Source organism: Pantoea sp. X-Soil-MYKO-1785, from assembly GCF_059730675.1.
Window position 1 is genome coordinate 3,145,307 of record NZ_AP036000.1, and the last position, 230,686, is coordinate 3,375,992.

Annotated in this window: 193 protein-coding genes, 10 tRNA genes, 3 rRNA genes, 1 other RNA gene, 5 pseudogenes and 1 other annotated feature (2 of these 213 cut by a window edge); of the genes and pseudogenes, 80 read left to right on the top strand and 132 right to left on the bottom strand. The window is 55.4% G+C overall.

The window, feature by feature from the left end; translation table 11 throughout:
- Positions 1 to 432, top strand: partial view of a stationary phase inducible protein CsiE gene (gene csiE / locus AC6I8D_RS14900; protein ID WP_312055117.1) — the final stretch only. The gene continues 837 nt to the left of window position 1, outside the view; the window shows 432 of its 1,269 coding nt (coding positions 838-1,269); the start codon falls outside the window, past its left edge; it ends in the stop codon at positions 430 to 432.
- Here csiE and AC6I8D_RS14905 read toward each other — a convergent pair.
- Together AC6I8D_RS14905 and glyA are read right to left on the bottom strand one after the other, a co-directional pair.
- The gene (locus AC6I8D_RS14905) at positions 414 to 1,562 is read right to left on the bottom strand and encodes a 3-phenylpropionate MFS transporter (RefSeq protein WP_312055119.1); all 1,149 of its coding nucleotides are present in this window, start codon (positions 1,560 to 1,562) and stop codon (positions 414 to 416) included. The genes csiE and AC6I8D_RS14905 overlap by 19 nt on opposite strands.
- Before the next feature lie 128 nt (positions 1,563 to 1,690).
- Positions 1,691 to 2,944, bottom strand: a complete 1,254-nt coding sequence (glyA, locus tag AC6I8D_RS14910) for a serine hydroxymethyltransferase (protein ID WP_031376264.1) — start codon at positions 2,942 to 2,944, stop codon at positions 1,691 to 1,693.
- Between the two features lie 329 nt (positions 2,945 to 3,273).
- Between glyA and hmpA the strand changes: the two genes are divergently transcribed.
- Positions 3,274 to 4,458, top strand: coding sequence for an NO-inducible flavohemoprotein (gene hmpA / locus AC6I8D_RS14915; RefSeq protein ID WP_497820408.1), 1,185 nt, complete (start codon positions 3,274 to 3,276; stop codon positions 4,456 to 4,458).
- Between the two features lie 52 nt (positions 4,459 to 4,510).
- Here the strand turns inward: hmpA and glnB are convergent, their stop codons facing one another.
- From glnB to purL, 5 genes are all read right to left on the bottom strand, one after another.
- On the bottom strand, positions 4,511 to 4,849 hold the full coding sequence (gene glnB, locus AC6I8D_RS14920; RefSeq protein WP_003848647.1) for a nitrogen regulatory protein P-II: 339 nt from the start codon (positions 4,847 to 4,849) through the stop codon (positions 4,511 to 4,513).
- 126 nt (positions 4,850 to 4,975) lie between these two features.
- Positions 4,976 to 6,310 (bottom strand): two-component system response regulator GlrR, encoded by a 1,335-nt coding sequence (glrR, locus tag AC6I8D_RS14925; protein ID WP_409519781.1) that lies wholly within the window; start codon positions 6,308 to 6,310, stop codon positions 4,976 to 4,978.
- Positions 6,310 to 6,978 (bottom strand): two-component system QseEF-associated lipoprotein QseG, encoded by a 669-nt coding sequence (qseG, locus tag AC6I8D_RS14930; RefSeq protein ID WP_312055123.1) that lies wholly within the window; start codon positions 6,976 to 6,978, stop codon positions 6,310 to 6,312. Before qseG ends, glrR begins: the two co-directional genes overlap by 1 nt.
- A 3-nt stretch (positions 6,979 to 6,981) precedes the next feature.
- The gene (locus tag AC6I8D_RS14935) at positions 6,982 to 8,409 is read right to left on the bottom strand and encodes a sensor histidine kinase (protein ID WP_312055125.1); all 1,428 of its coding nucleotides are present in this window, start codon (positions 8,407 to 8,409) and stop codon (positions 6,982 to 6,984) included.
- A 570-nt stretch (positions 8,410 to 8,979) separates the two neighbouring features.
- Positions 8,980 to 12,870, bottom strand: a complete 3,891-nt coding sequence (purL, locus tag AC6I8D_RS14940) for a phosphoribosylformylglycinamidine synthase (RefSeq protein WP_312759034.1) — start codon at positions 12,868 to 12,870, stop codon at positions 8,980 to 8,982.
- Positions 12,871 to 13,138: 268 nt separating this feature from the next.
- Between purL and mltF the strand changes: the two genes are divergently transcribed.
- Positions 13,139 to 14,596: a membrane-bound lytic murein transglycosylase MltF gene (mltF, locus tag AC6I8D_RS14945; RefSeq protein WP_312055130.1), complete on the top strand. Its 1,458-nt coding sequence runs from the start codon at positions 13,139 to 13,141 to the stop codon at positions 14,594 to 14,596.
- 2 nt (positions 14,597 to 14,598) lie between these two features.
- Here mltF and tadA read toward each other — a convergent pair whose 3' ends face one another.
- The gene (gene tadA, locus AC6I8D_RS14950; protein ID WP_312055132.1) at positions 14,599 to 15,093 is read right to left on the bottom strand and encodes a tRNA adenosine(34) deaminase TadA; all 495 of its coding nucleotides are present in this window, start codon (positions 15,091 to 15,093) and stop codon (positions 14,599 to 14,601) included.
- Positions 15,094 to 15,156: 63 nt separating this feature from the next.
- A complete protein-coding gene (yfhb, locus tag AC6I8D_RS14955) occupies positions 15,157 to 15,795 on the bottom strand; it encodes a phosphatidylglycerophosphatase C (protein WP_312055134.1) in 639 nt (212 codons plus the stop codon).
- A gap of 154 nt (positions 15,796 to 15,949) precedes the next feature.
- Between yfhb and AC6I8D_RS14960 the strand changes: the two genes are divergently transcribed.
- Together AC6I8D_RS14960 and AC6I8D_RS14965 are read left to right on the top strand one after the other, a co-directional pair.
- Positions 15,950 to 16,789: a MurR/RpiR family transcriptional regulator gene (locus tag AC6I8D_RS14960; RefSeq protein WP_031376273.1), complete on the top strand. Its 840-nt coding sequence runs from the start codon at positions 15,950 to 15,952 to the stop codon at positions 16,787 to 16,789.
- 55 nt (positions 16,790 to 16,844) lie between these two features.
- Positions 16,845 to 17,093 (top strand): YfhL family 4Fe-4S dicluster ferredoxin, encoded by a 249-nt coding sequence (locus tag AC6I8D_RS14965; protein WP_031376274.1) that lies wholly within the window; start codon positions 16,845 to 16,847, stop codon positions 17,091 to 17,093.
- Here the strand turns inward: AC6I8D_RS14965 and acpS are convergent.
- From acpS to rpoE, 11 genes are all read right to left on the bottom strand, one after another.
- Complete coding sequence (gene acpS / locus AC6I8D_RS14970; RefSeq protein ID WP_031376275.1) at positions 17,090 to 17,470, bottom strand: holo-ACP synthase; 381 nt, start codon at positions 17,468 to 17,470, stop codon at positions 17,090 to 17,092. The genes AC6I8D_RS14965 and acpS overlap by 4 nt on opposite strands.
- On the bottom strand, positions 17,470 to 18,201 hold the full coding sequence (gene pdxJ / locus AC6I8D_RS14975; RefSeq protein WP_312055137.1) for a pyridoxine 5'-phosphate synthase: 732 nt from the start codon (positions 18,199 to 18,201) through the stop codon (positions 17,470 to 17,472). The genes acpS and pdxJ overlap by 1 nt, the downstream gene beginning before the upstream one ends.
- 72 nt (positions 18,202 to 18,273) lie before the next feature.
- Positions 18,274 to 19,002: a DNA repair protein RecO gene (recO, locus tag AC6I8D_RS14980; protein ID WP_312055139.1), complete on the bottom strand. Its 729-nt coding sequence runs from the start codon at positions 19,000 to 19,002 to the stop codon at positions 18,274 to 18,276.
- A 4-nt stretch (positions 19,003 to 19,006) separates the two neighbouring features.
- The gene (era, locus tag AC6I8D_RS14985) at positions 19,007 to 19,912 is read right to left on the bottom strand and encodes a GTPase Era (protein WP_497820409.1); all 906 of its coding nucleotides are present in this window, start codon (positions 19,910 to 19,912) and stop codon (positions 19,007 to 19,009) included.
- Positions 19,913 to 20,062: 150 nt separating this feature from the next.
- Positions 20,063 to 20,743 carry a ribonuclease III gene (rnc, locus tag AC6I8D_RS14990; protein WP_069728695.1) on the bottom strand — a complete coding sequence of 227 codons (681 nt, stop codon included), beginning with the start codon at positions 20,741 to 20,743 and terminating at the stop codon, positions 20,063 to 20,065.
- A gap of 133 nt (positions 20,744 to 20,876) precedes the next feature.
- Positions 20,877 to 21,851, bottom strand: coding sequence for a signal peptidase I (gene lepB, locus AC6I8D_RS14995; RefSeq protein WP_312055142.1), 975 nt, complete (start codon positions 21,849 to 21,851; stop codon positions 20,877 to 20,879).
- A 9-nt stretch (positions 21,852 to 21,860) separates the two neighbouring features.
- Positions 21,861 to 23,660 carry a translation elongation factor 4 gene (lepA, locus tag AC6I8D_RS15000; protein WP_312055144.1) on the bottom strand — a complete coding sequence of 600 codons (1,800 nt, stop codon included), beginning with the start codon at positions 23,658 to 23,660 and terminating at the stop codon, positions 21,861 to 21,863.
- A 219-nt stretch (positions 23,661 to 23,879) separates the two neighbouring features.
- Positions 23,880 to 24,344 (bottom strand): SoxR-reducing system protein RseC, encoded by a 465-nt coding sequence (gene rseC, locus AC6I8D_RS15005; protein ID WP_312055146.1) that lies wholly within the window; start codon positions 24,342 to 24,344, stop codon positions 23,880 to 23,882.
- Positions 24,341 to 25,297 (bottom strand): sigma-E factor regulatory protein RseB, encoded by a 957-nt coding sequence (gene rseB, locus AC6I8D_RS15010; RefSeq protein WP_312759043.1) that lies wholly within the window; start codon positions 25,295 to 25,297, stop codon positions 24,341 to 24,343. Before rseB ends, rseC begins: the two co-directional genes overlap by 4 nt.
- Positions 25,297 to 25,950 carry an anti-sigma-E factor RseA gene (gene rseA / locus AC6I8D_RS15015; protein ID WP_031376284.1) on the bottom strand — a complete coding sequence of 218 codons (654 nt, stop codon included), beginning with the start codon at positions 25,948 to 25,950 and terminating at the stop codon, positions 25,297 to 25,299. The genes rseB and rseA overlap by 1 nt, the downstream gene beginning before the upstream one ends.
- A 27-nt stretch (positions 25,951 to 25,977) precedes the next feature.
- Positions 25,978 to 26,556: an RNA polymerase sigma factor RpoE gene (rpoE, locus tag AC6I8D_RS15020; RefSeq protein ID WP_497820410.1), complete on the bottom strand. Its 579-nt coding sequence runs from the start codon at positions 26,554 to 26,556 to the stop codon at positions 25,978 to 25,980.
- Positions 26,557 to 26,968: 412 nt separating this feature from the next.
- Here rpoE and nadB point away from each other — a divergent pair, with 412 nt between their 5' ends.
- Positions 26,969 to 28,591 carry an L-aspartate oxidase gene (gene nadB, locus AC6I8D_RS15025; protein ID WP_069728760.1) on the top strand — a complete coding sequence of 541 codons (1,623 nt, stop codon included), beginning with the start codon at positions 26,969 to 26,971 and terminating at the stop codon, positions 28,589 to 28,591.
- On the opposite strand, the gene trmN is transcribed toward nadB, so the two are convergent.
- Complete coding sequence (trmN, locus tag AC6I8D_RS15030; RefSeq protein WP_312055151.1) at positions 28,576 to 29,325, bottom strand: tRNA(1)(Val) (adenine(37)-N(6))-methyltransferase TrmN; 750 nt, start codon at positions 29,323 to 29,325, stop codon at positions 28,576 to 28,578. The two genes, nadB and trmN, sit on opposite strands and share 16 nt — an antisense overlap.
- 156 nt (positions 29,326 to 29,481) lie before the next feature.
- Between trmN and srmB the strand changes: the two genes are divergently transcribed.
- A complete protein-coding gene (gene srmB, locus AC6I8D_RS15035) occupies positions 29,482 to 30,810 on the top strand; it encodes an ATP-dependent RNA helicase SrmB (RefSeq protein WP_312055153.1) in 1,329 nt (442 codons plus the stop codon).
- Between the two features lie 216 nt (positions 30,811 to 31,026).
- Here the strand turns inward: srmB and grcA are convergent, their stop codons facing one another.
- Complete coding sequence (gene grcA / locus AC6I8D_RS15040) at positions 31,027 to 31,410, bottom strand: autonomous glycyl radical cofactor GrcA (protein ID WP_312055155.1); 384 nt, start codon at positions 31,408 to 31,410, stop codon at positions 31,027 to 31,029.
- 243 nt (positions 31,411 to 31,653) lie between these two features.
- Here grcA and ung point away from each other — a divergent pair, with 243 nt between their 5' ends.
- On the top strand, positions 31,654 to 32,334 hold the full coding sequence (ung, locus tag AC6I8D_RS15045) for a uracil-DNA glycosylase (protein ID WP_312759046.1): 681 nt from the start codon (positions 31,654 to 31,656) through the stop codon (positions 32,332 to 32,334).
- Positions 32,335 to 32,391: 57 nt separating this feature from the next.
- On the opposite strand, the gene grpE is transcribed toward ung, so the two are convergent.
- The gene (gene grpE, locus AC6I8D_RS15050; protein WP_031376291.1) at positions 32,392 to 32,973 is read right to left on the bottom strand and encodes a nucleotide exchange factor GrpE; all 582 of its coding nucleotides are present in this window, start codon (positions 32,971 to 32,973) and stop codon (positions 32,392 to 32,394) included.
- Between the two features lie 122 nt (positions 32,974 to 33,095).
- Here grpE and nadK point away from each other — a divergent pair, with 122 nt between their 5' ends.
- The 3 genes from nadK to bamE all read left to right on the top strand — a co-directional run bounded on the left by nadK (position 33,096) and on the right by bamE (position 36,254).
- The gene (gene nadK / locus AC6I8D_RS15055; protein ID WP_031376292.1) at positions 33,096 to 33,974 is read left to right on the top strand and encodes an NAD(+) kinase; all 879 of its coding nucleotides are present in this window, start codon (positions 33,096 to 33,098) and stop codon (positions 33,972 to 33,974) included.
- An 84-nt stretch (positions 33,975 to 34,058) separates the two neighbouring features.
- On the top strand, positions 34,059 to 35,720 hold the full coding sequence (gene recN, locus AC6I8D_RS15060) for a DNA repair protein RecN (protein ID WP_497820411.1): 1,662 nt from the start codon (positions 34,059 to 34,061) through the stop codon (positions 35,718 to 35,720).
- A gap of 186 nt (positions 35,721 to 35,906) precedes the next feature.
- Positions 35,907 to 36,254 (top strand): outer membrane protein assembly factor BamE, encoded by a 348-nt coding sequence (bamE, locus tag AC6I8D_RS15065; RefSeq protein ID WP_031376294.1) that lies wholly within the window; start codon positions 35,907 to 35,909, stop codon positions 36,252 to 36,254.
- Positions 36,255 to 36,332: 78 nt separating this feature from the next.
- Here bamE and AC6I8D_RS15070 read toward each other — a convergent pair whose 3' ends face one another.
- Both AC6I8D_RS15070 and AC6I8D_RS15075 read right to left on the bottom strand, forming a co-directional pair.
- A complete protein-coding gene (locus tag AC6I8D_RS15070; protein ID WP_312055162.1) occupies positions 36,333 to 36,626 on the bottom strand; it encodes an RnfH family protein in 294 nt (97 codons plus the stop codon).
- Complete coding sequence (locus AC6I8D_RS15075; protein ID WP_031376296.1) at positions 36,619 to 37,053, bottom strand: type II toxin-antitoxin system RatA family toxin; 435 nt, start codon at positions 37,051 to 37,053, stop codon at positions 36,619 to 36,621. Before AC6I8D_RS15075 ends, AC6I8D_RS15070 begins: the two co-directional genes overlap by 8 nt.
- A gap of 158 nt (positions 37,054 to 37,211) precedes the next feature.
- Here AC6I8D_RS15075 and smpB point away from each other — a divergent pair, with 158 nt between their 5' ends.
- The 4 genes from smpB to AC6I8D_RS15095 all read left to right on the top strand — a co-directional run bounded on the left by smpB (position 37,212) and on the right by AC6I8D_RS15095 (position 43,312).
- On the top strand, positions 37,212 to 37,694 hold the full coding sequence (gene smpB, locus AC6I8D_RS15080; RefSeq protein ID WP_046288168.1) for an SsrA-binding protein SmpB: 483 nt from the start codon (positions 37,212 to 37,214) through the stop codon (positions 37,692 to 37,694).
- Positions 37,695 to 37,737: 43 nt separating this feature from the next.
- Positions 37,738 to 38,099, top strand: a transfer-messenger RNA (tmRNA) gene (ssrA, locus tag AC6I8D_RS15085).
- 203 nt (positions 38,100 to 38,302) lie between these two features.
- A complete protein-coding gene (locus tag AC6I8D_RS15090; RefSeq protein ID WP_497820412.1) occupies positions 38,303 to 39,535 on the top strand; it encodes an integrase in 1,233 nt (410 codons plus the stop codon).
- Between the two features lie 147 nt (positions 39,536 to 39,682).
- Positions 39,683 to 43,312 carry a DEAD/DEAH box helicase gene (locus AC6I8D_RS15095; RefSeq protein ID WP_497820413.1) on the top strand — a complete coding sequence of 1,210 codons (3,630 nt, stop codon included), beginning with the start codon at positions 39,683 to 39,685 and terminating at the stop codon, positions 43,310 to 43,312.
- A gap of 417 nt (positions 43,313 to 43,729) precedes the next feature.
- Here AC6I8D_RS15095 and AC6I8D_RS15100 read toward each other — a convergent pair.
- Positions 43,730 to 44,890: pseudogene (locus AC6I8D_RS15100) on the bottom strand (IS30-like element ISCfr4 family transposase).
- Between the two features lie 182 nt (positions 44,891 to 45,072).
- Between AC6I8D_RS15100 and AC6I8D_RS15105 the strand changes: the two are divergent.
- On the top strand, positions 45,073 to 45,747 hold the full coding sequence (locus tag AC6I8D_RS15105; RefSeq protein ID WP_497820414.1) for a hypothetical protein: 675 nt from the start codon (positions 45,073 to 45,075) through the stop codon (positions 45,745 to 45,747).
- 140 nt (positions 45,748 to 45,887) lie between these two features.
- Here the strand turns inward: AC6I8D_RS15105 and AC6I8D_RS15110 are convergent, their stop codons facing one another.
- The 7 genes and pseudogenes from AC6I8D_RS15110 to AC6I8D_RS15140 form a co-directional block, all read right to left on the bottom strand.
- On the bottom strand, positions 45,888 to 46,478 hold the full coding sequence (locus tag AC6I8D_RS15110; RefSeq protein ID WP_000323020.1) for a hypothetical protein: 591 nt from the start codon (positions 46,476 to 46,478) through the stop codon (positions 45,888 to 45,890).
- Between the two features lie 562 nt (positions 46,479 to 47,040).
- Positions 47,041 to 47,523 carry a GIY-YIG nuclease family protein gene (locus AC6I8D_RS15115; protein WP_497820415.1) on the bottom strand — a complete coding sequence of 161 codons (483 nt, stop codon included), beginning with the start codon at positions 47,521 to 47,523 and terminating at the stop codon, positions 47,041 to 47,043.
- A gap of 251 nt (positions 47,524 to 47,774) precedes the next feature.
- A complete protein-coding gene (locus AC6I8D_RS15120; protein WP_014226449.1) occupies positions 47,775 to 47,972 on the bottom strand; it encodes a hypothetical protein in 198 nt (65 codons plus the stop codon).
- 295 nt (positions 47,973 to 48,267) lie between these two features.
- On the bottom strand, positions 48,268 to 50,466 hold the full coding sequence (locus AC6I8D_RS15125) for a DEAD/DEAH box helicase (protein ID WP_497820416.1): 2,199 nt from the start codon (positions 50,464 to 50,466) through the stop codon (positions 48,268 to 48,270).
- Entirely contained in the window at positions 50,463 to 51,779 is a 1,317-nt protein-coding gene (locus AC6I8D_RS15130; RefSeq protein WP_497820417.1) for an ATP-binding protein, read from the bottom strand. Before AC6I8D_RS15130 ends, AC6I8D_RS15125 begins: the two co-directional genes overlap by 4 nt.
- Before the next feature lie 3 nt (positions 51,780 to 51,782).
- Positions 51,783 to 54,092 (bottom strand): TerB N-terminal domain-containing protein, encoded by a 2,310-nt coding sequence (locus AC6I8D_RS15135; protein WP_497820418.1) that lies wholly within the window; start codon positions 54,090 to 54,092, stop codon positions 51,783 to 51,785.
- 404 nt (positions 54,093 to 54,496) lie between these two features.
- Positions 54,497 to 55,610, bottom strand: a pseudogene (locus AC6I8D_RS15140) (IS3 family transposase).
- Between the two features lie 214 nt (positions 55,611 to 55,824).
- Here AC6I8D_RS15140 and AC6I8D_RS15145 point away from each other — a divergent pair.
- The 15 genes and pseudogenes from AC6I8D_RS15145 (at position 55,825) to AC6I8D_RS15215 (ending at position 68,849) form a co-directional block, all read left to right on the top strand.
- Positions 55,825 to 56,307: pseudogene (locus AC6I8D_RS15145) on the top strand (Hcp family type VI secretion system effector).
- Positions 56,308 to 56,318: 11 nt separating this feature from the next.
- Entirely contained in the window at positions 56,319 to 56,768 is a 450-nt protein-coding gene (locus tag AC6I8D_RS15150; RefSeq protein ID WP_312055176.1) for an STM2901 family protein, read from the top strand.
- Positions 56,753 to 57,100: a DUF1493 family protein gene (locus tag AC6I8D_RS15155; RefSeq protein WP_497820419.1), complete on the top strand. Its 348-nt coding sequence runs from the start codon at positions 56,753 to 56,755 to the stop codon at positions 57,098 to 57,100. Before AC6I8D_RS15150 ends, AC6I8D_RS15155 begins: the two co-directional genes overlap by 16 nt.
- Before the next feature lie 613 nt (positions 57,101 to 57,713).
- A pseudogene (locus AC6I8D_RS15160) lies at positions 57,714 to 58,117 on the top strand (phage integrase central domain-containing protein); the annotation flags it as partial.
- A gap of 317 nt (positions 58,118 to 58,434) precedes the next feature.
- Positions 58,435 to 59,271 (top strand): DeoR/GlpR family DNA-binding transcription regulator, encoded by an 837-nt coding sequence (locus AC6I8D_RS15165; protein ID WP_497820420.1) that lies wholly within the window; start codon positions 58,435 to 58,437, stop codon positions 59,269 to 59,271.
- A 12-nt stretch (positions 59,272 to 59,283) separates the two neighbouring features.
- Positions 59,284 to 60,267, top strand: coding sequence for a substrate-binding domain-containing protein (locus tag AC6I8D_RS15170; RefSeq protein ID WP_031376610.1), 984 nt, complete (start codon positions 59,284 to 59,286; stop codon positions 60,265 to 60,267).
- A 1-nt stretch (position 60,268) separates the two neighbouring features.
- Positions 60,269 to 61,774: a sugar ABC transporter ATP-binding protein gene (locus AC6I8D_RS15175; protein WP_316554653.1), complete on the top strand. Its 1,506-nt coding sequence runs from the start codon at positions 60,269 to 60,271 to the stop codon at positions 61,772 to 61,774.
- Positions 61,767 to 62,756 (top strand): ABC transporter permease, encoded by a 990-nt coding sequence (locus AC6I8D_RS15180; RefSeq protein WP_094106392.1) that lies wholly within the window; start codon positions 61,767 to 61,769, stop codon positions 62,754 to 62,756. The genes AC6I8D_RS15175 and AC6I8D_RS15180 overlap by 8 nt, the downstream gene beginning before the upstream one ends.
- A gap of 15 nt (positions 62,757 to 62,771) precedes the next feature.
- On the top strand, positions 62,772 to 63,821 hold the full coding sequence (locus AC6I8D_RS15185) for an ABC transporter permease (protein WP_031376607.1): 1,050 nt from the start codon (positions 62,772 to 62,774) through the stop codon (positions 63,819 to 63,821).
- Entirely contained in the window at positions 63,821 to 64,513 is a 693-nt protein-coding gene (gene alsE / locus AC6I8D_RS15190) for a D-allulose 6-phosphate 3-epimerase (RefSeq protein ID WP_031376606.1), read from the top strand. The genes AC6I8D_RS15185 and alsE overlap by 1 nt, the downstream gene beginning before the upstream one ends.
- Complete coding sequence (gene alsK, locus AC6I8D_RS15195) at positions 64,510 to 65,403, top strand: allose kinase (RefSeq protein ID WP_497820421.1); 894 nt, start codon at positions 64,510 to 64,512, stop codon at positions 65,401 to 65,403. The genes alsE and alsK overlap by 4 nt, the downstream gene beginning before the upstream one ends.
- Positions 65,403 to 66,365 carry a ribokinase gene (locus AC6I8D_RS15200; protein ID WP_312055205.1) on the top strand — a complete coding sequence of 321 codons (963 nt, stop codon included), beginning with the start codon at positions 65,403 to 65,405 and terminating at the stop codon, positions 66,363 to 66,365. The genes alsK and AC6I8D_RS15200 overlap by 1 nt, the downstream gene beginning before the upstream one ends.
- 226 nt (positions 66,366 to 66,591) lie before the next feature.
- Positions 66,592 to 66,837, top strand: coding sequence for a YmjA family protein (locus AC6I8D_RS15205; RefSeq protein ID WP_497820422.1), 246 nt, complete (start codon positions 66,592 to 66,594; stop codon positions 66,835 to 66,837).
- Between the two features lie 318 nt (positions 66,838 to 67,155).
- The gene (locus AC6I8D_RS15210) at positions 67,156 to 67,644 is read left to right on the top strand and encodes a cold-shock protein (protein ID WP_031378050.1); all 489 of its coding nucleotides are present in this window, start codon (positions 67,156 to 67,158) and stop codon (positions 67,642 to 67,644) included.
- Between the two features lie 350 nt (positions 67,645 to 67,994).
- A complete protein-coding gene (locus AC6I8D_RS15215) occupies positions 67,995 to 68,849 on the top strand; it encodes a PA4780 family RIO1-like protein kinase (RefSeq protein WP_312055181.1) in 855 nt (284 codons plus the stop codon).
- A gap of 91 nt (positions 68,850 to 68,940) precedes the next feature.
- On the opposite strand, the gene mgtU is transcribed toward AC6I8D_RS15215, so the two are convergent.
- Both mgtU and mgtA read right to left on the bottom strand, forming a co-directional pair.
- Complete coding sequence (gene mgtU, locus AC6I8D_RS15220) at positions 68,941 to 69,030, bottom strand: magnesium transporter protection protein MgtU (protein WP_312055182.1); 90 nt, start codon at positions 69,028 to 69,030, stop codon at positions 68,941 to 68,943.
- A 7-nt stretch (positions 69,031 to 69,037) separates the two neighbouring features.
- A pseudogene (mgtA, locus tag AC6I8D_RS15225) lies at positions 69,038 to 71,740 on the bottom strand (magnesium-translocating P-type ATPase).
- A 659-nt stretch (positions 71,741 to 72,399) separates the two neighbouring features.
- Here mgtA and AC6I8D_RS15230 point away from each other — a divergent pair.
- From AC6I8D_RS15230 to AC6I8D_RS15250, 5 genes are read left to right on the top strand one after another with little or no spacing between them, the layout of a single operon-like run.
- Positions 72,400 to 73,968, top strand: coding sequence for an ABC transporter substrate-binding protein (locus tag AC6I8D_RS15230; protein ID WP_497820423.1), 1,569 nt, complete (start codon positions 72,400 to 72,402; stop codon positions 73,966 to 73,968).
- Positions 73,968 to 75,020: an ABC transporter permease gene (locus AC6I8D_RS15235; RefSeq protein WP_312055185.1), complete on the top strand. Its 1,053-nt coding sequence runs from the start codon at positions 73,968 to 73,970 to the stop codon at positions 75,018 to 75,020. Before AC6I8D_RS15230 ends, AC6I8D_RS15235 begins: the two co-directional genes overlap by 1 nt.
- Positions 75,017 to 75,874 (top strand): ABC transporter permease, encoded by an 858-nt coding sequence (locus tag AC6I8D_RS15240; protein WP_094119797.1) that lies wholly within the window; start codon positions 75,017 to 75,019, stop codon positions 75,872 to 75,874. Before AC6I8D_RS15235 ends, AC6I8D_RS15240 begins: the two co-directional genes overlap by 4 nt.
- Entirely contained in the window at positions 75,864 to 76,694 is an 831-nt protein-coding gene (locus AC6I8D_RS15245; RefSeq protein ID WP_312759101.1) for an ABC transporter ATP-binding protein, read from the top strand. Before AC6I8D_RS15240 ends, AC6I8D_RS15245 begins: the two co-directional genes overlap by 11 nt.
- Positions 76,687 to 77,364, top strand: coding sequence for an ABC transporter ATP-binding protein (locus tag AC6I8D_RS15250; RefSeq protein ID WP_312055187.1), 678 nt, complete (start codon positions 76,687 to 76,689; stop codon positions 77,362 to 77,364). Before AC6I8D_RS15245 ends, AC6I8D_RS15250 begins: the two co-directional genes overlap by 8 nt.
- A 35-nt stretch (positions 77,365 to 77,399) precedes the next feature.
- Here the strand turns inward: AC6I8D_RS15250 and AC6I8D_RS15255 are convergent, their stop codons facing one another.
- Genes AC6I8D_RS15255 through AC6I8D_RS15265 form a run of 3 tightly spaced genes read right to left on the bottom strand, consistent with a single transcriptional unit; the run spans position 77,400 to position 79,946 of the window.
- Entirely contained in the window at positions 77,400 to 78,185 is a 786-nt protein-coding gene (locus tag AC6I8D_RS15255; protein WP_497820424.1) for an ABC transporter ATP-binding protein, read from the bottom strand.
- Positions 78,182 to 79,036: an ABC transporter permease gene (locus AC6I8D_RS15260; protein ID WP_497820425.1), complete on the bottom strand. Its 855-nt coding sequence runs from the start codon at positions 79,034 to 79,036 to the stop codon at positions 78,182 to 78,184. The genes AC6I8D_RS15255 and AC6I8D_RS15260 overlap by 4 nt, the downstream gene beginning before the upstream one ends.
- A gap of 13 nt (positions 79,037 to 79,049) precedes the next feature.
- Entirely contained in the window at positions 79,050 to 79,946 is an 897-nt protein-coding gene (locus tag AC6I8D_RS15265) for an ABC transporter substrate-binding protein (protein ID WP_497820691.1), read from the bottom strand.
- Positions 79,947 to 80,224: 278 nt separating this feature from the next.
- On the opposite strand from AC6I8D_RS15265, the gene speG reads away from it, so the two are divergent.
- The gene (gene speG, locus AC6I8D_RS15270; RefSeq protein WP_497820426.1) at positions 80,225 to 80,770 is read left to right on the top strand and encodes a spermidine N1-acetyltransferase; all 546 of its coding nucleotides are present in this window, start codon (positions 80,225 to 80,227) and stop codon (positions 80,768 to 80,770) included.
- Here speG and AC6I8D_RS15275 read toward each other — a convergent pair whose 3' ends face one another.
- From AC6I8D_RS15275 to AC6I8D_RS15290, 4 genes are all read right to left on the bottom strand, one after another.
- Positions 80,771 to 81,190, bottom strand: coding sequence for a hypothetical protein (locus tag AC6I8D_RS15275; RefSeq protein WP_031376463.1), 420 nt, complete (start codon positions 81,188 to 81,190; stop codon positions 80,771 to 80,773).
- 97 nt (positions 81,191 to 81,287) lie between these two features.
- Positions 81,288 to 82,223, bottom strand: coding sequence for a homocysteine S-methyltransferase (gene mmuM, locus AC6I8D_RS15280; RefSeq protein ID WP_497820692.1), 936 nt, complete (start codon positions 82,221 to 82,223; stop codon positions 81,288 to 81,290).
- Positions 82,213 to 83,622 carry an S-methylmethionine permease gene (mmuP, locus tag AC6I8D_RS15285; protein WP_312759107.1) on the bottom strand — a complete coding sequence of 470 codons (1,410 nt, stop codon included), beginning with the start codon at positions 83,620 to 83,622 and terminating at the stop codon, positions 82,213 to 82,215. Before mmuP ends, mmuM begins: the two co-directional genes overlap by 11 nt.
- 136 nt (positions 83,623 to 83,758) lie before the next feature.
- The gene (locus tag AC6I8D_RS15290; RefSeq protein WP_031376461.1) at positions 83,759 to 84,094 is read right to left on the bottom strand and encodes a DUF2002 family protein; all 336 of its coding nucleotides are present in this window, start codon (positions 84,092 to 84,094) and stop codon (positions 83,759 to 83,761) included.
- Between the two features lie 153 nt (positions 84,095 to 84,247).
- Between AC6I8D_RS15290 and AC6I8D_RS15295 the strand changes: the two genes are divergently transcribed.
- From AC6I8D_RS15295 to emrB, 12 genes are all read left to right on the top strand, one after another.
- Positions 84,248 to 84,565, top strand: coding sequence for a DUF883 family protein (locus AC6I8D_RS15295; protein ID WP_031376460.1), 318 nt, complete (start codon positions 84,248 to 84,250; stop codon positions 84,563 to 84,565).
- 302 nt (positions 84,566 to 84,867) lie between these two features.
- On the top strand, positions 84,868 to 85,110 hold the full coding sequence (locus tag AC6I8D_RS15300) for a redoxin NrdH (protein WP_069729696.1): 243 nt from the start codon (positions 84,868 to 84,870) through the stop codon (positions 85,108 to 85,110).
- 4 nt (positions 85,111 to 85,114) lie between these two features.
- Entirely contained in the window at positions 85,115 to 85,528 is a 414-nt protein-coding gene (gene nrdI / locus AC6I8D_RS15305) for a class Ib ribonucleoside-diphosphate reductase assembly flavoprotein NrdI (protein WP_497820427.1), read from the top strand.
- Positions 85,498 to 87,636: a class 1b ribonucleoside-diphosphate reductase subunit alpha gene (gene nrdE, locus AC6I8D_RS15310; protein ID WP_497820428.1), complete on the top strand. Its 2,139-nt coding sequence runs from the start codon at positions 85,498 to 85,500 to the stop codon at positions 87,634 to 87,636. Before nrdI ends, nrdE begins: the two co-directional genes overlap by 31 nt.
- 8 nt (positions 87,637 to 87,644) lie before the next feature.
- Positions 87,645 to 88,604 (top strand): class 1b ribonucleoside-diphosphate reductase subunit beta, encoded by a 960-nt coding sequence (gene nrdF / locus AC6I8D_RS15315; RefSeq protein WP_046288156.1) that lies wholly within the window; start codon positions 87,645 to 87,647, stop codon positions 88,602 to 88,604.
- 496 nt (positions 88,605 to 89,100) lie between these two features.
- Complete coding sequence (gene proV / locus AC6I8D_RS15320) at positions 89,101 to 90,297, top strand: glycine betaine/L-proline ABC transporter ATP-binding protein ProV (protein WP_312055191.1); 1,197 nt, start codon at positions 89,101 to 89,103, stop codon at positions 90,295 to 90,297.
- Positions 90,294 to 91,388: a glycine betaine/L-proline ABC transporter permease ProW gene (gene proW / locus AC6I8D_RS15325; protein WP_312055192.1), complete on the top strand. Its 1,095-nt coding sequence runs from the start codon at positions 90,294 to 90,296 to the stop codon at positions 91,386 to 91,388. Before proV ends, proW begins: the two co-directional genes overlap by 4 nt.
- 61 nt (positions 91,389 to 91,449) lie before the next feature.
- On the top strand, positions 91,450 to 92,448 hold the full coding sequence (proX, locus tag AC6I8D_RS15330; RefSeq protein WP_312055193.1) for a glycine betaine/L-proline ABC transporter substrate-binding protein ProX: 999 nt from the start codon (positions 91,450 to 91,452) through the stop codon (positions 92,446 to 92,448).
- A gap of 146 nt (positions 92,449 to 92,594) precedes the next feature.
- Complete coding sequence (locus AC6I8D_RS15335; RefSeq protein ID WP_312759116.1) at positions 92,595 to 93,782, top strand: MFS transporter; 1,188 nt, start codon at positions 92,595 to 92,597, stop codon at positions 93,780 to 93,782.
- A 306-nt stretch (positions 93,783 to 94,088) separates the two neighbouring features.
- Positions 94,089 to 94,619 carry a transcriptional repressor MprA gene (gene mprA, locus AC6I8D_RS15340; protein ID WP_031376453.1) on the top strand — a complete coding sequence of 177 codons (531 nt, stop codon included), beginning with the start codon at positions 94,089 to 94,091 and terminating at the stop codon, positions 94,617 to 94,619.
- 150 nt (positions 94,620 to 94,769) lie between these two features.
- Positions 94,770 to 95,942 carry a multidrug efflux MFS transporter periplasmic adaptor subunit EmrA gene (gene emrA, locus AC6I8D_RS15345; protein ID WP_312055195.1) on the top strand — a complete coding sequence of 391 codons (1,173 nt, stop codon included), beginning with the start codon at positions 94,770 to 94,772 and terminating at the stop codon, positions 95,940 to 95,942.
- Positions 95,943 to 95,958: 16 nt separating this feature from the next.
- Positions 95,959 to 97,494, top strand: a complete 1,536-nt coding sequence (emrB, locus tag AC6I8D_RS15350; protein WP_312057558.1) for a multidrug efflux MFS transporter permease subunit EmrB — start codon at positions 95,959 to 95,961, stop codon at positions 97,492 to 97,494.
- A 36-nt stretch (positions 97,495 to 97,530) separates the two neighbouring features.
- Here the strand turns inward: emrB and AC6I8D_RS15355 are convergent, their stop codons facing one another.
- Positions 97,531 to 98,712 carry a tRNA/rRNA methyltransferase gene (locus AC6I8D_RS15355; protein WP_312759120.1) on the bottom strand — a complete coding sequence of 394 codons (1,182 nt, stop codon included), beginning with the start codon at positions 98,710 to 98,712 and terminating at the stop codon, positions 97,531 to 97,533.
- 158 nt (positions 98,713 to 98,870) lie between these two features.
- On the opposite strand from AC6I8D_RS15355, the gene trxC reads away from it, so the two are divergent.
- From trxC to AC6I8D_RS15380, 5 genes are all read left to right on the top strand, one after another.
- A complete protein-coding gene (gene trxC, locus AC6I8D_RS15360; protein WP_497820429.1) occupies positions 98,871 to 99,290 on the top strand; it encodes a thioredoxin TrxC in 420 nt (139 codons plus the stop codon).
- 81 nt (positions 99,291 to 99,371) lie between these two features.
- Positions 99,372 to 100,049, top strand: coding sequence for a tRNA-uridine aminocarboxypropyltransferase (locus AC6I8D_RS15365; protein WP_497820430.1), 678 nt, complete (start codon positions 99,372 to 99,374; stop codon positions 100,047 to 100,049).
- A gap of 137 nt (positions 100,050 to 100,186) precedes the next feature.
- Positions 100,187 to 102,844, top strand: coding sequence for a bifunctional acetate--CoA ligase family protein/GNAT family N-acetyltransferase (locus AC6I8D_RS15370; protein ID WP_497820431.1), 2,658 nt, complete (start codon positions 100,187 to 100,189; stop codon positions 102,842 to 102,844).
- A gap of 117 nt (positions 102,845 to 102,961) precedes the next feature.
- On the top strand, positions 102,962 to 104,317 hold the full coding sequence (gene pssA, locus AC6I8D_RS15375; protein ID WP_312759143.1) for a CDP-diacylglycerol--serine O-phosphatidyltransferase: 1,356 nt from the start codon (positions 102,962 to 102,964) through the stop codon (positions 104,315 to 104,317).
- A gap of 26 nt (positions 104,318 to 104,343) precedes the next feature.
- Positions 104,344 to 104,661, top strand: coding sequence for a YfiM family lipoprotein (locus tag AC6I8D_RS15380; RefSeq protein ID WP_312057548.1), 318 nt, complete (start codon positions 104,344 to 104,346; stop codon positions 104,659 to 104,661).
- A gap of 22 nt (positions 104,662 to 104,683) precedes the next feature.
- Here AC6I8D_RS15380 and AC6I8D_RS15385 read toward each other — a convergent pair whose 3' ends face one another.
- From AC6I8D_RS15385 to rluD, 9 genes are all read right to left on the bottom strand, one after another.
- Positions 104,684 to 105,973, bottom strand: a complete 1,290-nt coding sequence (locus tag AC6I8D_RS15385; protein WP_312759126.1) for an MFS family transporter — start codon at positions 105,971 to 105,973, stop codon at positions 104,684 to 104,686.
- 267 nt (positions 105,974 to 106,240) lie between these two features.
- Positions 106,241 to 106,356 (bottom strand): 5S ribosomal RNA (gene rrf, locus AC6I8D_RS15390).
- Positions 106,357 to 106,487: 131 nt separating this feature from the next.
- A 23S ribosomal RNA gene (locus AC6I8D_RS15395) occupies positions 106,488 to 109,393 on the bottom strand.
- A 211-nt stretch (positions 109,394 to 109,604) separates the two neighbouring features.
- Positions 109,605 to 109,680: transfer RNA gene (locus AC6I8D_RS15400), tRNA-Ala, on the bottom strand.
- Between the two features lie 146 nt (positions 109,681 to 109,826).
- Positions 109,827 to 109,903, bottom strand: a tRNA-Ile gene (locus AC6I8D_RS15405).
- A 73-nt stretch (positions 109,904 to 109,976) separates the two neighbouring features.
- Positions 109,977 to 111,518, bottom strand: a 16S ribosomal RNA gene (locus AC6I8D_RS15410).
- The 16S, 23S and 5S rRNA genes sit together here with 2 tRNA genes alongside, the layout of an rRNA operon.
- Before the next feature lie 473 nt (positions 111,519 to 111,991).
- Positions 111,992 to 114,577 (bottom strand): ATP-dependent chaperone ClpB, encoded by a 2,586-nt coding sequence (gene clpB / locus AC6I8D_RS15415; RefSeq protein WP_176035899.1) that lies wholly within the window; start codon positions 114,575 to 114,577, stop codon positions 111,992 to 111,994.
- 113 nt (positions 114,578 to 114,690) lie between these two features.
- Positions 114,691 to 115,419, bottom strand: a complete 729-nt coding sequence (yfiH, locus tag AC6I8D_RS15420; RefSeq protein WP_497820432.1) for a purine nucleoside phosphorylase YfiH — start codon at positions 115,417 to 115,419, stop codon at positions 114,691 to 114,693.
- Complete coding sequence (gene rluD / locus AC6I8D_RS15425; protein ID WP_312057270.1) at positions 115,419 to 116,396, bottom strand: 23S rRNA pseudouridine(1911/1915/1917) synthase RluD; 978 nt, start codon at positions 116,394 to 116,396, stop codon at positions 115,419 to 115,421. The genes yfiH and rluD overlap by 1 nt, the downstream gene beginning before the upstream one ends.
- Positions 116,397 to 116,526: 130 nt before the next feature.
- Between rluD and bamD the strand changes: the two genes are divergently transcribed.
- The 4 genes from bamD (at position 116,527) to pheA (ending at position 119,277) form a co-directional block, all read left to right on the top strand.
- Positions 116,527 to 117,258: an outer membrane protein assembly factor BamD gene (bamD, locus tag AC6I8D_RS15430; protein ID WP_312057272.1), complete on the top strand. Its 732-nt coding sequence runs from the start codon at positions 116,527 to 116,529 to the stop codon at positions 117,256 to 117,258.
- Between the two features lie 279 nt (positions 117,259 to 117,537).
- Entirely contained in the window at positions 117,538 to 117,873 is a 336-nt protein-coding gene (gene raiA, locus AC6I8D_RS15435; RefSeq protein ID WP_312057274.1) for a ribosome-associated translation inhibitor RaiA, read from the top strand.
- 93 nt (positions 117,874 to 117,966) lie between these two features.
- Positions 117,967 to 118,091 (top strand) — a sequence feature (Phe leader region).
- Entirely contained in the window at positions 117,968 to 118,015 is a 48-nt protein-coding gene (pheL, locus tag AC6I8D_RS15440) for a pheA operon leader peptide PheL (protein WP_193387678.1), read from the top strand. It overlaps the preceding feature by 48 nt.
- A gap of 22 nt (positions 118,092 to 118,113) precedes the next feature.
- Positions 118,114 to 119,277: a bifunctional chorismate mutase/prephenate dehydratase gene (gene pheA / locus AC6I8D_RS15445; RefSeq protein WP_312760597.1), complete on the top strand. Its 1,164-nt coding sequence runs from the start codon at positions 118,114 to 118,116 to the stop codon at positions 119,275 to 119,277.
- A gap of 33 nt (positions 119,278 to 119,310) precedes the next feature.
- Here pheA and tyrA read toward each other — a convergent pair whose 3' ends face one another.
- Together tyrA and AC6I8D_RS15455 are read right to left on the bottom strand one after the other, a co-directional pair.
- The gene (gene tyrA / locus AC6I8D_RS15450) at positions 119,311 to 120,432 is read right to left on the bottom strand and encodes a bifunctional chorismate mutase/prephenate dehydrogenase (RefSeq protein WP_312057277.1); all 1,122 of its coding nucleotides are present in this window, start codon (positions 120,430 to 120,432) and stop codon (positions 119,311 to 119,313) included.
- Between the two features lie 5 nt (positions 120,433 to 120,437).
- The gene (locus tag AC6I8D_RS15455) at positions 120,438 to 121,517 is read right to left on the bottom strand and encodes a 3-deoxy-7-phosphoheptulonate synthase (protein WP_031374780.1); all 1,080 of its coding nucleotides are present in this window, start codon (positions 121,515 to 121,517) and stop codon (positions 120,438 to 120,440) included.
- Between the two features lie 289 nt (positions 121,518 to 121,806).
- On the opposite strand from AC6I8D_RS15455, the gene AC6I8D_RS15460 reads away from it, so the two are divergent.
- Positions 121,807 to 122,367 (top strand): GNAT family N-acetyltransferase, encoded by a 561-nt coding sequence (locus AC6I8D_RS15460; protein ID WP_497820433.1) that lies wholly within the window; start codon positions 121,807 to 121,809, stop codon positions 122,365 to 122,367.
- A 73-nt stretch (positions 122,368 to 122,440) separates the two neighbouring features.
- Here AC6I8D_RS15460 and rplS read toward each other — a convergent pair whose 3' ends face one another.
- The 5 genes from rplS to ffh form a co-directional block, all read right to left on the bottom strand.
- Entirely contained in the window at positions 122,441 to 122,788 is a 348-nt protein-coding gene (rplS, locus tag AC6I8D_RS15465) for a 50S ribosomal protein L19 (protein ID WP_031374778.1), read from the bottom strand.
- 42 nt (positions 122,789 to 122,830) lie between these two features.
- Positions 122,831 to 123,595 carry a tRNA (guanosine(37)-N1)-methyltransferase TrmD gene (gene trmD, locus AC6I8D_RS15470; protein WP_031374777.1) on the bottom strand — a complete coding sequence of 255 codons (765 nt, stop codon included), beginning with the start codon at positions 123,593 to 123,595 and terminating at the stop codon, positions 122,831 to 122,833.
- A 35-nt stretch (positions 123,596 to 123,630) separates the two neighbouring features.
- A complete protein-coding gene (gene rimM, locus AC6I8D_RS15475) occupies positions 123,631 to 124,179 on the bottom strand; it encodes a ribosome maturation factor RimM (protein WP_046289605.1) in 549 nt (182 codons plus the stop codon).
- 18 nt (positions 124,180 to 124,197) lie between these two features.
- Positions 124,198 to 124,446, bottom strand: coding sequence for a 30S ribosomal protein S16 (gene rpsP, locus AC6I8D_RS15480; RefSeq protein WP_003849041.1), 249 nt, complete (start codon positions 124,444 to 124,446; stop codon positions 124,198 to 124,200).
- 141 nt (positions 124,447 to 124,587) lie between these two features.
- Positions 124,588 to 125,949 carry a signal recognition particle protein gene (ffh, locus tag AC6I8D_RS15485; protein ID WP_312057280.1) on the bottom strand — a complete coding sequence of 454 codons (1,362 nt, stop codon included), beginning with the start codon at positions 125,947 to 125,949 and terminating at the stop codon, positions 124,588 to 124,590.
- 165 nt (positions 125,950 to 126,114) lie between these two features.
- Here ffh and AC6I8D_RS15490 point away from each other — a divergent pair, with 165 nt between their 5' ends.
- Together AC6I8D_RS15490 and AC6I8D_RS15495 are read left to right on the top strand one after the other, a co-directional pair.
- On the top strand, positions 126,115 to 126,915 hold the full coding sequence (locus AC6I8D_RS15490) for a cytochrome C assembly family protein (protein ID WP_312057281.1): 801 nt from the start codon (positions 126,115 to 126,117) through the stop codon (positions 126,913 to 126,915).
- Between the two features lie 15 nt (positions 126,916 to 126,930).
- Complete coding sequence (locus AC6I8D_RS15495; RefSeq protein ID WP_312057283.1) at positions 126,931 to 128,217, top strand: HlyC/CorC family transporter; 1,287 nt, start codon at positions 126,931 to 126,933, stop codon at positions 128,215 to 128,217.
- 54 nt (positions 128,218 to 128,271) lie between these two features.
- Here the strand turns inward: AC6I8D_RS15495 and luxS are convergent, their stop codons facing one another.
- The 15 genes from luxS to tam all read right to left on the bottom strand — a co-directional run bounded on the left by luxS (position 128,272) and on the right by tam (position 139,570).
- A complete protein-coding gene (luxS, locus tag AC6I8D_RS15500) occupies positions 128,272 to 128,787 on the bottom strand; it encodes an S-ribosylhomocysteine lyase (RefSeq protein ID WP_312057284.1) in 516 nt (171 codons plus the stop codon).
- Between the two features lie 150 nt (positions 128,788 to 128,937).
- Positions 128,938 to 130,545 carry a glutamate--cysteine ligase gene (gene gshA, locus AC6I8D_RS15505; protein WP_312057286.1) on the bottom strand — a complete coding sequence of 536 codons (1,608 nt, stop codon included), beginning with the start codon at positions 130,543 to 130,545 and terminating at the stop codon, positions 128,938 to 128,940.
- A 31-nt stretch (positions 130,546 to 130,576) separates the two neighbouring features.
- Positions 130,577 to 131,005: a YqaA family protein gene (locus AC6I8D_RS15510; RefSeq protein WP_312057288.1), complete on the bottom strand. Its 429-nt coding sequence runs from the start codon at positions 131,003 to 131,005 to the stop codon at positions 130,577 to 130,579.
- Positions 131,002 to 131,568 carry a fructose-1-phosphate/6-phosphogluconate phosphatase gene (yqaB, locus tag AC6I8D_RS15515; RefSeq protein ID WP_312760589.1) on the bottom strand — a complete coding sequence of 189 codons (567 nt, stop codon included), beginning with the start codon at positions 131,566 to 131,568 and terminating at the stop codon, positions 131,002 to 131,004. The genes AC6I8D_RS15510 and yqaB overlap by 4 nt, the downstream gene beginning before the upstream one ends.
- A gap of 461 nt (positions 131,569 to 132,029) precedes the next feature.
- Positions 132,030 to 132,106 (bottom strand) — tRNA-Arg (locus AC6I8D_RS15520).
- A gap of 192 nt (positions 132,107 to 132,298) precedes the next feature.
- A tRNA-Arg gene (locus tag AC6I8D_RS15525) sits at positions 132,299 to 132,375 on the bottom strand.
- Positions 132,376 to 132,565: 190 nt separating this feature from the next.
- Positions 132,566 to 132,642 (bottom strand) — tRNA-Arg (locus AC6I8D_RS15530).
- An 81-nt stretch (positions 132,643 to 132,723) separates the two neighbouring features.
- Positions 132,724 to 132,800: transfer RNA gene (locus AC6I8D_RS15535), tRNA-Arg, on the bottom strand.
- A gap of 8 nt (positions 132,801 to 132,808) precedes the next feature.
- Positions 132,809 to 132,901, bottom strand: a tRNA-Ser gene (locus AC6I8D_RS15540).
- Between the two features lie 285 nt (positions 132,902 to 133,186).
- On the bottom strand, positions 133,187 to 133,372 hold the full coding sequence (gene csrA, locus AC6I8D_RS15545) for a carbon storage regulator CsrA (protein WP_008927091.1): 186 nt from the start codon (positions 133,370 to 133,372) through the stop codon (positions 133,187 to 133,189).
- Positions 133,373 to 133,622: 250 nt separating this feature from the next.
- Positions 133,623 to 136,250, bottom strand: coding sequence for an alanine--tRNA ligase (gene alaS, locus AC6I8D_RS15550; protein ID WP_312760587.1), 2,628 nt, complete (start codon positions 136,248 to 136,250; stop codon positions 133,623 to 133,625).
- 133 nt (positions 136,251 to 136,383) lie between these two features.
- A complete protein-coding gene (locus tag AC6I8D_RS15555) occupies positions 136,384 to 136,902 on the bottom strand; it encodes a regulatory protein RecX (protein ID WP_312760585.1) in 519 nt (172 codons plus the stop codon).
- Positions 136,903 to 137,027: 125 nt separating this feature from the next.
- A complete protein-coding gene (recA, locus tag AC6I8D_RS15560; protein ID WP_031374767.1) occupies positions 137,028 to 138,098 on the bottom strand; it encodes a recombinase RecA in 1,071 nt (356 codons plus the stop codon).
- A 96-nt stretch (positions 138,099 to 138,194) separates the two neighbouring features.
- On the bottom strand, positions 138,195 to 138,689 hold the full coding sequence (gene pncC, locus AC6I8D_RS15565; RefSeq protein ID WP_497820434.1) for a nicotinamide-nucleotide amidase: 495 nt from the start codon (positions 138,687 to 138,689) through the stop codon (positions 138,195 to 138,197).
- A gap of 104 nt (positions 138,690 to 138,793) precedes the next feature.
- Positions 138,794 to 139,570, bottom strand: a complete 777-nt coding sequence (tam, locus tag AC6I8D_RS15570) for a trans-aconitate 2-methyltransferase (RefSeq protein WP_497820435.1) — start codon at positions 139,568 to 139,570, stop codon at positions 138,794 to 138,796.
- Positions 139,571 to 139,737: 167 nt separating this feature from the next.
- Between tam and AC6I8D_RS15575 the strand changes: the two genes are divergently transcribed.
- Positions 139,738 to 140,625, top strand: a complete 888-nt coding sequence (locus tag AC6I8D_RS15575) for a dihydrodipicolinate synthase family protein (RefSeq protein WP_497820436.1) — start codon at positions 139,738 to 139,740, stop codon at positions 140,623 to 140,625.
- Between the two features lie 35 nt (positions 140,626 to 140,660).
- Here AC6I8D_RS15575 and AC6I8D_RS15580 read toward each other — a convergent pair whose 3' ends face one another.
- The 7 genes from AC6I8D_RS15580 to AC6I8D_RS15610 all read right to left on the bottom strand — a co-directional run bounded on the left by AC6I8D_RS15580 (position 140,661) and on the right by AC6I8D_RS15610 (position 150,503).
- Entirely contained in the window at positions 140,661 to 140,996 is a 336-nt protein-coding gene (locus AC6I8D_RS15580; RefSeq protein WP_031374764.1) for a zinc ribbon domain-containing protein YjdM, read from the bottom strand.
- An 80-nt stretch (positions 140,997 to 141,076) separates the two neighbouring features.
- Positions 141,077 to 142,159 (bottom strand): lytic murein transglycosylase B, encoded by a 1,083-nt coding sequence (mltB, locus tag AC6I8D_RS15585; protein ID WP_497820437.1) that lies wholly within the window; start codon positions 142,157 to 142,159, stop codon positions 141,077 to 141,079.
- 149 nt (positions 142,160 to 142,308) lie between these two features.
- Positions 142,309 to 142,986: a respiratory nitrate reductase subunit gamma gene (narI, locus tag AC6I8D_RS15590; RefSeq protein WP_312056253.1), complete on the bottom strand. Its 678-nt coding sequence runs from the start codon at positions 142,984 to 142,986 to the stop codon at positions 142,309 to 142,311.
- Positions 142,983 to 143,711: a nitrate reductase molybdenum cofactor assembly chaperone gene (gene narJ / locus AC6I8D_RS15595; RefSeq protein ID WP_312056254.1), complete on the bottom strand. Its 729-nt coding sequence runs from the start codon at positions 143,709 to 143,711 to the stop codon at positions 142,983 to 142,985. Before narJ ends, narI begins: the two co-directional genes overlap by 4 nt.
- Complete coding sequence (narH, locus tag AC6I8D_RS15600) at positions 143,708 to 145,252, bottom strand: nitrate reductase subunit beta (RefSeq protein WP_312056255.1); 1,545 nt, start codon at positions 145,250 to 145,252, stop codon at positions 143,708 to 143,710. The genes narJ and narH overlap by 4 nt, the downstream gene beginning before the upstream one ends.
- Positions 145,249 to 149,010, bottom strand: coding sequence for a nitrate reductase subunit alpha (locus AC6I8D_RS15605; protein ID WP_312056257.1), 3,762 nt, complete (start codon positions 149,008 to 149,010; stop codon positions 145,249 to 145,251). Before AC6I8D_RS15605 ends, narH begins: the two co-directional genes overlap by 4 nt.
- A 101-nt stretch (positions 149,011 to 149,111) precedes the next feature.
- Entirely contained in the window at positions 149,112 to 150,503 is a 1,392-nt protein-coding gene (locus tag AC6I8D_RS15610; RefSeq protein WP_312056258.1) for a NarK family nitrate/nitrite MFS transporter, read from the bottom strand.
- Between the two features lie 319 nt (positions 150,504 to 150,822).
- Between AC6I8D_RS15610 and narL the strand changes: the two genes are divergently transcribed.
- Positions 150,823 to 151,470: a two-component system response regulator NarL gene (gene narL, locus AC6I8D_RS15615; protein ID WP_312056259.1), complete on the top strand. Its 648-nt coding sequence runs from the start codon at positions 150,823 to 150,825 to the stop codon at positions 151,468 to 151,470.
- A gap of 301 nt (positions 151,471 to 151,771) precedes the next feature.
- Positions 151,772 to 154,333 carry a DNA mismatch repair protein MutS gene (mutS, locus tag AC6I8D_RS15620; protein ID WP_312056260.1) on the top strand — a complete coding sequence of 854 codons (2,562 nt, stop codon included), beginning with the start codon at positions 151,772 to 151,774 and terminating at the stop codon, positions 154,331 to 154,333.
- 449 nt (positions 154,334 to 154,782) lie between these two features.
- On the opposite strand, the gene rpoS is transcribed toward mutS, so the two are convergent.
- The 13 genes from rpoS to cysG form a co-directional block, all read right to left on the bottom strand.
- On the bottom strand, positions 154,783 to 155,775 hold the full coding sequence (gene rpoS / locus AC6I8D_RS15625; protein WP_031374757.1) for an RNA polymerase sigma factor RpoS: 993 nt from the start codon (positions 155,773 to 155,775) through the stop codon (positions 154,783 to 154,785).
- Between the two features lie 56 nt (positions 155,776 to 155,831).
- Positions 155,832 to 156,932 (bottom strand): murein hydrolase activator NlpD, encoded by a 1,101-nt coding sequence (nlpD, locus tag AC6I8D_RS15630; protein ID WP_497820438.1) that lies wholly within the window; start codon positions 156,930 to 156,932, stop codon positions 155,832 to 155,834.
- Between the two features lie 162 nt (positions 156,933 to 157,094).
- Positions 157,095 to 157,721, bottom strand: a complete 627-nt coding sequence (locus AC6I8D_RS15635; RefSeq protein ID WP_031374755.1) for a protein-L-isoaspartate(D-aspartate) O-methyltransferase — start codon at positions 157,719 to 157,721, stop codon at positions 157,095 to 157,097.
- Positions 157,715 to 158,476, bottom strand: coding sequence for a 5'/3'-nucleotidase SurE (surE, locus tag AC6I8D_RS15640; protein WP_312760569.1), 762 nt, complete (start codon positions 158,474 to 158,476; stop codon positions 157,715 to 157,717). The genes AC6I8D_RS15635 and surE overlap by 7 nt, the downstream gene beginning before the upstream one ends.
- Positions 158,477 to 158,667: 191 nt before the next feature.
- Complete coding sequence (truD, locus tag AC6I8D_RS15645) at positions 158,668 to 159,708, bottom strand: tRNA pseudouridine(13) synthase TruD (RefSeq protein ID WP_312056265.1); 1,041 nt, start codon at positions 159,706 to 159,708, stop codon at positions 158,668 to 158,670.
- On the bottom strand, positions 159,705 to 160,187 hold the full coding sequence (ispF, locus tag AC6I8D_RS15650) for a 2-C-methyl-D-erythritol 2,4-cyclodiphosphate synthase (protein WP_031374752.1): 483 nt from the start codon (positions 160,185 to 160,187) through the stop codon (positions 159,705 to 159,707). The genes truD and ispF overlap by 4 nt, the downstream gene beginning before the upstream one ends.
- Positions 160,187 to 160,903: a 2-C-methyl-D-erythritol 4-phosphate cytidylyltransferase gene (gene ispD, locus AC6I8D_RS15655; RefSeq protein ID WP_069728897.1), complete on the bottom strand. Its 717-nt coding sequence runs from the start codon at positions 160,901 to 160,903 to the stop codon at positions 160,187 to 160,189. The genes ispF and ispD overlap by 1 nt, the downstream gene beginning before the upstream one ends.
- 3 nt (positions 160,904 to 160,906) lie before the next feature.
- Positions 160,907 to 161,224, bottom strand: coding sequence for a cell division protein FtsB (ftsB, locus tag AC6I8D_RS15660; RefSeq protein WP_031374750.1), 318 nt, complete (start codon positions 161,222 to 161,224; stop codon positions 160,907 to 160,909).
- 178 nt (positions 161,225 to 161,402) lie between these two features.
- The gene (locus AC6I8D_RS15665; RefSeq protein ID WP_031374749.1) at positions 161,403 to 161,723 is read right to left on the bottom strand and encodes a DUF3561 family protein; all 321 of its coding nucleotides are present in this window, start codon (positions 161,721 to 161,723) and stop codon (positions 161,403 to 161,405) included.
- 54 nt (positions 161,724 to 161,777) lie between these two features.
- Positions 161,778 to 162,383 (bottom strand): adenylyl-sulfate kinase, encoded by a 606-nt coding sequence (gene cysC, locus AC6I8D_RS15670; RefSeq protein ID WP_031374748.1) that lies wholly within the window; start codon positions 162,381 to 162,383, stop codon positions 161,778 to 161,780.
- On the bottom strand, positions 162,383 to 163,810 hold the full coding sequence (gene cysN, locus AC6I8D_RS15675) for a sulfate adenylyltransferase subunit CysN (protein WP_312056272.1): 1,428 nt from the start codon (positions 163,808 to 163,810) through the stop codon (positions 162,383 to 162,385). The genes cysC and cysN overlap by 1 nt, the downstream gene beginning before the upstream one ends.
- An 11-nt stretch (positions 163,811 to 163,821) precedes the next feature.
- On the bottom strand, positions 163,822 to 164,730 hold the full coding sequence (gene cysD / locus AC6I8D_RS15680) for a sulfate adenylyltransferase subunit CysD (RefSeq protein ID WP_031374746.1): 909 nt from the start codon (positions 164,728 to 164,730) through the stop codon (positions 163,822 to 163,824).
- Positions 164,731 to 164,739: 9 nt separating this feature from the next.
- The gene (gene cysG, locus AC6I8D_RS15685) at positions 164,740 to 166,155 is read right to left on the bottom strand and encodes a siroheme synthase CysG (protein ID WP_497820439.1); all 1,416 of its coding nucleotides are present in this window, start codon (positions 166,153 to 166,155) and stop codon (positions 164,740 to 164,742) included.
- A gap of 375 nt (positions 166,156 to 166,530) precedes the next feature.
- Here cysG and AC6I8D_RS15690 point away from each other — a divergent pair, with 375 nt between their 5' ends.
- The gene (locus AC6I8D_RS15690; RefSeq protein ID WP_312056276.1) at positions 166,531 to 167,544 is read left to right on the top strand and encodes an aminopeptidase; all 1,014 of its coding nucleotides are present in this window, start codon (positions 166,531 to 166,533) and stop codon (positions 167,542 to 167,544) included.
- Between the two features lie 9 nt (positions 167,545 to 167,553).
- Positions 167,554 to 167,838, top strand: coding sequence for a YciI family protein (locus tag AC6I8D_RS15695; protein WP_312056278.1), 285 nt, complete (start codon positions 167,554 to 167,556; stop codon positions 167,836 to 167,838).
- Between the two features lie 51 nt (positions 167,839 to 167,889).
- On the opposite strand, the gene AC6I8D_RS15700 is transcribed toward AC6I8D_RS15695, so the two are convergent.
- Genes AC6I8D_RS15700 through cysJ form a run of 3 tightly spaced genes read right to left on the bottom strand, consistent with a single transcriptional unit; the run spans position 167,890 to position 172,150 of the window.
- The gene (locus AC6I8D_RS15700) at positions 167,890 to 168,624 is read right to left on the bottom strand and encodes a phosphoadenylyl-sulfate reductase (protein WP_046289598.1); all 735 of its coding nucleotides are present in this window, start codon (positions 168,622 to 168,624) and stop codon (positions 167,890 to 167,892) included.
- Entirely contained in the window at positions 168,621 to 170,342 is a 1,722-nt protein-coding gene (gene cysI / locus AC6I8D_RS15705) for an assimilatory sulfite reductase (NADPH) hemoprotein subunit (RefSeq protein WP_031374741.1), read from the bottom strand. Before cysI ends, AC6I8D_RS15700 begins: the two co-directional genes overlap by 4 nt.
- Complete coding sequence (gene cysJ, locus AC6I8D_RS15710) at positions 170,342 to 172,150, bottom strand: NADPH-dependent assimilatory sulfite reductase flavoprotein subunit (RefSeq protein ID WP_312760560.1); 1,809 nt, start codon at positions 172,148 to 172,150, stop codon at positions 170,342 to 170,344. Before cysJ ends, cysI begins: the two co-directional genes overlap by 1 nt.
- A 299-nt stretch (positions 172,151 to 172,449) precedes the next feature.
- On the opposite strand from cysJ, the gene queD reads away from it, so the two are divergent.
- Positions 172,450 to 172,809, top strand: a complete 360-nt coding sequence (gene queD, locus AC6I8D_RS15715) for a 6-carboxytetrahydropterin synthase QueD (RefSeq protein WP_312056283.1) — start codon at positions 172,450 to 172,452, stop codon at positions 172,807 to 172,809.
- 132 nt (positions 172,810 to 172,941) lie between these two features.
- Here the strand turns inward: queD and queE are convergent, their stop codons facing one another.
- The 6 genes from queE to rlmD all read right to left on the bottom strand — a co-directional run bounded on the left by queE (position 172,942) and on the right by rlmD (position 181,755).
- Positions 172,942 to 173,613, bottom strand: a complete 672-nt coding sequence (gene queE / locus AC6I8D_RS15720; RefSeq protein ID WP_497820440.1) for a 7-carboxy-7-deazaguanine synthase QueE — start codon at positions 173,611 to 173,613, stop codon at positions 172,942 to 172,944.
- A gap of 418 nt (positions 173,614 to 174,031) precedes the next feature.
- Positions 174,032 to 175,327, bottom strand: a complete 1,296-nt coding sequence (eno, locus tag AC6I8D_RS15725) for a phosphopyruvate hydratase (protein ID WP_069728892.1) — start codon at positions 175,325 to 175,327, stop codon at positions 174,032 to 174,034.
- A 76-nt stretch (positions 175,328 to 175,403) separates the two neighbouring features.
- Positions 175,404 to 177,041 carry a glutamine hydrolyzing CTP synthase gene (pyrG, locus tag AC6I8D_RS15730; RefSeq protein WP_312760557.1) on the bottom strand — a complete coding sequence of 546 codons (1,638 nt, stop codon included), beginning with the start codon at positions 177,039 to 177,041 and terminating at the stop codon, positions 175,404 to 175,406.
- A 229-nt stretch (positions 177,042 to 177,270) separates the two neighbouring features.
- Entirely contained in the window at positions 177,271 to 178,059 is a 789-nt protein-coding gene (mazG, locus tag AC6I8D_RS15735) for a nucleoside triphosphate pyrophosphohydrolase (RefSeq protein WP_497820441.1), read from the bottom strand.
- Between the two features lie 115 nt (positions 178,060 to 178,174).
- Positions 178,175 to 180,406 carry a GTP diphosphokinase gene (relA, locus tag AC6I8D_RS15740; protein WP_497820442.1) on the bottom strand — a complete coding sequence of 744 codons (2,232 nt, stop codon included), beginning with the start codon at positions 180,404 to 180,406 and terminating at the stop codon, positions 178,175 to 178,177.
- Between the two features lie 20 nt (positions 180,407 to 180,426).
- The gene (gene rlmD / locus AC6I8D_RS15745) at positions 180,427 to 181,755 is read right to left on the bottom strand and encodes a 23S rRNA (uracil(1939)-C(5))-methyltransferase RlmD (protein ID WP_497820443.1); all 1,329 of its coding nucleotides are present in this window, start codon (positions 181,753 to 181,755) and stop codon (positions 180,427 to 180,429) included.
- 92 nt (positions 181,756 to 181,847) lie between these two features.
- Here rlmD and barA point away from each other — a divergent pair, with 92 nt between their 5' ends.
- Entirely contained in the window at positions 181,848 to 184,577 is a 2,730-nt protein-coding gene (barA, locus tag AC6I8D_RS15750; protein ID WP_497820444.1) for a two-component sensor histidine kinase BarA, read from the top strand.
- Positions 184,578 to 184,687: 110 nt separating this feature from the next.
- On the opposite strand, the gene AC6I8D_RS15755 is transcribed toward barA, so the two are convergent.
- The 6 genes from AC6I8D_RS15755 to AC6I8D_RS15780 all read right to left on the bottom strand — a co-directional run bounded on the left by AC6I8D_RS15755 (position 184,688) and on the right by AC6I8D_RS15780 (position 191,668).
- Positions 184,688 to 185,827: a glycerate kinase gene (locus tag AC6I8D_RS15755; RefSeq protein ID WP_312056290.1), complete on the bottom strand. Its 1,140-nt coding sequence runs from the start codon at positions 185,825 to 185,827 to the stop codon at positions 184,688 to 184,690.
- Positions 185,828 to 185,902: 75 nt separating this feature from the next.
- Positions 185,903 to 186,787, bottom strand: a complete 885-nt coding sequence (gene garR, locus AC6I8D_RS15760; protein WP_497820445.1) for a 2-hydroxy-3-oxopropionate reductase — start codon at positions 186,785 to 186,787, stop codon at positions 185,903 to 185,905.
- A 19-nt stretch (positions 186,788 to 186,806) separates the two neighbouring features.
- A complete protein-coding gene (garL, locus tag AC6I8D_RS15765) occupies positions 186,807 to 187,577 on the bottom strand; it encodes a 2-dehydro-3-deoxyglucarate aldolase (protein WP_031374730.1) in 771 nt (256 codons plus the stop codon).
- Positions 187,578 to 187,621: 44 nt separating this feature from the next.
- Positions 187,622 to 188,953, bottom strand: a complete 1,332-nt coding sequence (gene gudD / locus AC6I8D_RS15770; protein ID WP_497820446.1) for a glucarate dehydratase — start codon at positions 188,951 to 188,953, stop codon at positions 187,622 to 187,624.
- Positions 188,954 to 188,963: 10 nt separating this feature from the next.
- Complete coding sequence (locus AC6I8D_RS15775; RefSeq protein ID WP_497820447.1) at positions 188,964 to 190,310, bottom strand: enolase C-terminal domain-like protein; 1,347 nt, start codon at positions 190,308 to 190,310, stop codon at positions 188,964 to 188,966.
- An 11-nt stretch (positions 190,311 to 190,321) separates the two neighbouring features.
- Positions 190,322 to 191,668 carry an MFS transporter gene (locus AC6I8D_RS15780; protein ID WP_497820448.1) on the bottom strand — a complete coding sequence of 449 codons (1,347 nt, stop codon included), beginning with the start codon at positions 191,666 to 191,668 and terminating at the stop codon, positions 190,322 to 190,324.
- Between the two features lie 605 nt (positions 191,669 to 192,273).
- Between AC6I8D_RS15780 and garD the strand changes: the two genes are divergently transcribed.
- The gene (gene garD / locus AC6I8D_RS15785; RefSeq protein ID WP_497820449.1) at positions 192,274 to 193,833 is read left to right on the top strand and encodes a galactarate dehydratase; all 1,560 of its coding nucleotides are present in this window, start codon (positions 192,274 to 192,276) and stop codon (positions 193,831 to 193,833) included.
- 106 nt (positions 193,834 to 193,939) lie between these two features.
- Here garD and AC6I8D_RS15790 read toward each other — a convergent pair whose 3' ends face one another.
- The 4 genes from AC6I8D_RS15790 to syd all read right to left on the bottom strand — a co-directional run bounded on the left by AC6I8D_RS15790 (position 193,940) and on the right by syd (position 196,645).
- A complete protein-coding gene (locus AC6I8D_RS15790; protein ID WP_312056297.1) occupies positions 193,940 to 194,386 on the bottom strand; it encodes a flavodoxin in 447 nt (148 codons plus the stop codon).
- A gap of 12 nt (positions 194,387 to 194,398) precedes the next feature.
- Positions 194,399 to 195,178: a tRNA pseudouridine(65) synthase TruC gene (truC, locus tag AC6I8D_RS15795; protein WP_312056298.1), complete on the bottom strand. Its 780-nt coding sequence runs from the start codon at positions 195,176 to 195,178 to the stop codon at positions 194,399 to 194,401.
- On the bottom strand, positions 195,178 to 195,507 hold the full coding sequence (locus tag AC6I8D_RS15800; RefSeq protein ID WP_312056299.1) for a YqcC family protein: 330 nt from the start codon (positions 195,505 to 195,507) through the stop codon (positions 195,178 to 195,180). Before AC6I8D_RS15800 ends, truC begins: the two co-directional genes overlap by 1 nt.
- Positions 195,508 to 196,096: 589 nt before the next feature.
- Positions 196,097 to 196,645: a SecY-interacting protein gene (gene syd / locus AC6I8D_RS15805; protein WP_312056300.1), complete on the bottom strand. Its 549-nt coding sequence runs from the start codon at positions 196,643 to 196,645 to the stop codon at positions 196,097 to 196,099.
- A 62-nt stretch (positions 196,646 to 196,707) separates the two neighbouring features.
- Between syd and queF the strand changes: the two genes are divergently transcribed.
- From queF to xni, 3 genes are all read left to right on the top strand, one after another.
- Complete coding sequence (gene queF, locus AC6I8D_RS15810) at positions 196,708 to 197,553, top strand: NADPH-dependent 7-cyano-7-deazaguanine reductase QueF (protein ID WP_497820450.1); 846 nt, start codon at positions 196,708 to 196,710, stop codon at positions 197,551 to 197,553.
- A 169-nt stretch (positions 197,554 to 197,722) separates the two neighbouring features.
- Positions 197,723 to 199,087, top strand: a complete 1,365-nt coding sequence (gene ppnN, locus AC6I8D_RS15815) for a nucleotide 5'-monophosphate nucleosidase PpnN (RefSeq protein WP_031374721.1) — start codon at positions 197,723 to 197,725, stop codon at positions 199,085 to 199,087.
- A gap of 34 nt (positions 199,088 to 199,121) precedes the next feature.
- Positions 199,122 to 199,877 carry a flap endonuclease Xni gene (gene xni, locus AC6I8D_RS15820; protein ID WP_312056303.1) on the top strand — a complete coding sequence of 252 codons (756 nt, stop codon included), beginning with the start codon at positions 199,122 to 199,124 and terminating at the stop codon, positions 199,875 to 199,877.
- 24 nt (positions 199,878 to 199,901) lie between these two features.
- Here the strand turns inward: xni and rlmM are convergent, their stop codons facing one another.
- The 4 genes from rlmM to AC6I8D_RS15840 form a co-directional block, all read right to left on the bottom strand.
- Positions 199,902 to 201,002 (bottom strand): 23S rRNA (cytidine(2498)-2'-O)-methyltransferase RlmM, encoded by a 1,101-nt coding sequence (gene rlmM / locus AC6I8D_RS15825; protein ID WP_312056305.1) that lies wholly within the window; start codon positions 201,000 to 201,002, stop codon positions 199,902 to 199,904.
- Positions 200,995 to 201,390, bottom strand: coding sequence for a DUF423 domain-containing protein (locus AC6I8D_RS15830; RefSeq protein WP_031374718.1), 396 nt, complete (start codon positions 201,388 to 201,390; stop codon positions 200,995 to 200,997). Before AC6I8D_RS15830 ends, rlmM begins: the two co-directional genes overlap by 8 nt.
- A gap of 50 nt (positions 201,391 to 201,440) precedes the next feature.
- The gene (locus tag AC6I8D_RS15835; RefSeq protein WP_031374717.1) at positions 201,441 to 202,358 is read right to left on the bottom strand and encodes a transcriptional regulator GcvA; all 918 of its coding nucleotides are present in this window, start codon (positions 202,356 to 202,358) and stop codon (positions 201,441 to 201,443) included.
- A gap of 334 nt (positions 202,359 to 202,692) precedes the next feature.
- Positions 202,693 to 202,917 carry a YgdI/YgdR family lipoprotein gene (locus tag AC6I8D_RS15840; RefSeq protein WP_031374716.1) on the bottom strand — a complete coding sequence of 75 codons (225 nt, stop codon included), beginning with the start codon at positions 202,915 to 202,917 and terminating at the stop codon, positions 202,693 to 202,695.
- Positions 202,918 to 203,126: 209 nt separating this feature from the next.
- Between AC6I8D_RS15840 and csdA the strand changes: the two genes are divergently transcribed.
- Positions 203,127 to 204,335 (top strand): cysteine desulfurase CsdA, encoded by a 1,209-nt coding sequence (csdA, locus tag AC6I8D_RS15845; RefSeq protein ID WP_497820451.1) that lies wholly within the window; start codon positions 203,127 to 203,129, stop codon positions 204,333 to 204,335.
- A gap of 2 nt (positions 204,336 to 204,337) precedes the next feature.
- A complete protein-coding gene (csdE, locus tag AC6I8D_RS15850) occupies positions 204,338 to 204,793 on the top strand; it encodes a cysteine desulfurase sulfur acceptor subunit CsdE (protein ID WP_312056307.1) in 456 nt (151 codons plus the stop codon).
- On the opposite strand, the gene tcdA is transcribed toward csdE, so the two are convergent.
- Together tcdA and mltA are read right to left on the bottom strand one after the other, a co-directional pair.
- Positions 204,784 to 205,584 carry a tRNA cyclic N6-threonylcarbamoyladenosine(37) synthase TcdA gene (tcdA, locus tag AC6I8D_RS15855; protein WP_312760542.1) on the bottom strand — a complete coding sequence of 267 codons (801 nt, stop codon included), beginning with the start codon at positions 205,582 to 205,584 and terminating at the stop codon, positions 204,784 to 204,786. The two genes, csdE and tcdA, sit on opposite strands and share 10 nt — an antisense overlap.
- Positions 205,585 to 205,632: 48 nt before the next feature.
- Positions 205,633 to 206,781: a murein transglycosylase A gene (mltA, locus tag AC6I8D_RS15860; RefSeq protein WP_312056309.1), complete on the bottom strand. Its 1,149-nt coding sequence runs from the start codon at positions 206,779 to 206,781 to the stop codon at positions 205,633 to 205,635.
- Positions 206,782 to 206,984: 203 nt separating this feature from the next.
- Here mltA and AC6I8D_RS15865 point away from each other — a divergent pair.
- From AC6I8D_RS15865 to AC6I8D_RS15875, 3 genes are all read left to right on the top strand, one after another.
- A tRNA-Met gene (locus AC6I8D_RS15865) sits at positions 206,985 to 207,061 on the top strand.
- Between the two features lie 58 nt (positions 207,062 to 207,119).
- Positions 207,120 to 207,196 (top strand) — tRNA-Met (locus AC6I8D_RS15870).
- Positions 207,197 to 207,273: 77 nt separating this feature from the next.
- Positions 207,274 to 207,350: transfer RNA gene (locus tag AC6I8D_RS15875), tRNA-Met, on the top strand.
- A 109-nt stretch (positions 207,351 to 207,459) separates the two neighbouring features.
- On the opposite strand, the gene amiC is transcribed toward AC6I8D_RS15875, so the two are convergent.
- A complete protein-coding gene (gene amiC, locus AC6I8D_RS15880) occupies positions 207,460 to 208,704 on the bottom strand; it encodes an N-acetylmuramoyl-L-alanine amidase AmiC (protein ID WP_312758408.1) in 1,245 nt (414 codons plus the stop codon).
- 232 nt (positions 208,705 to 208,936) lie between these two features.
- On the opposite strand from amiC, the gene argA reads away from it, so the two are divergent.
- Entirely contained in the window at positions 208,937 to 210,277 is a 1,341-nt protein-coding gene (gene argA, locus AC6I8D_RS15885) for an amino-acid N-acetyltransferase (RefSeq protein WP_312758410.1), read from the top strand.
- 51 nt (positions 210,278 to 210,328) lie between these two features.
- Here the strand turns inward: argA and recD are convergent, their stop codons facing one another.
- The 12 genes from recD to rppH all read right to left on the bottom strand — a co-directional run bounded on the left by recD (position 210,329) and on the right by rppH (position 228,903).
- On the bottom strand, positions 210,329 to 212,170 hold the full coding sequence (gene recD, locus AC6I8D_RS15890) for an exodeoxyribonuclease V subunit alpha (RefSeq protein WP_497820452.1): 1,842 nt from the start codon (positions 212,168 to 212,170) through the stop codon (positions 210,329 to 210,331).
- A complete protein-coding gene (recB, locus tag AC6I8D_RS15895) occupies positions 212,167 to 215,706 on the bottom strand; it encodes an exodeoxyribonuclease V subunit beta (RefSeq protein ID WP_497820453.1) in 3,540 nt (1,179 codons plus the stop codon). The genes recD and recB overlap by 4 nt, the downstream gene beginning before the upstream one ends.
- Positions 215,703 to 218,594 (bottom strand): pitrilysin, encoded by a 2,892-nt coding sequence (ptrA, locus tag AC6I8D_RS15900; RefSeq protein ID WP_497820454.1) that lies wholly within the window; start codon positions 218,592 to 218,594, stop codon positions 215,703 to 215,705. The genes recB and ptrA overlap by 4 nt, the downstream gene beginning before the upstream one ends.
- A gap of 108 nt (positions 218,595 to 218,702) precedes the next feature.
- Positions 218,703 to 222,080, bottom strand: a complete 3,378-nt coding sequence (recC, locus tag AC6I8D_RS15905) for an exodeoxyribonuclease V subunit gamma (protein ID WP_497820455.1) — start codon at positions 222,078 to 222,080, stop codon at positions 218,703 to 218,705.
- Between the two features lie 103 nt (positions 222,081 to 222,183).
- A complete protein-coding gene (locus tag AC6I8D_RS15910; protein ID WP_312056035.1) occupies positions 222,184 to 222,495 on the bottom strand; it encodes a prepilin-type N-terminal cleavage/methylation domain-containing protein in 312 nt (103 codons plus the stop codon).
- Positions 222,470 to 222,874, bottom strand: coding sequence for a DUF2509 family protein (locus tag AC6I8D_RS15915; RefSeq protein WP_312758422.1), 405 nt, complete (start codon positions 222,872 to 222,874; stop codon positions 222,470 to 222,472). The genes AC6I8D_RS15910 and AC6I8D_RS15915 overlap by 26 nt, the downstream gene beginning before the upstream one ends.
- A complete protein-coding gene (locus AC6I8D_RS15920) occupies positions 222,871 to 223,398 on the bottom strand; it encodes a prepilin peptidase-dependent protein (protein ID WP_312758424.1) in 528 nt (175 codons plus the stop codon). The genes AC6I8D_RS15915 and AC6I8D_RS15920 overlap by 4 nt, the downstream gene beginning before the upstream one ends.
- Positions 223,395 to 223,865 (bottom strand): prepilin-type N-terminal cleavage/methylation domain-containing protein, encoded by a 471-nt coding sequence (locus AC6I8D_RS15925; RefSeq protein ID WP_312056032.1) that lies wholly within the window; start codon positions 223,863 to 223,865, stop codon positions 223,395 to 223,397. The genes AC6I8D_RS15920 and AC6I8D_RS15925 overlap by 4 nt, the downstream gene beginning before the upstream one ends.
- 190 nt (positions 223,866 to 224,055) lie before the next feature.
- Positions 224,056 to 224,850 (bottom strand): thymidylate synthase, encoded by a 795-nt coding sequence (gene thyA, locus AC6I8D_RS15930; protein ID WP_069728874.1) that lies wholly within the window; start codon positions 224,848 to 224,850, stop codon positions 224,056 to 224,058.
- Positions 224,847 to 225,728 (bottom strand): prolipoprotein diacylglyceryl transferase, encoded by an 882-nt coding sequence (gene lgt, locus AC6I8D_RS15935; protein ID WP_312056045.1) that lies wholly within the window; start codon positions 225,726 to 225,728, stop codon positions 224,847 to 224,849. Before lgt ends, thyA begins: the two co-directional genes overlap by 4 nt.
- 388 nt (positions 225,729 to 226,116) lie before the next feature.
- On the bottom strand, positions 226,117 to 228,363 hold the full coding sequence (gene ptsP, locus AC6I8D_RS15940) for a phosphoenolpyruvate--protein phosphotransferase (protein WP_497820456.1): 2,247 nt from the start codon (positions 228,361 to 228,363) through the stop codon (positions 226,117 to 226,119).
- A 12-nt stretch (positions 228,364 to 228,375) separates the two neighbouring features.
- On the bottom strand, positions 228,376 to 228,903 hold the full coding sequence (rppH, locus tag AC6I8D_RS15945; protein ID WP_031376193.1) for an RNA pyrophosphohydrolase: 528 nt from the start codon (positions 228,901 to 228,903) through the stop codon (positions 228,376 to 228,378).
- 684 nt (positions 228,904 to 229,587) lie between these two features.
- Between rppH and mutH the strand changes: the two genes are divergently transcribed.
- On the top strand, positions 229,588 to 230,265 hold the full coding sequence (mutH, locus tag AC6I8D_RS15950; protein ID WP_497820457.1) for a DNA mismatch repair endonuclease MutH: 678 nt from the start codon (positions 229,588 to 229,590) through the stop codon (positions 230,263 to 230,265).
- A gap of 99 nt (positions 230,266 to 230,364) precedes the next feature.
- Positions 230,365 to 230,686: the 5' end (the start) of a TerC family protein gene (locus AC6I8D_RS15955; protein WP_031376195.1), read on the top strand. It continues 389 nt past the right edge of the window; 322 of the gene's 711 nt are visible here — the first part of the coding sequence; the start codon lies at positions 230,365 to 230,367; its stop codon lies off the right edge, out of view.

The window sequence follows — 230,686 nt, forward strand, 5'->3', positions numbered from 1 at the left end:
AGCGTGGCGCTGGATGTCAGCCGCCTCTATCCGCGCCTGTTACGCACCACCCAGCTGGCGCTGCGCGCTTTTGAATATGAATACCAGATCGCTTTTACCCCGGAAGAGGTGAGCCTGATTACGGTGATTTTTGGTGCCTGGCTGATGCAGGAAAATGCGCTGCAGGAGAAGCAGGTACTGATATTAACCGGCGAAGATCCGCAGCTGGAGCAGGATGTCGAGCAGCAGATCCGTGAAATCACCCTGCTGCCGATCAATATTACCTACCAGCAGGTGAGCAGTTTTCAGCGCGATGGCGCGCCGCGCGAAGTTGACCTGATTATTTCACCCTACGCCACTTCCCTGCCGCTCTACTCACCGCCGCTGATACATGCGGAACTGCCGCTGACGGCGCACCATCAGCAGCGTATCCGTTATTTACTCGAGTCGTAACGCGGGCGCAGGAACAGCGCCGGCAGCGCCACCAATGCCATTACCCAAAACAGATGCCCCTGCAGATGGGTAAACAGCACGCCGCAAATCATAGTCATCACCGCAATCCCGCCGCCCATTGCCAGCGCGGAATAGAGCGATTGCAGCCGGATCACCTCAGCGCCCTGACGGGCAGCAATAAAGCGCATCGCCGCCAAATGGCAGACGGTGAAACTGCCGCAGTGCAGAATCTGCGCCACAATCAGCAGCGGCAGCGCGGTGCTGGCTCCCAGCAGGCTCCAGCGGATCAGTGCGCAGATGCCCGACAGCAGCAGCAAATCGCGCGCGCTCCAGCGTCGAAACAGGCGGTTGCTGAGCGCAAAAATAATGATCTCCGCGACCACGCCCAGCGACCAGAGATAGCCCACCGTTGAGGCCGAATAGCCGCTCTCCTGCCACCAGATAGCACTGAAGCCGTAATAGGCGGCATGCGCCCCCTGCAGCAGCGTTACGCACAGCATAAAGCGCCAGACCGCGTTTTCACGCAGCAGGTCACGCCAGACCGGCCAGCCACCGCCTGATGCGCCCTGCCGCTCATTCCCCTGTGGATGAGTGGCTGGCGTGAGCATCATTCCGGCCAGCATGCTAAATGCCCCTACCGACAGCAGCAGCAATATTGCCTGCGAGGAGTAAGCACTGACCAGCACCCCGGTCAGCGCCGAACTGATGACAAACGCCAGCGATCCCCACAGCCGTACCGGACCGTAAGCCAGGCCAATCTGCTGCGTCCAGGTGGCGGCCAGCGCATCACTGAGCGGCACCAGCGGCGAGAAGAACAGGTTAAAGCCAATCATCACCGCCAGCAGCCACATCCACTGTTGCCCGACCCAGTAGCCAATGGCGAACAGGCAGGTCATCAGCGCCAGCAGGCGAAGTGCGGTAATTAACTGTGCCGGATTCTTTACCTGAGAGGCGATAAGCAGGCTGCCGACAAAGCGCGCCACCATGCCACAGCCCAGCAGCAGACCGATTTTTTCCGCATCGAGACCGGTGCCTTTGAGCCATACGCCCCAGAAAGGCAGGTAGATGCCGTAACAGAAGAAGTAGGTGAAGTAGCCCAATCCGAGCCATCTGGCGGAGCCGATTGCCATATTCCCTCCAGCAAGTGTGCTGCCTGGCAGTAAGAGTCGGCGCTACTCTGGCAGATCGCCGCACCTCAGACAATAAAAAAGGATGGCTGATGCCATCCTTTTTATGCGGTTACACAACAGGTTAACGCTTAAGCATAGACCGGCAGACGGCTGCAGATTTCCAGCACTTTCTGTTTGGTGCGCTCAATGGTCGCTTCGTCGTTGATGTTATCCAGCACGTCAGCAATCCAGCCCGCCAGTTCACGCACGTCCGCTTCGTTAAAGCCACGACGCGTAACGGCTGGGGTACCGATACGAATACCCGAGGTAACAAACGGGCTCTTCGGATCGTTCGGCACGCTGTTTTTGTTTACCGTGATGTTGGCACGACCCAGCGCCGCATCGGCTTCTTTACCGGTCAGGTTTTTGCTCACCAGATCGATCAGGAACAGATGGTTATGGGTGCCGCCAGAGACGATGTTGTAGCCGCGTGCGATCAGCACCTCGACCATCGCTTTGGCATTTTTCGCGACCTGCTGCTGATAGGTTTTGAATTCCGGCTCCATCGCCTCTTTGAACGCCACCGCTTTACCGGCGATCACGTGCATCAGAGGACCGCCCTGTCCACCCGGGAACACCGCGGAGTTCAGTTTTTTATACAGCTCTTCGTCACCGTTTTTCGCCAGGATGATACCGCCGCGAGGACCCGCCAGCGTTTTGTGGGTGGTCGAGGTCACGATGTGCGCGTGCGGCACCGGGCTTGGGTAGACGTCAGCGGCGATTAGACCGGCAACGTGCGCCATATCAACGAACAGCCATGCGCCGACGCTATCGGCGATTTCACGCATTTTTGCCCAGTCACATACGCCGGAATAGGCAGAGAAACCGCCGACGATCATCTTCGGCTTATGCGTTTTGGCCAATTCAGCCAGCTCGTCGTAGTCGATCTTGCCGGTTTCATCGATGCCGTAAGCGACTACGTTGTAGAGTTTGCCAGAAAGGTTAACCGGTGAGCCGTGGGTCAGGTGTCCGCCGTGGGCCAGGTTCATGCCAAGGATGGTATCGCCCGGCTGCAGCAGTGCGGTGTACACCGCGAAGTTCGCCTGTGAACCTGAATGCGGCTGCACGTTGGCGTAATCAGCGCCAAACAGCTGTTTAGCCCGGTCAATCGCTAACTGCTCAACGATATCAACATATTCACATCCGCCGTAGTAGCGTTTGCCTGGATAGCCTTCGGCGTATTTGTTGGTGAGCTGCGAACCTTGCGCCTGCATAACGCGCGGGCTGGTGTAGTTTTCAGAAGCAATCAGTTCAATGTGCTCTTCCTGACGCACTTTCTCTTGCTCCATCGCCTGCCACAACTCGGCATCATAATCGGCAATGTTCATATCACGCTTTAACATCCGCATCTCCTGACTCAGCTAACTTTTTTAACGGCAGTTTAAGCCCCACCGGGGCGAAGGCCCACAGTGTAAACCGTTTTATCAGGTGAAGGTAGGGTGAATCCCCTCTTTTTCCGCAAACGATTGGCTATGCAGCGGCACGGGATTTTTACGCTTTTTTCTGGCGAAACTGCATCACGATTTTTCTTCAGGATGTGACGGAGATTTCCTCCTCCAGCGGCAGTTCGCGACCTGCCCAGCCGCCAGAAAGTTGATGCGGTTATTTACAGCGCAGCGGGTATCGCTATAAGATGCATTTAAAATGCAACTTTACATGTGAGGTTCTTCCTATGCTTGATGCGCAAACCATCGCGACCGTTAAATCGACTCTGCCCGCCATTGCGGCCTGCGGTCCGAAACTCACCGCCCACTTTTATGACCGCATGTTGTCGCACCATCCCGAACTGAAAAACGTCTTCAACATGAATAATCAGCGCACTGGCGATCAGCGTGAAGCGCTGTTCAATGCGATTTGCGCCTACGGTGCTAACCTGGAAAATCTGGCAGTGCTGCTGCCGGCGGTGGAGAAAATTGCCCAGAAGCATACCAGCCTGAATATTCAGCCCGATCAGTACGCCATCGTCGGCGAAAATTTACTGGCGACCATCAAAGAGCTGCTGGATCCGGGTGAAGAGGTGCTGGCGGCCTGGGGCCGGGCTTATGGCGTACTGGCAGAGGTATTTATCCAGCGTGAAGAGCAGATTTATCAGGCGTCAGAACAGCAAACCGGCGGCTGGCGGGGTACCCGCGCTTTCCGCATCAGCGCGATTGAGCAACAGAGTGCGGTGATTAAAAGTTTCACCTTTACGCCGGTCGACGGCGGACCGGTGGCCGCATTTGAGCCGGGCCAGTACCTGACGGTGCACCTGCAGCCCGCCAGCTTCGAACATCATCAGATTCGTCAATATTCCCTGACTAACCTGAGTAACGGTAAAGATTACCGCATTGCGGTGAAACGTGAGGACAAAGGCACGGTTTCCGGCTGGCTGCATCAGTATGGTCAGGTGGGCGATGAAGTGCAGCTGGCTGCGCCGCACGGTGATTTCTTCCTGCAGGCTGAGTCTGCAACGCCGGTGGCGCTGATTTCGGCGGGCGTCGGTCAGACCCCGATGCTGGCCATGCTGCATGCGCTGGCCGCGCAGCAGCATCCTGCGGCGGTAAGCTGGCTGCACGCTGCGGAAAATGGCGAGCAGCACGCCTTTGCCGACGAAGTCACAGCGACCGGCGCCCGGCTCAGCGATTTCGTTTCGCAGGTCTGGTATCGTCAGCCTGCCCCGCAGGATGCCGGCGCGTTTGATGCGCAGGGCCTGATGGACGTGACGGCGCTGGCAGCACGTTTACAGTCACCGCAGACGCAGTTCTACCTGTGTGGCCCGCTGGGCTTTATGCAGCATGTGGTGGCGCAGCTGCGTGATGCTGGCGTCGAGGATGCACGCATCCATTACGAACTGTTCGGGCCGCATAAAGGCATGTGATTGCGCCATAAAAAAAGCCCGCATCGCCGCGGGCTTTTTTAATCTGGCGAACTCAAATCGCCTCTTCATCCTCTTCGCCCGTACGAATACGCACTACGCGCGCGACGTCAAAGACAAAGATTTTACCGTCACCGATTTTACCGGTCTGCGCAGTGCGCATGATGGTTTCAACACAGGTATCGACGATATCGTCGCCGACCACCATCTCAATTTTTACTTTCGGCAGAAAGTCGACCATATACTCTGCGCCACGATAGAGCTCGGTATGGCCTTTCTGGCGGCCGAATCCTTTCACTTCACTCACGGTCATGCCGGTGATGCCGACTTCAGCTAAGGCTTCACGTACATCATCGAGTTTGAATGGTTTGATAATCGCATCAATCTTTTTCATGTCAGACCCTTTTCTCTCTCCCTCCGTGGTCGGAAGGGTTTATCAAGTATAAATGTTGCTGGCGTGGCCGGGCAGCTAATATCCGCCATGCGGATCACGCTTTGCCCTGCGGATTGGCGGCGCACGCTACTCTTTAAAATCGCTGGCGTCCAGTTCGTGACGAGACAGCAGCTTATAGAACTCAGTACGGTTGCGTCCAGCCAGACGCGCAGCATGGGTCACATTGCCTTTGGTCATCTGCAGTAACTTACGCAGATAGTTCAGCTCGAACTGATTGCGCGCCTCGACAAAGGTGGGCAACGCACTGTTTTCACCGCTCAGCGCCTGCGCCACCAGCGCATCACTGATTACCGGTGACGCGCTGAGCGCCACACACTGCTCAACCACGTTGACCAGCTGACGCACGTTGCCCGGCCAGCTGGCCGCCATCAGGCGTTTCATCGCATCGACAGAAAAGCTGCGGATCTGCGGCTTATGCCGTTCCGCCGCCTGACGCAGCAGATGATTCGCCAGCAGCGGGATATCTTCCGTCCGCTGATGCAGCGCCGGAATTTTCAGGTTAACCACGTTGAGACGATAGAACAGATCCTCGCGGAACTCTTTTTTCTCCATCGCCTTAGGCAGGTCGCGGTGAGTGGCGGAAATGATACGCACGTCGATATCCATGTCGTGATCGCTGCCGACCGGCCGTACCTTGCGCTCCTGCAGCACCCGCAGCAGCTTAACCTGCAACGCCTGTGGCATGTCGCCGATCTCATCCAGAAACAGCGTGCCGCCACCGGCCGCTTTGAATAGCCCATCACGGGCGCTGACCGCGCCGGTAAACGCTCCTTTGGCGTGGCCAAACAGCTCCGACTCCAGCAGTTGTTCCGGCAACGCGCCGCAGTTGATGGCGATAAACGGCTTGCCGTGACGCGGACTGGCAGCATGGATCGCCTGTGCCAGCATCTCTTTACCGGTGCCGCTCTGACCGTTAATCAGCACGCTGACGTCAGACTGCGCCACCATATGCGCCTGCTCCAGCAGCCGCAGCATCAGCGGGCTGCGGGTGACAATAGCTTCGCGCCAGCGGTCATCGCTGATCGGCGCCTGCTGCGCCAGCGCTTCATCAATCGCTTTATAGAGCGCATCACGATCCACCGGCTTGGTCAGAAAGCTGAACACCCCCTGCTGAGTGGCGGAGACCGCATCCGGAATCGAGCCGTGCGCGGTCAGGATAATTACCGGTAGCCCCATGTGGCGTTTCTGGATTTCGCCAAACAGCGCCAGACCGTCCATTTCGTCCATCCGCAGATCGCTGATAACCAGATCAATTTTTTCTTTCTGCAGCAGGCGCAACGCCTCCGGGCCGCTGGCAGCGGTAGTGACCTGATAACCTTCGCTGCTGAGACGCATGCCCAGCAGCTTCAGCAGGCTGGGATCGTCATCGACCAGCAGCAGCCGGGCGGCTTGTTTAACCATTATTGCTCCTCGTCCTGCGGCAATGCGGTGCCGTGACTGCTGTCAGAGACATCCGGCGCTTTGCGGGATGATAGCTGGCGCTCAATGTCAGTCAGTCGCTCCAGCTTACGCTGCGTATCACTCAGCTGCTGTTGCTGCCTGACCATCTGCTGCCGGAGCGTCTCCAGCTGGCCATCACTGCTTTGTTGCAGATGTGCATAACGGGTTCGCGCTTCGCTGAGGTCAAGTTGCGCCGCCTGATTGCTGCGCCACAGCTGAATAAGCGGACGAACCGGCGCAGGAAAATCACTGCTGTAGCTGTCCAGGGTAGCGACATACTGGCGTCGCTCCACCGGGGTGACGTTGCCGTTAGCCATTAACACGCCCTGCTTAAAGGCGCGTGACCAGCCGTCAGCCGGCCAGCGGTGCGCTTCGGCGCGGGCTTCGGCGGGCGACAGCCGTTCTGCACAGTCGATGGCGCGCATCCAGTAGAGCGGATTCGCCAGCGCCGCGTGGTTCTCAATCTGCCACACGTCGCTGCAGCGGGTGGCCAGATAATCGGCTATTTTGACCTCCGGTTCCGCCACCGGATGGCCCGACGGCAGCGATGAGGTGGCCGGAGAAGTAGTACATCCGCTGAGCAGCAGCGTGGTCAGCGTGCTCAACAGCAAAGCGGGTAAATATTTCATCAGTCAGACATTCCCGGCTGTGGTATTCAGTTCAATGCGAAAACAGACGCCGGTGCGATCGCTGGAGACCAGCGACAGGTCGCCCTGCATCCGACGCAGGCAATCTTTGGCGATGCTCAGGCCCAGCCCGCTGCCTTTCACCGGCCCTTTACGCTGCTGGCTGCCCTGAAAGAACGGCTCGAATATCATCTTCTGCTCGTCCGGCGGAATCGGGGTGCCGCTGTTGGCAACCTCGATCCAGATCCGATCGCCCTGCTGCTGACTGCGCAGCCAGATGGTACCGGATTCGCTGCCGTAGTTCACGGCGTTCGAATAGAGGTTGTCGATCACCCGCATCAATAGCGTCGGCTCGGCCAGACAGTGGGTCGCGTTGAGTTCCAGCACCGTCTGCATCAGTTTGGTTCGCGCCGACAGCGCATGGGCGCTAACCACCCGCGCCACAATCTCATCCAGCCTGACCGTTTCCAGTCGGGTCGGGCCATCGGCCAGTTTACGGTTGTAATCCAGCAGTTGCTCAATCAGCCGCTGCAGATGGCGGCTGCTGCTGTCCAGAATCGACACCACCTCTTTCTGCTCGCTATTAAGCGATCCGGCCACTTCATCCGCCAGCAGTTCGGTGCCTTCGCGCAAACTGGCTAACGGCGTTTTCAGTTCGTGGGAGAGATGACGCAGGAATTCATGACGCTGGGTTTCCAGCCAGGCCAGCCGCTCGCTCAGCCAGAGAATACGCTGACCGAGTGATCGCAGCTCGCGCGGGCCGCGAAGCTCTACGCTGCTGCCCAGTTCGCGTCCTTCACCCAGCCGGTTGATCATCCGTTCGATGCGTTTCACCGGCCCGATGATCATGCCGGTGAAGAGCATCATTAACGCCAGGCTGATAATAAACAGAATCAGCGCCTGCCAGCCGAAGAACTGGCCGCGATCGGCAATTTCACGCTGCAGCTGTAAGCCGCGTGAGAACACCACCTCACGCGTGTCCTGCACCATCCGGGCATTGGTGGCCGAGAAGCGATCCAGCGCTTCGGCGGCGCGCGGCACCGGGTTGCCATTGTCGCACTGTGGTTGAGTCAGCAGGGGCAGCGTGGCTTGCAGCGTCTGGAAAGCTGGCAGTTCCGGCAGGCTGGCGCTGTGAGCGCTCAGCATCTGGCTGTAGCGGGTGCGCTGCGTTTGATAGAGCCGCGCCAGCGAGGCGTCATCCAGCACGCAGTACTGGCGATAGCTGCGCTCCAGTTCAACCGCGGTGCGGGCCATCGCCTCACTGCGGCGCACGTCGGTGAAAGTGTTGCGGTTGGTGTCCGCCGCCTGTTCGCTGAGGGCCGAGAGGCTTTCCCACGCCTGCCACGCCAGCACCAGCAGCGGTAACAGCACCAGCACAAACGCCATCAGCACCAGCTGGCGCAGAGAACGGGGAAATAAACGCCATCTTTTCACGCGGCCGCTTCCTTAGAAAAATGCTGTCTGGATGCTAGCGGAGTCTGATGCAGGAAGAAAGGGGCAGAAAATAAAACGGCAGGCGCGCTGGCCTGCCGTTGACGCGACGCCAGCGGCATCGCGGAAAAATGGGTGGAGCCTTACTCAACGTTACGTCCGGCGTTTGATAACGTTGCAAAGCAAACGATTATCGATGAGGTGGACGGCAGGCTCCGTTTGGTGCGTCATTCGGATTTTATGAGCTCTTTTCCGCGGTGCGGGGCAATCATAAACAGGTGAATGAGCAGCGCATGGAGTATAGCAAGTTTCATGCCACTTAATAAATAGTGATGTTTTTCAGTAAATTGTCAGATTGCCCGGACCACCGGCGGCGTTAGCGAACCGCGAAAGCCGCTAAAACTGTCGCCTGACAGCAACACTCAGCAGGGTCGCTAAACTATCTGATATAAATCATCAGGATAAATGTCGCCTGATAGCGACACCGTTGATCGGCGACTGTCGTCATTTGCCAACAGCCGCCTGAAAATAAACAGGAGGCGCAGTGGCCTCCTGTTGTTATCAGCGGATTAATTAACCCAGCTGTTTACGTGCGTTGCGGAAAATACGCATCCACGGGCTGTCTTCGCCCCACTCTGCCGGATGCCAGGAGTGGCTGACAGTGCGGAACACCCGCTCCGGGTGCGGCATCATGATGGTGACGCGGCCGCTTTCGTTGGTGACTGCGGTAATACCGTTTGGCGAGCCGTTCGGGTTAGCCGGATAGGTTTCTGTCACTTTGCCGAAGTTATCGATAAAGCGCAGCGCCACCAGTCCTTTCGCTTCCAGCGCGGCCAGATGCGCCGGGTCGCGCACTTCAACGAACCCTTCACCATGGGAAACCGCGATAGGCATATGCGAGCCGGCCATTCCATCCAGTAACAGCGACGGACTGGCTGCCACTTCGACCAGGCTGAAACGGGCTTCAAACCGTTCAGACTGGTTACGCACAAAGCGTGGCCACAGGTCACTGCCGGGAATCAGTTCACGCAGGTTGGACATCATCTGACAACCGTTGCAGACGCCGAGCGCCAGGGTCTGCGGACGGTGGAAGAAGGTCTCAAACTCGTCACGCACCCGTGCGTTAAACAGGATTGATTTTGCCCAGCCTTCGCCGGCGCCCAGCACGTCGCCGTAAGAGAAACCGCCACAGGCAACCAGCGCCTGGAACTCTTCCAGACTACGACGTCCGGCCAGCAGGTCGCTCATGTGCACATCAACCGCGGTAAAGCCGGCCCGGTCAAACGCCGCCGCCATTTCAACGTGTGAGTTGACGCCCTGCTCACGCAGCACCGCAACCCGTGGACGCGCGCCGGTGGCGATCATTGGGGCTGCGACATCTTCCTGTGGATTGAAGGTCAGCGTAACGTTAAGGCCCGGATCGCTGTCGTTCTTTTTCGCTTCGTGTTCCTGATCGGCACAGGCCGGGTTGTCACGCAGGCGCTGCATCTGCCAGGTGGTTTCTGCCCACCAGGTGCGCAGCGTGGTCCGGCTTTCGCTGTAAACCGCGCTGTCGCCCGAACGAATCACAAAGCGGTCGCCCGGCTGCGCGTGGCCCAGCAGATGACTGCAGTCGGCCAGACCGTGATCGGCCAGGATTTGCTCCACCGCCGCGCGATCGGCCGCGTTAATCTGAATTACCGCGCCCAGCTCTTCAGTAAATAAGGCGGCCAGCGGGTCATTGCCCAGCGCCGCGATATCCACTTCAACGCCACAGTGGCCAGCAAAGGCCATCTCTGCCAGCGTCACTAACAGGCCACCGTCGGAACGATCGTGGTAAGCCAGCAGTTTCTGCTGCGCCACCAGCGCCTGTATCGCGTTGAAGAAGCCCGCCAGCTGGCTGGCATCACGCACGTCAGCAGGCTTGTCGCCCAGCTGACGATAAACCTGTGACAGCGCCGTAGCGCCGAGGGTATTGGCCCCGTTACCGAGATCAATCAGCAGCAGCAGGTTTTCACCATCGGGCTGCAGCTGCGGCGTAACGGTACGACGCACATCTTCAACCCGCGCAAACGCGGTGATCACCAGCGACAGCGGCGAGGTCATCTCGCGCTGTTCGGTGCCTTCCTGCCAGCGGGTTTTCATCGACATCGAATCTTTACCCACCGGGATGGTGATACCCAGCGCCGGACAAAGCTCTTCGCCGACCGCTTTTACCGCAGCGTACAGACCGGCGTCTTCGCCCGGATGACCGGCAGCCGACATCCAGTTAGCCGACAGTTTGACGCGTTTCAGCGAGCCAATAGCGGTGGCCGCGAGGTTAGTTAATGCTTCACCTACCGCCAGACGGCCGGAGGCGGCGAAATCGAGCAGCGCAACCGGCGCACGTTCACCCAGCGCAAAGGCTTCACCGTGATAGCTGTCGAGGCTGGCAGTGGTCACGGCACAGTTGGCGACCGGGATTTGCCACGGACCGACCATCTGGTCGCGCGCGACCATGCCGGTCACGCTGCGGTCACCGATGGTGATCAGGAACGTTTTCTCCGCCACGGCGGGCAGATGCAGCACGCGATTCACCGCATCCACCAGGGTGATGCCATCACGCTGCAGTTCACTGCCCTGCGCCTGCTGCGTCACGACGTCACGCGTCATCTTCGGCGTTTTGCCCAGCAGCACGTCGAGCGGCATGTCGATCGGTTTATTGTCGAAATGGCTGTCGCTCAGGCTGAGATGCAACTCTTCGGTGGCTTCACCGATCACCGCAAACGGTGCGCGCTCACGCTGGCAAATCGCTTCGAACTCAGCCAGCTTCTCGGGTGCCACCGCCATCACATAACGTTCCTGTGATTCGTTGCACCACACTTCCAGCGGACTCATGCCCGGCTCATCGTTGAGGATATCGCGCAGGTTAAACTGACCGCCGCGGCCGCCATCGCTGACCAGCTCAGGCATCGCATTCGACAGGCCGCCCGCGCCCACGTCATGGATGAACAGAATCGGGTTGTCATCGCCGAGCTGCCAGCAGCGATCGATCACTTCCTGGCAACGACGCTCCATTTCCGGGTTGTCACGCTGAACCGAGGCGAAGTCGAGATCGGCATCAGACTGACCCGACGCCATCGAAGAAGCGGCACCGCCGCCCAGACCGATATTCATCGCCGGACCGCCCAGCACCACCAGCTTAGCGCCGACGGTGATTTCACCTTTCTGCACGTGGTCAGCACGGATATTGCCAATGCCGCCCGCCAGCATGATCGGCTTGTGGTAGCCGCGCAGCTCGGTGCCATTGTGGCTGGTAACCTGCTCTTCATAGGTGCGGAAGTAGCCGTTCAGTGCCGGACGACCAAATTCATTGTTAAACGCCGCGCCGCCCAGTGGGCCATCGGTCATGATCTCCAGCGCGCTGACGATGCGGTCCGGTTTACCGAAATCCTCTTCCCACGGCTGCCCGAAGCCAGGAATACGCAGGTTCGACACCGAGAAGCCGACCAGCCCAGCTTTTGGCTTAGCGCCGCGTCCGGTTGCCCCTTCGTCACGGATTTCACCCCCGGAGCCGGTTGCCGCGCCAGGCCACGGAGAAATCGCCGTGGGATGGTTGTGGGTTTCCACTTTCATCAGGATATGTGCCGCTTCCTGATGCCAGCGGTATTCGCTTTCTGCCGCGTCGGCGAAGAAACGCCCCACTTCGGAGCCTTCCATCACTGCGGCGTTGTCTTTGTAAGCAGACAGCACGTAGTCCGGCGTCTGCTCCATGGTGTTCTTGATCATCTTAAACAGCGACTTCGGCTGTTTCTCGCCATCAATAATCCAGTCGGCGTTAAAGATCTTATGGCGACAGTGCTCAGAGTTGGCCTGAGCGAACATATAGAGTTCGATGTCGTTCGGATTGCGACCCAGACGGGTGAACGCCGCCAGCAGGTAATCAATCTCATCGTCTGCCAGCGCCAGACCCAGCGAGAGGTTAGCCTGAACCAGCGCCTGACGGCCCTCACCCAGCACATCGACACTTTTCACCGGCTGCGGTGAGTGGTGAGCGAACAGCTGCTCAGCTTGCGCCAGATCACTGTAGACCGTCTCCATCATGCGATCATGCAGCAGTGCGCCAAGCGACTGCCACTGCGCCTCGGTTAACTGAGGTGCCTGCACATAAAATGCCAGACCGCGCTCGAGGCGACGAACCTGCGGCAGATCGCAGTTATGGGCAATGTCGGTGGCTTTCGATGACCATGGCGAAATGGTGCCAGGACGCGGTGTCACCAGCAGCAGACGCCCTTGTGGCGCATGTTCAGCGAGAGAAGGACCATATTTCAGCAGACGCTGTAAACGGGTTTGTTGGTCGGCGCTCAGTGGCGCGCTGACATCGGCAAAATGGACGTACTCAGCGTAAATATCACTCACCGGCAGGTGAGCGTCCTGAAAGCGGGTCAGCAGTTTGTTTACACGAAATGCCGACAGGGCGGGCGAACCACGCAGAATTTCCATCATAAGATCTCTCGTCTTCGAAACGCCGGGCGACGCTTCATTGGGCGCAACAGGGGAAAACGGGGCGTATTATAGAGAAAGCGACCTCGCGACGAAACCGTTTGCGCAAAATTTATAGCCCACCGGATTTGCCTGAAATTTGCGCAAAACCTGCTATATGAGTTGCTCAGCTTCGCTTTGTTGCGCAAAATGCCCCTCGCTCTGGGAGTTCAAAGAAGATAAATACTGCCTTTAAAAGACAGAGGCCTTAGAGCCAGCGAGAGATAACTATTTGAAACGCCTAAAATTTAATTATCTGTTTATCGGTCTGGTCGCCGTGCTGTTAGCCATGGCATTGTGGCCGTCCATTCCGTGGTACGGCGGTGGGCAGGACACGATTTCACAGATTAAATCACGGGGAGTATTGCGTGTCAGCACCATCAATTCCCCGCTGACTTACTACACCATTAATCAGGCTCCAGCCGGTATGGACTACGAGCTGGCAAAACGCTTCGCCGATTATCTGGGCGTTAAACTGAAGGTGACGGTGCGCCCGAACCTGAGTGACCTGTTTGACGATCTCGATGAAGGCAAAGCCGATGTACTGGCGGCGGGCCTGAATTACAACAGCGAACGCCTGGCACGGTATCGGACCGGGCCCGGCTACTACAACGTTTCGCAACAGCTGGTGTATCGCGTGGATAAGCCACGCCCGAAAAACCTCGGTGATCTCAAGGGGCGGCTGACGGTCGCCTCGGGATCGGCGTACCTCTCCAGCCTGAAAAGCGCCCGCTCAAATCAGTTCCCCGATCTGGACTGGGCAATCTCCACCGATCAAAGCCCGAAAGCGCTGCTGGAAGCGGTGGCGGATGGCAAACTCGACTACACCATCGGCGACTCGGTGACAATCGCCCTGCTGCAGCGCATCTATCCTCAGCTGGCGGTGGCGTTTGACGTCACCGATGAAGAGCCGGTGACCTGGTATATGAAGCAGAGCGACGATGACAGCCTGAATGCGGCGATGCTCGACTTCTTTAACGGTATGGGTGAAGAAGGCGCGATGGCGCGACTGGAGGAGAAATATCTCGGTCACGTCGGGACCTTTGACTATGTCGATACCCGCACTTTCCTGCGCGCTATCGACAGCACCCTGCCCGACATCAAGCCGCTGTTTGAGAAGTATGCCACCAGCATCGACTGGCGCCTGCTGGCCGCCATCTCTTATCAGGAGTCGCACTGGAATCCGCAGGCTACCTCGCCGACCGGCGTGCGCGGCATGATGATGCTGACCCGCAATACCGCTGAGAGCCTGGACGTTGGCGACCGCACCGATCCTGAGCAGAGTATTCGCGGTGGCAGTCAGTATCTGCAGAATATGATGGAAAAAGTGCCGCAGACCATCCCGGAAGATGAGCGCATCTGGTTTGCGCTGGCGGCCTACAACATGGGCTATGCCCACATGCTCGATGTGCGCAAACTGACGGCGCGTCAGGGCGGCAATCCGGATAGCTGGGCGGACGTTAAGCTGCGGCTGCCGATGCTGAGCCAGAAGCGTTACTACACCCAGACCACCTATGGCTACGCGCGCGGTCACGAGGCGTATAACTACGTCGAGAACATTCGTAAGTATCAGATTAGCCTGGTGGGCTATCTGCAGGAGCAGGAGAAGCGGCTGGCACAGCAGGTAGCTGCGCAAGCGGAACTGGCAAAAGGCTATCCGGCGGTTGAACCGAGCATCGCGATGAACTAGTGCTAACTCTGGCGCTGCGCCTGACGCAGCGCTTTTTTCTGCTCGCGCCGCATGCGGAAGAAGTCACTCAGCATGGCGGCACACTCTGCTGCCAGCACGCCGCTGTGCAATTCAATCTGATGATTCATGCCGGGATGGCCCAGTACATCCAGCAGCGAGCCTGCCGCTCCGGTTTTGACATCATGCGCGCCATACACCAGCCGGGTAATGCGACTGTGGACCATCGCGCCCGCACACATGACGCACGGTTCCAGCGTCACGTAGAGCGTGGTGTTCAGCAATCGATAGTTTTCCAGTACCTTACCGCCCTGCCGCAGCGCCATCATTTCGGCATGGGCGGTCGGATCGTGCTGACCAATCGGGCGATTCCAGCCTTCGCCAATCACCCGGTCATCCTGTATCAGCACCGCACCGACCGGCACTTCGCCCTGCTCCCAGGCTAATCGCGCCAGGCTGAGGGCGTGGCGCATCCAGTATTCATCGCGTTGTTGATTCATGCAGGCCACTCCCGGCAACAGAAAAGCGGCGCATTATAGCGGTCTCGTGGTCGCGGGTGAAACTTATTCCAGCTGTTGCAGTTCACCCGCCGGCGTGACACGCCAGCGATGCTGGCAGAAAAACAGCAGCGGGTTATCCTGCTTGCTGTCGCTGTACCCGCTGTAAAGCTGCAGCGGCGTGCCGATTTTCTCCTCCAGCTGCGCCACTTTCTCATGGCCGAGACAGCGCATCGCCAGCACTCGTCCACCCCAGCCGCGCTGCATCTGGCTGGCAATCATTTTCACCCGCGGCAGAAAGGCGGAGTCGTAGTAAACCTGTTCGACCAGCGACTGCGGTGAGCCGGTAATCAGCCAGACATCGGCGTCGTCGCTGCCGAGATAGTCCGTCAGCCGCTGCTGCACCACCGGGAACGCTTTCACCCGCAGGCGAAACCATTGCGCGAAGTCAGCTTCCAGACGCAGCAAGGTTCGCTCTGAATGACCAAAGGTGATCGACCACAGCAACAGGCTCATCGGCCAGCGTGCCGCCCGGCCTTTGAACAGCAATCCGAGCCCCACCACCGGCAGCAACGGCACCACCAGCAGCAGATTCAGCGGCCGGCGTCGCAGCAGATAACGCATGAAGGTGCCAAACATATCCTGTTGATGCAGCGTGCCGTCCAGGTCGAAAAATACGATGCGACGTTGTGTACCCTTGGTCAAACAACTCTCCTTTTCGCTGATTTTGCGCCAATAGACTCTATTGTAGCCATCATCAGGCGGCACGGCGATGGCTGTCATTTTTAATTCCGATGACTACAATGCCAGATGAATAGTTTATTCTTCGCAAATTACTCCTGAATCATGAGGATTGGGCATGAGTTCATTGCTGCGCATTCGCCAGCTTTATCCCCGCCTGGCGCTAAACGAACGCCGGCTGGCTGATTTTCTGCTGTCACAACCCGATCGGGCCCGCCATCTGAGTTCGCAAAAGCTGGCCGAAGAGTCAGGCGTCAGTCAGTCGAGCGTGGTCAAGTTCGCCCAGAAGCTGGGCTACAAGGGGTTTCCGGCGCTGAAACTGGCTCTGAGTGAGTCACTGGCTGACAAAGATGCCATTACCGTGCATAACCATATTCTCAGCGATGATCCGCTTAAGATGGTGGGTGAGAAGTTGCTGGCTGAAAAGCTGTCGGCGATTCGCGCCACGCTGGATATCAACAGCGAGGAGAAGCTCAACGAGGTGTTGCAGCTGCTAAAGAATGCCCGGCGCATTTTACTGGTGGGAATTGGCGCTTCCGGCCTGGTGGCGAAAGATTTTTCATGGAAGCTGATGAAAATCGGGATCAACGCGGTCGCCGAACAGGATATGCACGCCCTGCTGGCCAGCGTACAGGCGATGGGGCCGGGCGACGTGCTGCTCGCTATCTCCTATACCGGTGAACGGCGTGAGATCAATCTGGCCGCGCAGGAAGCCGCCCAGGTGGGTGCCGACGTGGTGGCCTTTACCGGCTTTACCCCGAATACTTTGCAACAGAGCGCCAGTCAGTGTCTCTATACCGTGGCGGAAGAGCAAAGCACCCGCAGCGCGGCGATCTCTTCGACCACCGCGCAGCTGGCGTTAACTGACCTGCTGTTTATGGCGCTGGTACAAAACGATCCGGAACGCGCCTCCAGCCATATCCGTCACAGCGAAGCACTGGTGAAAAAGCTGGTCTGATCAGCCGGAGGGCGTATAATAGCCGCGCTTTTTCTGTTGTAACCAGGTGGGAAAAATGGCGCTGTTGATCACGGCCAAATGCATTAACTGCGATATGTGCGAACCGGAATGTCCGAACCAGGCCATCTCGCTGGGTGATGCGATTTATGAAATTGACGTCAGCCGCTGCACCGAGTGCATCGGACACTATGATGAGCCAACCTGTCAGCGGGTTTGCCCGATCGATAACACCATTATCACTGATCCACAGCACACCGAATCACGCGATGCGCTGTGGGATAAGTTTGTGGTGCTGCACGGCTAGCTTTCGATAATTACCGTGGCGCAGGCGTAATGACGTTCGTCAGCCAGCGTCACGTGAACGCTTTTCACGCCCAGTCGCTGTGCCAGTTCATCCGCATGCTGGAAAAAACGTAACCCCGGTTTCCCCAGCGCATCGTTATAAACCTCAAACTGATTGAAGGCCAGACCGCCGCGAATGCCGGTGCCAAATGCCTTGGCCGCCGCCTCTTTGACGGCAAAACGCTTGGCGAGAAAGCGCACCGGCTGCTGGTGCGCCTGATATTGCTGCCATTCCGCTTCGCTCAGCACCCGACGTGCCAGCCGATCGCCGGAGCGCTCAATCACCCCGGCGATACGCTCGATTTCGACGATATCGGTGCCCAGCCCGAGAATTGCCATCAGCGACGCGCTTCACGCAGCAGCTGCTTCATCTCCCGGACTGCATCAGGCAATCCGCTCATCACCGCACGCCCAATAATCGCATGACCGATATTCAGCTCATGCATCTCCGGCAGTGCGGCAATCGGCAGCACGTTGTGATAGGTCAGACCGTGGCCGGCGTTGACCTTCAGACCAAGGCTGGCCGCAAAGCTAGCCGCCTGACGGATGCGCGCCAGTTCCGCGTCGCGCGCCAGACCTTCCGGGGCTTCAGCGTAGGCACCGGTATGAATTTCGATGTACGGCGCCCCGCTGGCCACCGCCGCTTCAATCTGGCGGTGATCGGCATCAATGAACAGTGAAACCAGGATTCCCGCTTCACTCAGCAGCTTGACCGCCGCATTCAGCTTGTCCTGCTGGCCGGCCACGTCCAGTCCGCCTTCGGTGGTCACTTCCTGACGCTTTTCCGGCACCAGACAGCAGAACTGCGGCTTGATATCGCAGGCGATACCAATCATCTCATCGGTGACCGCCATCTCCAGATTCATCCGCGTCTGGATGGTGTCTCGCAGAATACGCACATCGCGATCGGTGATATGACGACGATCCTCGCGCAGGTGCACGGTAATACCGTCCGCGCCTGCCTGCTCAGCGATAAACGCCGCCTGCACCGGATCGGGATAGTTTGTCCCGCGCGCGTTACGTACCGTGGCAATGTGATCGATATTGACGCCTAACAGCAACTCAGCCATGACCATTCTCCCTTCTTATTCATCATAATGTTGAGTGTACCGCGTTGCGTCCGGCAAGCGGTACGACCAGCGCTATTCAGCCGCTTCGTCCGGTTTTTTCTTCGGGATAAACTGACGAAACAGCTCCTGACTCTTGAGCGGCTTACCGCCGAGGTAAGGTTTCAGGGCGATACGGGTGAACCGCTTGGCCGCTCGCAGACTGTCGGCATCGGGAAACTCACGCTCACACAGGGCGCGCAGCTGGCGACCGGTGAAACTGCGTTGATTCAGTACCAGACTGGCGATAAAGCCGCGCTCTTCGCGGTAGCTGTAGGTCATCTCGTCGCTGACCGGCTCGCCGCTGCCGGCACAGTGCAGGAAATCGACGCCGTAGCCAAGATGGCCGAGCAGCGCCAGTTCGAAGCGGCGCAGCGCAGGTTCTGGCGACCCCTGAGATGAGGCTAAGCTTTGCAGACAGTTGAGGTAATCGAAGAACAGCTCGGAGAAGGGGAATTCCTGCTCCAGGACGCGGGATATCAGTTCGTTGACGTAGAGTCCGCAGTAAAGCGTGATGCCGCTGAGCGGTAACGCCAGCGACACTGCTTCGGCATTGCGCAGGGTTTTAACCTCGCCCCGCCCGCTCCAGCGAACCAGCAGCGGGGTAAAAGGCTGTAGCGCTCCTTTCAGCTGGGAGCGCCGTGAACGCGCCCCTTTCGCCAGCACCCGCACCCGCCCTTCGCTTTCGCTGAACAGGTCGAGCAGCAGACTGGTCTCACTGAAGGGACGACTATGCAGCACAAAGGCGCGTTGCCAGCCTTCCATCGAATCAGAGATCGTCTGTGTAACCCAGGCTGCGCAGCGCACGTTCGTCGTCCGCCCAGCCCGATTTCACCTTAACCCACAGTTCGAGATGCACTTTCGCTTCGAACATATCTTCCATGTCTTTACGCGCTTCAATGCCGATGGTTTTGATCTTGCTGCCTTTGTTACCAATCACCATCTTCTTCTGACCTTCACGCTCAACCAGAATCAGGCCATTGATGTCGTAGCCGCCGCGTTCGTTAGAGACGAAGCGTTCAATTTCTACCGTCACCGAGTAAGGCAGTTCAGCGCCGAGGAAACGCATCAGCTTCTCACGGATGATCTCCGACGCCATAAAGCGCTGTGAACGGTCGGTGATGTAATCTTCCGGGAAGTGGTGATCGGCCTGGCGCAGATGTTTACGGGTAATTGCCGCAATGGTATCGACGTTATTCCCGCTTTCCGCCGAGATCGGCACGATATCGAGGAAGTTCATCTGCTGGCTCAGGAATTGCAGATGCGGCAGCAGAATACTTTTATCCTGGATGTTATCGACTTTGTTGATCGCCAGCACCACCGGCACTTTGCCGTCGCGCAGTTTGCCTAACACCATTTCATCATCCGGCGTCCAGCGGGTGCCTTCAACCACGAAGATCACCAGTTCCACGTCGCCAATTGAGCTGCTGGCAGCGCGGTTCATCAGACGGTTAATCGCGCGCTTCTCTTCCATGTGCAGGCCAGGTGTATCGACGTAGATCGCCTGATAGGCGCCTTCGGTATGGATGCCCATGATGCGGTGGCGCGTGGTTTGCGGCTTACGCGAGGTGATCGACACCTTCTGCCCCAGCAACTGGTTCAGTAAAGTGGATTTGCCGACGTTAGGTCGGCCGACAATCGCGACAAAGCCGCAATAAGTTACGTTTTCGCTCATTCGAGTCCTGAGTTATTCAGCGCCTGTTCAGGCGCCGGGATAGTGCATATTCGGGTCATGATTGATCCAGCGCCGGTTCAGACGCCAGGGCCAGCAGGCAGTCAGGTCATGATATAGCGGGCACCGTTGCCGGTGCCGGGGTCAGGGGAATTATTCGAGACCCAGTTTAATCAGCGCCTGTTCGGCGGCTGCCTGTTCTGCTTTACGGCGGCTGGAGCCTACGCCCACCACCGGCTCGGCCATGCCACTCACCTGACAGTGAATGGTGAATTCCTGATCGTGGGCTTCGCCACGCACCTGGACCACCAGATAGCTCGGCAGCGGCAGGTGACGCCCCTGCAGATACTCCTGCAGGCGCGTTTTTGGATCTTTTTGTTTGTCGCCAGGACTGATTTCGTCGAGGCGGCTCTGATACCAGTCGAGGATCAGTTTTTCTACCGTCTGGATACTGCTATCGAGGAAGATACCGCCAATCAGCGCTTCCACCGTATCCGCCAGGATCGATTCGCGACGGAAACCGCCGCTTTTCAGCTCACCAGGCCCTAAACGCAGGCATTCGCCGAGATCAAATTCACGCGCCATTTCCGCCAGCGTATTACCGCGCACCAGCGTGGCACGCATGCGGCTCATGTCACCTTCATCAACCCGCGGGAAGCGGTGATAAAGTGCGTTCGCAATCACATAGCTGAGAATGGAATCGCCGAGAAATTCAAGACGCTCGTTGTGCTTACTGCTGGCGCTGCGGTGAGTCAGGGCCTGCTGTAACAGTTCCGAATGAGTAAAAGTGTAGCCCAGTTTGCGCTGAAGCTTGTTAATCAGGATGGGGTTCATGCGATTCCAGTTCTTTGTTGCGTCTGTGACTCTGCATACCAAACAGGGCTGAGAATCCAACACTTTCCGTTTGGTGTGCAGTGGCCTCCCGCAGGAGGCCACCCGATTTGCCTGTTAATCAGACAATAATTTTTTAGTGAATGCCGCCGATACGACTGAATCGCACGCCGGTAGGCCACTGTCCTTCTTGTTTCTCAAAGCTCATCCAGATAGCGACCGCTTTACCGACCAGATTACGCTCCGGGACAAAGCCCCAATAGCGGCTGTCGGCGCTGTTATCACGGTTATCGCCCATCATGAAATATTGCCCTTTCGGCACCACCCAGCTCGCCTGTGGCTGACCCGGCTGCTGGTAATACATGCCCGCCTGACTCTGCGCTTCGTTTACCAGCAGGATGTCGTGGGTCACGTTGCCAATCGTCTCTTTACGGGTGCCGAGGCGTAAGCCTCCGCGCATGGTATCGCCCTGCGGCACCTGATAGAAACCGTTGCCGGTTTCGTTGCCATCAAAGCCGCTGAAGGTCTGAATAAACTTGCTCGGCTCAACGTCGGTGTAGGTCACCGCTAACGCGGTGTCACAGGCTTTACCGTCGGTACAGGCTGGCTTAACCGTCAGGGTTTTGCTGTAAGGATCATAGATCACTTTATCGCCAGGTAAACCAATCACGCGTTTAATGTAGTCGAGGCTCGGATCTTTCGGGTATTTAAATACCGCAATGTCACCGCGCTTAGGCTGACCGGTTGGGATCAGCGTGGTCTGGGTGATTGGATCTTTAATGCCGTAGGCAAACTTCTCCACCAGAATAAAATCGCCAATCAGCAGCGTCGGCATCATCGAGCCCGATGGGATCTGGAACGGTTCGTAAATAAACGAACGCACGATGAACACCACGGCCAGTACCGGGAACACCGAGGCGGTAGTTTCAACCCAGCCCGGCTGCGACGATACTTTCGCCAGCGTTTTGCTGTCGAGCGTATTACCGGTTTGCGCCTGAGCCGCCGCCTGTTTAGCCCGACGTTGCGGTGCCCATTTAAAACGATCAATAACCCAGACGATGCCAGTAATCAGCGTCGCTATCGCCAGTATCAGGGCGAACATATTAGCCATTGGAAATCCTTATTTGCTGTCCTTACCGACATGCAGAATCGCGAGGAAGGCTTCCTGCGGCAGCTCAACGTTACCGACCTGCTTCATTCGCTTCTTACCGTCTTTCTGCTTCTGCAACAGTTTCTTCTTACGGCTGACGTCGCCGCCATAACACTTGGCGAGAACGTTTTTACGCAGCTGTTTAACCGTTGAACGCGCGATAATGTGGTTGCCGATTGCCGCCTGAATCGCAATATCAAACTGCTGACGCGGGATGAGCTCTTTCATCTTCTCAACCAGATCGCGTCCGCGATACGGTGCGTTTTCACGGTGGGTAATCAGCGCCAGCGCATCGACACGTTCGGAGTTAATCAGAACGTCGACGCGCACCATGTCAGAGGCCTGGAAACGTTTAAAGTTGTAATCCAGCGAAGCATAGCCGCGTGAGGTGGATTTCAGACGGTCGAAGAAGTCGAGCACCACTTCTGCCATCGGAATCTCGTAAGTCAGCGCGACCTGATTGCCGTGGTAAACCATATTGGTCTGAACGCCACGTTTCTCAATGCACAGCGTAATGACGTTGCCCAGATACTCCTGCGGCAGCAGCATATGACACTCAGCGATTGGTTCACGCAGCTCTTCAATGTTATTCAGCGCGGGCAGCTTAGACGGGCTGTCGACGTAGACCACGTCGCCGCTGGTGGTAACCACTTCATACACCACGGTCGGTGCCGTGGTAATTAAATCGAGATCGTATTCACGCTCCAGACGTTCCTGGATGATCTCCATGTGCAGCAGACCAAGGAAGCCGCAACGGAAACCAAAGCCCAGCGCCGTTGAGCTTTCTGGCTCATAGAACAGCGAGGCGTCGTTCAGGCTCAGTTTGCCGAGCGCATCACGGAACGCTTCATAGTCGTCAGAGCTGATTGGGAACAGACCGGCATAAACCTGCGGCTTCACTTTTTTGAAGCCTGGCAGCGCTTTGTCAGCCGGGTTACGCGCGGTGGTCAGGGTATCCCCTACCGGCGCGCCAAGGATGTCTTTAATCGCACAGACCAGCCAGCCCACTTCACCGCAGTTAAGCTCGGTACGATCGACCTGCTTCGGGGTGAAGATGCCGAGACGGTCAGCGTTATACACCTGGCCGGTACTCAGGACCTTAATTTTATCGCCCTTGCGCATGGTGCCGTTTTTAACCCGCACCAGCGACACCACACCGAGGTAGTTATCGAACCAGGAGTCGATAATCAGCGCCTGCAGCGGTGCATCCGGATCGCCTTCTGGCGGCGGGATGTCACGCACTAAACGTTCCAGCACTTCCGGTACGCCAACGCCGGTTTTTGCCGAACAGCGCACCGCGTCAGTGGCATCAATGCCGACGATATCTTCAATTTCCTGCGCCGCACGATCGGGATCGGCCGCTGGCAGGTCAATTTTGTTCAGAACCGGCACTACTTCCAGATCCATCTCAATCGCGGTGTAGCAGTTCGCCAGGGTCTGCGCTTCTACGCCCTGCCCGGCATCCACCACCAGCAGAGCGCCTTCGCAAGCCGCCAGTGAGCGGGAAACTTCATAGGAGAAGTCAACGTGCCCCGGAGTATCGATGAAATTGAGCTGGTAAGTTTCGCCGTCTTTCGCGTGGTAATCGAGCGTTACGCTCTGTGCTTTGATGGTAATACCGCGCTCGCGTTCCAGATCCATAGAGTCAAGAACCTGGGCGGCCATCTCACGGGCGGTGAGGCCACCGCAAATCTGAATCAGGCGGTCAGAGAGCGTAGATTTACCATGGTCGATGTGGGCGATGATGGAGAAATTTCTTATGTGCTTCATTTATATGAATATCTTCGCATAGAGAATCAGTTGAAAACCTGAGCACAGACACATTCAGGAAGATCGCTCTTTACCCACAATCCTGTCAGCCTCATTAATGACGACGCATATTACACTGTTAACGCCGCGCATAAAAGAATGGAACGTTGTGGAAGCGAAACAGAGTTTTGCCTAAGGGAGAACAGACAAAGGCCGCGGAGTGCGCGGCCTGGAGATACGTTACGCTTCGCTTTCAACGCGCAGCGCGTCAGGAGGTAATGCGATGTTCAGGATCACCGGTTGAAAGGCTTCGCGATCGCCCAGTTTCATCGAGACGCCTTTGGCGATAATAAAGCCGCCAATCCCGCCCAGCAGCGCACCACAGGCAGCCGCCAGATCGCTGCTGAACAGCGCCTGAAACAGCCCTGCCACCACAAACAGGCCAAACAGCGGAGTCATGTAAACCAGCAATGCCGAACCCAGCAGGCTGCTCTCGCGGATACCCAGTTCGATGCGCTGACCCGGCTGTAGCGGTTTGCTGCTGGCGATCTGCATTACGTGGGCATTTTTCGGGCCGAGCTTGTTCAGCATGTGGCTGCCGCAGCCTTTACGCGCCTGGCAACTGTTGCAGGAGGTTTTCGCTTCAGTATGCAGAGTGGCGATGCCATCCTGCCATGCCACCACGGTGGCCCATTCTCTCATCATTTTTGTGACCCCAGGTCGATGCTGTCCGCAATGCGTTTTGCTGTCGAAGGCGGTAATTCGCCGACCACCGCAATCTCGCTATTATTGCGCACAACCGTTTGTACCGTACGACGTCCAGTGCGCAATGTCTGGGTGGTACTGCTTTTATCGGCCGGAGTGATATTAATGGCGAAGCTGAACAGGCCGTCGCTGTAGAGACGCGACTCCATGTTTTTGTTCAGCGCGGGCAACGTACGACGATTCTGCGAGACCAGCGTCATGCCGGCGGGTATCCAGCCTGGCTGCCAGTTAAGCGTCACCGCATCGCCTTTCGGCACCGAGAGCGATGGCGGCAGGTTGGCTTTCTCCAGCCCCTGCATCAGGTTACGCACCCCTTCATCCACCGCGAAGCTGATGACGCGGAACTGCTCCAGCGTTTCACCGTCGCGATCCAGCAGGTCAATCCGCAGAGGCAGCTTGGTATCCACATCCAGCCAGACTACATAGCTGTAGCGGGTGCCATCACGCGACACGATGCGCAACACGTCGCACATCTGATCGGCGATACGCGAGCGGCCTACGGTAATAAAATCGTACGCACTGCCCAGCTTGGCGAAATCCGCAAAAATCACCGACGGCAGCGCATCGATAATGTGGTTGCCGGGCAGCGAGAACGGCTCAAGGCCAGGTTCGAAGTAGCTGATATCATTGCCACGCTGGATCACTTCACGTCGCGGGCCGTCCATCTGCAACAGCTGAGCAAAAATACGCTCATCAATCACAGCATGACGATAACGCAACGATTCAATGCCGAGGCGGGAGACGTTGATATAGGCGAATTCGTAGTTGAGGTTTTGACTTGCCTGCTCCATCTGCTGCAATAACGCCCCGGACGCAGAAGGTTGCGCCGGGGCGGCAGATGACCACAACAGGCTGCCTGTCAGCAGGCTAACAGCATACCAAAGCGGCTTCATTACTGCTGCTGGAGTCCTAAGGATTGGTTTCCGGGAACATCAGCCTGTGCTTGTTTCGGTGCATCGGTTTCAAACTGCAGCTGATCGGCATGTAAACGGCGTTGCAGTTCATAATCCTGCAGCATCGCATTAACGCGACGGCGCTGATCCTGAACCTGCTGATTAGCGCTGTTGGTATCAAACGCATCAGAAGGCACGCCGAGGCTGACCGGTGAAGCTTTGCCCATCATCGGCAGGGTGTTAAACACCGGTGAATCAGACGATTCAGCCGTGCCGCCGTTAGGCTGGTTATAGTGCTGGACGCCAACGATCACTGCCAGAGAAACACAGGCAGCCACGCCGACCTGGGTTAACTGCGCTGCCCATGGACGCACTTTCTGCCAGAACGGCATTTTTTCCCAGCGGGAAGGTTCTGGCTGCGCTTCAGGGATCAGCGGTGTAACAGTACGCAGCGGTTCTTTTTCGATGGCAGCGGCAACGCGTGCAGAGATATCGAAATGCAGGAACTCGCCAACATCGCCGCGCATGGTATCGCGAATCAGATGATAGCTTTCCCAGCTTTTCTGTAGATCTGCATCCTTCGACAAGGCTGAGAACAGCTCGTTATCTAAGGTCTCACCATCCATTAAAGCGGAAAGTTTTTCTTTCTGCATGCCTATGTACCCTTCCAGTAGCCGTTATCACTGACGTTGGATAAGCGGTTGAACTCTATTATCAATGGCCTCTCGCGCACGGAAGATACGTGACCGAACAGTGCCTACCGGGCAATCCATAATGACGGCGATCTCTTCATAGCTCAGGCCGTCCAGTTCCCTGAGGGTGATTGCCATACGCAAGTCCTCGGGTAGCGCCTCGATGGTACGAAAGACAATTTGTTTCAATTCGTCAGACAACATTAAGTTCTCAGGGTTCGAAATTTCTTTTAATGCACCCGCACTTTCGAAATTTTCTGCGTCAATCGCATCCACATCGCTGGATGGCGGACGTCGCCCCTGAGCAACCAGGTAATTTTTCGCTGTATTAACCGCAATGCGGTACAGCCAGGTATAAAACGCGCTATCGCCCCGGAAAGAGTCCAGTGCGCGATACGCTTTAATAAACGATTCCTGTACTACATCAGGCACATCGCCCGACGGTACATAGCGTGAAACCAGGCTCGCCACTTTATGCTGGTAACGAATTACCAGTAAGTTGAAAGCTTTTTGATCTCCCTTCTGTACCCGTTCAACGAGGATCTGATCCGTTAACTGCTCGCTCATCCGAGGTAATGTCTCCCCAAATTTTTTATACGCGTAAAGTAACTGCCAGCACATCTCAATGGTTCTGAGCAAGCATGCGCTTAGAGTTGTGATGTGGTGCGAAGTTCACTTATCGCCCAAATATTTACCGCTCCGCTGGAGATTATCCGGCTTGTTCATTTTCGTTCAGTACAGGGAGCGTAAATCGCAGGCAGAGTAACCTATGACAACGGCTTTTTCATCTTTAAATCCCTGCGCTTAATTAAGTTTGGTATAAAAAACACTTTTTAAACCAGCACCAATTTAACCTGCTGATTGTTAGCGACATTTAGCCTGAAGCTGTCCGGCGCGCTGAAAACTTGTTCAAAATACTTCACAACAACCGGCTTAACGCTTATGCTCAGGCCTATTCTTGTTTAGTAAATTAAACACCATGACAAATGCAAATCCGGATTATCAGTGTGATGTATTGATTGTGGGCAGCGGTGCCGCCGGCCTGTCGCTGGCGTTACGTCTGGCCAGACATTATCAGGTGCTGGTGCTCAGCAAAGCGCAGGTCAATGAGGGCTCCACTCTTTATGCGCAGGGCGGTATCGCGGCGGTGTTCGATGAAACCGACAGCATTGAGTCGCACGTGGAGGATACGCTGATTGCCGGCGCCGGCCTGTGCGATCGCGACGCCGTTTCGTTTATTGCCAGCAATGCCCGTCACTGCGTGCAGTGGCTGATTGATAACGGGGTCGCCTTTGATATCGATCCGCAGGCGGCAGGCGAGATGCGCTATCACCTGACCCGTGAAGGCGGCCACAGTCATCGCCGCATTCTGCACAGTGCCGATGCCACTGGCCGCGCGGTAGAAACCACGCTGGTCAGTCAGGCGCTGAGCCATCCCAACATCCGGATTCTGGAACGCACTAACGCGGTCGATCTGATTCTTTCAGACAAACTGGGCCTGCCCGGACCACGCCGTGCTGTGGGTGCGTGGATCTGGAACCGCAATCGCGAGCAGGTGGAAACCTGTAGCGCCCGCGCCGTGGTGGTAGCAACCGGCGGCGCAGCCAAAGTCTATCAATACACCACCAATCCCGATATTGCCTCTGGCGATGGGATCGCGATGGCGTGGCGTGCCGGCTGCCGGGTCGCCAATCTGGAGTTTAATCAGTTTCACCCGACCTGCCTGTTTCATCCGCAGGCACAGAATTTCCTGTTAACCGAAGCATTACGTGGCGAAGGTGCCTGGCTGCTGCGTCCTGACGGCAGCCGTTTCATGCCCGATTTTGATCAGCGGGCTGAACTGGCGCCGCGCGATATCGTCGCCCGGGCGATAGACCACGAGATGAAACGGCTGGGCGTAGACTGCATGTATCTCGATATCAGTCATCAGCCGGAAGCGTTTGTCCGCGCTCACTTCCCGATGATTTACGACAAGCTGCTGACCTTTGGCTTTGATCTGACCAAACAGCCGATTCCGATTGTGCCTGCCGCGCACTATACCTGTGGCGGCGTGATGGTCGATCAGCAGGGGCGTACCGACCTCAATGGCCTGTATGCGATTGGTGAAGTGAGTTATACCGGCCTGCACGGCGCTAACCGGATGGCGTCCAACTCACTGCTGGAGTGTCTGGTTTATGGCTGGTCAGCTGCGGAAGATTTGATTCGCACCCTGCCCGACGTCGAAGCGGTAACGACCCTGCCCGGCTGGGATGAGAGCCAGGTCGATGATGCGGATGAGCGGGTGATCATTCAGCATAACTGGCACGAACTGCGGCTGTTTATGTGGGATTACGTCGGCATTGTGCGCACCACCAAGCGCCTTGAGCGGGCGTTGCGTCGTATCACGCTGCTGCAGCAGGAAATTGATGAGTATTACCATCACTTCCGCCTCTCCAACAATCTGCTGGAGCTGAGGAATCTGGTGCAGGTCGCCGATCTCATGGTGCGCTGCGCACTGGAGCGAAAAGAGAGCCGCGGATTGCACTACATCCGCGACTATCCCGACCTGTTACCCGAGGCGCTGCCGACCATCCTGACGCCGCCCGGCTACAGGAACAGATAGAAGGCCCGCGTCAGGCAACACCAGTCTTCAGAATAATGGGTGTCGGGCGCGCGAATGGCGAGACGCTCCAGCAGCGTTTCGCCGGCCTGCGGAGAGAAAGCCAGCAGCACGCGATGCGGCGGGCGATGGGCATATTCCGCCACGTCCAGCCGAAAGCGTAAATGCCAGCCATCAGCCAGCGCCTGGCTGATAAACGTTTCGCCGGTCGCGGTGGGCAATACCACGCAGAACATCCCCTCTTCTTCAATCAGCAACGCTGCGCTGCGTAACAGGGTCTGATGATCGAGGGTGCGGGTCGCACGGGCGCTGTCCCGCGCCGCGGTGGAACAGGCGACGCCAGGCGTAAAGTACGGAGGATTGCTGACAATCAGCGAATAACGCTGCTCGCAGTCTTCGGCCCAGCGGGCGATATCCTGCTGATGGATGTGAATACGCTGCGGCCACGGCGACTGCTGTACATTCTCGCCTGCCTGCTGCGCCGCCTCAGCGTCTAACTCGACCGCATCAATCTCAACCGGCGACGGCGTGCGCTGCGCCAGCATCAGCGCGATCAGTCCGCTGCCGCTGCCAATGTCCAGAATCCGCCTGACGCCAGCCACCGGCGCCCAGGCACCAAGCAGAATGGCATCGGTACCGACTTTCATCGCACAACGATCGTGCGCGACAAAAAATTGTTTAAAGGTAAATCCGTTCTTGTTTAACCGGGCCCGCTCACGCGGCTTGTCGTGCATCATGGGTCGCTACCGTTTACTTTTTTTTCTGCCGTGCGGCAGCGCATAAGTGTAACGTGACAGGTAAGGGAATTCACGCAGCAGAGCATACCTGGCGGATTAACAGATGAAGATTATGTCTGATCTGTCTATAATCAGCGCCCCAAACTGAGGTAGACCATGACAGTAACCACATTTTCCGAACTCGAACTCGACGAAAGCCTGTTGCAAGCGCTGCAGGAAAAAGGCTTTACGCGCCCAACAGTGATTCAGGCTGCTGCAATTCCGCCCGCGCTTGAGGGCCGCGACGTTCTGGGTTCGGCACCTACCGGGACCGGGAAAACTGCCGCCTATCTATTACCGGCGCTGCAGCACCTGCTTGATTTCCCCCGTAAGAAATCTGGCCCGCCCCGCATTCTGATCGTCACACCAACCCGCGAACTGGCGATGCAGGTCGCCGACCAGGCGCGTGAACTGGCGAAACATACCCATCTGGATATCGCCACCATCACCGGCGGCGTGGCCTATATGAACCACGCTGAAGTGTTCAGCGAAAACCAGGACATTGTGGTAGCGACCACCGGTCGTCTGCTGCAATACATCAAAGAAGAGAACTTTGACTGCCGCGCGGTTGAAACGCTGGTGCTCGATGAAGCGGACCGCATGCTGGACATGGGTTTCGCCCAGGATATCGAAACCATCGCGGCAGAAACCCGCTGGCGCAAGCAAACGCTGCTGTTTTCCGCCACGCTGGAAGGCGAAAACATCAAAGACTTCGCCGAGCGTCTGCTGAACGATCCGGTTGAACTGGAAGCCGATCCCAGCCGCCGTGAACGTAAAAAGATCCAGCAGTGGTACTACCGCGCTGACGACCTGGCGCATAAAACCAAATTACTGGTTCACCTGCTGAAACAGCCGGAAGTGACGCGCTGCATCGTGTTTGTGCGTAAACGTGAGCGTCTGCATGAGCTGGTCAGCTGGCTGCACGAAGCGGGGATTCGTAGCAGCTATCTGGAAGGCGAGATGGTGCAGGCCAAGCGTAATGAAGCGATTAAGCGTCTGAGTGAGGGCCGGGTGAATGTGCTGGTCGCCACCGACATCGCGGCACGGGGTATTGATGTTGAAGACGTTAGCCACGTCTTTAACTTTGATATGCCGCGCACCGCCGATACCTATCTGCACCGTATTGGCCGAACCGGCCGTGCGGGACGCAAAGGGATCGCGATTTCGCTGGTCGAAGCGCATGATTACGTGCTGCTGGGTAAAATCAGCCGTTACGTTAATGAACCGCTGAAAGCCCGCGTGGTGGATGAGTTGCGTCCTGAGACGCGCGCGCCGCACGCCAAAACCACCGGAAAACCGTCGAAAAAGACGCTGGCGAAGCGCGCTGAGAAGAAATCCAGCGAAGCTGAAAAACCGCGGGTGAAAAAACGTCACCGCGATGCCAAAAATATCGGTAAACGCCGCAAGCCGAGCGGCAGTACACCGACTAATGAGAATGCGGAATAAATCATCGCATGCATAAAAAAATCGCCTCTGATGAGGCGATTTTTTTAATTTAATCATCGGTAACAGGCAGTTGATGCCATTTTCACTGCCTGACGGCTATTCGGTGATAACCGCTGCCGCACCTGCAGCCGGTCTGGCTGCTATCTTATTAATATTCTGATAAAAATTGCTGTGTGCGCTTTGCGTTAATTTTCAGCGCCGGTTAACTGATGTCACTCAGAGACTTTCAGTAAAAGTACGGGCAATCACGTCGCGCTGCTGCTCTGGCGTCAGTGAGTTAAAACGCACCGCATAACCGGAAACGCGAATGGTCAGCTGCGGATAATTTTCAGGATGCTTAACGGCATCTTCCAGTGTTTCACGACGCAGAACGTTGACGTTCAGATGCTGACCGCCTTCGACCCGCACCTGCGGTTTAATTTCTACCGGCACTTCACGGTAGGTGAATTCACCCAGTTCGCTAAGCGCAACCACCTGATCTTCTTCATAGCCGCCTTTGGCACACAGGCAGCGAGCCTGAGCTTTCTCTTCGTCTAACAGCCAGAAAGAGTTCAGCAGTTGGGGTTTATTAGTTTGAGTGATCTGGATACCAGTAATCATGTCAGCGCCTCCAGGGCAATGCGTGAATGAATCAAATTTGAGGCTCCGGTATAGCACTCTCCCGTATCGTCAGCTTTGACCTGGGTCAATTTTCATCCGCCGCGCATCGCTCATTTTCGCTAACTGACTGATCTAAAAACGCTGCTGACATTAACTTTTTTTGCATTATTAAAAATATTTTTGCCCTTCAGCTCAGATGCAGGAACGGCTAAGCTTACGGCACAAACGTTAAGGGAGTGGATTATGGCTGAAAAGCTGACCTGGCACGACGTGCTGGCTGAAGAGAAACAGAAACCCTATTTTACCGAGACGCTGAAATTAGTGGCGGATGAGCGTGCTGCAGGCGTGACGGTTTACCCACCGCAAAAGGATGTGTTCAATGCCTTTCGCCTGACTGAGTTAGGCGACGTCAAAGTGGTGATTCTGGGTCAGGACCCGTACCACGGCCCTAATCAGGCGCACGGACTGGCCTTTTCGGTGCTGCCCGGTGTGCAGGTACCGCCGTCGCTGCAAAACATCTACAAAGAGCTGTTGCAGGACATTCCGGGCTTTCAGAAGCCGGACCATGGTTTTCTCGAAAGCTGGGCCAAACAGGGCGTGATGTTGCTGAATACGGTGCTAACAGTGGAAGCGGGCAAGGCCCATTCCCATGCGCGCTTTGGCTGGGAAACCTTTACCGATAATGTAATTGCCGCGATTAATCAGCATCGTGAAGGGGTGGTGTTCCTGCTGTGGGGATCTCACGCGCAGAAGAAAGGCAGCATTATTGACCGTCAGCGTCATCACGTATTGCAGGCGCCGCACCCTTCGCCGCTTTCGGCGCATCGGGGCTTTTTTGGCTGTCAGCATTTCTCGAAAACTAACGCCATACTGCGTGAAGCCGGTCAGGAACCGATTGACTGGACGCCGGTACTGCCTGAATAAGCAGCAAGGCACACGGCCGCGACACTGCGCGGCCGTGGAACGGATTCAGGCGTGAAATCAGCCTTTCGCTTTGGCAACCGCCACCATCGCCGGACGCAGTAAGCGACCATTCAGCGTGTAGCCACGTTGCATCACCAGCATCACCTGGTTTGGTTCAAACTCTTCAGACTCCATCATCGACATCGCCTGATGCACTTCGGGATTAAATGGCACGCCAGTTTCGCCAACCACTTCTACGCCGAATTTGCGGACTGCGCCGAGCAGACCTTTCAGGGTCAGTTCAATCCCTTCGATCATCGGAGCCAGCTGCGCGTCCTCTTTGTTCGCCACTTCCAGCGCACGCTCAAGACTGTCGATCACCGGCAGCAATTCGTTGGCAAATTTCTCCAGGGCGAATTTATGCGCCTTCTCAACGTCCATTTCGGCACGGCGACGAATGTTCTCAATTTCAGCCTGCGCACGCAGTTGTGCATCACGCACGCCGGTTTGCGACTGCGCTAATTCAGCTTCGAGCTGAGCAATACGCTCATCACGCGGATCCACCTCAGCCGCTGTCTCCGCTTCCTGAGGTTGTTGCTGATCCTGCTGAATTTCGTCTGAGACTTGCTCGTTTGGGGTGTTCTGTTCTTTACTACTCATGAATTTCTCCGCGTTTTGCACATTCATTTCGCTGGTTGGCTTATTATGGGGATCGGTTTGACGGTTTCAAGGGAACCTATCACATTGCCTTGCCGTTTTGGCTTATAAGGAACACCCACTCGATGAACAAACACTTTAACTGCATTGGTATTGTGGGTCATCCACGCCATCCCACCGCGTTAACCACGCATGAGATGCTCTGGCGCTGGCTGACCGCCAAAGGTTATCAAGTGATCGTGGAGAAGCAAATCGCGCAGGAGCTGGCGCTACATGACGTTCAGACCGGGACGCTGGCTGAGATTGGTCAACAGGCAGATCTGGCGGTGGTGGTCGGCGGTGACGGCAATATGCTGGGCGCGGCCCGCGTGCTGGCGCGCTATGACATCAAGGTGATTGGCATTAACCGCGGCAACCTCGGCTTTCTGACCGATCTCGACCCGGATAATGCGCAGCAGCAGTTGGATGAAGTATTGCAGGGCAACTACTTCGTTGAGAGCCGCTTTTTGCTGGAAGCCCAGGTGTGTAAATCAGACTGTTCGCCACGCATTGGCTCGGCGATCAATGAAGTGGTGCTGCATCCCGGAAAAGTGGCGCACATGATCGAATTTGAAGTCTATATCGATGAAGTGTTTGCCTTTTCCCAGCGCTCAGATGGCCTGATTATCTCCACACCGACCGGTTCCACCGCCTACTCGCTTTCGGCCGGTGGGCCGATACTCACCCCTTCGCTGGAGGCAATTGTGCTGGTGCCGATGTTCCCGCATACGCTGTCGGCCCGTCCGCTGGTGATTAACAGCAGCAGTACCATCCGGTTGCGCTTTTCTTCACGCCGGAGCGACCTGGAGATCAGCTGCGACAGCCAGATTGCGCTGCCGATCCAGGAAGGTGAGGATGTGCTGATCCGACGCAGTGCCAGTCACCTGAATCTGATTCACCCTAAAAACTACAGCTATTTCAATACGCTGAGTTCGAAACTGGGCTGGTCAAAAAAATTGTTCTGAAAAGCCGTGCCGCCTCTTTACTGGATAAAATTCCAGTTTATACTGTATGAAAAACCATATGTGTTTATTCATACAGGTGAACCTATGCTGGCCCAACTGACCATCAGTAATTTCGCTATCGTTCGTGAGCTCGACATTGATTTCCAACGCGGTATGACAGCAATCACGGGTGAGACCGGTGCCGGTAAATCTATCGCGATTGATGCCCTGGGATTATGCCTGGGCGGTCGCGCAGATGCCGACATGGTGCGTCAGGGCGCCAGCCGGGCCGATCTTTGCGCCCGCTTCCAGCTTAAGTCCTCCCCTTCTGCTCAGCGCTGGCTGATGGATAACCATCTGGATGATGGCAATGAGTGTCTGCTGCGTCGGGTGATTAGCGCGGACGGACGCTCACGCGGGTTCATCAACGGCACGGCGGTTCCGCTGTCGCAGCTGCGCGACCTCGGCCAGTTACTGATTCAGATTCACGGCCAGCACGCGCACCAGCTGCTGCTCAAACCTGAGCACCAGAAACATCTGCTGGATGCCTACGCCGGTCATGACGATCTGCTGCAGCGCATGCGTACTCATTATCAGACCTGGCATCAGAGCTGCCGCACCCTGGCGCTGCATCAGCAGCAGGCTCAGGAGCGTGAAGCACGTCGCGAACTGCTGCAATATCAGCTGAAAGAGCTGAACGAGTTTGCGCCGCAGGCTGGTGAATATGAGCAGATTGACGAAGAGTACAAGCGGCTGGCAAACAGCGGACAGCTGCTGTCGACCAGTCAGCAGGCGCTGCAACTGCTTGCGGATAGCGACGATAACAATCTCTGCAGCCTGCTCTACAGCGCGCGTGAGATGCTGTCTGAGCTGACCTCGCTGGATGAGAAACTGAACGGGGTTTATAACCTGCTGGAAGAAGCGGCGATTCAGCTAAGCGAAGCCAGCGACGAGCTGCGTCATTACTGCGACAGCCTCGACCTCGATCCAAATCGCCTGTATGAACTGGAGCTGCGTATTTCACGCCAGATCGCTCTGGCGCGTAAGCATCATGTTACGCCGGAAAATCTGCCTGAACTGCATCAGCAGTTGCTGGCGGAAGCGGAGCTGCTGTCACAGCATGAAAGCGATCAGGAGAGCCTGCAGTCACTGGTTGGCGAGCACTATCAGGCAGCCCTGTTAAGCGCAGAGCAGCTTCATCAGCAACGCACTCAGTACGCCGAGGAGCTGCAGCAGCTGATTACCCAGAGCATGCATCTGCTCTCAATGCCGCACGGCCAGTTTAAGATTGCCCTGACCTTTAACCCGGATCAGCTGACTGCGGAAGGTGCCAGCCGCATCGACTTTCAGGTGACGACTAACCCAGGCCAGCCGCTGCAGCCGCTCGGCAAAGTCGCCTCCGGCGGTGAGTTGTCCCGTATTGCGCTGGCGATTCAGGTCATCACCGCGAAGAAAATGGAAACGCCAGCGATGATTTTCGATGAAGTCGATGTCGGGATCAGCGGTCCGACCGCCGCCGTAGTAGGCAAACTGCTGCGCCAGCTGGGCGAATCAACCCAGGTGATGTGTGTGACTCACCTGCCGCAGGTAGCAGGCTGTGGCCATCAGCACTTCTTTGTCAGCAAAGAAACCGATGGCGCAATGACCGAAACCCATATGCAGCCGCTGGACAAGCGCGCGCGGCTGCAGGAACTGGCGCGACTGCTGGGCGGTAGCGAGGTCACACGCAACACCCTGGCTAACGCCAAAGAACTTTTAGCCGCCTGATAGCGCACTTTTTTAACCTGCCGTGGTCATATGCATGCTCTGTAAAGGTTTCCAATAGCGAAAAGGTTTATTATCATCGGCACTTATGTCGCCAAAGTAATAAAGCCTGCCGCAGGCAGAGTTCAGATTTTGTTGGCAAAAAAACAGCCTGTAAAAGGCGTTTGGCCCCGGAAAAGGAATGTATAGATGCGCTGTAAAACGCTGACTGCCGCGGCAGTGGTAATGTTGATGATGACCGCCGGATGTTCCACCTTAGAGCGCGTGGTATATCGTCCTGATATCAACCAGGGTAACTATCTGGTTGCCAATGATGTGGCCAAGATTCACACCGGTATGACCCAGCAGCAGGTGGCTTACACGCTCGGTACGCCAATGATGAAAGATCCGTTCGGCAGCAACGTCTGGTATTACGTTTTCCGTCAGGAACCAGGCCATGAGCGCGTTCAGCAGCAGACGCTGACGCTCAACTTTGATGGTAACGGCGTGCTGACCAATATCGACAACAAGCCGAATCTGGCGCAAAAAAGCGACTAACTAAACGACAGACAGCAAAAAAGGCGCACTGAGCGCCTTTTTTATGCTGCCAATCAACAGGTTATTGCTGCCTGCTGTTTACTTTTTAGCGGATGCTGAACGCTCTGCACGTTGACGACGCAGCTCTTTAGGATCGGCGATCAACGGTCGATAGATTTCAATCCGATCGCCTTCGTCAACCACATCACTGAGCTTCACTGCCCGGCTGTAGATACCCACTTTATTACTGCTGAGGTCAATTTCACGGCGCAGTTCCAGAATTCCGGATTGCTGTATCGCCTGCTCTACCGTGCTGCCCTGCTCCACTTTAACGTAGAGCTGGTATTGCTTTTCAGGCAGCGCGTAGACCACCTCAACCGAAATATCAGGCACTGTAGACCTCTTTGGCACGCTGGGTGAAGGCCTGCACCATACTGTTGGCCAGCTCTTTAAAGATCCGACCAAAGGCCATCTCTACCAGCATGTTGGTGAATTCAAACTCCAGGCTTAACTCAACCTTGCAGGCGTCATCGCCCAGCGAGATGAATTTCCAGCCGCCGGTCAGCTTACGGAACGGCCCGTCAACCAGCTGCATATGAATGCTCTGGTTATCCGTCAGGGTATTGCGGGTGGTAAATGTTTTGCTGATGCCTGCTTTCGACACATCCACGGACGCGGTCATTTGATTCTCTGACGCATCCAGCACGCGGCTTCCGGTGCAACCCGGCAGAAATTGCGGGTAAGCATCCACATCATTTACAAGTTTGTACATCTGCCCGGCACTAAACGGGACCAGCGCCGAACGACTAATCTGAGCCATAATGGTTCCTGTTCATCACGAAACCGCTGAATAATAGCATTTTCAGCGATTAAACAAAAATGCCCCCGAGTAAGGGTGTGCTAGAATATCCCGTTTCCTGCTGCCCCGCTGGACTGGGGATGCGATAACCGACTAAGTGATGTAAAATACGCCGCACTATGACAAAGAAAAAATCACACAAACCCGGTTCTGCCACTGTTGCCATGAACAAACGCGCCCGCCACGAATACTTCATCGAAGAGGAGTATGAAGCGGGATTATCGTTGCAAGGATGGGAAGTTAAATCACTTCGTGCCGGCAAAGCCAACATCAGCGACAGCTATATTCTGCTGCGCGATGGCGAAGCGTTCCTGTTTGGTTCAACCTTTCAACCCTTAGCCGTTGCCTCCACCCATGTGGTGTGCGATCCCACGCGTAGCCGCAAGCTGCTGCTGAAGCAACGTGAGCTGGATTCACTGTATGGCCGCGTCAATCGCGAAGGTTATACCATCGTAGCGCTCTCGCTCTACTGGAAGAACGCCTGGTGTAAACTGAAGATTGGTGTTGCCCGCGGTAAGAAAGAGCATGATAAACGTGACGATATCAAAGACCGCGAATGGCAACTGGATAAAGCACGTATCATGAAGAATTCAAAGCGTTAAGCGCTGGATTCTGACCTGCTTTTTTGCTAGTATTTGAAGTTCTGGGGCTGATTCTGGATTCGACGGGATTGTGAAGCCTTAGGAGCATGCCGAGGGGCGGTTTGCCTCGTAAAAAGCCGCAAAAAAATAGTCGCAAACGACGAAAACTACGCACTAGCAGCTTAATAACCTGCTTAGAGCCTTCTCTCCCTAGCTTCCGCTCTTAAGACGGGGATCAAGAGAAGTCAAACCCAAAAGAGATCGCGTGGATGCCTTGCCTGGGGTTGAAGCGTTAAATCCAATCAGGCTAGTCTGTTAGTGGCGTGTCTGTTCGCAGCTAACCGGCGAATGTAAAAACTGACTAAGCATGTAGTGCCGACGGTGTAGTAATTTCGGACGCGGGTTCAACTCCCGCCAGCTCCACCAAAATTCTCCATCGGTGATTACCAGAGTCATCCGATGAAGTCCTAAGAGCCCGCACGGCGCAAGCCCTGCGGGCTTTTTTGTGCCCTCAATTTATCCCGCGAAGTCCGAAGAGAACTAATTAAATCCGAACATTTTAGGCCCATTGATAGGCCCAACGAAAAGCTCTATTGTTTTCGTTGGGCCTAAACGCATGGGGACTCCCCATGGCAAGAAAAACCAAGCCGTTAACCGATACGGAAATCAAAGCCGCCAAACCTAAAGATGCCGATTACCAGCTGTATGATGGTGACGGGCTTACTCTGCTAATCAAGTCCAGCGGTAGTAAGCTATGGCAATTCCGTTACTATCGGCCTCTAACCAGGCAGAGAACCAAACAGAGCTTCGGTGCCTACCCTACCGTCTCGCTTTCTGATGCACGTAAACTCAGAGCTGAATCTAAAGTTTTATTGGCGAAAGACATTGATCCGCAGGAACATCAGAAAGAACAGGTCAGAAATTCACAAGAGGCCAAAACCAATACTTTCTTGTTAGTCGCCGAACGTTGGTGGAATGTGAAGAAAGCCAGCGTAACAGAGGACTATGCTGACGATATCTGGCGCTCGCTTGAGAGAGATGTTTTCCCCGCAATCGGTGATATCAGTGTCACTGAGATTAAGGCTCATACTCTGGTTAAAGCAGTTCAACCTGTTCAGGCCAGAGGGGCATTAGAAACTGTTCGCCGCCTTTGTCAGCGTATTAACGAAGTCATGATTTATGCGCAGAACACGGGCCTGATTGATGCGGTTCCCAGCGTAAACATTGGGAAAGCATTCGAGAAACCGCAGAAGAAAAATATGCCGAGTATCCGCCCGGATCAACTTCCACAGTTAATGCAAACAATGCGTAAAGCAAGTATCAGTGTGTCCACGCGGTGTCTGTTCATGTGGCAGCTTCTCACCATCACCCGTCCTACCGAAGCTGCTGAGGCTAGATGGGATGAGATCGATTTTGTTGCTAGCGAATGGAAAATTCCAGCAGCCCGAATGAAGATGAACCGGGACCATACTGTTCCACTATCCAATGAAGCTCTCTCTATTCTGGAAATGATGAAGTCACTCAGTGGTGGCCGAGAGTTTATCTTTCCCAGTCGCATTAAGCCTACCCAGCCAATGAACAGCCAGACTGTGAATGCAGCCCTTAAGCGTGCTGGCTTAGGAGGTGTCCTCGTATCACACGGTTTACGTTCTATCGCCAGTACTGCACTCAATGAGGAAGGATTTCCACCCGATGTTATTGAGGCAGCGCTTGCCCATGTGGACAAAAATGAGGTACGTCGTGCCTATAATCGAAGCGATTACCTTGAGCAGCGGCGACCGATGATGCAATGGTGGGCTGATTTTGTTATGGTTGCTGATCGCGGAAGTATGATAGAGGGGGGTATGAGAGGAGAGCGTTAAGCGGGGTGACGGATAATTAATGACGGTTCCCACTTTAATAGTGGGCCGAATGAGACTTTATATTTCAAGCCGAAGTTAATAGTTTTAGAAAACAAGCAAATTAGCATAATATCTCTTTACTGAAGGGATATGGAGCCGTAGAAATAAATGAAGACACGGCAGTATGCGCAAAAATCTATCTTCGATCTGGAAGCAATCTTCGAACAGTCCCGCAACAATGTTAGTGAACTTGAACAGCTGTTGAGCGAGCTGACCTTTCGCAACACTGCCAGGGCGCGGACGCTGACGTCTAAAATCGAGCAATCTCTAACTGCACTTAGCGACCGCAGCAAGGTCGCCATGTCGGCTTCCAGCCCATCAACATGTAATCCTGGTTCGGCGTCCATACAATTTTCTCAAGCTGTGCCCCACAAAGCACCTGCAGCTGTAGAGCAACTGCAACCGAAGGCTATCCCAGACACTGCCAAGCGACAGCAATTCGACAAAGGCCAAATCGATCTAGGTCCACTCCCGTCTTTCTCTCCGTCGGATAAGGCGAATGATGCGCGAGCAATACTGGCAGCATGGACAGCCCTCGAAGCACTGTCGCCTCAAGGTTATAAACGCCCAGAGGATATGGCAACCGGCGACCGTTCCAGGGTTGCTCTATTGGAGCGAGGTGTTCCATGGGGACCAAATGCCCGCAGCAAGCCCAGTTATAAGCTTTATTTCGAGGTCGTCCTCGGCTCCATCGCTCTTGACAAGGCGACGGACGAGCTGGTCAAGGTTTTTGGCGAGGATGAGGAGCGTTCACGCCCGGACGGTAAGAAAGCAGCCATCGGCTCGATCCTGATCGACAAAGAAGGCTATGTGCTTGAGGAAAAAGGCGTTGCCGTGTCCAGTTTTGCCTGGGCACTCAAGCCGGCTCTCGATCTTAAGCTTGGGAGCTTAGGGAATTGGCCGAATGTTGAGCCGCGCATTATCGAGCATCTGGATCGAATAGTTCGCCGCCACAACGAGGATGGAGAACCCATACCGATCGATTTGGATGTCGTTCTAAACGCTTATAAATGGCTTGTGTCTCAGTTCGGTGTACCCGAGCATTTGGTTGAGCCACCCACATTCGCGATTAAGGTGTTTTATCATTTCAAGGCCAAGGTGCCGCCTGAACCTTCGTTACTGAATTCCTTCTATCTTGAAGATCTCGGTGAAGCAACCAAATTGCTCGAGACGGGCAAAGCCGGAGCCGGTTTGCGCCGCTACATGGGAATTGGCAGACCTGACCAGAAAATCGACGTGCTATCGCCCATTTCCGCAGTTGAGCCGTTCGTCGCACCGTCGCTCATGCCGCAGGCTCGTTGGCCTTCGAAAGGCGGCCATCCACTGGTGTTGCTTCAACAGGCTGCCGTGAATGCGGCGCGTGCTGAGCTGAATGATGCTCCAGGTATCATCGGCGTCAATGGGCCTCCGGGAACCGGTAAGACCACTCTTCTCCGGGATATCGTCGTTGGGTGCATTCTTGATCGGGCCACGGCGATGTCCGGCTTCAATAAACCGCAGGATGCCTTTTCCACAACAGGCGAGAAGCTGGCATTCGGCTCCAATGCATTCCTGCACTTCTACAAGTTACATGCATCCTTAAAGGGCCATGAGATCGTTGTAGCGTCCTCCAATAACAAAGCGGTCGAGAACGTCAGTAAAGAGCTTCCTCTCAAGGAAGCCAATGGTCGCCATGAACAGATCGCCTACTTCCGGTCCATCAGCGACCTGATTGCGAATCCCAAACGCGCCGGCTATTTCGAAGCCGAGGCCGAGGGGGACATCCCCTCCGACCCTGTCGAAACCTGGGGATTGATCGCCGCGGCTCTCGGCAAGAGCAGCAACCGAGGCGCGTTTCAGCAAGGTTTCTGGTGGAATGAAGACGGTGGTTTCCTTACCTACCTGAAAGCAGCTCGCGGCATAAATGTCATGCGTGAGATCAAGGACGAGCGAACTGGCGAAACCATCGATCGTGTGATGCCCAGCGTGGTTGTCAATGAGCGGCCCAGCACCAACGAAGCGGATGCTGCTGCGGCCTGGCGGAAAGCGCGAACCGCCTTTCTTAAACTTAAGGAGACGGTAGACGCCGAAATCGCCAGCATCGAAGAGATGCGACGGGATATCCAGGCGCTCAAGGGAGCGATCACCGAACTTCAAAGGGCTGAACAGCGTCGACCGAGTCTGAATGAAGCCGTCGAAGAGGCACACAAGACTGCTGAATCCTGCCAACGAGAGCATGAGAAGGCAAAATCGCAGATCGAGCAGGACAAGATCATGCTCGACAGCCATCTTGCTTGCCGTCCAGGTTTCTTCTCCCGTTTGTTTGCGACTGCGGCCTGGAAGTCGTGGAGATCGACACTGCAGAAGCTCTCGACGACCTTGCAGCAATCAGTCATACGGGCGCAGGGGACGGACGGTGCCCTAGAGCTTGCAAGGGCTGAGTGGAGCAATACTGAGTCCCAGTTACAGCAACTCGACAAGGAAATTTCCAGCAAATGTCAGGCTGTCTCGAAATTGAAGGCAACCGAGGCAGAGGCACGAAACCGCATGGGAGACAGGGTCGTTGATGAGAGGTTCTTCGAGCGCGAGCACGAGGCTATCCACCTCACTGCGCCATGGCTTCCCGATGAGGTTCATCGCCTGCGGGAGGATCTTTTCGCCGCTGCCCTGACTGTGCATAAAACGTTCATCGATGCTTCGGCCAGCCGCTTGCAACACAATCTTGGGTTATTGATGTCAGGCATGGTAGCTGGTGCCTTCCAGTCTTCCGCTCACCGTGAACTTCTTCCCGACCTTTGGTCAAGCCTTTTCGTGGTTGTGCCGACCGTGTCCACGACATTCGCCTCTGTTCGGACGATGTTCGGGGATCTGCCACCAGAGAGCATTGGTTGGCTTCTGGTAGATGAAGCGGGCCAAGCCGTTCCTCAGGCAGCAGTTGGAGCTATCATGCGGGCAAAGCGCTCCATTGTGGTAGGTGACCCGTTGCAAATCCCACCTGTAGTTTCACTTCCTGAAAAGCTGAACGCCGAAATCTGCAAGTTCTTTGACATTGACCAAGTCGAATGGTCTGCCCCCGCAGCATCTACGCAGACCCTTGCTGATCAGGCATCGCGCTTCAAATCCACCTTCGTCATGGACGTAGGTGATCGAGAAGTCGGGCTGCCATTGCTCGTTCACAGGCGTTGCCAGAACCCAATGTTTGATGTTTCTAACTCCATCGCCTATGCCGGGCAGATGGTCCATGCTGTCGGGCCTAAAAAACCCGGATCTATAGGCTCGGCTTTGGGGAGATCTCACTGGGTGGATATCAATGGCGATGCTGAGACGAAGTGGTGTCCCGACGAGGGCGAAGCGGTTGTGCGAATGCTCAAAGAGCTGGCAGCATCGGGCATTACAAATCCGGACGTATTTATCATCACACCATTCAAGATCGTAGAGCAGAACATGCGTCGGCGTCTCGACAGTGAAACTGATCTGCTGCGAACGTTCGGCGTAAAGCTGGATGAATGGTGCCGTGATCGTGTAGGCACAATCCACACGTTCCAGGGCCGAGAGGCGGACACGGTAATTCTGTTGCTGGGTGCGCCGAAAGCGAGTCAGCAAAGAGCACGTCAGTGGGCGGCAAGCCCACCAAACATAATCAATGTAGCCGTCTCACGCGCCAAGCAAAACCTGTATGTGATCGGCTCGGCTGCTGCATGGACAGGGGCGGGAACTAGCCTTCAGGTCCTGCATCGGCAATTGGCGAAATCAGCCTAACAATCTCCGAGGTGGCCCTCATTATTGAGGGCTCATCGCGACTCATTTTTGGCTAACTTCAGTAATGGGCTGGCCGCTATGTGTTAAAATCTGACATTGCTCACATAATAATCAAGCAGTCACTTTTCACCGCCCATCCAAGCTTGATAATTCTTACCGCTCCCCTTATATCCACACTGGGGAATAACCTCTGACATGGCTAAGGAGTATGATTATGGGGCTTAAACCTGGTCCAAAACCAATCGCAAAATCAACAGGAAAACCCGATCAACGCAGACGTGATAATAAGGATACACCCGGCAATACCCCAGGACTGAAACCAAGCAAATCAACTGGGAAGTAATCGTTCAAGGGTATGGAGAATTCATCTATACCCTTATCTCATCAAATCAGTCTGCTTTAGCCCGTTTAGTGAGTTCAACTGATGGACGCAACACACTTGTTGAACCGTTCTGCGGGTGATTCATAGTCTAGCGTTTTTCTCGGCCTTTCGTTGAGCTGTCTGGCAACACTGTTAAGTCTTTGCTGGCTGTGAACCGATAAGTCAGTTCCTTTTGGAAAATATTGTCTGAGCAATCTGTTCGTATTTTCATTTGAGCCACGTTGCCAGGGAGATTGAGGATCACAAAAATAAATCTGAATGTCTGTCGCTACAGTAAATCGTGTGTGGCTGGTCATTTCAGCGCCACGATCCCAAGTTAATGTTTTATAAAGCTCAGCAGGTAATTCCCAGGCTTGTCTGATGAGTGCAGATATAACCGTTATGGTCTTGTTGTCTCTGATCTTCGCCAGCATAACAAAACGGGAATGGCGTTCTACGAGGGTGATGATATAGGAGTTTTTCGAGCCCTGAATCAAGTCACCTTCCCAGTGACCTGGAATGGCTCTGTCAGTCGCCTCTGGTGGCCTTTCGCTGATAGGTATCGTGTTCGGGATTGACCCTAATCCTTTCCCTTTAAGCGATGACGTTCTGGATCTACGCACTGCTCTTCCGCTTCTGAGGCATTGCTGCAGCTCTTTTTTTAATGCTCCCCTGGTTTGTATAAAAAGCGTTTTATAAATCGTTTCGTGTGACACATGCATTTCCTGATTATCCGGATAACAGCGTTTCAGCCAACCGGCGATCTGTTCCGGCGACCAGTCCTGATGCATCTTCTCTGCAATGATTTTACACAATGCGGGGCTTTCAATTAGCTTGCAAGGTTTTGGTCTCAGCGCATTTTCCCACGCAGTAGCATCGGCTTTTGCTGCTCGGTATTGATTGGCACCTCCGTGCCTCCTGACCTCGCGGCTAATCGTTGAGGGCGCTCATGATAATTTGGCGGCGATGTCCCTGATGCTGAGTTTTGCTACCAGCCCTCTGGATATCTCCTCTCTTTCATCAAGCGAAAGCGCTAATCGGTGCCGTTTTCGCACGGGAGGACGGTAGCCGCCTGTCTGGTGGATAGTGGGCATAATAGAAGAATGATATCTGTCGAACATTCTGGCGATATCATGTAGAGAATCACCTTGCTTATATCTGTCCCAGATAATTGCCTTCTGCTCTGGCGTGTAGTTAATCCGAGTTCTTCGTTTCATGACAATGTCCCCCTTGATTAAGGATAGCGTTGCATCGACCCATTGAACTCACAGCCAATAGCGGACATTGCTAACATTATCTAATACACAACAAAAAATGTCAGTCTATATGATATCATCTACTGTCTTTTAAATTCCCCACCTGTCTCGGTTATTTGTGTTAGATAAGGAATCAAAAAATCATGAGAGCATATAAATTTAGGTCGGCTTCTCAAATAGCATTTACCCTAGATATAATTTTTAATCGTAGGCTTTTTTGCTCTGACTGGAAAATGTTGAATGACCCAATGGAAGGGATGTTTGTTTTCTCTCATCAAACATCTGATGGTTACGACTATAAAAAAGAAATTCAGCAGATAATAGAAGAAAAGAAACGGCTTAAGGTTTGTTCTCTTTCAGCTACATATGAGTCTCATTTACTTTGGGCTCACTATGCTGGGGGGTTTGATGGTTGCGCTATCGAAATTGAAATCCCAGACAATCATCACAGTATTAAACAAATTGAATATAGAGGTGTATTTGCAAATTTAGCAATGCCCAATATTTCTAGTCCTGATGAACTTGCTAACCAAGTTTTATCCTCTAAATATCGAGAATGGGAATACGAACAGGAAGTTAGGATTTTGCAAACGAATGAGTGGTTTTACTTAGATAAACCAGTTCGACGAGTAATAGCAGGGCATAGAATGCCTTCGGCATTATTTGAAGCCATGAATATAATATGCAACTCGATGGGGATTGAATTTTGCCGTACTGGAATTGGTGATGAGGGGATTGATGCCGATTATGTTGAGCCCTCAAAAATTCTAACGCCGAATAATCATCTTGACTGGAATGCACTAAAAAATGACCGATGAATTAGAGATTTATCTGGTTAGCAGAGTGTAAGGCTCAAGATTCCCACGCTCAATAACCAATTGATTGTGAATAACTTTCACCCACAATTGCTCGATGTGAAACCATGAGCAATTGTGATGTAAATGTATGCAACAGGTTTTTATATCTTATTCCCAAGTATTAACTGTGTTGAGCGAGCCATAATTCTAAATATAAATGGCATACCCTCTGTTAGCTCATCGAGTGTTGGCGTTCGCCTGCTTGCTTCCAAAAGTATTGAACGCAGAAACTCAACTTCTGGATCACATGCAATTTCTTCATCCAATGCCTTAAGTTTTCCTTTTATTTCTTTTATCTCTGACAAACTATGGTTGAGGGTTTCACTTCCCTTTATTTCTGAAAGTATACGTCTTTCATGGTAATTAAGTTGCTCACGGAAAAACAATGCCATACTGGCTTTCTTTACTAAAAGCTCCATTTCCTTTCTTTTTTTCTCAAGATCTAAGATTTCTTCTTGAGTTGAGTTTTTATTCGTTTTTAGGGATTTTAACTCACTAATAGTCTTAGTTATGGACTCTAATGAAGTGGCCTCAAGCTGTTCTAAATCTGACTGTGTAATAGCAGGCTTCGACAATGAATAGATGCAAACAATAGTCATTACAAAACCTACAATAGCCATCCCATTTAAATAAATTGGCAGTTCCAATTTATTTAAATACGCAAATAAACCACCTATAATGAAATAAGCCATGCTTAACAAAACCAGTACAGTACAAAACCGCCTCATTCTAACCTCGTTAAATTTTTTTAGTTTATATGGTTAACCTACTAAAACCTTGTTCCCAGCATTTCGAGCAGGAACTTTACGTTCCTCACTTGAGCAAGCTACTGCGGCAACACAATATCTTAACTTAAAAAACTGAACTAGCAAGCTACTCATAACGTCCGCTCTTCGCTCTCAGCAGACCTTTATCGGCAGGTACTTGTCTGCTGTGTGCCAGAAGCAGATATTATTATATAATTCTTTAACCAATGGATGAGAAAAAATTCTGGAACTTATTAAAACTTCATAACTTTAAATCACCTCATTCATTAATGAATCATTAACTGTATGGTTAAAAGATAAAAACTTATTTTTTATTATTAACTTGCTTTGCTAAAGAGCTATAAACCAAATCAACGAAAACATATTTTTCGCATTCCCAAGGTTCACTAATTGATGGGTTTACTAAATCGGGCTTCCCCCCCATTAGACTATGTATATGCGAATAAATACCAATTCTTTCTGCGAGTTGCATTAGTTTCATTTGATGTTATGGTGGGAGCATCTTATTTCTAAACCATGTTGTAAATATATGCTTAGTAAGTTCTTTAGTACATATAAACCATTCGCCTTGACGTCTTTCGTTGCTAAATTTTTCATGTAGATAATTTTCTTTTTCTGATCCGCCAGGTTCCAAAGCGTGTAATATTAATTGACCAAAGGTACCTGTTTGTAAGTTAGACAATCTTTTTAGCACATTATTGGAACGTCCTATTTTCACATAAAGCCCCGAATAAGGATTATTTTTATCTGAAGAACCGGCCCAAGTATCAGGTACTTGTAAAATATAATAAATACTACTTACTTTTCCACTCGATACACTATTTGCCCAAGTTTGCCACTCTTCCATCCAGCTATTTGCATCTTCCTTCGTGTCAAAAGAGTGACTTGTATAGTATAATTCACCACTATCCAATAACATATCGAAAACATATTCCCCACTCTCAATCATTCTTAAGTTGTCGGTTCTCATGGAAGTATCTCATAAATTTACAGGAATATATAAAATGGACTTTACTACACTTATTAAGTGATATCCATTTTTATTGTTCCAATTGCAGTGTTCTCATCCATTATGTTACCACCTGATTATTTCATTATTTAATTTAAACAACTTATTGCTAGTGATAACGGTTTGATGCCCGCTTCTCACTCCAATCTAACTTTCAGAATAAATTTGATCTAAAATATCTCAAATAGGCCGTTAGTAAATATGGACCATTTTTAATCAGTTAGAGGATCAATCTGATTTTCTCTAATAAGATTTCGCAACGCAGTACGAGCAGCAGCGATTTCTGTCATCCCATTAAGAACCACGCTGGACTGTCCTCCTCTAACCCCAAAGACTGTAACCATATTCTCTTCACAGAAATACTCACCTTCATACTGCAGGCCATCTTTCTCTACTCGAATGTATGACATAACAACCTCATTTAAGGATCTTTTGTTTGAATCATATCCCCACAAAATAATTTAATCAATCTCACCCAAGACTACACGCGATGCTTGTCTTGTAAGCACTGCACTTAACCGAACCATTCGATTTTAGAGATCCTGCGTACAGTTCAGTTATGCTTGTAAGGCTAATGTCCGCTCCTCGCTCAAAGCAGACCTTATGACCTCGATTTCTGGCAGATCCGAGCCAAGAGCAAAAATTGATATCATCAATCGGCCTCAAGCTTAAGGGGGAACATCTCCCCCTTTTTATGTAACCAGTTTACTGAAGATGTTCTTTCAGCCAGGTACACGCGCCTTCAATGTCATACGCTTTTTCCCCAAAACCTTTCGCAAGCAGAAACTCTGGTAAATATTCATCATATTTATCTAAGTACTTTTCTGGAACATTTACAGCAAGATCAAACGCTGAGGGCAAGCCTGACAGCAGCAGGTCTTTAAGGGCCTGTTGAACAGAAGTGATACTTGAGCCGTCAATTTCTATAACTCCAGCCAATGAATTAGCTTTAAAGCCACAACGTATGAGCAAGGCTGTAATCGTATTGACAACCTTATCTCCCATCCATGGGAGGATGTAACAGTATTGGCCGCTCGTAAGAAAATACTTATTTTGCAGGTTATAACTCTGGAAGTTACGACTGCCTTCCGCAAATAGGCTTCTGGCGGCAGAATCGGCATAATCTACTCTCTTGCTACCTATTACTATGCGGTAATCACCTTCCCTATAGATAGCGAGCATTTCCTGACGAACGGCATCATGAACAGACATTCCCCCCCCACTAAATTGTGGTGGCTGACCGCCTTTGGTCGCCTCTACATAGATAACTTTTTTCTCTGTCTCGATCTCTGTCACTCTCCAGCGCCGCCCACCGAAGATGATGTGTTGATCTGGTAGCAGTGGGGAGTCCACAGGCACTGTTCCAAGGGTTCTGTTTCCGGTGACAATGCGGAACTCTTCTGGTGTGTTGAACACGGCATAAAACGTGTAATGGTTAGTCAGTTTCTCCCCCTCTGCCCCAACAACCATTTCTCCACTAGCGAGTTGAGTGAGCAAGCCACATGCTCCCATATGTTTAAGCAGGCTTTTGAAATCGCCTATATCCACATTACGGAACGGGCCTGTTTGACATAGCTGTGACCAGAGTTGATCAGCACGAACTCCGCCCCATTGCGCGGTAATTGCAAGAATCTGGTGTAGCAGCGTGGAGTAATGCATCTGCTGGGAATCGGCAGGCTCAAACCATTGTTTAGAGATCATCAATCTTATCATTGCCATCGACTGGACCAAATGCAGCCGTAGGTGGTCAACGATACTGCCAGTCACAGTGAGCTCATTTTCTGTAATTAGCATTCTTAGAACTGATGGGGAGTCGCGTCGCCCAGAACGTCCCATACGCTGACGCAGACTGGAAACAGTATGCGGAGGCGTAACTTGGATAACCGACTTAACCTTACCGATATCAATTCCCAACTCAAGCGTCATTGTACAAACAGCTGTTGTGGGCAAATTTCCTTTCTGAAGACGAGTTTCAAGCGCTTCCCGCAATTCCTTGGCAAGGGAACCATGGTGGGGAAAGAATTCATTGGGAACAATATGTTCCTCACACATGTCGCTCAGCGTGGCAGCAATGCTTTCAGTCCGCTTTCGACTGTTTGCAAAGACCAAATGAGAATCGCCACGGCAAAGTCTAAAAATGTCAGCGCAAACGTCATGTTCAGCTGAACTCTGAAGTTCTTCTTCTTTTTGGAGCACTCGCTCCAGATAACCTTTGACCTGTACCTGAAGAGTGGCCTCGCTCTTACTATCTGTAACAGTTACGCAGGGTAGTCGTTTGTCCGGGCGCAAAAGTTCGGGTACTTTCTCCAGTTCCCCCAGCGTGGCACTCAACGCAACGCGGGGAATTGGATTTACCAGGCGTCCTAACACATGGTCAATTCTATTGAGCAGAGAAAGCAGCTGTACACCACGCTCTGAGCCAATGAAAGCATGAAACTCATCAATAACGATGTATGCGACTGACGAAAACGCCTGTTTGAGCCAGCCCATTGAATTTATGAGCAAAGACTCAAGTGACTCAGGTGTAATCAGTAAAATGCCAGCAGGGTTTGTCCGAGCCTTCTTCTTTTTGCTTTGTGGTACATCCCCGTGCCAGGGAGTCACTGGCATTTCCAATGCATCTCCAAGGCTCTCAAGACGACGGTACTGATCGTTAATCAATGCCTTCAACGGACTGATATAGACGATGCCAAATCCATTAGTGAGATCTGCAACTGCCGAACAGGCAGGAAGAAAGAAAGCCTCTGTTTTACCCGCTGCTGTGCCTGCACTGATTAGCACGTCTCGATCACGGGCTAAAATTGCCGGGATAGAACTCTCCTGCAAGGGCCTTAATGTAGACCACCCCTGCTTGTAAACCCACTTACGGACGCGGGGATCGAGACTATCATAGGCACTGCTCATAATTTGAAGTTCGCCAGTCCGTCGTCGTCATCGCTTTCCTCTATAATGGCGTCATCCATTTCGCTGGGCCTGTCCTCTTCAATCGCCACACCCTTGATTAGTGTTTGCCAGTTCATCGTTCTGTTTTGTTCCAGCACGGCCAGCATGTCCAGGAAACCTTTTATGGTATTACGGGGGGTACGGAAGTAAGCGTCTCCAATGGTTTTACTACAGTGATGCAGAAATCCAGTCAGTGCCTCATCTGGAACCAGATAATTCTCTGGATCTCCGCCTGCATAAACATGACGAAGATTTCTCAGTAAAATATACAGTTCCTCAGGGGTGAGGCTGGCAAGATGCAAAGTGGGAGACGAGTAGTCAATCACTCCTGCTTTTTGCGCGAACCGATTTTCCGCCAGACGTGATTGGAGCGCCTCATAGCTGTAAAGACCTTTGCGAGGATCGAAAAGGAACTCTGGCGTCCCCCCGAGGATAAAACCAATATTCTCGGCTGAGCCTTGCAGGCAGTCATTCAGGATCCGCAAAATCTGTTCGTAGTTCGCTGTTCTTGCTTGCGTATTATTCAGTTTAAAGAGGTTCACCATTTCGTCGAGGCTGACCAAAAGACCGGCATAGCCTGCCTGGCGGACAAAAAGGCTCATCAGCTTCAAAGAGTCATAGAATGAAGCGTCTGAGATAATAGTCCGAACGTCGAGATCGTTACGGGCATCAGTTTTAGTGGTGTACTCTCCCCGCAACCAGCGAATAGCATTGGATTTTAGTGTTTCGTTATCCTGCTCATGCCCGCGCCAGAATGCATCAATGACCTTCGCAAAGTCATATCCGCCGACCATATCTGATAGTGCTGCCAGGCGTTTATGAATAACTGATGAAACCTCGGAGCCGTTCGTGTCAGCTTCCTTCCTTGCCTCCGTAACGAATCTTTCAACAACGCTAAGTAACGCATTACCATCCGGCTTGTTTCTGGTGGACATGTTTTTCATAAGCTCAGAATAGAGATTACGAGCCTGACCTCCCGATGAGTGAATGCGTCTGTCAGGAGAAAGGTCTGCACTGATTGACACCAGCTTCTTCTCTAGCGCAATAGAGCGCACAACACTCAGAAAGAACGTTTTACCAGAACCATATTCACCGATGATAAGTCTGAAGCTTGCACCACCGTCAGCAATCCTCTCAATATCCTGGTGGAGAGCGGTGATCTCATTCACGCGGCCAACCTGGATATGCTGAATGCCTATCCTTGGCGTTACACCTGACTTAAGTGACTGAATAATAGCGTCGCGTTCTTTCACTCTTATACGTGTTACAGACATTCACTATCCCTCTAATTCTTTGGCAATTTCCAGGTCAACCCAGATATCATCATCGGCATCGTCCAGTACCGGAGCATCAACCACCGCATAGGACCAGTCATTAATCACCTCAAGCGCACCGCCGAGCATCAAATTCAAATTTCCGCACAATTCTGTCGCCTCTTTCCGGGACCACTGTTCTTTCTCCAGCAAACTGCGATAAAGCTGGCTATGTGCGGAGTCAAGCCCCCCCGCCTCCGTTGATGAGGCTGGAGCGCTTTCTGGCTCTTCCGGTTCTTCTTCGGTGAAAATTGTGTTCAGCAATTTACGAACATCATCCGTGGCAGATTCGTGGCGGGCAAGTACATTAGCATCCAGTGTGAACCCTGCTGCTGGCTGAGCAGTTGGTACAGACGAGACGAGATCATGTTCAGTTGCGGAATGCTGATGAATATTGCTCGAGACAGATGAGGGATCCAGACCCAAACTTGAATAAATCTTCTCAAGCTGTTTGATTTCGGCAGGCGCTATTGTTCCATCCGAGCAGGCAACACTAACGATAACTTTGCCCACAGCCGCTTTTTCCGCAGCCCCCATCAACTCAATCCTGCTTTTCATTCCCGTCATATTGGCTGGGGTATGAAGCTGCCACGTTAAATACGCATGTAGAGAGCGCTTTTCATCATCGGTGAAGCCAGTATTGTTGTTGATGGCATTCTCAAGCACTTTCTGCTCGGCTTGATCAAGAGAATTGTCGATCAAGGCGACCATCGCCCCTAATCTGAGCGTCATTACTGCTGAGATAAATTCAGGAGAAGGTGAGAAGCGTCCACCTTCACCGGCAGGGAATAGAACAAGAGCGCCATCGACGTCTGCCTTCACATGGTGGTAATACGGATCAGGTGCCAGACAGTAACCCATCTTCTGTGCAAAGGCCTGCATCAAGTCGGCCTCTTTTTTATTAATCTTCGCTGGACAGCTGGCATTCATATGGGCCCAAAAATCAGCAACTGAGACTAACCCCTCCTTATTGAGGATCGCCTCATCAGTCCAGCGTTTGAATGAGCTTAATATTTTTTCTGCGCTTTCATTAACGATCTCTGAAGGCAGCAACATAATTGCAGCAGTATCATTGACTGACGTACCTTTCCTACCAAGGTAGCGACTATAAGCATCAAGCTCATCCGTACATATGTCGGCAAGAGTCATAATTTTCTGGACAGGGCTCTTCAACGCACTTGGATCAGGCAGGTCGGGAACAGGAAGTCGAACACCTCGCAAACTAGGACTTGCTGGTGTGTAATCTAACCTTAGGCGCGTTTTATTCGCCTTAACGACCATCCCTTCACCATATTTGAGGGTGTAACGCCGTTTGAAAAGCGCAGCAAACTCTTTAGCACAGCGGCGAGCCGGGGTACGCAGCGAATACTCGGTGTGGTTTATTACCCAGTTCAACGCCAGTTCAGCTGATACAGGAACTCCTTCATGTACAGTTTTTGCCAGAGCCAGCTTAAATTGCATGCTATTGCTGAAACCTGAATTGCTATCGAGCTCAGTGGCTAAGCCCATGTTCGGGCGCAGAATAGACATGGCTTCGAGTAATTGGGCCGAATATCCACGGAATGATCGGTTCTCAATGAATACCGATCTTAACCGAGCGACTTCATTGAACAGATTACGGAACTCAGCATCAGGGAATTTTGGGTCAGTGGAATCTACGAGCGCTTTTCTTTCCAGGCCGTAGAGGTAGATAAAAACATAGCCGATAGGACACGATGGATCAGACCTATCGCTGGCGAGCCAACTGACATATGCACCGCGTGCTTCTGGGGAAAGAGAGGAAAAACTGGGCCAGTATCCTAATGAACTGTCCTCGTAAAGATAAGAAGTAGGTTTTATCTTACATGTGTCATCAATTAATGATGCCTCACTTCCATCGTCATAATAGCCGCCTGATTCCTGACCGGAGGGCTTCATACGTTGCCCCACGTAAATGTGACCACCAGTGATTGTTACACCAGCTACAGTTATCATTTCACCCGGAAGGACCCATCGAGCTAATACACCTGCTGATTTTGAGGTGCTCCGGTAATTATTGGTTGTCACCCGAAGTTCAACACCCCGGCCGCCACTCAATGTAAAAGTTGCAAGGTTATCGTCTTCACTATCATCGTTTTGCACAACCGCCTCTTTTTTATTGATATCAGCGATCCATTCTTTTGGTGGTGCTTTGAAGGTTTTGGAAGTGTTTACCCCGGCGGATTTGTTCTTTTTCTTTTTGAAAAACAAAACGTAAATGACATAAAGCGTAGCTAAAAAAAACCATAACCCCATGATTAACAACCTTAAAAATTATTTTTCACACATCGAAAGAATAGTGACTAAAAGTATGGCTAGCGGATTAATCCCAAAATAATACTTCTAAATTGCCAGGGTTAAAAGCAAAACGAAATCAAAATTAACTAATTGATTTAAATCATAAAAGTAATTTAGCAATGTACTTAACCAGAAGTGAATTTTTAAGGAGTAAAAAAGCCTGCTGGGCCATTCGCCCAGGAACGATGCTGTACTACTGCTACGTTAACATACGAGAAAATGTACTGGGGAGGCAGAACTGACCGCTGTATGATGACATTTACCTATCCGCTGAGAATGTCGGTAACTACTAATATATGGATGATGGGGGATAATTCACCACGGATAATCCAGACACTTACAAGCCGTTGATAATAATTGCTTTAATATTCTGCCGGTGACATCTGATCGCCAGAACAATGCCGACTCTTACTGTTATAAAACATTTCGATGTAATCAAAAACATCACTGCGGGCTTCTTCCCGCGTTCCATAGATCTTTCTCTTTATCGTTCGCGTTTCAACAACTGGAAAAAGCTTTCTGCAACCGCATTATCGTGGTAGTTACCGCGACGGCTCATGCTGCCCTCCAGGCCGTGTGATTTCAGGAACGACTGCCACTCATGGCTTGTGTACTGACCGCCCTGGTCCGGGTGAACCAGCACCTGTTTTTGGGGATTACGCCGCCATATAGCCATCAGCAGTGCATTCAGGACAAAGTCCTTTGTCATCCGGGATTGCATGGACCAGCCGATAATTTTGCGTGAGAACATATCAATAACCACGGCCAGATACAGCCACCCTTCGTGGGTCCTGATGTAGGTTATGTCCGTTACCCAACGCTCATCCGGAGCATCCGGATTGAACTGCCGATTGAGCCTGTTGGGTGCCCCTATGCTGGCTTCACCTTTACGTGCCCGAGGGCTCCGGTACCCGACCTGAGCTTTTATTCCGGCACGCTTCATCAGCCGCCAGACCCGGTTTACTCCGCACTGTTGCCCGGTGTCACGCAGATCCTGATGGATCTTGCGATAACCATACACGCAGCCTGACTCAAGCCAGAACTGTTTGATTTGTCCCATCAGTCTCAGAGCTGTCTGATGACGTTGTGAATGCGGCTGCTGAAGCCAGGCGTAAAAGCCACCGGGATGAACATCCAGCACCCGACAGAGCAGGCGAACAGGCCAGCAACAGGTGTTGTCACGGATAGAGGCGTACCTCAGTCGGACAGCTTTGCGGAATACGCCGCGGCTGTTTTTAATATGCCCCGTTCGTCGTTAACCCGCTTCAGCTCTTTCTGGAGACGGCGGATCCCGGCCTGAGCATCTGACTGTTCTTTATTAGTCGATGAGTCCGGATCGTATTTCTTTATCCAGGCGTAAAGGCTGTGGGTGGTAATATCAAGACTTGTTGCAACGCTGGAAACAGAATGAACGCGATCAACAACCTGTCTGACTGCTTTAATTTTAAACTCTTCGGGGTAACGCTTACCGCTCATGGGCACCTCTCTTCAGGTCATCTTTAATGACTCTGAGGTGTCTGTTAAACCCGTGGCGATTCAGGATACATTTTGGGAAATGTGGTTACGGTTAGTTAGAAGCAGATAGCTAACTCTCCAGAGAACAAAAAAACAACACATTGGTTATTTACTCACCTTCACTCAGTAGATACACTATTTACAGGGATTTACAACGACATAAGGAAAACAGAACATGGCTATTCCCGGTAATATGTGGCTCTATGACGATGGCGGAGCACTAATTAAAGGTGGCTGTGATGTTGCAGACAGGGAGTTCAGTATAGAGTTTAAGGGGTTTCACCATAATCTCTCCATTCCCACTGATAATGCCACTGGCAAACCTACTGGCACTCGTCAGCATTCTCCAATGATCATCGTAAAAGAATTCGACTATTCCAGCCCATACCTATACAAAGCCGTTGCTACTGGTTAAAACCTGAAATCTGCTGAGATCAAATGGTACAAAATCAACGATGCTGGTCAGGAAGTGGAATACTTCAACATGCTACTTGAAGGAGTTCGGATCGTATCAATCTCCCCTACAATGGCTTCCCCAGAAGACAAGAACAACAACCATCTTGAATCTGTGGAGCTAAGGTATGAGAAAATCACCTGGAAGCATTGTGATGGAAACATAATTTTCACCGATGCCTGGAATGAACGGCAAACAGCCTGACAGGTGATTGAATGGATACGACAGAAAAATTAAACGGAACCTACTTCTACCACGGACAATTGAACCTGTCAGCAGGTGAACTATTTGATGTAATTTTCCTTGAGCAATTTTGTGATGAACCTGAGATTGGCATTGAGTCAGGTGCTGCTATCCTCGCTGGTCAACCCTGGTTAAAAACCAGAACGAAACCGGGAGAGGCAATCAAAGGGACAAGTGTTATTTCCAGATATGGGAGAATACTTTTACGAAATGCACGAACTCCTTTTGGTATCAGAGTTCCTACACCAGTTGGTGTAAGAATGCGAAAAACAAATAATCTTGCCGCAGTCATAGCACGATATGTTCCGTGGTTAGGATGGGTTGGTCTTGTGAATTCAATTTACCAGGTATCAAGGAAAACCCAGGCAAAATACAACCTAATAGCACGCCCTAAAGATCGTATACAATGGACATCCTTTTGATGGATACAATTCAGCAAGAGGTGTTAGCACTCTTCCGTGAAGAGATTCCCGGATATTTAGACAGCAATTGGAAAGAAATTCCTTTAGAACTTGACTCTGATTTATTTGAAGCTCCAGGCGATGACCTGCATGAAGCTTTAGATAAATTTGAAAAAAAATTTAATGTAGATTTATTACAGGTTAAATGGGCGTATTATTTCCCTTGGGAGAATACTCCACTGCTTACAAGATGGTTTAAATTAAAACGGAAAGATGTAGAACGAACTCGTAAACCTTTAACAATCAGAATGTTTTCCGAATCAGCGAAAGCAGGAAAGTGGCTTTATGACTGATATAAATACAACATATTAATAAGAGGTGGTAGTTATGGATTTCATCAATAAGTTAGGGCCATATGCAGAGTATTTTAATTTCTTTATTTAAAACCACTTAATCTGGGAGGTTTATTTTAATAGTTGCATTCTTTTTTTATTATAGTGAAATATCGAAAACCTCACATTTCAAATCAATTAAAAGCGAAGAAATACGTTATCTTCGCCTGCATTGCAATTATTGCTATATTATTAGCACTCATATTAAACTCCGTTAAGAACGTAGATAACTCGCAACATAAAAAAAGGAATTTTTAGAATTAAGCCATTAACTCACCAGATTTTATTATTAACCAAAATCCATATACAATCGGAACAAGGACAATCAAAACGACTTGCTCCTATAGTTTTTTGTTCCGTCATGTTAAATATTTATTTTTTGCTTTATTTACTAAAATTATCATTTCAGTTCCCACATTTAATATACGTGTTTTATAGAAGGAGACATACCCCCCTATATTTTCAGGAATACTATATTTTTAAAAAATTCAATTTACCTGTTAGCTTTAGCTTTTGAATTAAACCCTCGAAAATAATAATTTTAGTCGTGTGTCCACTATTCGCGGGTAGGATCAGTAAGCTCTGGCAGTTCCGTTACTATCGACCTCTGACAAAGCAGCGAACCAAACAGAGTTTGGGTGCCTACCCTGCCGTCTCACTTTCTGATGTGCGTAAACTCAGAGCGGAATCCCGAGCACTGCTGGCGAAAGATATTGATGCTCAGGAACATCAGAAAGAACAGGTGAGAAATTCTCAAGAGTACAAAACCAACACTTTCCTGTTAGTTGCGGAGCATTGGTGGAATGTCAAGAAAGCCAGCGTGACCGAAGACTACGCAGAGGATATCTGGCGCTCGCTTGAGAAAGATGTATTTCCGGCAATAGGTGATATCAGTGTTACTGAGATCAAGGCTCACACCTGGTTAAAGCAATTCAACCAGTTCAGGCCAGAGTCGCACCAGAAACTGTTCGCCACCTGAAGTGGCTTACTCCGATGCCCAGGAGAGCCAAAGGCTGAGTTTAAACGGTCAAATCCACACAAACGGTCATAAACAGTCACGTCACAGCAACGATCCCTATATAGTCTGTTAACCCTGTTTGTAATCGCCACCAGCCTGGAGAAGCAAAATACGTGAGGAACATCACTTTTACATGCAATTTATTGCACTACTTTGCATAAAATATTTCGACTATATCACTTAATAAAAGCCAGCCCTATTTACCCACGTGGACTCCTGCCCAGTCCACATTTTCCCGTGTTCGCTTCCAGTAATTTATAGTCATCGGAGGATAAGTATGTTGCCGATTGAAAGACAGCAAAGAATTATTAATGAACTTAATACAAATGGTCGTGTAATTGCTTCAGAACTGGTCACATTATGTCAGGTTTCACAGGAAACTATTCGCCGTGATTTAAACCAGCTGGAAAAACGCGGATTATTGCAACGCAGCCATGGCGGCGCCGTTCTGATAAAAAAACATAGCGCCAGCATTCAGGGAAATAGCAGAACGGCTAATGAAGACCATAACGAATTATCTTTTCGTCAGCGTATTAATGAGCACGTTGATGCCAAGATGATGATTGCCAAACGCGCGCTAGATTTTATCAGTCCCGGTGACTGTATTTTGCTGGATAGTAGTACTTCCTGCTGGTATCTGGCGCGACAACTGCCCGACATTGAATTAACGGTATTAACCAATTCTCTGCGCATCGTGCAGACGCTGGCGGCACGCGGCAGTATTCGTACTATCTGTCTGGGCGGTGAATATTCCGATCGGGATGAAGATTTTCACGGCGTGGTGGCTGAGCAGCCGCTGCGCGAATTTCAGATAAATAAAATATTTTTTTCCTGTAGCAGTCTGGGTAACGACGGATATTTGCGCGAAGGTAATGAAAATAATGCACATCTGAAGCAGCAGATGCTGCTGGCCGCTGAAAGAAAACATCTTTTAATGGATGGCAGTAAATTTCTGCGGCCCTCTTTTGCCCGTATATGCCATTACCGCGACGTCGATTTTCTTATTACTGACCAATTAAAAGATAAAGAACTGGAACAGGAACTGGCGTGGAATGGCGTTAACGTTATCGTTTGTTCTCAGCGTTTTCAGTCCATGCAGCTAATTAAAAACTAATCAGGAGTCTGTATGAAAAAGCATCTTATCGCCTGCTCTCTGCTTGCCCTCTTTGCCGCCACCGGTGCGCAAGCCGCTGACAAATTGCGTATGGGTATTGTGGTCAAAATTGGCGGTATTCCCTGGTTTAATGCCATGGAAGCAGGAATTAAAAGTGAAGCAGCGAAGCGCGGAATTGATGCGTGGATGGTAGGGCCCACCGCGGCTGATCCGGCACTACAGGTACGCGCCATCGAAGATTTGATTGCGCAGAAAGTCGATATCATCGGCGTTGTACCGAACGATCCAAAAGTGCTGGAGCCGGTATTGAAACGGGCGCGCAATGCCGGTATCGAAGTCATCACCCATGAGTCACCCGGCCAGCAGGGCGCCAACTGGGATTTCGAACTGGTCGATGCGGCTACGCATGGCATTAACCATATGAAAGCGCTGGCGAAGTGCATGAATGAAGAAGGCAAATACGCCATGTATGTTGGCAGCCTGACGGTGCCACTGCATCAACAGTGGACCGACGCTGCACTCAATTATCAGAAAGAGCACTACCCCAAAATGCAGCTGGTCATTGACAAATTTGGCGTCGGCGAATCGCTGGATGATTCCATTCGCACCACCAATGAGCTGATGTCCAAATATCCCGATCTGAAAGGGATCATGGCGTTTGGTTCACAGGGACCGATTGGCGCCGGGCGTGCGGTCATGAACCGTAAAAAAATCGACCAGGTGTGCGTGATTGGCTCATTCAGTCCGGGACAAGGTGCCTCCCTGGTGCAGCGTAACGCCATCAAAGGCGGCTACATCTGGAATCCGCAGACTGCGGGCGAAGTCTTTGTGCGTATCGCAGACATGATGCATAAGAAAGAGCCCATTACTGACGGCATAACGATTGAAGGGCTGGGCAAGGTAAAAGTGGATGAAGCCACGCACACCATTCTCGGTAACAACACAGAGAGCCTGGATAAAGAAAATCTGCCAAAACTGGTAAAAATGGGGCTCTGATATGCAAGAGGTCACTCCACAGACACTGATTGTGCTCGAGAATCTGTCGAAAACATTTGGTGGCAACCGCGCACTGAGCGATATCTCACTGACCTTACTGGCAGGCGAAGTGCACTGTCTCGCTGGTACCAACGGCTGCGGCAAGAGCACGCTGATCAAGGTTATCTCAGGGGTACACGCCCCGGACAGTGGCAGTTGCATCACACTGGGCGACGGCCTGCCGCAGCCACGCCTCACTACCCGACAGGCGCGTGACTTCGGTATCCAGGTGATTTATCAGGACCTGTCGCTGTTTCCCAATCTCAGTGTGGCAGAGAATATCGCCTTCGAGCATAACCTCAATGGCCTGCTGCGATGGCACCACAGCGCACGCCTGCGTGAAAGCGCGCACAGCATTGTTACCGAACTGAAGTTTGATCTCGATCTGGATGAGAAGGTCGCCGCGCTCTCTATTGCTCAGCGGCAGCAGGTGGCGATCTGCCGTGCGCTGGTCGCCGATGCACGACTGGTGATCATGGATGAGCCGACCGCCTCCCTGACCCGCACCGAGGTGAATCAACTGCTGCGAACCGTGCGCTACCTTAAAGATAAAAATATCTGCGTGGTATTTGTCAGCCACCGGTTGGATGAGGTGCTGGAGATCTCTGACCGCGTTACGGTGATTCGCGACGGACACAAAATGGGCTGCTGGCCCGCGCGCGAGATGACACCGCACCACCTGACAGAGCTGATGACCGGCCTGAAACTCGACTACCAGCTGAAAGCGCCGACGCGCAACGGCAATCGCGCCATTCTGGAGATAGAAAATTTAACCCGCGCCGGCCAGTATCACGACGTCAATTTTAAACTGTATGAAGGCGAGGTGCTCGGGCTGTGCGGCCTGCTCGGTTCCGGACGCACTGAACTGGCGCTGTCGCTGTTTGGCATGACACGTCCCGACAGCGGTAAAATCTGGCTCGACAGTAAGCCGGTGCGCTTTCGTGGTCATGAAGATGCGATCAAAGCGGGTATCGGCTACGTGTCGGAAGATCGTCTGACGCTGGGCCTGGTGCAGCAGCAGTCGGTGGCAGACAACATGGTGCTGCCCATCCTCGACAAGCTGCAAAACCGGTTTCACCTGATTGATGAATACCGTAAAAACAAGCTGATCCTGCAGTGGATTCAGCAGCTTGGCGTCCGCGTCGCCGATCCAAATCTCGCTATCTCCACGCTTTCCGGCGGTAATCAGCAGAAAATTGTGCTGGCGAAATGGGTGCTGACGCAGCCGCGCATTCTGATCCTCGACTCACCCACCGTCGGCGTAGATGTAGGTGCAAAAGCCAGTATTTACCAGTTGATCCACGAGCTGGCGAAAGAGGGGCTGTCGATCATTCTGATTTCCGATGAGGTGCCAGAGGTCTGGTACAACTGCGACCGCATTCTGCATTTCCGTAATGGCACGATCCATGCCGAGTATCAACCCGATAGCGTCGAGCAGCAGCAGCTGGCGGAGGTGATCAATGCCTGACTTTTCCCGTTTTCGTCCGCACTCCAGTCAGGGTTGGCTCGCCTGGGTGCTGCTGGCGTTCATTCTGTTTTTCTCGGTTGCCAGCGAGCAGTTTCTTACCATGCAGAATCTGCTGGATCTGGCGGAGAGCTACGCGGTCACCGGCATCTTTGCGCTAGGTCTGTTTGTCGTGCTGGTTACCGGCGGTATCGATATCTCCTTCGCGGCAGTCGCCTCAGTGGTGCAGTACCTGCTCGCATCACTGTTTGTACAGTACCAGTTCGATAATGCACTGCTCAGCATTTTGCTGGCAGTGGTGTGCGGCACGTTGTTCGGGGTGATAAACGCGTTACTGATCACCACGCTGCGGGTGGTCTCCATCATCATCACCATTAGCATGCAGTCGCTGCTGTTCGGGCTACTGATGTGGGTCACCGGTGGTCGTAGCCTCTACTCACTGCCGGAGTGGTGGATCACGCTGCGCAATGTACTGCCGTTCAGCTGGCAGGGGGAGAGCTTTCAGGTCGGCCTGCCGCTGGCCACTATGCTGCTGATTGCCGCCATTACTGCCTTACTGCTGAACAAAACCAACCTCGGACGCCAGCTCTATGCCGTGGGGGGTGATGCGGAGTCTGCGCGCCGTATTGGTATCCGCGTCGGCCTGATCCACGTTTTCGCCTACGGCTGGCTGGGCGCAATGGCGGCGATTGGCGGGCTGGTGCAAGTCTATCGTATGGGAGAAGTCGTTCCCAATGCGCTGGTTGGCGGCGAACTTGATGTGCTGGCGGCTACGGTGCTGGGCGGAGCCAGTCTGATGGGTGGCAAAGGCACAGTCAGCGGCACGCTGATGGGCGTTTTCCTGATCGCCATTCTGAAGAACGGCCTCAACCTGGTGGGGGTATCGAATTACTTCATGAACATCGTGGTAGGCGGCACCATCATGATTGCGATCGCCGTGACGCACTACAAAAAACGCAAAGAAACTGATGTCAGTTTCGTGTGACAGAGGGCACTGATGATGAAATCACTGACTGCACTGCGCCCAGACGGCACCAACATCGGCCTGATGCTGCTTATCGCGCTGGCGCTTGCCACCTTTACGCTGATGTTACCGGGTCGCTTCCTGACCGACTCAACCTTTATGAGTATGGCGTTTCAGCTGCCGGAACTGGGTTTACTCACGCTGGCGATGTTTATCGCCATTCTCAGCGGCGGCCTGAACCTTGCCATTATCGCTACCGCTAACCTCACGGCACTGTTTGTCGCCTGGACGCTGATGAGCGCGCTGCCCGCCAATGCCGGCATGGCGTTGCAGCTGCTCTGGCTGTTTATCGCCATCATTGGTGCCATGCTGATCGCCGCCGCGATCGGTGTGGTGACGGGTCTGATGGTGACGCGAATCGGCGCACACCCGATTCTGGTAACGCTGGCAACGATGATGACGCTAAACGGCGTCGGAATCTGGCTGACCAAAGGTGCCGCCATTAGCGGTATGCCGCCGGTGGTGCAGGCACTGGGTGCGGACACGTTGCTCGGTATGCCGCTGCCGCTCTGGGTGTTCCTGATTGCCGCCGCGCTGCTGGCGCTGTTTCTCGGTAAAACCCGCGCCGGTAAATGTATCTACATGGGCGGCAGCAACATCAACGCTACCTGGTTCAGCGGCATCAATACCCATCGCATGGTGATGCTGGTTTACGTGATCTCCAGCCTGCTCTGCGTCCTGGCGGGCCTGATTATGATGGCGCGCTTTAACTCCGCGCGCATGGGCTACGGCGACGCCTATCTGCTGCTGACGGTGCTGGCGATTATTCTTGGCGGCACGGATCCCAACGGCGGCTTCGGACGCGTCACGGGCGTGGTGCTGGCACTGATTGCGCTACAGGTGCTTTCCACCGGTTTCAATCTAATGAACATCAGCCAGCACGTCAGTCTGGCGATGTGGGGGGCAGTGCTGATTGTGGTACTCGCTTTTAAACAATTCAAAACCCGATTCAACGAACACCGTGCAGTAAAGCTCAGCAAGCTGGCCGCGGTGCTTAATCCTCTGACTGAAAAGAAGGAAGTATGATGCGTACTCAAATCTCCCCGTCACTGATGTGTATGAACCTGATGGAGATCAAGCACCAGCTGCAGGTTCTCGACTCGCGCGCTGACTTTCTTCACGTGGATATCATGGATGGTCACTACGTAAAAAACATTACGCTCTCCCCCTTCTTTATTGAGCAGATCCGTCCTTATACCCGTGTGGCGATCGACGTGCATTTGATGGTGGAAGAGCCGACTGATTTTATCGAGGCGGTCGCAAAAGCAGGGGCTGACTTTATCTGTCCGCACGCTGAGACCATTAACCGAGATGCATTTCGCGTCATTAACCTGATCCGTAGCTTCGGGAAAAAAGTGGGCGTGGTGCTGAATCCTGCCACGCCGGTTTCCTACATTCAGCATTATATTCATCTGCTCGATAAGATCACCGTGATGACGGTGGATCCTGGCTACGCCGGCCAGCCCTTTATTCCGGAGATGGTTGAAAAGGTACGCGAGCTGAAAGCGCTGAAGCAACAGCACAGCTATCACTATCTGATTGAGATTGACGGCTCCTGCAATACCCGCACCTATAACCCGCTGATCGGCGCAGGCGCCGAAGTGCTGATTGTCGGCACCTCCGGCCTGTTTAACATCCATGACGATTTAGCCACCGCGTGGGAGATGATGCGCGACAGCATTGATGAGGCCCAGGGGCTGGCGCAGGTGTCCGCATGAGATCACGCTGGCTTGGTATCGATATTGGCGGCACCGGTACCCGACTGCAGCTGATGGAAGAGGGAGGCGTCTGGAGCAGCTTTCGCAAGGTGCCTACCGCCAGCTGGGCGCAGCAGCCCGACGCGCTGCTGGCGCTTGGCCAGCTCATTGATGAGACGCTGGAGCAGCAGCCGGTCAGCGGCATTATGCTGGGTCTGCCGGGTATCCTCAGCCGCGACAGAAAGCAGGTGCTCTCGCTGCCCTTTATTCAGGCGCTGGATCATCAGCCAGTGGCGGCACGCCTGGCAGCTCAACTCAGTATGCCAGTGGCGATGGACAAAGATGTTAACCATCTTATGTTGTGGGATCTGCTGCAGCTGGAGCAGCTGCCGGATAACGCAGTGGGCCTCTACCCCGGCACCGGGATGGGCAACAGTCTGTGGCTGAATGGCCGCTTTTATCACGGCGAGCACGGCGGCGCGGGCGAACTGGGGCATGTGCCGGTAGCGGGGAACGATCTCCCCTGCCCGTGCGGCAACCACGGCTGTGCGGAAACGCTGACGTCGGGTCACTGGCTGAGCCACTGGGCGGCACTGAACGCCGCCGACACGCCCATCTCAGCGCTGTTTACCCGCCATGGCGAACAACCGGATTTGCAGGCGTTTGTGCGGCGGCTGGCTCAGCTGATCGCCACCGAGATGAATATTCTCGATCCGGAGTATCTGATCCTCGGCGGCGGCGTGCTGGCGATGGCTGATTTTCCGCTGGCGCTGCTGCGCAACCAGATTCAACAGCATTTGCGGCCACCGGTCACGCGCGAAAATCTGAAGATTATATTCAGCCACTCAACCGACTATACGGGCTGTCGCGGTGCCTGTCTCGCCGCTGAACGCCGGTTCAGGAGCCTATGATGAAAGGAAAAGTGTGTGTTTTCGGTTCCTTTAATCTCGATATTGTTGCAGTCATGCGTCGCTTTCCGCTGCCGGGAGAGTCGCTGACGGCGCACCACAGTATGATGGGTGCGGGAGGTAAAGGTGCAAATCAGGCCACGGCGGCACTGCGTGCCGGTGCGCGGGTGCACTACATCGGTAAAGTGGGCAATGACGATTTTGGCCTCTTTGCGCGACGTCATCTGGAGAAAACCGGCTTTGACGCGATTACGCTGTTTACCTGTAAAGAGAAGCCCACCGGTAACGCGCTGATTTACGTAGCAGGCGACGACGCCGAAAATATGATTTCAGTCTATCCGGGTGCCAATACCACCGTGACCGCCGCTGAGGTTACGCGCTGCCAGCCCACGGTAGCCGCAGCAGATATTCTGCTGGTACAACTGGAGAATAACCTCAACGCTATTCAGCGCATGATTGATAGCGCCCGCGCCAGCGGCACGTTTGTGATCCTCAATCCGGCACCGTGGCAGAAAATCAACGATGCGCTGCTGGCAAAAATTGATCTGCTGACGCCGAACAGCACCGAAGCGACTCAACTCAGTGGCGTAACGGTAACGGATTTTGCCAGCGCGCGCCGTGCCGCCGAGGTGTTGCATCGTAAGGGTGCGCGACAGGTAATCATTACGCTAGGCATTGCCGGCGCCCTGCTATCAACGCCCTCGCAACAGCAGCGCATTCCGCTATTTCCGGCACAGCCGCGCGACACCACCGGCGCCGGCGACGCGTTCAATGGCGCGCTCGCCGCCAGGCTCGCTTCCGGCGACGATCTGCCGCAGGCGGCGCGGTTCGCTGCGGCATTTGCCTCACTCTGCGTTGAACGCGCTGGTGCCGCCGATTCGATGCCCTCTTATGCCGAGGCTTTAGCGCGACTGCAGGCTCATCCGGAGTGTATAGTGGAACAGATTGAGAACGTATCCGCATAATTCATCGCGCTATTCTGCTCTACAGAATTTCAATTCTGGAACCAGACTAATTCGCGTATGACTTTAAGTAAGGTCGCTTACCGGGCTTTTGTTACTGATGAATTCAACAATGCCCGCTATAGCTATCCCTTTACAGCCCCAACCCAAACACGAAATAATACCCCGGCTATCTGCGCCACCAAGCGCAGGCAGCACCTGAACGGAACCTCAACTTAGCGGACTCTTTATGAATAACGATATTCCCCTCAAGTACTATGACGTCGCAGATGAGTATGCGACCGAATCCGCTAAGCCGGTGAGCGACGCAGAACGCACACCGCTGGCGCACTATTTCCAGTTACTGATCACCCGTCTGATGAACAATGAAGAGATCAGTGAAGAATCGCAGCAGCAGATGGCCACTGAAGCGGGCATCGATGCAGAGCGTATCGATGAGATTGCGACCTTCCTGAACCAATGGGGTAACGAGTAACCTTACCCGAACGCGCCGGGCAGGCGGCAGGTTACGATGGTGACCTCACCTGCCCGGATCATGCGACCGGCATCATCATCTGCAGCGCTTATCCGCGTACTGTCCAGACCAGGCCAACGTCCCTTCTCTTTGCAACTGCGTGGTGAACTTTTTTCACAACGCCTGACCCGCGATTATCCCGGCACCGTTTAGCGCTTCACCGGCTTGCTCTCTTACAGACCAAAATTTATCATCCACACTTATATAGTCTGCGCAGGCATTGTGCTTTACACTGCGCGCTGTAAAAAACTGAGTAGATAAACGATTAAACAGGCGGTAATGGCGATGAACGGAACAATCACAACCTGGTTCAAAGATAAGGGTTTTGGTTTTATCAAAGATGAAAACGGTGAGAACCGCTATTTTCATGTGATTAAGGTCGCCAACCCTGATCTGATCAAGAAAGACGCTGCCGTCACCTTTGAACCCACCACCAACAACAAAGGTCTGTCGGCCTATGCGGTGAAAGTGGTGCCGGAAAGCAAATACATCTTTATCGCCGGTGAACGCATCAAGATCACCGCGATCAAATCTTACCTGGTCTACAGCGAAGAAGTGCCGGTCGACACCCGCATCGATAAAGAGAATCCGGTGCTGTCGGTGGGCGTGCTGTTAAGCAACATCCGACCGAAATCAGACGTGAAGCCCGGTGAAATGCGTTCGCTGAAGAAGCTGGCAATCACCACCTTCCAGGGTTCGACCTTAATCTTCACCGAAGATGAGATCGACATCGAAAGCACGGTGAAACTGCTCAAAGGTCTGAAGTAACCCGGTGACGCTGGTCGAAATCCTGCCATTCAGCCGCAGGATTTCGTCATAGCCTTTTCTTCAGGGTACTCTGTTGCTCGTTCCGCTAATCCTGATTCTGATTAAAAAGCGATAGCGTCAGGATTGCCCGCCGACGGTAAAGCGTTTTACCGATTGTCATCAATCAGCCCGTCAAATTGCCTGACTCCGCTTAAACTCGCCTAATGCTGGCCGGTCAATAAAGGATCACCTTCCTAAAACCTTTTTCCAGGGTAGAATTAGTCACTTCCTTCAGACGTTGCCAATTTTTTTCTATTATCGCCGTTGGTGTTATTGATACGAAAAGGGGCTGAAATAAGGTATAAAGCCGCATGAAAATCCCAAACAGAATCCAACCTCTGGTCGATGATGGCCTGATTGACGACGTACTCCAGCGACTGAAAAGTGGCAAGGAAGCTGACGTCTACACTGTGTTATGCGGTGACAAGATCCAGTGCGCCAAAGTCTATAAAGAGGCAACCCAGCGTAGCTTCAAGCAGGCAGTGCAGTATCAGGAAGGACGTAAAACCCGTAACACCCGTAACGCGCGTGCGATGCAGAAAGGTACTAAATTCGGCCGCAAGCAGCAGGAAGAGTCGTGGCAGACGGCAGAAGTGGATGCGCTGTTCCGCCTCGCCAACGCCGGTGTCCGCGTGCCGCAGCCTTATCTGTGCATTGACGGTGTGTTACTGATGGAGCTGGTGACCGATGCGGACGGCGCAGTTGCGCCACGCCTGAGTGATGTCACGCTCTCCGAAGAACAGGCGATCGCGGACTTCAACACCATGATCCGCAATATCGTGCGCATGCTCTGTGCCGGTATCGTGCACGGCGATTTGTCAGAATTTAACGTGCTGCTTGATGCCGACGGTCCAGTGATTATCGATCTGCCACAGGCGGTCGATGCCGCGGCGAACAACCATGCCGAATCGATGTTCGGGCGTGACGTTAACAATATCACCGCCTACTACGGTCAGTTCGCCCCACAGCTGTTGCAGACGCGCTATGCCAAAGAGATCTGGCTGCTGTATGAAGACGGCAAATTAACCCCTGAAACGCCGCTCACCGGTCTGTTCGTTGAAGAAGAGCACAACGTAGATATGGATTCGCTGCTGGATGAGATCATTACCGCAGAAGATGAATACTACGAACGCCAGCGCGCCAGCCGGGAACGCGACGAGCAGTAAACGCTGAAAGCGGCGTGAATCAACAGTAAAGGCGGCCTTCTGAGCCGCCTTTTTGATTGCTGCAGGCCGCGAGTCTTCCCGCGGCTGCTGTTTAGCGCAGAATTACCGTCAGCATGATCAGCACAACACCGAGGGTCATTACGCCGACGAACACCTTATCGATCCGGCCATTTTTCATCATCGCCTCCTCAGAACCACTGGCCGAAACGGCGGATATACCAACGCTTCATCCCCTGCGCCACCAGGCAGTAGCTGAACAGCGTCAGCAGCAGCCACGGGAAGTACTGCCATGGCAGCGGCACCAGTCCGACCATCGCGCCCAGCGGCGAGAACGGAATCAGAATGCCCAGCACCATTACCGTCAGGGTGGTCAGCATCACCGGTAAGGTGGCGCGACTCTGGATGAACGGAATCTTCTGGGTCCGCAGCATGTGCACCACCAGCGTCTGCGACAGCAGACCTTCAATAAACCAGCCTGACTGGAACAGCGACTGCACCTCAGCGTGGTTGGCACTGAAGATGAACCACATCAGCGCAAAGGTGGTGACGTCAAAAATCGACGAGGTTGGCCCCATCCATAACATAAAGCGTTTAATGTTGCCGGCATCCCATTTGCGTGGCTTACGCAGAAAATCCCGGTCTACTTTGTCCCACGGCAGTGCCAGCTGGGAGACGTCATACATCAGGTTCTGAATCAGCAGATGAATCGACAGCATCGGCAGAAACGGAATAAAGGCGCTGGCGATCAGCAGCGAGAACACGTTGCCAAAGTTTGAGCTGGCGGTCATGTTGAGATACTTGATGATATTGCCAAAGGTCTCCCGTCCTTTCAGCACGCCCTCACCCAGCACCTGCAGATCTTTCTCCAGCAGAATAATATCGGACGAGGCTTTCGCCACATCCGCCGCGCTATCAACAGAAATTCCGGTGTCGGCCGCCCGCAGCGCCGGCGCATCGTTGATACCATCGCCAAGGAAACCCACAGTATGGCCATTGTGTTGCAGCAGGCGCACCACGCGTGATTTCTGCTGCGGCGTCAGCTGAGCAAACAGGGTACAACGCTCCGCTTCCTGCGCCAGCTGCGCATCATCCATCGCCTCAATCTGGTCGCCGGTCAGCATCGCCGGATCGCTCAGCCCGACATCCTGACAGACGCGCCGGGTCACCAGCGGGTTATCGCCGGTCAGCACTTTAACCGCTACCCCGCTGTCGCGCAGTGCCTGAATCGCCTTGCCGGCACTGGCTTTTGGTGGATCGCGGAAGGTCAGCAGCCCTTCCAGCGTCAGCTCATGCTCGTCACTGCTGCTGAGCGGCGCGTGCAAATCACCTTCGCGCGTCGCCACCAGCAATACCCGATAGCCCTGCTGATGGTAGCGTTCGGTCAGCGCCAGCAGTTCCGCCCGCTGCCGCTCATCCAGCGCAACCACCGTCTCACCCTGACGAATCGCGCTGCTCACCGCCAGCATCTCCTTCACCGCGCCTTTGCAAATCAGCAGCGAGCGATGGCGCGCCAGATCTTCAACCAGCACCGAGACCCGGCGGCGGGTGAAGTCGAACGGCAGCTCATCAATCAGATGAAACTGGCTGCGCCGGGTCTGCGAGATCACTTTGTCGCCCGCCATCAGCACCGCCCGATCCATCAGGTTTTTCGCGCCGCTCTGGCTGCCGCTGTTTAACCAGCCCAGCAACAGCACCTGCCCATCTTCCTCTCCCATCGGGTTGAGGTGATGCGCCAGCAGGATGGTGTCCTGGGTCAGTGTGCCGGTTTTGTCGGTGCACAGCACATCCATCGCGCCGAGGTTCTGAATGGCGTTCAGCCGTTTAACGATCACTTTGCGTCGCGCCATCGCAATCGCGCCTTTGGCCAGGTTGGCGCTGACAATCATCGGCAGCATTTCCGGGGTTAAGCCGACCGCCACCGCCAGTGCAAACAGCGTGGCATCCATCCAGTCGCCTTTACTGAAGCCGTTAAGCAGCAGCACCACCGGCACCATCACCAGCATAAAACGAATCAGCAGCCGGCTGACGCTGTTAACCCCGCGATCAAAGGCGGTCTGCGGCCGGCTGCCCACCAGCGAGGCGGCCAGCGATCCAAACCAGCTGTCGCCGCCCGTCGCCACTACCACTGCGCTCGCCGTGCCGCTGGCGACGCTGGTGCCCATCAGGCAGATGTTATTGAGCGCCAGCAGCTCCTAGGCAGATTTACCGTGCGGATCGACGGTGATATTGCCGCTCTGTTTCTCCACCGGCAGGGATTCCCCGGTCAGCACCGCTTCGCTGATAAACAGGTTACGAGAACTCAGCAGCCGGACATCGGCAGGCACCTGATCGCCGGTGCTCAGCAGAATGACATCGCCCGGCACCAGTTCGCGCATATCAATGTCGTGACGCTGTGCAGTTTCACTGGCGCTATCACGCCGCAGCACTGTGACCTGGCTGCGCACCAGTGACTTCAGCGCCTGCGCCGCACGATTGGTGCGAAACTCCTGCCAGAAGCGCAGCAGTCCGCTCAGCAGCACCATGGTGGAAATGATGATCACCCCCGAAAGATCGGTTTCCTCACCGGCGCGCAGCGGCAGCAGATAGTCGGTAAACAGGCTAACCAGCGCCAGCACCAGTAATACGTAGATAAACGGATTGTTGAAGGCCATCAGCAGCTGAATCAGCGCCGGAGGGGCTTTTTCATGCGCCACCTCATTCGGGCCGAACTGTGTCAGACGGGCTGCGGCTTCTGCGTGAGTCAGTCCGTCACGGTCGCTGCGCAGGTTGGCCAGCGTAACCTCGACTGGCTGGACCGCTTCACCGGCGATAGCAAAAAGTTTTTTGTTTTTCCTGGTTGTGCGCTGATCGTCAGATTTGATCACAACCTGTTCCAGTTTCATGTCGCTCATTTCGACATCTCCCTGATTTAAAGCAATAGTTATCCTGCACACTCAATAAGGTATGCGGAGAAGACCTGGCGTTGCCGGGTTATTTAATTAGGTGACCTTCGGGGATCGTCCATATATCCCTCCTGTATTCAGAAATAAGGGCGTGCAGAATTTCGCGCGACGCGAAATTAGCGCAGCGTAATAGGTGTCAGAAAGCAGAGATCGGGCGCAGCCTGGGCTACGCCAGTCGGGGTGGAGGGAAAAGGGCTAAGATAAACAGCAGCATAACGCGCACTCATTCAGCTAACAGGATAATAAATAAGGAGCGCAACCGTCACTAACAGAGGGGATTGCTGCCCGCCGGTTGGCAAGCAGCGAAAAGAATTCAGCTTGCCAGAATAAAGATAAATCGAGGGTGACTGTCCAACTGAATTCTCCTGAAATAATTTGTCGCTATTATAATCAGCGCAGGGTCGTGGTAAAAGCGTAAATAATCGCAATTACCGTTTCGTTGATGTTCCGTTTCTGCACCGCCGGAAATAACGCAACAAATACGTTACCTTCTTATAACCACAACCTTTGCCTTATACCTTTTTGGCATATGATTAGCCCATATTCGACTATTCTTCGCACCAGCCCTTTCGTAAACTCGCGTAACTTTTTTAAGGCAAGGAAATTTCATGAAAACTATAATTCCATCACTGCTGGCGCTGACGCTGGCTGCCGCCTTCTCTGCTCAGGCTGCGACGCCCAAAGATACACTGGTGATTGCGCAGTCTACCGACGATGCCGATAGCTTCGATCCGGCCAAAGGGTTTGAACTCACCAGCGTGCAGGCCTTTACCAATATTTATCAACGCCTGGTCCAGTCTGACCCGCAGAATCCGGTCGACCTGAAACCGACGCTGGCCACCTCATGGCAGCCCGGCAGCGACAACCGCAGCCTGACCTTTGAACTGCGTAAAGACGCTAAATTCTCCAGCGGCAACCCACTGCGTCCGGAAGATGTGATCTTCTCGCTGGGCCGGGTGGTGAAACTGAACCTCGATCCCTCTTTCATCCTGACGCAGCTCGGCTGGAACAAAGATAACGTTGATGGCTTTCTGAAGAAGGTCGATGACAATCACGTGCAGATCAGCTGGACCGCCGACGTCAGCCCGACCTACGTACTGAGCCTGCTTTCAGCCCCGGTTTCGTCGATCGTCGACGAGAAAACCGCGATGGCGAATCAGAAAAATGGCGATTTCGGTAACGGCTGGCTGGCAACCCATTCAGCCGGCAGCGGCCCGTATCAGATCCGTAAAGTGGTGATGCATCAGGTGGTGCTGCTGAGCGCCAACCCAACCTCGCCGGCCGGTGCGCCAAAAATGAAGAACATCCTGATCAAGAACGTGCCAGAACCGGCCGCGCGTCGTCTGCTGCTGGAACAGGGTGATGCCGATATCGCCCGCAACCTCGGAGCCGATCAGATCGCGGCGCTGAACGGCAAACCAGGCGTGAAGACCGAAGCGATTCCGATGGCCTCGCTCTACTACATCCAGTTCAACATCGGTGCCAACGAGACGATGAAGAACCCGGCGTTCTGGGAAGCGGCGCGTTACCTGTGGGATTACAAAGGCATCGCCAATGAGCTGCTGAAAGGCCAGTTCGACGTGCACCAGAGCTTCCTGCCGAAAGGCTTCCTCGGTGCGATCAACGACACGCCTTACAGCTACGATCCTGAGAAAGCCAAAGCGATTCTGAAAAAAGCCGGCCTGACCAACGTCAGCTTTAAGCTCTCCACCAGCAATCAGCCGCCTTATCTCGACATCGCGCAGGCGCTGCAGGGCAGCTTTGCCAAAGGTGGCGTGAAGGTCGAGGTGGTTCCGGGCCTGAGCTCCGAAGTCTCAACCAACGTCAAAGCGCATAAGTATGAAGCCACGCTGAACGCCTGGGGTTCGGACTATTTTGATCCCAACACCAACGCCGCCTCGTTTGCCTATAACCCGGAAGATGGCAGCAAAACCATCGCCTTCCGTTCCGACTGGCGCATTCCGGAGCTGAACAAGCAGGTGGTGGCGGCGACGGCGGAAAGCGATCCGAAAAAACGTGTCGCCCTGTATGAAGCGATGCAGCGCGAAGTCATGAAAAACTCCCCTTACGTGATTGGTATGCAGGCGAAGAACCTGATCGCCCTGCGTGACAACCTGAAAGGCTATGTCCAGGGCATCAACCCTGACATGGTGTACTACTCGCAGGTCACCAAGTAATGGCACAGTCTGTTGCTACAGCCGGGTTCGCCCGGCTTTTTTGGCAGCGTGGCGGGCGGCTGATCGGCAGCATCCTGTCGCTGCTGGTCACCCTGCTTGGCCTGCTCGCCTTCACCTTTATGCTGTCGCATCTGTCGCCGATTGATCCGGTGCAGCAGATCGCCGGCGATCACGCCAGTGAAGCGACTTATGCCCAGGTGCGCCACGATCTCGGACTGGATCAGCCGGTGCTGGTGCAGTTCTGGCGCTATATTGCGCATCTGGCGCAGGGCGATCTTGGCGTGTCGCGGCTGACCAATCAGTCAGTCAGCAGCGATCTGATGACCACCTTCCCCGCCACCATTGAGCTGGCAACCTGCGCGATGATTTTCGCCGTGGTATTTGGCGTCACGCTGGCGCTGCTGGCGGCGTGGAAACCGGGCAGCTGGATCGATAATCTGGCCCGCTTCATCTCCCTGCTCGGCTATTCGGTGCCGGTGTTCTGGCTCGGCCTGCTGGGTCTGCTGCTGTTTTATGCAGTGCTGCACTGGTCTGCCGGACCGGGACGACTGGACGATATCTGGGTCTACACCCTTGAGCCGAAAACCGGCTTCGTGCTGATCGACAGCTGGCTGTCGGGTGAACCGGAGATGTTCCGCAACGCTATCGCTCACCTCTGGCTGCCGGTGGTGATCCTCGGGCTGCTGGCAATGGCCGGAATTACCCGTCTGCTGCGGGCCGCGCTGCTGGAAGAGAGCAGCAAAGAGTATGTGGTACTGGCACGGGCCAAAGGCGCCGGTCGGGTCCGCATCCTGCTGCGCCACATTTTCCCGAACGTGCTGGGCACGCTGGTGACGGTGATCGCCCTCTCCTACGCCACGCTGCTGGAAGGCTCGGTGCTGACAGAAACCGTCTTCGCCTGGCCGGGTGTCGGCCGCTATATGACCAATGCCCTGTTCTCCGGCGATGTGCCGGCGATTCTCGGCTCCACCCTGTTGATCGGCAGCTGCTTTATCCTGATCAACACCCTGGCGGATGTTTTAACCTGGTTAACCGACCCGAGAACCCGATGACGCAACAACTTTCTGAACTCGAAACGCTGCGGCCACGCCGTCGCCGTCAACGCGTTACCTCGTTAACCGTTGGGCTGACGCTGGTCGCCATCCTGATCCTGATGGCGCTGCTGGCACCGCTGATTGCGCCGTTCGATCCTAATCTGCAAACCATGTCGAGCCGGCTGCTGGCGCCGTCGGCGCAGCACTGGTTCGGCACCGACGGCTTTGGTCGCGATCTGCTGTCGCGGGTGATTTACGGCGCGCGTCCGACCCTGCTGCTGGTGTCGCTGATTCTGGTGCTGACCATTCCGGCCGGCCTGCTGATCGGCATTACCGCCGGTTACGTCGGCGGCTGGACTGAGCGCCTGCTGATGCGGATTACCGATATCTTCCTGTCGCTGCCCAATCTGGTGATTGCGCTGGCGCTGGTGGCGATTCTCGGTCCTGGCCTGATGAACGGCGCACTGGCGCTGGCGCTGACCAGCTGGCCGCCGTTTGCCCGCCAGGCGCGTGCCGAAACGCTGGCGCTGCGCCGTAGCGATTACCTTGCCGCCGCGCGGATGCAGGGTATCACCGGCTTTCGTCTGATGTTCGGCCATATCCTGCCGCTCTGTCTGCCGACCGCAGTAGTGCGTGCGGCACTGAGCCTCGGCGGCATCATTCTGGCCGCTGCCGGTCTCGGTTTCCTCGGCATGGGCGTACAACCGCCAACCGCCGAATGGGGATCGATGGTGGCCGAAGGCAGTAAAGTCATTTTCGATCAATGGTGGGTCGCCGCTGCTCCGGGCGCTGCCATTCTGTTTGCCAGCCTGGCCTTTAACCTGACAGGCGATGGCCTGCGCGACCGACTGGATACCCGTCATGCCAGATAATCTGCTGCACGCCCAAGGGCTGACCATCCGTAGCGATGATGCGCTGCTGGTCGACAATATTGGTTTCTCCATTGGCCGCGAGCGCGTGGCGCTGGTGGGTGAATCCGGCTCAGGAAAATCATTGACCGCCCGCAGCCTGATGGGGCTGCTGTCCCCCGCTCTGCATCTACAGGCTACGCAGCTGCAGGTGGCGGGCGAGGATGCGCTGACGCTGACGGAGCGCCGCTGGAGCCAGCTGCGCGGTAACCGGGTGGCGATGGTGATGCAGGACCCGAAATATGCGCTTAACCCGACGCGTACCATTGGCTGGCAGGTTGAAGAGCCGCTGATTCTGCACCGTCGCCTGAGCCGCGCCGAGCGCAAAGAGAAGGTCTGCGAGATGCTGGACGCGGTCGGCCTGCCCGATCCACGTCGCCTGATGCAGCACTATCCTCATCAGCTCTCTGGCGGCATGGGCCAGCGCGTGATGCTGGCGATCGCCCTGATTACCGATCCTGATTTCCTGATCGCCGATGAACCGACCTCAGCACTCGATCATGCAATGCGCGATCAGGTGCTGGCGCTGATTCGCGGTCTGGTCGAAGCGCGTAATATGGGGCTGCTGCTGATCAGTCACGATTTGCAGCAGGTGTCGGAACACTGTGAGCGGGTGATGGTGATGTACAAAGGCCGTCTGCTCGATACCCTGCCCGCCGCCGAACTGCCGCGGGCGACCCATCCTTATACCCGCACGCTGTGGGCCTGCCGTCCGGGTAAAGCGACCCACGGCCAGCAGCTGCCGGTGCTGGATCGTGCGGCGCTGGAGGCACACCATGATTAAGTTGCAGGATCTCAGCGTCGCCCACAAGCAGGGTTACGAGCTGCGCACCGTGGTTCACGAGGTCAACCTTGAGGTTAATGCCGGGGAATGTTTTGGTCTGGTGGGGCCCTCTGGCTGCGGGAAGTCGTCGCTGCTGTGGGTGCTGGCCGGTCTGAATCCCCACTGGCAGGGCCGGATGCAATTAGCCGGTCATCAGGTGGAGCCGGGCAAAGCCTTTACCGGCGCGCTGCGTCAGGAAGTGCAGATGGTGTTTCAGGACCCTTATGCCTCACTGCATCCCCGTCACCGGCTGCGCCGGACGCTGGCCGAGCCGCTGAAGCTGATTAAACGTGACAACATCAACGATCGCATCGACCAGGGCTTTCGCCACGTCGGGCTCGATCCGGCGCTGGCCGATCGCTATCCGCACCAGCTTTCCGGCGGTCAGCGCCAGCGCGTGGCGATTGTGCGAGCCCTGCTGTTGCAGCCGAAGATCCTGTTGCTGGATGAACCCACCTCGGCGCTGGATATGTCGGTACAGGCGGAGATCCTCAATCTGCTCAACGATCTGAAGCGTCAGGATGGCTTAACCATGGTGCTGGTCAGCCACGATCCTGACGTTATCGATCACATGTGCGATCGGGCGGTACGGATGGCGCAGGGTCGGATCATCGAACAGATCGGTGCCTGAAAGCGGCCGGACGGTGCTCACCTGCCGTCCGGCACTTAGTGCTCCAGCGCCTGCCGCGTTTCACTGCGGATCGACTCGGTAATCTCCGCCTTGAGCGCCATAAAGGCCGGCGAGGTTTTCAGGGTGTAATCACGCTCAATGCCGAAGTTAACCGCCACCTCCTGTTTAATCCGCCCCGGCCGCGCACTGAAGATCGCCACTTTGTTGGCCATGAAAATCGCCTCATCAATATCGTGAGTCACGAACAGCACCGTTTTGCGTGACTGCTGCCAGACCGACAGTAACAGCTCCTGCATCATCACCCGCGTCTGGTTATCCAGCGCGCCAAACGGCTCATCCATCAGCAGCACTTTCGGATCGTTGGCTAACGCCCGGGCGATGGCGGTGCGCTGCTGCATACCGCCGGAGAGCTGGCGCGGATAGTGACGGGCGAAGCCGTGCAGCCCCACCTGATGCAGATAGTAGTCACAGCGCTGCCGCTGCTGTGCGGTACTGATGCCGCGTTCCCGCAGGCCGAAGCAGACGTTCTCTTCCACCGTCAGCCACGGAAACAGGGTGTAGCTCTGGAAGACCATGCCACGATCTGCGCCGGGCCCGTCGACCGGCGCGCCATCCAGCCAGATCTCACCGCGCGTCGGGCTGTCCAGTCCGGCGATAATCCGCAGCAGGGTCGATTTGCCGCAGCCGGACGGCCCCAGAATGGTGACGAAGTCGTTCTCCTCCACCCGCCAGGAGATCGGTTGCAGCGCCTGGGTTTGCTCACCCTGCGGCCCGGGAAACCAGCGTTCGACGCCACGTACGTTAAGTTTGCTCTGTTTCATGCCGGGTAACTCCATGCAAACAGCCGACGATTGACCCGCTTAAACAGGTAATCGGACAGCAGCCCAATCAGGCCGATGACGATAATGCCAAAGATGATCTGTCCGGTATTCAGCAGCGCCTGACTGTCGACGATCATATGGCCGATGCCGCTTTCCGATCCGATCAACTCCGCGACGATCACATAGGTCCAGGCCCAGCCCAGTACCAGACGCAACAGTTCCGCAATGCCGGGTGCCGCGCCGGGGATCAACACCCGCCGCACTATCGATCGGTTGCTGCAGCCCAGCGTATAGGCGGCTTCCACCAGATCGCGCCGGGCACTGCTGACCGTTACCGCCACCATCAGGACGATCTGGAAAAATGATCCGATAAAGATCACCAGGATTTTCTGCATCTCGCCAATGCCTGCCCAGAGGATCAGCAGCGGCACAAAGGCGGACGCCGGCAGATAACGACAAAACGAAACGAAAGGCTCAAGAAACGCTTCCCAGGTTTTGAATGCGCCCATCATGATGCCAAGCGGCACCGCGATTACCGCCGCCAGTACAAACCCCGACAGCACCCGCATCACCGTCATGCCGATATCCAGCGCAAAATTGTACTCGGTGAACAGCGTCACGCCCTGTTGCAACATGGTGATCGGATCGGCGAGAAAGGTGGGCGACACCATGCCGCCCAGCGTCACCAGCGCCCAGACCGCGACAAACAGCACAAAAAAACCGATGCCGAGGCCGATACGCAGCCGCACAGCGACCGGTTTTAGCGGCACCATTAAGGGATTGTGCCAGCGCTTCGGTGCGTCCGGCAGCGTGTCCGGCGGCGTGGCTGGCTGAGGTTTACTGATCTCCATCGGCGATCTCCGGTTACTGGACAAAGCTGGCATCGTAGAGGCTGTTGATATCCGGCATGGTTTTAATTACGCCGGCGCGCAGCAGCAGTTTGCCCGCTTCATCACTGAAGCTCTGAATGCCGCCGTTGAAGAATGCCCGGTTCTCTTCACGTCCCTGCCAGCGCAGATAACTCGCAGATTCGGCGAACGCTTTGCCGCTCGATTTCACCGCCGCGCCCATAATTTGGTACGATTTTTCCGGCTGCTGCTTGATCATCTCCAGCGCATCGAAGTAGCTCTCAACCAGCGCTTTTGCCGCCTGCGGATGGGCTTTCAGGAAGGCCGGCGTGCAGCCCAACGTGTCCATCACCATCGGATAGTCGAGAGTGGTGGCGATAATTTTCCCGGCCGCTGGCTGTTTGCGGATGGTGGAGAGATAGGGTTCATAGCTCATGGCGGCGTCGTTTCGCCCGGCGGTAAATGCCTGTGCGGCGGCCTGCGGCGACAGGGTGGCCAGCCGGACATCTTTCATCGTCATGCCATTTTTATCGAGTATCCACGCCAGCGCGAAATAAGGTGAGGTGCCGGGTGCGTCAACGCCCACCACTTTGCCCCGGAGATCGCTGATGCTGTTGATTCCGCCGCGCACCGCCAGACCATCAGCACCGTAGGATTTGTCGAGCTGGACAATCTGCTTGATCGGCACACCGGCCGCGTTCCACGAGATGTAGGTTTCCACCGTGGTGGCGGCACACTGAATGGTGCCGGATGCCACGGCCAGGTGACGGCTGCTTTGCGGGATCATTTTGACCTCCGCCGCCAGACCATGCTTTTTAAAGATGCCCGCTTTGTCCGCCAGCGTCAGCGGTGCAAACCCGGTCCAGCCCGAAATGCCGATGGCGACCGGGGTTTCTTCCGCCTGCGCCATCATCGTGCTGCCGATCGCTACCGATAACGCCACTGCACTGACCGCCCGCCTGATTTGCTGATTCATCTTTCACTCCCGTCACAAGGTGAACATCTCAAGGTTGTATAGTCTTATCTATACAAGCCAAGCAATGGCTGTGCCAGAACGCCAAACGCGCCTGAAAAATGGTTTCAGACCCGCCAGCAGAGGCCGTCGCGCACCGTTAAGGTGCAACTGAGCGCAGCGCGGCCGCAGGCTGGTGCGTTATACTCGCGGCAATCGCCTAACGAAAGGAAAAGAGCATGACGGTAAAACTGCGTCCACTGGAAAGGGAAGATCTGCATTTTGTTCATCAACTGGATAACAACGCCAGCGTGATGCGTTACTGGTTCGAGGAGCCGTATGAGGCTTTTGTTGAACTCTCCGATCTCTACAACAAGCACATTCACGATCAAACGGAACGGCGCTTTGTGGTGGAGCATGACGAGCAGAAAGCGGGGCTGGTCGAGCTGGTGGAAATTAATCATGTGCATCGCCGCGCCGAGTTTCAGATCATTATCGATCCGGCGCATCAGGGCAAAGGTCTGGCGACCCAGGCGGCAAAGCTGGCAATGGATTACGGCTTCTCGGTGCTGAACCTGTATAAGCTCTACCTGATTGTCGATCAGGAGAATGAGAAAGCGATCCACATCTATACCAAGCTCGGCTTCGAGATTGAAGGCGTGCTAAAGCATGAGTTTTTTATCAACGGGGAATACCGTAACACCATCCGCATGTGCATTTTCCAGCATCAGTATCTGGAGCGCCACAAAACGCCAGGCGGCATGGTGAAACCGACCGCGCAGTAATCAGCCGCGCGCGCCGACCGGATTCATAAACGGACGCGGATGCTCGGGCTTCAGGTCGTACATGCCGCCATAGAACGGATCGACCAGCAGCCAGCCGGGGAAGCCGCCCAGCGGAATATTGCCCAGCAGATACCACAGGTTGGCGCGCGCTTCGATCGGCATGGTCACCGGCACATAGCCCGGGCTTTCCAGCATCAGCAGATAGTGTTTTTTGCCGAAGTAGCGACCGGTGGATTTCTCCAGCTCAACGGTCTGCGGCGTGAAACCCTGTGCGACCGCGAAACCGCGCTCATCCTGCACGGTAAAACGCGCGCCCTGCGGCAGGGAGTCGATGCGTACCGATTGGGTTTCATTGCCGACAATGGTGGCACAGCCGCTTAGCAGCAGCGCGGCGGCCAGAGCCAGAATTCGCTGTTTCATGAAGGGTTCCGCAAAAAGGTCAGGAAGCACAGTGTAAACCGCCCTTCCCGCCTTTTCACGTGCCTCAATCGGGCTATCATCGCCCGATTCAACCGCCTTATTGCGGTTGACAAGCGTGCGCAATAGCCGCGATGTCTTTGGGTGAGGTACGGCAGCAGCCGCCAATCAGCTTCGCGCCTGCCCGCTGCCACTCATCCAGCTTGTGTTCCAGGGTGCAGCCCGACGGGGCCGAATGCCAGGTTTTGCTGCTGGCGTCATACTGTTCGCCGGAGTTGGGATAGACCACCAGCGGCTTGTCGGTCAGCTGCTGCAGCTGTTGCAGCGCCGGCGTCACGCTCTCCAGCGCCACACAGTTGACGCCCAGCGCCACCACCTGCGGCTGGGTGTTAAGCCAGTCGACCACCTCGGATAACGGCGTGCCGTCGCTGATGTGGCCCGCGTCGCGCAGCGTAAATGAGAACCAGGCAGTGCTGTCCGGGAATTCGGTTAACAACGTTGCCAGCGCCTGCGCTTCGGCAAACGATGGCAGGGTTTCACAGGCCAGCAGGTCGGCCCCGGCCGCCAGCAGCGCTGCGATGCGCGGGCGATGAAACGCCATCATCTCCGCTTCCGGCAGCGCGTAGTCGCCACGATACTCCGAACCATCCGCCAGAAACGCACCGTATGGCCCAACCGATCCCGCCACCAGCAGAGTTTTAGCGTCCGGCTGGGTAGCCAGATAATCTTGACGCGCGCGTCGCGCCAGTTCGACGCTCTGCGCAATTAACGCCAGCGACTGCGCCTGATCCAGCCCGCGAGAGGCAAAGCCCTGCGGCGTCGCCTGATAGCTGGCGGTAATCGCGCAGCGGGCGCCTGCGGCAAAATAGTCGTAGTGAACCTGGTAGATTAGCTCCGGGTTTTCCATCAGGACTTTCGCTGACCACAGCGCATCGGCCAGCTGGCAGCCGCGCGCTTCCAGTTCGGTGGCCAGCGCGCCATCGAGGATCAGCAGCGGCGATTCAGACAGGGCCTGCGCGACAGGATTATGCGACATCATTGGCCTCCTCAGGCTTCGGCGATGATTTGTGGGTCAGATGGTAAGCGGCGTAGCAGAACAGTACAAACGGAATGCCACACCACAGGGCGATGCGCTGGGTCGGGTCGAACGCCAGTCCGATGCAGGCCAGCAGACAGAGCAGAAACCCGAGCACCGGCGTCAGCGGATAGAGCGGCGCGCGATAGCCCAGCTGCGCCAGCGATTTTCCCTGCTGCAGGTGGCGGCGACGGAAGACAAAATGTGAGGCGCAGATGCTGAGCCAGACGGCGACCACCGCAAAGCCGGAGATCGCCGACAGCGCCACAAACACCGTATCGGGCGCGATCACGCTGGAGATCAGTGCCAGCAATCCGCCAATCATGCTGACGGTGATCGCCAGCAGCGGCACGCCACGTTTATTCACCCGGGCAAAAGCACGCGGCAGCGTATTTTCATTCGCCAGTGACCAGAGCATGCGGCCCGATGCATACAGACCGGAGTTGGCGGCTGACAGAATGGCGGTCAGGATGACAAAGTTGATGATATCCGCAGCCCAGGGCACACCGATCTTTTCAAACACCAGCACAAAAGGACTCTTAACGATCCCGGCCTGATCCATCGGGATCAGCGCTGCCAGCACCAACACCGTACCGATAAAAAAGATGATCAACCGCGCCACGGTGGTGCGGATCGCCAGCGGCAGCACTTTCTCTGGCTGCTGGGTTTCACCCGCCGCGATACCAATCAGTTCGGTGCCGGAAAAAGCGAAGTTAACCGCCACCATGGTCATCAGAATCGGCAACACGCCGTTCGGCAGCCAGCCGTGCGCGGTGAGATTGCTTAAGCCGGGCGCGGGAGTGCCATCTTTCATCGGGATGAAACCGAACATTGCGGCACCGCCGAGCAGGATGAAGGCAATAATAGTGATCACTTTAATCAGCGAGAACCAGAACTCCCCTTCCGCGAAGAAGCGGGTTGAGATCACATTCAGCAGATAGATGGCACAGCAGAACACCAGACACCAGATCCAGACCGGCACCTGAGGAAACCAGTACTGCATACAGAAGCCGGCCGCCGTCAGGCTGGAGCCAAGCGCCACGGTCCACGTCAGCCAGTAGAGCCAGGCCACGGTATAACCGGTGGCAGGACTCAGATAGCGCGCCGCATAGACGTGAAACGCGCCGGTTTCCGGCATCGCCACAGAAAGTTCGCCGAGGCAGACCATCACCAGCCACACCACTAAGGCACCAATCAGGTAGGCCAGCAGCGTACCGGCCGCGCCGGTGGTGGAGATGATGTAGCCGGTGTTAAAAAATAGCCCGGTGCCGATGACACCGCCCAGCGATAACATCACCAGATGGCGCACTTTCATAGTGCGTTTGAATTGATCCTGCGCGGGGGTTTGCTGTTCACTCATCACTTTTATCCGTATGGACGTCTAAACATCTATAGTGAAGGGTTTTATACGCGTCACAGCGGTGAATTGCAATGAATTGCCGGGGGTAGGATTGGGGAGAGGGGTTCAGTGCCCCGTCGCGGCGGGGCCTGATGCGTTAGCCGAAAACGCTCTGTAGATAGCGTTCCAGCGCCATGCGGGAACTGAATCCGTGCGGGATGCCGTAATGTTCCTGAGAATCACCCGCCAGGTAGAGAGGGAATTGGGTGTAGTGATCGCAGGTCTTCATTTCAGAAGCCGGTTCAGCGAACGGCTGGCTCTTCTCTTTCAGTGTTGGATGAATCACCAGTGCCGTGCGCCCCATACGCGCTTCACGATTCACATAAACATAGTTGTCACCACGGCGATAACCATAAGCCCGTGGGGTGATCTCATCCACTTCGAAACCCGCTTTTTCCAGTACGCGCGCTACCTCATCTGGTCGTAAATACATGCTCGATCCTCTCCTCTTTCAAAAGCTTCGCAACCTTACCTCAGCATGACAGAGTGGGCATTCGGAATTTTCCCTAAAGCCCATTCTCGCGTCTCGTTTATCGCAAGGTCGTCTACACTAAGTATTACGTTTTAAATCAAAGGGAGCCAAAAAATGTTTAATCGAACCGTAAAAAACGATGACATTGATATCAATCAGGATGTTAACGAACTCGCTGATTCACTTGAAGCACTGCTGAAATCTTACGGCAGCGATGCTAAAGATGAAGTCGATTCTGCACGCAGCCAGGCAGAAGCGTTGCTGAAGCAGACGCGCGCACGCCTGAACGGCGGCAGCAACCGTGTGGCTCAGGTTGCCCGTGACGCTGGCGCGCAGGTTGATACTTATGTGCATGACAAACCATGGCACGGTGTCGGCGTCGGTGCCGCCATTGGTCTGGTATTCGGCGTGCTGCTGGCTTCACGCCGCTAAGCGCACTGCCTCATATCATCCGAGCCTCGCCCCGTGCGGGGCTTTTTTATGCCCGTTTTTTGAGCGTTAAAATTTACAAATCAATTTCCTGCCCCTGAAGGCGCATTGCCACTGGCTTTGCCGCACTGACGCAAATGCAAATCGCAAAACCCTATATCTAGTGGGCTTGACCATGCAAAACGCTACATCTAGTATTTATCTCATCAGCACGACGCCCGATGTCCCGTTGAACGAAGCCCGCCACCTGCGGCGCCTGCTTCGTTTCCCGGCATCCGCTCCGCATACAGAGGGAAATACGAATCATGCGCATTATTATTTACACTAAAGATAATTGTGTCCAGTGCAACGCCACCAAAAACGCGCTGGATCGCCAGGGTATTGCCTATCAGCTGATCAACCTGGATAGCCAGCCAGAGGCGATCGACAACCTGAAATCACTGGGATACCGCCAGGTGCCGGTGGTGATGGCGGATGACGATCACTGGAGCGGCTTCCGTCCGGACAAAATCGCCTCGCTGCGCCAGCTCGCCGCTGTTGGAGGGTAAAGCGATGGTCCCACTGGTCTATTTTTCCAGCCAGTCGGAAAACACCCACCGGTTCATCCTGCGCCTCGGCTTACCGGCCCGGCGCATCCCGCTCGATGCGACACAGTCACTGCACACCGACCAGCCTTACATTCTGGTGGTGCCGAGCTATGGCGGGGGCAGCAGTCGTGGCGCAGTGCCACGTCAGGTGATTCAGTTTCTTAATGATGAAGCTAACCGCCGCGGCATCCGTGGGGTGATCGCAGCCGGTAACCGTAACTTCGGTGCCGGTTACTGCCTGGCCGGCAGCATCATTGCAAAAAAATGTCAGGTTACCTGTCTCTACCGCTTTGAGCTGATGGGAACGCCTGACGATATCGCGAAAGTTAAAGCGGGAGTAACCCAATTTTGGCAACAACAGATACCCTCAACACCGTGACGCTGGACTACCACGCGCTCAACGCCATGCTCAACCTGTACGACGCCGATGGCCGGATTCAGTTTGATAAGGATCGCGAAGCGACGCGTCAGTTCTTCCTGCAGCACGTGCAGCCCAATACCGTGCCTTTCACCAGTAACGCCGAGCGATTGCGCTATCTGGTGGCGGAGGGCTATTACGAAGCTGAGGTGCTGAACCAGTACAATTTTGACTTCCTGCTTAAACTGCACGCTGTGGCGGAAAATTGGGGCTTTGAATTCAAAACCTTTCTCGGTGCCTGGAAGTTCTACACCAGCTACACGCTGAAAACCTTTGACGGCAAACGTTACCTCGAAAGCTTTGAGCAGCGGGCCTGTATGGTCGCGTTGACGCTGGCGCAGGGTGATGAAAACCTGGCGCGTTCACTGCTGGAAGAGATGCTCAGCGGCCGCTTCCAGCCCGCTACACCGACCTTCCTTAACTGCGGCAAGCAGCAGCGCGGCGAGCTGGTCTCCTGCTTCCTGCTGCGTATTGAAGACAATATGGAGTCGATTGGCCGTGCGGTGAACTCGGCGCTACAGCTGTCGAAGCGCGGCGGCGGCGTCGCTTTCCTGCTGTCGAACCTGCGCGAATCAGGCGCACCGATCAAACGCATCGAAAACCAGTCATCGGGGGTGATCCCGGTGATGAAAATGCTGGAAGATGCCTTCTCCTACGCCAATCAGCTCGGTGCACGCCAGGGCGCGGGCGCGGTGTGGCTCAACGCACACCATCCCGATATTTTCCGCTTCCTCGACACCAAACGTGAAAATGCCGATGAGAAGATCCGCATTAAAACCCTGTCGCTCGGCGTGGTGATCCCCGATATCACCTTCCAGCTGGCGAAAGAGAACCAGCCGATGGCGCTGTTCTCACCCTATGACGTGGAGCGTATCTACGGCCAGGCGTTTGGCGACATTAGCATCAGCGAAAAGTATCACGAGATGCTGACGGATGATCGCATCCGCAAAACCTATATTCAGCCGCGCGACTTCTTTCAGACGCTGGCCGAAATCCAGTTCGAGTCGGGCTATCCCTACATCATGTTTGAAGACAGCGTGAACCGCAGTAACCCGATCGCCGGCCGCATCAATATGAGTAACCTGTGCTCCGAAATTCTGCAGGTAAACAGCGCCAGCGAATATTTTGACGATCTCAGCTATCGCCGGGTCGGCAAAGATATCTCCTGTAATCTCGGTTCGCTGAATATTGCCCACGCCATGGATTCGCGTGACCTGGCACGTACCGTCGATGTGGCGGTCCGCGCCCTCACCGCCGTCTCCATGATGAGCGAGATCGGCTCGGTGCCGTCCGTGGCCGAAGGCAACCGCCGCTCACATGCGATTGGCCTCGGTCAGATGAACCTGCACGGCTATCTGGCGCGCGAAGGCATGGCCTACGGTTCACCGGAAGCGCTGGACTTCACCAATCTCTACTTCTATTGCATCACCTACTATGCGCTGCGCACCTCGAACCAGCTGGCGCGGGAACGGCAGCAGAGTTTTGACGGCTTTGCTGATTCGCAGTACGCCAGCGGCCGCTATTTCGATAAATACCTTCAGCAGGCATGGCGTCCGCGCACCGAACGGGTGGCGCAACTGTTTGCTGATGCCGGTATTACGCTGCCAACCCAGGCGGACTGGCAGGCGCTGCGTGAGGCGGTAATGCAGCACGGTCTGTTTAATCAGAACCTGCAGGCGATTCCGCCGACCGGTTCGATCTCGTACATCAACCACGCCACCTCCAGCATTCATCCGATCGTGTCACGCATTGAGATCCGCAAAGAGGGCAAAACCGGTCGCGTCTATTATCCCGCGCCGTTTATGACCAATGACAATCTCGATCTCTATCAGGATGCGTATCAGATTGGGCCGGAAGCGATTATTGATACCTACGCCGAAGCCACGCAGCACGTCGATCAGGGCCTGTCGCTGACGCTGTTCTTCCGCGATGACGTCACCACCCGTGACATCAACAAAGCGCAGATTTACGCGTGGAAAAAAGGCATCAAAACACTCTATTACATCCGACTGCGCCAGATGGCGCTACAAGGCACAGAGGTTCAGGGCTGCGTCTCCTGCGCGCTGTGATAAAAACTATGCAACTAAAACAAATTCAAGCGATTAACTGGAACCGGATTCAGGATGATAAAGATCTTGAGGTCTGGAACCGCCTGACCAGCAACTTCTGGCTACCGGAAAAGGTGCCGCTCTCCAACGATCTGCCCGCCTGGCAGACGCTGGATGCTCAGCAACAGCAGCTGACTATCCGGGTTTTCACCGGCCTGACGTTGCTCGATACCATTCAGAATGTGATTGGTGCGCCGGGCCTGATGGATGATGCGCTGACGCCACACGAAGAGGCGGTGCTGTCGAACATCAGCTTTATGGAGGCGGTCCATGCCCGTTCCTACAGTTCGATCTTCTCGACGCTGTGTAACACGCAGGATGTTGATGCGGCCTATCAGTGGAGCGAAGAGAATGCGCCGCTGCAAAATAAAGCGCGCATCATTCTTGAGCATTACCGGGCCGATGACCCGCTGAAGAAGAAGATTGCCAGCGTGTTCCTTGAGTCGTTCCTGTTCTACTCCGGCTTCTGGCTGCCGATGTACTGGTCAAGCCGCGGTAAGCTGACCAACACCGCCGATCTGATCCGTCTGATTATTCGTGATGAGGCGGTACACGGCTACTACATCGGTTATAAGTTCCAGAAAGCGCTGGAAACGGCGGATGATCTGCGCCGCGAAGAGCTGCAACAGTTCGCTTACGACCTGCTGCTGGCGCTGTATGAGAACGAAGTCGCCTACACCGAAGCGCTGTATGCCGATGTCGGCTGGGTTGAAGAGGTGAAAACCTTTTTACACTACAACGCCAACAAGGCCCTGATGAATCTGGGTTATGAGGCGCTGTTCCCGGCCGAGCTGACGGCGGTGAATCCGGCCATTCTGTCGGCGCTCTCGCCAAATGCCGACGAAAACCACGATTTCTTCTCCGGTTCCGGCTCCTCCTATGTGATGGGAAAAGCGGTCGAAACCGAAGACGAAGACTGGAACTTCTGATCCCTGCCGGGTGCGACCATGCCGCGCCCGGTACTGCCCTTTTCATTCCCCTTCCCGGCCCGCCCGCTGCGGTTTTACCCCTGCGTATTCACTCCACGCCGCCTTGCCGTAATTGGCCTTTTTCACCAACACTGAGACTGGCATAATATCGGCTTTTCATCGGCGATTATTCTGCTGCAAAAAGTTGATGACTGAGACGATTATTTCCTACTATCGGTCACCTTTATTCTGGCAATATTTGCCGTTTACGAGCGCCCATTTTCCGTCTTTGCCGTGGCAAAGCGGCCGAAATGCCAATAATTTCGCGTTCAATTCATAAAAAATTAATCTGCGCTGATCCCTTGTGAGCACTGGCGATAATCGGCTTTGAACGGCCTGACAGCGCGCCAATATCGGCCTGCAGGGTTGTCAGATGATCTCAGTGTGCTACGGTATGGCCTGCTCAAATTTCAGTGGGACAGACAGATTAATATTACAACCAGGATTTAATTTCTGCATGGCAATTAAACTCGAAGTAAAAAATCTCTATAAGATATTTGGCGATAATCCGGACCGCGCATTTAAATATATTGAAAAGGGGGCAACCAAAGATGTGATCCTTGAGAAGACCGGTCTCTCTCTCGGGGTTAAGAACGCCAGTCTGGCCATTGAAGAAGGCGAGATATTCGTCATCATGGGGTTATCCGGTTCAGGAAAATCGACCATGGTTCGCCTTCTCAATCGTCTGATAGAGCCAACACGTGGCCAGGTGATTATTGACGGTGTCGATATTGCAAAAATATCCGACAGCGAACTGCGCGAGGTGCGCAGAAATAAAATCAGTATGGTATTCCAGTCATTTGCGTTAATGCCGCACATGAATGTACTGAATAATAGTGCGTTCGGCATGGAATTAGCCGGAGTACCGCTGGCCGAACGGCAGGAAAAAGCATTAGACGCGTTACGTCAGGTCGGGCTGGAGAATTATGCCCACGCCTACCCGGATGAACTTTCCGGCGGCATGCGTCAGCGCGTCGGATTAGCCCGCGCGCTGGCGATTAATCCCGATATATTATTAATGGATGAAGCCTTCTCTGCGCTGGATCCGTTGATTCGTACCGAGATGCAGGATGAGCTGGTCAAATTACAGGCGCGGCAACAGCGTACCATCGTCTTTATTTCCCACGATCTGGATGAAGCAATGCGTATTGGCGATCGGATTGCCATTATGCAGGGCGGCGAAGTAGTCCAGGTTGGTACCCCGGATGAAATCCTGAATAATCCGGCCAATGACTATGTGCGCACCTTCTTCCGTGGGGTGGATATCAGCCACGTCTTCAGCGCCAAAGATATCGCCCGTCGCAGCGCCGGCGCGCTAATCCGTAAGGCGGCCGGTTTCGGTCCACGCTCCGCCATCAAACTGCTGCAGGATGAAGATCGCGATTACGGCTACGTGCTGGAAAAGCAGAAATTCATCGGCGTCGTCTCCACCGATTCGCTGAAAGCCGCGCTGGCAGCCGGCGAAGGGATAGACAGCGCGCTGCTCGACGCACCGGCTGCGGTTCCCGCCGATACCTCACTGAACGATTTACTTTCTCACGTTGCCCAGGCCCCCTGCGCGGTGCCGGTGGTCGGTGAGGAGAATCAGTACGTCGGTATCATTTCCAAAAGCACACTGTTGCGCGCATTAGATCGTGAAGGAGCCCAGCCATGAGTCAGGACACCAGCAATCCATGGGAAAGCGGCAGTGCCGCCTCCACCAGCAGCCAGAGCGCGCCCGCCAGCAGCGGCGGCACCGATGCCTGGGGCACGCCGGATGGCAGCACAACACCGGATGCGGCCAGCAGTGACTGGCTGCACAGCGCACCGGCGGCCCAGCCTGAACACTTCAATATTCTGGACCCGTTTCACAAAACCTGGATTCCGCTCGATCACTGGGTGACTGACGGTATCGACTGGGTGGTGAATCATTTCCGGCCGCTGTTCCAGGGTATTCGGGTGCCGGTCGATTACATTCTCAGTGCCTTTCAGCAACTGCTGCTGGGCATGCCCGCGCCGGTTGCCATTCTGGTCTTCGCGCTGATCGCCTGGCAGATCGCCAGCCCGGCGATGGGAATTGCCACGCTGATTTCGCTGGTGCTGATTGGCGCGATTGGTGCCTGGTCGCAGGCGATGGTGACGCTGGCGCTGGTCCTTACCGCGCTGCTGTTCTGTATTCTGATCGGTCTGCCGCTGGGGATCTGGCTGGCCCGCAGTCAGCGCGCCGCGCGTATTATCCGACCACTGCTGGATGCGATGCAGACCACGCCCGCCTTCGTCTATCTGGTGCCGATCGTGATGCTGTTTGGTATCGGCAACGTGCCTGGCGTAGTGGTGACGATTATCTTCGCCCTGCCGCCGATTGTTCGCCTGACCATTCTTGGGATTAAGCAGGTGCCCGCTGACCTGATCGAAGCGAGCGAATCGTTCGGTGCCAGTCCGCGCCAGCTGCTGTTTAAAGTGCAGTTGCCGCTGGCGATGCCGACCATTATGGCTGGCGTTAACCAGACGCTGATGCTGGCGCTGTCGATGGTGGTCATTGCCTCGATGATTGCCGTCGGCGGACTCGGCCAGATGGTACTGCGCGGCATTGGCCGTCTCGATATGGGACTGGCAACGGTCGGCGGCGTCGGCATCGTGATCCTCGCCATCATTCTCGACCGTCTGACCCAATCCTTTGGCCGCGATAACCGCAGCCGTGGCAACCGTCACTGGTACCACAGCGGCCCGATTGGTCTGATCCTCTCCCCGTTTCGTAAGAAATGAGTTTTCGGGCGGCACCCGCGTGTCGCCCGCTCCGCTACAATCGAAAAAATAAGGAATTACTATGCGCAAGACAGCTCCTCTGCTGGCCGCCGTGTTAGCCACCTTTGCCGTTTCACAGGTTTCTGCAGCCGATCTGCCCGGCAAAGGGATTACGGTGAAACCGATTCAGAGCACCATTTCTGAAGAGACTTTTCAGACCCTGATTGTTAGCCGGGCGCTGGAAAAGCTCGGTTATCAGGTCGAAAAACCGAGCGAAGTGGATTACAACGTCGGCTACACCACCATCGCTGCTGGCGATGCGACCTTTATCGCCACCAACTGGCAGCCGCTGCACGATGATATGTACAAAGCCGCCGGCGGCGATGCGAAGTTCTACCGTCAGGGCACTTACGTCACCGGTGCCGCCCAGGGTTATCTGATTGATAAAAAAACCGCTGAGCAGTATCACATCACCAATATTGAGCAGTTAAAGGATCCAAAAATCGCTGCGCTGTTTGATACCAACGGTGACGGCAAAGCGGATCTGACCGGTTGCACCCCTGGCTGGGGCTGTGAAGCGGTGATTAATCATCAGATCGAGGCGTTTGGCCTGAGTAAAACCGTTGAACACAATCAGGGTAACTATTCCGCCATGATTGCTGACACCATTACCCGCTTTAAGCAGGCTAAACCTATCCTTTATTACACCTGGACACCTTACTGGGTCAGCGATGTGATGAAGCCGGGTCGCGATGTCACCTGGCTGCAGGTGCCGTTCTCCTCAATGCCGGGCGAGCAGAAAAATGTCGATACCAAACTGCCAAACGGCGCGAACTACGGCTTCCCGGTGAATACCATGCACATTGTGGCCAACAAAGCCTGGGCTGAGAAAAACCCGGCGGCGGCCAGACTGTTCGCTGAAATGAAGCTGCCGCTGGCGGATATCAACGCTGAAAACGCCGCGATGCATGCCGGCCAGTCGTCAGAAGAGGCGATTAACGGTCACGTCGATGGCTGGATCAAAGCACACCAGGCTGAATTCGATAAATGGGTTAGCGACGCTCAGGCGGCTGCGCAGTAAGTTTTCTGGTTTCCTGCAGGGCGGATCTTTCCGCCCTTTTTTGTTTCTGTTAAACACACTGGTATGGCCTGTTAATAAAGATGCGTGTGAAATAGTTTTTTGAGTTATTATTAACCTCTTATGATTATTAGCTGCCGTTGTTGTTTATGAATGCTTCCCGTCAGGGTCTGACGCCTGCTTTAGTAATGTTGATGTCGGTAGCCACCGGGCTGTCCGTTGCCAGCAATTACTACGTTCAGCCCTTGCTCAGTACCATTGCTCACCAGTTCGATCTCTCAGTCAGCCTCGCCGGTTTTATCGTTACCACCGCGCAACTGGGCTATGCCTGCGGATTACTGCTGCTGGTGCCGCTCGGTGACCGATTCGAACGGCGCAGCCTGATCGTGACCATGATCCTGCTGGCTGCAGCGGGTATGGTGATCATCGCCCTCTCCCGCTCTTTCCTGTTTTTACTGCTCGGTACGCTGATGACCGGTCTGTTTTCGGTGGCGGCGCAAATTCTGGTGCCGCTGGCCGCGACGCTGGCTGAGCCGGAGCGGCGCGGCAAAATTGTCGGCACGGTGATGAGCGGCCTGCTGCTGGGTATCCTGCTGGCGCGAACCGTCGCCGGCGGGCTGGCACAACTTGGCGGCTGGCGCACGGTCTACTGGACCGCCAGCCTGTTGATGGCGGTGATGGCGCTGGCGCTGTGGCACTTCCTGCCGCGCATCAGCGTGTCGGTGACGATGAGCTATCGCCAGCTGCTGGCGTCAATTTTCAGGCTCTACGCCAGCAATCGGGTGATCCGTACCCGCGCCTGGACCGGCTGCCTCTCGTTTGCCAACTTCAGCCTGCTCTGGACCTCGATGGCCTTTTTGCTTTCAGCCGCGCCTTATCATTTTTCAGAGGGCGAAATTGGTCTGCTGGGACTGGTAGGTGCCGCCGGCGCGCTGGCGGCGCGTCAGGCGGGTTCGCTGGCAGATAAAGGTAAGGCGAAGCTCACTACCCGCATCGGCTTGCTGATTATGCTGCTGTCATGGATCGCGATTGCCTTCGGTGCCCACTCTCTTACGGCACTGATTATCGGCATTCTGTTGCTGGATCTGGCGGTGCAGGCGGTCCATATCACCAATCAAAGTGTGATTTATGCCCAGATGCCGGACGCGCGTAACCGCCTGAATGCCGGCTACATGACCAGTTATTTTATTGGCGGCGCAGCGGGTTCGCTGCTTTCCGCCACCGCCTACCATCTGTCCGGCTGGTACGGTGTGTGTAGCGCAGGCGCTGTCCTGACGCTGATTAACCTGTTGATTTGGTTTAACGGACAGCGGTATGAGCAAGCGAAAATGCGCTGAAGCGCAGGCCGGACAGCTGATTGAGTCTGGTCACATATGGTTAGGTTTGTTATGGTTAGTGATAAACCTATTCACTTCAGTTATTTTTCCTCGCGAAATTATTAAATTCGACACCTTTTATTGATCACGTCCCGGCGCATTCGCTGTTGCCGGGCGTACGGGTTTTTAACCCAGGGCCACGGATTGGCCTGGAATCGCCAGATGGTGGCAGCGTGACCCTGGTTCTACTCACCTGCCGAAAATGTGACTACGCTTAATCTGTCACCATAGTTATTATACAAGTTGCAATTAGTGAGGTTTTTTTTAATGGAAAGTTCGTTTACTCCCATTGAGCAGATGCTAAACATCCGTGCCAATCGCCATAAGGATTTTCCGTTACAGGAAATTATCCTTACGCGTCTCTGTATGCACATGCAGGGTAAACTGCTGGACAACCGCAACAAGATGCTGAAGGCACAGGGAATCAACGAAACCCTGTTCATGGCATTGATTACGCTGGATGCACAGGAGAACCAGAGTATTCAGCCGTCAGAGCTGAGCTCCGCCCTGGGATCATCACGGACCAACGCCACGCGTATTGCTGATGAGCTGGAAAAACGCGGCTGGATCGAGCGCCGTGAAAGCGATCATGATCGTCGCTGTCTGCACCTGCACCTGACCGAAAAAGGCAATGAGTTCTTACGTCAGCTGCTGCCGCCACAGCATCAGAGCCTGCAATATCTCTGGTCGTCACTGTCGGTCGATGAGAAGTCCCAGCTGGAAGGTATCACCCGTAAGTTACTTAACCGCCTCGATAAAATGGACGAAGATCAATTGATCGCCTCGCTGTCCCGCTAATAGCAAGAAGTGCGACACAATCACCTGTCGAAACCGTTATTTTACTTTCCTTTTTTATCCGGCCAGCGCTCAGTCGCTGGCTTTTTCGACTCGGGCGCTTGCGGGAATGGATTTCTGCATCCCGACTAAATGGAAAACGTGGAGAATGACATGAGTGCAACGGCAGAAGCACAAAGCCCGCAACCGTCAGCTAACAAAAAGAAGAAGCGCAAAAGTGTGCTCATCGTGCTGGCGCTGATCTTTGTGCTGATTGGAATTGCCTGGGGCGTCTACTGGTTCCTGGTGCTGCGCCATTTTCAGGAGACCGATGACGCTTACGTTGCGGGTAACCAGGTTCAGGTGATGGCACAGGTTTCCGGTAGCGTGAACAAAGTCTGGTTTGAAGATACCGACTTCGTTAAAAAAGGCGATGTGCTGGTTTCGCTGGATAAAACCGATGCGGAACAGGCGTTTGAAAAAGCACAGACCGCACTGGCCACCAGCGTACGTCAGACGCATCAGCTGATGATTAACGCGAAGCAGTATCAGGCCACTATCACCTTACGTCAGACGGCGCTGGCTCAGGCAGAAGCGGATCTGAAACGCCGTGAGCCGCTAGGTGCCTCGAATCTGATTGGCCGTGAAGAGTTACAGCACGCCCGTGATGCCGTGGCTTCTGCCAAAGCTGAGCTGGACGTGGCGGTACAGCAATACAACGCCAATCAGGCGATGATCCTCAATACCTCGCTGGAAAACCAGCCAGCGGTTAAACAGAGCGCCGCTGAACTGCGTGACGCCTGGCTGGCGCTGCAGCGTACTGAGATCCGCAGCCCGATGGACGGTTTTGTCTCACGCCGTAGCGTGCAGGTCGGTTCGCAAATCTCCCCCAGCACACCGCTGCTGGCGGTGGTGCCGGCGACCAATCTGTGGATCGACGCCAACTTCAAAGAGACCCAGCTGGCGGGCGTGCGCATCGGCCAACCGGCTACGGTGGTGGCTGATATCTACGGCGACGACGTGGTTTATCACGGCAAAGTGGTCGGGTTAGATATGGGCACCGGCAGCGCGTTCTCCCTGCTGCCTGCCCAGAACGCCACCGGTAACTGGATCAAAGTGGTTCAGCGTCTGCCGGTTCGTATCGAGCTTAACCCGCAGGATATCGAGCAGCATCCGCTGCGTATTGGTCTGTCGACGCTGGTGAAAATCGATACCACCAACACCGAGGGCAGCACCCTGGCGACCAGCGTGCGTCAGCAGGCGGCTTACAGCAGCAATGCGCTGGCGATTGACCTTGCGCCGGTCAATCAGCTGATCACCGATATCGTCCGCGCCAACGCCGGATGATGACGCGGAGGCTGTAATGGCACAAAAACCGCTTGAAGGGATGCCGCTGGTCTTAATGACCATTGCGCTGTCGCTGGCGACGTTCATGCAGGTACTGGACTCGACCATCGCCAACGTCGCCATCCCCACTATCGCCGGTAACCTCGGTGCCTCGAACTCGCAGGGCACCTGGGTCATCACCTCGTTTGGCGTCGCCAACGCCATTTCGATCCCGATTACCGGCTGGCTGGCAAAACGCATCGGTGAAGTGAAGTTGTTCACCTGGGCTACCATTCTGTTTGCTATCGCCTCGTGGGCGTGCGGCATGTCAGAAAGCCTTGAGATGCTGATTTTCTTCCGCGTGCTGCAGGGGATCGTTGCCGGTCCGCTGATCCCGCTGTCGCAAAGTCTGCTGCTGAGCAACTATCCGCCGGCCAAGCGCAGTATCGCTCTGTCGCTGTGGGCGATGACGGTGATTGTGGCCCCGATCTGCGGCCCGATACTCGGTGGCTGGATCAGTGATAACTATCACTGGGGCTGGATCTTCTTCATCAACGTGCCGATTGGCGCAGTGGTGGTGATGCTGACGCTGCAAACCCTGCGTGGCCGGGAAACCAAAACTGAAATCCGTCCGATCGATATGGTCGGACTGGTGTTGCTGGTGGTCGGGATTGGCTGCCTGCAGGTGATGCTGGACCGCGGTAAGGAGCTGGACTGGTTCAGTTCAACCGAGATCATCGTTCTGGCGGTGGTGGCGGTGATTGCGCTGGCAGTGCTGCTGGTGTGGGAGCTGACCGACGACCACCCGATTGTCGATCTGTCGCTGTTTAAGTCGCGAAACTTCACCATCGGCTGCTTATCGATCAGTCTGGCGTACATGCTCTACTTCGGCTCGATCGTACTGTTGCCGCAGCTGCTGCAGGAGGTCTACGGCTACACCGCCACCTGGGCGGGACTGGCCTCGGCACCGGTGGGGATTTTGCCGGTGATCCTGTCGCCGATTATTGGTCGTTTCGCCCATAAACTCGATATGCGGCGGCTGGTCACCTTCAGCTTCATTATGTATGCCGTCTGCTTCTACTGGCGCGCTTACACCTTTGAACCGGGGATGGATTTTGGCGCATCGGCATGGCCGCAGTTTATTCAGGGCTTTGCGGTCGCCTGCTTCTTTATGCCACTGACCACCATTACGCTGTCAGGCTTAGCCCCGGAGCGACTGGCGGCGGCATCCAGCCTGTCGAACTTTGTGCGTACGCTGGCCGGCTCGATTGGTACCTCGATCACCACCACCATGTGGACCAATCGCGAGTCGATGCATCATAGCTATCTGACCGAGTCGATTACGCCGTACAACGTTAATTCACAACAGATGTACAGCCAGCTGGAAAGTATGGGAATGACGCAGCAGCAGGCGTCAGCGTATATCGCCCAGCAGATAACCAATCAGGGGTTGATTATCTCGGCAAATGAGATTTTCTGGGCGTCGGCGGGGGTGTTCCTGATCCTGCTGATACTGATTTGGTTTGCCCGTCCGCCGTTTGGTGCCGGCGGCGGCGGCGGTGGCGCGCACTAACCTCAGACAGCAAAACGGGCCTTTCGGCCCGTTTTTTTATGCGTTCTGACGCCACCATTCGGCGAGCAGCACGCCGGTTGCTACCGAAACGTTGAGGCTTTCAACGTTGCCGGTGCCGCCAATCGACACGCTCATGTCACCCTGCTGGAAGGCGCTGTCAGACAGACCTTCACGTTCCTGACCCAGCACCAGCACCATTTTGGCCGGCAGTTCCGCTTTCGCCAGCGGCGTACCCTGATGGCTGGAGGTGGTAACGATGGTGTAACCGGCTTTACGGAACGCTTCGAGACCTTCACCGAAGGTCGCGCCGCTGATAGCCTGCACGTGTTCCGCGCCGCCTTCAGCAGTTCGCACCGCGGCACCCGATTCCAGCAGTGAGGCATCGTTGACCAGCAGACCTTTCACACCGAAATGCGCGCAGCTACGCATGATTGCACCGAGGTTGTGCGGGTTGCTGACGTCTTCCAGCGCCAGCACGCAATCTTTGGCGCTCGCCTGGCTCAGCCATTCTGACACGGCCATACCCATACGTTTTTTGATCAGGAAGCAGACGCCGCCGTGATGCTCAGTGCCAGAGGCTTTAGTGATCTCCGCATCTTCGACCACGTGGTAAGCTTTGCGGTTCGCCGCCAGCCAGCGCAGCGCTTCGCGGAAACGCGGTGTCACTTCCTGAATAAACCAGGCGCGCACAATCGCTTCCGGACGGCTCTGGAACAGTGCCTGACAGGCGTTCTCGCCATAGACGCGCGTCTCTTCCATACGCTGACGACGGATCTGCTCGGGATCGACAAAGCTCTTACCGCTGATGCCACCGTGATCGGGCTTATCACTTTCGGTCGCAGCCGGACGCTCTGACGGCGCGCGCGAAACGGTACGCCACGGCGAGTCGCTGTTGCTGTAAGCGCCGCGATTATCATCGGCGCGCTCGTTACGGCGGCCTGCACCTTCACCGCTACGGCGTGGCGCACCACGACCGCCTTCGTCGCGACGGGCAGAACCGCTGCGGGCACCGTCATCGTTACGACGGCCAGCAGAGCGTCCGCCCTCTTCATTACGTTCAGTGCGGGGGCCAGAAGAACGACGATTATCATCCTGACGGGCAGCGGGACGGCCACCTTTGCCGGTACGAGGATTTGGCGCACGCGCGCTGCTATCATCCTCGCCACGCACGTACATCACTTTGACCTTGCCGCTTTTGCCTTTAAATTCGTCGTTCATATGTTCCTCCTGCATTGAGAGCGCGCAGATTACCTGATGTGCTGGCGCTTAGCTATCAACTATTGAACCTATAGAGCGATCCAGATTGAGAGGGCATTCGCCCCCTTTCATAATGGACAATATTACCAGAATGACACATTCCAATATCAGAGGTTTCTATGAATACGGTATGCGCTTCCTGCCAGGCAACCAATCGCGTTCCGGAAGAACGGCTTGCCGAAGGCGCAAAATGTGGTCGCTGTGGAAATGGATTATTTGATGGCGAAGTGGTGAGCGCGACTGCCGCCACCTTAGATAAGTTTCTGCAGGATGATTTGCCGGTGGTCGTCGACTTCTGGGCGCCGTGGTGTGGTCCGTGCGTCAACTTTGCGCCGGTATTTAAAGAGGTTGCCAGCGAACGCAGCGGTAAGGTGCGCTTTATTAAAGTGAATACCGAGGCCGAACCGGCACTCAGCAGCCGTTTTCGCATTCGCAGCATCCCGACCATTATGCTGTTTAAGAACGGTGAGATGGTTGACATGCTGAATGGCGCGATGCCCAAAGCGCCGTTCAACGAGTGGCTGGACGAGTCACTGTAATCCGCTAAGGCCAGCGCTGCTGGCCTTTTCCTTTTCGGCGGCGCTTCGATTACACTGTGGTTTTTCCTGCCCTGAATACTCATGTCTGATAATGCTGTTTTGCGCTTGCGCACCCAACGCCTCGCCCGTGCCACCCGCCCTTTCCTTGCGCGCGGCAATCGCGTGTTACGCTGCCAGGGCTGTCTGCTGCCTGAGAAGAACTGTCTGTGCAGTGATATCGTGCCGCAAACGGCGCGCAGCCGCTTTTGCCTGGTAATGTTTGATACCGAGCCGATGAAGCCGAGTAATACCGGCCGCCTGATTGCCGATATCCTGCCCGATACCCAGGCGTTTGGCTGGTCGCGCACCGAGCCGGATCCGCTGCTGCTCGACGCGGTACGCAATCCTGATTACCAGCCGCTGGTGGTGTTCCCGGCCGCCTATGCCGACGCCGATCGCGAAGTGCTGACCGCGCCGCCTTTGAGCGGTAAACCGCCGCTGTTTATCATGCTGGACGGCACCTGGACCGAAGCGCGCAAAATGTTCCGCAAAAGTCCGTGGCTCGACGCCTTACCGGTGATGTCGCTGACGGTCACCGCCCCGTCGCGCTATACGCTGCGCGAGGCGCACGGCGTTGGCCAGCACTGTACCGCTGAAGTGGCGGCGGCACTGCTGGAGCAGGCGGGCGACAGTCAGGCAGCTCGGGCTTTATCGCGCCATTTTGAACAGTTCCGCGCCGCCTATCTGGCGGGCAAGCCGCATCACGCACCCTCCGCGTAAGCGATGCAGTCAGTCAGCGGGCCGATCGGTTAATCGATCCCTCATAGTGATCCTGATGCTCAGCCTGCGATCTGCCCGAAAGCACTGACGGGAAAAAACGTTTACAATCACGCAAATCCCGATCTCTGGAGGGCGAGATGAGCCAACGCGGACTGGAAGCGCTGTTAAGACCCAAATCAATTGCGGTAATCGGCGCCTCGGTAACGCCGGGACGTGCCGGTTACTTTATGATGCGCAATCTGCTGGCCGGTGGTTTTAGCGGCCCGGTATTGCCGGTGACGCCAAAATACAAAGCCGTCAGCGGCGTGCTGGCCTGGCCTGATATCGACAGTTTACCGTTCGCGCCGGACCTGGCGATCATCTGCACCCATTCAAAACGTAATCTGACACTGCTGCAGCAGCTGGGTGAAAAAGGCTGCAAAGCCTGCATTATTCTCTCCGCTCCCGCCAGTCAGCGGGAAGAGCTGCAGGCCTGCGCCAGCCAGTGGCAGATCCGGCTGCTGGGGCCGAACAGCCTCGGGCTGCTGGCACCGTGGCAGGGATTAAACGCCAGCTTCTCGCCGGTGCCGATTGCCAAAGGCCGCATTGCGTTCATTTCACAATCCGCCGCCGTCTCCAACACCATTCTTGACTGGGCGCAACAGCGTAAGCTGGGCTTTTCCTGGTTTATCGCGCTGGGCGACAGTCTTGACACCGATGTCGATGACCTGCTCGACTTTCTGGCGCGCGACGGTAAAACCAGCGCCATCCTGCTCTATCTCGAACATCTCAGCGATGCCCGGCGCTTTGTTTCCGCCTCGCGTAGCGCATCACGCAATAAACCGATCCTGGTGATCAAGAGCGGCCGCAGCCGTCAGGCACAGGCGCTGCTCGGCAGCCACAGCGGGCTGGATGCGGCCTGGGATGCCGCCATTCAGCGTGCTGGCCTGCTGCGGGTGCAGGATACTCATGAACTGTTCTCCGCCGTCGAGTCGCTGAGCCACATGCGGCCGCTGCGTGGTGAGCGATTAATGATCATCAGTAACGGTGCTGCACCCGCCGCGCTGGCGCTGGATGAACTGTACGCGCGTAACGGTAAACTGGCCCAGCTCAGCGATGAGATGCGTCAACAGCTGGAAACCCTGCTGCCAGCCGGTGCCGGTCACGGCAACCCGCTGGATTTGAAGGATGATGCCACGCCGGATCGTTACGTGGCCTGCGTGAAGTGCCTGCTCGACAGTCATGAGCTGGATGCGCTGATGATTATTCATGCGCCGAGCGCGGTGGCACCCGCCACTGAAACCGCCGAGCGTCTGATTGCCGCCATTGCTGCTCATCCGCGCGGCAAACAAATCACCCTGCTGACTAACTGGAGCGGCGAATTTTCCTCCCAGGCGGCGCGTCGTGCGTTTACCCAGGCCGGGATCCCGACCTGGCGCACGCCCGAAGGCACCGTGACGGCATTTATGCATCAGGTCGAATATCGACGCAACCAGAAGCAACTGCGTGAAACCCCAGCCCTGCCGGCCAGCCTGACCCAGGACAGCGCCCATGCCCACCAGCTGCTATCGCAGGCGCTCGACCGCGGCATTACGGCGCTCGATACCCACGAAGTCCAGCCGGTACTGCAGGCCTACGGGCTGGCAACGCTGCCGACCTGGATCGCCAGCGACAGCGCCGCAGCGGTAGCCATCGCCGATCAGATTGGCTATCCGGTGGCGCTGAAGCTGCGCTCGCCGGACATCGCGCATAAATCAGATGTGCAGGGCGTGATGCTCTACCTGCGCAATGCCAGCGAGGTAGCGCATGCGGCCGAAGCCATTTTTGATCGGGTCAGGCAGACGCTACCGCAGGCGCGGATTGAAGGCCTGCTGGTGCAAAGTATGGCGAACCGTGCCGGTGCTCAGGAACTGCGGGTGGTGGTAGAACAGGATGCGCTATTCGGCCCGATCATTATGCTGGGCGAAGGCGGCGTGGAGTGGCAGGCCGATAAACAAGCCGCCGTTGCGCTGCCGCCGCTGAATATGACCCTGGCGCGCTATCTGGTGATTCAGGCAATCAAGAGCGGCAAAATTCGCAGCCGCAGCGCGCTGAATCCACTGGATATTGCCGGCCTCAGCCAGCTATTGGTGCAGGTTTCCAACCTGGTGGTTGACTGCCCGGAGATTCAGCGGCTGGATATTCATCCGCTGCTGGCGGCGGGCAACGACTTTACGCTGCTGGATGTCACCCTGACGCTGGCACCGTTCCATGGCGATAACGAAGCGCGCCTGGCAATACGCCCCTACCCGCAACATCTTGAGGAGCAGGTTCAGCTCAAGGATGGGCAAAGCTGCCTGTTCCGCCCTATCCTGCCCGAAGATGAACCGCTGCTGCGCGACTTTATCAGCCAGGTGACCAAAGAAGATCTCTATTACCGTTACTTCAGTGAAATCAGCGAGTTTACCCATGAGGACCTTGCCAATATGACGCAAATCGATTACGACCGTGAGATGGCGATTGTGGCGGTGCGTCAGCAGCAGGGACGATCGGAGATCATTGGTGTGACGCGTGCCATCTCCGATGCTGACAATATTGACGCCGAGTTTTCGGTGCTGGTGCGCTCCGATCTCAAAGGCCTCGGCATGGGCCGACGGTTGCTGGAAAAGATGATCCGCTACACCCGGCATCACGGCTTGCAACAATTGAACGGTATCACTATGCCGCATAATCGCGGCATGATTACCCTGGCGCGCAAGCTCAACTTTGATGTTGATATTCAACTGGATGACGGTATTGTCAGCCTCAAACTGTCGCTGCAGGATGCGTTAAGCTAACCTTGTAGAGAAAGGTAAAAAACGCCCGGATCGCGACAGTTGATGTTATTATTTGTCGTTATGACCCTGATTTAATGGCAAAAGGCCATGCAATGAACAGAGAAGAAGTGCACTGTGATGTTGTCTAAATTTAAACGTAATAAACACCAACAACACCTCGCACAGTTGCCGAAACTGTCACAATCCGTTGCGGATGTGTCGACGCTTTACTCGCCTGCTGAATTTCGTCAGACGCTGCTGGAGAAAATCGCGGCAGCGCAGTCCCGTATTTGCATCGCTGCACTTTACCTTGAAAACGACGATGCGGGTCGGGCGGTGATGAACGCCCTGTATGCGGCAAAACAGGCCCGGCCAGCGCTGGATATCTCTATCCTGGTCGACTGGCATCGGGCGCAGCGTGGGCGTATTGGCGCGGCGCGCGGCCTGACCAATGCCGACTGGTATTGTGATCTGGCGACCCAACACGCTGATATTGCCATCCCGGTGTATGGCATTCCGGTCAATACGCGTGAAGCGCTGGGCGTGCTGCACCTGAAGGGTTTCATCATTGATGACGAACTGCTCTACAGCGGTGCCAGCATCAATGATGTTTATCTGCATCAGCATGATAAATATCGTTATGACCGCTACCAGATTATCCGCAACCCGCAGCTGGCTGACACCATGTATGCATGGATTAACCTCAACCTGAAGCAGGCTGAGGCCGTCAACCGGCTCGATTTTGCCGAGCGCCCTTCCAGTCCGGAAATCAAAAATGAAACGCGTCAGTTTCGACAGGATTTACGCGGCTTCAACTATCAGTTTGAGGGCAATGCCAGCAATGAAGAGCTGGCGGTGACGCCGCTGGTCGGCCTGGGCAAGCATAGCCTGCTCAATAAAACGATCTTCCACCTGATGCCCTGTGCCGAGCAGAAACTGACTATCTGTACGCCTTACTTTAACCTGCCAGCCTTACTGGTACGCAATATTATCCATCTGCTGCGGCAGGGTAAGCAGGTTGAGATCATTGTCGGTGATAAGACCGCCAACGACTTCTATATCGCCCCGGATCAGCCGTTTAAAATTATTGGCGCGCTGCCCTATCTGTATGAAATCAACCTGCGTCGCTTCATGAGCCGATTACAGTACTACGTTACTAACGATCAGCTGGTGGTGCGGTTATGGAAAGATGGTGATAACAGCTATCACCTTAAGGGAATGTGGGTGGATGACGAATGGCAGCTGATTACCGGCAATAACCTTAATCCGCGCGCCTGGCGGCTCGATCTGGAAAATGCGGTGTTGATCCACGATCCACTACAACAGCTGGCGGATCAACGCGAAAAAGAGCTGACGCTGATTCGTCAGCACACCACGGTGGTGAAGCATTTCCGCGAGCTGGAGAGCATTGCCGATTACCCGGCTAAAGTCCGTAAGTTGATACGTCGTCTGCGCCGGATCCGCATCGACCGGTTAATCAGCCGTATTCTTTAATCGTCGTCGCCGACGAGGCATCCGCTATGCGAATTTTGTTGTTTGCTGTGCTGTTGTGTAGTGGGTGTGCTCATATGGCAGACGATCGGTGGACCGGGCGGGATAAAACGCAACACTTTGTTGCCTCTGCTGCTCTGGCCGCAGCGGGCACTGAATACGGTCAGCGTCAGCATCTCTCCACCCGTCAGAGTCATACGCTGGGGATTATGCTTTCGCTTAGTCTCGGGGCGGGAAAAGAGTGGTATGACAGCCGCCCATCAGGGAGCGGCTGGAGCTGGAAAGATTTTGCCTGGGATGCCGCCGGTACCGCCAGCGGCATCGCCTTATGGAACCTCAGCCAGTGAGCCGTTTCAGCCAGTGAGCCGGTTACAAGCTGATTCCTTTTCCCCGCTTGTGCAGCAACAACGACACCACAAAGGCCACTGCGCCCATGGCGGAGACATACCAGAAGAAGGTGGTCTCAATCCCCTGCTGCTTCATCAATAACGCCACATACTCCGCCGATCCGCCAAAGATGGCATTTGCTACCGCATAAGAGAGCCCTACGCCTAATGCCCGCACCTGAGGAGGAAACATTTCCGCTTTCAAAATGCCGCTGATGGCGGTGTAGAAACTGGTGATCAGCAGCGCCAGCATGATTAACAGGAACGCGACACCCGGACTCTGGACACTTTGCAGCAAGGTCAGAACAGGCACGGTACAAATAGCGGCACCGGCACCAAAAATCATCATTGAAGTGCGACGGCCAATTTTGTCAGACAGCGCACCAATAGCCGGCTGCAGCAACATGAAGACCAGCAGCGCGCCGGTCATCAGGCCGCTGGCAGTCTTAGGATCCATTCCCGAAGTGTTGACCAGATACTTTTGCATATAGGTGGTAAAGGTATAGAAGCTCAGCGATCCGCCAGCGGTGAAGCCCAGCACCATCAGGAACGGGCGGGTATGATTGCGTAACAGGCCTATCACGCTGCCCGCATCGCGGTGCTGACGGCTGCTTTGGTCTGAGGTTTCTTCCAGTGAGCGACGTAACCACAGCGCCACCACGGCCAGCAAAGCACCGAGGAAAAATGGAATGCGCCAGCCCCAGCTGCGCAGCTCTGCATCGCTCAGCACAAACTGCAGCACCACTACCGTCAGCACTGCGGCCAGCTGACCGCCGATTAAGGTGACATACTGAAATGAGGCATAAAAACCTTTGCGTCCTTCCAGCGCCACTTCGCTCATGTAAGTCGCGCTGGTGCCATATTCACCGCCAACGGATAATCCCTGGAACATTCGCGCCAGCAGCAGAATGATCGGTGCCGCGATGCCAATGGCGTCATAGCCGGGTAAACAGGCGATCACCAGCGATCCGAAACACATCATGCACACTGAGATCAGCATCGAGCTCTTGCGCCCGTGCTTGTCACCGATATAACCAAACAACCAGCCGCCAATAGGACGCATCAGGAATCCGGCCGCAAAGACGCCAGCCGTTTGTAATAGCTGCGTGGTGGTATCGCCCTGCGGGAAGAAGATGTGGGCAAAATAGAGTGAAAAGAATGAGTAGACGTAGAAGTCGAACCACTCGACCAGGTTACCCGATGACGCGCCAACGATAGCCCAGATGCGCTTTTTCGTATCGTCTGTCTGATCTTTATTATTTATAGGAGTCATGCCTTGCCTCTGTTCCTTGCTGATCAACAGCATTTAAAGAAGTGAGTAAAGCATTTAAGCCCACCGAAGGTAAAGGCGGTCTATTCTGAGATTATAAATGTGAGCCACCTCGCTAATTGCAGCAAAATCAGCGGGTTGTTCGGGGCTGCCTGCCCCAGTTTTGCCTGAAAAAGGTGGTATCAGAATGGGTATTCGGGGTGAAAATCAGCGATCTGCGGACGTAAAAAAGCCCCGCACTTCCGTGCGGGGCTTCTTCACTTGTTTGATGCCTGGCAGTTCCCTACTCTCGCATGGGGAGACCCCACACTACCATCGGCGCTACGGCGTTTCACTTCTGAGTTCGGCATGGGGTCAGGTGGGACCACCGCGCTACAGCCGCCAGGCAAATCTTGGTGCACGGAACGAATCTTTTACGTCATGGCCGTGCTGCCATGCCGCAGAATCCTTCGTTCCCGCTAATTTTTATCCGGTAACAAGCTGAAAATCTGTCCCTCAAAAACGCCTCTGGCGTTGTAAGGTTAAGCCTCACGGGTCATTAGTACCGGTTAGCTCAACGCATCGCTGCGCTTACACACCCGGCCTATCAACGTCGTCGTCTTCAACGTCCCTTCAGGACCCTTAAAGGGTCAGGGAGAACTCATCTCGGGGCAAGTTTCGTGCTTAGATGCTTTCAGCACTTATCTTTTCCGCACTTAGCTACCGGGCAATGCCATTGGCATGACAACCCGAACACCAGTGGTGCGTTCACTCCGGTCCTCTCGTACTAGGAGCAACCCCCCTCAATTCTCCAGCGCCCACGGCAGATAGGGACCGAACTGTCTCACGACGTTCTAAACCCAGCTCGCGTACCACTTTAAACGGCGAACAGCCGTACCCTTGGGACCTACTTCAGCCCCAGGATGTGATGAGCCGACATCGAGGTGCCAAACACCGCCGTCGATATGAACTCTTGGGCGGTATCAGCCTGTTATCCCCGGAGTACCTTTTATCCGTTGAGCGATGGCCCTTCCATTCAGAACCACCGGATCACTATGACCTGCTTTCGCACCTGCTCGAGCCGTCACTCTCGCAGTCAAGCCAGCTTATGCCATTGCACTAACCTCACGATGTCCGACCGTGATTAGCTGACCTTCGTGCTCCTCCGTTACGCTTTAGGAGGAGACCGCCCCAGTCAAACTACCCACCAGACACTGTCCGCACCCCGGATCACGGGGCCACGTTAGAACATCAAACATTAAAGGGTGGTATTTCAAGGTTGGCTCCACGCAGACTGGCGTCTGCGCTTCAAAGCCTCCCACCTATCCTACACATCAAGGCTCAATGTTCAGTGTCAAGCTGTAGTAAAGGTTCACGGGGTCTTTCCGTCTTGCCGCGGGTACACTGCATCTTCACAGCGAGTTCAATTTCACTGAGTCTCGGGTGGAGACAGCCTGGCCATCATTACGCCATTCGTGCAGGTCGGAACTTACCCGACAAGGAATTTCGCTACCTTAGGACCGTTATAGTTACGGCCGCCGTTTACCGGGGCTTCGATCAAGAGCTTCTCCTTGCGGATAACCCCATCAATTAACCTTCCGGCACCGGGCAGGCGTCACACCGTATACGTCCACTTTCGTGTTTGCACAGTGCTGTGTTTTTAATAAACAGTTGCAGCCAGCTGGTATCTTCGACTGGCTTCGGCTCGGGGAGCAGGTCCCTCCACCTACGCGCCAGCGTGCCTTCTCCCGAAGTTACGGCACCATTTTGCCTAGTTCCTTCACCCGAGTTCTCTCAAGCGCCTTGGTATTCTCTACCTGACCACCTGTGTCGGTTTGGGGTACGATTTTGTGTTACCTGATGCTTAGAGGCTTTTCCTGGAAGCAGGGCATTTATCACTTCAGCACCGTAGTGCCTCGTCGTCACGCCTCAGTGTAAAGTGAACCGGATTTGCCTGGAACACACACCTACACGCTTAAACCGGGACAACCGTCGCCCGGCCGATATAGCCTTCTCCGTCCCCCCTTCGCAGTAACACCAAGTACAGGAATATTAACCTGTTTCCCATCGACTACGCCTTTCGGCCTCGCCTTAGGGGTCGACTCACCCTGCTCCGATTAACGTTGAACAGGAACCCTTGGTCTTCCGGCGAGCGGGCTTTTCACCCGCTTTATCGTTACTTATGTCAGCATTCGCACTTCTGATACCTCCAGCAGCCCTCACAGGCCACCTTCGACGGCTTACAGAACGCTCCCCTACCCAACAACACATAGTGTCGCTGCCGCAGCTTCGGTGCATGGTTTAGCCCCGTTACATCTTCCGCGCAGGCCGACTCGACCAGTGAGCTATTACGCTTTCTTTAAATGATGGCTGCTTCTAAGCCAACATCCTGGCTGTCTGTGCCTTCCCACATCGTTTCCCACTTAACCATGACTTTGGGACCTTAGCTGGCGGTCTGGGTTGTTTCCCTCTTCACGACGGACGTTAGCACCCGCCGTGTGTCTCCCGTGATAACATTCTTCGGTATTCGCAGTTTGCATCGGGTTGGTAAGCCGGGATGGCCCCCTAGCCGAAACAGTGCTCTACCCCCGAAGATGAGTTCACGAGGCGCTACCTAAATAGCTTTCGGGGAGAACCAGCTATCTCCCGGTTTGATTGGCCTTTCACCCCCAGCCACAGGTCATCCGCTAATTTTTCAACATTAGTCGGTTCGGTCCTCCAGTTAGTGTTACCCAACCTTCAACCTGCCCATGGCTAGATCACCGGGTTTCGGGTCTATACCCTGCAACTTAACGCCCAGTTAAGACTCGGTTTCCCTGCGGCTCCCCTATACGGTTAACCTTGCTACAGAATATAAGTCGCTGACCCATTATACAAAAGGTACGCAGTCACCCCCATAAAGAAGGCTCCCACTGCTTGTACGTACACGGTTTCAGGTTCTGTTTCACTCCCCTCGCCGGGGTTCTTTTCGCCTTTCCCTCACGGTACTGGTTCACTATCGGTCAGTCAGGAGTATTTAGCCTTGGAGGATGGTCCCCCCATATTCAGACAGGATACCACGTGTCCCGCCTTACTCATCGAGCTCACAGCCTGTGTGTTTTTGTGTACGGGAGTATCACCCTGTACCCTGCGACTTTCCAGACGCTTCCACTAACACACAAGCTGATTCAGGCTCTGGGCTGCTCCCCGTTCGCTCGCCGCTACTGGGGGAATCTCGGTTGATTTCTTTTCCTCGGGGTACTTAGATGTTTCAGTTCCCCCGGTTCGCCTTGCAGCACTATGTATTCATGCTGCAATGATGCACTGAGTGCACCGGGTTTCCCCATTCGGACATCGACGGCTGTAGCGGTTCATATCACCTTACCGTCGCTTTACGCAGATTAGCACGTCCTTCATCGCCTCTGACTGCCAGGGCATCCACCGTGTACGCTTAGTCGCTTAACCTCACAACCCACAGGCGTTTTTCAACGCTGCGTGTTGCAAGCATTTGAGAGACTCGAACGCATCGCCTTGTTATTCCCTATTACGGAGGAATAACGCGCTGCGTCGTTTCAATTTTCAGCTTGTTCCGGATTGTTAAAGAGCATAATACTTCGCAGCACACCGTTGCCGGTACGCTCTGAAGTATTTTTTCAGAAAAAACAGTAAAGCGGTATGGTGGAGCTAAGCGGGATCGAACCGCTGACCTCCTGCGTGCAAGGCAGGCGCTCTCCCAGCTGAGCTATAGCCCCATACAGTTACTGCAGAGACCACTACTACCACTCAACCGAGTAAACATCCTTGCGTTAAGGATGCAATTTCTTTTCAGGCAAGGCATGCGTAAGGGACGTTTACTCGGGTAAACGACCGCGCGCATAACGCAGCATGAGAAGAAATTTGGTAGGCCTGAGTGGACTTGAACCACCGACCTCACCCTTATCAGGGGTGCGCTCTAACCACCTGAGCTACAAGCCTGTAGAGGTTTTTTCTGCTCGTTACTTTTTATCAGACAATCTGTGTGGACACTTCGCGGGAAGGTATCTTCAGGTAAGGAGGTGATCCAACCGCAGGTTCCCCTACGGTTACCTTGTTACGACTTCACCCCAGTCATGAATCACAAAGTGGTAAGCGCCCTCCCGAAGGTTAAGCTACCTACTTCTTTTGCAACCCACTCCCATGGTGTGACGGGCGGTGTGTACAAGGCCCGGGAACGTATTCACCGTGGCATTCTGATCCACGATTACTAGCGATTCCGACTTCACGGAGTCGAGTTGCAGACTCCGATCCGGACTACGACGCACTTTGTGAGGTCCGCTTGCTCTCGCGAGGTCGCTTCTCTTTGTATGCGCCATTGTAGCACGTGTGTAGCCCTACTCGTAAGGGCCATGATGACTTGACGTCATCCCCACCTTCCTCCGGTTTATCACCGGCAGTCTCCTTTGAGTTCCCGACCGAATCGCTGGCAACAAAGGATAAGGGTTGCGCTCGTTGCGGGACTTAACCCAACATTTCACAACACGAGCTGACGACAGCCATGCAGCACCTGTCTCAGCGTTCCCGAAGGCACCAAGGCATCTCTGCCAAGTTCGCTGGATGTCAAGAGTAGGTAAGGTTCTTCGCGTTGCATCGAATTAAACCACATGCTCCACCGCTTGTGCGGGCCCCCGTCAATTCATTTGAGTTTTAACCTTGCGGCCGTACTCCCCAGGCGGTCGACTTAACGCGTTAGCTCCGGAAGCCACTCCTCAAGGGAACAACCTCCAAGTCGACATCGTTTACGGCGTGGACTACCAGGGTATCTAATCCTGTTTGCTCCCCACGCTTTCGCACCTGAGCGTCAGTCTTCGTCCAGGGGGCCGCCTTCGCCACCGGTATTCCTCCAGATCTCTACGCATTTCACCGCTACACCTGGAATTCTACCCCCCTCTACGAGACTCAAGCCTGCCAGTTTCAAATGCAGTTCCCAGGTTAAGCCCGGGGATTTCACATCTGACTTAACAGACCGCCTGCGTGCGCTTTACGCCCAGTAATTCCGATTAACGCTTGCACCCTCCGTATTACCGCGGCTGCTGGCACGGAGTTAGCCGGTGCTTCTTCTGCGGGTAACGTCAATCGACGCGGTTATTAACCACATCGCCTTCCTCCCCGCTGAAAGTACTTTACAACCCGAAGGCCTTCTTCATACACGCGGCATGGCTGCATCAGGCTTGCGCCCATTGTGCAATATTCCCCACTGCTGCCTCCCGTAGGAGTCTGGACCGTGTCTCAGTTCCAGTGTGGCTGGTCATCCTCTCAGACCAGCTAGGGATCGTCGCCTAGGTGGGCCATTACCCCGCCTACTAGCTAATCCCATCTGGGTTCATCCGATAGTGAGAGGCCCGAAGGTCCCCCTCTTTGGTCTTGCGACGTTATGCGGTATTAGCCACCGTTTCCAGTGGTTATCCCCCTCTATCGGGCAGATCCCCAGACATTACTCACCCGTCCGCCACTCGTCACCCAAGGAGCAAGCTCCTCTGTGCTACCGTCCGACTTGCATGTGTTAGGCCTGCCGCCAGCGTTCAATCTGAGCCATGATCAAACTCTTCAATTTAAGTTTGATTTGCTTAAACAAGTTAAGCGGTGCTCATCTGTAAAACGTCATAATGAATTTCATTATGTGTTCACTCGTGAGACTTGATATTTTTTACGTCCGGAGACGCTGATATCAATCCTGCGAGTGCCCACACAGATTGTCTGATAAATTGTTAAAGAGCAGCGCGAACAGCGGGTTAACCGTCTGTCGCGAGGAGGCGTATATTACGCTTTCCTCCCTCAGAGTCAACTTCTTTTTCAGAAGCTTTTCTCCGGCGGCGCAGTCTCCTGTGCCTGCTGACCCGTCTCTCCGTAAGCCGGTGTTCCGTGTCAGTGGAGGCGCATTATAGGGAGTTTCCGGAGGCTGACAAGTGCAAATTTAAACTTTTTAACTGAACGTTCACTTTGTGTGCATCATGGCGAAAAAACCAGCAAAACAGCCGCTGAAAGACAAGAAAAACGGGCCAGAGGCCCGTTTTTCTTCATGCTGCCTTATTGATGCGCGGTGATAACGTCGTTTTCCACATCCATTTCGATAGTTTTTCCGGGGACCAGCGTACCCGAGAGAATCTGCTGTGCCAGCGGGTTCTCAATCTGTTGCTGTATCGCACGTTTCAACGGCCGCGCGCCATAGACCGGATCATAACCGTTCTCACCCAGCAGCTTGATCGCCGCGTCAGAGATATGCAGCTGATAGCCGCGCTCTTCCAGACGTTTGTACAACCGCTGCAGCTGGATCTGGGCAATCGATGCGATGTGTTTCTCCGCCAGCGGATGGAACACCACCACTTCATCTATACGGTTAACGAACTCTGGACGGAAATGATGTCCGACCACGCCCATGACAATCTCTTTCATCTCGGCGTAGTTCAGATCGCCAAACCGTTCCTGAATCAAATCCGATCCGAGGTTAGAGGTCATGATTACCACGGTGTTGCGGAAATCGACCGTGCGTCCCTGACCATCCGTCAGGCGGCCATCATCCAGCACCTGCAACAGGATGTTGAAAACATCCGGATGCGCTTTCTCTACCTCATCCAGCAGAATCACAGAATAAGGACGACGGCGAACGGCTTCGGTCAGATAACCGCCCTCTTCATAGCCGACATATCCCGGAGGCGCACCCACCAGCCGCGACACCGAGTGTTTCTCCATAAACTCGGACATATCGATACGCACCATCGCGTCATCACTGTCGAACAGGAAGTTAGCCAGCGACTTACACAGCTCGGTCTTACCGACACCGGTTGGCCCCAGGAACAGGAACGAACCGATTGGACGGTTAGGATCTGACAAGCCCGCACGGCTACGACGAATCGCATTCGATACCGCCTCTACCGCTTCATCCTGTCCGATCACCCGGCCATGCAGATCCTGCTCCATACGCAGCAGTTTATCGCGCTCACCTTCCATCATGCGTGCCACCGGAATACCGGTCCAGCGCGCCAGCACATCGGCAATCTCCACGTCGGTTACGCGGTTGCGCAGTAACTTCATGGTTTTGCCTTCTGCCTGAGTGGCTGCGGCCAGCTGTTTTTCCAGCGCCGGAATTTTACCGTACTGCAACTCAGACATCCGGGCGAGATCGCCAAGGCGACGTGCCTGCTCTAAATTCAGACGCGCCTGTTCCAGCTCGGCTTTAATGTTCTGCGTACCGGACAGAGACGCTTTTTCCGCCTTCCACTCATCTTCCAGCTCGGCGTATTCGCGCTCTTTCTGGTCGAGTTCGCTTTCCAGCATTTCAAGACGCTTAATGCTGGCGTCGTCCGCCTCTTTTTTCAGCGCCTGCTGCTCCAGCTTGAGCTGAATAATCCGGCGTTCCAGCCGATCAAGCGCTTCCGGCTTCGAGTCAATCTGCATACGAATGCTGGAAGCGGCCTCATCGATCAGGTCAATCGCTTTGTCCGGCAACTGACGATCGGCAATATAGCGATGCGACAAGGTCGCGGCCGCCACAATGGCCGGGTCAGTAATCTGCACATGGTGATGCAGTTCATAACGCTCTTTCAGCCCACGCAGAATGGCGATGGTGTCTTCCACTGTGGGCTCAGCCACATAGACTTTCTGGAAACGTCGTTCCAGCGCAGCATCTTTTTCAATGTACTGACGATATTCGTCGAGCGTAGTCGCGCCGACGCAGTGCAGTTCACCGCGGGCCAGCGCCGGTTTGAGCATGTTGCCCGCATCCATCGCGCCGTCCGCTTTACCGGCACCCACCATGGTATGCAGCTCGTCAATAAACAGAATGACGTTGCCTTCCTGTTTGGACAGGTCATTCAGCACGCCTTTCAGACGCTCTTCAAACTCACCACGATATTTGGCACCGGCCACCAGCGCACCCATATCCAGCGCCAGTACCCGCCGCCCTTTCAGGCCTTCAGGCACCTCACCGTTGATAATCCGCTGCGCCAGCCCTTCAACGATGGCAGTTTTACCGACACCGGGTTCACCAATCAGTACCGGGTTGTTTTTGGTCCGGCGCTGCAGAACCTGAATGGTGCGACGGATCTCTTCGTCACGGCCAATCACCGGGTCAAGCTTGCCCTTCTCAGCACGCTCGGTCAGATCGATGGTGTATTTCTTTAATGCCTGGCGCTGATCTTCAGCCCCCTGATCGTTCACGCTGTCCCCTCCACGCATTTGTTCAATAGCCTTGGTGAGTTTTTCACTGGTTGCCCCTGCCGCTTTCAGCAGATCGGCCAGTGAACCCCGTGAATCGAGGGCCGCCAGAACAAATAATTCAGATGATATAAAGTTGTCGTTGCGCTTCTGCGCCAGTTTGTCACACAGGTTCAATACCCGAACCAGGTCAGATGAGGGTTGTACGTCCCCTTCACTGCCTTCCACCTGTGGCAGACGATCGATAGCCTGCTCAACCTGAGTGCGCAATGAGGCAACGTCGATACCTGCTGACGTCAATAAAGGTGAAACCGATCCGCCTTCCTGTTTAAGCAGTGCGCTCATCAGGTGCAGAGGTTCAATGAATTGGTTGTCGTGTCCCAGAGCCAGGGACTGCGCGTCGGCGAGAGCCAGTTGGAATTTGTTAGTAAGACGATCCAGACGCATAATTCCTCCCATTACAGGTCAAAATGCTACTGGAGATTAAATGAGGTCATCCCTCAAAATTTCAAGGTTAATGACCTGAGATTTGAGTAAAAAATACGCTAACTGGACCGTCTTATGGCGTAAGGTTATAACAGCCAGATTAAAGTTGCCATACGCCCGGTGATTCCATCGCGGCGGAACGAGAAGAAATCGTCACCGTCGGTAAAGGTACAACGGCTGTCAACACTGATGGATTGCACGCCAGCGGCCTGCAGACGTAAGCGCGCCAGCTGCCAGATATCGGCATAAAACTTCTCACCCACTGGACGAAATGCCGCAGCAGCGCGAGGGTCCTGTGCGATAAACGCCTGACGAACTTCGGCCCCTACTTCAAACGCATCAGGACCAATCGCTGGTCCCAGCCACGCATGAACCTGGTGCGGCGCCGCACGGAACTGCGCCAGAGTATTTTCCAGCACGCCGGCACACAATCCCCGCCAGCCCGCATGCGCCGCAGCGACCTCGGTGCCATCCGCCGAACAGAACAGCACCGGCAAACAGTCAGCGGTCATGATCGCGCACACCACGCCTGCTTCGGCGGTGATGCAGGCATCAGCCCGCAGCGGCACCGTGCCGCCCGAGGACAGACGCGCCACATCAGTGGCATGCACCTGATCCAGCCACTGTGGCATCGCCGGCAACCCCGCCTGTTCAACCAGTAACTGCCGGTTCTGTGCAACGTGCTCTGGCTTATCCCCCACGTGACCGCCGAGATTGAGTGCATCCCAGGGCGACAGGCTGACGCCGCCCTGGCGCTGCGTCGAGCAAGCCCGGACCCGCGCCGGTGCCGGCCATTGAGGAATAATCATCTGCATCACCAGTCCATCTGGTCCTTGAAAGCCTCAGTATCGGCTTTCAGCGCTGCGATCAGATCGACCATATCCTGCGGAATCGCGGCGTGGAACTCCATCTCGATACCGCTGATCGGGTGATACAGACGCAGCATGGTGGCGTGCAGTGCCTGACGATCGAAACCGCGCAGGGTGGCAATGAACGCATCCGATGCCCCTTTTGGCGGACGAGGACGACCACCGTAAAGTGGATCGCCCACCAGCGGATGGTTGATGTGCGACATATGCACACGAATCTGGTGAGTACGACCGGTTTCCAGACGCAGACGCAAACGGGTATGCGCGCGGAAATGCTCCATGATGCGGTAATGCGTCACCGCTGGCTTACCCATCGGATGGACTGCCATGTGGGTGCGTTTGGTCGAGTGACGGCTGATAGGCTCATCAACGGTGCCACCTGCAGTCATGTTGCCAATCGCGACCGCTTCATATTCACGGGTGATTTCGCGCATCTGCAGCGATTCCACCAGGTGCGTCTGCGCCGGTACGGTCTTCGCGACCACCATCAAACCGGTGGTGTCTTTATCCAGACGGTGAACGATGCCGGCACGCGGCACATCCATAATCGCCGGATAGTGATGAAGTAAGGCGTTTAACACCGTGCCATCGGGATTGCCGGCGCCAGGGTGCACCACGAAATCACGCGGCTTGTTGATGACAATAATGTCTTCATCTTCATAAACAATGTCGAGCGGCAGAGCTTGCGGTTCCCAGCGCTGCTCTTCTTCGATCTCAGCGTTAATGGCGACCAGCTCGCCGCCCAACACTTTTTCTTTCGGTGTATCAACCGTTACGCCATTGACTGTGACGCGACGATCGAGGATCCATTCTTTTATGCGAGAACGTGAATAATCAGGGAACAATTCCGCCAAAGATTGATCTAAGCGTTGTCCGAGTTGTGATTCGGATACCGTTGCGGTGAGTTGAACTTGTTGTGCCATATACAGCTTCTTCGTTAACGTTGGGTTTTCACGGCGATGCCGTTTAATATAATGTGCTATCGTACCTGGTCATTACCGGGAGCTATACGGACAGCTTCCGCCATAACATTTTGAGGATAATCACTTCGTCATGACGCGTATGAAACATCTGGTGGCTGCTGCCACACTGAGCCTGGCACTTGTTGGTTGTTCCGGCTCAAATGACGCGGTACCGGACAGCCCGCCTTCTGAAATTTATGCTACAGCGCAGCAAAAGCTGCAGGACGGTAACTTTAAAGCCGCGATTAAGCAACTGGAAGCGCTGGATAATCGTTATCCGTTCGGTCCTTATTCGCAGCAGGTTCAGCTGGATTTAATCTACGCGTACTATAAAAATGCCGATCTGCCCCTGGCGCAGGCTGCTATCGCTCGCTTTATGCGTCTGAACCCGACGCATCCGAACATTGACTATGTCATCTACATGAAAGGTCTGACGGACATGGCGCTGGATGATTCGGCGCTGCAGGGCTTCTTTGGTATCGATCGGTCTGACCGCGATCCGACGCACGCTCGTGATGCTTTCCGCGACTTCTCTCAGCTGCTGCGCGGTTACCCGAACAGCCAGTATGCGGCTGATGCTCAGAAACGTCTGGTCTACCTGAAAGATCGCCTGGCTAAATATGAGCTTTCAGTGGCGCAATTCTATACTAAGCGTGAGGCTTATGTCGCGGTTGTTAATCGGGTAGAAGGCATGATGCGCGATTATCCGGATACGCAGGCAACTCATGATGCGCTGCCGTTGATGGAAAACGCTTACCGCAATCTGCAGCTGAACGCTGAAGCAGATAAAGTAGCGAAAATCATTGCAGCGAACAGTAACTGATGGTCTGTTGATTATCGGCCATAAAAAAGCAGCCTGAATGGGCTGCTTTTTTTTTGCTTATTGCGTAACCAGTCGCACAATTTTGCTGGCAGGTTAACTCATCAAGGATGCCGCGAGAATCGCTTCGCTTCAAGGCTTTTCGGCCACATTCTCTGCCTTTCTCACAAATTGTATGGCTTGACAAAAAGTGACATTTTTTCGTGATCAAAATCACGCAATTAACCCTTTATCGCGCTATGCTGGACCTACCAAGACGGAAATGACAGAGAGGTAAGACTGATGATCCTGAACATTACCAGCAAACAAATGGAAATCACTGCGGCTATCCGCAACCATGTTGAAGACCGTCTCGCCAAGCTTGAAAAATGGCAAACCGACCTGATTAATCCCCATATTGTCCTGTCTAAAGAACCCAAAGAATTTGTGGCCGATGCCACCATCAATACGCCTAACGGGACGCTGGTGGCCAGTGCCAAACACGACGATATGTACACCGCTATCAACGATCTGATCGCCAAGCTCGAGCGCCAGCTGAATAAAGTACAGCATAAATCTGAAGCGCGCCGCGCCAGTGCCAGCGTGAAAGACATTATCCCTGCGGACGAACAATCCTGACCTGATTCGGTTAACGCGCCTGCGGGCGCGTTTTTTATTGACAGCTTTAAATCAGTACGGTTACTCTCAGAACAGACTTTTTCCGGACATACCTATGAAACATGACCTGTTTTTCTTCGCTTTCTTTTTTACCTTCCCCTGAACGGGAGGCCATTCGTCGTGTGAAAACGAAAGCGAAGACGAACAACAAAGCCTCCCAACCGGGAGGCTTTTTTATTGGACAGCTTACAGGTGAGCCTTATGAATCCCGACAATCCACTGCTGGCGCTACGCGATAAAATCAGCGCAGTTGATCAAAAACTCCTGACGCTTTTAGCCGAACGCCGCCTGCTGGCAGTGGAAGTTGCGCAGGCCAAACTGGCCACCCACCGCCCGATTCGCGACGTCGAACGTGAGCGCGCGCTGCTGGAAAACCTGATTGTGCTGGGCAAAGCGCATAATCTGGATGCGCATTACATCACCCGGCTGTTTCAGCTGGTGATCGAGGATTCGGTGTTAACCCAACAGGCGTTATTACAAAAAAACCTGAATCATCCTCATGCCCATGCGGCACGCATCGCCTTTCTCGGCCCCAAAGGCTCTTACTCGCATCTGGCGGCACGCAAATATGCCGCCCGTCATTTCGACAATATGGTTGAATGCGGTTGCCTGAAGTTTCATGACATAATTAAACAGGTAGAGAACGGCACCGCAGATTACGCGGTGATGCCGATTGAGAACACCAGTTCAGGTTCAATCAATGACGTTTACGATTTACTGCAGCAGACCAGCTTATCGATCGTCGGGGAAATGACGCTGCCGATTGACCACTGCGTACTGGTCAATGGCCCTACTGACTTGCAGCAGATCGAGACGGTCTACAGCCATCCTCAGCCATTCCAGCAGTGTAGCCAGTTCATTAACCGATTCCCGCACTGGAAAATCGAATATACCGAAAGCACCGCGGCAGCGATGGAGAAAGTCGCGGCGCTTAACTCACCGAAAGTGGCGGCGCTGGGCAGTGAAGCCGGCGGTGAACTTTACCAGTTGCAGGTGCTGGAGCGTAACCTGGCGAACCAGCAACAGAACCATACGCGCTTTATCGTGCTGGCACGCAAAGCGATCGACGTCTCTGATCAGGTTCCGGCCAAAACGACGCTGATCATGGCAACCGGTCAGCAGGCGGGTGCGCTGGTTGATGCCTTACTGGTGCTGCGCCAGCATAATCTGATCATGAGCAAGCTGGAGTCGCGGCCGATTAACGGCAATCCATGGGAAGAGATGTTTTATATCGACGTTCAGGGCAACCTGCAGTCGGAAAGAATGCAGCAGGCGCTGCAGGAGCTGCAGACCATGACCCGTTCACTGAAGGTGCTGGGCTGTTATCCCAGTGAGAATGTGGTGCCGGTCGAACCGGGAGAATAGACAAAAAAGGCATCCCGCGGGATGCCTTTCTGTTTAAGGACGACTGTCGTTCGCCGACCGCAATAAGCTGCGACTTTCAACCAGGAAGCGCTTCGCGTGATCGCCAAACCAGTGTTCGACCCGATTGAAGCTGGCGATAAATGCCTGCTTATCCCCCTGTTCCAGCAAGGCAATCGCCTCGCCGAAGCGCTGGTAATAACGCTTAATCAGCGCCAGGTTGCTCTCTGATGACATGATGATGTCAGCGTAGAGTTGCGGGTCTTGGGCAAATAATCGGCCGACCATTGCCAGCTCCAGCCGGTAGATCGGTGACGACAGCGCCAGCAGCTGATCGAGGTTAACGTTCTCTTCCGCTAAGTGCAGGCCGTAAGCAAAGGTTGCGAAGTGACGCAGCGCCTGAATGAATGCCATATTCTGATCGTGCTCAACCGCACTGATACGGTGTAAGCGCGCGCCCCAGACCTGAATCTGCTCCAGAAACCACTGATAGGCTTCGGGCTGACGACCGTCACACCAGACCACCACCTGTTTTGCCAGGCTGCCGCTGTCCGGGCCAAACATCGGGTGCAGACCCAGCACCGGCCCGCTATGAGCAGCCAGCATCGCCTGCAATGGCCGGTTCTTCACCGACGCCAGATCGACCAGGATACAATCTTCTGGCAGCGGCGGCAGTTGGGCAATCACCTGTTCGGTTAAGTGAATCGGTACGCTGATGATCACCATGCCGGCATCGCTGAGTAAACTCTCCGCCTGTGGCCAGTCATCTTTATCCAGCGTTTTCACCGTATAGCCCGACAGCCGTAGCATTTTCTCAAACAGCCGCCCCATCTGACCATTACCGCCAACGATCACCACTGGCCGCAGTTCAGGACATAACGTTTTGAAGCCTTTGTCATTCTCGCTGGTATAGGATTCGCGCATCACCCGACGCAGCACATCCTCAATCAGATCCGGCGGGACACCGAGCGCTTCCGCTTCTTTACGGCGTGAGGCCAGCATAGAGGCCTCACGCTCAGGGACATAAATCGGCAGTCCATAACGGCTCTTGACTTCGCCCACCTCGGCGACCAGTTCAAGCCGTCTGGCCAGCAGGTCAAGCAGCGCCTTATCGACACTATCAATTTGATCGCGTAACGCGCTTAGTTCAGCCACCATTGCTCTTACACCTCGTGTGACAGACGCGCCGACAGCACTCCCTGCAGATCCTGATGCATCTCACGCAGTAACGTTTCAGTGACGTCCCAGTTGATGCAGGCATCGGTGACAGAGACGCCATATTTCATTTCACTGCGAGGCTGCTCAGAAGACTGGTTACCTTCATTGATATGGCTTTCCAACATCAAACCAATAATTGAACGGTTTCCATCTTTGATCTGGGCGATAGCGGATTCCGCTACGCCAGGCTGACGACGGTAGTCTTTATTAGAGTTACCATGGCTGCAATCTATCATTAAGGCCGGACGCAGTCCCGCCTTGAGCATCTCTTTTTCACATTGCGTAACATCTTCCGGACCGTAGTTAGGCGCTTTGCCGCCGCGCAGAATGACGTGTCCATCCGGATTGCCCTGCGTCTGCAGCAGGCAAACCTGCCCCGCCTGATTGATGCCGACAAAGCGGTGCGGCATTGACGCTGCACGCATTGCATTAATCGCGGTGCCCAGGCTGCCGTCGGTGCCATTTTTGAAGCCCACCGGCATCGACAGACCAGAGGCCATTTCACGGTGCGTCTGCGATTCAGTGGTACGCGCCCCGATGGCTGACCAGCTGAACAGATCGCCAAGGTACTGCGGGCTATTAGGATCCAGCGCTTCTGTCGCCAGCGGTAACCCCATTTCAACCAGGTTCACTAGCAGCTTACGGGCAATGTGCAGGCCCGCTTCCATATCGAATGAGTTATCCATGTAAGGATCGTTGATCAACCCTTTCCAGCCGACGGTGGTACGGGGTTTTTCAAAGTAGACGCGCATCACGAGATACAGCTGATCCTTCAGCTGTTCAGACAGAGTTTGCAAACGACGAGCATAATCCAGAGCCGCTTCGGTATCGTGGATTGAACAAGGTCCGCACACCACCAGCAGGCGCGGATCGCGGCCGGCAATGATATCGGAGATAGTCTGACGAGAGGCAGCAACCTGCGCCTGTTGCTCAGCGGTCAGCGGAAATTTTGCTTTCAGCTCTTCCGGGGTAATAAGTACCTGCTCGTCGGCGATATGCACATTGTTCAGCGCGTCTTTTTGCATGATGGCGATCCTTTTTGCTCGTGTATGCGGTCATGGGATCCTCATGGAGGATGGAGCACACTGTATCACAGCGAATACACGATACAACTCTAAACGTACACTTTTATTACCACCACAATCAGACGTTACGCCATAAATAAAAAATATCGATTTATATCAGTTAATTAAGACAAATCTTCCTTTTAGCATCGTTATTTATTTGTACACTTTAGTTTACACAAGGAAGTGTTGTATTCCCGCACGTTGCTGGCAGAATGAAGTCATTAACCTGACGACTCCCGAGCGTGTTATGCCACAGACCGCTGCAGACATTCACCTGCGCCCTTTTACCCTCAACGACATAGACACATTCACCCACGCAGTTAACGCTTCGCTGGAAAGCCTGATGCCGTGGATGCCCTGGGCACACCCGGATTATCAGCCACACGAAGCGGAAAGCTGGATCCGCTTCACCCACTGGCAACGACTTAAGGGGGAGGCAGAGGAATTTGCCATCGTTGATCAATACGATCGCCTGCTCGGGGGTGCCGGTATCCGGTTCGCTCGTCATCCCGGCGATTTCAGCGCGTTAGGCTACTGGGTACGCAGCGATGCACAACGTCAGGGAATCGCCAGCCAGGCCGTGATGGCATTGCTGACGCTGGGCTTCTCACGGCCTGAGACGCGCGGCATTGAGATTCTGGCGGCCGAGGAGAATCTGGCCAGTCGGGCGGTGGCAGAGAAATGTGGCGGTGAGTTTATTGGCTGCCGCTACGGGCTGATTGTGCTGGAAAATGGCGCGGTGAATACGGCGATTTACCATTTTCCGCGACCGGATGCCGACGAATTATCATCTTTGGTTGGGCATTAAGATAAAAAAAGGGGCTGGCATCACGCCAACCCCTTGTTTGCTATTAACTTTTAGATGTCGCGTTAGCGATACCTTAGTTAAGACGCTCTTTAATACGAGCAGACTTACCAGTACGCTCACGCAGGTAGTACAGTTTGGCTTTACGCACAGCGCCACGACGTTTGACAGTGATGCTGTCAATAACCGGCGAGTGAGTCTGGAATACACGCTCAACGCCTTCGCCGTTAGAAATTTTGCGAACAGTGAATGCAGAGTGCAGACCGCGGTTACGAATAGCGATAACCACGCCCTCGAATGCCTGCAGACGTTTTTTAGAACCTTCAACGACCCATACTTTCACTTCCACGGAATCACCCGGGCGGAAGGAAGGTACGTCCTGTTTCATCTGCTCTTGTTCAATTTGCTTGATAATGTTGCTCATAATTAAATCTCATATCCTGGGTAAACTGATAGTCGGGGAAGATCACTCTTCCACATCATCGTTTTGTTGCTGATGAAATTCCCGCTGGAACTCACTTAGCAACCTTGCTTGCTCTTCAGTCAGAGCCAGGTTTTCCAGAAGTTCAGGTCTTCTCAGCCAGGTACGGCCTAGCGACTGCTTCAGGCGCCAACGGCGAATATCAGCATGGTTGCCTGACAGTAATACTGCCGGAACCTCCACACCGTCTAACACTTCAGGTCGGGTATAGTGCGGACAGTCCAGCAGTCCCTCCGAGAACGAATCCTCTTCGGCTGACGCCTGCTTGCCGAGTACGCCGGGAATAAACCGGGCGACTGCGTCAATCATCGTCATCGCTGGCAGTTCCCCGCCGCTGAGGACGTAATCACCGATTGACCATTCTTCGTCAATTTCGGCGTGGATTACGCGCTCATCTATCCCTTCATAACGGCCACAGACCAGAATTAACTTGTCCCGTGCCGCCAGTTCGCAAACGCCCTGTTGGTCCAGTTTGCGCCCCTGAGGTGAAAGATATATCACCCTGGCCCCATCACCTGCCGCTGCTTTCGCTGCGGAGATGGCATCCCTTAAGGGTTGTACCATCATCAGCATTCCCGGTCCGCCGCCGTATGGACGATCGTCTACGGTACGGTGCCGGTCGTGCGTGAAGTCACGAGGACTCCAGCTTTGAATGCTGAGCAGACCGTTTTTTACTGCCCGGCCAGTTACCCCGTAATCGGTAATAGCGCGAAACATCTCTGGAAACAGGCTAATTACACCAATCCACATTGTCTTCGCCGTTACGTTACCGTTCGATTCGGAGATCAAAAACCAGGATCCCAATCTACTTCAATGACGCCAGTAGAGAGATCGACTTTCCTGATAACCTGTTCATCAAGAAACGGAATTAACCGCTCCTGCACACCGAACGCATCCTTCAGGTTTGCCTTAACGACGAGAACGTCGTTCGAGCCGGTTTCCATCATATCGATGACTTTGCCCATCTCGTAGCCGTCGAGGTTAACCACCTGGCAACCCATAAGGTCTTTCCAGTAGTAGTCACCCTCTTCCAGCGATGGCAACTGCGTCGAGTCAACCTGAATTTCGCAATTGGTTAACTGAGCCGCCGCATCCCGATCGTCAACGCCTTTGACTTTGATGATCAGGTCCTGATTATGGTGCTTCCAACTCTCCAGTTCGATCTGCTGCCATTTACCGGCGCGCTGGATAAACCAGGGTTGGTAGTCGAAGATGCTTTCAGCGTCTTCAGTGGAGGAAAACACTTTGAGCCAGCCGCGAATACCGTAGGCGGCTCCCATTTTACCCAACACCAGTGGGTTAACGGGAGGCTGTGCGGCAAGTTGTCTGCTCATGCTCACCACCGTGACAGATTAAGCTGCTTTCTTAGCTTCTTTGACCAGCGCGTTAACGCGATCAGAGAGCGTTGCGCCCTGGCCAACCCAGTGCTCGATACGATCCAGGTCCAGACGCAGACCTTCAGCCTGACCAGATGCGATCGGGTTGAAGAAACCAACGCGCTCGATGAAACGACCGTTGCGTGCATTGCGGCTGTCAGTAACGACGACCTGATAGAACGGACGCTTTTTAGCGCCGTGACGTGCCAAACGAATTGTTACCATAACATCCTCTTCAGTTAATAAAACACCCGGCCCCCATCGAGGAACGGGGTCCGGGTGCTGTATAAAAAGCCCGAAAATTTTACTCATTTTGGCGCAAAAAGCAACCTAAACCGCGTCCTTTCGGGCTTTTTTGTGGAACACTTAGCGTCCAGGGAAACCTGGCGGCATCATACCTTTCATGCCGCGCATCATTTTCGCCATTCCGCCCTTCTTCATTTTCTTCATCATACGCTGCATGTCGTCGAACTGCTTCAGTAAGCGGTTAACGTCCTGCACCTGCATACCGGAGCCGGTTGCAATACGGCGCTTGCGCGAGCCTTTGATGATTTCTGGCTTCTGGCGCTCTTTGCGCGTCATCGAGTTGATGATCGCTTCCATGCGCACCAGCACCTTGTCATCCATCTGTGACTTCACATTATCCGGCAGCTGCCCCATGCCTGGCAGTTTGCCCATCAGGCTGGCCATGCCGCCCATGTTACGCATCTGCTTCAGCTGCTCAAGGAAGTCATTGAGGTCGAAACCGTCACCGGTTTTCAGCTTCTTCGCCAGCTTCTCCGCCTGATCGCGGTCAACCTTGCTTTCGATATCTTCGATCAGCGACAGCACATCGCCCATACCGAGGATACGCGAAGCGATACGCTCCGGATAGAACGGCTCCAGTGCCTCGGTCTTCTCACCGACACCCATGAACTTAATCGGTTTGCCGGTGATATGACGAATCGACAGCGCCGCACCACCACGCGCATCACCATCCACTTTGGTCAGGATAACCCCGGTGAGCGGCAGCGCTTCGTTAAAGGCTTTGGCGGTATTCGCCGCATCCTGACCGGTCATGGCATCGACCACAAACAGCGTTTCTACCGGATTAATCGCGGCATGAACCTGCTTGATTTCGTCCATCATCGCTTCGTCAACGTGCAGACGACCCGCGGTATCCACCAGCAGGACATCGTAAAACTTCAGGCGTGCTTCGCGCAGCGCATTGTTAACGATGTCGACCGGCTTCTGGCTCAGATCGGATGGACAGAAGTCCACGCCCACCTGCTGCGCCAGCGTTTCAAGCTGTTTGATTGCCGCCGGACGATAAACGTCGGCAGAAACCACTAACACTTTCTTTTTATGCTTCTCACGCAGGAACTTACCCAGCTTACCGACGCTGGTGGTTTTACCCGCACCCTGCAGGCCGGCCATCAGCACCACGGCTGGCGGCTGCGCAGCCAGATCCAGCGCATTGTTTTCTGCGCCCATCGCCGCAACCAGTTCGTTACGGACGATCTTGATAAACTCCTGACCTGGCGTCAGGCTTTTGTTGACATCGTGCCCAACCGCGCTCTCTTTCACGCGATTAATGAAGTCACGCACCACCGGCAGCGCAACGTCTGCCTCCAGCAGTGCCATGCGAACTTCACGCAGGGTCTCTTTGATGTTCTCTTCAGTCAGCCTTCCGCGGCCGCTGATGTTGCGCAGGGTTTGCGACAAACGATCGGTTAAATTATCAAACATGGTCTCTCACTTAAAAAGATCGCGAGGCGCCTGATCGGCAGAATGCGGCGGATTATAACACGAAGCCTCAGCGATCTCTGCAATTGACCCTCAGATCGTTTGGTGCCAGCTGCGGCTGGCGCTATACTGCCGTTTTCCTTATCTGACTGATACCCGAAAGGATCTATGTTCGTTTTCGCGATAGTGGCGCTGTTCGCCTACTCCCTTAGTCTTGCACTGATCATTCCCAGCCTGTTGAAACGTAACGGCGGCTGGCGGCGAATGGCGATGCTCTCTGCCTGCGTCGCGTTGATTACTCACGCGGTGGCCTTGCAGCAACGGATTTTTGCCGTCGACAGTGGGCAGAACTTAAGCCTGCTCAATATCGGCTCGCTGGTCAGTCTGTTGATCTGTGCCATCATGACCATTGTGGCGTCCCGCAACCGTGGCTGGTTACTGCTGCCGATTGTTTATAGCTTCGCGCTGATTAACCTCGCCTTTGCCACTTTTGTGCCCAATGCGTTTATCACCCACCTGGAAACCACGCCCGGCATGATGATTCATATCGGCCTCTCGCTGTTTGCCTACGCGACGCTGATCATCGCGGCGCTGTATGCGCTGCAGCTGGCGTGGATCGATTATCAGCTGAAAAACAAGCGACTGACCTTTACCCAGGATATGCCGCCGCTGCTGACGATTGAACGCAAAATGTTTCACATCACCCAGGTCGGCGTAGTATTGCTGACGCTGGTGCTGTGTACCGGCCTGTTTTACATGCAGGATCTGTTCAGCGCGGAAAACGTCGATAAAGCGGTGCTCTCCATCATCGCCTGGTTTGTCTATATCGTTTTGCTGTGGGGGCACTATCATGAAGGTTGGCGTGGACGTCGTGTGGTGTGGTTTAACTGCAGCGGCGCATTGTTATTAACCATGGCCTACTTTGGCAGTCGCATCCTACAGCACCTGCTTATCCCTGCCTCTCGTTAAAAAGGAAGTTTTGCGTTGGAACATGTTTCAACCACCACGCTGATTGTTACGCTGATCATCATGGTGCTGGTTTCGGCTTATTTTTCCGGCTCTGAAACCGGCATGATGACTCTCAATCGCTACAAGCTGCGCCATCAGGCTAAAAATGGTCACCGCGCTGCCCGTCGCGTCGAAAAATTGCTGCGTCGCCCCGACCGCCTGATTAGCCTGGTGCTGATCGGCAATAACCTGGTCAACATTCTTGCTTCCGCCCTCGGTACCATCGTCGGGATGCGCCTCTACGGTGATGCCGGTGTCGCCATCGCCACCGGTGTTCTGACCTTCGTGGTGCTGGTGTTTGCCGAAGTATTACCGAAAACCGTGGCGGCGCTCTACCCGGAAAAAGTCGCCTATCCCAGTAGTTTTCTGCTGGCTCCGTTGCAGTACATCATGTTGCCGCTGGTCTGGTTACTGAACACCATTACCCGACTGCTGATGCGGATGGTAGGTATTCGCACTGACGGTTCAATCAACTCGGCGCTAAGCAAAGAAGAGCTGCGTACCATCGTTTACGAATCGCGTAACCTGATATCACGCCGCAATCAGGACATGCTGTTGTCCGTCCTCGATCTCGAAAAGGTCAATGTGGATGACATCATGGTGCCGCGTAATGAGATTGTCGGCATCAACATCAACGATGACTGGAAGTCGGTAGTGCGCCAGTTAAGTCATTCGCCACACGGCCGCATCGTGCTGTTCCGCGATTCGCTGGATGACTGCGTCGGCATGCTGCGGGTGCGTGAAGCCTGGCGCATGATGACCGAGAAAAAAGAGTTCACCAAAGAGACGCTGCTGCGCGCTGCCGATGAGATCTATTACATCCCGGAAGGCACGCCGCTCAACACCCAACTGGTGAAGTTTCAGCGCAATAAGAAGAAAGCCGGACTGGTGGTCGATGAGTATGGCGATATCAAAGGACTGGTGACGATAGAGGATATCCTGGAAGAGATCGTCGGCGATTTCACCACCTCGATGTCGCCCTCGCTGGCTGAAGAAGTGATGCCGCAGAATGACGGCTCAGTGCTGGTTGAAGGCAGCGCCAACGTGCGTGAAATCAACAAGGCGTTTAACTGGCATCTGCCGGAGCAGGAAGCCCGCACCATCAATGGCATGCTGCTGGAAGCGCTGGAGGAGATTCCTGAGGTGAAAACCCGGGTGCAAATCAGTCAGTACAATATCGACATTCTTGATGTGCAGGACAACATGATTAAGCAGGTCCGCATCACACCGACCACGCCGTTAAAGAAATCCATCGGCTCTTAAGCCATAAAAAAACGCCGCGATGATGCGGCGTTTTTTTTAGCTGATAAGTCCTGACTAGATGTGCAGTTCTTTCAGCTTCTCAGCAGGCAGTTTCAGATCTTCGTTGCGGTTAACACCGATATCATGCGCCAGCACGTTGCGGGCGATCTGCTGCGCTTCTTCCAGCGAGTGCAGCTTGTAGCTGCCGCACTGGTATTCGTTCAGCTCAGGGATCTGGTTCTGATCTTTAACTTTCAGAACGTCTTCCATCGCCCCTTTCCACGCTTTTGCTACGCGCTGCTCGTCTGGCGTACCAATCAGGCTCATGTAGAAACCAGTACGGCAACCCATTGGCGAGATATCAACGATTTCAACGCCGTCACCGTTCAGGTGGTTACGCATGAAACCGGCAAACAGGTGCTCCAGCGTATGAATGCCACGCTCAGTGAGGATATCAATGTTCGGGCGGCAAAAACGCAGGTCAAAAACGGTAATCGTATCGCCATGCGGAGTCTTCATGGTTTTCGCAACGCGTACGGCGGGTGCGCCCATGATAGTGTGATCAACGGTAAAACTGTCCAGTAGTGGCATACGTCACCTCCTGTTTTAAGAATTTTTTTTAAAACGATGAAACTTTTCTGTTCGCCCAACGTCTGAATATATGAAAGACGCGCATTTGTTATCATCATCCCTGACAACAGAGATGTTAATTTGGCCACATTGATGTGGCCTTTTTCTTTTCTACCCTTCCCGGCTCGCCAGATAAGCTTCAAAATCCAGCTTGTCATCGGCTTCCAGCGCCTGTTGTGCCGCTACAGATTCCTTCGCCTGACGGCTGAAATCATCTTCGGTTAATACTTCCAGCTGCTCTTCACACAGCAGATGGCGATACTGTTCCGCCAACGCCACGCCGGTACCGGTGACACCATTGTCCTTCATCGCCTGAAGGATACGCGCCGAATAGGTTAGCTCAGGATCGTCAAACGATGCCACCAGTTGATCGCAAACTTGTTGATATTGCGTGCTGCCCTGGTTGTTGCTGTCTAAAACTTCCGCCACCCGACGCAGATCGGCAAACAGTGTCTTACCGACTTCAACCAGCGAATGCTCCGCCTCGCCACAGCCGACCGCAATTTTCTGATCCGGTTTACGCCCTTCCAGCACCACCCGGTTCCAGTTTTTACGGGTACACTGCAGTTCATCCGCACTCATCTCCGGTGCGTCAGCCAGCGTACACCAAATCAGGAACAGGTCGAGGAAGCGCACCTGGTTTTCGTCCACACCAATCGCCGAGAAGGGATTAATATCCAGCGAGCGTACTTCGATGTACTCAATTCCGCCACGCAGCAGCGCGTCAGAAGGCGCTTCACCCGAGCGCGTTACGCGCTTCGGCCGGATAGGTGCATAGAGTTCATTTTCAATCTGCAGCACGTTGGTGTTGAGCTGCAGCCAGTTGCCATCGGCATCTTTGGTGCCCATCTCAGCATACTCTTCCGACGGCGTCTTGATCGCTTTCTTCAGCGCAGTGACATAGCCTTCCAGTGAATTGAAGGTAATGCCCAGCGCGCTCTGAGATTTGTTGGTATAGCCCAAATCGCTCAGACGCAGCGAGGTGGCATACGGCAGCCACAGGGTATCTTTATCGTTGGTTTCGAACGGCAGCGCGCTCTCGCGCCCCTGCAGGAAGCTGGAACTGATGGCAGGCGACGCCCCGAACAGATACGGGATCACCCAGCCAAAACGATAATAGTTACGGATCAATCGCAGATAGCCGGCAGAGATGGTCTCTTTCCCGCTTTCCTTATCTTTCACATCAGCCCATTCCTGCCAGAAAGAGAGCGGCAGCGAGAAGTTGTAGTGAATGCCTGAAATAGTCTGCATCAGCGCGCCGTAGCGGTTTTTCAGCCCCTGACGGTACAGCGTTTTCATCTGGCCAATATTCGATTTTCCGTACTGCGCCAGTTCAATCTTGTTCGCATCGTCAATCTCGCACGGCATGCTAAAGGGCCACATACGCTCTTCGCCGAGTTCACGGGCGACGTGACGATGGATGTCACGCAGGAAGGCCAGCATGTGATCGATGCTGTGATCCACCGGCGTAATGAACTCCAGCAGCGTTTCGGCAAAGTCGGTAGTAATCCAGTCGTGCTTCAGCGCCGAGCCCAGTGATTCGGGGTGGCCACTTTCCGCCAGCTTACCGTCTGCCTGCACGCGCAACGTTTCACGTTCGATGCCACGGCCGATACCCTTGAGGGCATCAGGATGCGCTTCCAGCCAGGAGAGCGCTTTAGATACGTCCGGGATCACATTAACCTCCCGCTGTGAGAATAATTTATTTTTGTTCAGCATAATGTTAACCGTAGCCTCGAATCTGTGCGAATCAATGCCACCATTGCATTCCCTGTAAAGTGGCGGTCGCGATAACGATATAACGCAGCGTTTTACCGACAGCGAGAAACAACATCGCCGGTAACCAGGCGAAGCGTAACCAGCCTGCAAGCACGCAGAGCAGATCACCTATCACCGGCAACCAACTTAATAACAGCGCTGCAGGTCCTAGTCGGTGCAACCACGTTATTGCTGTGTCATGCCATCGCCCCTGACGTTTTAACGGCAGCAAGCGACCAAGAAAAATGTTGGTTAAGCCGCCCAAGGTGTTTCCCAGTGATGCGGCCAAAAGCAACCCATAAACTGACGTCTTTTTTGCAATCAATAGTGCTATCAGCAGTGCTTCAGAGCTTCCTGGCAGGAGCGTCGCACTTAAAAAACTGCTGCCGAACAATGAGGCATAGGCGAGCAACTCACTCACAGTAAGCGCACGTCCACCACATCCATTCCTGCCGCTTTCGCCGCCTGAACGCCAAAATCTGCATCTTCGAAAACCACACAGCGCTCTGGCGCCACGCCCATCAGTTCGGCGCAGCGTAAGAAAGTGTCAGGTTCAGGTTTATGCCGCTGTACGTCGTCAGCGCCAACCACGGCGGAGAACAGCTCACGCACGCCCAGCTGCGTCAGTAACGCATCCGCCATGCTGTGTTCACTGCCGGTGCCAACCGCCATCGGACGACGGCCATGATAAGCCTTCACCACCTCCATCAGAGGAAGCGGCTGAACATTTTCCAGCAGCATGGCTTTCACCGCAGCGGTTTTTTCGGCGGCAAGACGATGAGGATCGTGAGACGACTGATTCGTTTCAATGATGAACTGCGCCAGTCGCCAGGTTGGAGCACCGTTAAAGCCGACAATTCGCGCTTCATCCAGCGTCATTCCATAACGCGCCAGTACCTGACGCCACGCTTTTCGATGTGTCGGCTCAGTATCCAGAATGGTGCCGTCCATATCGAAAATCAGGGCGTCGTATTGATCGTACATAGTCACTCCGGACCTCCAACAAATGAGCCATTACTTTAGCCTAATGTGCACAGGTTGTCGCCAGGGGGGATGAACAGCAAATGCTTTGAAAGCATTAGCAATTTTTCTTTTCAGATAAAGGTGATCGTCTGCGACCGGCAATAAACGTACGAAATTGCAGCATTTTTTGACCACCGAGGTTAAATCGGACCCGGCTGGCATCAATGAAACGCCCGCAACAGAAAAGCAGGTTTAAGCATTAACAGCCTGTAGAGAGAATCAGGTCAGACAGCGTGTCAGTCGGCTCGATAATGTGATTGAGGTTGAGATCAAACGGGAGCAGCAGGATGAGAAATGCAGAGGGTACGTTTAGCAGGATGAATTCGTGCAGGCCGTTGCTGAAGCAACGTTATGCTCGTTAGTACAGCCTGAACGATGAGAACGCTATGACACACTGAGGGGGTTTTTGATATCGAAAGAAATGGTGCATCCAGGAGGATTCGAACCTCCGACCGCTCGGTTCGTAGCCGAGTACTCTATCCAGCTGAGCTATGGATGCATTGAAAATCTGGGGGAGTTACGGAGCAGGTTGCTAACCGGCAAAACAGCAAAATGAAGAGTGCATCGCGGATAATCTCTCAGCTTACGCGTTGCCCTGCGGGCCGTTGCTGAGACAACGTTATCCTCGTAAGTGCTGTCGGAACGCTTTCACGTTATGACACACCGAGGCACTTCTCCATATTCGAAAATATGGTGCATCCAGGAGGATTCGAACCTCCGACCGCTCGGTTCGTAGCCGAGTACTCTATCCAGCTGAGCTATGGATGCATTGGAGAATTACTTTTTATGGACTTTCAGAAATCAACCTGGGAATGATACGAAGAATGGTGCATCCAGGAGGATTACTCAGCTTTCGCTTCGCCCTGCGGGCCGTTGCTGAAGCAACGTTATCCTCCTTAGTGCAGTCTGACGATTTTCACGCTATGACACACTGAGGCACTTTCCATACCCGAAGATATGGTGCATCCAGGAGGATTCGAACCTCCGACCGCTCGGTTCGTAGCCGAGTACTCTATCCAGCTGAGCTATGGATGCATTAGTTTAATTCTTGTACAACGCAGGGTGCTAACTACTCACCATGAAAGGAATTGCTAGTTCACTTTGTTTTTATTCCGATGGTGCATCCAGGAGGATTCGAACCTCCGACCGCTCGGTTCGTAGCCGAGTACTCTATCCAGCTGAGCTATGGATGCATCGGAAATGGCGGTGAGGGAGGGATTCGAACCCTCGATACAGCTTTTGACCGTATACTCCCTTAGCAGGGGAGCGCCTTCAGCCTCTCGGCCACCTCACCTTACGCGTTCTTCCGAACTGCGCCGCTGAACTTTGTTTCCGCTCATCGGCACTGCGTGGCGCACATATTACTTTCCCGCACTTATAAGTCAAACAATTTTTCCGAAGGTTTGTTTGATTGAACAAATGACAGTCAATTGGAACAAAATGACGGCAAAAAGAGTGAATTATCAACAATGAAAGATGATGCAGTTAACAAAAAAGGGAATAAGGGGAACAAAAGAAAAAGGGGGGAATCGGTCGATAAAGCGGTAGCGCCTCGCACAGGTGCGAGACGCTGAATCCGTTAAACGCTGGTTTGTTGCGTTTTTTCAGCCTGGATGCGTTGATAGATCTCTTCGCGATGCACAGACACTTCTTTCGGAGCGTTAACCCCGATGCGAACCTGGTTACCTTTAACACCCAGCACCGTTACAGTCACCTCATCACCGATCATGAGGGTTTCACCAACTCGACGAGTTAGAATAAGCATTCTTTGCTCCTTGAAAGATTAAAAGAGTCGGGCTTGTACAGGCTCCCGGCATTATCCATCATTTAACGCTGCACAATGAGTATGACAAATACACCAATGCACATCGATGCGCTAATACATTCTGCTGATAGTTAGTTTAGCCGAAATACACTACATCAACCTGACTTTGTCATTTGCTACTCTGACACTGTATGAAAAAGCGCCGGAACAACCGTTCTGACGCTTTATACGATGCCTTGTTTTAATTCACTTACAGACGGCTGCTGACCCAGTCCTCAACCCCTGCTAACGCGCCTTTCAGGGCCGCCGCATCGGTTCCGCCAGCCTGCGCCATATCCGGACGTCCACCGCCCTTGCCGCCGACCTGCTGCGCCAGACCGGCAATCAGCTCACCGGCTTTAACCCGGTCAGTCAGATCTTTGGTCACGCCAGCAATTAACGACACTTTACCTTCCGCAACCGTCGCTAACACAATGATGGCCGAACCCAGCTGGTTTTTCAGGTCATCCACCATGGTACGCAACATTTTCGGCTCAACGTTAGTCAGCTCACTGACCAGCAGCTTCACGCCTTTCACGTCGATAGCATTGCTGCTCAGAGAAGCACTCTCCTGCGCCGCTTGCTGATCGCGCAGTTGCTGCAACTCTTTCTCCAGCGACCGTACGTGATCCACCAGACCGCGTACTTTTTCATTCAGGTTACTGCTGTTGGCTTTCACCAGCTGCGCCAGATCGTGCAGCTGGCTGCTTTGGGCATTGACCTGCGCCAGCGCACCTTCGCCGGTAATCGCTTCAATACGACGAATACCCGCCGCAGTGCCCGATTCAGACTGAATACGGAACAGGCCGATGTCACCGGTGCGCGCCGCGTGCGTGCCGCCGCACAGCTCAACCGAGAAATCACCCATGGTCAGAACGCGCACGCGCTGATCATATTTCTCGCCAAACAGCGCCATAGCGCCTTTAGATTTCGCCGCCTCGAGATCCATCACGTCGGTTTCAACCGGCAAGTTGCGGCGAATCTGCGCGTTGACAATATCTTCGACCTGGCGAATCTCCTGAGGTTTCATCGCTTCGAAATGTGAGAAGTCGAAACGCAGGTATTTGTCGTTAACCAGAGACCCTTTCTGCGCGACATGCTCACCTAATACCTGACGCAGTGCGGCATGCAATAAGTGGGTTGCAGAGTGGTTAAGACGGATACGCGCCCGGCGTGCCGCATCAACTTTTGCTTCAAGGCGATCGCCGATACGTAACTGCCCTGCCGTCAGCTTACCGATATGACCAATTGCCTGACCATATTTTTGTGTGTCCTGAACGCTAAATTCAGCATTCTTCCCTGTCAGCACGCCGGTATCACCGACCTGACCGCCCGATTCGCCATAAAATGGCGTTTCATCCAGCACCACAACCGCTTCCTGGCCTGGGGTGACTTCATTCACCGACTCGCCCGCCACGTACAGTGCTTTCACCGTCGCGGCTAAATCCAGCTGATCGTAGCCTTTGAACGAGGACGCCGCATCGATACGAATAACGTTGCTGTAATCCGCTCCGAAGCCACTCGCTTCACGGGCGCGCTGGCGCTGTTGCTCCATCGCCTGCTCGAAGCCCGCTTCGTCGATCTTCAGATTGCGCTCGCGGCAGACATCAGCCGTCAGGTCAGCCGGGAAGCCAAAGGTATCGTACAGACGGAACACCGTTTCGCCATCCAGCGTATCGCCCTGCAGTTTCGCCAGCTCTTCGTCCAGCAGCGCTAAGCCGCGCTCCAGGGTCTTCGCGAATTGCTCTTCTTCGCTTTTCAGCACCTGCTCAACCTGAGCCTGCTGACGCTGTAACTCTTCACCGGCCGAACCCATCACCTCAACCAGCGGCGCGACCAGCTTATAGAAGAATGCGTCTTTTGCGCCCAGCATGTTGCCATGACGTACGGCACGACGAATGATGCGTCGCAGCACGTATCCGCGGTTCTCATTCGACGGGATCACGCCATCGGCAATCAGGAAGGCACAGGAGCGGATATGATCGGCAATCACGCGCAGTGATTTGTTGCTCAGATCGGTGGCTCCGGTCACCTGCGCTACCGCCTGGATCAGTTTCTGGAACAGGTCGATTTCATAGTTAGAGTTGACGTGTTGCAGTACGGCAGTAATGCGCTCAAGGCCCATGCCGGTATCAACCGACGGTTTCGGCAGCGGCAGCATGGTGCCATCCGCCTGACGATTGAACTGCATGAAGACGATGTTCCAGATCTCAATGTAGCGGTCGCCATCCTCTTCCGGGCTGCCTGGCGGTCCACCCCAGATGTGATCGCCGTGATCGTAGAAAATTTCGCTGCAGGGACCACAAGGACCGGTGTCGCCCATCTGCCAGAAGTTATCTGACGCGTAAGCACCGCCTTTATTGTCACCGATGCGGATAATGCGCTCGTGCGGCACGCCAATCTCGTTGGCCCAGATGGCATAAGCCTCATCATCGGTTTCATATACCGTGACCCACAGACGCTCTTTTGGCAGGCCGAACCACTGCTCGCTCGTCAACAGTTCCCAGGCAAAAGCGATTGCCTCTTTCTTGAAGTAGTCACCAAAGCTGAAATTACCCAGCATTTCAAAGAAAGTGTGGTGACGCGCGGTGTAGCCAACATTTTCAAGATCGTTGTGTTTGCCACCGGCACGCACGCAGCGCTGTGACGTGGTCGCACGCGAGTAATCACGCTTGTCCTGGCCGAGGAACACATCTTTGAACTGGTTCATTCCGGCGTTGGTAAACAGCAACGTCGGATCGTTATTCGGTACGAGGGAGCTGCTGGTTACAACCTGATGTCCCTTGCTATGAAAAAAGTCGAGAAACGCTTGACGGATCTCAGCAGTGCTCTTGCTCATATATATCCTGGAATCACGCTAACGAACGTTCCATCTTTTCCGCGATGCCACATCCTGGCGGCGCCTGATTAGAGGAACAAAAAGTGGGAATAAGATAAATTTTCTTCAGTGGGAAGTAAAATTACATCGGCTTTTAGTCGTCAAAATTTCTGAAAACGGACTGAATATCTTCGCTCATGAAGCCTTTTGACTGTAGATAGCGTAGTACTTTGGCTTTCTCTTTCCATTCTTTCGGTAACGGGTGACCGAATTTACGTTCAGCCAGCTGGGCAGCACAGGCGGACCAGTCCACCTCGGTCTCTTCCATCGCAATATCAATCGCCTCGCGATCGATCCCCTTCTGCGCCAGTTCCAGACGTACCCGCTGTGAACCAAAACCTTTACGGCTGCGGCTCTGAATAAAACGTTCAGTGAAACGCGCGTCGTTTAGCCAGCCATTTTCCTGGCACCAGTTGAGCACTTTTTCCAGCAGCTCTTCGGTGATGATTTCTGGCTCTTTCTGCTGTGCCCACGCCGCACGCTGCGCCGACTGTTGCAGCTTGCGGGCTAATTCGGCACGGCTGTGATCGCGCTGCCCAAGAATGCGCATCGCACGGTCAAGCAGACGAGAAAAAGAGACAATGTTGGGTTGGGGCTGGGATTGTTCAGACATACTGCGCACCTTGTACTAACGGGAGAGGGATTATGGCGACAGATCGGGAGAGAAGGAAGGTAAGAAAGAGAGGGTAAGCGGTAAAACAACAACGGGAGTGGATTTCTCCACTCCCGCGTCAGTGATTAGAAGTCTTCGTTCGCTTCACTGGCTGCGTTTTCAACTTTGTCAGCAGACTGCTCTGCTGCAAGCTTATCGTCAGCACCGTTCAGCAACATTTCACGTAACTTCAGATCAATCTCGTTTGCGACAGCCGCATTCTCTTTGAGGAAGTTGCTGGCATTCGATTTACCCTGACCAATCTTATCGCCCTGGTAGCTGTACCATGCACCCGCTTTTTCAATCAGCTTGTGCTTCACGCCCAGGTCGACCAGTTCGCCGAAGGTATTGATGCCTTCGCCGTACATGATCTGGAACTCTGCCTGTTTAAATGGCGCCGCGATTTTGTTTTTCACCACTTTAACGCGGGTCTCACTGCCCACCACGTTATCGCCTTCTTTGATGGCGCCGATACGGCGGATATCAAGACGGACAGAGGCGTAGAACTTCAGCGCGTTACCACCGGTCGTGGTTTCCGGGTTACCAAACATCACACCAATTTTCATACGGATCTGGTTGATGAAGATCAGCAGGGTGTTGGACTGCTTCAGGTTACCGGCCAGCTTACGCATCGCCTGGCTCATCATACGTGCCGCCAGGCCCATGTGTGAGTCACCGATTTCACCTTCGATTTCCGCTTTCGGCGTCAGTGCCGCCACGGAGTCGACGATGATTACGTCAACCGCGCCTGAGCGGGCCAGCGCATCACAAATCTCCAGCGCCTGCTCACCGGTATCGGGCTGTGAACAAAGCAGGTTATCGATGTCTACGCCCAGTTTCTTGGCGTACACCGGATCCAGTGCATGCTCAGCATCAATAAAAGCACAGGTTTTGCCTTTACGCTGTGCTGACGCGATTACCTGCAGGGTCAGCGTGGTTTTACCTGAAGACTCCGGTCCATAAATCTCAACGATACGGCCCATTGGCAGACCGCCTGCGCCTAACGCAATGTCCAGCGACAGCGAACCGGTAGAGATAGTTTCCACATCCATTGAGCGGTCTTCACCCAAGCGCATGATGGAGCCTTTACCAAATTGCTTCTCAATCTGGCCCAGCGCGGCAGCTAAAGCCTTTTGTTTGTTTTCATCAATCGCCATTTCAACTCCTAATCAAGCCGGGTAAACACGCACTCAGGGGTGCCTGCACTCTTTCTGTTGCCGACAATTATACTGTATAGTCATACAGTATCAAGTTTAATTTGTCAGAAATTCGCCATACAGCCGCTGTAATGCCCAGGCGACGGACTGACGGCGGACCGCCTCACGGTCACCGGAGAAACGCTGCTGAAAAGTCAGGACTTTATCCTGCGGACCGGCAAAACCAAACCAGACGGTGCCGACCGGCTTTTCCGCGCTGCCGCCATCCGGGCCGGCAATACCGCTGACCGAGATGGCGTAGTCTGCCTGGGCAGCGTGCCTTGCGCCCAGTGCCATTTCGCGCACTACCGCTTCACTCACCGCACCGTACTGGTCCAGCGACGTCGCCTGAACGCCCACCAGCTGCTGCTTGGCCTGATTACTGTAGGTCACGAAGCCGCGTTCAAACCAGGCAGAGCTGCCGCTGATGTCAGTAAACACCTTAGCAATCCACCCGCCGGTGCAGGATTCCGCACAGGTTACGGTGGCGTGTTGCTGCTTAAGCTTCTCACCGATCTGCGCGCTAAGCGCCTGCAACTGCCGATCATCCATCGTATTTCTCCCTCAGGTGGTGCAATCAACGTGGTGCAATAACGCCACTTTTTCAAGCCCTGCTTCAAGTATTACCCGCTTTTGCGGCCTGCTTTCCCTTAACCTCAGGTTTTTTTCACGGCGACGATAAAAAGACGCGGGAAAGCGAGCAGCACCTGATCATCGCGCTGCGCCGGATAGGCGCTGAGCAAACGCTGATGATAGGCCGCCAGAAAATCCGCCTGTCCGGCTTCATCCAGCGAGGCCAGAAACGGGCGCAGGCCGGTCGCCTGTAGCCAGCTGATAATCGCCTGTGCGTCGGTCATCACGTGATAATAGGTGGTGCGCCAGATATCCACCTCACAACCAGCGCTGGTGAGCAGATCGTAATAGTCGCCGGTCGGCAACAGCTGTTTACGGTCCGCTTTTTTAGCATCAATACGGGAATGCCAGGGCTCAGATGCCGCCACCTCCCGCATCAATCGATGCGAAGGCTCATTGAGATTATCGGGCATCTGCACTGCCAGCACGCCGCCGGGTGCCAGCTGATCCACCAGATGGGGAAACAGCGTCGCATGGTTATCCAGCCACTGCAGCGACGCATTAGCGTAAATCACCTGCTGAGGCGTTGCTGCCTGCCAGCTGCGAATATCCGCCTGTACAAAGCGGCAGTGCGGTAACCGTTGGCGTGCCTGGGTCAACATCGCCGCTGAACTGTCAAGCCCGCAGACGGTGGCCAGCGGCCAGGCTTCGGCCAATAGTTCAGTACTGTTGCCCGGACCGCAGCCCAAATCGGTCACCTGCTCAACCTCTTCAACGCTGATGCGTGCCAGCAGCTCACGTGCCGGGCGGGTGCGTTCCGCCTCAAACTTACGATACAACACAGGATCCCATTCTTTCATGCTCACCTCCGGTTGGGTTATCTGACGTGACCGATCGATAAGACGCTTTAAACGCGGAAAAGTGCGACCTGTTGCTCATTTCTGAATCGAATGCTGGCGGTGCGAAGCCTGAATAATTAAGTTAAAACACTGTTTCATTTTTCCGAAGCACTACTCAGGAGTGAGTCATGACTGCAGAATCTGCCTTTGCCGGCGTCTGGTGCCCCTCTGTTACGCCATTTAATGCCCAGGGGGCAATCGATATCGATGCGCTTGGCCGCCATTTTGCCCGCCTTAACCGTTCAGGCATTGATACCTTACTGATCATGGGCAGTATTGGCGAATTCGCCTCACTGACGCAGCAGGAACGTTTACAGCTGATTAAAGAAGCCCGGCCCTTATCACCGCTGAAGATGGTGGCTAATGTCTCCGCTACCTGCGTCGCGGATATGCTGTCGCTGGCTGAAGCGGCATGGGAAAGTGGTTACGACGCGGTGATGGTTCTGCCGCCCTACTACTACGGCCAGACGCAGAACCAGCTGATGCATTATTTTGAAACGCTCGATCAGCAGTTAGGCGGCAAGTGGTTTGCCTATAATTTTCCGGCGCGCACCGGCTGCGACCTCTCCCCCACGCTGGTCGCCGCGTTAGCGGCAAAACTGCCGAATTTCATCGGCATTAAGGATACCGTCGACTGCCTGTCGCATAACCGGGCAATGATTGACGAGACGAAAAAGGTACGCAGCGATTTTGCGGTGCTGTCGGGCTATGACGAATATCTGTTGCCCAATCTGCTGGCGGGTGGCGCCGGGGTAATCTCGGGACTGAACAATATTGTGCCGGAGGTTTTTGCCCAAATGATGCAGGCGTGGCGTGACGGCAATATGGCTGAACTGACGCGTATCCAGCAACAGATTGGCCGGATGATGGCGATTTACAGCATCGGTGATGACTTTGTGACCACGATAAAAACCGCGGTGTCGCGTCGCTATGATTCAATGCGTAGCGCATCGCGTAATTACGGTGGCACTTTAGACGCGCAACAGTGTGCGGCGCTCGATCGGTTATTCAGCTAATCAGCATTACGGGCGCCTCCCTGCGCCCGCCAGCCTCAGTTCTTTTTGACGAACTCAGACTTCAATTTCATCGGACCAAAACCGTCGATCTTACAGTCGATGTTGTGGTCCCCTTCAACCAGACGGATACTTTTCACTTTGGTGCCAATCTTCAGCGACGAAGAACTCCCCTTCACCTTGAGATCTTTAATCACTGTGACGCTGTCGCCATCTGCCAGCAGATTGCCGTTAGCGTCACGCACTTCCAGCGACTGATTGCTGCTGTCACTTTCCGCCTCGGTCCAGATATGACCACAGGAAGGACAGTTAAGGTTATCGCCATCTTGCCAGGTGTAATCGGCGTGACAGGCTGGGCAGGCAGGTAAAGACATAACGACTCCAGAGATAACAAGGGCTGATGGGCCTGAAAAAGGGCGTCATCATATAACCTTACAGTTGATAAGGACAGTCTTTATAGCATTCCGCCCTGCCGCGCCTTGCTAACGGCCTCGCCTAACTGCCACACCGCCATCGCGTAATGGGTGCTGTGGTTATAACGGGTAATGACATAAAAGTTGGGTAAACCGTACCAGTACTGATAGCTGGTGCCCAAATCAAGCCGTAGCAGGCTCACCTGGTCGTTGCCATTGAGTGAGCCCTGCGGCGACAGGCCAGACGCAGCCAGCATGCCTACGCTGTAGCGGGTCTTGAAGCCATCTTCGAGCAAGGGTGCCTGGCCACTGGCCGGGACCGCAATATTTTCGCCGCTGCGCCAGCCGTGCTGCTGGAAGTAGTGCGCCACGCTGCCGATGGCATCAACCGGATCCCACAGGTTGGCGTGGCCGTCACCGTTGAAGTCCACCGCGTACTCTTTATAGGATGAGGGCATGAACTGACCATAGCCCATCGCCCCGGCAAACGAGCCTTTCAGCGCCAGCGGATCGTCCTGCTCGTTACGCGCCATCAACAGGAAGGTTTCCAGTTCGCTGCTGAAGTAAGCCGCGCGACGCGGATAGTTGAAGGATAAGGTCGCGAGCGCATCCAGAATACGCGTTTTCCCCATCACGCGCCCCCAGCGGGTTTCCACGCCAATGATGCCGACGATGATTTCTGGCGGCACGCCGTAGACCTGCTGCGCGCGTTGCAGCGCATCCTGATATTGATCCCAGAAGGCGACGCCGTTCTGGACATTATCCGGCGTAATAAACTTATTGCGATAGCGAATCCAGGCGCCGTTCGGTCCCGGTGCCGGCGTATAGCTCGGCGCCTGGCGATCCATCAGACGCAGCACATAGTCCAGCCGCTTGGCCTGACCGATAATGTTGTGCAGCTGCTGACGATCGAAGCCGTGTTTCTCCACCATCTGATCGATAAATTTTTCCGCCGCCGGGTTACCGGCGAAATCACCAAACATCGCGGATCCACTGTGCGACGGCTGGAGTAAAAATCCACCTTGCGGCGCAGCCAGCATCTTTTGCTGTTGGGGAACTTCAGGTTTGCTGCTGCAGGAGGCCAGTAACGGGATGAACGCAAGGAGAGCTAACTTGAGACGCATCGGTTATCCATAAACGAGGGGGATAGATTCAGATGCGCTAATAGTAGTCGTTCAGCGCAACGACATACAGGTCAAATTCTTAAAAAAACGTCAAGAAACCACCCAAAAAAACGGTCACCGGACGCGCTGTGCCGGTGACCGTCACTTCGTCAGCGGCGGTTTCTCACCAGCTGATAACGGCGGGTAAGATACTCGACCGGCGCGCTCCAGATGTGCACCAGGCGACAGAATGGAAACAGCAGGAACAGCGTCATTCCCAGCACCATATGCACCCGGTAGATCAGGGCCACGCCATCAAGATGGTGTGACGCGCCGCCATGGAAGGTCACCACGGCCTGCGCCCAGCCCACCAGCTTCATCATCTCGCTGCCATCCATATGCTGTGCTGAGAAAGGAATGGTCAGCAGGCCGAGGGTAGCCTGCGCCACCAGTAAGGCCAGGATAAGGATATCGCCGACGCTGCTGGTTGCCCGCACCCGAGGGTTAGTCAGACGGCGTTTCAGCAACAGCGCGCCACCGGCCAGCGTCATCGCGCCAAACAGGCCACCGGCAATCATCGCCAGCTTTTGCTTCACGTCGAGCGGCAGAAAGGATTGATACATCCAGTGCGGCGTCAGCATGCCGACGATATGGCCGAAAAATATGCCAATGATACCGATATGGAACAGGTTCGACGCGAGCCGCATCCCTTTTTTATCCAGCATCTGGCTGGAACCGGCGCGCCAGCTGTACTGCCCGTAATCGTAGCGCAGCCAGCTGCCGACCAGAAACACCGTCCCGGCAAGGTAGGGATAAATATCAAAGAAGAAAGTGTTGAGAAAATTCATGCTGATTCTCCTGTGGCGCGCGTCGTAGCCTGAGCGATATCCAGATACTGCGGCGCAACCGCTGCGGCGAAGCGGCGCTGATGCGCGGCCTGTTGCGCCGAGGCGCAGCCCTGTTCGCCAAGAAATTTAACCTGCTCCTCTTCCCAAACGGCATCCAGTGCCGCCGGGGTATCGTCGCGCGCTTCCTGTGCCACCTGCGGCCGTAAGGCATCCGGCTCGATAGCGGTACCCGAAAGCATTAACAGCGCACTGAACAGCTCGGCATAGGGACTTTCACGTTCCACCAGCCGCGCCGCCAGCAGCGCCAGGATCGGCGCGATATCCTCTAAGCCCTGGCGTACCTCGTCTGCCGTTTTACAGGCGAGGTATTCAAGGTAAAGCGGGAGATAATCGGGCAGCTCTTTGCTGTCCAGCTCCAGCCCGTCGGCCCGATACTGCGCCAGCAGATCGACCATCGCCTGACCGCGATCGCGTGACTCACCGTGCACATGTTCAAACAGCAACAGCGAGGTGGCGCGACCACGATCAAACAGCTCACAGTAATCAGCCTGAACGTCGAGCAGTGGCCGGGCGCAGAGCTGACGGATAACGCACACCAGCCGTGCGCGCTGCTCTGAGTCAAGTTCAGGGGCGCTTTCCAGCGCCTCGATCAGGCTCTGATGATGACTAAACAGCGCCTCATCCGGGTAATCCAGCAGGCGCGACAGCACACGTAGCGCAATCATGATGCATCCTCCGGCCGTACGGTTTGTTTAGTGATGTCGATGGCATCGATCCGGCGGCTGTTGAACAGGTTGAATTTGCTGTCGCTGCCGTGACAACCGTCGCCGAAGCTAAAGCCGCAGCCTTTACTTTCCGGGAAGGCTTCACGCGCCAGTTCGCGATGACTGGACGGCACCACAAAGCGATCTTCATAGTTGGCGATAGCCAGGTAACGGTACATCTCCTGCGCCTGTTCTTCGCTCAGACCGACCTGCTCCAGCGCCCGGAGATCGCGTTTACCTTCGACGCTTTCCGCCCGCTTGTAATGACGCATCGCCAGCATGCGTTTCAGCGCCAGCAGCACCGGCGCGGTATCACCGGCGGTCAGCAGGTTCGCCAGATACTCAACCGGAATACGCAGGCTTTCAACGTCCGGCAGCACACCGGTGTGCGCCAGCGCGCCACCGTCAACGGCCGACTGAATCGGTGACAATGGCGGCACATACCACACCATCGGCAGGGTGCGATATTCCGGGTGCAGCGGCAGCGCCAGCTTCCAGTCCATCGCCATTTTGTAAACCGGCGAACGTTGCGCCGCGTCGATCACGCTTTGCGCTACGCCATCTTTCAGCGCCTGAGCGATCACCGCCGGATCGTGTGGATCGAGGAAGATATCCAGCTGGCTCTGATAGAGATCTTTTTCGTTCTCCGCCGAGGCGGCCTGTTCGATGCGGTCTGCGTCATACAGCAGTACGCCGAGATAGCGGATACGGCCGACGCAGGTTTCCGAGCAGACGGTCGGCTGACCGGCTTCAATACGCGGATAGCAGAAAATGCATTTCTCTGATTTGCCGCTCTTCCAGTTGAAGTAGATCTTTTTGTACGGACAGCCGGTGAGGCACATCCGCCAGCCACGACATTTATCCTGGTCGATCAGCACAATGCCATCTTCTTCACGTTTGTAGATGGCGCCACTCGGACAGGTCGCCACGCAGGCGGGGTTGAGACAGTGCTCACACAGGCGCGGCAGATACATCATGAAGGTGTGTTCAAACTGGCCGTAAATATCCTTCTGGATATTGTCGAAGTTTTTATCCTGCGAGCGTTTGGAAAATTCACCGCCGAGGATCTCTTCCCAGTTCGGGCCATTTTCGATTTTCTTCATCCGCTGACCGGTGATCAGTGAACGCGGGCGCGCAATCGGCTGGTGCTTACCGGCTGGCGCATTGTGCAGATGCTGGTAATCGAAATCGAACGGCTCGTAGTAATCATCCAGCGCCGGCACGTCCGGGTTAGCGAAGATTTTTGACAGCACGCCGACGCGGTTTCCCATGCGCGGCTCCAGCTTGCCGTTGATTTTGCGGATCCAGCCGCCCTTCCATTTCTGCTGGTCTTCCCAGGCGTGAGGATAGCCAACGCCGGGTTTGCTCTCTACGTTATTGAACCAGGCATATTCCATTCCTTCACGGCTGGTCCAGACGTTTTTGCAGGTTACCGAGCAGGTGTGGCAGCCGATACATTTGTCGAGGTTCAGCACCATGCCGACCTGTGAGCGAATTTTCATGGTTTTACCTCCTGCTGGCTGCCCTGACAGGCATCATTGCCTTCCCCGTCTAACCAGTTGATGTTGTTCATTTTACGCACCACCACGAACTCATCACGGTTAGAGCCGACGGTGCCGTAGTAGTTAAAGCCCCAGGAGAGCTGCGCATAGCCGCCGATCATGTGGGTCGGTTTCGGACAGGTGCGGGTGACGGAGTTATGAATACCGCCGCGCTGGCTGGTGATCTCTGAACCCGGAATATTCACAATGCGTTCCTGGGCGTGATACATCATGGTCATCCCGGCCGGAATACGCTGGCTGACCACCGCACGCGCGGTCAGGGCACCGTTGGCATTGAACGCCTCAATCCAGTCGTTATCGACAATCCCCAGTTCACGGGCATCATCTTCGCTCATCCAGACAATCGGTCCGCCGCGCGACAGGGTCAGCATCAGCAGGTTATCGCTGTAGGTGGAGTGAATGCCCCACTTCTGGTGTGGCGTCAGGAAGTTCAGCGCCTTCTCCGGGTTACCGTTAGGTTTGCTGTTGAGCAGCGGCTTGGCGGCCCGGGTATCAATTGGCGGACGGTAGACCATCAGGCTTTCACCAAAGGCACGCATCCACTCATGATCCTGATACAGCTGCTGGCGGCCACTCAGAGTGCGCCACGGAATCAGCTCGTGAACGTTGGTGTAACAGGCGTTATAGGAAACATGTTCGTCTTCCAGACCTGACCAGGTCGGGCTGGAGATGATTTTACGCGGCTGTGCCTGGATATCGCGGAAGCGAATTTTTTCATCTTCCTTGTTCAGCGCCAGATGGGTATGGTCGCGGCCGGTAATCTCACCCAGCGCCTGCCAGGCTTTAACGGCGACCTGACCGTTAGTTTCCGGTGCCAGCGTCAGGATCACTTCTGCCGCGTCGATGGCGGTGTCGATATTCGGCCGTCCCGCTGCAGGACCATCCGCTTTGACATAGTTGAGCTGCTTAAGGAAATCGACCTCTTTCTCGGTATTCCAGCCGATGCCTTTGCCGCCGTTACCCTGGGTATCAAGCAGCGGACCCAGTGAGGTAAAGCGCGCCCAGGTGGCCGGATAATCACGTTCTACTACCATAATATGCGGCGCGGTTTTACCGGGGATCAGCTCACATTCGCCTTTCTTCCAGTCTTTGGCGTCAAACGGCTGCGCCAGTTCGGCTGGCGAATCGTGCAGTACCGGCAGCGTGACCACATCCGTTTCTACCCCTAAATGGCCAGGGCAGAGATCGGAAAAGGCTTTGGCGATGCCCTTATATATTTCCCAGTCACTTTTTGAATCCCAGGCTGGATCGACCGCGGCAGAGAGCGGATGAATAAACGGATGCATATCCGAGGTATTCATGTCGTCTTTTTCATACCAGGTGGCGGTTGGCAGCACCACATCGGAGTAGAGACAGGTGCTCGACATACGGAAATCGAGGGTCACCACCAGATCCAGTTTGCCTTCGGCACCCTGATCCAGCCACTCCACCTCTTCAGGCTTCACGCCGCCCTGCTTACCCAGATCTTTACCCTGAATGCCGTTTTCAGTACCCAGCAGGTACTTCAGCATATATTCATGGCCTTTACCGGATGAGCCGAGCAGGTTAGAGCGCCAGACAAACAGGTTACGCGGGAAGTTCTGCGGATCGTCTGGCTGTTCGGCGGCGAAACGCAGCGTGCCTTTTTTCAGACTCTCAACGGTGTAATCCAGCGGCGACAGGCCAGCGGCTTGCGCCTGCGCGGCGATACGCAGCGGGTTAACGTTCAGCTGCGGTGCAGACGGAAGCCAGCCCATGCGCTCGGAACGCACGTTAAGGTCGATCAGGCTGCCGCTGTAGCGACTTTTATCCGCCAGCGGCGACAGCAGTTCGCTGGTGGCAAGGGTTTCATAACGCCACTGGCTGGAGTGGTTATAGAAGAACGAGGTGCTGTTCATCTGACGTGGCGGACGTTGCCAGTCGAGGCCAAACGCCAGCGGGGCCCAGCCGGTCTGCGGACGCAGTTTTTCCTGACCCACATAGTGCGCCCAGCCACCGCCGCTCTGACCGACGCAGCCGCAGAAGATCAGCATGTTCATCAGGCCACGGTAGTTCATGTCCATGTGATACCAGTGGTTCATACCGGCACCGACGATAATCATTGAACGGCCGCGGGTTTTCTCGGCGTTGTCGGCAAACTCACGGGCAATGCGGATGATGTTCTGGCGCGAAACGCCGGTAATCTGCTCGGCCCAGGCCGGGCTGTACGCTTTAACCTCGTCGTAGTTTTGCGCGCAGTTGGCATCACCCAGTCCGCGTTCCAGACCATAGTTTGCCAGCGTCAGATCGTAAACGCTGGTGACCAGCGCTTCACTGCCATCGGCCAGTTGCAGACGTTTTACCGGCAGCTTATGCAGCAGGATTTCATCCAGCGCGACGCTGTTGAAGTGCTCGCTGGTGATCCCGCCAAAGTAAGGGAAACCGACTTCAACCACCTCGTCATGGCTGCCCAGCAGGCTGAGCTGCAGCTGAACTTCCTGCTGCGTCGTGCCGTCACGCTGCTCGAGGTTCCATTTCCCTTTTTCACCCCAGCGGAAGCCGATTGAACCCTGCGGAGCCACCAGCTGGCCGGTCGCCTCGTTGATCGCCACCGTTTTCCATTCAGGGTTATTTTCCTGGCCGAGACCGTCGACCAGATCGCTGGCACGCAGCTGCCGTCCGGCGGCGTAGAAGCCATCTTCACGCGGCTCCAGCAGCACCAGCATGGGCATATCGGTATAACGACGCACGTAGTCGCTGAAATAGCTGACTTCGCGTTCGAGATGGAACTCTTTCAGCATCACGTGGCCCATCGCCAGCGCCATCGCGCTGTCGGTGCCCTGCTTCGGATTCAGCCACTGGTCGCACAGCTTGGCAACCTCAGCATAGTCCGGCGTCACCGCCACGGTTTTGGTGCCTTTGTAACGCACTTCGGTAAAGAAGTGCGCATCCGGCGTACGCGTCTGCGGCACGTTTGAGCCCCAGGCGATGATGTAGGAAGAGTTGTACCAGTCGGCCGATTCCGGCACGTCGGTCTGCTCGCCCCAGGTCATCGGTGATGCAGGCGGCAGATCGCAATACCAGTCGTAAAAGCTCAGGCAGGTTCCGCCAATCAGCGACAGATAACGCGCACCCGCCGCATAGGAAACCATCGACATCGCCGGGATAGGTGAGAAGCCCATCACCCGGTCCGGACCGTAGGTTTTCGCGGTGCAGATATTGGCAGCGGCGATCATTTCATTGACCTCCTGCCAGCTGGACCGCACAAATCCACCGCGGCCGCGCGCCTGCTTGTAGCTTTTGGCTTTTTCCGGGTTGCTGATAATCGAAGCCCAGGCATCGACCGGATCGCTGTGCTGCTGTTTCGCCTCGCGCCACAGCTGAATCAGCTTTTTACGCATCAGCGGATATTTCAGCCGGTTGGCGCTGTAGAGATACCAGGAGTAGCTGGCACCGCGCGGACAGCCACGCGGTTCATGGTTTGGCAGATCGGGACGGGTACGCGGATAGTCGGTCTGCTGCGTCTCCCAGGTCACCAGGCCGTTTTTTACGTAGATCTTCCAGCTGCAGGAGCCGGTACAGTTGACCCCGTGCGTCGAGCGGACAATTTTATCGTGCTGCCAGCGACTGCGGTAACCATCTTCCCAGTCGCGGTTGCTGTTGAGTGACTGGCCATGTTCGCCAGAGAAAGGCTCCGCCAGCTGTTTAAAATAGCGAAACCGATCGAGAAACTTGCTCATCCGGAATACTCCTGAAGGCTTAATGTGACATTGCTAACTCTGCGTCTGTAATGACGCAGAAAGTGAATAATGGCCGGCGCGCCACGCCGGCATTGTTGTTATCAGGCGCGGGACTTGCGTCCGTAAACCAGCCAGGTAATGGCGATACAGCAGAGGTAAAACACCAGGAAAATTTTCATCGCTCCGGCTGGCGAACCGGTCATGGAGAGCGAGAGGCCAAAGGTCTGCGGAATAAAGAAGCCGCCCAGCGCGCCAATCGCAGAGATAAAGCCCAGCGCGGCGGAGGTTTCGGTTCCCGCTTCACGCAGCGCCAGCGCATCGTCGCCGCCTTCGGCTTTAATACGTTCCAGGGTGAGCTTGCGGAAAATCACCGCAATCATCTGATAGGTTGAGCCGCTGCCCAGTCCGGCGGTGAAGAACAGCCCCATAAAGATGGCGAAGAAAGCGATAAACGAGCCGTTACCGTCAGCGCCTGGTAAGGTGAAGAACAGCAGTGCGGCAAACAGCGCCATCAGCACGTAGTTGATCAGGGTGACGCGGGTGCCGCCGAAACGGTCAGAAATGATGCCGCCGGCTGAGCGGGCCAGCGCGCCAATAAACGGACCAAAAAAGGCATAGTGCAGAATCACCACGTCCGGGAACTGCGTTTTGGTCAGCATGGCGAAACCGGCCGAGAAGCCGATAAACGAGCCGAACGTTGCCAGATAGAGCAGCGCCATCACCCACAGGTGCGGCCGCTTCAGAACCGGCAACTGCTCACGCAGCGATGATTTCGCCGCCGCCAGGTCATTCATTCCCAGCCAGGCTGCCAGCGTGGCGACGGCCAGCAACGGCAGCCAGATCCAGGCGGCATTTTCCAGCCAGATCGCTTCGCCATTAATGGTGGTCTGACCCGCATCCGAAAAACCGAAGATGGCACAGGAGATCGCCAGCGGCGCGACAAACTGCATCACGCTGACACCGAGGTTACCGAGGCCGCCATTGATGCCCAGCGCCCCGCCCTGACGGGCTTTTGGAAAGAAGAAGCTGATGTTGCCCATGCTGGAGGCGAAATTAGCCCCGGCAAAACCGCACAGCAGAGAAATAATCACAAAGGTGCTGAACGGCGTCTGGCTATCCTGCACCGCGAAACCGAGCCACAGGCAAGGGATCATCAGAATGCCGGTGCTAAAGGCGGTCCAGCGACGTCCCCCGACCAGCGGGATGACGAAAGAGTAAGGAACGCGCAGCAGCGCGCCGGAAACCGACGGCAGCGCCGTCAGCAGGAACAGCTGATCGGTACTGAAGCTGAAGCCGACTTTGTTCAGGTTGACCGCAACGGCGCTGAACAACATCCAGACGCAGAAGGCGAGCAGCAGACAGAAGACGGAAATCCACAGGTTACGGCTGGCGATTCGTTTACCGTGCGACTGCCAGAAAGCCTCATTTTCAGGCTGCCAGTCCTGGATTACCGCGCGGCGGGTGTCGGTTTGCAAAGGAACAGGTTGGGTCATAGCGTTCTCATCTATGGGATATCAATTGTGCATATCCTGCGCATCCGACCTGGTGAGCAGCTTGATACAAATCAACGGCAAAGCAGGTAGTTATGCCTGACTGGCGCGCGGCTATCCCGGTTAAGTAGATGACCGGCCAGCAAATAACCTTTGTGAATCAGTGGTTTTTAAAACAGTTGAATAATTCCTGTCATAAGCGCGTCGGCAACCGGAAATAAAGGAGTAGTCCATAAGGGGTATATAGCCACCCAACTTCCCCGGTAAGATACGCCTTTACCTCACTTCGCGAAGCGCGAATCCACTGAGCAGGAGCAGAGATGTGACGACAGAAAAATTTACGCTCTTACTTATCGATGACCATCCCATGCTACGTAACGGACTGAAACAGCTGATCGCGTTGGATGAAAGGCTGCAGGTGGTGGCCGAGGCGGGTAATGGTATTGATGGGGTGGCGCTGGCACAGCAACACGATCCTGACCTGATCCTGCTCGATCTCAATATGCCGGGCCTCAATGGTCTGGATACGCTGTCCCGGCTGCGCGAAACCCCGCTCTCGGGTCGGGTGGTGGTTTTCAGCGTTTCTGATGATGAAGACGATGTGGTCACCGCCTTAAAACGCGGTGCCGACGGTTATTTACTGAAAGATATGGAGCCGGAAGCGCTGCTGAAAGCCCTGCACCAGGCGGCGGCCGGTCAGACCGTCCTCAGCGAAACCTTAACCCCGATACTGGTGGCCCGCTTACGGGAAGATCGACCCGCTCCGGCCCGGGATATCAATCAGCTGACCCGCCGCGAGCGCGATATCCTGCAGCTGATCAGCGCTGGAATGACCAATAAAGCCATTGCCCGTAAACTGAACATCAGTGAAAGCACGGTCAAAGTTCACGTCAAATACCTGCTGAAAAAGATGAATCTGAAATCCCGACTTGAAGCGGCCGTTTGGGCGTTACAGAGCGGACAGCGTTAAGTAACTGCGGTCAGAACGTGAGACCTGCGGTATCAGGTTCACGCGGCTGAATTCGCGAGCATGCTCGCAGCCGCAGCAAAACAGCCGGAAAAGACGCTTTTTTCTGTCGCCAGCCGTGCCTGGTGTCTGATAGGGTGCCGCTCAGGCGAAAGCGGCCGACGGTAACGGTGATGCATCAGGCTGGTATATGCCCCGCCCTATTCGTTATCATCTGCTTATCCTGCACGCTGACGCTGAGCCGCTTCGGTCCGGTGACGTCGGCAGCCAGAACCTTACCGCTTTAAAAATGAGTTAAAACCCTATGCAAGAGCCAACCGAAAAGGATTTTCCTTCCCATACGCCGATGATGCAGCAGTACCTGCGACTCAAGGCGGAACATCCTGACATCCTGCTGTTTTACCGGATGGGCGATTTCTACGAGCTGTTTTATGACGACGCAAAGCGCGCCTCGCAGTTGCTGGAAATTTCACTCACCAAACGCGGCGCCTCGGCTGGCGAACCGATTCCGATGGCTGGCGTGCCCTATCACGCCGTTGAGAGTTATCTGGCGAAGCTGGTGCAGCTGGGCGAATCCGTCGCCATCTGTGAGCAGATTGGCGATCCTGCCCTGAGTAAAGGGCCGGTTGAACGCAAAGTGGTGCGCATCGTTACGCCCGGCACCATCAGTGATGAGGCGCTGCTGCAGGAGCGTCACGACAACCTGCTGGCGGCGATTGTTCAGAGTCCGCGCGGCTTTGGCTACGCAACGCTGGACATCAGTTCTGGCCGTTTCCGTCTGAGTGAACCGGGCGATGCGGAAACCATGGCAGCTGAATTGCAGCGCACCAATCCTGCCGAACTGCTCTATCCGGAAGATTTTCAGGCGATGTCGCTGATCGATCAGCGTCGTGGCCTGCGTCGTCGTCCGCTGTGGGAATTTGAGATTGATACCGCACGTCAGCAGCTAAACCTGCAGTTCGGCACCCGTGACCTGAACGGTTTTGGCGTCGAAAACGCGCATCTCGGCTTAAGTGCGGCGGGCTGTCTGCTGCAATATGTGAAAGATACCCAACGCACCACCCTGCCCCACATCCGCTCACTCAGTATGGAGCGGCAGCAGGACAGCATTATTATGGATGCGGCGACCCGCCGTAATCTGGAGATTACCCAGAATCTGGCCGGCGGCACCGACAATACGCTGGCAGCGGTGCTGGATAAAACCGTCACCCCGATGGGCAGCCGGATGCTGAAGCGCTGGCTGCACATGCCACTGCGCGATGCACGTATCATTAACCAGCGTCAGGAGTCGATCGCCGAGCTGCAAAATCTCAGCGAAACCCTGCAACCGGTGCTGCGCCAGGTCGGTGACCTCGAACGTATCCTGGCGCGTCTGGCATTGCGTACCGCACGTCCGCGCGATCTGGCGCGGATGCGCCATGCGTTCCAGCAGCTGCCCGAGCTGAATCAGCTGCTGGCTGAGGTTGAGTCGACCCAGTTAAAACAGCTGCGTACTCAGATGGGGGAGTTTACCGCCTTACGCGAACTGCTGGAGCAGGCGGTGATTGAGTCGCCGCCGGTGCTGATCCGCGACGGCGGAGTGATCGCGCCTGGCTACAATGCTGAGCTGGATGAGTGGCGCGCCCTCGCCGACGGAGCCACCGATTATCTCGATAAGCTGGAGATCCGCGAACGCGAAAAGCTGGGGCTGGATACGCTTAAGGTCGGCTTCAATGCGATCCATGGCTACTACATTCAGGTCAGCCGCGGTCAGAGTCATCAGGTACCGATGCACTATGTCCGCCGCCAGACGCTGAAAAACGCCGAGCGCTACATCATTCCGGAACTGAAAGAGTACGAAGATAAGGTGCTCACCTCGAAAGGCAAGGCGCTGGCGCTGGAAAAAAGCCTGTATGAGGCGCTGTTTGATCAGCTGTTGCCGCATCTTGAAGCGTTGCAGCTTAGCGCCGCCGCGCTGGCTGAGCTGGACGTGCTGAGCAACCTGGCGGAACGCGCCTGGTCACTCAACTATTGCCGTCCGGTGTTGCAGGACAAACCGGGGATCAAAATCAGCGGCGGCCGCCACCCGGTGGTTGAACAGGTCCTGAAAGAGCCGTTCATTGCTAACCCGCTTTCGCTGGCGCCGCAGCGCCGGATGCTGATCATTACCGGCCCCAACATGGGGGGTAAAAGTACCTATATGCGGCAGACCGCGCTGATTGCGTTGATGGCCTGGATCGGCAGCTTTGTGCCGGCTGATGAGACGCTGATTGGGCCGCTTGACCGTATCTTCACCCGTGTCGGCGCGGCTGACGATCTGGCGTCCGGCCGCTCGACCTTTATGGTAGAGATGACCGAAACGGCCAACATTCTGCATAACGCCACTGAAAACAGTCTGGTGCTGATGGATGAGATTGGCCGTGGTACCTCAACCTACGACGGGTTGTCGCTGGCCTGGGCCTGTGCCGAAAATCTGGCAAACCGCATCAAGGCGATGACGCTATTCGCAACGCACTACTTTGAGCTGACCACCCTGCCGGAAAAAATGGAGGGCGTGGTCAATGTGCATCTTGATGCAGTGGAGCACGGTGACACCATCGCCTTTATGCACAGCGTGCAGGATGGCGCGGCCAGCAAAAGTTATGGTCTTGCTGTCGCCGCACTGGCGGGCGTACCGAAAGAAGTGATCAAGCGGGCGCGTAACAAGCTGAAGGAGCTGGAGACGGTTTCACATCATACCGCCTCATCGACGGTAGATGGATCGCAGCTCCCGCTGCTGGTTGAAGAGACCTCGCCAGCGGTGGAAGCCCTTGAAGCGCTGGACCCGGATACTCTGACGCCACGTCAGGCGCTGGACTGGATCTATCGCCTTAAGTCACTGGTGTAATGACTGCGCGCATCGGGCTGCGGCCAGATGCGCGCAGGCTCGCTGACGCGCCTGGCTAAGGCGCTGAACGCGTCTTCTGCGGGTGAGTCGCTTATCTGCTGCCAGGCATTTTCTAAATGGAAATCCGTTTTCTGCCGCAAATCAGTTCTCTGCGTGCAAATCTTTTTCTGCGTGCAAATCGTTTTTCTGCCGCAAATCAGTTCTCTGCGTGCAAATCGTTTTCTGCCGCAAATCAGTTATCTGAACGCAAAACGCTTATCTACTGGCAAAACACCTTTCTGCACATCAATCAGATCTGTGCAAACACATCACATATCTGCACGCAAATCAGCTCCCTGAACATAAATCATCTTTCTGCTGGCAAATCACTTTCCTGCAGGCATAAAAAAAGCGGTGGTTTTCACCACCGCTTTTTTGATTGGCATCTGAATCAGTTAATCACGACGCGATTATTCCCGAAAAAGTGCTTCAATGTTGAGGCCCTGCGCCTGCAGGATTTCGCGCAGACGGCGCAAACCTTCAACCTGAATCTGACGGACACGCTCACGGGTTAAACCGATCTCACGGCCCACATCTTCAAGCGTTGCCGCTTCATAGCCTAACAGGCCGAAACGACGTGCCAGCACTTCACGCTGCTTGGCGTTCAGTTCGAACAGCCATTTGACGATGCTTTGTTTCATATCATCGTCTTGCGTGGTGTCTTCCGGACCGTTGTCTTTCTCATCGGCCAGAATATCCAGCAGCGCTTTTTCAGAATCGCCGCCTAATGGCGTATCAACTGACGTAATGCGTTCGTTGAGACGCAACATACGGCTTACGTCATCAACCGGTTTATCCAGCTGCTCTGCAATCTCTTCCGCGCTTGGCTCATGGTCAAGCTTGTGGGAGAGTTCACGCGCAGTACGCAGATAAACATTCAGTTCTTTAACAATATGAATCGGCAGACGAATAGTACGGGTTTGATTCATGATCGCCCGTTCAATGGTCTGACGAATCCACCAGGTAGCATAAGTTGAGAAACGGAACCCGCGCTCCGGGTCAAACTTCTCAACAGCACGGATCAGGCCGAGGTTACCTTCTTCAATCAGGTCCAGTAGCGCTAAACCACGATTGCTGTAACGACGGGCGATCTTCACTACCAGGCGTAAGTTACTTTCGATCATGCGGCGACGGGAAGGGATGTCACCTCGCAATGCACGGCGAGCAAAGAGTACTTCTTCCTCTGCCGTTAACAACGGAGAATAGCCAATCTCCCCGAGATAGAGCTGCGTCGCATCTAATACTCGCTGCGTCGCACCCTGGGACAACAACTCTTCTTCCGCTACGTCGTTATCACCAGGTTCGTTTTCGACGAGAGCCTTCTCATCAAAAACCTCAGCTCCATTCTCCTCGAATTCCGCGTTCTCATGTAACTCGTTTACTTTCAGCGTATTCTGGCTCATAAGTGGCTCCTACCCGTGATTCCAGGGCAGAACATCAAAAAGTGCGTTCTGCCGGATTATCGCTGCGGTAAATAACGCAACGGGTTTACGGATTTCCCCTTGTAACGAATTTCAAAGTGCAATCTTACTGAACTGGTTCCGGTGCTACCCATAGTCGCGATCTTCTGACCCGCCTTAACTTCCTGTTGTTCCCGGACCAGCATTGTGTCGTTATGGGCATAGGCACTCAGGTAATCATCATTGTGTTTAATGATGATCAGATTACCGTAACCCCGGAGTGCGTTACCTGCGTATACCACCCTTCCTGAAGCGGTGGCGACGACAGACTGTCCGCGCGTTCCGGCGATATCGATACCCTTGTTGCCCCCTTCGGCGGCAGAGAAGTTATCGATAATCTTCCCATCGGTCGGCCAACGCCAGCTTCCTACCGGCGTAGAGCTATTGGTTGTGCTGCTGACCGTTGGCGGTGCGGTAACCACTGGAGCTGTTGTCGTTGCAACATTTGCTCCTTTCGAAGGCAGCAGTTTACTGCCGCCCGAACTACCTGAATCATCAGAATACGTAATAACAGGTTGCTGTGCAACAGCGGCAGATTTAATTTGTGGCGTGGTCGGGACGCCGCCCTGCGTTGCATCAGCAACGGTAATGGCATTGCCACCGGTAATCGGCTGGCCGGAACCGTTGCCGATCTGCAAAGTTTGCCCGACATTCAGGCTATAAGGCGCTGGAACGTTGTTACGCTGGGCTAAATCGCGGAAATCGTTGCCGGTAATCCAGGCGATGTAAAACAATGTGTCGCCGCGTTTTACGGTATATGTTTCACCGGAGTAGCTACCTTTAGGAATATTCTGATAACTGCGGTTGTACACAATCCGGCCGTTTTGCGTCTCAACATTATTATTGGCACTAATAATTCCACCATTGCTGGGCGCAGATGCTGCATTTCCACTTAACATTCCTCCCTGCCCTGGCATAGCGGGAACTCCGCCTGAGGCGCTTGCCGCACCACTCTGACTGCTGTTCATGCCGCCATCATCACCAACGCGGCTAATGGGTGCTTGTGTGTTGTCGCTGGAGCTACAGCCTGCCAGCCAAAAACCTACCAGTGAAAGCGCCGCCAGACGGCGTAACTGAAAAATTGTGCTTCCCGTGCTCATTGATCCCCCGTGATGGCAACCCTGATGTACCTGTTTCACTGTACTTGCCAGCAGATTACTCTGCACGGCGCGATAAAATCTGCGTTTTCGTTGATTAAAATGGATAGTAACAATATCAAGTACGTGGTGCTATGAAACAGTTGTGAAGAAATACGAAGCGGGTCAGGCGAGATCACCCTGAACCAGCGGTACAAACCGCACCGGCTCAATCGTCTCTTCAATAATTTCTTCGCCCTGACGACGCAGACGCTTCAGCACCTGCTGGTCTTCACCAACCGGCAGCACCATAATGCCGCCTTCTGCCAGTTGCGCTATCAGCGCAATCGGAATTTCAGGCGGCGCTGCGGTGACAATGATGGCGTCGAACGGCCCGCGTGACGGCCAGCCCTGCCAGCCATCGCCATGTCGGGTTGAGACATTATGCAGATCGAGCTGCTTCAGTCGGCGTTTGGCCTGCCACTGCAACCCTTTGATGCGTTCAACTGAATAAACATGATCCACCAGATGGGCGAGTATCGCGGTCTGATAGCCGGAACCGGTGCCGATTTCCAACACCCGTGAGTGCGGGTTCAGCGCCAGCAGCGCGGTCATTCGCGCCACCATATAAGGTTGCGAGATGGTCTGGCCGGAGCCGATTGGCAGGGCCACATTATCCCAGGCCTTGTGTTCAAAGGCCTCATCGATAAAACGCTCACGTGGCACATCGCTGATGGCTTTCAGCAGGTTTTCATCATCAATCCCCTGCTGACGCAGTTGTGACAGCAATGTCTCAATACGCCGATTCACCATGCCAGATTCACCTCAGCTTTAGCCAGCCAGTCAGTCAGCACATCCTGCGCACTGTGCGCGGTCAAATCGACATGCAGAGCCGTGATCGACACATAGCCCTGGTCAACCGCAGCAAAGTCGGTATCCGGTCCTGCATCCAGTTTCTCACCCGGCGGGCCAATCCAGTAGAGCGTATTGCCGCGCGGATCCTGCTGAGCAATCACCTGATCGGCCGGATGACGACTGCCACAACGCGTCACGCGGATGCCCTTCAGCTCAGACAGCGGCAGGTCCGGCACGTTGATGTTAAGAATGCGGCCGGTGCGCAGCGGTTGCTGCGTCAGGGCCTTAAGGATAGCGCAGGTAACGGCTGCCGCAGTGGCATAGTGCTGGTGGCCATTCAGCGACACCGCGACGGCGGGTAAACCCAGATGCCGCCCTTCCATCGCCGCCGCCACCGTGCCGGAGTAGATCACATCATCGCCCAGGTTAGGACCGGCATTGATACCTGATACCACAATGTCGGGGCGCGGCTGCATCAGCGCGTTGACGCCCAGATAGACACAATCCGTCGGGGTGCCCATCTGCACCGCAATATCGCCATTCTCATGGGTGAAGGTGCGCAGCGGCGTTTCCAGGGTTAATGAGTTCGAGGCGCCGCTTCGGTTACGATCGGGCGCAACGACCTGCACGTCAGCAAAGTGCCGCAGGGCTTTCGCCAGCGTTTGAATACCTGGCGCGTGAATGCCGTCATCGTTGCTGAGCAATATCCGCATTTTGTTCTGACCTTTTTTTATTCGACTGGTCGCCGTGACTGGACCCGTTTGAACTGCATGGCAACAGGTGAAGACCGGACAGCGATTTTTGCATTCTAGCGAGGCACGCAACGAAGTGGTAGGCGTAAATCATACTACTGCGGGGGTTTGCCGCAACAATACCCACAATCGGGGTAATGTTGCAGCAGGGATTACTCGTCAATATTATCAAGCGCATCGGCGTGGGTGAGCAGTTCTCTCACCACGCTGGTGGCAAAGCTGCCCGCAGGCAGCCAGAAAGCCATTTCCAGCGTCGCCTCATCACACCAGTTCCAGTGCAAATCACGCGGCACTACCAGCATCGCCCGACGCGCGGCATCGACACGTTCGCGCGTCATCAGGCTTAGTAAGGTGGTGGCATCAGCCAGCGCCTGCTGCTCAAAAGCCAGCGCATCGGCCTGTGGCCCGGCTTCACCACCACCTGGCAACGGAGCGGTAATGCGCAGCTCGTGCTGATCGACGCGGGTTTGTAACGACACGAGCTCATCGGGCTGGGCGACGAACCAGCTGCCGCGGCCGGTAAGCTGCAGCGCATCACCGTTCATCACCTGGCTGAGTCCGCCCTGCTGTTGTAGCCGCGCGCTGGTGACCTGATTAAACAGCGCACTGCGTGCAGATGACAGCAGCAGGCTGCGCTTATTCCGGTCGCGTATCACAATCTCATTACGCGCCCACTTCTCCGCCATAATCAGATTGTTGCCGTTGCGGCCAAAACGCTGCTCGCCAAAATAGTTCGGCACGCCAGCATCGCGTATCTGCACCAGCCGGGCTTCCGCCGCCTGACGATCGCTGATCTGGCGGATCACCAGCCGGAAGGCATTGCCCGCCAGCGCGCCGATGCGCAGCTTACGCTTGTGGCGCACCGCCTGCAGAATCTCTACCCCTTCCAGTGCAAAACCACGCAGATCCGGCATCGCATTGCCCGGCAGGCGAAAACAGAGCGTCTGCTCGGTAACCGCATGCCGATCTTTCATGCCGGCGTAGCTCATATCACGCGGGTGAATGCCGAGGTATTTGGCCAGCGCTTCAGCGACAAAGCGGGTATTGGCACCCACTTTGCGGATGCGCACCAGCAGATGCTCGCCTTCCCCATCCGCGCCATAGCCGAGATCCTCAACCACCACAAAATCTTCCGGCTTAGCTTTGATTACGCCGGTAACAGCAGGCACGCCGTGCAGATAATGCAGCATCACTGGCTGTCGGCTTTGAGCAGCAGGGCCACCGCCTCACAGGCGATCCCTTCGCCACGACCGGTAAAACCGAGCTTTTCGGTGGTAGTGGCTTTTACGTTGACCGCATCCATATGGCAGCCGAGATCTTCGGCAATATTGATGCGCATTTGCGGCACGTGTGGCAGCATTTTCGGCGCCTGGGCAATCAGGGTGACATCGACGTTGCCGATGCGGTAGCCTTTGGCTTCAATCCGTCGCCAGGCTTCACGCAGCAGGCCGCGGCTGTCTGCGCCTTTGAAGGCGGGATCGGTATCCGGGAACAGCTTCCCGATATCACCCATTGCCACCGCGCCTAACAGCGCGTCAGTCAGCGCATGCAGCGCCACGTCACCATCAGAATGGGCGATAAAACCGTGTTCAAACGGGATTCGCACGCCGCCAATCACCAGCGGACCCTCGCCACCGAAGGCGTGAACGTCAAAACCGTGACCGATACGCATCATGCGCTCTCCTTTAATTGAATCTGACTCAGATAAAAAGCCGCCAGCGCCAGATCTTCTGGCCGGGTGACTTTGATGTTATCGCTGCGTCCGCTCACCAGCTCCGGATGGTAGCCGCAGTACTCCAGCGCCGACGCCTCATCCGTGATGGTCGCGCCTTCATTCAGCGCGCGCGTCAGGCAGGCGGTGAGCAATGCATGCGGGAAAAATTGCGGGGTTAAGGCGTGCCACAGATCCTCGCGCTCCACGGTATGGGCGATGGCCGCTTTGCCCGGCTCGCCCCGCTTCATGGTGTCGCGCACCGGGGCAGCGAGAATCCCGCCAACGTGGCTCTGATGCCGCACGTTTAGCAGACGCTGAAGATCGTCCGGATGGAGGCAGGGGCGCGCCGCATCGTGCACCAGCACCCAGGCGGAGCCTTTCGCTGCCTGCAGTCCGGCCAGTACCGATTCAGCGCGCGTCTCTCCGCCGATGACCCGCACCACACGCGGATCGCGTGCCAGCGGCAACGCGGCAAAATGCTGGTCATCGGGGCTCAGGGCGACAATCACCAGTTTGATAGCGGGATGGGAAAACAGGCGTGCAATGCTGTGTTCCAGAAGGGTGTGCTGACCAATCGTCAGATACTGTTTAGGACAGGTTGCCTGCATCCGGCTGCCGATCCCGGCAGCGGGCACCACGGCAATCACATCCGCAAGGGAGGACAGATTGTTCATGTTTTATCGTTGTTGGTTAAGCGCTGCTTGTTGCGCGTTGCGTTTGTTCTGGTCAGGCACCAGGCGATAGAAGGTTTCACCAGGCCTAATCATGCCCAATTCATTGCGTGCGCGTTCCTCGATCGCTTCAGAGCCGCCATTGAGATCGTCAATTTCGGCAAACAGCTGATCGTTACGCGATTTAAGTTTGGCGTTATTCGCCTGTTGCACCGCGACGTCATCGTTGACGCGCGTATAGTCATGGATGCCATTTTTTCCCAGCCACAATGAATATTGCAGCCAGCCAAGCAGCACCAATAGCAGTAACGTCAGTTTTCCCATCCCGCCCCCTAAAAACGGCCCAATCATCCCATAACTTTGCGCAGGACTCCACACCAGCGGCGAAAATGGCGCGCTTTGCTGCGCGTCTGCGCAAAATATGAATCAGTGGGGTAAACCAGGCGGGAAAAGTTTTGTAACCTGCCGATGCGTTTGCACATCAGCGTGGCGGCAATGGCGGTTACCAGCCGGAGAGAAAGGCGAACATTAACCAGAACAGGCAAATCACCAGAATCACCGTGGCGAGTGTGGTCCACAGCAGTTGTCCACGCAGTAAGGTGTTAAGCGCGATACCCATCAGCACCGATACCGGCAGCAGCGCAAGGAAGAACGGCCAGGTGTAGAGAAAGAAAAACAAGGTGTTAGAGCCGTACAACAGGAACGGTATGGCCAGGGCGCACCAGTAAGCAACAAAGCCGATGATGCCGCCCGGCAGTGATGAGTGCGGCTCATCCGGGGTGCGTTCATCTTTGCGAGCCAGCATGGGGGTAATGTTTTGCATAGGGGTCCTGTTGACGCGAAGGCGGCAAATCAGCTTCGATTTGCCGCTGTCTGTTCAGGATCTGATGATATCGCGGTCACGCAGCAGGTCTAACAATTGGGCGGCAAGTTTTGTAACCAATTGTTCGCCCTCCAGCTGGATATCCGGGCTTTCTGGCGCCTCGTATACGCTATCGATACCGGTGAAATTACGCAGTTCACCAGCGCGTGCTTTGCGATAGAGTCCCTTGGGATCGCGCGCTTCGCATACCGCCAGCGGCGTATCGACAAACACCTCAATAAACTGGCCCGGCTCCAGCAGGTCGCGCACCATCTGACGCTCGGCGCGGTGCGGCGAAATAAAGGCGGTCAGCACCACCAGTCCGGCGTCCACCATCAGTTTCGCCACTTCGCCGACCCGACGAATGTTCTCTTTGCGATCGTCATCGCTGAAGCCGAGATCGCGGCACAGCCCGTGACGCACATTGTCGCCATCCAGCAGGTAGGTGCTGACGCCAATGCGGTGCAGCGCCTGCTCCAGCGCGCCCGCCACGGTTGATTTTCCCGAGCCAGAGAGCCCGGTAAACCACAACACCACGCCCTGATGGCCATGCTGCTGTTCACGTGCGGCGCGGGTCACCGGATGGTCATGCCACACCACATTATCATCGTGGCCGGCCATTATTGACCGCCCAGCAGATCGCGCGCATTCCAGTGTGGGAAATGACGGCGCACCAGCGCATTCAGTTCCAGCTCGAAGGCGCTGAATTGCCCCTGATGGGCTGGCGCATCCTGTTTCGGCTGATGGATCATGCCGGCACCCACCGTGACGTTGCTCAGGCGATCGATAAAGATCATGCCGCCGGTCACCGGATTCTGCTGATAGCTGTCGAGCACCATCGGCTCATCAAAGGTCATCTCAATCAGACCAATGCCGTTGAGCGGCAGCGAATCGACATGGCGCGTTTCCAGCGAGTTGATCTCCACCTGGTGCAGCACTTTCTCAACCCGGCCACGCGCTTTTTTACCGGCGATTTTCACGTCATAGCTCTGACCAGCCTGCAACGGCTGTTCCGCCATCCACACCACATCCACGCTGGCGGACTGCACGGCGCTCAGCTCAGCGCTGGCATCCACCAGCAGATCGCCACGGCTGATATCAATCTCATCCTGCAGCACCAGCGTAATCGCTTCACCGGCCCCGGCTTCCTGCAGATCGCCATCAAAGGTCACAATGCGGGCGATGCTGGATTCGACGCCAGATGGCAGCACTTTGACCCGCTGTCCGACCTGCACGCTGCCCGACGCCAGCGTACCGGCATAGCCACGGAAATCGAGGTTCGGGCGGTTGACGTACTGGACCGGGAAACGCATCGGCTGATGATCCACCACCCGCTTCAGCTCAACCGTTTCCAGCACGTCAAGCAGCGTCGGGCCGCTGTACCATGGCATGGTCTGGCTGGCTGACGCCACGTTATCCCCTTCCAGCGCCGACATCGGCACAAAGCGGATATCAAGATCTTCCGGCAGCTGGGCGGCAAAATCGAGGTAATCCTGTTTGATTTGCTCGAAGGTATCCTGTTTGTAGTCCACCAGGTCCATCTTGTTGATCGCCACCACCAGGTGCTTGATGCCCAGCAGCGTCGAGATAAAGCTGTGACGACGGGTCTGATCCAGCACCCCTTTACGCGCATCAATCAGCAGGATCGCCAGATCGCAGGTTGACGCGCCGGTTGCCATGTTACGGGTGTACTGCTCGTGGCCCGGGGTATCGGCGATGATAAACTTGCGCTTTTCGGTAGAGAAATAGCGATAGGCAACATCAATGGTGATGCCCTGCTCCCGCTCTGCCTGCAGGCCGTCTACCAGCAGTGCCAGATCGAGCTTTTCGCCCTGGGTACCGTGACGTTTACTGTCGTTATGCAGCGAAGAGAGCTGATCTTCATAGATCTGACGGGTGTCGTGCAGCAGGCGACCAATCAGGGTGCTTTTGCCATCATCGACGCTGCCGCAGGTGAGAAAACGCAGCAGGCTTTTGTGTTGTTGAGCGGTCAGCCAGGCTTCAACGCCGCCCTGGTCGGCAATCTGTTGTGCAATTACGGTATTCATCTGGCGTCTCCTTAGAAATAACCCTGACGTTTTTTCAGTTCCATCGAACCGGACTGATCGCGGTCGATCACCCGCCCCTGACGCTCACTGGTGGTGGAGACCAGCATCTCTTCAATGATCTCCGGCAGCGTCTGCGCTTCAGATTCCACCGCGCCGGTCAGCGGCCAGCAGCCGAGAGTACGGAAACGCACCATGCGCTGTTTGATCACTTCGCCCGGCTGCAGGTTGATACGATCGTCATCGATCATCATCAGCATGCCATCGCGTTCCAGTACCGGACGCGGTGCGGCGAGGTAAAGCGGCACGATCTCAATGTTTTCCAGGAAGATGTACTGCCAGATATCCAGTTCAGTCCAGTTCGACAGCGGGAAAACGCGGATGCTTTCGCCCTTATTAATCTGGCCGTTGTAGTTGTGCCACAGCTCCGGACGCTGGTTTTTAGGGTCCCAGCGATGAAAGCGGTCACGGAACGAGTAGATACGCTCTTTAGCGCGCGACTTCTCTTCATCACGGCGTGCGCCACCGAAAGCGGCATCAAAACCGTATTTGTTCAGCGCCTGCTTCAGCCCTTCGGTTTTCATGATGTCGGTATGTTTGGCGCTGCCGTGCACAAACGGATTGATGCCCATCGCCACTCCTTCCGGGTTGCGGTGAACCAGCAGCTCCGCGCCCATCGCTTTGACGGTGCGATCGCGAAACTCATACATTTCGCGGAATTTCCAGCCGGTGTCCACATGCAGCAGCGGGAACGGCAGCGTGCCAGGATAAAAGGCTTTACGCGCCAGGTGCAGCATCACTGAGGAGTCTTTACCGATTGAGTACATCATCACCGGGTTGCTGAACTCCGCCGCCACTTCGCGAATGATGTGGATACTCTCCGCCTCTAGCTGACGCAGATGAGTGAGTCGTTTTTGGTCCATGATTTTCCCTCAAGCCAGATTGACAACGGCGGACTCGCGAGCCCCCTGCTGTGCCGAATGTTGAAACCAGGCGAGTTGCCCGTGCAAATTGACCACCTCTCCGATCACCAGCAGTGCCGGAGTGGGTGCCGAGGCGGCCAGCGCCTCGAGTTGTTCTAAGGTACCGGTCAGCACCTGTTGATCCTGTCGGGTGCCGCGGCTGATCACCGCTACCGGCGTCGACGGCGCGCGGCCGTGCTGAATCAGCGCTTCGCTAATCAGCGCCGCCTTCACCGTGCCCATATAGATCGCCAGCGTCTGACGCGCACGCGCCAGCGACGGCCAGTCAATGTCGTCACCATCCGGGCGACAATGACCGGTAATAAACATCACGCTCTGCGCATAATCGCGGTGAGTCAGCGGAATACCCGCGTAAGCGGTGGCTCCGGCGGCGGCGGTGACGCCCGGCACCACCTGAAACGGAATGCCAGCCTGCTGTGCCGCCTGCAGCTCTTCGCCGCCGCGGCCAAAGATAAACGGATCGCCACCCTTGAGGCGCACCACCCGCTTGCCCTGCAGCGCCAGCTTAACCAGCATCTGATTGGTCTCTTCCTGCGGCACCGAATGCGCGCCCGCCCGTTTACCGACGCAGATGCGATCGGCATCGCGGCGAACCAGCTCCAGCACCTCGTCACTGACCAGATGGTCATACAGCACCACATCGGCCAGTTGCATCACCTGCAGGCCGCGCAGCGTCAGCAGACCGCTGTCGCCCGGACCGGCACCCACCAGAATAATTTCACCCTGTCGGCCTGGTTCATCGAGCAGCTCACGGTCCAGCGTACGTTTCGCCTCATCCACATTGCCGGCCGACATCTGGCTGGCGAACAGGCCGTTGAATGCCCGCTCCCAGAAACGGCGGCGGTCAGACATGCGGTGAAAACGCTGTTTAACTTTGTCACGCCACTGTCCGGCCACCTCAGCCATCTGGCCGAGGTTAGCGGGCAGCAGCGTCTCCAGCTTTTCACGCAGCATGCGCGCCAGCACCGGCGCGGTGCCGCTGGAGGAGATCGCCACCACCAGCGGTGAGCGGTCAACAATCGAGGGGAAGATAAAGCTGCATTTCGGTTGATCGTCCACCACGTTCACCAGCTTCTGGCGCGCGTTGGCCGCCTCGAAGACCGCCGCGTTAAGGGAATTGTCATCGGTGGCGGCGATCACCAGGAAGACGCCGTCGAGCTGGGCAGGATCAAACGCGGTCGCCAGCCACTCCAGCTGCTGCGTCTCAAGCAGCGCCTGCAGTTCAGGGCAGAGTTCTCGCGCGGCAATCTGCACGCGCGCACGCGCACGACGCAGCAGTTCAATTTTTCGTGCTGCGATATCTCCACCGCCGACAACCAGAACCGGGCGGCCAGAGAGATCGGCAAAAAGGGGCAGATAGTCCACGTTAACCTTAGTGTTGTAACTTTGCGTTAACGCGACTATACGTCCCTGAGTTTATCCAGATGAAATTACGAATTGGAATGAGTAGTTACCGAATGGAATAACGGGCCCGCAAAGCACAGAACAATTTGATCTTAACGACGGATAATTAATGGTTTATCCGTGACCTTGCTCACAGATTATCAGCTAATGAAAGCCGTAAAAATCCGGCTGACTTTCCTCAAAAACAGAAAACTGCCAGCCGCAGCCCGGTACGCTGCGCCTGCCGGTCTGATTCTGTCGATAGTGCGCCGCAACAAAAAGGCTATAATAGCGCCCGGCATGACGGGACGATGCAGCATGCCGGACCGGTATCTGAAAAATGAAAAAGGATGCACTATGTTTTTTTCCCTCCGATTGAGGGCAGCGGCGGTTTTAATTGGCGCGCTAATTTCGCCACTGGCGCTTGCCAGTCAGCCCGGCCACTTTGCCGAACAGCAGGTTCGTCACATCGCTACCTATTTTCCTGGCCGGATGACCGGCAGTCCGGCCGAACTGATGGCGGCCGACTATCTGCAGCAGCAATTTACCGCACTCGGTTTCAAAACCAATACCCGACAGTTCAACACCGGCTACAACTGGCAGGAAAACGACGGCACGTTACGCTGGCATAAGCTGACGGCGACCTCGGTGATTGCGGCCCGTGCCGGCAGTGAACCGCAGGAGATTCTGATCGTCGCGCATCTGGATACCTGGACGCCGCACAACAGCAGTCAGACCAACCACAACCTCGGCGGCCTTCGCCTGCAGGGGGTGGATGATAATGCCTCGGGTCTCGGCGTGATGCTGGAACTGGCGCAACAGCTCAGCCAGCGACCGCTGCACTATGGCGTGCGCTTCGTAGCGCTCAGCGCCGGTGAGGCGGAGATGCACGGCATGGACGATTATGTTGAACGGATGAGCGCCAGAGAGAAGAAAAACACCCTACTGGTGATCGATCTCAACAGCCTGATTACCGGCGATCACCTCTATTTCAACAGCGGAATGAATACGCCACGAGCGGTACGCAAGCAGACCAGCGAACGCGCCTTGCTGCTGGCGCGTCAGCACGGCATTTCTGCTGCCAGCCATCAGTTAAACCGCAAGGATGTCGACGGCCTGAACGCTTTTGATAAAGCGGGCTTTCCGCTACTTGATGTCACGGCCAGCAACTGGACGCTGGGCAACCAGGACGGGGCGCAGCAGCGTCATCGCAGTAGCCATTTTCCTGAAGGCACCACCCGACATCAGACCGATCGGGATAACCTCAGCTACCTCGACCGCTGGCTGCCCGGCCGGATTACCGTCCGCACCCGCGACAGCGTCAACGTTTTGCTGCCGCTGCTGAGTGAACTCACCAACCCTAAAGTCTAAGGAACGGTTATGTACGTGGTCTCTCTCGATTATTTTCGTCCGATGGATGAGGTAGAAGCGTTGCTGGCGGCGCATATTGCGTGGCTGGATCGCTATTTTGATGCTGGGGCGGTGATCGCGGCGGGACGTAAAGATCCACGAACCGGCGGATTACTGCTGATGAAGGAGATGCCGCGCCAGCAACTGGATGCGCTGCTGGCGGAAGATCCGTTTGTTGAGGTGGCGCACTACACGGTGACCCGGGTGAACGTTACGCGGGCGGCGGCGGAGTTTGCGGGCCTGAAAGGTCAGTAAACAACCGGCTTCTCTGGCGGCGTATCCGCAGAGAAGCCGGACACAAAACCGCTACCCTTCGTGCAGGCCGCACTCGCGCTTGAGGCCGAAAAAGCGCGTCTCTTCTTCTGCCATCCCGGGCTCCCATTTGCGGGTAGTGTGGGTATCGCCTACCGACAGATAGCCCTGATCCCACAACGGATGGTATTTCAGATTGTGCTGCTGCAGATACTGATGAATCTGGCGGTTATCCCAGTCGATGATCGGCAGCAGCTTAAACACCCCGCGCTGCACGCCGAGCACCGGCAGATTGGCCCGGCTGCCGGACTGATCGCGACGCAGGCCAGCAAACCAGGTCTGCGCACCAAGCGTTTCCAGGGCGCGATTCATCGGTTCCACTTTATTGATGTCGTTGTACTTCTCAATCCCCTCAACGCCCTGCTCCCACAGCTTGCCGTAGCGCGCTTCCTGCCAGGCCGGAGAGGTCTCAGCACGGAACACCTTGAGGTTAAGATTGAGCTGGTCTGCCAGCTCATCAATAAAGCGATAGGTTTCCGGGAACAGGTAGCCGGTATCGGTGAGGATCACCGGAATATCGGGCTGCTGACGCGTCACCATATGCAGTGACACCGCCGCCTGAATGCCGAAGCTGGAGGAGAGCACATAGGCGCCCGGCAGATTCTCCAGCGCCCAACTCACCCGCGCTTCAGCTGACGACTTCTCCAGCTGCGCATTGGTGGCCGCCAGCGCCATCGCGCGCTGGACTTTGGACATTTCATTCAGTGCTGCGAGGTCAATCTGACTCATTTTGCCTCCTCCCAGAAATCGCGCGCCGGGTCCAGCACAGGCGCAACGATGCCCGCGCGGATCACGAAGTCACCAAAGCCTTCAGCGGCATGGCGCTCTTTGGCCCAGCGTCCCACCAGTTCATCAATGGTGGCGAGAATTTCGTTTTCGTTAATGTTTTCACGGTACATCCGCGGAATGCGTGTGCCGATGCGATTGCCGCCGATATGCAGGTTGTAGCGGCCTGGCGCTTTGCCAACCAGACCGAGTTCAGCCAGCATGGCACGGCCACAACCGTTGGGACAACCGGTAACGCGTAACACTATGTGCTCATCACCCACGCCGTGACCGTGCATGATCGCTTCGACTTTGGTCACGAAGGCAGGAAGGAAGCGTTCAGCTTCAGCCATCGCCAGCGGACAGGTCGGGAACGCGACGCAGGCCATTGAGTTCTCACGTTGCGCCGAGACGTTTTCCATCAGCCCATGCGCGCGGGCAATCGCTTCAATCTTCGCTTTCTCGCTTTCCGGCACGCCCGCCACAATCAGGTTCTGGTTGGCCGTCAGGCGGAAATCGCCCTGGTGGATTTTGGCAATTTCGGCCACACCGCTTTTCAGCGGACGGTCGGGATAATCCAGCAGACGACCATTCTCAATAAACAGCGTCAGGTGCCATTTATTGTCGATGCCTTTAATCCAGCCAATCCGATCGCCACGGGTGGTGAATTCGTACGGACGGATCGGTTCAAAGGTGACGCCAGCCCGTTTCTCCACTTCCGCTTTGAAGGTATCAACCCCGACGCGTTCCAGGGTGTATTTGGTTTTGGCATTCTTACGATCGGTGCGGTTACCCCAGTCGCGCTGGGTGGTCACCACCGCTTCGGCCACATCAAGGATCTTCTCCAGCGGGAAATAACCAAACTCGCTGGCGGTACGGGCGTAAGTGGCTTTGTTACCGTGCTCAATCGACAGCCCACCACCGACTAGCAGGTTGAAGCCCACCAGCTTGCCCTTCTCGGCCACGGCGATGAAGTTGAGATCGTTGGCGTGCAGATCCACATCGTTATGCGGTGGGATCACCACGGTAGTTTTAAATTTACGCGGCAGGTAAGTCTCACCGAGGATCGGCTCTTCATCGGTGGTCGCGACTTTCTCCTGATCCCACCAGATCTCAGCGTAGGCGCGGGTCCGCGGCAGCAGATGCTCCGACAGTTTTTTCGCCCACTCGTACGCTTCCTGATGCAGTTCCGACTCCACCGGGTTAGAGGTGCAAAGCACGTTGCGGTTAACATCGTTGGCGGTTGCCAGCGCATCCAGTCCGACTTCATGCAGCATCTGGTGAGTCGGTTTAACGTTCTTTTTCAGAATGCCGTGAAACTGGAAGGTCTGACGGTTGGTCAGACGGATGCTGCCATACAGGGTCTTCTCGCTGGCAAACTTGTCGATCGCCAGCCACTGCGTTGGGGTGATAATCCCGCCCGGCAGTCGGCAGCGCAGCATCATCGCATGACGCGGCTCAAGCTTCTGCTCAGCACGCTCGGCACGAATATCGCGGTCGTCCTGCTGGTACATACCGTGAAAACGGATCAGCAGGAAGTTGTCGCCGGTAAAGCCGCCGGTCAGGCCCTCTTCGAGATCTTCACGAATGGTGCCGCGCAGATAGTTACTCTGCTTCTTCAGGCGCTCAGCGTCGGCTAATTTGCCTTCTACAACCAGCGGTCCAGGGTGTTTTTCGCTCATTAGTAAACGTCTCGCTGATAACGGCGCTCAATGCGCAGCTCACTTAAAAATTCGTCGGCCGCTTCACGATCCATTCCGCCGTGCTCGACCACCACATCCAGTAATGCCTGCTCAACGTCCTTTGCCATGCGATTTGCATCGCCGCAGACGTAAAGGTGCGCGCCTTCCTGCAACCAGCGCCACACTTCCGCTCCGTTGGCGCGGATCTTATCCTGTACGTACACCTTCTCTGCCTGATCGCGTGACCAGGCCAGATCGATTCGGGTCAGCAGACCCTCTTTCACATATTTCTGCCACTCCACCTGATAGAGGAAATCATCGGTGAAGTGCGGATTGCCAAAGAACAGCCAGTTTTTGCCGCTGGCGCCGTCGTTTTCGCGCTGCTGCATAAAGGCGCGGAACGGCGCGATACCGGTGCCTGGTCCAATCATGATCACCGGTGCCTCCGGGTTAGCTGGCAGGCGGAAGTTATCGTTGTGCTCGATAAACACCCGCACTTCGCCCTCTTCTTCGACCCGATCGGCCAGCCAGGTTGAGGCGCCGCCGCCGCGCTGGCGACCTTCAATATCAAAGCGTACTGCACCGACGGTGATATGCACTTCAGTATCGGTTTCCGCCTGTGAAGAAGCGATAGAGTAGAGCCGCGGCGTCAGGGGACGCAGCAGTGAGGTCAGCTGCGCTGCACTCAGCTCCGCCGGCGCCAGCCGGATCATGTCAACAATTGGATAGCGCTGCGCATACTGTTGCAGCCGGGCTTTATCATCCACTAGCGCCAGCAGCTCGGCATCACGCGACAGCTGGGCATACTGCGCGACGATCTGCGCCGTATTAACCGTCAGCTCAAAATGTTTTTGCAGCGCTTCGGCCAGCGGCAGGGTCGCGCCCTGCACCTCAACCGGCTCGTCACCTTTCAGCCAGACCAGTTCCAGCAGTTCGCTGACCAGGGCGCTATCGTTTTCATACCAGACACCCAGCGCATCGCCGGGCTGGTAGCGCAGACCTGACTCACCCAGATCGATTTCGATGTGGCGGACATCTTTGTCAGAATCGCGACCGGTAATTTTCTGGTTCACCGCCAGTGTGGCGCTGAGCGGCGCCTCTTTGGTGTAGGGGCTGGTGGTGACTTCATTGACGCTGCCCGCAGCGGTGGCGGCGGCCTGCGTCGCGGATTCAGTCGGCACGCGCTGCTTTAAAATCTCTGTCAGCGCACTGCGCCAGGCCGTGGCTTGATCGGCATACTCAACGTCAGCATCTACCCGATCCAGCAACCGCTCTGCGCCCAGCTCCGCCAGCCGGCTGTCAAAATCTTTGCCCGCTTTGCTGAAAAACTCATAAGAGGTATCGCCCAGACCAAACACCGCAAACGCAGCGCCGTCCATTTTCGGGGCCTTTTTCGACATCAGGAATTTATGCAGCGCAACCGCCTCTTCCGGCGGCTCCCCTTCACCCTGGGTGGATGTCACCACCACCAGCAGCTTTTCCTGACCGATTTGTTTGAATTTATAATCACCGGCATTGACCAGGTTTACATTCAGTCTGGCTGCCTGCAGGTCATCACGCAACTGTTCAGCCAGGCGGCGGGCATTGCCGGTCTGCGAAGCAGAGAGCAGCGTAATCGCTGGCGCTTCGGCAGCGGCCGGTGCCGGGGCGCTGGCCACTGCGTTACCTGGGGTCTGTTCTACCCTGCCCCAGAAATAACCTGACAGCCACGCCAGCTGGGTGGGGGAATAATCGGTCGTCGCCGCCTGTAAGCGAGCGAGTTGTTCCGGGGAGAGCGGAAGCAGTGAACCTGGTGCCTGAGTCGTCATCGCGTTAAAAATTCCAGTATCAGAAGTCCGGACCGTAAAATGGCGGAAGAGTGCGTAGGTTACCGGCCCGTATATTAACGATTAAATACACCTTCGACATATCAAATAACCAAAATGACTAAATGGTTTTCCTGGTAGGATTAATCGGCAAAAGTGGTAAGCAAAGCGGCGATATATCAGTTAATTAGCTGGGACCAGAGCGGGAAATCGGCCACAACGCGAGCGCATTGTGTGATCTGAGTGCGAAAAATGCGGTTATCAGGTAGAATTCAGCGGTTTTTTAATGTCTGAGATCCACTATGTCTACCACTTTATTTAAAGAGTTCCAGTTCGAAGCCGCACACCATTTACCTAACGTGCCGGCCGGACACAAATGCGGTCGTCTGCACGGTCACTCCTTCCTGGTTCGTCTGGAGGTTACCGGCGAAGTGGATGCGCACACCGGTTGGGTGATCGATTTTGCCGAATTAAAAGCGGCGTTTAAGCCGGTCTACGATCGTCTCGATCACTACTATCTCAATGATATTCCTGGGCTGGAAAACCCGACCAGCGAAGTGCTGGCAAAATGGATTTGGGATCAGATGAAGCCTCGCCTGCCGCTGCTCAGCGCAGTGATGATCAAAGAGACCTGTACTGCCGGTTGCGTCTACCGCGGTTAACGCTGTCGGATCGAACCCTTCGATCCGGCGCTGCTGCTTCCCTGAATCCCCGAAACGGCCAACTCCCCTGCGGACCGCTTGCCTGGCGGGACACCCCATGGCTGAGGTGCCGCTGCCTGCCGCCCGCTTCTGTCAGGCGATATTGAGATATTTGTGAGTTTGCATCGACAAACGCCAGTTGCGCGCAATACAGGTCTCGATACAGAGTCGGGTCGCTTCATCTTTGCGGCTGATCGGCTGTAAGGCAATGATGCGCGGTTTCGCGTCATCAAGGCTGGCCAGCAGCGCATCCAGCGCCTCGACATCACGCTGGCGCGCCACCGGATGTTTGATTTCATCAGCCCGAACCAGCGCCTGCGGCAGCACATCATAGCCGCCACGCATATTAACCTTGGGTGAAACCGTTACCCAGGTCTGGTCAGAACAATCGATCTGATGGGTGCCGCTGGTCTCAATCTGGCACTGGAAGCCGTGCTGCTCCAGCACCGTGGTTAACGGACGCAGATCGTAGATCGCCGGTTCACCGCCGGTGATTACCACATGGCGCGCGGTCCAGCCCTGCTGCTGGATGGCGTTCAGCAAGGTTGCCGCATCGGCATCGCCCCAGGCATCACTTTCCACGGTTTTAATTAAAATATCGCCCAGCGACGTTTCCCGATCCGCCCGCTTTTCCCAGGTATGTTTGGTATCACACCAGCTACAGCCCACCGGACATCCCTGTAAGCGGATGAAGATGGCGGGTACGCCGGTATAAAAACCTTCGCCCTGCAGCGTCTGGAACATTTCGTTAATCGGGTATTGCATTACGGACTCGCTTGAAAAAAACAGGGCGCTGATTATGGCAGATTTGTCGCGCAGCTCAACCACGCGTTGTGCCTTTTCTCCGCGCCGGACAAAAGCTAAAACGTCACAAAAGAGGGGCTTCAGACGGCTAACAGGCTCAAAACGTGGATGGCAAGGATCGAAGAGCAAAGCGTCACGCGCTTAGGACATAAACGCCGGGGGCGTTTTTGAACAACGCAAAGCGATGGCCCGGTAACGGGCGCACCTCAGGGATGAGGTGCGTAATCGCGCGGGCCGAGCCAGCAGGGATGCCACTTTTGCATCTTTGCGATCGGGCCTTGCCATCCGCGTCTGCACACCGCCACCAACAAAAAGCCCCGCACAAGGCGGGGCTTCAGAGGCCGATAATGTCACTTAACGCGACATCAACGCACAGTTATTACTGACCTTTAACTTCTTTCAGACCGTTGAATGGCGCTTTAGAACCCAGCGCTTCTTCGATACGGATCAGCTGGTTGTACTTAGCAACACGGTCAGAACGGCTCATTGAACCGGTTTTGATCTGGCCCGCTGCAGTACCTACCGCCAGGTCAGCGATGGTTGCATCTTCGGTTTCGCCTGAACGGTGAGAGATCACCGCAGTGTAGCCCGCATCTTTCGCCATTTTGATCGCTGCCAGCGTTTCGGTCAGAGAACCGATCTGGTTGAATTTGATCAGAATGGAGTTAGCGATACCTTTTTCGATACCTTCTTTCAGGATTTTGGTGTTGGTCACGAACAGGTCATCACCCACCAGCTGGATTTTGTCGCCCAGAACTTTAGTCTGATACGCGAAGCCATCCCAGTCAGATTCGTCCAGGCCATCTTCGATAGAGACGATCGGATACTGCTTAGTCAGATCTTCGAGGAAGTGAGTGAACTCTTCTGAAGTAAAGGCTTTACCGCCTTCACCGGCCAGCACGTATTTGCCATCTTTGTAGAACTCAGAGGCCGCACAGTCCATCGCCAGCGTGATGTCTTTGCCCAGCTCGTAGCCTGCTGCTTTTACCGCTTCAGCGATAACCGCCAGCGCTTCAGCGTTGGAACCCAGGTTTGGCGCATAGCCACCTTCGTCACCTACCGCTGTGCTCATGCCTTTGCTTTTCAGCACTTTCGCCAGGTTATGGAATACTTCAGAACCCATACGGATCGCTTCTTTCACGTTTGAAGCGCCAACCGGCTGAATCATGAATTCCTGGATATCAACGTTGTTGTCGGCATGCTCGCCGCCGTTGATGATGTTCATCATTGGCAGTGGCATAGAATATTTGCCTGGGGTGCCGTTCAGTTCAGCGATGTGCTCATACAGTGGCTGACCTTTAGAGGCTGCTGCCGCTTTCGCCGCCGCCAGTGACACCGCCAGAATGGCGTTAGCACCGAAGTTGGATTTGTTCTCAGTACCGTCCAGGTCGATCATGATTTTATCGATGTTCGCCTGATCTTTCGCGTCTTTGCCTTTTACCGCTTCAGCAATCGGGCCGTTTACCGCAGCAACCGCTTTGGTGACGCCTTTGCCCAGGAAACGAGATTTGTCACCGTCACGCAGTTCCAGTGCTTCGCGTGAACCGGTAGAAGCTCCTGATGGCGCTGCTGCCAGACCAACGAAACCGCCTTCCAGATGCACTTCTGCTTCAACAGTCGGGTTACCACGTGAGTCGATAATTTCGCGACCGATGACTTTTACGATTTTGGACATTACGTTTTTCCTCAGTACAAGTTAGTCAATCCTAAGACAAACAACGCGCGAAAAGTTCGCGCGCTGCTCGTGAATCTTACTTCGCTAAACGCTTCTGATGCTCATGTGCCGCTTTGACAAAGCCGGCAAACAACGGATGGCCATCACGTGGTGTTGAGGTAAACTCCGGGTGGAACTGGCAAGCCACAAACCATGGATGGTTCGGGATTTCGATAATCTCAACCAGTTGATCATCCCCTGAGCGACCCGCAACCCGCAGACCGGCTGCTTCAATCGGCTTCAGCAGCATGTTGTTAACTTCATAACGATGACGATGGCGCTCAACGATGGTGTCAGAACCGTACAGCTGGTGAACCTGGCTGCCCGGGGTTAACTGACACTGCTGGCTGCCCAGACGCATGGTGCCGCCCAGATCGCTCTGCTCGCTGCGCACTTCAACGTTGCCGTTTTCGTCACGCCATTCGGTAATTAACGCCACTACCGGATATTTACAGTCTGGCACAAATTCAGTGGAGTTGGCGCCTTCCATCCCGGCAACGTTACGGGCGAACTCCATCAATGCCACCTGCATGCCAAGACAGATGCCGAGATACGGCACGTTATTTTCGCGTGCGTACTGCGCGGTCATCAGCTTGCCTTCGACGCCACGGTAACCGAAGCCACCTGGAATCAGAATCGCATCCAAATCTTTCAGTAATTCGACACCGCGTGATTCGACATCCTGCGAGTCGATCAGTTTGATGTTCACGGTGACGCGATTTTTCAGGCCGCCGTGCTTCAGCGCTTCAATCACTGATTTATAAGCATCCGGCAGTTCAACGTACTTGCCGACCATCCCGATGGTGACTTCACCGCCCGGATTGGCTTCTTCATAAATCACCTGCTCCCACTCGGCCAGGTTGGCTTCCGGGGCATTCAGATTGAAGCGTTTGCAGATATAGTCATCCAGGCCCTGCGACTTCAGCATGCCCGGGATCTTGTAAATCGAATCGACATCTTTCAGCGAAATAACCGCTTTTTCCGGCACGTTACAGAACAGCGCGATTTTGGCGCGTTCGTTGGCTGGCACGGCGCGGTCAGAACGGCAGATCAGCACGTCAGGCTGGATACCGATAGAGAGCAGCTCTTTGACCGAGTGCTGGGTCGGTTTGGTTTTCACTTCACCGGCTGCCGCCATATACGGCACCAGCGTCAGGTGCATATACATGGTGTGCTCACGACCCACATCCACCGCCATCTGACGAATGGCTTCGAGGAACGGCAGTGATTCGATATCGCCGACCGTGCCGCCGATTTCGACCAGCACCACATCGTGGCCTTCGCCGCCTTCAATGATGCGCTCTTTGATGGCGTTGGTGATGTGTGGAATTACCTGAATCGTGGCACCCAGATAGTCGCCGCGGCGTTCTTTACGCAGCACTTCAGAGTAGATACGGCCAGTGGTGAAGTTATTACGACGCGACATTTTAGTGCGAATGAAGCGCTCGTAGTGACCCAAATCCAGATCGGTTTCAGCCCCATCATCAGTGACGAAAACTTCACCGTGCTGAGTCGGGCTCATGGTGCCTGGATCCACGTTGATATACGGGTCCAGCTTCATGATGGTCACGTTAAGACCACGGGCTTCGAGAATGGCTGCGAGGGAGGCTGCGGCAATGCCTTTACCCAGAGAGGATACGACCCCGCCGGTCACAAAAATATAATTCGTTGTCATGCTGAACCTGAGAGTTTAGGTTTAAAGACGGTGGAATAACCAGGACGGGAAAACAGTATACTGGAAACCGCTATCAGCCACAATTGATGAATCACAGCCATCCTCCAACGCAGTGCTGCGGCTAACATAGCGGATAGCCGTTAATGAAATGTTGATGTACGTCACAAAGTTGTCGCCGCGCTGAATCGTGTAAGCTCAAGCGGCGATTTTATACACAGCGCTGGAATAATCAGCATTTCTCGCTGATTTTCACCTGCTGCCAGGCCGCTTCCATCTGTTCCAGCGTGGCGCCAGGCATGCTCAGCCCCTGCGCGGCAATGATCGCTTCAACCTGGCGGAAACGGCGCTCAAACTTGTCATTGGCCTTTTGCAGCGCGGTTTCCGCTTTGCTGCCGAGATGGCGCGACAGGTTTACCGTGGCGAACAGCAGGTCACCGATCTCCTCCTCCAGTTTCTGACTGTCCACCACGCTTTGCTGCGCCTCGTGCATCACTTCATCGATCTCTTCATGTACTTTGGCCACCACCGGCCCCAGCGTCTCCCAGTCAAAGCCGACGTTGTGGCAACGCTTCTGGATTTTATGGGCGCGCATCAGCGCCGGCAGCGCTTTAGGAATGTCGTCCAGCGCCGAATGCTGAGCTTTCTCCGCCCGCTCGGCGGTTTTTATCGTTTCCCAGTTTTGCAGCACCTCGCGACTGGTTTCCGCGCTGGCGTCAGCAAAAATATGCGGATGACGGCGCTCCAGCTTGTCGCTGATGGCGTGGCAGATATCTTCGAAGGTAAAGCGATCCTGCTCGCTGGCCATCTGGGCATAAAACACCACCTGGAACAGCAGATCGCCCAACTCGCCGCGCAGATCGTCAAAATCCTCGCGCTGGATGGCGTCCAGCACTTCATAGGTCTCCTCCAGCGTATACGGAGCGATGGTGGCGAAGGTCTGCTCACGATCCCACGGACAGCCGTGTTGCGGATCGCGTAGAGTTTTCATAATGCCAAGCAGGCGATCGATGGCGTTCATTCAGGAAAATCCTTTGCGGTTGGTGTTGAGGTGGCGCATATACGGCGCCTGAGGTGCAGCACGCCAGTCCGGCCGTTCGCCTCAGCGGCGAAAACCGGACCGGCGGCTGGTGGTATCAGTGTAAACGGCGGGCGTCGATGATATCAGAGACCTGATTCAGGCGTGCCAGTACCCGTCCCAGCACCTGATGGTTATAAATCTCGATATCCATGTCGATGGTCGCCAGCTGCTTTTTGGTATCGCTGCGGCTCGACACGCCCAGTACATTGACTTTTTCATTGGCGAGGATAGTGGTGATGTCGCGCAACAGGCCGCTGCGATCGTTGGCTGTCACCCGTACCACCAGCGAATAGCCGCTGGAGTAACTTTCACCCCATACCGCGTCAACGATGCGTTCCGGCGCATGGGAGATCAGCTCAGCCAGCTGGTCACAGTCGGCACGGTGAATCGAAATACCGCGTCCCTGAGTGATAAAGCCGACGATATCGTCGCCCGGAATCGGCTGGCAGCAGCGCGCAATGTGGTGCATCAGGTTGCCCACGCCCTCGACCACCACGCGCCCGCTCTCTTTGCGCGACGGCGGCGTGTAGGACTTCTGCGTCAACTGGCGCAGCGCTTCACGGTCTTCCTCTTCGGCGCTCGGCTTGTTGAGCTTCGCCTGCAGGAAGTTAACCATCTGATTCAGGCGAATATCGCCGCCGCCAATCGCCGCCAGTAGCTCATCCAGTGAAGTGACGTTATAGCGCGGCAGCAGCAGCTTCTCCGCTTCACGCAGGCTGATATCCAGCTGATTCAGCTCGTTATCCAGAATCTGCCGTCCGGCGATGATGTTCTTATCGCGATCCTGCTTGCGGAACCAGTTGTGAATCTTTGACCGGCCGCGGCTGGTGGTGATATAGCCGAGGTTAGGGTTGAGCCAGTCCCGGCTCGGGTTCGGCTGTTTCTGAGTGATCACTTCAACCTGATCGCCCATCTGCAGCTGATAAGTAAACGGTACGATACGGCCACCGATTTTTGCGCCGATGCAGCGGTGACCGATATCACTGTGAATATGGTAGGCGAAGTCGAGCGGCGTCGAGCCGGCGGGCAAGTCCACCACATCCCCTTTCGGTGTAAAGACGTAAACCCGGTCATCAAACACCTGGCTACGCACCTCTTCCAGCAGTTCACCGGAATCCGCCATCTCTTCCTGCCAGCTGATCAGCTTACGCAGCCAGGCGATACGCTCTTCGTGCCCCGCCGCGCCGCGCGCGCTGCTGGAGGTCGGCCCTTCTTTGTATTTCCAGTGCGCCGCCACGCCCAGTTCGGCATCTTCGTGCATCTGGCGGGTACGGATCTGGATCTCCACCGTTTTACCCTGCGGGCCTAACACCACGGTGTGAATCGACTGGTAGCCGTTCGGCTTGGGGTTCGCCACGTAGTCGTCAAACTCGCTCGGCAGATGGCGATAAAGCGTGTGGACCGTACCCAGCGCGCCGTAGCAATCCTGTAAGCGTTCGGCCACGATGCGCACCGCCCGCACGTCGAACAGCTCATCGAATGCCAGCGACTTCTTCTGCATCTTGCGCCAGATACTGTAGATATGTTTCGGCCGGCCATAGACTTCAGCGCGTACGCCCTCTTTGGCCATCTCTTTACGCAGGTTGCTGACGAAATTGTCGATGTACTGCTCACGGTCAATGCGCCGTTCATGCAGCAGTTTGGCGATGCGTTTGTATTCGTCGGGATGCAGATAGCGGAAGCAGTAATCTTCCAGCTCCCACTTCAGTTGCCCGATGCCGAGCCGGTTGGCCAGCGGTGCATAAATATTGGTGCTCTCTTTGGCCGCCAGTACCCGCTCATCTTCCGGCGCATCTTTCATTTCGCGCAGGTTCATGATGCGTTCGGCCAGTTTAAGCACCACGCAGCGGAAATCTTCCACCATCGCCAGCAGCATCCGGCGGACGTTATCCACCTGCTCAGACGCCATCGAGTCATTGTGGATCGCTTTCAGCTGACGGATCGCGTCCATATCGCGCACGCCATGCACCAGCGAAACGATGCCTTTGCCGATGGTTTTTTCCAGATCTTCTTCGCTCACCACTTCATCGTTAGCCAGCGGGAAGATCAGCGCCGCACACAGGCTTTCAATATCCATACTGAGCATTGAGAGGATTTCGACCATCTCAATGCCGCGCCACAGCAGCAGCGACTGATCGGGATGGCCTTTGGTTTGCGCTTCACAGTAGCGCCAGGTTTCGGCGACGCGTTGACATGATTGCGGGTTAGCAATACCGAGACTGGCGATCCACTGGTCGAGGGCAAAATCCCCCTCAGTATTTAAATGCGCACTTCTGACCGCAACCATATCCTCTCCTGCACAGCGACTTAGCCCATCGCTTCTGTTTTTCTGAACAGCACCATGGATTCGAGATGACGGGTATGAGGAAACATATCCAGCATCGCGACCCTTTCCAATTGGTAACCCGCTGACAGCAATGTCTGGCTGTCACGCGCGAGTGTGGTGGGATTACACGAAACATAGACCACGCGTTCTGGTGCAAGTTTAACCACATGCGCCATAACGCCAGCAGCCCCGGCACGTGCCGGATCGAGTAATACCTTGTTAAATCCCTGTGCCGCCCACGGCTGGCGCGACACATCCTCTTCCAGGTTATGCTGGAAAAAGCGAACATTTTTAAGATTATTCAGCTCAGCATTATACGCTGCCTGCCGCACTAATGCTGCAATGCCCTCCACACCAACGACATTTTGTACGAAGATTCCGATAGGAAGTGTGAAGTTTCCCATACCGCAAAACAGGTCCAGCACCTGGTCTTCCGGCTGCAGATCGAGCCAGCTTATCGCCTGCGCCACCATCTGCTGGTTCACCGCATCATTAACCTGAATAAAATCCTGTGGACTGAAGGTTAGCTTAAGTTGATGAGAGTGATAAAACGGCTTCGCTTCGGTTAACGGCGTTAATGTCTCATCGCCCGCATCCAGTAACAGCATCAGCTGATGCTTATGCGAAAACTGTTCCAGCTTTTCACGATCTTCCGCCTGCAGCGCATCAAGATGGCGCAGGATCATCAGCGGGCCGTTGTCTGCCAGCACCAGCTCAACATGGCCGAGACGCCTGACGGCGCGTAAGCCACTCAGGCACTGACGCAGCGGCGTGATCAATGCCTCAAGTTCGGGCATCAAAATGGGGCATTGCTGGATATCGACCAGATCGTTGCTTGCCTCCTGACGGAATCCCATCTGCAGGCGCTGCTGCTTGTTATGCCACTGCAGGCCCAGCCGGGCGCGACGGCGATAGCCCCAGGGCTCAGCGGCAATCACCTCATCCACCGCCACCGGCTGCTGTGCCGCCTGGCTCAGCATCCGGCTTAGCGCCTGGGCTTTGCTCTGCTGCTGCAGTGCCACGTCCACATGCTGCTGCTGGCAGCCGCCGCAACGCTGAAAATGCGGGCAGCGCGGCGTGACGCGTGCCGGACTGGTGTTTAACAGCCGCGTCACTTTCGCTCGGGCAAATTGCCGTTTATCCTCTGTTAGCGTGATTTCTGCCTGTTCGCCAGGCAGCGCACCGCTGACAAAAATGGTTTTGCCTTGATGACGCGCCACGCCCTGCCCGAACGGATCAAGCTGTTCAATGGTGACGGTAAGGCGTTGTTGCGTCGCCACGCGCTGTTTTGCAGCGTAAAATTGCGCCATAGTGTTGTTAATTCTCTTTCTCTAAAAACGATGTGCACAGGTTTGTCGACGGATGCACAAGGACGTTAAGCCGGAGTAGCCAGGCGACTATTATGACCAAATACAGCCTGCGGGCGCGAATGATGATTTTAATCCTGGCACCCACGCTGATGGTTGGCCTGCTGCTCAGCTCATTTTTTGTGGTGCATCGCTACAACGAACTGCAAAGGCAGGTGATGGATGCCGGCGCCAACATCATCGAACCGCTGGCGATCTCCAGCGAATACAGCATGACCTGGCATAATCGCGATGCGATGCGCGAACTGGTCAGCCTGCTGCACCGTCGCCACTCCGGTATTGTCCGGGCGATTTCGGTGTTCGACAACCATAACCAGCTCTACGTCACCTCCAACCACAAGCAGAACCTCAGCCTGCTGCAGCAGGATGATATCCGCGCCCTGCCGGATGATGTCTCCATGGAACGGCACGGCAGCCTGCTGATTCTGCGAACCCCGATTACCACCGAACGCTATGACGTGGATGAGTTGCCGGATGAAGATGCCAAACCGGCGGGCAATCCGCTGGGCTATGTGGCGATCGAGCTGGATCTGCAGTCGGTGCGGCTGCAGCAGTACAAAGAGGTGTTTGTCGCCACGCTGATGCTGCTGTTCTGTCTCTGTATTGCGATGCTGTTCGCCTATCGCCTGATGCGCGACGTCACCGGCCCGATCCGCAATATGGTCACCACCGTGGACCGGATTCGTCGCGGTCAGCTCGACAGCCGGGTTGAAGGCTACATGCTGGGTGAGCTGAGCATTCTGAAAAACGGCATCAACGCGATGGCGATGTCGCTTACCGCCTACCACGAAGAGATGCAGCATAATATCGATCAGGCGACCTACGACCTGCGCGAGACGCTGGAACAGCTGGAGATCCAGAACGTTGAGCTGGACCTGGCGAAAAAACGGGCGCAGGAAGCCGCCCGCATCAAGTCAGAGTTTTTAGCCAATATGTCGCATGAACTGCGCACGCCGCTGAATGGCGTGCTCGGTTTTACCCGCCAGATGCTTAAGACTCAGCTGCGCGCCACCCAGCGCGATTACATGCAGACCATTGAGCGCTCGGCCAACAACCTGCTCAGCATTATCAACGACGTGCTCGACTTCTCGAAGCTGGAAGCGGGCAAGCTGATGCTGGAAGCGATTCCCTTCCCGCTGCGCGCCACGCTGGATGAAACCCTGGTGCTGCTGGCTCCGTCGGCCCATGACAAAGGTCTGGAACTGACGGTGGTGTGCGACAGCAGCGTACCGGATAACGTGATTGGCGATGCGCTGCGCCTGCAGCAGATCCTGATCAACCTGATTGGCAACGCGATTAAATTTACCGAAAAAGGCACCATTGGCCTGCGCGTCGGACAACGGGTGATCACCCATACCCGGGTCGAGCTGGAAATTCAGGTCGAGGATACCGGCATCGGCATCTCTGAGCAGCAGCAGACTCAACTGTTCCAGGCCTTTCGTCAGGCGGACGCCAGCATTTCCCGCCGCCACGGCGGCACCGGGCTGGGGCTGGTGATTACCCAGAAACTGGTGCGGGAGATGGGCGGGGAAATCACCTTCAGCAGCCAGCCCGATCACGGCTCCACCTTCGTGATTCGGGTGCAGCTGGATCTCAATCCGAATGCGCCAGGTATGCCGCGGGTGCTGGAGGCGCTGTCGCATGCGCGTATCGCCTATGTGGAAGCCAACCCCAGCGTAGCGCGGGCGGCGCTGGAGATGTTAAGCGCCACGCCGCTGCAGATCGATTACAGCGAGACGCTGGAGGGATTAAGCGAGCCGCACTATCCGCTGCTGCTGATGGCGATGCCGGTCAATATCAGCCAGCATCAGTTACTGGCGGAAAGCCAGATTAATGCCCTGCTGGATCGGGCCGATCATGTGCTGATGGCGCTGCCCAGCCCAATGATGCTGCTGGCCGATGAGCTGAAGGTGCGCGGCATTGATAGCTGTGTCGCTAAACCCATTTCCCTCACCCGCCTGCTGCCGATGTTGCTGGACCTGCACACCCGCCAGACCAGTGAACTGCCGCTTTCGCCGCGCCTGCCGTTAACGGTGATGGCGGTGGATGACAATCCGGCCAACCTCAAGCTGATCGGTGCCTTACTTGAGGAGCAGGTACAGCGTATCGTGCTGTGCAACAGCGCCGAACACGCGATTCGCGAAGCCCGTCAGCAGGCGCTGGATGTGATCCTGATGGATATCCAGATGCCTGATATTGACGGAATTCGCGCCAGCGAAATCATCCGTGGCCTGCCACATCATGCCAGTACGCCGATTGTCGCGGTCACCGCCCATGCAATTGACGGCGAGCGCGAACAGCTGATTAAAGCGGGGATGAATGACTATCTGGCGAAACCGATTGATGAAAGTAAGCTGAGCCAGCTGCTGGCGCGCTACACGCCGCCGCCTGCCGCCGCTGTACCGGAACTGCCGCACATTCTGCCGACGCTCGACTGGCAGCTGGCGCTACGACAGGCGGCCAGCAAGCCGGAGCTGGCGCGCGATCTGCTGCGGATGCTGCTGGAGTTTTTACCAGAGGTCCACGCAAAAATCGCGCAGTTTATGGCCAGCAATGAGGTGAGCGCGCTACGTGAGATCATTCACAAGCTGCACGGCAGCGCCAGCTACAGCGGCGTGCCACGCATGAAGCAACTTTGTCATCAGCTGGAGCGCGAACTGCATCAGGCCAGCGACATTGCTGCGCTGGAACCTGAGCTGCTGGAGTTGCAGGATGAGATGGAGAATGTCGCCAGAGAAGCCCGGCGGATACTGGGCGTTGAATAACCAGCAATACCGGCATGGCGTCGCCCTGCTGCTGCACCGATTGGTTATTCAGCCTGCATCCGCCAGCGCGCGCCAGCAGCCATGCCGACGCGCGGGCTTGCCCGGACAGATTAGCGGAAACCGGCCAGTTTCAGCGTCGCCGCGACGTTACGCGCGGTCAGCTGGACGTTCCTGCCGGCGCTGGCCAGCGCCTCGTCCAGTGAACAGATGCTGTAGAGCACGCTGAACACCGCATCAATACCGTGCTGATGCACCACTCCGACATCTGCCGTCAGGCTGCCAGCGATGCCGATCACCGGCTTATTGAAGCGCTTTGCCACGCTGGCAACGCCAATCGGCACCTTGCCATTAATACTCTGGCTGTCGATGCGCCCTTCACCGGTAATCACCAGATCGGCATCCTTAACCTGTTCCGCCAGCCCCAGCGCTTCGGTAACAATCTCAATACCGCGCCGGAGATCGGCCTGGCAAAACGCATGCAGCGCCGCGCCCATACCGCCTGCCGCGCCACCGCCGGGAATATGCAGCACATCAATATCCAGATCGCGATGAATAATCGCCGCGTAGTGGGTCAGCGCCTGGTCAAGTTGCTCTACCAGCGCCGGCGTCGCCCCTTTTTGCGGGCCGAAAATCGCCGAAGCGCCCTCTTTACCGGTCAACGGATTAGTCACATCACAGGCCACCTCGATCCGGCACTGTGCAATGCGGCTATCCAGCTGGCTGATATCAATCGAGGCGAGATCGGGCAGTGCGCCGCCGCCATAACCGATTTCACTGCCCTGGGCGTTCAGCAGCCGGGCACCAAGCGCCTGCATCATGCCCGATCCGCCGTCATTGGTGGCGCTGCCGCCGATGCCGATGATGATATGTCCGACGCCCTTATCCAGCGCGTTTTTAATCAGTTCGCCGGTGCCAAAGGAGGTCGTCACGCGCGGATCGCGCTGCGCGGCGGGCACCCGTTCGAGGCCACTGGCGGCGGCCATTTCGATATAGGCGGTGCGCTCGTCACCGGACAAACCATAAAAAGCGTCGACCTGCGCGCCAAGCGGCCCGGTAACCTTTAACCTGACGATTTTTCCCTTCGTCGCCGCCACCATCGCTTCTACCGTGCCTTCGCCTCCGTCGGCGACCGGTATTTTCACATAGTGCGCATCGGGAAAAATTTCACGGAAACCCGTTTCTATTGCCGATGCCACATCCAGGGCGGATAAACTCTCTTTATATGAATCCGGTGCGATTACGATTTTCATAGGCAATCCGAGCGCTGTTAAGTGATTGAAATGCGCTGAAACCAGTCCGGCATCCGCAGACGCCGGCTCCGGGTTTTAGCGGGCGATTTCAACCTTCGCTAACTTCTCATAATAGCAGGCAAGCGCACTGTGGTCGGCTGAACCCTGACCATCATTACGCAGTGCCTGCATCATCTCCATCACCGCCGCCGTCAGCGGCAGATGCGCGCCGATGCCGTGTGAGGTATCCAGCGCATTCGCCAGATCTTTGATGTGCAGATCAATACGGAAGCCAGGTTTGAAATTGCGATCCATCACCATCGGTGCTTTAGCATCCAGCACGGTACTGCCCGCCAGGCCGCCACGGATCGCCTGATAAACCAGATCCGGATTTACCCCCGCCTTGGTTGCCAGCGATAACGCCTCTGACATTGCAGCAATATTCAGCGCCACAATCACCTGATTAGCCAGCTTGGTCACGTTGCCCGCGCCGATGTCACCGGTATGAACCACCGATGCCGCCATCGCTTTCATGATGTCATAGCAGTGCTCGAAGACCGCTTTGTCGCCGCCGACCATCACTGACAGCGTGCCTTCGATCGCTTTGGGTTCGCCACCGCTGACCGGCGCATCCAGCATTTTGATCTGCTTTGCCGCCAGCGCATCATGGACTTCACGGCTGGCAAGCGGGGCGATTGAACTCATGTCGATGACAATCAAGCCCGGTTTTGCCCCGGCAATAATGCCCTCTTCGCCGAGACAGACTTCTTTAACCTGTGGCGAGTTAGGCACCATGGTGATCACGATGTCGCACTGCTCAGCCAGCGCTTTCGGTGATTTCGCCACGGTCGCGCCCAGCTCAACCAGTTCCGCTTCGTTCTCAGAATGATGGTCACGCACCACCAGCGAATAACCGGCTTTCACCAGGTTTTTACTCATTGGTTTGCCCATGATGCCCAGGCCGATAAATCCGATTTTCATTGCGTTTCCTCTTGATTGATTAGCGCTTAAATTTGTCGCAAAGCGCCTGCGTGGCGTTGCGGAACACACCGAGATCGCTGCCGACCGCCACAAAGGTCGCGCCCCATTCCAGGTAGCGGCGCGCATCGGCTTCCACCGGTGCCAGAATGCCGCTGGGTTTGCCGGCGGCTTTGGCGCGTTCGAAGATGTGTTTAATCACTTTCAGCACCTCAGGGTGTGCTGGCTGACCGAGATAGCCGAGGGCGGCGGAGAGGTCGCCCGGGCCGACGAAGATGCCGTCAACCCCGTCTACCGCCGCGATGGCGTCGATGTTGTCCACCGCCTGCTGGGTTTCAATCTGCACCAGTACGGTGATGTTGTCGTTGATGCTGCTGTTGTAGTCCGGCAGGGTGCCGTACATGTTGCTGCGATGCGACACCGACACGCCGCGAATGCCGGCGGGAGGATAGCGGGTTGATGCTACCGCGCGCAGCGCTTCCTCTTCCGTCTCAACAAACGGCACCAGGAAGTTACTGAAGCCGATGTCGAGCAGCCGCTTGATGATCACCGGCTCATTGCAGGGCGGACGCACCACCGGCGCACTGTGACTGCCCTTCAGCGCCATCAGCTGCGGCACAAAAGTTGTGATGTCGTTTGGCGCGTGTTCGCCATCCAGTACCAGCCAGTCAAAACCGGCCAGGCCTAAAATCTCGGTAGAAATCGGGCTGGCAAGCGCACACCAGCTGCCGATCAGGGTTTCACCCGCTAATAAACGACGACGAAATCCATTCGGCCAGGCTGCATTACTCATGGTTAACTCCTGTGGCGGTGGCTCCCCGCGGGGAGCCGAAAAGATTAACGTACCAGGCAGGGACGCTTATTGTCGTAGGTCCAGCCCGGCACCAGAAATTGCATTGCCTGAGCATCATCGCGTGCGCCAAGCCCCTGCTTCTGATACAGCGCATTGGCCTGCATCACCTGATCCATATCCAGCTCAACGCCGAGACCCGGTTTCTGCGGAACCTGTACCATGCCGCCTTTAATCTGGAACGGCTCTTTGGTCAGGCGCTGATTGCCCTCCTGCCAGATCCAGTGGGTATCAATGGCGGTGATTGCGCCCGGCGCGGCGGCGGCAACGTGGGTAAACATCGCCAGCGAAATGTCGAAGTGGTTATTTGAGTGCGAACCCCAGGTCAGACCAAAGTCGTGGCACATCTGCGCGACCCGCACCGAGCCCTGCATGGTCCAGAAATGCGGGTCGGCCAGCGGAATATCGACCGACTGCAATGACAGCGTGTGCCCCATCTGCCGCCAGTCGGTGGCGATCATATTGGTGGCGGTCGGCATACCGGTAGCACGACGGAACTCCGCCATCACTTCCCGGCCGGAGTAGCCCTGCTCCGCGCCACAGGGATCTTCCGCGTAAGCCAGCACATCTTTCAGCTGCTTACCCAGCATGATCGCTTCGTTAAGCGACCAGGCACCGTTAGGATCGAGGGTAATACGCGCCTCGGGAAAGCGCTTCGCCAGCGCGGTAACCGCTTCGGCTTCTTCGCCACCGCGCAGGACGCCGCCCTTCAGTTTGAAATCGTTGAAGCCATATTTTTCGTAAGCCGCTTCCGCCAGCCGCACCACCGTCTCCGGGGTTAACGCCTCTTCATGGCGCAGGCGATACCAGTCACAGGGATCGTTCTGCTGGCTCTGATATGGCAGGGAGGTTTTGCGACGGTCGCCGACATAGAACAGGTAGCCGAGCATCTCAACCCGATCGCGCTGCTGTCCGTCACCCAGCAGCGAGGCGACGTTAACTTCCAGATGCTGACCCAGCAGGTCGAGCAGCGCCGCTTCAATGCCGGTCACCACATGAATAGTGGTGCGCAGATCAAACGTCTGGGTGCCGCGTCCGCTGGCATCGCGATCGGCAAAGGTGCTGCGTACCAGGCTGAGAATATTTTTGTACTCGCCCACGGTTTTGCCGATCACCAGCGAAGCCGCATCTTCCAGCGTCTGGCGGATTTTTTCGCCGCCCGGGATCTCGCCAACGCCGGTATGGCCAGCGTTATCCTTGATAATCACAATGTTGCGGGTAAAGAACGGCGAGTGCGCGCCGCTGAGGTTAAGCAGCATGCTGTCGTGGCCGGCAACCGGAATAACCTGCATGGCAGTAACTTTCGGTGTTGAACTCATCTCCTGCTCCTTATGCTGTTGCGCGGCCAAATGCCGGGCGCTTACGGTCGAATGTCCAACCGGGAATCAGATATTGCATCGCTGTGGCGTCATTGCGGGCGCCCGCAGGCAGTGACTGGAAAAGCTGATGGGCCTGATGCACGCGATCCCAGTCGAGCTCGACGCCGAGGCCTGGCGCGTCCGGCACCGTGATTTTGCCGTTGCGGATTTGAAGGGGATTTTTGGTCAGGCGCTGATCGCCCTCCTGCCAGATCCAGTGGGTATCAATGGCGGTCGGATTGCCCGGTGCCGCAGCGCCTACATGGGTAAACATCGCCAGCGAAATGTCGAAGTGGTTATTAGAATGACAGCCCCACGTCAGGCCCCATTCATCGCACAGCTGCGCCACCCGCACCGCACCGCTCAGCGTCCAGAAGTGTGGATCGGCTAACGGAATATCGACCGCGTTGAGCATCACCGCGTGGTTCATCTCGCGCCAGTTGGTGGCGATCATGTTGGTGGCGACCGGTAAGCCGGTGGCGCGCCGGAACTCCGCCATCACCTCGCGCCCTGAGTAGCCCTGCTCCGCACCGCAGGGATCTTCGGCGTAGCTCAGCACCTCCGCCATGCCTTTGCACAGGGCGATGGCTTCATCCAGAAGCCAGGCGCCGTTGGGATCAACCGTAATACGCGCATCCGGGAAGCGCTGCTTCAGCGCCGCGGCGGTCGCGATCTCCTGTTCGCCTGGCAGCACGCCGCCTTTGAGTTTGAAATCTTTAAAGCCATATTTGTCCTGCGCCGCCTCTGCCAGTCGTACTACCGCCTCGCTACTCAGTGCTTCCTGATGACGCAGGTGATACCACTCATGGCTGGCCTGTTCACCACTCAGGTAAGGCAGATCGGTCTTGCGACGGTCGCCGAGGTAGAACAGATAGCCCAGCACCGTAACTTCATCACGCTGCTTGCCGGGACCGAGTAACTCCGCCACCGGTACGCCGAGGCACTGGCCCAGCAGATCGAGCAGCGCCGCTTCCAGCGCCGCCACCGCATTGACCCGCAGCTCAAAGGTCCAGGCCCCGTTACCGAAAGTAGTAAAGTCAGCCGACTGGTTGCCCTTGTGCACCTGCTGCACCAGCCGGTTCATCCGGGCAATCTGCTGGCCTTTGACCTGCGGAATCGCCTCAACCAGCGTCTGATAGATGGTATCGCCGCCTGGCGCTTCACCAACGCCGGTATGGCCGGCGCTGTCGGTGAGCACCACGATGTTACGGGTGAAGCAGGCATTGTGTGCTCCGCCGATGTTAAGCAGCATGCTGTCATAACCGGCGACCGGGATAACCTGCATCTCTGTAATTACCGGTGAACTTTGCGTATGCATGTTGCGTCCTCTTATGGCCGGGTTTTCAGTTCGACACGTTTGATATCACCGGCAATCACCAGGAAGCTGAATGCGGCCATAAAGGCGTGAATACCCACATAGATCAGCGCACCTTCGAAGGATCCGCTGGTGGCGATGATGTAACCGATGGCAATCGGCGTCACGATGCCAGAGAGGTTACCGAACATGTTGAACATACCGCCGCTCAGGCCACTGATCTCTTTCGGTGCAGTATCTGCCATCACCGCCCAGCCCAGTGCGCCAATCCCTTTACCAAAGAACGCCAGCGCCATGAAGAACACCACCACCCATTCGGTTTCGGTGTAGTTACACATCACCATCGAAATGGAGAGCAGCATGCCAAGCACTATCGGCGTTTTACGGGCGATATTCAGCGAGCCGGTTTTGCGCATCAGCCAGTCAGAGATTACCCCGCCCAGTACGCCACCAAGGAAGCCGCACACCGCCGGAATCGAGGCAATAAAGCCCGCTTTCAGAATCGACATGCCGCGTGCCTGGACCAGATAGACCGGGAACCAGGTAATAAAAAAGTAGGTTAAGGCGTTAACGCAGTATTGACCGAGATAGATGCCTAACATCATGCGTGAAGTCAGCAGCTGTTTGATCTGGAACCACTTCTCGTTCCAGCTCACTTTACGGCTCTCCTTTTTAACATCCATATTGATCAGCGCACCGCCCTGCTCCATATACTCCAGCTCGGCTTTATTCACGCCAGGATGATCGGTAGGGTCGTGGATGACTTTCAGCCAGATAAAGCTGAGGATGATGCCGAGGCCGCCCATGAACCAGAACACGTGCGCCCAGCCCACTGAAGAGACCAGCCAGCCCATGATCGGTGCGAAGATGACGGTGGCGAAGTATTGCGCCGAGTTGAAGATCGCTACTGCGGTGCCGCGCTCCTGCGCCGGGAACCAGGCCGCAACGATGCGGCTGTTACCAGGAAAGGATGGCGCTTCGGCCAGCCCTACCAGGAAACGCAGGATAAACAGCGACATGATGATACCGAAGCCGCTGAACAGATCGACGAAGCCCTGCAGAAAAGTAAACAGCGACCAGGTAAAAATGCTCCAGAAATAGACCCGTTTTGAGCCGAAGCGGTCAAGCAGCCAGCCACCCGGAATCTGACCAATAACGTAAGCCCATGAGAAGGCAGAGAAGATGTAGCCCAGTCCGACTGAATCGAGGCCAATATCTTTGGACATCGCTGAACCGGCAATCGAAATGGTTGCGCGGTCGCCGTAGTTGAATGAGGTGACAATAAATAACATCACCACAATCCAGTAACGGGCGTTGGTGCGCTTCTGCACCGCTTCCGCTGTCTGGCTGAAACTATTCATGATGCACTCCTGAAATATAGCGTGAGCTACATTCGCTCTGACTGCATACACATCGCGTTGGGTATCAGAGAGAAATAAGGTTAAACACGGCGATCTTTTTTTTTGGCAAATCTTTATTACCCTTTTGCCGTTTCAGCGGCAGCCTGCCGGTTAACAGCCCTCATCAGCGCAGGCGGATAAGGCCGGTGCGGCAGGCAACAAATGGGTAAAGCGTCGTGACGGATAACCTGATCTGGTTAACGAAAATCAGTATAAGAACAGCCCGCAGCGATGACATTGGAGCATCGCCCTGGAATGGAATCGATGTTTACGGGATTATTTGGCATTTGCACAGAATCCTGCGGCATGGCTCACGGAACCTGTAAATATCGGTCGTTTAACCAGCCAGAAAGCCGGTTTCCCACGCTGTTTGTGAGGGTCTTCACTTGCTTTTGGTTAATCGACCCAAAACGTGGCTATAAATCCTTTCAAAGCCGGTCAATTGCACAATGTACAGCCCACAGCGCCTCCTTATACTGAAGCTGGCAAATAGTGAGCGACTGACGGGTAACAACACGACAACAACGCACCGCACAAGTACGGTACGACAGACGGGAAGGTGAGCGATGACCCCTACAACAACTGAACAACCGCTCTATATCAAAGTCCATGAGCACGATAATGTCGCGATTGTGGTCAACAGCCTCGGACTGCCAGCCGGCACCCGCTTTGCTGATGGCCTGACGCTGACTGAGCATGTGCCGCAAGGGCATAAAGTTGCGCTCAACGCGATCGCGCAGGGCGCAGCAATCGTGCGCTACGGCGAAATCATTGGTTATGCGCTGCGCGACATTGCCGAGGGCTGCTGGATTGATGAGTCGCTGGTGACGCTGCCAGAAGCGCCGCCGCTGGCCAGCCTGCCGCTGGCGACTCAGGTCCCTGCCGAACTGCCTGCGCTGGAAGGCTATACCTTTGAAGGCTATCGCAACGCCGATGGCAGCGTCGGAACGCGTAACCTGCTCGGCATCACCACCAGCGTGCACTGCGTGGCGGGCGTGGTAGATCATGTTGTGCAATTGATTGAGCGTGATTTACTGCCGCGCTATCCCAACGTCGATGGCGTTGTCGCCCTGAATCATCTTTATGGCTGCGGCGTGGCGATCAATGCGCCGGCGGCAGTGGTACCAATTCGCACCATCCACAACCTGGCGCTGAACGCTAATTTCGGCGGCGAAGTGATGATTGTCAGTCTGGGCTGCGAAAAATTACAGCCGGAAAGGCTGCTGACCGGCACGCCAGACGTACAGCCAATCTCGCTGGAAGAGCATGACATTGTGCGTCTGCAGGATGAGAAGCTGGTGGGATTCGGCGCCATGGTTGACGAAATTTTGCAGGTCGCCGAGCGTCACCTTAAGCGGCTGAATCAGCGCCAGCGTGAAACCTGTCCCGCCTCAGAGCTGATCGTCGGTATGCAGTGTGGCGGCAGCGATGCCTTCTCCGGCGTAACCGCCAATCCCGCCGTGGGCTTCGCCTCCGATCTGCTGGTGCGCTGTGGCGCCACCGTGATGTTCTCTGAAGTCACGGAGGTCCGTGATGCGATTCATCTGCTGACGCCGCGAGTGATTAATGAGGAGGTTGGTAAGCGCTTACTGGAGGAGATGGCCTGGTATGACGACTATCTCAATCAGGGTCAGACTGACCGCAGCGCTAACCCTTCGCCCGGCAATAAAAAAGGCGGGCTGGCCAACGTGGTGGAAAAAGCGCTCGGCTCCATTGCGAAATCGGGCCGCAGCGCGATTGTAGAAGTGCTGTCACCGGGACAGCGCCCTACCCGTCGCGGATTAATCTACGCCGCCACCCCCGCCAGTGATTTCGTCTGCGGTACCCAACAGATGGCCTCCGGCATTACCCTGCAGGTGTTTACCACCGGGCGCGGTACGCCTTACGGGCTGGCGGCCATTCCGGTGATCAAGATGGCAACGCGTAATGCGCTGGCCGAGCGCTGGCACGATCTGATGGATATTAATGCCGGGACTATTGCAACCGGCGAGGAGAGTATTGAGCAGGTGGGCTGGCGACTGTTTGAGTTGATTCTGGATATTGCCAGCGGCCGCAAACAGACCTGGTCAGATCGCTGGGGAATACGTAACCAGCTGGCGGTATTTAACCCGGCACCGATTACCTGATCCCAGGCTGCGCCCGGATGGCCATGGCGGCAATCCGGGCCGGCTCTTGCCCGCCGTCACGGCGACGGATCGTCGCGGCCAACGCTGCGCGCCAAGCCGCGGCGGATTACAGCAGCGCGCCCCAGGCCTCAACCCACGGAGAAGTGACTGCTTCCGGCTCGGGATTTTCACCGGCATCAACCAGCAGGACCTCACCCACGCGCTGCGCACTCTGCTCCTGCAACAGCGCATCAAAGGTTTTGCCCGCGCCACAAAAATGCTCATAGCTGCTGTCACCCAGCGCAATGACGCCATAACGCAGCGTCGGCTGATAACCCAGCTTATCTTTTACCGCGTGGAATAGCCCCGAAATGGTATCGGGAAAATCGCCGTGTCCGGTGGTAGAGGTGACAATCAACGCCACATCGCTGGCATAAGCCTGCCAGTCTGCCAGCGTCGGATCTTCAAACACCGTCACGCTGTGTCCCTGCTGTTGCAGAATCGGCTCTGCCTCTTCCGCCACCAGCAACGCATTGCCGTATACCGTGCCCACAAAAATGCCAATCTTTGCCATCTGCCTTCTCCCTTATTCTGAAACGTTATCCTGTCCTGGCGCCGTCGCAAACTCAACCCGCGGCACCTCAGGAATGCGATCCTGCCAGCCAAACTGTGTCATCAGATTCTGCCAGACGCTATCCAGCCCGGCACGGATCAGCAGCGGCTCGCCGGTGACCGGATGGGTCAGCGCCAGGCTGCTGGCATGCAGCATCAGGCGGTTAGCGCCGAAGTGCTGTGCAGCACCACGGTTCTGCCGCAGATCGCCGTGTGCGGAGTCGCCGATAATCGGATGACGCAGGTGTGACATGTGCCGGCGTAGCTGATGTTTGCGTCCACTTTTCGGCGACAGTTCAACCAGGCTATAGCGCGATGTCGCATAGCGGCCAATGCCCACCGGCATCTCTGCCGTGGCCAGTGACTGATAGTCGGTGACCGCCGGCTGCGCCGTACGTGCTTCAGTAGCATGCTTATCGGCTATTTTGTCCAGCTCCTCCACCAGCGGATAATCCAGCCTGCCGCTGGTTTCCAGCCAGCCGCGCACCACTGCATGGTAGGTTTTTTGCATCTGGTGTTGCTCAAACTGCAGCGACAGCAGGCGGCCAACTTCGCTGGACAATCCCATCAGCAGCACGCCGGAGGTAGGACGATCCAGCCGATGCGCGGTAAACACATGCTGACCGATCTGATCGCGCACCGTCTGCATCACAAACACCGTCTCATGCCGGTCCAGCCAGCTGCGATGGACCAGCCAGCCGCTCGGCTTGTTGACCGCCACCAGCCAGCGGTCCTGATAAATAATTTCCAGCATCAGACCGCCGCATCCTTGAGTAACACATCAAGCTGACGCAGCGTCAGCAACAGCGGCGCGATGCCGGGCTGATCGGGCACCAGCACCATTTCATAATAGGGAGCAACAGCAAAGTTTTGCGGCAGCGGATGCCGGGCCGCTATCAGGGCGTGCATCCGGGGAATCAACACCCATTGCAGCCATTGCAGCGGTTCAAGCGTATCAAGGCAAAACGGCTCGCGGCTGTCGAAAGCGCTGGCATCAGGGGGCGTGCTTTGCCAGAGATCGTGCTCACGCATCACCGCTTCAACCTGCTCCAGCCGCTGCGTAATCAATTGTTCTGGCGTCATGCGCCACCTCCAGCGGACAGTAAAAAAACGGGCGGCAAGCATATCACTTGTTGGCGCAGGCACAAAAAAAGGGAGCACTGTAAAAACAGTGCTCCCGGTTCGTTTGCAGCCATCCTGCTACGTTTATGCTCCCTGCTCTTCCATGACAACTTGTCCAGTGCGAACTCCCGTCGCGCATCATCCTGATGAATCCTTAGCCTCCTGGCCCACCGCCTCTTCTGAGGGGCTCTCATTCTCCATCCTGGAGGTGTCCCTTGCTCAATCCTGAGCGGTCCTGTTTCACCCTGAAACCTTCCGTGTGCCGTAAACTCTGTTACGTTCCCGCCTCCTGGCTTATCCTCGTCCTGACGATATCTTTGTCCCCAGCATCCTGCCAGTGCGAGACATTCTGACAGAACTAATTGTGCATACAAGGGACTAAAACCGTAAGTTCGGTCTCTTAGCGAGACAATTTCAGAATAATGCCATTAAGTCGATGATTCACAATATTTTTACATCACGGACGTCCAGATGTCTCAAGTCACATCCGACGATCTCGCACAACGCTTGTAAGAGATATCTCACAAGCAATGCAGGCGATCACTGCAAATCATCCGGTAACCGGCTGTAATGACTTAAGAAATATCTCAAGACTTTCGGCTAAAACCTCACGCTGTTTACGTCCAGGCTGCTCCAGTACCACTTCCCCACTGAGGTTCGATAGCGAGACGATCTCCTGCTCTGAGTCGGTGGTAGCAATAAACAGCGTTGGCGACTGGCGCAGGCGGCGCTGCATCAGCAAATGGCCAATCAGATTCTCCTGCAGTCGCACGAAGTCCTCTTCACTCCACACCTGCAACAGCGTCAGGTTTCGTTGCTGGAAACGGGCCTGCATATCCCCGGCAAACTGGGTGGTATAGAAAGGGGTAATCTGCGGCTGCAACTGGAGGTCGATCGCCCGCTCCACCGCGTCAAGGCTGGGCGGCAGGCTAAAGGGCTGCGGCTGCCACAGAACGCGCTGGTCACGATCTTCCAGCGCACAAGGCGATGGCACGCCATACAGATCGCTGCTGGCTGGCGCATGGCCCGTGTGCTGCTGCCAGTGCTGGCAATAGCGGTTAGTAAAGTCGCGCAGTGCGGCGGCAGTTTGCTGCGTCATTCATATTCTCACTTCTGATAGGTTACACTTAGCCACTTTGATTAATTTTGGTGGTAACCGCAATGACTACTCACGAACAGGAGCAGGCCCTCAGCAACCTGACGCTGGGCAAACCCACAGCCTATCACGATCGCTATGACAACAGTTTGTTGCAGGCGGTGCCGCGTAGCCTGAACCGTGAACCGCTCGGCCTGTATCCCGATAGCCTGCCATTTACCGGCGGTGACATCTGGACCTTATATGAACTGTCGTGGCTTAACAGCAAAGGGCTGCCACAGGTGGCCGTCGGTGAAGTGGTGCTGGATGCGCAGAGCCGCAACCTGATCGAATCGAAAAGCTTTAAGCTCTATCTTAACAGTTTCAACCAGACCCGCTTCGCCGACTGGGGCGAAGTACGCCAGACGCTGGAACGCGATCTGAGCGCCTGCGCTGCAGGTGAGGTTCGGGTCGCGCTGTTCCGGCTGAACGAAGTCGAAGGACAGCCGATCGGCCATTTCGACGGCTACTGCATCGATGAGCAGGATATCGCGATTGACGATTACCGCTTCAATGCCGACTACCTGGCCGATGCCACCGGCAGCGAGATCGTCGAAGAGACGCTGGTCAGCCATCTGCTCAAATCGAACTGCCTGATCACCCATCAGCCTGACTGGGGTTCAGTGATGATTCGTTATAAAGGCCCGCGTATCGACCGTGAAGCGCTGCTGCGCTATCTGGTGTCGTTCCGCCAGCACAACGAATTTCACGAACAGTGCGTAGAGCGCATCTTTAATGACCTGCTGCGTTTCTGCCACCCTGAGGCGCTGACGGTTTATGCACGCTATACGCGCCGTGGCGGACTCGATATTAACCCGTGGCGCAGCAATGTGCCCTTCTCGCCCGGTTATTCACGGCTGGTTCGTCAGTAGTTTGCGAGATCTCTCGCAGGCTGTGCGCTGCAGGCGCGGTTCCACTTGAGCTACGCTGGCCGACAAGGCTACTCTGGAGATGGCGGCAATCTGCGGATTGCCGACCAGGGATTTTCGTCACTGCATTTGCAGTGTCAACTGTCACCCAGGCGGGTGTAAAGGAGTTCATTTGATTACCCATATCAGCCCTCTTGGCTCAATGGATCTGCTCTCGCAGCTGGAAGTCGACATGCTGAAACGCACGGCCAGCAGCGACCTGTACCAACTGTTTCGCAACTGCTCGCTGGCGGTACTGAACTCTGGCAGCCAGACCGACAGCAGCCACGAATTACTCTCCCGCTTCGAGAATTTTGATATTAACGTGCTGCGGCGTGAACGCGGCGTCAAACTGGAGTTGATCAACCCACCGGAAGAGGCGTTTGTTGATGGACGCATTATTCGATCGCTGCAGGCCAACCTGTTTGCGGTACTGCGCGATATTCTGTTTGTCAGCGGTCAGCTCAACGCTCCAGGCCGTTTAAGCGCAGCCGAAGAGAATGATTCCGCCGCTATCACCAATACCGTCTTTTCAATTCTGCGTAACGCCCGGGCGTTGCACATCGGCGAGTATCCCAACACCGTGGTGTGCTGGGGTGGCCACTCGATCAACGCCGTTGAATATCAGTATTGCCGTAACGTCGGCACCCAGCTGGGGCTGCGTGAACTGAACATCTGTACCGGCTGCGGGCCGGGCGTGATGGAAGCACCGATGAAAGGAGCGGCGGTAGGCCACGCTCAGCAACGCTACCGTGACAGCCGCTTTATTGGCCTGACAGAACCGTCAATCATTGCCGCCGAGCCGCCGAATCCGCTGGTGAATGAGCTGATCATCATGCCGGATATCGAAAAACGTCTTGAAGCTTTTGTCCGCATCGCGCACGGCATCATCATCTTCCCTGGCGGGGTCGGCACCGCAGAAGAGCTGCTCTATCTGCTCGGCATCATGATGAATCCGCACAACAGCGATCAGGTGTTACCGCTGATCCTGACCGGACCGGAAGAGAGTGCTGATTACTTCCGGGTGCTGGATGACTTTATTGTCAGTACGCTGGGCGAGCAGGCGCGCAAGCACTATCAGATCATCATTAACGATGCTGCTGAAGTGGCGCGTCTGATGAAGCAGGCGATGCCGCAGGTTAAAGAGTATCGGCGCGAAACCGGCGACGCCTACAGCTTTAACTGGTCGATTCGTATTGCGCCGGATCTGCAGGTGCCCTTCCTGCCGACCCATGAAAATATGGCCAATCTCAACCTCTACACTAACCAGCCGCCAGAAAAACTGGCCGCCGATTTGCGTCGCGCCTTTTCAGGCATCGTGGCCGGTAACGTAAAAGAGATGGGGATCCGCGAAATCCGCGAGAAAGGCCGCTATAAGCTGCATGGCGACGCCGACATCATGCATCGCATGGACGAACTGCTACAGGGATTTGTCGCGCAGCAACGTATGAAACTGCCAGGCACCGCCTACATCCCCTGCTACGAAATCATCAAATAAACCAGGAGGCAGCCGCTGGGCTGCCGATATTCTCATGGCTTTTCATCTTCTTATCGTTGATGCGTTAAACCTGATACGCCGTCTGCATGCAGTACAGGGCTCGCCGTGCGTCGATGGCTGTGTGGCGGCACTACGTCAACTATTGGGGCATACCCGCCCGACCCACGTAGTGGCGGTGTTTGATGGTGAAACCCGGCATCAGGGCTGGCGTCACCAGTTATTACCGGATTACAAAAGTGGCCGACCGCCGATGCCGGAAGATTTGCAGGCGGAGATGCCAGCGCTGCAACAGGCTTTTCGCGCCGCAGGCGTCAGCTGCTGGATTGCCGATCAGGATGAGGCGGATGATTTAGCCGCGACGCTGGCGGTAAAAATGGCGCAGGCCGGACACCAGGCCACTATCGTGTCAACGGACAAAGGCTACTGCCAGCTACTGGCACCGGAAATCCGTATTCGTGACTACTTCCAGAAGCGCTGGCTCGATCTGCCGTTTATTGAAGCTGAATATGGCGTTGCGCCACAACTGTTACCCGATTTCTGGGGTTTGTGTGGCATCAGCAGCAGCAAGATCCCGGGCATTGCCGGTATCGGTCCTAAAAGCGCAAAACAACTGCTGGCAGAGTTTCATTCACTGGACGGCATCTATCAGCAGCTGGATCAGGTGCCGACAAAATGGCGTGACAAATTGGTCAGCGGCCAGCAGATGGCGGAGATCAGCCGCCAGGTGGCCACGCTGAAGCGGGATTTGGTGTTGCAGGGCAACCTGAATACCTTGCGTTACAGCGGCTGAGTGCAGGAACACTCAGCCGATTGATCAGCGTTCGTCGCGACGGCCACCGACCGCCGCCCAGATACGACGAATGTGTACCGTAACTTCTTCGCGATCGTGATAGAGCTGACGCGCCCGGATCTGCGCATTGATGCCGTTCTCATGGAGACGTTCTTCAATCATCGCCAGATTCTGCGTCACCTCTTCGTAACGCTTTTTCATCGGTAACTTGAGGTTGAAAATCGCCTCACGACACCAGCCGTTGACCAGCCAGTCGGTCATCAGGTTTGCTACCCGTACCGGTTTCTCAACCATGTCACACACCAGCCAGCTAATGTTGGTGCGCGGCGGGCGGAATTTGAATCCATCGGCGCGTTCATGCATCACCTGCCCGGTTTCCATCAGGCTCGGCGCCATCGGACCGTTGTCGACCGCATACACCATCATGCTGCGCTGCACCAGTTGGTAGGTCCAGCCGCCAGGGCAGGCACCGAGATCGACGGCATACATGCCGCTGGCCAGACGTTCATCCCATTCGTCCGCCGGAATAAAGACGTGAAACGCCTCTTCCAGCTTAAGGGTTGAACGGCTCGGCGCATCGGACGGGAACTTAAGCCGCGGAATGCCCATATAAAAAGACGAACTGTTTTCCGGTAATGAATAGCCAACGTAACAGGTGCCCGGCGCAATGAAAAATACATGCACCACCGGACGTTTCGGGCTTTCGTAGTTCAGCAGAATTTTGCTTTCGCGCAGTGCGGAACGCAGTGGCACGGTGAACTTGCGGCAGAATTTGGTCAGCTCTTTCGCTTCGTTGGTGTCTGGCACCTCGACGCGCAGTTCACCGCCCTTTTCAACCACGCCGGTCAACATGCCAACGATTGGCGTGATGCGGTCTTCCTGCGGCAGGTCGCGCAGTAGTTCGCCGACCACCAGCATCTGACGCGCAAAGATCAGGTCGTCAAACGGCAATTCTCGTACCAGCCGTTCGGCGTCCTCAAACTGATAACACTCAAACAGCACATAGCCCGAGTCATCTTTAACCCGTGGGAAACCGTAGACTTCGCGTTCAGCAGCCTTCGCACTGATTTCTGCCGCACACTCTTTTTCAAAACCGGGACGGCAATAGAGTAAAACTTTATTCATGGCGTTCTGCCCTTCGTTTAAGACGCAGCGCGCCAATCAACATCAATACCCAACCCGCAAGGAAGCATAATCCTCCCACTGGCGTGATAAAAACCCAAAATTTCAGATGTGACAGCGCCAGACAGTAGAGACTGCCGCTGAACAGTACGGTGCCGAGCGCCATCAGCGCACTGCTCCAGTAAAACCAGATATTGGCGCGGCGTAACATCGCGGCACCCAGCCCCATCACCGCTAAGGTGTGATAAGCCTGATATTCCAGCCCGGTATGAATCCAGGCCATTTCCGCCGGCCCGAGCGATTTACTCAAAACGTGGGCACCAAAAGCACCAAATGCCACCAGCAAAAATCCGCTGATGGCAGCAAAAATAAACATGGCACGACTGGACATGAAACGATCCTCAGAGTGCGTTTGCATCGCAATGCAATTAAATCAAGACGTTATTGTTGATATCGAAAGCGGAATTTTTCTTGTTCGGTTGCAGCTTTTGCCAGGATCCACTGTCGAAAGGCGGCTATTTTACCCAGTTCTGCCTGGCTGTCATGACAAACCAGATAAAAAGCGTTTTTACTGACTAATACGTCGTTGAACGGACAGATCAATCGGCCGGCTTCAATTTCGCTTTGCGCCATCACATTATTGGCCAGCGCTACGCCCTGACCGTGAATGGCCGCCTGCAGTACCATTGCACTGTGGCTGAAAATAGGACCTTGCTGAACGTTGATGTGCTGCAGGCCAAGCTGACGGATATACGACTGCCAGTCACGTCGTGAAGCATCGTGCAGCAGCGTGAATCGCGACAGATCCATCGGCGTTTTAAGCGGGTTTTCGCCGGTCATCAGCGAAGGCGAGCAGACCGGCAATAAATATTCTGCGTAGAGTTTCTCAACCCGCAGGCCTGGCCAGTTACCGCGGCCGTAAAAAATTGCCACGTCGACATCATCGGCCAGCTTCTCTTCATCACGGTCGACCGCCTGAATACGCACGTCGATTCCCGGATAAGCCATATTAAAGCTGGAGAGGCGTGGCACCAGCCACTGAATCGCAAAGCTGGGCAGCAGGCTGACGGTCAGCGCGCCCTTGGCACTGCGTGCCTGCAGTTTGCGGGTAGCTTCGTTGAGCGCCGAGAAGATCTCTTTGATATCCAGATAGTAGCTTTGCCCTTCTTCGGTCAACAAAAGCGAACGATTCCTCCGGCGAAACAGCTTCAGACCGAGAAAATCTTCCAGAGATTTAATCTGATGGCTTACAGCTGCCTGGGTGACGAAAAGCTCTTCAGCGGCTTTAGTAAAGCTTAAATGGCGTGCGGCGGCATCAAATACCCGCAGTGCGTTGAGAGGAGGAAGGCGTTTCGACATGGTTTTCCGTATCCGGATCGGCGAAAAATACGCAGGCTTATACGCAGCCTTTACGTATTAGAATTTTTAATCCGAGGCATTATAATTTGTCCGTTGAGGAACCTCCAGCAAATACCTATAGTTGCCGCACTTCCTGAGCCGGAACGAAAAGTTTTTAGAATTGTGAGTGAGTTCGCAGATTTTCTGAAAGCTTTTGGCTTGTGGTCGTGATGTTGTGTTTGCAATTTTTGATCCGACTGTTGCGGATCAAGCTCTTAATTCCTGTAGATTTACCCTGTCTGTCCATAGTGATTTTTAAATAGCACCGCAAATTGCGGTGCTTTTTTTTGCTTAATTACTGACCCATCTCAACCATTTCTTTGACATCGGTGCGGTTAATCTGCTGCTCGTTGCCATTGGCATCTTTATAGCTGATCATACCGGTTTCATCGTCTACCTTAGGTTTGCCGTCGGCAACAATGGTGCGTCCATCATTGGTGTGCATCACATAGTTGCTGGAACAGGCAGTCAGGGTAAAGGCCAGAGTACAGACGGCCAGCACTGCGGTGAGTTTTTTCATCTTCTATCTCCTTGCAGATTGATTGCATCAAACCACCCGCGTTACGCTAACCATAGGCAGCAGATAAGTGTGATCGACCAAATATTGTTCGATCGTTGTGCGGGTTTGGTTTAAACCTTGCAATAATCAGCATAACGCGCTTTTCCAGCTTTGCCAGACAGAGACCACTCTTTCAGTCTGGTCCTATTTATTCTCATCATGGGCCGCGTATGACCGTATTTAACCCAACCGCGTTTCGCCAGCAGTTTCCGGCACTGGCCGATGCCGGCGTCTACCTCGACAGCGCAGCGACGACGCTGAAGCCGCAGGCGGTAATCGACAGCATCCAGCAGTTCTACAGCCTGAGCGCCGGTACCGTGCACCGTAGTCAGTTTGCGGCCGCACGTGCCTTAACCGAGCGTTATGAGCAGGCGCGTAGTCAGGTGGCGCGCTGGCTGAACGCCGCTGATGGCCATCAGATTGTCTGGACGCGGGGTACTACTGAAGCCATTAATCTGGTGGCGAACAGCTGGCTGCGACCTCGCTTACAGCCAGGCGATGAGATCGTGGTGAGCGAAGCAGAACACCACGCGAATCTGGTGCCGTGGCTGATGGCGGCACAGGCCTGCGGCGCCCGGGTGGTCAAATGGCCGTTGGGTGCCGATCGGTTACCGGATATCACCCAGCTGCCGGCATTGCTGAACAGCCGCACCCGTTTGCTGGCGGTGAGTCAGATGTCCAACGTCACCGGCGGTTGTCCCGACCTCGTCCAGGCCATTCAGCTGGCGCATGCGGTCGGCGCCAAAGTGATGGTGGATGGCGCACAGGGCGTGGTCCACTGCCCGCCTGATGTGCAGGCGCTGGATATCGACTTCTACGCTTTCTCCGGTCACAAAATCTATGGCCCGATGGGGATTGGCGTGTTGTATGGCAAAGCCGAGCTGCTGGAGGAGATGGCACCGTGGCAGGGTGGCGGCAAAATGCTGACTGAAGTCGATTTCAACGGCTTTACTCCTCAGCCGGTGCCGTGGCGCTTCGAAGCGGGTACGCCTAACGTGGCGGGCGTGGTGGGATTAAGCGCGGCGCTAAGCTGGCTGGGTCAGCACGATCAGGCTAAAGCGGAGAGCTGGAGTCAGCAACTCGCCAGCCTGGCGGAGGAGCAGCTGGCTGAATTACCGGGCTTTCGCAGTTTCCGCTGCGGCCATGCCAGCCTGCTAGCCTTTGAATTCACCGGCCTGCACCACAGCGATATCGTCACTCTGCTGGCTGAGCAGGGCATCGCCTTGCGTGCCGGTCAACACTGCGCTCAGCCGCTGCTGACGGCGCTCGGGGTCAGCGGGACGCTTCGCGCCTCATTTGCGCCCTATAATAATTTGCAGGATGTTGATGCCCTGGTGCGCGCCATGCGCAGCGCCATTTCGCTGTTATCGGAGTATTGATTATGAGTTCACCGCTGTTAGCGCCACACCCGTTTGGCGAGCTGATTACGGTTGCCAGCCTGAAGGAGACGTTTAGCCGCTTTCATCAGTGGGAGGATCGCTATCGCCAGCTGATTCAGCTGAGCCGTCAGCTCCCGGCATTACCCGAAGCGTTAAAAAAAGCGGAGATTGAGCTGAGTGGTTGTGAAAACCGGGTCTGGCTGAGCAGCCAGTTGCGTCCGGATGGCACCCTGCACTTCTATGGCGACAGTGAAGGCCGCATCGTGCGTGGTCTGCTGGCCGTGCTGCTGACCGCAGTGGAAGGTCAGACGCCGCACGCGCTGCTTGAAAACGATCCGCTGGCGCTGTTCGATCAGCTGGGCCTGCGCGCCCAGCTTAGCGCCTCGCGCAGCAGCGGTTTGCAGGCGCTTTCCTCGGCGGTACAGCAGGCGGCGCGTCAGGCGCGCGATCAGGCCTGACGGGCGGCACGCGCCAGATATTTCTTCAGCGCGTGAGAGACGGCGACAAAGCCGAAAGTGGCGGTCACCATGGTGGCCGCGCCAAAGCCGGCGGCGCAGTCCATTCTTTTCGGTCCTTCTGCCGTGCTGCGTGAGGCACAAACGCTGCCGTCCGGCTGCGGATAGACCAGCGCCTCGGTCGAAAAGACGCAGTCGATACCGAGTTTGCCCTTACTGTTTTTCACCACGCCGAAGGTTTTCAGCCGCTCACGTAGCTTTGCCGCCAGCGGATCCTGAATGGTTTTTGCCAGATCGGCGACCTGGATCTGAGTGGGATCGATCTGACCACCCGCTCCGCCAGTAGTGATCAGCGGGATCTTGTTTCGGCGGCACCAGGCGATCAGCGCCGCTTTAGGCCGCACGCTGTCGATGGCGTCGATCACATAATCGAATCCGGCCGCCATCAGCTCTGCGGTGTTGTCCGGCGTGATAAAGTCATCGACGCAGATCACCTCACAATCGGGATTAATTGCGCGCAGGCGTTCCGCCATAACTTCGGTTTTGGCTTTGCCGACGTTGCCATTAAGCGCGTGAATCTGCCGGTTGGTATTAGTGATGCAGACATCATCCATATCGATCAGGGTGATTTTGCCAATCCCGGTGCGCACCAGCGCCTCGGCCGCCCAGGAGCCGACGCCGCCAATACCGATGACGCAGAAATGCGCATCTGCAAAACGCTGCAACGCATCCTGACCATACAGACGCGCCGTGCCACCAAACCGCTGGTGCCAGGCGTCATTTAACACTTTCATAGTTGAACCTGTAACGTCGTGCGGGCCCGCAGGCCCGCAGAGAAGAAATTAGTTGGAACCGAGTAGCAGTGAGCCATTATTACCGTTTTGCGGGCTGGAGAACAGCGGTTGTCCGGCACCCGGTGCAGCTTTCAGTACCCAGACGCGGCCATAGTGGTTATAGAAACCGGCCAGATGGGCGGCGTCCGGCCCGATCCCCTGATAGATGTCGAAATGCTGGCCTTTAATCGCGCCGCCTACATCCAGCGCCACCATCAGGCGCATCTCATATTTGCCGTTGAATTTGCCTTTCTCATTTAACTGCGGCACTTCTGCCAGCAGAGTCGTACCGGCCGGAATGATCGAGCGGTCAGATGCAACGGACGCTTTTGCCACCAGCGGCACCGCGCTGGCACCCCGCACTGGCGTAAACGGCTCTGGCTTAAAGAAGACGAATGACGGATTGGTTTCCAGCAGAGCACGCACTTCCTGCGGCGAATGTTCCTGCGCCCACTGACGAATCGCCTGCATCGACATATCTTCACGCTTCACTTCGCCACGATCGATCAGCTCTTTACCGATACTGTGGTAACCCCAGCCATTTTTGCCGGCGTAGCCAAAGAAGCTCATCGGGCGGCCATCACCAAAGTCGACGTAACCACTACCCTGCACATCCATCATGAAATTATCAATCAGCGAGTTGCTGTAGGCGATGACATAACGATCGTCGAGGCCGCCACTATAGATAGAGGCGCGGCTCGGGAGTTTTTCTCCGCGCTTACGCGGCGGCATGCGGTAAATCGGGTACTGGAATTCGCCCTGACGGGTATAGCGCGCTTCAACGACCGGCGTGTAGTAGCCGGTGAACTGCACGTTACCGTAGTTATCGGTTCCTTCCATCTGCCAGGCATTCAGGCCAAACTGCTGCAGCTGACGAGTATCAGCACCGGCCATCAGCCAGCTTTCGATGGCGCTATACGTACCGTTCTGACGGCTGTACAGCCCTGACGAGGCAGCCTGAATCTGACGCACCTGCTCGCCAAAGTCCCGGCCATTCACCGGGCGACCTTTGGCATTCGGCTGATTAACCAGCGCCAGTGGCTGTTCCAGTTTGCCATCTTTATATTGCTGACCGCGATCGGTCGGTTTAGAACTACAGCTCGCCAGCAGCGCGATGAGTGCGCCGGTCAGTGCAATCCTGGCCCAGTGTGCTTTCATTATTGTCTCTTTTTATAAATGTTCGTCCCGCGACGATAGCAAAGCGCCCGACAGAATGAAATCCATCCGCTTTCTGCGCTTCGCCATCAGTTCAATAATTGGCCAGATGGTTGATTCCTTCAGCAACTGACTGTAAATTTGACCTTTATGTGCAAAAAGGGGTTGCATCAAATAACGCGCGGAGTATAGTGCGCATCCACGGACGCGGGGTGGAGCAGCCTGGTAGCTCGTCGGGCTCATAACCCGAAGGTCGTCGGTTCAAATCCGGCCCCCGCAACCAATACTTCTGTAGCCGTTTACAGAAGTGACAATGTGAAAGTCGCTAAGCGCAATACGGACGCGGGGTGGAGCAGCCTGGTAGCTCGTCGGGCTCATAACCCGAAGGTCGTCGGTTCAAATCCGGCCCCCGCAACCAATACTTCTGTAGCCTTTTACCGAAGTAGCAAGGTGAAAAACGCTAAGCGCAAAATAAGTGAAAAAGAGTAATACGGACGCGGGGTGGAGCAGCCTGGTAGCTCGTCGGGCTCATAACCCGAAGGTCGTCGGTTCAAATCCGGCCCCCGCAACCAATCATTTAAACACCTGAGAGGGTGTTTTTTTGTTTCTGCCGCTCCTGATTTCTTTTTTCCCCTGTCCGCGGTTAAGCGGCTGCGGATAGCACCTGCTACCCGCCACCCTTTAACGGTGCGCCAGCGCCGCCCCACTCTGCACGTATGCTTTGATTCCCTGCAAAATCGCCTCTGCCACCTGATGCTGATAACGGGTGGTGCGCAACTTACGCTCCTCTTCCACGTTACTGATAAAAGCCGTCTCCACCAGGATGGACGGAATATCAGGCGCTTTCAGAACCGCAAACCCGGCCTGATCCACCGTACGCTTATGCAGATGATTGATCCGCCCCATGCGGTGCAGCACCTCTTTACCGAACTTCAGGCTGTCATGGATGGTCTGCCGCTGCACCATATCGAACATGGTATGGTCGAGATAACGATCGCCGCTTTTGCTGACGCCGCCAATCAGGTCAGATTCGTTCTGGGTCTGTGCCAGGAAGCGGGCCGCGGCTGAGGTCGCGCCGCTGGTAGAGAGTGCAAACACCGACGAACCGCGCGCCGCCCGGCTGGTGAACGCATCGGCATGGATTGAAACAAACAGATCGGCGCGCTGCTTACGGGCTTTGGCCACTCTGACGCGCAGCGGAATAAACACATCTTCATTGCGCGTCATGTAGGCCTTCATGTTGGCTTCTTTATCGATCAACGCTTTCAGCCGTCGGCCGATCTTCAGCACAATATCTTTCTCACGGGTTTTATATTTGCCGTGCGCGCCCGGATCTTCGCCGCCATGGCCGGGATCGATCATGATAATGATCGGACGATCGCGCCCGGCTTTACCCGGTAGCGGCGCCTGCACCGTTTCATTTTTCTCAAGATCGCCCTGATTATAGTCCCTCAGCAACGCCAGCAGCGGATCGTCTTCAACCTGATTCTGGCTCGGATAGAGATCCACTACCAGCCGGTGATTGATCCCCGCCACCGGCGACAGGTTAAAGATCTTCGGTGCTACGCTGCGCTTTAGCTCCAGCACCACCCGCACCGTATTGCTGTCAAACTGGCCGACACGTGCATTTTTAATGAAGGGATCATCTACCCTCACCTGCTTATCGACCCCTTTCAGTACCGTATTGAGGTGCAGGCCTTCAATATCGATCACCAGCCGTTCCGGATGACTCAGGGCAAACTGCTTATATTTCAGCGCCACATTCGATTCCAGCGTCATACGGGAATAGGTTGATGATGGCCAGATGCGTACCGCGACGATATGGTTTTTAGCGGCCATACCGACCCGGCTGACGCTTAACATCAGTAACGCGCCGGTTCCTTGTAAAAATCGTCTGCGTGAAAAGTGGGAATTAAAATCCGACATGCCGCTCCAGCTGCTGTGTAATGTCTAAAAAAGCGCCAGTTAATCAAATGGCGGCGAAAACTTTATCCAATCCAGAAGGTGATGTCACCCCGGAAACCCTAAATAATGCAGGCTGTTAGCGGCTTTGACACCCGAAAAAACGTAAATTTTCGTCAGGATTAGCGCTTGCAAAATCGCAGTGAAAAGAATAAAAATACAAAAAATTCGAATAAACATTCACTGAGGGCTGGCTGTGAAGGAACGTAGTACTGAACTGGTTCAGGGTTTTCGCCATACCGTTCCCTATATCAATGCCCACCGGGGTAAGACGTTTGTCATCATGCTGGGCGGCGAGGCGATTGAGCATGAGAACTTCTCGGGCATCGTTAATGATATAGGCCTGCTGCACAGCCTCGGTATCCGCCTGGTGGTGGTCTATGGCGCTCGTCCGCAGATTGATGCCAGCCTCGCGGAACACCAGCTGGAGCCGGTTTACCACAAGTTTACCCGGGTTACCGACGCGCAATCGCTGGAACTGGTGAAGCAGGCGGCCGGTCGTCTGCAGTTAGATATCACCGCCCGTCTGTCGATGAGCCTCAACAATACCCCGCTGCAGGGCGCGCATATCAATGTGGTCAGCGGCAACTTCATTATTGCGCAGCCGCTGGGTGTCGATGATGGCGTCGATTATTGTCACAGCGGGCGTATTCGTCGTATCGATGAAGAGGCGATTCATCGTCAGCTGGATAACGATGCGATTGTGCTGCTTGGTCCGGTGGCGGTTTCAGTGACCGGTGAGAGTTTCAATCTTACTTCAGAAGAGGTCGCGACCCAGCTGGCGATTAAACTCAAAGCAGAAAAGATGATCGGCTTCTGCTCTGAACAGGGCGCACTGGACAGCGAAGGCAATATTATCTCCGAACTGTTCCCGAATGATGCCCAGGCGCGCATTGATGAGATTGAAAGCGGCGGTGATTATCTCTCCGGCACCGTCCGTTTCCTGCGCGGCGCGGTTAAAGCCTGCCGCAGCGGCGTGCGGCGTAGCCATCTGATCAGCTATCAGGAAGATGGCGCGCTGTTGCAGGAGCTGTTCTCACGCGACGGCATCGGTACCCAGATTGTGATGGAGTCGGCTGAGCAGATTCGTCGTGCCAATATTAATGATATCGGCGGTATTCTCGAACTGATCCGGCCGCTGGAGCAACAGGGGATTCTGGTGCGTCGCTCACGCGAACAGCTGGAGATGGAGATCGATAAATTCACCATCATTCAGCGCGACAATCTGACCATCGCCTGTGCCGCGCTCTATCCGTTTATGGATGAGAAAATCGGTGAGATGGCCTGCGTGGCGGTCCATCCCGACTACCGCAGTTCATCGCGCGGTGAAATGTTGCTGCAGCGCGTGGCGTTGCAGGCGCGCCAGATGGGGCTGCAGAAGCTGTTTGTGTTAACCACCCGCAGTATTCACTGGTTCCAGGAACGCGGCTTTACGCCGGTTGATATTGAGTCGCTGCCTGAGAGTAAAAAAGAGATGTATAACTATCAGCGTCGCTCAAAAGTTCTGATGGCCGATCTGAGCCGCAACACGCTATAAGCGCCAGCAGGACCGGGCGGTTGATGCCGCCCGGCCCGCTTTTCCTGTGATTTATCCTGCCTCGCCCAGCCGCTCAACCAGACCGCTACGCCGCTGCGTTTGCAGCTGAACGGCGCGCTGAAACACCGCTGGATCGCTGTAGAGCGTCAGCAGTTTACGGGCGCGCGTAATCGCGGTGTAAACCAGCTCACGGGTCAATACCGGCAGAAACTGGGTTGGCATCACCAGCGCAGTATGTTCAAACTCCGACCCCTGCGATTTGTGTACCGTCATCACCCAGGCAGTTTCATGCGAGGGTAAGCGGCTCGGCTGAATCGCTTTGATGCTGCCATCCGGCAGCGGGAAAAAGACTTTCAGGTTGCCCTCTTCGTCACGCAGCGTAATGCCGATATCGCCATTGAACAGCCCCAGCGCGCTGTCGTTACGGGTGATCATCACCGGACGTCCGGCATACCAGCGCCCGCCGATTGCGGGGCGTCGGATTCGCTGCAGCTGCATCAGCCGCTGTTCAACCCGCTGGTTAAGGCCCTGCACGCCAAAGGGCCCGTCACGTAATGCACACAGCAGCTGATAGCGACCAAAGGCGGCCAGCACTTCGGCAGGAGACGCCTGTTGCCTGATCAGCTGCAAATAAGGCTGATAGCCCTGCGCCACCTCATCCAGCATCGCCTGATAGGCTTCGCCACTGGTTAACGGCTGATAGCTGAGGTCCTGGTAGCCCGCAGCGAACACTGCCTTCACCTGCTGTGCATCGCCGAGGTTAATCGCCTGAGCCAGCTGGCCGATGCCCGATTTAGCGTCAAAACGGTAACTTTTTTGCAGCAGGCAGATACTGTCGCGAACCGCAGGTGCCAGCCGATCGTCACTGCCCTGCAGCGAACATCCGGTCAGCAAGGCGAGCTGTTCCGCGCGCGCCAGGCTATAGCCGCTTTCGCTACAGCGACAGATATCGCCCAGCACCGCCCCCGCCTCGACCGAAGCCAGCTGGTCACGATCGCCCAGAAACACCACCCGAGCATGGGCCGGCAGTGCGGCGATCAGCTTCGCCATCATCGACAGATCGACCATAGAGGCTTCATCGACCACCAGCACATCGAGATGCAGCCGGTTACCGGCGTGGTAGCGCAGACGCTGGGTGTCCGGCTGCGCGCCCAGCAGGCGATGCAGCGTGGTCGCTTCCGTCGGAAAGCGCTGACGTTCTTCCTCGCTGACCGCTAAATTCTGCAACGCGTTGCCAAGCGATTCGGTAAGGCGCGCCGCGGCTTTGCCGGTTGGCGCGGCTAACTGAATGCGTAAATTGCCAGGATTAAGCCGAATCAGCGCGGCGAGGAGCTTAGCGACCGTGGTGGTTTTCCCGGTGCCGGGCCCGCCAGAAATAACGGCGGTCTTGCGGGTCAGCGCGACAGCGGCCGCGATTTTCTGCCAGTCATCCGGACGATTGCCGAACAGGGTATTCAGCACCTCACTGGCCGCCCCGGCATCAAACGCCGATTTCACCTCCTGCAGGGCAAAGAAGCTCGCCACTCTGCCCTCGCTGTGCCACAGACGATGCAGATAGAGACGGCGATTACTGAGTACCAGCGGGGTGACCAGGCTGCCGTCACTGACCGCAGACCAGTCGGCCAGCAGTGATGGCCAGTCATCCGGCGCGCCGGCAGCCTGCCACAAAGCCTGCGCCAGCGCGGGCTGACGGCCCGCAAACAGGCCCGCTTCGCTCAGGTTATCCAGCGGCAGACAGACATGGCCTTCCCCCGCTTCCGCGCTGACGCAGGCCGCCGCAAGCAGCCGTGCCGGTTGCGACTCATCCGCCAGCAGACGAGCAAACTGAATATCTAACGGCCGCAGGAGACGCTTCTCTACCGCCTGAAGCAGCAAGCTCAGCATTTCACTCATGACATCTCCCTGGTGTGACCAAACAACGCATCAATCTCTTCAATAAAGGCTTCGCTGGGACGGGTGGCAAAAATACCGTTATCCGGCGAACTGCCATCCATCCCGCGTAAAAACAGATAAAACACTCCGCCGAAGTGGCGCTGATAATCATAATCCTGCAGACGGTGCTGAAGATAGCGATGCAGCGCCAGGGTATACAGCTGATACTGTAAATCGTAGCGGTGGTCGATCATCGCCTGCGCCATCGCCTCTGGGGTATACGCGGCGTGGCTCTCTCCCAGCCAGTTCGACTTGTAGTCGAGCAGATAATATTTTCCCTGCCAGCGGAACACCAGATCGATAAAGCCTTTTAGCATGCCCTGCACCTGACGAAAATCGAGTGCTGCCGCCTGCTGTGACAGCGGGTCGTGACGGCGCAGCAGATCGTCAAGATCGGCAGCGGTCAGCAGATTATTAATCGGCAGATAGAATTCCATCTCGATCAGCCGGTCACTGCTGTTTATCGCCGACAGCGTCAGGCCGTCATCATTGAGCGGCGTATGCAATACCCGCTCAATCCACTGCTGGATCACCGGTAACCAGCTCAGCGGATAGCCATGATGCTGCAGCTGATCTTCCAGCCAGAACGCATCCGGCGGTTCGGCAAAGTCGATCGATTCAAACAGACCGTGCAAAAAGGTGCCCGGTGCGGCACCGCGTGGAAAGTGATGAGGCGTGAGAGCCGCTTCTTCGCCGCTCTCCTCTTCGCCTGCCGCATCAATATCGAAATTCGGCAGCGCATCCAGCAGTGCGGAGCTGTGGTGTTGTTGCAGGCCAGAGTAACTGGTGACCCGCCAGGCATCGGCCAGCGCGCGCGTCACTTCTCTGCTGCTTAAGGCTTGATCGCCGGTCGGCCGATCCTGCCAGACTTCACCCGGCCGCAGGTCGTCAGCGATCACCTCAATCCCGTTGCCGCTTAACGCCGCTAACCGCTGGCTGAGCTGTTGCGCATCGGCCGCTTCACCCCGCTGCACCAGATAACCGAGTGCGCTGTTGTGCAGATCGCTGTCACCCTCTTTTTTACGCGTTCCCTTGATCAACGGCGCAATGCCGACGCTGCAGTGATAAACCGAGCGGGTCAGCGCCACATAGAGCAGACGCAAATCCTCCGCCAGTCGCTCCTCTTCGGCCAACTCCATGCTCTGGGCATCACCCTGCACATCCAGCAAGGCGGCAAAACTTTCACGATCGTGATAAAGCGCACTGGCCGCCTCACGGTAGCCAGCGGCAAACGGCAGCCAGACCAGCGGATATTGCAGCCCTTTCGATTTATGGATGGTGACGATTTGCACCAGATGGCGATCGCTTTCCAGCCGCAGCTGCTGGCTGGCCGCCTGGCTATTGGGTCGGGCAATCTGCTGGGCCAGAAAGCGCACCAGCGCGTGCGGGCTGTCGAGCTGTACTGAGGCTTCCTGCAGCAGTTCGCCCAGATGCATCAGATCGGTCAGGCGGCGCTCACCGTTTTCGGAGGCCAGCATATTTTCAGCCAGCTGACGCTTGATCATCACGTCGCGCAGCATCGGCAACACACCACGCTGGTGCCACAGCTGCTGCCAGACGGCAAACTGCTCGACCAGCGCATCCCACTCGCGCTCATTTTGGGTCAGCGCATCGAGCGTGGCGGCGTCAATGGCGAAGATAGAGGTCGCCAGCGCACTGCGCACCAGCCGCTCCTGCTCCGGTGCCTGGATCGCCTGCAGTAACCACAGCAGTTCCCGCGCTTCAGGCGTGGTGTAGACGCTGTCGCGACTGGAGAGATAGACCGAGGGAATCGACAGCGCATTGAGCGCATCGCGGATTAAACCCGCTTCGTTACGGCTGCGCACCAGCACGGTGATATCGGACGCACGCACCGGACGCAGCGACTCCCCCTTTCCTAAGCTGGCACGTCCCTGCTGTCCGGCCACCAGCCAGCGGCTGATATCCGCCGCACACTGACGCGCCATAAACTGCTGATAATCGCTGCTGCCGACGCCTGCCCCGGGCTGTAACCAGAAGCGCAGCGCCGGCTGCGGCCGATCGTCATAGATCAGTTTCAGCGCCTGATTCGGTGCCGCCGCTTTGACCTGCAGGAAAGGAATAGCGGAGAACAGAAACGGCGATTCCAGCTGAGAAAACAGCCGGTTAACGCTATCGACCATTTCCGGTGACGAGCGCCAGTTAGTATCGAGCGTGTAGTGAGCGCTAACTTCGCTTCTCGCGCGCAGATAGGTAAAAATATCCGCGCCGCGGAAGGCATAAATCGCCTGCTTAGGGTCACCGATTAGCAACAGCGCCTGTTCTGGCTGGTTGATATACAGCGTGCGGAAAATGCGGTACTGCTGCGGATCGGTATCCTGGAATTCATCGATCAGGGCGACCGGGAACCGTGCCCGAATGGTCTCAGCCAGCAGGATGCCGCCCGGCTGCTGCAACGCCTCATCCAGCTTGCTCAGCAGATCATCGAAGCCTAACAGCGCCCGCAGCCGTTTCTCACGCTGGACAGTGGCACGCACGTCAGTCAGCGCCTGTGCAATGATCACATCACGCAGCGACAGCGGTTCCGCCAGAAACCGATCGATGGCGTCAAACACTGCATGACGCGGGGCTTCACCTTTTTTGGTTTTCTCCTCCAGCACCTGCTGACCAAAACGCTCCAGCTCTTTCGGCAGCTGGTAATCCAGCGTTTCGCTGTTGGCCCACTGTGTGACTTTCGCCACCCAGATCGGCAAATTTTTACTGCTGTAGCTGCGCTTATCGACACCGGAGGCGCTGATGATGCCTTCAACATCGGCACTGAGCGACAGCCACTGCTGCTTGATTGAGGTAATGCGCGCCAGATTGCGAGCATGGCGTGACGCCAGCGTTTCATCGGCAGCAGGCGGCCGCTTCAGGCTGGGCGATTCACCCTGTAGCCAGGGACGCAGCGTGGTCAGCAGGCTGTCCGGCCCGCTCCATTCCGCCGCAATCACCCGCGCCACGTCAAGCGACAGCGGGTAGCACTGCCGCCGCCAGAAATCAGCCGTCGACTGCTTCAGCAGCGCCTGTTCATCTTCAATCAGCTCCTGCTCAAACAGCATGCCCGATTCAAACGCGTTGAGGTTGAGCATCCGCTGGCAGAAGCCGTGGATAGTAAAGATCGCCGCTTCATCCATCTGTCGCTCGGCCGCCAGCAGTTGCGCTGCGGCGTGCGCTAAATCCGGGATCTGATCAAGCAGCAGCTGATGCATCGGGTCGCCACTGTGACCGCGGATACAGGCCAGCCGCAGCTGATGGATATTCTCGCGGATACGGCCGCGCAGTTCAGCGGTCGCGGCCTCGGTGAAGGTCACCACTAAAATTTCTTCAACCGACAGCGGACGGCTGTAAGCATTTTCGCCGCCTAATCCCAGCAGCAGGCGAAGATAGAGCAAACCAATGGTAAAGGTTTTTCCGGTCCCCGCTGAGGCCTCAATCAGCCGCTCACCCCGGAGCGGCAGCGTTAAGGGATTCAGGGATTCGGCAGGTAACTGCGTCATTGGGTCTCACTCTTTACCGGCAGCGACTGCTGCAACTGCGCTACTTCATTCCAGGTTTTCCAGCCTGGCAGCTGGGCAAAGGCCACTTTTTCGTTGCTGTTGCCCGCGATCTGCGAGGTCATCACCATACCGGTGTGTTGTATCACCGCATGCTGGAAGAAATCAGCCAGGCTGGCAGGGGTCAGCTGTTTAATCTGCGCAATCACTTTCTGGCGGGTGTCAAAGTCGTCATTCTGGCGGTCAAAGTCGCGGCTATAGCGATCCGCCTCCTCGTCCAGCGTCTGAGGACGCTGCTGCAAATCATTGATCATCGCCTGCTGATACTGGGCAAAATCGGCCTGACTCATCGTGCGCAGGCGTTTCTCCGCCTGCGGATAGAAGGCCTGATAACGCTGCAGCAGCCAGGCCGGTTGTTTGCTGTTGCTCTGCAGCAGGAAACCGATCCCCCACTGACGGCCTACCGGCATCTGGAAGGCAAACACCGCATAGCCAAGTTGCTCTTCGGTGCGTAGCTGGTTGTAGAACCACGGCTGCACAATCTGACTCAGCATCGAGCTGTTCGCCATGCTCTGGTATTCGCCATAGCCGAGCGGTATATAGAGCGCCGCTAAGGCAGAATCGGTGCTGCTGCCCTTCTGTTGCAGGTTAGCTTTAAGCGGTTTTTCGAATGTCACATAGTTACTGCGCCAGGTGTCAGTGCCGGTGCTCTGCATCTGCTGCTTCAGTTCACGCCCCAGCTGGATCACGCTGTCCGCACTCAGGTTACCCACCACCATCATTTCCGGCGTTGCCGCGTGGAACAGTTCATCGCGATAGGTGGTGACATCATTAAGTGTGATAGCACTGACTAACTTGCGACGCGTTTCCCGCTGAGTGTAGGGCAACTGCGACAGCAGCTGCATCGGCTGAATCGCCTGTTCAAAAGCTTTACCTTTGTCCGCTGCCTCCAGCCGTTCCAGATACCAGGATTTGGCCTGCTCCAGCTGCTGTTGCGTCGGCTGGAAGTGAGCATAGCCTTCAACCAGCTTCTTCAGCAGGGTTGGCAGGCGCTGAGTAAAGCCGCTGGCGCTAAACACCAGCCCCTCATTTTCGCCGGTTGAAAAACTGATGCCGCCGACCGATGCCTGCGAGTTCAGCTCATCCAGCGCCAGGCTGGAGAGGTAGTCATTGAGGCCAAACAGTACCTGCTGGCGCGCATCACTGATGGCGTTCTTGTTACGCAGCGCCAGGGTAATCGCGGCTTTTGGCTCGCTGGCATAAAACTGACTGGGCATCCAGTAGATACGCATACCGGCATCATTTTCCAGCCTGACCGGATGTGAATAGTGCTTATCATCCGCCGGCAGCAGGGTGAAGTCATCCGGAATATACGGATTCAGCGTGGGCATCGAAAGCGCAATCTGGCTGCTGCGTTGTTGCCAGTCGGCAAAGGTCGACGGCGTAATTTTTTCAACCTGATACGGCGCATCAACAAAGTACGCCTGTTTATTGTGCGGTTCCTGCGGGCTGATATACCAGATACGCGCCTGCTGTGGCGTCATCTGATCCAGCCGTGCCTTGATGGCCGCGACATCATACTGATCCGCCAGATAAGGCGCATCCAGCGTGTGCTGAACCGGCACCCGCAGCATGGTGTCTGCCAGCCATTCGATGTAATCCATATCCCGGGTAATTGAGGGATAGCGGAAGTCGAGCGCCAGTACGTGAGAGACCTCATCGAAATAGCGCTTATCATCTGCCTGCTCACGCAGCAGGTTGATATAGCTAAAAATGGCCGCGACCACTTCATCACGCTGCGCCAGCCCTTTGTCGGTCAGCGAGGCGGTAATCGCAAACACGCCGCCGTTACGATCGGTCATCGGGTCCGCACCGGCATTCACCCCGTCGGCTAAGCCCTGTTTTTGCAGCCAGTCGGTCAGGGTATTTTTACTGCGGTTGCTGATCAGGTAGCTAATCAGGGTGTCGGTTTTGCTGCGAAAACGGTCGCTGTTATTAGCAATGCGAAACTCAATCTTAAGCTGTTTGCGTGGCTGAGCCGGAACGTAATGGATCAGAATGCCCTGCTGCTCAGCCGTCACTACCGGCGCGCTGATTGCCGGTACGCTGGCGTTATGGTTAGCCACCCGACCAAAGGTTTTGGCCGCAATTGACGCCATCTCCGGCAAAGTTTTGTTGCTGTAGATCACCGCTTTCATCAGATTGGCGGAGTAATGGGTATGGTAGAAATCCAGCAGCGCCTGGTGCAGTTTGCTGTCGGGTTTGTCTTTGAGCGTATCGAGATTACCGCCGGAAAAACGCGACGCCGGGTGGGCCGGGTTGAGCGTTTCTGCCCCGACCTGCGCCATGCGTAACCCGTCGCGCGAGCGCGCCATCGTCAGTTCAGCGTTGACCGCATGGCGTTCCCGATCGGCGTTGACCGGATCGAGTAGCGGCGCGGCAACCGCATCTGCCAGACGATCCACCGCCGGCTCCAGCGAAGCATTTTCCACTTCCAGATAAAAGGCGGTGCGGTAAGAGGCGGTACTGGCATTGTGGCTGCCGCCGTGCTTTTTCAGGAACTCCGCCAGATTGTCCGGCTGCGGATAATGGGTTGATCCCATCAGCACCATATGCTCCAGATAGTGCGCCAGACCGAGCTGCTGGTCAGGATCGTCCAGTGAGCCAATCGGTAAGGTCAGCGCCGCCAGCGATTTGGGGGCAACCGGATCGGAAACCAGTAATACCGTCATGCCATTGTCGAGCCGGATAGCCTGATACTGACGGGGATCGTGTTCACTCTTGCGAATGATGTCGTTAATCGGCTGCCAGCCCGATTCGGTCTGCGCCATGGCAGCACAAGCCACCAGGCCTATCAGAAGCGCCGCAAACCAGCGTGCGTATGTCCGCATGTAAACCCCTTACGTTACCCAATAAACCGGCGGTGCCTGACACCGCGGCTCAAAGCAGAGCAAACTTTCTGTGTAATTGGCCAGTGAGCAAATCTGCTGTCTGGCCTGCTATTCATCATCCTGATGTGCAGCCAGCACCGGTAAATACCAGCGTTGTGCCGCCTCAGTTATCTGTTGTAGCTGTGTTTCATCCAGCACGCGGCACAGGCGTTGCAGGTAGGGATCGCTGCCTTCTCCCTCGACCTGATAACTGCCTGACCACGCGGTCAGCAGGCGATTACGCGCTTTAAGCTGGGTCGCTTCATCGGTCAGAAGCTGCTGACTTTTTTTGTCATAGCTGGCCGTTAACCAGGCCCCGCCGCTTTTGTTGAGCAGCATCAGCGGCTGACGCATGCCGGCGAAATAGCCCGCCACATAGTCATTCAGTGCCGCGACGGCCGCTGGCGGGTTTAGCGCCAGAAAGCGCCAGCGACTCTGCTGCCGGCCAAACATCCGGCTGCTGCCGGTGCCGCCCAGTGCGCAATAGACCAGATGTTCCAGCCAGAGCAGCAGCCCGTCGTTCATGTTCAGCACGCCAGGCCGCCAGCGCAACAGACCATCGTCCTGCACCTGGGTGAGCCAGCCGGTCAGGCTGACCTGTTCCAGTTGCAGATTGACTTCCCAGCTCTCGCCTTCACTGCGCTGCGTCACCACTTCTGCCGCCACTTCCTGCATCTCGTCGCGCTGCGCCTGCCAGAACAGTTCGCCAAACGCACCGTAAGGCAGATTACCCGCCGCACGGTGATGCGCATAGAGCCGCTGGGTATCCTCTCCTTCCACCAGCGCATTCAGCAACTGCGCGTTAATCTGATAGCGCTCCAGATTGTCGAGAGCGAACGGTTCGCTGTCGGGCAGTTCGTTCTCTTCCAGCCAGAAATTGACCCCGAGCCGCTGATGAAACCACGCCCGCACCGGATGACGCCAGAAGCGCAGAAACGCCTCCAGCGTCAACGCCTCAATCGACGGCGCGTCCAGCGGCTGAACGAAATCGGGTTGCGGTTGGCCTGCGCCCTGTGCGGCAGGTAACCATTCGCGGGCAAAGCTCTGCAGCCTGGCGGCAGGCTGGAAATTCTCGGCAGCAAACGGCATCCGGCTGTGCAGATGTTGCAGATGGTCCCGCACCCGCTCAGCGCTCTCATCCAGATCGCGTTCTTCATCGCCGTCCAGATAAAAACTCTGCCCGATATAATCCAGCAGTTCTGTGACCAGCACCGACGGGTAGCGTTCCGTATTATCCTGAATTGCCCGGCCGATATAGCTGATGTAGAGCTGCTGTTGTGCAGAAATCAGCGCCTCAAGAAACAGGTAACGATCATCATCACGGCGGCTGCGATCGCCTTTGCGTGACTGCTGCTGCATTAGATCGAAACCTAACGGCGCTAAAGTGCGCGGATAGACGCCATCATTCATGCCCAGTAAACAGACCACTTTGAACGGGATCGAACGCATCGGCATCAGGGTACAGAAGTTGATCTGCCCGGCCAGGAATCGCTGACTGATACGCTGCTGATCCAGCCGGCTGCGAAGATCGTCACGCAGCAGCGTGACCGGAATCGCCTCTTCAAACCTGGCATCCATGCCATATTCGATCAGCGTCTGCCACTGCTCTTCCACCAGCAGCAGCGCCGCTTCGGTTTCGGCATCGAGGCTGAAAAATGCGTTCAGCAATTCCCGGCATAGCGGCAGCCACGCCTGCAGTGGCCGCGGCTCGGCCAGCAGTTGCCGCCAGTGGTTAAGCCGCGACAACAGCTCCGCCAGATGGCCAGCCAGTTCACCCACCAGGCCGCTCGATTCATCGTACGGCAGAATCCCTTCCCAGTCCCCGTTGTGGCTCTCCATCGCGTAGCCCAGCAGCATGCGTTGCAGACCAAAACGCCAGGTATGCTGACCGGTAATCGGCAATGATAAAGCTTCTACGCTGGCGTCATCCAGCCCCCAGCGCACGCCCGATTCACTGACCCAGCGCCGCAACAGGCGCAGCCCGCTTTCATCAATGGCGAAATGGCTGGCCAGCGCCGGCACATCCAGCAGCGCCAGCACATCCTCCGAGACAAACCGACTGTCCGGCAGCGCCAGCAAATGCAGGAATGCCACAATTGCCGGATGCGCCTGACTGGCGCGGCGGTCCGAAATGGCAAAGGGTAGATAACGATCTGCCGAGGCATTGGCGAAAACCGCCTGAATAAACGGTGCATAGGCGTCGATATCGGCCACCATGACAATAATGTCACGCGCTTTCAGCGTCGGGTCAGCCTCCATCAGCGCTAACAGATGATCCTGTAACACTTCGACTTCACGCTGAGCACTGTGGCAGACCTGCACCGCCACCGAACGATCCTGCGGATCGAGCCGGCGTTTCTGATCGCTGTGCGCCAGTTCCGCAGCGTCGAGTCCGATCACGGCGTTGTCCTGCAGGTTAAGCAGATCGGACTGCAGGCAGTGCAGCAGATTGTCTTCTTCCACCTCGACAAAGGCGTCAATGTCGTCATTGGCCTCCATCTGGCTAAGCAGAAACAAATTGTCGCGTCCCAGTTTGCCCCATGAGGCGAGCAGTGGATTGGTCAGCTGCTGTTCGCCGGCATCATTGAATAACGCGGGCGCCTGTGCCACATCGCGGAACAATCCGCGCGGCTCATCCGCGCCATGACGCCGACGCTGGCGGCTTTGCAGCTTAGCCAGAAAGGCATAATCCTGAATATCGCCCCAGTAATCGCGGCAGGGGTTGGTAAACAGCAAATGAATATCTATGTGGCGGCCCAGCGCCTGCAACGCCTGTAAATAGACCGGCGGCAGCGCGGAGATGCCGCAGATGAAGACCCGTTTCGGCAGATTTTCCGGCGTGTGTTGCGCCTGCTCCAGCGTCTGGATAAATCGCGCATAGAGATTGGCGCGGTGCCATTTTGGCTGACGCAGCGTTTCGGTATAACTGACCAGATCGCGCCACAGCGCCGCCTGCCAGCGCTGCGCCTCGCCCAGCCCGTCAATGGTTTCACCGCGCTCCCAGCTGTTGAGCCAGTCGGCGCGATAAACCAGATACTGGTCAAACAGATCCGCCACTCGTGAGCTCAGCTGGAACAGTTTTCGCTTATCGCCATCGTCGTGCAGATAGTGACGCAGCGAGATAAACTCCTCATGCTCCAGCATCACCGGCAACCGATGCATCAGCTTCCAGCTCATGCTGGCTTTGCTGAAGGCACTCTCGACCGGAATATCAGGCAGCACCCGGACGAACATCTCCCAGATAAAACTGGCCGGCAGCGGGAATTCAATGTTAGCTGCGATACCAAAGGTCTGCGCCAGCTCCATTTGTAGCCATTGCGCCATACCCGGACTTTGCACCAGCACCATTTCAGAGGCGAAAGGATCATCCAGAGGATCATGTTTAATCACCGCAGCCGCCAGAATCTTCAGCACATCAAGCTGATTAGAGTGATAAACGTGAAACATGAAAACTCCTGTGGTGACTCATAACATTACTGCGGTATTGCGGCCCGGTAACTCTACCGCGTATCGCGGTTGAAGCCCATAAAAAGGGCGTCAGTCGGGTGGTTTAACAGCGTAATCGCGTCAGGCTGGCGCTGCGCTGCTGCGGCCCCAGCACGTCGGCGCGTTCCAGTCGGCAGCCCGCCGGGCCGCTCCGGGTTTGCAGGGTAGCGCGCCAGCCGGGTGTCTCATGCCCGATCAGCCGCTGTTCCGCCACCCGCCACGCCTCACGCTGATTCCACTGCTGGCTGAATCCGAGCGTGAGCGCGCGATGATACTGCAACAGGGCGCTGCTGCTTAATGCCATTAACAGCAGAGCAAATAACGCTTCTGGCAGGCTGAATCCTGCTGTCTCACAGGCAGTCGTCCACTCTGGCATGCGGGCAGTAGTCGAGCCAGCCGTGCGGTAGCGGCCGGATACGGCTCTGCTGGATAGTGACCCATTGCCATACCGCCGTTCCACTGTCACTGGCTTCACCTTTAAGCAGACCTTCTCCATCTTCACCTCGCTGTAAGCAACTGCGCCATCCCTGGCGTTCGTCATGCTGGCAACGAACCGTTTCGCCCGCTGGCCAGCTAAGGGCCAGGCCCCACTGCAGCGCCGACTGCGCCCGCCAGAAATCCTGAATAAACTGCTGCTCATCAGCCAGCAGCAGCATCCCCTGTTCTAACATTTTCCGGCTGGCGTGCAGCGTGAGGCTGCCGATCACTAACAGCATCAACACCATCCCCAGCGTACTGCTGCCTTGCTGCTTCACAGGTTTTCAGCCTCCACCCAGCTTTCTACCGTTTCCAGCCAGCGCCCGGCCCGTCCCTGCAGCCGCAGGTGGATCTGCCTCTGCTGGCGGGTTACGCTGAACTGCTCCAGCGTCAGGAAAGCCGGATCGGAAAGCCGTTCCCAGCCGCCCGCGCGACAGTCATTAACCCCGCGCTGCATCTCCATTTGCTGCAACCGCAGGCGATAACCGTAGTAATCGCTGTCCGGCCGGTTAACCCCGTCCCACTGACCGTTGCTGTTTTCATCCCAGCGCAGTAACAGGCAGTTCTCACTGAGGGTCAGCGCGCCGTTGCCGCACTCACCGTGGCAATAGCCTGCGCGTCGCACTGCCTTTTCCAGCGTGGCGATGATCTGCTGCAGCTCCTGACGCAACTGTGCCCGTTGCAGCATCCCGACATTCTCGCCCAGCAGCAGCGGTAAAAAACGTCCGGCGCTGACCATCAGGACTGCGCCGATCGCCATCGCCATCAGCATTTCCAGCAGGCTGAAGCCGGCGGTTTTCAACGGCAGGCCCCGGCGTCGGTAAAACAAAAGCGGATGCGCGCGCGGGTGGAAATGATCAGCCGCAGCCCTCCAGCCTCATTCTCCAGTTCAATACTGCCCGCCCGGGCGACGTTGCGACGGCCGTAAAAGCCCGGCTCACCGCGCAGCGCGTATAACCTCACCCCAGCATAGGGTGCGATAAAATGCAGGCGCTTTCCGGCCTGACACCCGCCGATCGGCAGACTGCCGCCGCCAATACACCAGGGCTTTCCCGGCCGTGCCCACAGGACCAGGTCGCGATTTTGCCGGTAAGCCTGCGCACGGAGCCGCAACAGAAACCCCTGCAGTTGCTGAGCGGTGTCGCGTAGCTGCTGCCGTTGCTGCCAGCGCTGCCAGCCATGAAGAGCGCCAAGGCTCAGTATTCCGGCAATCACCATCACCACCAGCAGTTCCGGCAGGGTAAAGCCGCGTAACAAGTGTGTTTTCATCGGGCTAGCGTGACGGGTGGATAAAGCGGGGACAAGCGGGTTGTTATACGGCTGGAAAAGGGGTCACAAAGAAGGCGATCATCCGACATTTACTGGCATGACGCTGCGAGCCATGCCGCATATTTTGCCGCAGCTAGCTAAAAAAAAGCCCCGGCGTGCAGGGCAGCGCCGGGGCTTTTCACAGCAGGCATCAGATTGCGACAGGCGCTTTGATCGCCGGATGCGGATCGTAACCTTCAATTTCGAAGTCATCAAACTGGTAGTCAAACAGCGAGGCGGGCTTGCGCTTGATCACCAGCTTCGGCAACGGTCGCGGCTCACGGGTCAGCTGCAGGCGTGCCTGCTCCAGATGATTACTGTAGAGATGGGTATCGCCGCCGGTCCAGACAAAGTCGCCGACCTGCAGGTCGCACTGCTGCGCCACCATGTGTACCAGCAGCGCGTAGCTGGCAATATTAAACGGCAGGCCGAGGAAGATATCGCAGGAGCGCTGGTAAAGCTGGCAGGAGAGTTTGCCGTCAGCCACATAGAACTGGAAAAACGCGTGGCACGGTGCCAGCGCCATCTGATCCAGTTCACCGACGTTCCAGGCTGAAACGATAATCCGGCGTGAGTCGGGGTCGCTTTTCAGCTGCGCGATCACCTTGCTGATCTGGTCGATCTGCTCGCCGCTGGCCGTGCCCCAGCTGCGCCACTGTTTGCCATAAACCGGGCCAAGATCGCCCTGTTCATCCGCCCACTCATCCCAGATAGAAACGTTATTTTCCTTCAGATAACCAATGTTAGTGTCACCTTTCAGGAACCACAGCAGTTCATGAATGATCGAACGGATGTGGCATTTTTTAGTGGTGACCAGAGGAAAACCTTCCTGCAGATTGAAACGCATCTGGTGACCAAAAATTGAAAGCGTGCCGGTACCGGTGCGGTCAGCTTTTGGCGTGCCTTCATTCAGCACATGTTGCATCAGGTCCAGATACTGTTTCATTTTTCCTCGCGAAATTGTGGCTGTGGACGACGACGATAGGCCCAAATCATCATGGCAATACCGGCGATAATCATCGGAACGGAGAGAATCTGCCCCATACTGATCCCGCCTTCAAACAGGCCTAGCTGGGCATCCGGCTGGCGGAAGAACTCGACGATAATACGGAATGCACCGTAGCCGATCAGGAACAGGCCAGAGACGCTGCCCATCGGGCGCGGCTTACGGATAAACAGGTTGAGGATGATAAACAGCACCACCCCTTCCAGAATCAGTTCATAAAGCTGTGAAGGATGACGCGGCAGGACGCCGTAGGTGTTGAGCAGCGCCTGATACTGTGGGTTGGTGGCGGCCAGCGCCACATCTTCGCTGCGTGAGCCAGGGAACAGCATGGCAAACGGGAAGCCCGGATCGACACGGCCCCACAGCTCGCCATTAATGAAGTTGCCGAGACGGCCCGCACCCAGACCAAACGGGATCAGAGGCGCGATGAAATCAGCTACCTGGAAGAAGTTGCGTTTGGTACGGCGAGCGAACACCAGCATCACCACAATCACCCCGATCAGGCCACCGTGGAACGACATGCCGCCATCCCAGACTTTGAACAGATAGAGCGGATTTTCGAGGAACAGCGGTAAATTGTAGAACAGCACGTAACCAATACGCCCGCCCAGGAACACCCCGAGGAAACCGGCATACAGCAGGTTTTCCACTTCCTCTTTTTTCCAGCCGCTGCCGGGCTTATTGGCACGGCGCACCGCCAGCCACATGGCGAAAACGAAACCTACCAGATACATCAGACCGTACCAGTGCAGCGAAACCGGCCCGATTGAGAAGATCACCGGATCGAACTGCGGAAATGCAATATAGCCGTTATTCATCATTCACCGTCTATTTTTCAGCCCTGAAAAGGGGCGTTGTCAGGCACATAAATTAAGGCTGCGCATCATAGCACAGCCGGTTTTGTGAATTGTCCCGCAAATGTAAACGCGGATAACGCCCAGAGTCTGACCCTTCAGGCGTATATTGTTGCAGCCAGTCTGGTCACGGACAGCGCGCAACAACCGGAGCGTACACGCGGTACGTGAGGATTGTGAGCACTGCCCAGGAGCAGAATGGCAAATAAAATAGTCTGGCCCTTCAGGCGTATATTGTTGCAGCCAGTCTGGTCACGGACAGCGCGCAACAACCGGAGCGTACACGCGGTACGTGAGGATGGTGAGCACTGCCCATGAGCAGAATGGCAAATAAAATAGCCTGAAGTGGCGCTTAGCGACCGCCGCGGATTAATCCGCCCAGTCCACGACGCTCCATAAAGGTCGAAACCAGATGACGCACCTCGGTGGCGGTATGCGCATTCATTCCCTGCTCACTCAACTTTTGCGCTTCTTCATGATCCAGATGGCGCAGCAGGTATTTTACCCGCGGCACGTTTTTACCGTTCATGCTGAGATGGTGATAACCCATGCCCACCAGGAGCGCGACGCACATCGGATCGCCCGCCATTTCACCACACAGGCAGAGTTCCAGATTGGCCAGACGGGCTTCGTGGGCGATGGCGTGCAGCGCGCGCAGCATCGCCGGGTGCAGCGAGTCGTAAAGATTGGCCACGCGGGTGTTATTGCGGTCCACCGCCAGCAGATACTGGGTCAGATCGTTGGTGCCGACTGAAACAAAGTCTACGCGCGACGCCAGATGCGGGATCATAAATAGCATCGACGGCACTTCGATCATGATGCCAATGCGCGGCGCGGGGATGGCATAGCCCAGCATCTCTTCTACTTCACGACCGGCGCGGTCGATCAGCCGTTTCGCTTCGTCGATTTCATCAATATGACTGATCATCGGCAGCAGAATACTGAGATTGCCGGATGCCGCATTCGCCCGCAGCATCGCCCGGACCTGCACCAGAAAAATTTCCGGCTGGTCAAGCGTCAGGCGGATGCCGCGCCAGCCCAGACAGGGATTTTCTTCACTGATCGGCATGTAGGGCAGCTGTTTATCTGCCCCGACATCGAGGGTGCGCAGCGTGACGGGCTTGTTGTGAAACAGCTGCAACATGCCCTGATACTGCGCCACCTGCTCCTCTTCTGACGGGAAGCCATTCTGCAGCATGAAGGGAATTTCGGTACGATAAAGACCGATGCCGTCAACCCAACTGCCCAGCGCCTGTTCATGCTCCGGACTTAAACCGGCATTGAGCATCACCTGTATGCGCTCGCCGCTTTTCAGCTCACCTGGTTGATCGACGACCCCTTCCGCCATCTTGCTCAGCGCATTTTCTTCGCTGATCAGACGCTGATACTCCTGCACCAGCACCGGTTCGGGATCGATTAACAGCTCGCCACGGTAACCATCGACGATCAGCAGCCGTTTATTCAGCTGATGCGGCAGAATATCGGCGCCCATCACCGTCGGGATACCCATAGCGCGCGTCAGGATCGCCGCGTGGGAGTTGGCCGCGCCATCGCGCACCACTACCCCAGCCAGCCGTTCGTGCGGCAGTTCAGCCAGCGAGGTGGCGGTCAGCTCATCGGCCACCAGCACGAAGCGCTCCGGCCAGGCATTGGTGCCCACCAGCGAATCATCAAGGTGAAATAGCAGCCGCTGACCGAGCACCCGCAGATCGCCTGCGCGTTCGCGCAGATAGCTGTCGGTCAGCCGGGCGAACTGTTCGGCAAACTTCTCGATTACCTGTTTAACCGCCCACTCCGCCACCGATCCGCGTTCGATCTCATCGAACAGATCTTTTTTCAGCCGGGCATCGGTTAACAGATGCGAGTAAAGGTCGAAGATCGCCGCGCTCTCTTTCTGCACGCTGGCGCTAAATCGTTTACTGAAGCGGCGGAACTCACTGGCGGCCTCGCTCATGGCGAGCGACAGGCGTTCACGTTCGCGCTGAACGTCCAGCGTGGACGCGGCGGAAACCTGATCGAGCAGCGGCTGCGTCTCATCGACCCAGCCCGGCGCCACCGCCACACCCGGTGCTGCCGCAATCGCGCGCACCCGGGTCTGTCGGAACTGGCCAAACAGCTGGCCCATCTGCGATTGCGACAGCAGCGCCGCCATCTGGGTAGCCAGCGTCACCAGAAACGATTCTTCACTCTCGTCGAACTGGCGATGTTCACGCTGCTGAACCACCAGCACGCCAAGCAACTGGCGACGGCTGATAACAGGCACGCCGAGGAAGGAGCGGTAGCGCTCCTCTTTAACTGCGGGGATATATTTAAAGCTGGGGTGACTCTGCGCGTCAGCAAGGTTGATCGGCTCGGCCAGACGGCCGACTAACCCGACAATGCCTTCGTCAAACGCCAGCGTCACGGTGCGGCCGCGCGGCTTTTTCAGTCCGCGCGTCGCCATCAGGTAATAGCAGCGACGATCGTGATCGGCGAGGTAAACGGAACAGACTTCCGTTTCCATCGCCAGACAGATCTCATTGACCAGAATGTCGAGTGCTTCATTCAGACGCGGCGCACTCGCCACTTTTTCTACAATTTCGCGCAACTGAGTGAGCATAAAGGGCGTGGCCTATCCTCTCTTACGTCGATGGGCAGGATTGTTTCGCTGCCCCGCACTCTCCTGCATAGACATCACCACGCCAGCGAATTCCTTCATTACCCGACGATAGACGTCGCGCTTGAAGGAGACAACCTGACGCACCGGATACCAGAAGCTCACCCAGCGCCAGCCGTCGAACTCAGGCGTGCTGCTGTGCTGCACATTGATATCCGCGTCATTAGACATTAACTGCAGAAGAAACCACTTTTGTTTCTGGCCGATACATACCGGCTTTGTGTCCCAACGCACCAAACGTTTTGGCAACTTGTAGCGCAACCAGTTACGGGTAGATGCAAGTATTCGAACATCTTTACGGTGTAACCCTACTTCTTCGAACAGTTCGCGATACATCGCCTGTTCAGCGGTTTCACCGGGATTGATGCCTCCCTGAGGAAATTGCCAGGAGTGCTGTCCAAAGCGCCTGGCCCATAACACTTGTCCCTGCCTGTTACAAATTACGATACCAACATTCGGGCGGTAGCCATCATCATCGATCACCGGACTACCTCAAAGCTAAATTTGAATAGCCTGATTGTTTCACACTCCTTACAGGCGGTAAACCACTGGATTCACGGGGTGTTAAGCGCAAAACTTCGGGATAACTCACAGAGAAGCCGCTAGTTATAAACAATCGCAGCCAGAAAAGTCGATCTTATTCACCTTTTCTGTGGATAGCTTTGTGCAGAACGCGGGAGTTAACTGAATAACCTTGCGGGATGCGTCTGTGATACCAAAAAAGGAAAATTTATTATCATCATGATTATTATAATGAAAACAAGCTAACTGATAAATCCCGGCTCGGCTAATCGACCGATAAAACTGTTCCCCCCTTACAGTTGAGCGAATTTTAACCAGCCAGCATCTTATCCACAACGAATCGCTCAGCCTTAGGCCAGAGCGGGCAAATTATGCCCAAAAGTGCGAAAGTCAAGGCTGTAAATGGAACCAGTACCGCACAGTCAGGCCGGTTATCCCATTTTTCTGTGGATAACCCGGTATGAGATCCTGTTCATTGTTGCGAGTAAGTTGGGATAACCTGAAGCGTCCCATAATATTGCCAGGGTCAATCAGTAAAAAAAGCACGATCTATCATGTTATTATCCCCGCTCAGCACGGTGAATATTTCGGGTAAACCCACTGTGCAACATCCTGTACATTTTTTGAGCACTGCGAGTCATTAATATGAACTACCTGCCAGCACCGCCTGAAGATGAAGCCACCCTGCTGGCCAGGGCAGAGGATTTAGCCGGGTTAACGCTGGAAACGCTGGCCGAACGGGCGGGCCTGACGATGCCTGCCGATCTGAAACGCGATAAAGGCTGGGTCGGTATGCTGCTGGAATTGCATCTCGGGGCCAGCGCCGGCAGCAAAGCCGAACAGGACTTCGCCCATCTCGGCATTGAACTGAAAACAATTCCGATTGATGCCAGTGGCAAACCGCTGGAAACCACCTTTGTCTGCGTCGCCCCGCTCACCGGCAACAGTGGCGTCACCTGGCAGAACAGCCACGTGCGACACAAACTGTCGCGGGTGTTGTGGATCCCGGTTGAAGGCCAGCGGGATATTCCGCTGCGGCAGCGCCGGGTCGGCGCGCCGTTACTCTGGAGCCCCGACGCGGAAGAAGATGAGATGTTACGGCAGGACTGGGAGGAGCTGATGGATATGATCGTGCTGGGCAGGGTTGAGCAGATCACGGCACGGCACGGTGCCTGGCTGCAAATCCGTCCCAAAGCAGCCAACAGTAAAGCCCTGACCGAAGGAATTGGCGATCGCGGCCAACCGATCCTAACCTTACCGCGCGGTTTCTACCTGAAAAAAAGTTTTACCGGACCGCTGCTGGCGCGCCACTTCCTGCTTTAACAATGACATTCTGATCTGATGTGGCGCAATTTTGTGGGAGAGAAGCAAATTCAATGCGTATAATCCCCGTTTAATTTTCGTTTAGGATTGAATGTAGGTATGTTTGAGTGGATTGCCGATCCCAATGCCTGGCTGGCACTGGGAACCCTGACCATCCTTGAGGTGGTACTGGGTATTGATAACATTATTTTCCTGTCGTTAGTGGTCGCTAAACTGCCAAAGCATCAACAAGCCAGCGCGCGCCGTATCGGTTTGTTGGGCGCAATGTTAATGCGTCTGGCCCTGCTGGCCTCTATCGCCTGGGTCGCCCGGTTGACGAATCCGCTGTTTACCCTGATGGACCATGCGTTCTCTGCCCGCGATCTGATCCTGCTGTCTGGTGGTCTGTTCCTGCTGTGGAAATCGAGCATGGAGATCCACG

Bases quoted from the DNA above. Each gene is read 5' to 3' on its own strand.
- AC6I8D_RS14905 (WP_312055119.1), bottom strand. From the start codon at position 1,562: ATGGCAATCGGCTCCGCCAGATGGCTCGGATTGGGCTACTTCACCTAC.
- glyA (WP_031376264.1), bottom strand. From the start codon at position 2,944: ATGTTAAAGCGTGATATGAACATTGCCGATTATGATGCCGAGTTGTGG.
- hmpA (WP_497820408.1), top strand. From the start codon at position 3,274: ATGCTTGATGCGCAAACCATCGCGACCGTTAAATCGACTCTGCCCGCC.
- glnB (WP_003848647.1), bottom strand. From the start codon at position 4,849: ATGAAAAAGATTGATGCGATTATCAAACCATTCAAACTCGATGATGTA.
- glrR (WP_409519781.1), bottom strand. From the start codon at position 6,310: ATGGTTAAACAAGCCGCCCGGCTGCTGCTGGTCGATGACGATCCCAGC.
- qseG (WP_312055123.1), bottom strand. From the start codon at position 6,978: ATGAAATATTTACCCGCTTTGCTGTTGAGCACGCTGACCACGCTGCTG.
- purL (WP_312759034.1), bottom strand. From the start codon at position 12,870: ATGATGGAAATTCTGCGTGGTTCGCCCGCCCTGTCGGCATTTCGTGTA.
- tadA (WP_312055132.1), bottom strand. From the start codon at position 15,093: ATGAATCAACAACGCGATGAATACTGGATGCGCCACGCCCTCAGCCTG.
- AC6I8D_RS14960 (WP_031376273.1), top strand. From the start codon at position 15,950: ATGAGTTCATTGCTGCGCATTCGCCAGCTTTATCCCCGCCTGGCGCTA.
- AC6I8D_RS14965 (WP_031376274.1), top strand. From the start codon at position 16,845: ATGGCGCTGTTGATCACGGCCAAATGCATTAACTGCGATATGTGCGAA.
- acpS (WP_031376275.1), bottom strand. From the start codon at position 17,470: ATGGCAATTCTCGGGCTGGGCACCGATATCGTCGAAATCGAGCGTATC.
- pdxJ (WP_312055137.1), bottom strand. From the start codon at position 18,201: ATGGCTGAGTTGCTGTTAGGCGTCAATATCGATCACATTGCCACGGTA.
- recO (WP_312055139.1), bottom strand. From the start codon at position 19,002: ATGGAAGGCTGGCAACGCGCCTTTGTGCTGCATAGTCGTCCCTTCAGT.
- era (WP_497820409.1), bottom strand. From the start codon at position 19,912: ATGAGCGAAAACGTAACTTATTGCGGCTTTGTCGCGATTGTCGGCCGA.
- rnc (WP_069728695.1), bottom strand. From the start codon at position 20,743: ATGAACCCCATCCTGATTAACAAGCTTCAGCGCAAACTGGGCTACACT.
- lepB (WP_312055142.1), bottom strand. From the start codon at position 21,851: ATGGCTAATATGTTCGCCCTGATACTGGCGATAGCGACGCTGATTACT.
- lepA (WP_312055144.1), bottom strand. From the start codon at position 23,660: ATGAAGCACATAAGAAATTTCTCCATCATCGCCCACATCGACCATGGT.
- rseC (WP_312055146.1), bottom strand. From the start codon at position 24,344: ATGATGAGAGAATGGGCCACCGTGGTGGCATGGCAGGATGGCATCGCC.
- rseB (WP_312759043.1), bottom strand. From the start codon at position 25,297: ATGAAGCCGCTTTGGTATGCTGTTAGCCTGCTGACAGGCAGCCTGTTG.
- rseA (WP_031376284.1), bottom strand. From the start codon at position 25,950: ATGCAGAAAGAAAAACTTTCCGCTTTAATGGATGGTGAGACCTTAGAT.
- rpoE (WP_497820410.1), bottom strand. From the start codon at position 26,556: ATGAGCGAGCAGTTAACGGATCAGATCCTCGTTGAACGGGTACAGAAG.
- nadB (WP_069728760.1), top strand. From the start codon at position 26,969: ATGACAAATGCAAATCCGGATTATCAGTGTGATGTATTGATTGTGGGC.
- trmN (WP_312055151.1), bottom strand. From the start codon at position 29,325: ATGATGCACGACAAGCCGCGTGAGCGGGCCCGGTTAAACAAGAACGGA.
- srmB (WP_312055153.1), top strand. From the start codon at position 29,482: ATGACAGTAACCACATTTTCCGAACTCGAACTCGACGAAAGCCTGTTG.
- grcA (WP_312055155.1), bottom strand. From the start codon at position 31,410: ATGATTACTGGTATCCAGATCACTCAAACTAATAAACCCCAACTGCTG.
- ung (WP_312759046.1), top strand. From the start codon at position 31,654: ATGGCTGAAAAGCTGACCTGGCACGACGTGCTGGCTGAAGAGAAACAG.
- grpE (WP_031376291.1), bottom strand. From the start codon at position 32,973: ATGAGTAGTAAAGAACAGAACACCCCAAACGAGCAAGTCTCAGACGAA.
- nadK (WP_031376292.1), top strand. From the start codon at position 33,096: ATGAACAAACACTTTAACTGCATTGGTATTGTGGGTCATCCACGCCAT.
- recN (WP_497820411.1), top strand. From the start codon at position 34,059: ATGCTGGCCCAACTGACCATCAGTAATTTCGCTATCGTTCGTGAGCTC.
- bamE (WP_031376294.1), top strand. From the start codon at position 35,907: ATGCGCTGTAAAACGCTGACTGCCGCGGCAGTGGTAATGTTGATGATG.
- AC6I8D_RS15075 (WP_031376296.1), bottom strand. From the start codon at position 37,053: ATGGCTCAGATTAGTCGTTCGGCGCTGGTCCCGTTTAGTGCCGGGCAG.
- smpB (WP_046288168.1), top strand. From the start codon at position 37,212: ATGACAAAGAAAAAATCACACAAACCCGGTTCTGCCACTGTTGCCATG.
- AC6I8D_RS15090 (WP_497820412.1), top strand. From the start codon at position 38,303: ATGGCAAGAAAAACCAAGCCGTTAACCGATACGGAAATCAAAGCCGCC.
- AC6I8D_RS15095 (WP_497820413.1), top strand. From the start codon at position 39,683: ATGAAGACACGGCAGTATGCGCAAAAATCTATCTTCGATCTGGAAGCA.
- AC6I8D_RS15105 (WP_497820414.1), top strand. From the start codon at position 45,073: ATGAGAGCATATAAATTTAGGTCGGCTTCTCAAATAGCATTTACCCTA.
- AC6I8D_RS15110 (WP_000323020.1), bottom strand. From the start codon at position 46,478: ATGGCTTATTTCATTATAGGTGGTTTATTTGCGTATTTAAATAAATTG.
- AC6I8D_RS15115 (WP_497820415.1), bottom strand. From the start codon at position 47,523: ATGAGAACCGACAACTTAAGAATGATTGAGAGTGGGGAATATGTTTTC.
- AC6I8D_RS15120 (WP_014226449.1), bottom strand. From the start codon at position 47,972: ATGTCATACATTCGAGTAGAGAAAGATGGCCTGCAGTATGAAGGTGAG.
- AC6I8D_RS15125 (WP_497820416.1), bottom strand. From the start codon at position 50,466: ATGAGCAGTGCCTATGATAGTCTCGATCCCCGCGTCCGTAAGTGGGTT.
- AC6I8D_RS15130 (WP_497820417.1), bottom strand. From the start codon at position 51,779: ATGTCTGTAACACGTATAAGAGTGAAAGAACGCGACGCTATTATTCAG.
- AC6I8D_RS15135 (WP_497820418.1), bottom strand. From the start codon at position 54,092: ATGGGGTTATGGTTTTTTTTAGCTACGCTTTATGTCATTTACGTTTTG.
- AC6I8D_RS15150 (WP_312055176.1), top strand. From the start codon at position 56,319: ATGGATACGACAGAAAAATTAAACGGAACCTACTTCTACCACGGACAA.
- AC6I8D_RS15155 (WP_497820419.1), top strand. From the start codon at position 56,753: ATGGACATCCTTTTGATGGATACAATTCAGCAAGAGGTGTTAGCACTC.
- AC6I8D_RS15165 (WP_497820420.1), top strand. From the start codon at position 58,435: ATGTTGCCGATTGAAAGACAGCAAAGAATTATTAATGAACTTAATACA.
- AC6I8D_RS15170 (WP_031376610.1), top strand. From the start codon at position 59,284: ATGAAAAAGCATCTTATCGCCTGCTCTCTGCTTGCCCTCTTTGCCGCC.
- AC6I8D_RS15175 (WP_316554653.1), top strand. From the start codon at position 60,269: ATGCAAGAGGTCACTCCACAGACACTGATTGTGCTCGAGAATCTGTCG.
- AC6I8D_RS15180 (WP_094106392.1), top strand. From the start codon at position 61,767: ATGCCTGACTTTTCCCGTTTTCGTCCGCACTCCAGTCAGGGTTGGCTC.
- AC6I8D_RS15185 (WP_031376607.1), top strand. From the start codon at position 62,772: ATGAAATCACTGACTGCACTGCGCCCAGACGGCACCAACATCGGCCTG.
- alsE (WP_031376606.1), top strand. From the start codon at position 63,821: ATGCGTACTCAAATCTCCCCGTCACTGATGTGTATGAACCTGATGGAG.
- alsK (WP_497820421.1), top strand. From the start codon at position 64,510: ATGAGATCACGCTGGCTTGGTATCGATATTGGCGGCACCGGTACCCGA.
- AC6I8D_RS15200 (WP_312055205.1), top strand. From the start codon at position 65,403: ATGAAAGGAAAAGTGTGTGTTTTCGGTTCCTTTAATCTCGATATTGTT.
- AC6I8D_RS15205 (WP_497820422.1), top strand. From the start codon at position 66,592: ATGAATAACGATATTCCCCTCAAGTACTATGACGTCGCAGATGAGTAT.
- AC6I8D_RS15210 (WP_031378050.1), top strand. From the start codon at position 67,156: ATGGCGATGAACGGAACAATCACAACCTGGTTCAAAGATAAGGGTTTT.
- AC6I8D_RS15215 (WP_312055181.1), top strand. From the start codon at position 67,995: ATGAAAATCCCAAACAGAATCCAACCTCTGGTCGATGATGGCCTGATT.
- mgtU (WP_312055182.1), bottom strand. From the start codon at position 69,030: ATGATGAAAAATGGCCGGATCGATAAGGTGTTCGTCGGCGTAATGACC.
- AC6I8D_RS15230 (WP_497820423.1), top strand. From the start codon at position 72,400: ATGAAAACTATAATTCCATCACTGCTGGCGCTGACGCTGGCTGCCGCC.
- AC6I8D_RS15235 (WP_312055185.1), top strand. From the start codon at position 73,968: ATGGCACAGTCTGTTGCTACAGCCGGGTTCGCCCGGCTTTTTTGGCAG.
- AC6I8D_RS15240 (WP_094119797.1), top strand. From the start codon at position 75,017: ATGACGCAACAACTTTCTGAACTCGAAACGCTGCGGCCACGCCGTCGC.
- AC6I8D_RS15245 (WP_312759101.1), top strand. From the start codon at position 75,864: ATGCCAGATAATCTGCTGCACGCCCAAGGGCTGACCATCCGTAGCGAT.
- AC6I8D_RS15250 (WP_312055187.1), top strand. From the start codon at position 76,687: ATGATTAAGTTGCAGGATCTCAGCGTCGCCCACAAGCAGGGTTACGAG.
- AC6I8D_RS15255 (WP_497820424.1), bottom strand. From the start codon at position 78,185: ATGAAACAGAGCAAACTTAACGTACGTGGCGTCGAACGCTGGTTTCCC.
- AC6I8D_RS15260 (WP_497820425.1), bottom strand. From the start codon at position 79,036: ATGGAGATCAGTAAACCTCAGCCAGCCACGCCGCCGGACACGCTGCCG.
- AC6I8D_RS15265 (WP_497820691.1), bottom strand. From the start codon at position 79,946: ATGATGGCGCAGGCGGAAGAAACCCCGGTCGCCATCGGCATTTCGGGC.
- speG (WP_497820426.1), top strand. From the start codon at position 80,225: ATGACGGTAAAACTGCGTCCACTGGAAAGGGAAGATCTGCATTTTGTT.
- AC6I8D_RS15275 (WP_031376463.1), bottom strand. From the start codon at position 81,190: ATGAAACAGCGAATTCTGGCTCTGGCCGCCGCGCTGCTGCTAAGCGGC.
- mmuM (WP_497820692.1), bottom strand. From the start codon at position 82,223: ATGTCGCATAATCCTGTCGCGCAGGCCCTGTCTGAATCGCCGCTGCTG.
- mmuP (WP_312759107.1), bottom strand. From the start codon at position 83,622: ATGAGTGAACAGCAAACCCCCGCGCAGGATCAATTCAAACGCACTATG.
- AC6I8D_RS15290 (WP_031376461.1), bottom strand. From the start codon at position 84,094: ATGTATTTACGACCAGATGAGGTAGCGCGCGTACTGGAAAAAGCGGGT.
- AC6I8D_RS15295 (WP_031376460.1), top strand. From the start codon at position 84,248: ATGTTTAATCGAACCGTAAAAAACGATGACATTGATATCAATCAGGAT.
- AC6I8D_RS15300 (WP_069729696.1), top strand. From the start codon at position 84,868: ATGCGCATTATTATTTACACTAAAGATAATTGTGTCCAGTGCAACGCC.
- nrdI (WP_497820427.1), top strand. From the start codon at position 85,115: ATGGTCCCACTGGTCTATTTTTCCAGCCAGTCGGAAAACACCCACCGG.
- nrdF (WP_046288156.1), top strand. From the start codon at position 87,645: ATGCAACTAAAACAAATTCAAGCGATTAACTGGAACCGGATTCAGGAT.
- proV (WP_312055191.1), top strand. From the start codon at position 89,101: ATGGCAATTAAACTCGAAGTAAAAAATCTCTATAAGATATTTGGCGAT.
- proW (WP_312055192.1), top strand. From the start codon at position 90,294: ATGAGTCAGGACACCAGCAATCCATGGGAAAGCGGCAGTGCCGCCTCC.
- proX (WP_312055193.1), top strand. From the start codon at position 91,450: ATGCGCAAGACAGCTCCTCTGCTGGCCGCCGTGTTAGCCACCTTTGCC.
- AC6I8D_RS15335 (WP_312759116.1), top strand. From the start codon at position 92,595: ATGAATGCTTCCCGTCAGGGTCTGACGCCTGCTTTAGTAATGTTGATG.
- mprA (WP_031376453.1), top strand. From the start codon at position 94,089: ATGGAAAGTTCGTTTACTCCCATTGAGCAGATGCTAAACATCCGTGCC.
- emrA (WP_312055195.1), top strand. From the start codon at position 94,770: ATGAGTGCAACGGCAGAAGCACAAAGCCCGCAACCGTCAGCTAACAAA.
- emrB (WP_312057558.1), top strand. From the start codon at position 95,959: ATGGCACAAAAACCGCTTGAAGGGATGCCGCTGGTCTTAATGACCATT.
- AC6I8D_RS15355 (WP_312759120.1), bottom strand. From the start codon at position 98,712: ATGAACGACGAATTTAAAGGCAAAAGCGGCAAGGTCAAAGTGATGTAC.
- trxC (WP_497820429.1), top strand. From the start codon at position 98,871: ATGAATACGGTATGCGCTTCCTGCCAGGCAACCAATCGCGTTCCGGAA.
- AC6I8D_RS15365 (WP_497820430.1), top strand. From the start codon at position 99,372: ATGTCTGATAATGCTGTTTTGCGCTTGCGCACCCAACGCCTCGCCCGT.
- AC6I8D_RS15370 (WP_497820431.1), top strand. From the start codon at position 100,187: ATGAGCCAACGCGGACTGGAAGCGCTGTTAAGACCCAAATCAATTGCG.
- pssA (WP_312759143.1), top strand. From the start codon at position 102,962: ATGTTGTCTAAATTTAAACGTAATAAACACCAACAACACCTCGCACAG.
- AC6I8D_RS15380 (WP_312057548.1), top strand. From the start codon at position 104,344: ATGCGAATTTTGTTGTTTGCTGTGCTGTTGTGTAGTGGGTGTGCTCAT.
- AC6I8D_RS15385 (WP_312759126.1), bottom strand. From the start codon at position 105,973: ATGACTCCTATAAATAATAAAGATCAGACAGACGATACGAAAAAGCGC.
- clpB (WP_176035899.1), bottom strand. From the start codon at position 114,577: ATGGGAGGAATTATGCGTCTGGATCGTCTTACTAACAAATTCCAACTG.
- yfiH (WP_497820432.1), bottom strand. From the start codon at position 115,419: ATGCAGATGATTATTCCTCAATGGCCGGCACCGGCGCGGGTCCGGGCT.
- rluD (WP_312057270.1), bottom strand. From the start codon at position 116,396: ATGGCACAACAAGTTCAACTCACCGCAACGGTATCCGAATCACAACTC.
- bamD (WP_312057272.1), top strand. From the start codon at position 116,527: ATGACGCGTATGAAACATCTGGTGGCTGCTGCCACACTGAGCCTGGCA.
- raiA (WP_312057274.1), top strand. From the start codon at position 117,538: ATGATCCTGAACATTACCAGCAAACAAATGGAAATCACTGCGGCTATC.
- pheA (WP_312760597.1), top strand. From the start codon at position 118,114: ATGAATCCCGACAATCCACTGCTGGCGCTACGCGATAAAATCAGCGCA.
- tyrA (WP_312057277.1), bottom strand. From the start codon at position 120,432: ATGGTGGCTGAACTAAGCGCGTTACGCGATCAAATTGATAGTGTCGAT.
- AC6I8D_RS15455 (WP_031374780.1), bottom strand. From the start codon at position 121,517: ATGCAAAAAGACGCGCTGAACAATGTGCATATCGCCGACGAGCAGGTA.
- AC6I8D_RS15460 (WP_497820433.1), top strand. From the start codon at position 121,807: ATGCCACAGACCGCTGCAGACATTCACCTGCGCCCTTTTACCCTCAAC.
- rplS (WP_031374778.1), bottom strand. From the start codon at position 122,788: ATGAGCAACATTATCAAGCAAATTGAACAAGAGCAGATGAAACAGGAC.
- trmD (WP_031374777.1), bottom strand. From the start codon at position 123,595: ATGTGGATTGGTGTAATTAGCCTGTTTCCAGAGATGTTTCGCGCTATT.
- rimM (WP_046289605.1), bottom strand. From the start codon at position 124,179: ATGAGCAGACAACTTGCCGCACAGCCTCCCGTTAACCCACTGGTGTTG.
- rpsP (WP_003849041.1), bottom strand. From the start codon at position 124,446: ATGGTAACAATTCGTTTGGCACGTCACGGCGCTAAAAAGCGTCCGTTC.
- ffh (WP_312057280.1), bottom strand. From the start codon at position 125,949: ATGTTTGATAATTTAACCGATCGTTTGTCGCAAACCCTGCGCAACATC.
- AC6I8D_RS15490 (WP_312057281.1), top strand. From the start codon at position 126,115: ATGTTCGTTTTCGCGATAGTGGCGCTGTTCGCCTACTCCCTTAGTCTT.
- luxS (WP_312057284.1), bottom strand. From the start codon at position 128,787: ATGCCACTACTGGACAGTTTTACCGTTGATCACACTATCATGGGCGCA.
- gshA (WP_312057286.1), bottom strand. From the start codon at position 130,545: ATGCTGAACAAAAATAAATTATTCTCACAGCGGGAGGTTAATGTGATC.
- yqaB (WP_312760589.1), bottom strand. From the start codon at position 131,568: ATGTACGATCAATACGACGCCCTGATTTTCGATATGGACGGCACCATT.
- csrA (WP_008927091.1), bottom strand. From the start codon at position 133,372: ATGCTTATTCTAACTCGTCGAGTTGGTGAAACCCTCATGATCGGTGAT.
- alaS (WP_312760587.1), bottom strand. From the start codon at position 136,250: ATGAGCAAGAGCACTGCTGAGATCCGTCAAGCGTTTCTCGACTTTTTT.
- AC6I8D_RS15555 (WP_312760585.1), bottom strand. From the start codon at position 136,902: ATGTCTGAACAATCCCAGCCCCAACCCAACATTGTCTCTTTTTCTCGT.
- recA (WP_031374767.1), bottom strand. From the start codon at position 138,098: ATGGCGATTGATGAAAACAAACAAAAGGCTTTAGCTGCCGCGCTGGGC.
- pncC (WP_497820434.1), bottom strand. From the start codon at position 138,689: ATGGATGATCGGCAGTTGCAGGCGCTTAGCGCGCAGATCGGTGAGAAG.
- tam (WP_497820435.1), bottom strand. From the start codon at position 139,570: ATGAAAGAATGGGATCCTGTGTTGTATCGTAAGTTTGAGGCGGAACGC.
- AC6I8D_RS15575 (WP_497820436.1), top strand. From the start codon at position 139,738: ATGACTGCAGAATCTGCCTTTGCCGGCGTCTGGTGCCCCTCTGTTACG.
- AC6I8D_RS15580 (WP_031374764.1), bottom strand. From the start codon at position 140,996: ATGTCTTTACCTGCCTGCCCAGCCTGTCACGCCGATTACACCTGGCAA.
- mltB (WP_497820437.1), bottom strand. From the start codon at position 142,159: ATGCGTCTCAAGTTAGCTCTCCTTGCGTTCATCCCGTTACTGGCCTCC.
- narI (WP_312056253.1), bottom strand. From the start codon at position 142,986: ATGAATTTTCTCAACACTTTCTTCTTTGATATTTATCCCTACCTTGCC.
- narJ (WP_312056254.1), bottom strand. From the start codon at position 143,711: ATGATTGCGCTACGTGTGCTGTCGCGCCTGCTGGATTACCCGGATGAG.
- narH (WP_312056255.1), bottom strand. From the start codon at position 145,252: ATGAAAATTCGCTCACAGGTCGGCATGGTGCTGAACCTCGACAAATGT.
- AC6I8D_RS15605 (WP_312056257.1), bottom strand. From the start codon at position 149,010: ATGAGCAAGTTTCTCGATCGGTTTCGCTATTTTAAACAGCTGGCGGAG.
- AC6I8D_RS15610 (WP_312056258.1), bottom strand. From the start codon at position 150,503: ATGACCCAACCTGTTCCTTTGCAAACCGACACCCGCCGCGCGGTAATC.
- mutS (WP_312056260.1), top strand. From the start codon at position 151,772: ATGCAAGAGCCAACCGAAAAGGATTTTCCTTCCCATACGCCGATGATG.
- rpoS (WP_031374757.1), bottom strand. From the start codon at position 155,775: ATGAGCCAGAATACGCTGAAAGTAAACGAGTTACATGAGAACGCGGAA.
- nlpD (WP_497820438.1), bottom strand. From the start codon at position 156,932: ATGAGCACGGGAAGCACAATTTTTCAGTTACGCCGTCTGGCGGCGCTT.
- AC6I8D_RS15635 (WP_031374755.1), bottom strand. From the start codon at position 157,721: ATGGTGAATCGGCGTATTGAGACATTGCTGTCACAACTGCGTCAGCAG.
- surE (WP_312760569.1), bottom strand. From the start codon at position 158,476: ATGCGGATATTGCTCAGCAACGATGACGGCATTCACGCGCCAGGTATT.
- ispF (WP_031374752.1), bottom strand. From the start codon at position 160,187: ATGCGTATCGGTCACGGTTTTGACGTTCACGCCTTCGGTGGCGAGGGT.
- ispD (WP_069728897.1), bottom strand. From the start codon at position 160,903: ATGAACAATCTGTCCTCCCTTGCGGATGTGATTGCCGTGGTGCCCGCT.
- ftsB (WP_031374750.1), bottom strand. From the start codon at position 161,224: ATGGGAAAACTGACGTTACTGCTATTGGTGCTGCTTGGCTGGCTGCAA.
- AC6I8D_RS15665 (WP_031374749.1), bottom strand. From the start codon at position 161,723: ATGCAAAACATTACCCCCATGCTGGCTCGCAAAGATGAACGCACCCCG.
- cysC (WP_031374748.1), bottom strand. From the start codon at position 162,383: ATGGCCGGCCACGATGATAATGTGGTGTGGCATGACCATCCGGTGACC.
- cysN (WP_312056272.1), bottom strand. From the start codon at position 163,810: ATGAATACCGTAATTGCACAACAGATTGCCGACCAGGGCGGCGTTGAA.
- cysD (WP_031374746.1), bottom strand. From the start codon at position 164,730: ATGGACCAAAAACGACTCACTCATCTGCGTCAGCTAGAGGCGGAGAGT.
- AC6I8D_RS15690 (WP_312056276.1), top strand. From the start codon at position 166,531: ATGTTTTTTTCCCTCCGATTGAGGGCAGCGGCGGTTTTAATTGGCGCG.
- AC6I8D_RS15695 (WP_312056278.1), top strand. From the start codon at position 167,554: ATGTACGTGGTCTCTCTCGATTATTTTCGTCCGATGGATGAGGTAGAA.
- AC6I8D_RS15700 (WP_046289598.1), bottom strand. From the start codon at position 168,624: ATGAGTCAGATTGACCTCGCAGCACTGAATGAAATGTCCAAAGTCCAG.
- cysI (WP_031374741.1), bottom strand. From the start codon at position 170,342: ATGAGCGAAAAACACCCTGGACCGCTGGTTGTAGAAGGCAAATTAGCC.
- cysJ (WP_312760560.1), bottom strand. From the start codon at position 172,150: ATGACGACTCAGGCACCAGGTTCACTGCTTCCGCTCTCCCCGGAACAA.
- queD (WP_312056283.1), top strand. From the start codon at position 172,450: ATGTCTACCACTTTATTTAAAGAGTTCCAGTTCGAAGCCGCACACCAT.
- queE (WP_497820440.1), bottom strand. From the start codon at position 173,613: ATGCAATACCCGATTAACGAAATGTTCCAGACGCTGCAGGGCGAAGGT.
- eno (WP_069728892.1), bottom strand. From the start codon at position 175,327: ATGTCCAAAATCGTAAAAGTCATCGGTCGCGAAATTATCGACTCACGT.
- pyrG (WP_312760557.1), bottom strand. From the start codon at position 177,041: ATGACAACGAATTATATTTTTGTGACCGGCGGGGTCGTATCCTCTCTG.
- mazG (WP_497820441.1), bottom strand. From the start codon at position 178,059: ATGAACGCCATCGATCGCCTGCTTGGCATTATGAAAACTCTACGCGAT.
- relA (WP_497820442.1), bottom strand. From the start codon at position 180,406: ATGGTTGCGGTCAGAAGTGCGCATTTAAATACTGAGGGGGATTTTGCC.
- rlmD (WP_497820443.1), bottom strand. From the start codon at position 181,755: ATGGCGCAATTTTACGCTGCAAAACAGCGCGTGGCGACGCAACAACGC.
- barA (WP_497820444.1), top strand. From the start codon at position 181,848: ATGACCAAATACAGCCTGCGGGCGCGAATGATGATTTTAATCCTGGCA.
- AC6I8D_RS15755 (WP_312056290.1), bottom strand. From the start codon at position 185,827: ATGAAAATCGTAATCGCACCGGATTCATATAAAGAGAGTTTATCCGCC.
- garR (WP_497820445.1), bottom strand. From the start codon at position 186,787: ATGAAAATCGGATTTATCGGCCTGGGCATCATGGGCAAACCAATGAGT.
- garL (WP_031374730.1), bottom strand. From the start codon at position 187,577: ATGAGTAATGCAGCCTGGCCGAATGGATTTCGTCGTCGTTTATTAGCG.
- gudD (WP_497820446.1), bottom strand. From the start codon at position 188,953: ATGAGTTCAACACCGAAAGTTACTGCCATGCAGGTTATTCCGGTTGCC.
- AC6I8D_RS15775 (WP_497820447.1), bottom strand. From the start codon at position 190,310: ATGCATACGCAAAGTTCACCGGTAATTACAGAGATGCAGGTTATCCCG.
- AC6I8D_RS15780 (WP_497820448.1), bottom strand. From the start codon at position 191,668: ATGAATAGTTTCAGCCAGACAGCGGAAGCGGTGCAGAAGCGCACCAAC.
- garD (WP_497820449.1), top strand. From the start codon at position 192,274: ATGACCCCTACAACAACTGAACAACCGCTCTATATCAAAGTCCATGAG.
- AC6I8D_RS15790 (WP_312056297.1), bottom strand. From the start codon at position 194,386: ATGGCAAAGATTGGCATTTTTGTGGGCACGGTATACGGCAATGCGTTG.
- truC (WP_312056298.1), bottom strand. From the start codon at position 195,178: ATGCTGGAAATTATTTATCAGGACCGCTGGCTGGTGGCGGTCAACAAG.
- AC6I8D_RS15800 (WP_312056299.1), bottom strand. From the start codon at position 195,507: ATGACGCCAGAACAATTGATTACGCAGCGGCTGGAGCAGGTTGAAGCG.
- syd (WP_312056300.1), bottom strand. From the start codon at position 196,645: ATGACGCAGCAAACTGCCGCCGCACTGCGCGACTTTACTAACCGCTAT.
- queF (WP_497820450.1), top strand. From the start codon at position 196,708: ATGACTACTCACGAACAGGAGCAGGCCCTCAGCAACCTGACGCTGGGC.
- xni (WP_312056303.1), top strand. From the start codon at position 199,122: ATGGCTTTTCATCTTCTTATCGTTGATGCGTTAAACCTGATACGCCGT.
- rlmM (WP_312056305.1), bottom strand. From the start codon at position 201,002: ATGAATAAAGTTTTACTCTATTGCCGTCCCGGTTTTGAAAAAGAGTGT.
- AC6I8D_RS15830 (WP_031374718.1), bottom strand. From the start codon at position 201,390: ATGTCCAGTCGTGCCATGTTTATTTTTGCTGCCATCAGCGGATTTTTG.
- AC6I8D_RS15835 (WP_031374717.1), bottom strand. From the start codon at position 202,358: ATGTCGAAACGCCTTCCTCCTCTCAACGCACTGCGGGTATTTGATGCC.
- AC6I8D_RS15840 (WP_031374716.1), bottom strand. From the start codon at position 202,917: ATGAAAAAACTCACCGCAGTGCTGGCCGTCTGTACTCTGGCCTTTACC.
- csdA (WP_497820451.1), top strand. From the start codon at position 203,127: ATGACCGTATTTAACCCAACCGCGTTTCGCCAGCAGTTTCCGGCACTG.
- csdE (WP_312056307.1), top strand. From the start codon at position 204,338: ATGAGTTCACCGCTGTTAGCGCCACACCCGTTTGGCGAGCTGATTACG.
- tcdA (WP_312760542.1), bottom strand. From the start codon at position 205,584: ATGAAAGTGTTAAATGACGCCTGGCACCAGCGGTTTGGTGGCACGGCG.
- mltA (WP_312056309.1), bottom strand. From the start codon at position 206,781: ATGAAAGCACACTGGGCCAGGATTGCACTGACCGGCGCACTCATCGCG.
- amiC (WP_312758408.1), bottom strand. From the start codon at position 208,704: ATGTCGGATTTTAATTCCCACTTTTCACGCAGACGATTTTTACAAGGA.
- recD (WP_497820452.1), bottom strand. From the start codon at position 212,170: ATGAGTGAAATGCTGAGCTTGCTGCTTCAGGCGGTAGAGAAGCGTCTC.
- recB (WP_497820453.1), bottom strand. From the start codon at position 215,706: ATGACGCAGTTACCTGCCGAATCCCTGAATCCCTTAACGCTGCCGCTC.
- ptrA (WP_497820454.1), bottom strand. From the start codon at position 218,594: ATGCGGACATACGCACGCTGGTTTGCGGCGCTTCTGATAGGCCTGGTG.
- recC (WP_497820455.1), bottom strand. From the start codon at position 222,080: ATGTTTCACGTTTATCACTCTAATCAGCTTGATGTGCTGAAGATTCTG.
- AC6I8D_RS15910 (WP_312056035.1), bottom strand. From the start codon at position 222,495: ATGCCAGAGTGGACGACTGCCTGTGAGACAGCAGGATTCAGCCTGCCA.
- AC6I8D_RS15925 (WP_312056032.1), bottom strand. From the start codon at position 223,865: ATGAAAACACACTTGTTACGCGGCTTTACCCTGCCGGAACTGCTGGTG.
- thyA (WP_069728874.1), bottom strand. From the start codon at position 224,850: ATGAAACAGTATCTGGACCTGATGCAACATGTGCTGAATGAAGGCACG.
- lgt (WP_312056045.1), bottom strand. From the start codon at position 225,728: ATGAATAACGGCTATATTGCATTTCCGCAGTTCGATCCGGTGATCTTC.
- ptsP (WP_497820456.1), bottom strand. From the start codon at position 228,363: ATGCTCACTCAGTTGCGCGAAATTGTAGAAAAAGTGGCGAGTGCGCCG.
- mutH (WP_497820457.1), top strand. From the start codon at position 229,588: ATGAACTACCTGCCAGCACCGCCTGAAGATGAAGCCACCCTGCTGGCC.